General features: G+C 42.2%; 186 protein-coding genes, 1 tRNA gene, 1 other RNA gene and 2 pseudogenes (2 of these 190 cut by a window edge). 81 read left to right on the top strand and 109 right to left on the bottom strand.

Annotation, left to right across the window (positions count from 1 at the left end):
* On the bottom strand, nucleotides 1-304 hold the 5' end (the start) of the coding sequence (locus tag Bovatus_RS23295) for a BF3164 family lipoprotein (protein WP_004320308.1). It extends 647 nt beyond the left edge of the window; 304 of the gene's 951 nt are visible here — the first part of the coding sequence; its start codon is at nucleotides 302-304; its stop codon lies off the left edge, out of view.
* Nucleotides 305-608: 304 nt separating this feature from the next.
* Between Bovatus_RS23295 and Bovatus_RS25345 the strand changes: the two genes are divergently transcribed.
* The 5 genes from Bovatus_RS25345 (at nucleotide 609) to Bovatus_RS23270 (ending at nucleotide 10,198) form a co-directional block, all read left to right on the top strand.
* Nucleotides 609-983, top strand: coding sequence for a fibronectin type III domain-containing protein (locus Bovatus_RS25345; RefSeq protein WP_138274746.1), 375 nt, complete (start codon nucleotides 609-611; stop codon nucleotides 981-983).
* A 246-nt stretch (nucleotides 984-1,229) separates the two neighbouring features.
* Nucleotides 1,230-2,714, top strand: a complete 1,485-nt coding sequence (locus Bovatus_RS23285; protein ID WP_004302028.1) for a TolC family protein — start codon at nucleotides 1,230-1,232, stop codon at nucleotides 2,712-2,714.
* 21 nt (nucleotides 2,715-2,735) lie between these two features.
* Nucleotides 2,736-3,815 carry an efflux RND transporter periplasmic adaptor subunit gene (locus tag Bovatus_RS23280; protein ID WP_004302027.1) on the top strand — a complete coding sequence of 360 codons (1,080 nt, stop codon included), beginning with the start codon at nucleotides 2,736-2,738 and terminating at the stop codon, nucleotides 3,813-3,815.
* Nucleotides 3,816-3,851: 36 nt separating this feature from the next.
* Complete coding sequence (locus tag Bovatus_RS23275) at nucleotides 3,852-6,902, top strand: efflux RND transporter permease subunit (protein ID WP_004302026.1); 3,051 nt, start codon at nucleotides 3,852-3,854, stop codon at nucleotides 6,900-6,902.
* Between the two features lie 23 nt (nucleotides 6,903-6,925).
* Entirely contained in the window at nucleotides 6,926-10,198 is a 3,273-nt protein-coding gene (locus tag Bovatus_RS23270) for an efflux RND transporter permease subunit (RefSeq protein ID WP_224440809.1), read from the top strand.
* Here Bovatus_RS23270 and Bovatus_RS23265 read toward each other — a convergent pair.
* A complete protein-coding gene (locus Bovatus_RS23265) occupies nucleotides 10,130-10,501 on the bottom strand; it encodes a DMT family protein (RefSeq protein WP_004302024.1) in 372 nt (123 codons plus the stop codon). The genes Bovatus_RS23270 and Bovatus_RS23265 overlap by 69 nt on opposite strands.
* Before the next feature lie 15 nt (nucleotides 10,502-10,516).
* Nucleotides 10,517-11,263 (bottom strand): ATP-binding protein, encoded by a 747-nt coding sequence (locus tag Bovatus_RS23260; RefSeq protein ID WP_004302023.1) that lies wholly within the window; start codon nucleotides 11,261-11,263, stop codon nucleotides 10,517-10,519.
* A 183-nt stretch (nucleotides 11,264-11,446) separates the two neighbouring features.
* On the opposite strand from Bovatus_RS23260, the gene Bovatus_RS23255 reads away from it, so the two are divergent.
* From Bovatus_RS23255 to Bovatus_RS23240, 4 genes are all read left to right on the top strand, one after another.
* Entirely contained in the window at nucleotides 11,447-12,868 is a 1,422-nt protein-coding gene (locus Bovatus_RS23255) for a tetratricopeptide repeat protein (RefSeq protein WP_004302022.1), read from the top strand.
* Nucleotides 12,869-12,884: 16 nt separating this feature from the next.
* Nucleotides 12,885-13,355 (top strand): NfeD family protein, encoded by a 471-nt coding sequence (locus Bovatus_RS23250; protein ID WP_004302021.1) that lies wholly within the window; start codon nucleotides 12,885-12,887, stop codon nucleotides 13,353-13,355.
* A gap of 23 nt (nucleotides 13,356-13,378) precedes the next feature.
* Nucleotides 13,379-14,380 carry a flotillin-like protein FloA gene (floA, locus tag Bovatus_RS23245; RefSeq protein ID WP_004302020.1) on the top strand — a complete coding sequence of 334 codons (1,002 nt, stop codon included), beginning with the start codon at nucleotides 13,379-13,381 and terminating at the stop codon, nucleotides 14,378-14,380.
* Between the two features lie 156 nt (nucleotides 14,381-14,536).
* Nucleotides 14,537-15,415 (top strand): nucleoside phosphorylase, encoded by an 879-nt coding sequence (locus tag Bovatus_RS23240; protein ID WP_004302019.1) that lies wholly within the window; start codon nucleotides 14,537-14,539, stop codon nucleotides 15,413-15,415.
* Between the two features lie 116 nt (nucleotides 15,416-15,531).
* Here Bovatus_RS23240 and Bovatus_RS23235 read toward each other — a convergent pair whose 3' ends face one another.
* Both Bovatus_RS23235 and Bovatus_RS23230 read right to left on the bottom strand, forming a co-directional pair.
* Nucleotides 15,532-16,191, bottom strand: coding sequence for an NAD(P)-dependent oxidoreductase (locus Bovatus_RS23235; protein WP_004302018.1), 660 nt, complete (start codon nucleotides 16,189-16,191; stop codon nucleotides 15,532-15,534).
* Nucleotides 16,192-16,273: 82 nt separating this feature from the next.
* Nucleotides 16,274-18,181 (bottom strand): PAS domain-containing hybrid sensor histidine kinase/response regulator, encoded by a 1,908-nt coding sequence (locus Bovatus_RS23230; RefSeq protein ID WP_081015859.1) that lies wholly within the window; start codon nucleotides 18,179-18,181, stop codon nucleotides 16,274-16,276.
* 134 nt (nucleotides 18,182-18,315) lie between these two features.
* Here Bovatus_RS23230 and mnmE point away from each other — a divergent pair, with 134 nt between their 5' ends.
* Nucleotides 18,316-19,713, top strand: a complete 1,398-nt coding sequence (gene mnmE, locus Bovatus_RS23225; RefSeq protein WP_004302016.1) for a tRNA uridine-5-carboxymethylaminomethyl(34) synthesis GTPase MnmE — start codon at nucleotides 18,316-18,318, stop codon at nucleotides 19,711-19,713.
* Between the two features lie 52 nt (nucleotides 19,714-19,765).
* Nucleotides 19,766-20,608, top strand: coding sequence for a TrmH family RNA methyltransferase (locus Bovatus_RS23220; protein WP_004302015.1), 843 nt, complete (start codon nucleotides 19,766-19,768; stop codon nucleotides 20,606-20,608).
* 14 nt (nucleotides 20,609-20,622) lie between these two features.
* Here Bovatus_RS23220 and Bovatus_RS23215 read toward each other — a convergent pair whose 3' ends face one another.
* Together Bovatus_RS23215 and Bovatus_RS23210 are read right to left on the bottom strand one after the other, a co-directional pair.
* A complete protein-coding gene (locus tag Bovatus_RS23215) occupies nucleotides 20,623-21,099 on the bottom strand; it encodes an arsenate-mycothiol transferase ArsC (RefSeq protein ID WP_004302014.1) in 477 nt (158 codons plus the stop codon).
* Nucleotides 21,100-21,114: 15 nt separating this feature from the next.
* Complete coding sequence (locus Bovatus_RS23210; protein WP_370445300.1) at nucleotides 21,115-22,155, bottom strand: alcohol dehydrogenase; 1,041 nt, start codon at nucleotides 22,153-22,155, stop codon at nucleotides 21,115-21,117.
* Between the two features lie 249 nt (nucleotides 22,156-22,404).
* On the opposite strand from Bovatus_RS23210, the gene Bovatus_RS23205 reads away from it, so the two are divergent.
* From Bovatus_RS23205 to Bovatus_RS25085, 5 genes are all read left to right on the top strand, one after another.
* Nucleotides 22,405-22,593 (top strand): hypothetical protein, encoded by a 189-nt coding sequence (locus tag Bovatus_RS23205; protein WP_004302011.1) that lies wholly within the window; start codon nucleotides 22,405-22,407, stop codon nucleotides 22,591-22,593.
* Between the two features lie 119 nt (nucleotides 22,594-22,712).
* Entirely contained in the window at nucleotides 22,713-23,180 is a 468-nt protein-coding gene (locus Bovatus_RS23200) for a DUF4425 family protein (RefSeq protein ID WP_004302010.1), read from the top strand.
* Nucleotides 23,181-23,367: 187 nt separating this feature from the next.
* Nucleotides 23,368-26,199, top strand: a complete 2,832-nt coding sequence (locus tag Bovatus_RS23195) for a type I restriction endonuclease subunit R (protein WP_004302008.1) — start codon at nucleotides 23,368-23,370, stop codon at nucleotides 26,197-26,199.
* 15 nt (nucleotides 26,200-26,214) lie between these two features.
* Complete coding sequence (locus tag Bovatus_RS23190; protein ID WP_004302007.1) at nucleotides 26,215-27,759, top strand: type I restriction-modification system subunit M; 1,545 nt, start codon at nucleotides 26,215-26,217, stop codon at nucleotides 27,757-27,759.
* 52 nt (nucleotides 27,760-27,811) lie between these two features.
* On the top strand, nucleotides 27,812-29,035 hold the full coding sequence (locus Bovatus_RS25085; RefSeq protein ID WP_174892515.1) for a restriction endonuclease subunit S: 1,224 nt from the start codon (nucleotides 27,812-27,814) through the stop codon (nucleotides 29,033-29,035).
* Here Bovatus_RS25085 and Bovatus_RS23180 read toward each other — a convergent pair.
* Entirely contained in the window at nucleotides 29,028-29,642 is a 615-nt protein-coding gene (locus Bovatus_RS23180) for a restriction endonuclease subunit S (protein ID WP_004302005.1), read from the bottom strand. The two genes, Bovatus_RS25085 and Bovatus_RS23180, sit on opposite strands and share 8 nt — an antisense overlap.
* Nucleotides 29,643-29,838: 196 nt before the next feature.
* Between Bovatus_RS23180 and Bovatus_RS23175 the strand changes: the two genes are divergently transcribed.
* On the top strand, nucleotides 29,839-30,246 hold the full coding sequence (locus Bovatus_RS23175) for a restriction endonuclease subunit S domain-containing protein (protein WP_230202244.1): 408 nt from the start codon (nucleotides 29,839-29,841) through the stop codon (nucleotides 30,244-30,246).
* Here the strand turns inward: Bovatus_RS23175 and Bovatus_RS23170 are convergent.
* Nucleotides 30,239-31,303: a restriction endonuclease subunit S gene (locus tag Bovatus_RS23170; protein ID WP_004302003.1), complete on the bottom strand. Its 1,065-nt coding sequence runs from the start codon at nucleotides 31,301-31,303 to the stop codon at nucleotides 30,239-30,241. The two genes, Bovatus_RS23175 and Bovatus_RS23170, sit on opposite strands and share 8 nt — an antisense overlap.
* Nucleotides 31,304-31,412: 109 nt before the next feature.
* Between Bovatus_RS23170 and Bovatus_RS23165 the strand changes: the two genes are divergently transcribed.
* The 5 genes from Bovatus_RS23165 to Bovatus_RS23145 all read left to right on the top strand — a co-directional run bounded on the left by Bovatus_RS23165 (nucleotide 31,413) and on the right by Bovatus_RS23145 (nucleotide 35,115).
* Entirely contained in the window at nucleotides 31,413-32,339 is a 927-nt protein-coding gene (locus tag Bovatus_RS23165; protein WP_004302002.1) for a tyrosine-type recombinase/integrase, read from the top strand.
* 123 nt (nucleotides 32,340-32,462) lie between these two features.
* Complete coding sequence (locus tag Bovatus_RS23160; protein WP_004302001.1) at nucleotides 32,463-33,314, top strand: GIY-YIG nuclease family protein; 852 nt, start codon at nucleotides 32,463-32,465, stop codon at nucleotides 33,312-33,314.
* 198 nt (nucleotides 33,315-33,512) lie between these two features.
* Nucleotides 33,513-33,920 carry a helix-turn-helix domain-containing protein gene (locus Bovatus_RS23155; RefSeq protein WP_004302000.1) on the top strand — a complete coding sequence of 136 codons (408 nt, stop codon included), beginning with the start codon at nucleotides 33,513-33,515 and terminating at the stop codon, nucleotides 33,918-33,920.
* A gap of 35 nt (nucleotides 33,921-33,955) precedes the next feature.
* Nucleotides 33,956-34,354: a helix-turn-helix domain-containing protein gene (locus Bovatus_RS23150; RefSeq protein WP_004301999.1), complete on the top strand. Its 399-nt coding sequence runs from the start codon at nucleotides 33,956-33,958 to the stop codon at nucleotides 34,352-34,354.
* Nucleotides 34,355-34,680: 326 nt separating this feature from the next.
* Nucleotides 34,681-35,115: a DUF6078 family protein gene (locus Bovatus_RS23145; protein WP_004301996.1), complete on the top strand. Its 435-nt coding sequence runs from the start codon at nucleotides 34,681-34,683 to the stop codon at nucleotides 35,113-35,115.
* Between the two features lie 100 nt (nucleotides 35,116-35,215).
* Here the strand turns inward: Bovatus_RS23145 and Bovatus_RS23140 are convergent, their stop codons facing one another.
* From Bovatus_RS23140 to Bovatus_RS25920, 3 genes and pseudogenes are all read right to left on the bottom strand, one after another.
* A complete protein-coding gene (locus Bovatus_RS23140) occupies nucleotides 35,216-37,306 on the bottom strand; it encodes a BT4734/BF3469 family protein (protein ID WP_004301995.1) in 2,091 nt (696 codons plus the stop codon).
* 823 nt (nucleotides 37,307-38,129) lie between these two features.
* Nucleotides 38,130-39,017 carry a HEPN domain-containing protein gene (locus tag Bovatus_RS23135; protein WP_052588021.1) on the bottom strand — a complete coding sequence of 296 codons (888 nt, stop codon included), beginning with the start codon at nucleotides 39,015-39,017 and terminating at the stop codon, nucleotides 38,130-38,132.
* Between the two features lie 70 nt (nucleotides 39,018-39,087).
* Nucleotides 39,088-39,246: pseudogene (locus Bovatus_RS25920) on the bottom strand (SWIM zinc finger family protein); the annotation flags it as partial.
* 238 nt (nucleotides 39,247-39,484) lie between these two features.
* On the opposite strand from Bovatus_RS25920, the gene bla reads away from it, so the two are divergent.
* From bla to Bovatus_RS23120, 3 genes are all read left to right on the top strand, one after another.
* Nucleotides 39,485-40,366, top strand: a complete 882-nt coding sequence (gene bla, locus Bovatus_RS23130) for a class A beta-lactamase, subclass A2 (RefSeq protein WP_004301991.1) — start codon at nucleotides 39,485-39,487, stop codon at nucleotides 40,364-40,366.
* A gap of 71 nt (nucleotides 40,367-40,437) precedes the next feature.
* The gene (locus tag Bovatus_RS23125; RefSeq protein WP_004301990.1) at nucleotides 40,438-41,850 is read left to right on the top strand and encodes a GNAT family N-acetyltransferase; all 1,413 of its coding nucleotides are present in this window, start codon (nucleotides 40,438-40,440) and stop codon (nucleotides 41,848-41,850) included.
* Nucleotides 41,851-41,871: 21 nt separating this feature from the next.
* Nucleotides 41,872-42,396: a hypothetical protein gene (locus Bovatus_RS23120; protein ID WP_004301989.1), complete on the top strand. Its 525-nt coding sequence runs from the start codon at nucleotides 41,872-41,874 to the stop codon at nucleotides 42,394-42,396.
* Nucleotides 42,397-42,427: 31 nt separating this feature from the next.
* Here Bovatus_RS23120 and Bovatus_RS23115 read toward each other — a convergent pair whose 3' ends face one another.
* On the bottom strand, nucleotides 42,428-43,102 hold the full coding sequence (locus Bovatus_RS23115; RefSeq protein WP_004304823.1) for a MarC family protein: 675 nt from the start codon (nucleotides 43,100-43,102) through the stop codon (nucleotides 42,428-42,430).
* Nucleotides 43,103-43,260: 158 nt separating this feature from the next.
* Between Bovatus_RS23115 and Bovatus_RS23110 the strand changes: the two genes are divergently transcribed.
* Nucleotides 43,261-44,241, top strand: a complete 981-nt coding sequence (locus Bovatus_RS23110; RefSeq protein WP_052588020.1) for a linear amide C-N hydrolase — start codon at nucleotides 43,261-43,263, stop codon at nucleotides 44,239-44,241.
* A gap of 115 nt (nucleotides 44,242-44,356) precedes the next feature.
* On the opposite strand, the gene Bovatus_RS23105 is transcribed toward Bovatus_RS23110, so the two are convergent.
* Both Bovatus_RS23105 and Bovatus_RS23100 read right to left on the bottom strand, forming a co-directional pair.
* Nucleotides 44,357-44,821 (bottom strand): MaoC family dehydratase, encoded by a 465-nt coding sequence (locus Bovatus_RS23105; RefSeq protein WP_004301986.1) that lies wholly within the window; start codon nucleotides 44,819-44,821, stop codon nucleotides 44,357-44,359.
* Nucleotides 44,822-44,941: 120 nt separating this feature from the next.
* Nucleotides 44,942-45,469 carry an SGNH/GDSL hydrolase family protein gene (locus Bovatus_RS23100; RefSeq protein WP_004301985.1) on the bottom strand — a complete coding sequence of 176 codons (528 nt, stop codon included), beginning with the start codon at nucleotides 45,467-45,469 and terminating at the stop codon, nucleotides 44,942-44,944.
* Nucleotides 45,470-45,544: 75 nt separating this feature from the next.
* Here Bovatus_RS23100 and Bovatus_RS23095 point away from each other — a divergent pair, with 75 nt between their 5' ends.
* Nucleotides 45,545-47,239, top strand: a complete 1,695-nt coding sequence (locus Bovatus_RS23095) for an RluA family pseudouridine synthase (RefSeq protein ID WP_004301984.1) — start codon at nucleotides 45,545-45,547, stop codon at nucleotides 47,237-47,239.
* A 67-nt stretch (nucleotides 47,240-47,306) separates the two neighbouring features.
* Entirely contained in the window at nucleotides 47,307-48,290 is a 984-nt protein-coding gene (locus tag Bovatus_RS23090) for a fimbrillin family protein (RefSeq protein ID WP_004301983.1), read from the top strand.
* A gap of 51 nt (nucleotides 48,291-48,341) precedes the next feature.
* On the opposite strand, the gene Bovatus_RS23085 is transcribed toward Bovatus_RS23090, so the two are convergent.
* The 3 genes from Bovatus_RS23085 to Bovatus_RS23075 all read right to left on the bottom strand — a co-directional run bounded on the left by Bovatus_RS23085 (nucleotide 48,342) and on the right by Bovatus_RS23075 (nucleotide 51,630).
* Nucleotides 48,342-49,715 carry an MATE family efflux transporter gene (locus Bovatus_RS23085; RefSeq protein WP_004301982.1) on the bottom strand — a complete coding sequence of 458 codons (1,374 nt, stop codon included), beginning with the start codon at nucleotides 49,713-49,715 and terminating at the stop codon, nucleotides 48,342-48,344.
* A gap of 124 nt (nucleotides 49,716-49,839) precedes the next feature.
* A complete protein-coding gene (locus Bovatus_RS23080; protein ID WP_052588039.1) occupies nucleotides 49,840-50,046 on the bottom strand; it encodes a hypothetical protein in 207 nt (68 codons plus the stop codon).
* A 78-nt stretch (nucleotides 50,047-50,124) separates the two neighbouring features.
* Nucleotides 50,125-51,630 (bottom strand): TrkH family potassium uptake protein, encoded by a 1,506-nt coding sequence (locus tag Bovatus_RS23075; protein WP_004301980.1) that lies wholly within the window; start codon nucleotides 51,628-51,630, stop codon nucleotides 50,125-50,127.
* A 250-nt stretch (nucleotides 51,631-51,880) separates the two neighbouring features.
* Between Bovatus_RS23075 and Bovatus_RS23070 the strand changes: the two genes are divergently transcribed.
* The 3 genes from Bovatus_RS23070 (at nucleotide 51,881) to Bovatus_RS23060 (ending at nucleotide 53,319) form a co-directional block, all read left to right on the top strand.
* Nucleotides 51,881-52,180 (top strand): nitrous oxide-stimulated promoter family protein, encoded by a 300-nt coding sequence (locus tag Bovatus_RS23070; protein WP_004301978.1) that lies wholly within the window; start codon nucleotides 51,881-51,883, stop codon nucleotides 52,178-52,180.
* A gap of 19 nt (nucleotides 52,181-52,199) precedes the next feature.
* On the top strand, nucleotides 52,200-52,931 hold the full coding sequence (locus Bovatus_RS23065) for an SDR family NAD(P)-dependent oxidoreductase (protein WP_004301977.1): 732 nt from the start codon (nucleotides 52,200-52,202) through the stop codon (nucleotides 52,929-52,931).
* A 118-nt stretch (nucleotides 52,932-53,049) separates the two neighbouring features.
* Entirely contained in the window at nucleotides 53,050-53,319 is a 270-nt protein-coding gene (locus tag Bovatus_RS23060) for a zinc ribbon domain-containing protein (protein ID WP_004301976.1), read from the top strand.
* 56 nt (nucleotides 53,320-53,375) lie between these two features.
* On the opposite strand, the gene Bovatus_RS23055 is transcribed toward Bovatus_RS23060, so the two are convergent.
* The 4 genes from Bovatus_RS23055 to Bovatus_RS23040 all read right to left on the bottom strand — a co-directional run bounded on the left by Bovatus_RS23055 (nucleotide 53,376) and on the right by Bovatus_RS23040 (nucleotide 55,617).
* Nucleotides 53,376-53,660: a virulence protein gene (locus Bovatus_RS23055; protein WP_004301975.1), complete on the bottom strand. Its 285-nt coding sequence runs from the start codon at nucleotides 53,658-53,660 to the stop codon at nucleotides 53,376-53,378.
* Nucleotides 53,648-53,866: a hypothetical protein gene (locus tag Bovatus_RS23050; protein ID WP_004301974.1), complete on the bottom strand. Its 219-nt coding sequence runs from the start codon at nucleotides 53,864-53,866 to the stop codon at nucleotides 53,648-53,650. Before Bovatus_RS23050 ends, Bovatus_RS23055 begins: the two co-directional genes overlap by 13 nt.
* Before the next feature lie 58 nt (nucleotides 53,867-53,924).
* Entirely contained in the window at nucleotides 53,925-54,191 is a 267-nt protein-coding gene (locus Bovatus_RS23045) for a GNAT family N-acetyltransferase (RefSeq protein WP_004301973.1), read from the bottom strand.
* Nucleotides 54,192-54,303: 112 nt separating this feature from the next.
* Nucleotides 54,304-55,617 (bottom strand): TIGR01777 family oxidoreductase, encoded by a 1,314-nt coding sequence (locus tag Bovatus_RS23040; protein WP_004301972.1) that lies wholly within the window; start codon nucleotides 55,615-55,617, stop codon nucleotides 54,304-54,306.
* A gap of 131 nt (nucleotides 55,618-55,748) precedes the next feature.
* Between Bovatus_RS23040 and Bovatus_RS23035 the strand changes: the two genes are divergently transcribed.
* Together Bovatus_RS23035 and Bovatus_RS23030 are read left to right on the top strand one after the other, a co-directional pair.
* Nucleotides 55,749-56,729: a lytic transglycosylase domain-containing protein gene (locus Bovatus_RS23035; protein ID WP_004301971.1), complete on the top strand. Its 981-nt coding sequence runs from the start codon at nucleotides 55,749-55,751 to the stop codon at nucleotides 56,727-56,729.
* A gap of 38 nt (nucleotides 56,730-56,767) precedes the next feature.
* Nucleotides 56,768-57,637: an ion transporter gene (locus Bovatus_RS23030; protein WP_004301970.1), complete on the top strand. Its 870-nt coding sequence runs from the start codon at nucleotides 56,768-56,770 to the stop codon at nucleotides 57,635-57,637.
* 5 nt (nucleotides 57,638-57,642) lie between these two features.
* Here the strand turns inward: Bovatus_RS23030 and Bovatus_RS23025 are convergent, their stop codons facing one another.
* Nucleotides 57,643-58,011: a ribosomal maturation YjgA family protein gene (locus Bovatus_RS23025; protein ID WP_044917966.1), complete on the bottom strand. Its 369-nt coding sequence runs from the start codon at nucleotides 58,009-58,011 to the stop codon at nucleotides 57,643-57,645.
* A gap of 175 nt (nucleotides 58,012-58,186) precedes the next feature.
* Here Bovatus_RS23025 and Bovatus_RS23020 point away from each other — a divergent pair, with 175 nt between their 5' ends.
* Nucleotides 58,187-58,855: an MgtC/SapB family protein gene (locus Bovatus_RS23020; RefSeq protein ID WP_004301968.1), complete on the top strand. Its 669-nt coding sequence runs from the start codon at nucleotides 58,187-58,189 to the stop codon at nucleotides 58,853-58,855.
* 32 nt (nucleotides 58,856-58,887) lie between these two features.
* Here Bovatus_RS23020 and Bovatus_RS23015 read toward each other — a convergent pair whose 3' ends face one another.
* The 3 genes from Bovatus_RS23015 to Bovatus_RS23005 form a co-directional block, all read right to left on the bottom strand.
* Nucleotides 58,888-59,664, bottom strand: a complete 777-nt coding sequence (locus Bovatus_RS23015; protein WP_004301967.1) for a TIGR03915 family putative DNA repair protein — start codon at nucleotides 59,662-59,664, stop codon at nucleotides 58,888-58,890.
* Nucleotides 59,665-59,793: 129 nt separating this feature from the next.
* The gene (locus Bovatus_RS23010; protein ID WP_004304808.1) at nucleotides 59,794-61,062 is read right to left on the bottom strand and encodes a putative DNA modification/repair radical SAM protein; all 1,269 of its coding nucleotides are present in this window, start codon (nucleotides 61,060-61,062) and stop codon (nucleotides 59,794-59,796) included.
* 313 nt (nucleotides 61,063-61,375) lie between these two features.
* Nucleotides 61,376-61,552 carry a histone H1 gene (locus tag Bovatus_RS23005; RefSeq protein WP_004301965.1) on the bottom strand — a complete coding sequence of 59 codons (177 nt, stop codon included), beginning with the start codon at nucleotides 61,550-61,552 and terminating at the stop codon, nucleotides 61,376-61,378.
* Nucleotides 61,553-61,699: 147 nt separating this feature from the next.
* Here Bovatus_RS23005 and Bovatus_RS23000 point away from each other — a divergent pair, with 147 nt between their 5' ends.
* From Bovatus_RS23000 to Bovatus_RS22985, 4 genes are all read left to right on the top strand, one after another.
* Nucleotides 61,700-62,347 (top strand): AlbA family DNA-binding domain-containing protein, encoded by a 648-nt coding sequence (locus Bovatus_RS23000; protein ID WP_004301964.1) that lies wholly within the window; start codon nucleotides 61,700-61,702, stop codon nucleotides 62,345-62,347.
* A 33-nt stretch (nucleotides 62,348-62,380) separates the two neighbouring features.
* Nucleotides 62,381-63,769 carry an alanine/glycine:cation symporter family protein gene (locus Bovatus_RS22995; RefSeq protein WP_004301963.1) on the top strand — a complete coding sequence of 463 codons (1,389 nt, stop codon included), beginning with the start codon at nucleotides 62,381-62,383 and terminating at the stop codon, nucleotides 63,767-63,769.
* Between the two features lie 112 nt (nucleotides 63,770-63,881).
* A complete protein-coding gene (locus Bovatus_RS22990) occupies nucleotides 63,882-64,514 on the top strand; it encodes a hypothetical protein (protein ID WP_004301962.1) in 633 nt (210 codons plus the stop codon).
* Nucleotides 64,515-64,755: 241 nt separating this feature from the next.
* Nucleotides 64,756-66,891 (top strand): KamA family radical SAM protein, encoded by a 2,136-nt coding sequence (locus tag Bovatus_RS22985; protein WP_004301960.1) that lies wholly within the window; start codon nucleotides 64,756-64,758, stop codon nucleotides 66,889-66,891.
* Nucleotides 66,892-66,990: 99 nt separating this feature from the next.
* Here Bovatus_RS22985 and Bovatus_RS22980 read toward each other — a convergent pair whose 3' ends face one another.
* From Bovatus_RS22980 to Bovatus_RS22965, 4 genes are all read right to left on the bottom strand, one after another.
* Nucleotides 66,991-68,304, bottom strand: a complete 1,314-nt coding sequence (locus tag Bovatus_RS22980; RefSeq protein ID WP_004301959.1) for a nucleobase:cation symporter-2 family protein — start codon at nucleotides 68,302-68,304, stop codon at nucleotides 66,991-66,993.
* Nucleotides 68,305-68,377: 73 nt separating this feature from the next.
* Entirely contained in the window at nucleotides 68,378-69,085 is a 708-nt protein-coding gene (locus Bovatus_RS22975) for a nucleoside-specific channel-forming Tsx family protein (RefSeq protein WP_004301958.1), read from the bottom strand.
* A 73-nt stretch (nucleotides 69,086-69,158) separates the two neighbouring features.
* On the bottom strand, nucleotides 69,159-70,754 hold the full coding sequence (locus tag Bovatus_RS22970) for a SusD/RagB family nutrient-binding outer membrane lipoprotein (protein WP_004301957.1): 1,596 nt from the start codon (nucleotides 70,752-70,754) through the stop codon (nucleotides 69,159-69,161).
* Nucleotides 70,755-70,769: 15 nt separating this feature from the next.
* A complete protein-coding gene (locus Bovatus_RS22965) occupies nucleotides 70,770-73,898 on the bottom strand; it encodes a SusC/RagA family TonB-linked outer membrane protein (protein WP_032853833.1) in 3,129 nt (1,042 codons plus the stop codon).
* 108 nt (nucleotides 73,899-74,006) lie between these two features.
* Between Bovatus_RS22965 and Bovatus_RS22960 the strand changes: the two genes are divergently transcribed.
* The 3 genes from Bovatus_RS22960 to Bovatus_RS22950 all read left to right on the top strand — a co-directional run bounded on the left by Bovatus_RS22960 (nucleotide 74,007) and on the right by Bovatus_RS22950 (nucleotide 75,125).
* The gene (locus tag Bovatus_RS22960) at nucleotides 74,007-74,585 is read left to right on the top strand and encodes a uracil-DNA glycosylase family protein (protein WP_009000634.1); all 579 of its coding nucleotides are present in this window, start codon (nucleotides 74,007-74,009) and stop codon (nucleotides 74,583-74,585) included.
* Nucleotides 74,586-74,633: 48 nt separating this feature from the next.
* The gene (locus Bovatus_RS22955) at nucleotides 74,634-74,987 is read left to right on the top strand and encodes an arsenate reductase family protein (protein ID WP_052588038.1); all 354 of its coding nucleotides are present in this window, start codon (nucleotides 74,634-74,636) and stop codon (nucleotides 74,985-74,987) included.
* 65 nt (nucleotides 74,988-75,052) lie between these two features.
* Nucleotides 75,053-75,125: transfer RNA gene (locus tag Bovatus_RS22950), tRNA-Trp, on the top strand.
* Between the two features lie 259 nt (nucleotides 75,126-75,384).
* On the opposite strand, the gene Bovatus_RS22945 is transcribed toward Bovatus_RS22950, so the two are convergent.
* Entirely contained in the window at nucleotides 75,385-77,235 is a 1,851-nt protein-coding gene (locus Bovatus_RS22945) for a vWA domain-containing protein (RefSeq protein WP_004301951.1), read from the bottom strand.
* A 188-nt stretch (nucleotides 77,236-77,423) separates the two neighbouring features.
* On the opposite strand from Bovatus_RS22945, the gene Bovatus_RS22940 reads away from it, so the two are divergent.
* From Bovatus_RS22940 to Bovatus_RS22920, 5 genes are read left to right on the top strand one after another with little or no spacing between them, the layout of a single operon-like run.
* The gene (locus tag Bovatus_RS22940; RefSeq protein WP_052588037.1) at nucleotides 77,424-78,080 is read left to right on the top strand and encodes a CDP-alcohol phosphatidyltransferase family protein; all 657 of its coding nucleotides are present in this window, start codon (nucleotides 77,424-77,426) and stop codon (nucleotides 78,078-78,080) included.
* Nucleotides 78,077-79,033, top strand: a complete 957-nt coding sequence (locus Bovatus_RS22935; RefSeq protein ID WP_004301949.1) for a phosphatidate cytidylyltransferase — start codon at nucleotides 78,077-78,079, stop codon at nucleotides 79,031-79,033. Before Bovatus_RS22940 ends, Bovatus_RS22935 begins: the two co-directional genes overlap by 4 nt.
* A 24-nt stretch (nucleotides 79,034-79,057) precedes the next feature.
* Entirely contained in the window at nucleotides 79,058-79,714 is a 657-nt protein-coding gene (locus Bovatus_RS22930; protein WP_004320683.1) for a lysophospholipid acyltransferase family protein, read from the top strand.
* Nucleotides 79,715-80,287 (top strand): RNA polymerase sigma factor, encoded by a 573-nt coding sequence (locus Bovatus_RS22925; protein ID WP_004301947.1) that lies wholly within the window; start codon nucleotides 79,715-79,717, stop codon nucleotides 80,285-80,287.
* Entirely contained in the window at nucleotides 80,284-81,426 is a 1,143-nt protein-coding gene (locus Bovatus_RS22920) for a carboxypeptidase-like regulatory domain-containing protein (protein ID WP_004301946.1), read from the top strand. The genes Bovatus_RS22925 and Bovatus_RS22920 overlap by 4 nt, the downstream gene beginning before the upstream one ends.
* 10 nt (nucleotides 81,427-81,436) lie before the next feature.
* Here the strand turns inward: Bovatus_RS22920 and Bovatus_RS22915 are convergent, their stop codons facing one another.
* The 7 genes from Bovatus_RS22915 to Bovatus_RS22885 form a co-directional block, all read right to left on the bottom strand.
* Nucleotides 81,437-82,606 carry a DUF418 domain-containing protein gene (locus Bovatus_RS22915; protein ID WP_004301945.1) on the bottom strand — a complete coding sequence of 390 codons (1,170 nt, stop codon included), beginning with the start codon at nucleotides 82,604-82,606 and terminating at the stop codon, nucleotides 81,437-81,439.
* An 83-nt stretch (nucleotides 82,607-82,689) separates the two neighbouring features.
* Nucleotides 82,690-83,562, bottom strand: coding sequence for a pyridoxamine kinase (locus tag Bovatus_RS22910; RefSeq protein ID WP_004301944.1), 873 nt, complete (start codon nucleotides 83,560-83,562; stop codon nucleotides 82,690-82,692).
* Nucleotides 83,563-83,697: 135 nt separating this feature from the next.
* Nucleotides 83,698-84,279, bottom strand: a complete 582-nt coding sequence (locus Bovatus_RS22905) for a LutC/YkgG family protein (RefSeq protein ID WP_004301943.1) — start codon at nucleotides 84,277-84,279, stop codon at nucleotides 83,698-83,700.
* Nucleotides 84,276-85,661 (bottom strand): lactate utilization protein B, encoded by a 1,386-nt coding sequence (locus Bovatus_RS22900; protein WP_004301942.1) that lies wholly within the window; start codon nucleotides 85,659-85,661, stop codon nucleotides 84,276-84,278. Before Bovatus_RS22900 ends, Bovatus_RS22905 begins: the two co-directional genes overlap by 4 nt.
* The gene (locus Bovatus_RS22895; protein ID WP_004301941.1) at nucleotides 85,658-86,398 is read right to left on the bottom strand and encodes a (Fe-S)-binding protein; all 741 of its coding nucleotides are present in this window, start codon (nucleotides 86,396-86,398) and stop codon (nucleotides 85,658-85,660) included. Before Bovatus_RS22895 ends, Bovatus_RS22900 begins: the two co-directional genes overlap by 4 nt.
* Before the next feature lie 52 nt (nucleotides 86,399-86,450).
* Nucleotides 86,451-86,996 carry a 7-carboxy-7-deazaguanine synthase QueE gene (locus tag Bovatus_RS22890; protein WP_009000631.1) on the bottom strand — a complete coding sequence of 182 codons (546 nt, stop codon included), beginning with the start codon at nucleotides 86,994-86,996 and terminating at the stop codon, nucleotides 86,451-86,453.
* A 20-nt stretch (nucleotides 86,997-87,016) separates the two neighbouring features.
* Nucleotides 87,017-87,373 carry a 6-pyruvoyl trahydropterin synthase family protein gene (locus Bovatus_RS22885; protein ID WP_009000630.1) on the bottom strand — a complete coding sequence of 119 codons (357 nt, stop codon included), beginning with the start codon at nucleotides 87,371-87,373 and terminating at the stop codon, nucleotides 87,017-87,019.
* 129 nt (nucleotides 87,374-87,502) lie between these two features.
* On the opposite strand from Bovatus_RS22885, the gene Bovatus_RS22880 reads away from it, so the two are divergent.
* Complete coding sequence (locus Bovatus_RS22880) at nucleotides 87,503-87,862, top strand: YbaN family protein (RefSeq protein WP_004301938.1); 360 nt, start codon at nucleotides 87,503-87,505, stop codon at nucleotides 87,860-87,862.
* On the opposite strand, the gene Bovatus_RS22875 is transcribed toward Bovatus_RS22880, so the two are convergent.
* The 4 genes and pseudogenes from Bovatus_RS22875 to Bovatus_RS22860 all read right to left on the bottom strand — a co-directional run bounded on the left by Bovatus_RS22875 (nucleotide 87,832) and on the right by Bovatus_RS22860 (nucleotide 90,421).
* Nucleotides 87,832-88,398, bottom strand: a complete 567-nt coding sequence (locus Bovatus_RS22875; protein WP_004301937.1) for a 5'-methylthioadenosine/S-adenosylhomocysteine nucleosidase family protein — start codon at nucleotides 88,396-88,398, stop codon at nucleotides 87,832-87,834. The genes Bovatus_RS22880 and Bovatus_RS22875 overlap by 31 nt on opposite strands.
* A gap of 225 nt (nucleotides 88,399-88,623) precedes the next feature.
* Entirely contained in the window at nucleotides 88,624-88,950 is a 327-nt protein-coding gene (locus tag Bovatus_RS22870) for a DUF1493 family protein (protein ID WP_004301936.1), read from the bottom strand.
* A gap of 17 nt (nucleotides 88,951-88,967) precedes the next feature.
* A pseudogene (locus Bovatus_RS22865) lies at nucleotides 88,968-89,281 on the bottom strand (Lin0368 family putative glycerol transporter subunit).
* A gap of 51 nt (nucleotides 89,282-89,332) precedes the next feature.
* Nucleotides 89,333-90,421: an SMP-30/gluconolactonase/LRE family protein gene (locus Bovatus_RS22860; RefSeq protein ID WP_004301934.1), complete on the bottom strand. Its 1,089-nt coding sequence runs from the start codon at nucleotides 90,419-90,421 to the stop codon at nucleotides 89,333-89,335.
* 381 nt (nucleotides 90,422-90,802) lie between these two features.
* Here Bovatus_RS22860 and Bovatus_RS22855 point away from each other — a divergent pair, with 381 nt between their 5' ends.
* From Bovatus_RS22855 to Bovatus_RS22840, 4 genes are all read left to right on the top strand, one after another.
* Nucleotides 90,803-91,096 carry a hypothetical protein gene (locus Bovatus_RS22855; protein ID WP_004301932.1) on the top strand — a complete coding sequence of 98 codons (294 nt, stop codon included), beginning with the start codon at nucleotides 90,803-90,805 and terminating at the stop codon, nucleotides 91,094-91,096.
* Nucleotides 91,097-91,107: 11 nt separating this feature from the next.
* Nucleotides 91,108-91,398: a cell division protein ZapA gene (locus Bovatus_RS22850; protein ID WP_004301931.1), complete on the top strand. Its 291-nt coding sequence runs from the start codon at nucleotides 91,108-91,110 to the stop codon at nucleotides 91,396-91,398.
* Between the two features lie 123 nt (nucleotides 91,399-91,521).
* Nucleotides 91,522-93,057, top strand: coding sequence for a ribonuclease Y (gene rny, locus Bovatus_RS22845; protein WP_004301930.1), 1,536 nt, complete (start codon nucleotides 91,522-91,524; stop codon nucleotides 93,055-93,057).
* A gap of 64 nt (nucleotides 93,058-93,121) precedes the next feature.
* On the top strand, nucleotides 93,122-93,877 hold the full coding sequence (locus Bovatus_RS22840) for a copper homeostasis protein CutC (RefSeq protein WP_004301929.1): 756 nt from the start codon (nucleotides 93,122-93,124) through the stop codon (nucleotides 93,875-93,877).
* A 119-nt stretch (nucleotides 93,878-93,996) separates the two neighbouring features.
* On the opposite strand, the gene Bovatus_RS22835 is transcribed toward Bovatus_RS22840, so the two are convergent.
* From Bovatus_RS22835 to Bovatus_RS22785, 11 genes are all read right to left on the bottom strand, one after another.
* The gene (locus tag Bovatus_RS22835; RefSeq protein WP_004301928.1) at nucleotides 93,997-95,211 is read right to left on the bottom strand and encodes a sodium ion-translocating decarboxylase subunit beta; all 1,215 of its coding nucleotides are present in this window, start codon (nucleotides 95,209-95,211) and stop codon (nucleotides 93,997-93,999) included.
* Nucleotides 95,212-95,225: 14 nt separating this feature from the next.
* Complete coding sequence (locus Bovatus_RS22830; RefSeq protein WP_009000610.1) at nucleotides 95,226-95,657, bottom strand: hypothetical protein; 432 nt, start codon at nucleotides 95,655-95,657, stop codon at nucleotides 95,226-95,228.
* Nucleotides 95,658-95,903: 246 nt separating this feature from the next.
* The gene (locus Bovatus_RS22825; RefSeq protein WP_004301925.1) at nucleotides 95,904-96,746 is read right to left on the bottom strand and encodes an FAD/NAD(P)-binding protein; all 843 of its coding nucleotides are present in this window, start codon (nucleotides 96,744-96,746) and stop codon (nucleotides 95,904-95,906) included.
* Entirely contained in the window at nucleotides 96,739-97,752 is a 1,014-nt protein-coding gene (locus tag Bovatus_RS22820; RefSeq protein ID WP_004301924.1) for a 4Fe-4S dicluster domain-containing protein, read from the bottom strand. Before Bovatus_RS22820 ends, Bovatus_RS22825 begins: the two co-directional genes overlap by 8 nt.
* Nucleotides 97,753-97,761: 9 nt before the next feature.
* On the bottom strand, nucleotides 97,762-98,562 hold the full coding sequence (locus Bovatus_RS22815) for a 4Fe-4S binding protein (RefSeq protein ID WP_004301923.1): 801 nt from the start codon (nucleotides 98,560-98,562) through the stop codon (nucleotides 97,762-97,764).
* Nucleotides 98,555-99,028 carry a hydrogenase iron-sulfur subunit gene (locus Bovatus_RS22810; RefSeq protein WP_004301922.1) on the bottom strand — a complete coding sequence of 158 codons (474 nt, stop codon included), beginning with the start codon at nucleotides 99,026-99,028 and terminating at the stop codon, nucleotides 98,555-98,557. Before Bovatus_RS22810 ends, Bovatus_RS22815 begins: the two co-directional genes overlap by 8 nt.
* A 14-nt stretch (nucleotides 99,029-99,042) precedes the next feature.
* The gene (locus Bovatus_RS22805; protein WP_004301921.1) at nucleotides 99,043-101,043 is read right to left on the bottom strand and encodes a CoB--CoM heterodisulfide reductase iron-sulfur subunit A family protein; all 2,001 of its coding nucleotides are present in this window, start codon (nucleotides 101,041-101,043) and stop codon (nucleotides 99,043-99,045) included.
* Nucleotides 101,031-101,897, bottom strand: a complete 867-nt coding sequence (locus Bovatus_RS22800; protein ID WP_004301920.1) for a CoB--CoM heterodisulfide reductase iron-sulfur subunit B family protein — start codon at nucleotides 101,895-101,897, stop codon at nucleotides 101,031-101,033. The genes Bovatus_RS22805 and Bovatus_RS22800 overlap by 13 nt, the downstream gene beginning before the upstream one ends.
* A gap of 2 nt (nucleotides 101,898-101,899) precedes the next feature.
* Entirely contained in the window at nucleotides 101,900-102,454 is a 555-nt protein-coding gene (locus Bovatus_RS22795) for a 4Fe-4S dicluster domain-containing protein (RefSeq protein WP_004301919.1), read from the bottom strand.
* A 102-nt stretch (nucleotides 102,455-102,556) separates the two neighbouring features.
* The gene (locus tag Bovatus_RS22790) at nucleotides 102,557-102,994 is read right to left on the bottom strand and encodes a hypothetical protein (RefSeq protein ID WP_004301917.1); all 438 of its coding nucleotides are present in this window, start codon (nucleotides 102,992-102,994) and stop codon (nucleotides 102,557-102,559) included.
* Nucleotides 102,995-103,076: 82 nt separating this feature from the next.
* Nucleotides 103,077-105,833, bottom strand: coding sequence for a transglutaminase domain-containing protein (locus tag Bovatus_RS22785; RefSeq protein ID WP_004301916.1), 2,757 nt, complete (start codon nucleotides 105,831-105,833; stop codon nucleotides 103,077-103,079).
* A 555-nt stretch (nucleotides 105,834-106,388) separates the two neighbouring features.
* On the opposite strand from Bovatus_RS22785, the gene Bovatus_RS22780 reads away from it, so the two are divergent.
* The gene (locus Bovatus_RS22780; protein WP_004301913.1) at nucleotides 106,389-107,567 is read left to right on the top strand and encodes a C1 family peptidase; all 1,179 of its coding nucleotides are present in this window, start codon (nucleotides 106,389-106,391) and stop codon (nucleotides 107,565-107,567) included.
* Nucleotides 107,568-107,727: 160 nt separating this feature from the next.
* On the opposite strand, the gene Bovatus_RS22775 is transcribed toward Bovatus_RS22780, so the two are convergent.
* The 3 genes from Bovatus_RS22775 to dinB form a co-directional block, all read right to left on the bottom strand.
* Nucleotides 107,728-108,429 (bottom strand): DUF4627 domain-containing protein, encoded by a 702-nt coding sequence (locus Bovatus_RS22775; RefSeq protein ID WP_004301912.1) that lies wholly within the window; start codon nucleotides 108,427-108,429, stop codon nucleotides 107,728-107,730.
* A 59-nt stretch (nucleotides 108,430-108,488) separates the two neighbouring features.
* A complete protein-coding gene (locus Bovatus_RS22770; protein ID WP_052588019.1) occupies nucleotides 108,489-110,423 on the bottom strand; it encodes a heparinase II/III domain-containing protein in 1,935 nt (644 codons plus the stop codon).
* A gap of 477 nt (nucleotides 110,424-110,900) precedes the next feature.
* Nucleotides 110,901-111,992: a DNA polymerase IV gene (gene dinB, locus Bovatus_RS22765; RefSeq protein ID WP_004301910.1), complete on the bottom strand. Its 1,092-nt coding sequence runs from the start codon at nucleotides 111,990-111,992 to the stop codon at nucleotides 110,901-110,903.
* A gap of 216 nt (nucleotides 111,993-112,208) precedes the next feature.
* Between dinB and Bovatus_RS22760 the strand changes: the two genes are divergently transcribed.
* Nucleotides 112,209-113,636: a DUF4419 domain-containing protein gene (locus Bovatus_RS22760; RefSeq protein WP_004301909.1), complete on the top strand. Its 1,428-nt coding sequence runs from the start codon at nucleotides 112,209-112,211 to the stop codon at nucleotides 113,634-113,636.
* A complete protein-coding gene (locus Bovatus_RS22755; protein ID WP_074726650.1) occupies nucleotides 113,621-114,763 on the top strand; it encodes a PDDEXK nuclease domain-containing protein in 1,143 nt (380 codons plus the stop codon). Before Bovatus_RS22760 ends, Bovatus_RS22755 begins: the two co-directional genes overlap by 16 nt.
* A gap of 198 nt (nucleotides 114,764-114,961) precedes the next feature.
* Here Bovatus_RS22755 and ssrA read toward each other — a convergent pair.
* Nucleotides 114,962-115,358: a transfer-messenger RNA gene (gene ssrA / locus Bovatus_RS22750) on the bottom strand.
* Between the two features lie 183 nt (nucleotides 115,359-115,541).
* Here ssrA and Bovatus_RS22745 point away from each other — a divergent pair.
* Nucleotides 115,542-116,723, top strand: coding sequence for a lactonase family protein (locus tag Bovatus_RS22745; protein ID WP_052588018.1), 1,182 nt, complete (start codon nucleotides 115,542-115,544; stop codon nucleotides 116,721-116,723).
* A gap of 43 nt (nucleotides 116,724-116,766) precedes the next feature.
* Here Bovatus_RS22745 and Bovatus_RS22740 read toward each other — a convergent pair whose 3' ends face one another.
* The 8 genes from Bovatus_RS22740 to Bovatus_RS22705 all read right to left on the bottom strand — a co-directional run bounded on the left by Bovatus_RS22740 (nucleotide 116,767) and on the right by Bovatus_RS22705 (nucleotide 123,383).
* Entirely contained in the window at nucleotides 116,767-117,405 is a 639-nt protein-coding gene (locus Bovatus_RS22740; protein WP_004301906.1) for a M23 family metallopeptidase, read from the bottom strand.
* A 28-nt stretch (nucleotides 117,406-117,433) separates the two neighbouring features.
* On the bottom strand, nucleotides 117,434-118,099 hold the full coding sequence (locus Bovatus_RS22735) for a B3/B4 domain-containing protein (RefSeq protein ID WP_004301905.1): 666 nt from the start codon (nucleotides 118,097-118,099) through the stop codon (nucleotides 117,434-117,436).
* Between the two features lie 50 nt (nucleotides 118,100-118,149).
* Nucleotides 118,150-118,962: a peptidoglycan editing factor PgeF gene (gene pgeF, locus Bovatus_RS22730; protein WP_004301904.1), complete on the bottom strand. Its 813-nt coding sequence runs from the start codon at nucleotides 118,960-118,962 to the stop codon at nucleotides 118,150-118,152.
* Nucleotides 118,959-120,125 (bottom strand): GTPase ObgE, encoded by a 1,167-nt coding sequence (obgE, locus tag Bovatus_RS22725; protein WP_004301903.1) that lies wholly within the window; start codon nucleotides 120,123-120,125, stop codon nucleotides 118,959-118,961. Before obgE ends, pgeF begins: the two co-directional genes overlap by 4 nt.
* 89 nt (nucleotides 120,126-120,214) lie before the next feature.
* Nucleotides 120,215-120,784, bottom strand: coding sequence for an adenylate kinase (locus Bovatus_RS22720; protein ID WP_004301902.1), 570 nt, complete (start codon nucleotides 120,782-120,784; stop codon nucleotides 120,215-120,217).
* Nucleotides 120,785-120,843: 59 nt separating this feature from the next.
* On the bottom strand, nucleotides 120,844-121,380 hold the full coding sequence (gene hpt, locus Bovatus_RS22715) for a hypoxanthine phosphoribosyltransferase (protein ID WP_004301901.1): 537 nt from the start codon (nucleotides 121,378-121,380) through the stop codon (nucleotides 120,844-120,846).
* A gap of 40 nt (nucleotides 121,381-121,420) precedes the next feature.
* A complete protein-coding gene (locus Bovatus_RS22710; RefSeq protein WP_004301900.1) occupies nucleotides 121,421-122,965 on the bottom strand; it encodes a peptide MFS transporter in 1,545 nt (514 codons plus the stop codon).
* A gap of 193 nt (nucleotides 122,966-123,158) precedes the next feature.
* Nucleotides 123,159-123,383: a winged helix-turn-helix domain-containing protein gene (locus Bovatus_RS22705; RefSeq protein WP_004301899.1), complete on the bottom strand. Its 225-nt coding sequence runs from the start codon at nucleotides 123,381-123,383 to the stop codon at nucleotides 123,159-123,161.
* Nucleotides 123,384-124,445: 1,062 nt separating this feature from the next.
* Between Bovatus_RS22705 and Bovatus_RS22700 the strand changes: the two genes are divergently transcribed.
* The 3 genes from Bovatus_RS22700 (at nucleotide 124,446) to Bovatus_RS22690 (ending at nucleotide 127,418) form a co-directional block, all read left to right on the top strand.
* Complete coding sequence (locus Bovatus_RS22700) at nucleotides 124,446-125,957, top strand: bifunctional ADP-dependent NAD(P)H-hydrate dehydratase/NAD(P)H-hydrate epimerase (RefSeq protein ID WP_004301895.1); 1,512 nt, start codon at nucleotides 124,446-124,448, stop codon at nucleotides 125,955-125,957.
* Between the two features lie 72 nt (nucleotides 125,958-126,029).
* Nucleotides 126,030-127,097 carry a DUF4831 family protein gene (locus Bovatus_RS22695; RefSeq protein WP_004301894.1) on the top strand — a complete coding sequence of 356 codons (1,068 nt, stop codon included), beginning with the start codon at nucleotides 126,030-126,032 and terminating at the stop codon, nucleotides 127,095-127,097.
* A gap of 36 nt (nucleotides 127,098-127,133) precedes the next feature.
* Nucleotides 127,134-127,418: a hypothetical protein gene (locus tag Bovatus_RS22690; RefSeq protein ID WP_004301893.1), complete on the top strand. Its 285-nt coding sequence runs from the start codon at nucleotides 127,134-127,136 to the stop codon at nucleotides 127,416-127,418.
* A 182-nt stretch (nucleotides 127,419-127,600) separates the two neighbouring features.
* Here the strand turns inward: Bovatus_RS22690 and Bovatus_RS22685 are convergent, their stop codons facing one another.
* From Bovatus_RS22685 to Bovatus_RS22610, 16 genes are all read right to left on the bottom strand, one after another.
* Nucleotides 127,601-127,951: a PqqD family protein gene (locus Bovatus_RS22685; RefSeq protein WP_004301892.1), complete on the bottom strand. Its 351-nt coding sequence runs from the start codon at nucleotides 127,949-127,951 to the stop codon at nucleotides 127,601-127,603.
* 97 nt (nucleotides 127,952-128,048) lie between these two features.
* Nucleotides 128,049-129,437, bottom strand: coding sequence for an MFS transporter (locus Bovatus_RS22680; RefSeq protein ID WP_004301891.1), 1,389 nt, complete (start codon nucleotides 129,435-129,437; stop codon nucleotides 128,049-128,051).
* Between the two features lie 247 nt (nucleotides 129,438-129,684).
* Nucleotides 129,685-130,080, bottom strand: coding sequence for a preprotein translocase subunit SecG (gene secG, locus Bovatus_RS22675; protein WP_004301890.1), 396 nt, complete (start codon nucleotides 130,078-130,080; stop codon nucleotides 129,685-129,687).
* A gap of 6 nt (nucleotides 130,081-130,086) precedes the next feature.
* A complete protein-coding gene (locus Bovatus_RS22670) occupies nucleotides 130,087-130,860 on the bottom strand; it encodes a hypothetical protein (RefSeq protein ID WP_004301889.1) in 774 nt (257 codons plus the stop codon).
* 5 nt (nucleotides 130,861-130,865) lie between these two features.
* Nucleotides 130,866-131,393, bottom strand: coding sequence for an LPS assembly lipoprotein LptE (gene lptE / locus Bovatus_RS22665; RefSeq protein WP_004301888.1), 528 nt, complete (start codon nucleotides 131,391-131,393; stop codon nucleotides 130,866-130,868).
* Nucleotides 131,380-132,621, bottom strand: coding sequence for a sigma-54 interaction domain-containing protein (locus Bovatus_RS22660; protein ID WP_004301887.1), 1,242 nt, complete (start codon nucleotides 132,619-132,621; stop codon nucleotides 131,380-131,382). Before Bovatus_RS22660 ends, lptE begins: the two co-directional genes overlap by 14 nt.
* 9 nt (nucleotides 132,622-132,630) lie before the next feature.
* The gene (gene pdxA, locus Bovatus_RS22655) at nucleotides 132,631-133,725 is read right to left on the bottom strand and encodes a 4-hydroxythreonine-4-phosphate dehydrogenase PdxA (protein WP_004301886.1); all 1,095 of its coding nucleotides are present in this window, start codon (nucleotides 133,723-133,725) and stop codon (nucleotides 132,631-132,633) included.
* Nucleotides 133,726-133,729: 4 nt separating this feature from the next.
* Entirely contained in the window at nucleotides 133,730-134,770 is a 1,041-nt protein-coding gene (locus tag Bovatus_RS22650) for a DUF4837 family protein (protein ID WP_004301885.1), read from the bottom strand.
* An 18-nt stretch (nucleotides 134,771-134,788) separates the two neighbouring features.
* Nucleotides 134,789-135,823: a dual-specificity RNA methyltransferase RlmN gene (rlmN, locus tag Bovatus_RS22645; RefSeq protein WP_004301884.1), complete on the bottom strand. Its 1,035-nt coding sequence runs from the start codon at nucleotides 135,821-135,823 to the stop codon at nucleotides 134,789-134,791.
* 103 nt (nucleotides 135,824-135,926) lie between these two features.
* The gene (locus Bovatus_RS22640; RefSeq protein ID WP_004301883.1) at nucleotides 135,927-139,280 is read right to left on the bottom strand and encodes a DUF4062 domain-containing protein; all 3,354 of its coding nucleotides are present in this window, start codon (nucleotides 139,278-139,280) and stop codon (nucleotides 135,927-135,929) included.
* 211 nt (nucleotides 139,281-139,491) lie between these two features.
* On the bottom strand, nucleotides 139,492-141,633 hold the full coding sequence (locus Bovatus_RS22635) for a peptidylprolyl isomerase (RefSeq protein ID WP_004301881.1): 2,142 nt from the start codon (nucleotides 141,631-141,633) through the stop codon (nucleotides 139,492-139,494).
* A gap of 119 nt (nucleotides 141,634-141,752) precedes the next feature.
* Complete coding sequence (locus Bovatus_RS22630) at nucleotides 141,753-143,009, bottom strand: hemolysin family protein (protein ID WP_004301880.1); 1,257 nt, start codon at nucleotides 143,007-143,009, stop codon at nucleotides 141,753-141,755.
* A 3-nt stretch (nucleotides 143,010-143,012) separates the two neighbouring features.
* A complete protein-coding gene (gene lptC / locus Bovatus_RS22625; protein ID WP_004301879.1) occupies nucleotides 143,013-143,627 on the bottom strand; it encodes an LPS export ABC transporter periplasmic protein LptC in 615 nt (204 codons plus the stop codon).
* Between the two features lie 43 nt (nucleotides 143,628-143,670).
* A complete protein-coding gene (locus Bovatus_RS22620) occupies nucleotides 143,671-144,996 on the bottom strand; it encodes a hypothetical protein (protein WP_004301878.1) in 1,326 nt (441 codons plus the stop codon).
* A gap of 58 nt (nucleotides 144,997-145,054) precedes the next feature.
* Nucleotides 145,055-146,326, bottom strand: coding sequence for an OmpP1/FadL family transporter (locus Bovatus_RS22615; RefSeq protein WP_004301877.1), 1,272 nt, complete (start codon nucleotides 146,324-146,326; stop codon nucleotides 145,055-145,057).
* A complete protein-coding gene (locus tag Bovatus_RS22610; RefSeq protein ID WP_004301876.1) occupies nucleotides 146,313-147,101 on the bottom strand; it encodes a type III pantothenate kinase in 789 nt (262 codons plus the stop codon). Before Bovatus_RS22610 ends, Bovatus_RS22615 begins: the two co-directional genes overlap by 14 nt.
* A gap of 358 nt (nucleotides 147,102-147,459) precedes the next feature.
* Here Bovatus_RS22610 and lnb point away from each other — a divergent pair, with 358 nt between their 5' ends.
* From lnb to Bovatus_RS22585, 5 genes are all read left to right on the top strand, one after another.
* On the top strand, nucleotides 147,460-148,647 hold the full coding sequence (lnb, locus tag Bovatus_RS22605; protein WP_004301874.1) for a lipoprotein N-acyltransferase Lnb: 1,188 nt from the start codon (nucleotides 147,460-147,462) through the stop codon (nucleotides 148,645-148,647).
* Entirely contained in the window at nucleotides 148,647-150,221 is a 1,575-nt protein-coding gene (locus Bovatus_RS22600; RefSeq protein ID WP_004301873.1) for an alkaline phosphatase family protein, read from the top strand. Before lnb ends, Bovatus_RS22600 begins: the two co-directional genes overlap by 1 nt.
* 212 nt (nucleotides 150,222-150,433) lie before the next feature.
* On the top strand, nucleotides 150,434-153,751 hold the full coding sequence (secA, locus tag Bovatus_RS22595) for a preprotein translocase subunit SecA (protein ID WP_004301872.1): 3,318 nt from the start codon (nucleotides 150,434-150,436) through the stop codon (nucleotides 153,749-153,751).
* Between the two features lie 174 nt (nucleotides 153,752-153,925).
* Nucleotides 153,926-155,032: a DUF6340 family protein gene (locus tag Bovatus_RS22590; protein ID WP_004301871.1), complete on the top strand. Its 1,107-nt coding sequence runs from the start codon at nucleotides 153,926-153,928 to the stop codon at nucleotides 155,030-155,032.
* A gap of 61 nt (nucleotides 155,033-155,093) precedes the next feature.
* Nucleotides 155,094-155,540 carry a hypothetical protein gene (locus Bovatus_RS22585; protein WP_004301870.1) on the top strand — a complete coding sequence of 149 codons (447 nt, stop codon included), beginning with the start codon at nucleotides 155,094-155,096 and terminating at the stop codon, nucleotides 155,538-155,540.
* A 137-nt stretch (nucleotides 155,541-155,677) separates the two neighbouring features.
* Here the strand turns inward: Bovatus_RS22585 and Bovatus_RS22580 are convergent, their stop codons facing one another.
* The 13 genes from Bovatus_RS22580 to Bovatus_RS22520 form a co-directional block, all read right to left on the bottom strand.
* Nucleotides 155,678-157,690, bottom strand: a complete 2,013-nt coding sequence (locus tag Bovatus_RS22580; protein WP_004301869.1) for a DUF5689 domain-containing protein — start codon at nucleotides 157,688-157,690, stop codon at nucleotides 155,678-155,680.
* Nucleotides 157,690-158,958, bottom strand: coding sequence for a ComEC/Rec2 family competence protein (locus Bovatus_RS22575; RefSeq protein WP_004304648.1), 1,269 nt, complete (start codon nucleotides 158,956-158,958; stop codon nucleotides 157,690-157,692). The genes Bovatus_RS22580 and Bovatus_RS22575 overlap by 1 nt, the downstream gene beginning before the upstream one ends.
* A 22-nt stretch (nucleotides 158,959-158,980) precedes the next feature.
* Nucleotides 158,981-160,732, bottom strand: coding sequence for a RagB/SusD family nutrient uptake outer membrane protein (locus tag Bovatus_RS22570; RefSeq protein ID WP_004301867.1), 1,752 nt, complete (start codon nucleotides 160,730-160,732; stop codon nucleotides 158,981-158,983).
* Between the two features lie 31 nt (nucleotides 160,733-160,763).
* Nucleotides 160,764-163,979 (bottom strand): SusC/RagA family TonB-linked outer membrane protein, encoded by a 3,216-nt coding sequence (locus tag Bovatus_RS22565; RefSeq protein ID WP_004301866.1) that lies wholly within the window; start codon nucleotides 163,977-163,979, stop codon nucleotides 160,764-160,766.
* 112 nt (nucleotides 163,980-164,091) lie between these two features.
* Nucleotides 164,092-165,126 carry a FecR family protein gene (locus Bovatus_RS22560; RefSeq protein WP_004301865.1) on the bottom strand — a complete coding sequence of 345 codons (1,035 nt, stop codon included), beginning with the start codon at nucleotides 165,124-165,126 and terminating at the stop codon, nucleotides 164,092-164,094.
* 126 nt (nucleotides 165,127-165,252) lie between these two features.
* Nucleotides 165,253-165,816 carry an RNA polymerase sigma-70 factor gene (locus Bovatus_RS22555; protein WP_004301864.1) on the bottom strand — a complete coding sequence of 188 codons (564 nt, stop codon included), beginning with the start codon at nucleotides 165,814-165,816 and terminating at the stop codon, nucleotides 165,253-165,255.
* A gap of 168 nt (nucleotides 165,817-165,984) precedes the next feature.
* A complete protein-coding gene (locus Bovatus_RS22550) occupies nucleotides 165,985-168,120 on the bottom strand; it encodes an alpha-N-acetylglucosaminidase (protein ID WP_004301863.1) in 2,136 nt (711 codons plus the stop codon).
* A gap of 67 nt (nucleotides 168,121-168,187) precedes the next feature.
* Complete coding sequence (locus Bovatus_RS22545; RefSeq protein WP_004325014.1) at nucleotides 168,188-170,515, bottom strand: beta-galactosidase; 2,328 nt, start codon at nucleotides 170,513-170,515, stop codon at nucleotides 168,188-168,190.
* An 88-nt stretch (nucleotides 170,516-170,603) separates the two neighbouring features.
* A complete protein-coding gene (locus Bovatus_RS22540; protein WP_004325013.1) occupies nucleotides 170,604-172,169 on the bottom strand; it encodes a DUF4874 domain-containing protein in 1,566 nt (521 codons plus the stop codon).
* Nucleotides 172,170-172,197: 28 nt separating this feature from the next.
* Complete coding sequence (locus Bovatus_RS22535; RefSeq protein ID WP_004301860.1) at nucleotides 172,198-173,508, bottom strand: SusE domain-containing protein; 1,311 nt, start codon at nucleotides 173,506-173,508, stop codon at nucleotides 172,198-172,200.
* Between the two features lie 15 nt (nucleotides 173,509-173,523).
* Complete coding sequence (locus tag Bovatus_RS22530; protein WP_004325012.1) at nucleotides 173,524-175,038, bottom strand: RagB/SusD family nutrient uptake outer membrane protein; 1,515 nt, start codon at nucleotides 175,036-175,038, stop codon at nucleotides 173,524-173,526.
* A 12-nt stretch (nucleotides 175,039-175,050) separates the two neighbouring features.
* Entirely contained in the window at nucleotides 175,051-178,440 is a 3,390-nt protein-coding gene (locus Bovatus_RS22525) for a TonB-dependent receptor (RefSeq protein WP_004301858.1), read from the bottom strand.
* A 168-nt stretch (nucleotides 178,441-178,608) separates the two neighbouring features.
* On the bottom strand, nucleotides 178,609-179,631 hold the full coding sequence (locus tag Bovatus_RS22520) for a FecR family protein (protein WP_004301856.1): 1,023 nt from the start codon (nucleotides 179,629-179,631) through the stop codon (nucleotides 178,609-178,611).
* Nucleotides 179,632-179,765: 134 nt separating this feature from the next.
* On the opposite strand from Bovatus_RS22520, the gene Bovatus_RS22515 reads away from it, so the two are divergent.
* Nucleotides 179,766-180,341, top strand: coding sequence for an RNA polymerase sigma-70 factor (locus tag Bovatus_RS22515; RefSeq protein ID WP_004301854.1), 576 nt, complete (start codon nucleotides 179,766-179,768; stop codon nucleotides 180,339-180,341).
* A gap of 315 nt (nucleotides 180,342-180,656) precedes the next feature.
* Here the strand turns inward: Bovatus_RS22515 and Bovatus_RS22510 are convergent, their stop codons facing one another.
* The 3 genes from Bovatus_RS22510 to Bovatus_RS22500 form a co-directional block, all read right to left on the bottom strand.
* Nucleotides 180,657-182,555 carry a sensor histidine kinase gene (locus Bovatus_RS22510; protein WP_004325011.1) on the bottom strand — a complete coding sequence of 633 codons (1,899 nt, stop codon included), beginning with the start codon at nucleotides 182,553-182,555 and terminating at the stop codon, nucleotides 180,657-180,659.
* A gap of 117 nt (nucleotides 182,556-182,672) precedes the next feature.
* Entirely contained in the window at nucleotides 182,673-185,309 is a 2,637-nt protein-coding gene (locus Bovatus_RS22505; RefSeq protein ID WP_004301852.1) for a valine--tRNA ligase, read from the bottom strand.
* Nucleotides 185,310-185,374: 65 nt separating this feature from the next.
* Nucleotides 185,375-186,013, bottom strand: a complete 639-nt coding sequence (locus tag Bovatus_RS22500) for a hypothetical protein (RefSeq protein ID WP_004301851.1) — start codon at nucleotides 186,011-186,013, stop codon at nucleotides 185,375-185,377.
* A gap of 140 nt (nucleotides 186,014-186,153) precedes the next feature.
* Between Bovatus_RS22500 and Bovatus_RS22495 the strand changes: the two genes are divergently transcribed.
* Together Bovatus_RS22495 and mazG are read left to right on the top strand one after the other, a co-directional pair.
* A complete protein-coding gene (locus Bovatus_RS22495) occupies nucleotides 186,154-187,209 on the top strand; it encodes a DUF3810 domain-containing protein (RefSeq protein ID WP_004325009.1) in 1,056 nt (351 codons plus the stop codon).
* A gap of 12 nt (nucleotides 187,210-187,221) precedes the next feature.
* The gene (mazG, locus tag Bovatus_RS22490) at nucleotides 187,222-188,010 is read left to right on the top strand and encodes a nucleoside triphosphate pyrophosphohydrolase (protein ID WP_004301848.1); all 789 of its coding nucleotides are present in this window, start codon (nucleotides 187,222-187,224) and stop codon (nucleotides 188,008-188,010) included.
* 105 nt (nucleotides 188,011-188,115) lie between these two features.
* Here mazG and Bovatus_RS22485 read toward each other — a convergent pair whose 3' ends face one another.
* From Bovatus_RS22485 to rpsA, 6 genes are all read right to left on the bottom strand, one after another.
* The gene (locus tag Bovatus_RS22485) at nucleotides 188,116-188,583 is read right to left on the bottom strand and encodes a hypothetical protein (protein ID WP_004301847.1); all 468 of its coding nucleotides are present in this window, start codon (nucleotides 188,581-188,583) and stop codon (nucleotides 188,116-188,118) included.
* A gap of 27 nt (nucleotides 188,584-188,610) precedes the next feature.
* Nucleotides 188,611-188,991 (bottom strand): hypothetical protein, encoded by a 381-nt coding sequence (locus tag Bovatus_RS22480; protein ID WP_004301846.1) that lies wholly within the window; start codon nucleotides 188,989-188,991, stop codon nucleotides 188,611-188,613.
* Nucleotides 188,992-189,038: 47 nt separating this feature from the next.
* Entirely contained in the window at nucleotides 189,039-189,590 is a 552-nt protein-coding gene (locus Bovatus_RS22475; protein ID WP_004301845.1) for an RNA polymerase sigma factor, read from the bottom strand.
* Between the two features lie 24 nt (nucleotides 189,591-189,614).
* Nucleotides 189,615-191,156 (bottom strand): L,D-transpeptidase family protein, encoded by a 1,542-nt coding sequence (locus Bovatus_RS22470; protein WP_004301844.1) that lies wholly within the window; start codon nucleotides 191,154-191,156, stop codon nucleotides 189,615-189,617.
* A complete protein-coding gene (locus Bovatus_RS22465) occupies nucleotides 191,146-192,084 on the bottom strand; it encodes a ribonuclease Z (protein ID WP_004301843.1) in 939 nt (312 codons plus the stop codon). The genes Bovatus_RS22470 and Bovatus_RS22465 overlap by 11 nt, the downstream gene beginning before the upstream one ends.
* 291 nt (nucleotides 192,085-192,375) lie before the next feature.
* On the bottom strand, nucleotides 192,376-194,178 hold the full coding sequence (gene rpsA / locus Bovatus_RS22460) for a 30S ribosomal protein S1 (RefSeq protein WP_004301842.1): 1,803 nt from the start codon (nucleotides 194,176-194,178) through the stop codon (nucleotides 192,376-192,378).
* A 96-nt stretch (nucleotides 194,179-194,274) separates the two neighbouring features.
* Between rpsA and Bovatus_RS22455 the strand changes: the two genes are divergently transcribed.
* Entirely contained in the window at nucleotides 194,275-200,232 is a 5,958-nt protein-coding gene (locus tag Bovatus_RS22455; protein ID WP_004301841.1) for a DUF3320 domain-containing protein, read from the top strand.
* Between the two features lies 1 nt (nucleotide 200,233).
* Here Bovatus_RS22455 and Bovatus_RS22450 read toward each other — a convergent pair whose 3' ends face one another.
* The 3 genes from Bovatus_RS22450 to Bovatus_RS22440 form a co-directional block, all read right to left on the bottom strand.
* Nucleotides 200,234-201,364 (bottom strand): reverse transcriptase family protein, encoded by a 1,131-nt coding sequence (locus Bovatus_RS22450; RefSeq protein WP_004301840.1) that lies wholly within the window; start codon nucleotides 201,362-201,364, stop codon nucleotides 200,234-200,236.
* A 205-nt stretch (nucleotides 201,365-201,569) separates the two neighbouring features.
* Nucleotides 201,570-203,777 carry a DUF5686 family protein gene (locus Bovatus_RS22445; RefSeq protein WP_004301839.1) on the bottom strand — a complete coding sequence of 736 codons (2,208 nt, stop codon included), beginning with the start codon at nucleotides 203,775-203,777 and terminating at the stop codon, nucleotides 201,570-201,572.
* Nucleotides 203,778-203,943: 166 nt separating this feature from the next.
* The gene (locus Bovatus_RS22440; protein WP_004301837.1) at nucleotides 203,944-204,768 is read right to left on the bottom strand and encodes an Rpn family recombination-promoting nuclease/putative transposase; all 825 of its coding nucleotides are present in this window, start codon (nucleotides 204,766-204,768) and stop codon (nucleotides 203,944-203,946) included.
* Between the two features lie 1,184 nt (nucleotides 204,769-205,952).
* Between Bovatus_RS22440 and Bovatus_RS22435 the strand changes: the two genes are divergently transcribed.
* The 14 genes from Bovatus_RS22435 to Bovatus_RS22370 all read left to right on the top strand — a co-directional run bounded on the left by Bovatus_RS22435 (nucleotide 205,953) and on the right by Bovatus_RS22370 (nucleotide 226,745).
* On the top strand, nucleotides 205,953-206,426 hold the full coding sequence (locus Bovatus_RS22435) for a hypothetical protein (protein ID WP_004301834.1): 474 nt from the start codon (nucleotides 205,953-205,955) through the stop codon (nucleotides 206,424-206,426).
* 139 nt (nucleotides 206,427-206,565) lie between these two features.
* Nucleotides 206,566-208,755 carry a glutamine synthetase III family protein gene (locus Bovatus_RS22430; protein WP_004301833.1) on the top strand — a complete coding sequence of 730 codons (2,190 nt, stop codon included), beginning with the start codon at nucleotides 206,566-206,568 and terminating at the stop codon, nucleotides 208,753-208,755.
* Between the two features lie 116 nt (nucleotides 208,756-208,871).
* The gene (locus tag Bovatus_RS22425; protein WP_004301832.1) at nucleotides 208,872-209,573 is read left to right on the top strand and encodes a Crp/Fnr family transcriptional regulator; all 702 of its coding nucleotides are present in this window, start codon (nucleotides 208,872-208,874) and stop codon (nucleotides 209,571-209,573) included.
* Between the two features lie 34 nt (nucleotides 209,574-209,607).
* Nucleotides 209,608-210,162: an RNA polymerase sigma factor gene (locus Bovatus_RS22420; RefSeq protein ID WP_004301831.1), complete on the top strand. Its 555-nt coding sequence runs from the start codon at nucleotides 209,608-209,610 to the stop codon at nucleotides 210,160-210,162.
* A gap of 67 nt (nucleotides 210,163-210,229) precedes the next feature.
* Nucleotides 210,230-211,390, top strand: coding sequence for a FecR family protein (locus Bovatus_RS22415; protein WP_004301830.1), 1,161 nt, complete (start codon nucleotides 210,230-210,232; stop codon nucleotides 211,388-211,390).
* A 25-nt stretch (nucleotides 211,391-211,415) separates the two neighbouring features.
* On the top strand, nucleotides 211,416-214,997 hold the full coding sequence (locus Bovatus_RS22410; RefSeq protein WP_004320878.1) for a SusC/RagA family TonB-linked outer membrane protein: 3,582 nt from the start codon (nucleotides 211,416-211,418) through the stop codon (nucleotides 214,995-214,997).
* A 19-nt stretch (nucleotides 214,998-215,016) separates the two neighbouring features.
* Complete coding sequence (locus Bovatus_RS22405; RefSeq protein ID WP_004301828.1) at nucleotides 215,017-216,579, top strand: RagB/SusD family nutrient uptake outer membrane protein; 1,563 nt, start codon at nucleotides 215,017-215,019, stop codon at nucleotides 216,577-216,579.
* 48 nt (nucleotides 216,580-216,627) lie between these two features.
* Complete coding sequence (locus Bovatus_RS22400) at nucleotides 216,628-217,689, top strand: hypothetical protein (RefSeq protein WP_032848711.1); 1,062 nt, start codon at nucleotides 216,628-216,630, stop codon at nucleotides 217,687-217,689.
* Nucleotides 217,690-217,788: 99 nt separating this feature from the next.
* Nucleotides 217,789-218,796 (top strand): TlpA family protein disulfide reductase, encoded by a 1,008-nt coding sequence (locus tag Bovatus_RS22395; protein ID WP_004301826.1) that lies wholly within the window; start codon nucleotides 217,789-217,791, stop codon nucleotides 218,794-218,796.
* 30 nt (nucleotides 218,797-218,826) lie between these two features.
* Nucleotides 218,827-220,533, top strand: a complete 1,707-nt coding sequence (locus tag Bovatus_RS22390) for a S8 family serine peptidase (RefSeq protein ID WP_004301825.1) — start codon at nucleotides 218,827-218,829, stop codon at nucleotides 220,531-220,533.
* A 9-nt stretch (nucleotides 220,534-220,542) separates the two neighbouring features.
* Entirely contained in the window at nucleotides 220,543-221,685 is a 1,143-nt protein-coding gene (locus Bovatus_RS22385; RefSeq protein WP_004301824.1) for an aspartyl protease family protein, read from the top strand.
* Complete coding sequence (locus Bovatus_RS22380) at nucleotides 221,672-222,847, top strand: pepsin/retropepsin-like aspartic protease family protein (protein ID WP_004301823.1); 1,176 nt, start codon at nucleotides 221,672-221,674, stop codon at nucleotides 222,845-222,847. The genes Bovatus_RS22385 and Bovatus_RS22380 overlap by 14 nt, the downstream gene beginning before the upstream one ends.
* A 20-nt stretch (nucleotides 222,848-222,867) precedes the next feature.
* Nucleotides 222,868-224,157: a thioredoxin domain-containing protein gene (locus Bovatus_RS22375; RefSeq protein ID WP_004320880.1), complete on the top strand. Its 1,290-nt coding sequence runs from the start codon at nucleotides 222,868-222,870 to the stop codon at nucleotides 224,155-224,157.
* 158 nt (nucleotides 224,158-224,315) lie between these two features.
* Entirely contained in the window at nucleotides 224,316-226,745 is a 2,430-nt protein-coding gene (locus tag Bovatus_RS22370; RefSeq protein ID WP_004301821.1) for a beta-N-acetylhexosaminidase, read from the top strand.
* A 169-nt stretch (nucleotides 226,746-226,914) separates the two neighbouring features.
* Here the strand turns inward: Bovatus_RS22370 and trxB are convergent, their stop codons facing one another.
* The 3 genes in view from trxB to Bovatus_RS22355 are tightly spaced (at most 36 nt apart) and all read right to left on the bottom strand, a layout consistent with a single transcriptional unit that may run on beyond the window.
* Nucleotides 226,915-227,865, bottom strand: a complete 951-nt coding sequence (trxB, locus tag Bovatus_RS22365; protein WP_004301820.1) for a thioredoxin-disulfide reductase — start codon at nucleotides 227,863-227,865, stop codon at nucleotides 226,915-226,917.
* 36 nt (nucleotides 227,866-227,901) lie between these two features.
* Nucleotides 227,902-228,546: a LolA-like putative outer membrane lipoprotein chaperone gene (locus tag Bovatus_RS22360; protein WP_004301819.1), complete on the bottom strand. Its 645-nt coding sequence runs from the start codon at nucleotides 228,544-228,546 to the stop codon at nucleotides 227,902-227,904.
* Between the two features lie 19 nt (nucleotides 228,547-228,565).
* Nucleotides 228,566-230,686 carry the 3' portion of a DNA translocase FtsK gene (locus Bovatus_RS22355; RefSeq protein ID WP_004301818.1) on the bottom strand. 366 nt of this gene lie beyond the right edge of the window, so the window shows 2,121 of its 2,487 coding nt (coding positions 367-2,487); the start codon falls outside the window, past its right edge; it ends in the stop codon at nucleotides 228,566-228,568.

Genomic DNA, 230,686 nt, shown 5'->3' with positions numbered 1-230,686 from the left:
TGGGAAGCTTAACCATTCGACGTACCCAAATACTATCCGGAACTATTGTCACAGTAAATTTTCGTTCACCCATAGGCACATTATCTATAATGTCTCTCTTGCCGAAAGTTTTTATCATATTTGGATATGCATAAAGTTGAACGGAATCACCTATTATTTGAAAATCTTCTAATTCTGTTAATTCATTGGCCGCTCTTCCTCTTGATGCTATTGTAGATAATTTCTTTCCAGTATTTAAATCATAGCAAAATCCAAAATTCTCCTCATTCTCTTCGACAGACCATAGTATAGAGTCATCAATCATACAGAAGCCCCTTTCAAAAATGTCAAACTTATTAAAAGGCTTAAATTCCAATTTTTCGGTAACAGGAAAATCTGTATCTATATTTGAAATAGGGATGATCTGATTTTTGACCGTGCTATTACAACTAAAAAAAATATGCCAATTAAAAGCAATAAAAGTTGAGCATTTGTTTTCATAAGTGTGTATTTTTAAATAATTAATGATAATTATTTGCGAAAATAGTTATTATCTTTGCAAAGAATACCTGCATTTTTATACCAAACAAAATAAAAATAATATGAAAACACCTTAAAAAAGAATTTTCTTGTTAGCTTGTTTAGGCTTAACAGTTGCAACAATTACATTTGCTGGAAAAATTGACGTTCCTTCTCCTCCGGGAAGACCTAGTGCTTGTGACATAAATGTCAATTGGTGTAAATTAAGATTTTTAAAACCCATGAACGATGGAGGGTCACGAATACAATTCTATCGTATTGAGTTTAGAAAAAAAGAATCAGCTAGGTGGATATTTCAAGGAAACGCCGAAAATCAATTTTCCTATGATGATATAATACAAGCCCACGTTGACAATAGAGTTGGAGCAGTTCCAGTAGCATTTCGTGTTTTTGCAAACAATGAGATCGGTCGAGGTGAACCATCAAAACCTTCTAACCTTATAACATTTGAAGATCCATTTTAATTACATAAAACAATAAAAATCCCGAATAGTCATACCACAGAGAGTTATTCGGGATCTTTGCTTATAAAAAGCTAAATGATTACTACAAAAATAATGAACAGCCTCCGATCCACATAAAATAGTCACATAAAACACAGAGAAAATCACCAATACTATTCAATAAACAAATTATTTTTTTGTATAAATATAGTAATGGAGCCAAAATTTCAAGTTTAAAAGACAACAAAACCAAAGACGTAAACACAAATGCAAAAAAGACTACTATTAGTGTCCATAGGATGGCTACTCTGTAGTGCCATCACCGGACAAAATCTAACCACGAGAAATATAACCCTCGAACAAGCGATCGAGATTGCTCATGCCCGTTCTCCACAAGTTCAGATGGCACAACTTAATTTTATGGCGCAGTATTGGGACTTCCGTTCCTATAAGGCACAGTTTCTCCCATCGCTTAATTTGCATGGAAATTTGGGAAACTATAACCGCTCACTAGTAGATGTGCGTGACCCAGAAACGGGGCGTATCAGCTATGTGGCAAACAATACATTGAATAATAATTTGTCTATTTCAATAGATCAAAATATCCCTCTGACAGGCGGTAAAGTATCACTTAACACATCGCTCGACCGGTTGGACCAGTTTAATTATGGCACGCAGATATACAATTCAAATCCACTTACAATCCACTACACACAGCCTCTACGATCGTTTAATGAATTAAAATGGAGAAAAAAGACGGAGCCTTTACGCTATGAAAAGGAGAAGAAGGTATATTTAGAGTCGATGGAGAATATAACCCTTCAGACTACCTCACAATTCTTTTCCGTCTTATCGGCACAGACCAGTCATCAGAAAAATGAAGAAAACCTGAATGATACCCGAAGCATGTACGATATAGCGCTCAAACGCTCTGCGATTGGTACTGTGACAAAAAGTGAACTATTACAGTTGGAATTGGCTCTGATGAATGCAGAACTAACAGTTAGTAATAGCAGAACAAATTTAGAAATTGCTCTTTTCAACTTTAAGACCTATCTGGGCATTTCGGAGAGTACTTCTTTTAAACTACTACCGCCAACAATAGCCCCGGATGTTATCATGGAATACGACTTTGTATTAGGTAAAGCCTTACAAAACTCATCGCAAAATCTTTCACTTCAACTGAAAGAAATAGAAGCACAGCAGGATGTAGCACAAGCCAAAGCAGCAAAAGGAATTCAGGTGGAGCTACAGGCAAATCTGGGTTTCTCACAAACGGGAAATAGTTTCAATGAAGCATATCGCTTATTGAAAGATCAAGAAATTGTCGGAGTTTCGCTGACAATGCCTATTTACGACTGGGGTATGAGCCGGGGAAAAGTAAAGATGGCTGAAGCAAAAGCTCGATTGGCACGCACACAGAACGAACAGGATGCCATACAATTTCAACAAGATATTCGAATTAAAGTGATGCAGTTCAACCAACAAGGCAGGCAGTGCGAAATATCAGCAAAGGCTTTGATCGTTGCGCAACAGCGGTATGATATCACCAAAGACAGATTCCTGAACGGAGGTATTACCGTGACCGATCTGAACACGGCACAAAAAGAGTTGGATGATGCTAGCGGACAATATATATCGCAACTGAGTACCTTTTGGGGTGCCTATTTTGAGTTGAGAAAATTGTCATTATATGACTTTATTCATAAAAAAGATATTAGTGCGGAATTCGATCAAATCATTGAAAGATAAAATCATTGAAAAAGAAAAGTTATGAAGAAATTATTCCTATATAAAAGTCTCTTGATGATTATTTGCCTGTTGGGAGCGGCAGCTTGCGGTGACGGAAAGAAAAAAGAAGAAGCTTTAATCGGTAAGAGTGATGAGAAAACACAGTTGATTACTGTCGATACGATGGTATTAACCAAACGGTCCTTCCAAAAACAAATCGTATGTAACGGTAAGCTGCGCGCAGTAGTGAAAAGTGACCTAGCATTTAATGGTTCGGGGATTATTACCGCCATTCATATACGCAACGGAGATAGAGTTGCCAAGGGAATGACGTTGGCAGTGCTTAATACGAAAGAGGCCGAAATAGAGCTGCGGAAAAGCCGCCGTGCGATGACAAAAGCAAATATTGACCTGGTAGATAAACTGATTGGACAGGGATACACAGCTGATACGACAGCCGTTCCAACCGCTATTTTGCAGAATATGAAAGCGTCATCGGGATATGAGAGCGCAATGGATCAATTAGAGGCAGCCGAACGCCAGTTGGCTAATTGTTATTTAACCGCACCGTTTAGTGGCCGCGTGGCAGATTTGGATTCCAAGGTATATGGCCGTTCGACAGACAAACTATGCACATTGATTGATGACTCCTATTTTGATGTGGAATTTAGTGTATTAGAGGCCGAAATGGAAGAAGTAGCACGAGGGTTACGAATCTCGGTATCTCCTTTTATCAATGAGGATCAACATTTTACGGGTGAGATTACAGAAGTCAACCCCTTGATTAATGAGCAAGGACAAATTAAAGTACGAGCGAAAGTACGTAACTATAATAACTATTTAATAGAGGGAATGAATGTAAAGATTCTGCTGGAGCGTGAAGTGAAGCAGCAGTTTGTTGTTCCGAAAGATGCGGTGGTCCTTCGAGACGGGTTCCAAGTGATTTTCCGTTATAAAGATGGCAGAGCGGTATGGACGTATGTGGATGTGGTTATGTCTAATATTGATTCTCATGTGATTACGGGTAATGCCAAAAAACAGACCACTATTTCGGAGAATGATGTTGTGATTGTATCCAACAATCTGAATCTGGCAGATGAAACAGAGGTGACGCCTAATTAAAATGTCTGATTGGCGAACCTTTAACCCCTAAAAAGTATGATAAAGAAACTAATCACACGTCCCATAGCAGTGACAATGAGCGTGATTGCTATCATGGTGATGAGTCTGGTGGCGATGGGATATCTACCGGTATCGCTTATGCCGGCTATCAACATACCGCAGATCACCGTACAGGTGGCGGCTCCCGGCATGTCGGTGCGTGAGATAGATAACGTTCTGCTAAAGCCTCTCAAGAATCAGTTGTCGCAGGTGGCAGGACTGAAAAATATAACTGCAGAAGCTCGCGCCGATATCGGAACTATTTATATGGATTTTGAGCCCGACTGCAATATAGATATTGTCTTTATTGATGTCAACGAAAAGATGGACCGGGCAATCACTTCACTTCCGAAAGATGTGGAGCGTCCTAAGGTAATCAAAGCCAGCGTGACCGATATTCCGGCTTTCTATCTTAATCTATCACTCAAAAATGGTATTCCGGGCAAAGAGGGAGAACTTCGTGAAGCCGGTATTGAGTTCAGCGAGCTGGGACAGTTTGCCCGTGACGTTATCTCCAAACGTATCGAACAGTTGCCACAAACAGCGATGGTCGATATCAGCGGTGTGGTGACGCCCGAATTACTTTGTATTCCGAATTATGCCAAATTGACTTCTATGGGAGCAGATATCAGTCTGCTTGAACAAGCAATCAATAACAACAATGTCTCTTTGGGAGCGTTGAGCATCAAAGATGGTCAGTATCGTTACAGCATCCATTTTGATGCCCGCATCATTTCAAAAGAGGATATTGAAAATATATATATCAAACACGACGGACGTATCTACCAGTTCAAAGAACTATGTGAGATTGTGCAACGTCCCGCCAAAAGAAGCGGATTGGTACGTAGTAAAGGGGATCCAGCCATTTCGATGGCGATTATTAAACAGAACGACGCCAAAATGGAGGATCTGCAACAGAGTATCGCTACACTGATAGATGATCTGGAAAAAGAACATCCGAATATCCGGTTCGAACTGACCCGCGATCAAACCAAACTGTTGACCTACTCAATCGACAATCTGGGCAGTAACCTGTTGGTAGGTGGTATTTTAGCGGCACTAGTCATCTTCCTGTTTATGAAAGACCTGCGTTCACCGATGTTGATCGTTGTGACCATCCCTCTGTCTTTGGTCATTACCCTGTTGGCGTTCCACCTGTTGGGTATCTCACTCAACATCATCTCTTTATCCGGATTAGTTCTCGGTACGGGTATGATTGTTGACAACTCGATCATTGTGATTGATAATATATCGCAAAAGTGGCGATCGGGAATGAAGCTTGACGACTCCATCGCCGAAGCAGTCAGTGAGGTTTTTACTCCAATGCTAAGTAGTGTGCTGACCACCTGTTCAGTCTTCTTACCGCTAATTTTTTTAAGTGGTACAGCCGGTGCGCTGTTCTACGATCAGGCAATGGCGGTGACAATAGCACTGTTCGCTTCCTTACTCGTAGCGGTGCTGGTACTTCCGGTCTATTTTTATCTGATGTATAAAAAGCTATCGCCATATACCGAAAATCGTTTTATAGACCGCATCTTTACCTTCAATTATTATCGGCCGTATGAGAAAACACTAAAATGGACACTCCGACATGGCAAATTGACTATTATCTGCTTTATAGCACTCATTCCGATAACCTATTTCATCTATCAGATGGTTGAAAAAAGCCGTCTGCCACATATCTCTCATGATGACACTATTATGACAGTCGACTGGAATAGCGGTATATCGCTCGAAGAAAACGACTTACGAGTACATCGTCTGTTGTCACAGGTTGACAGTCTGACCGAGCAAACCACCTCAATGGTTGGCGTGCAGCAGTTTTTAATGTCGCATACCAAAGAAATCACTTCTTCCGAAAGCGTTGTTTATATCAAGGCGAAAGATGCGGAAACACTGGCTAAGATAGAGAAGAAACTGACAGATTATATAGCCGAAAAACATCCGAAAGCATTAGTTACATTCCAGGTTTCGGGTAATATCTTTAATATGATATTTGCCGAACAGGGAAGTCCATTGGTGGTACAATTGCACAGCAAAGGAGGAGAAGCTCCGACCGTGGAACAGGTAACAGGATTAGTAGGAAAGATTCGAAAGGCACTGCCCGATGTGGTTGTTCCTCCAGCTGTCATGGAGCAAAATATCCGCTATATAGCCGATGTGGAAGCGATGGCGGTATATGATATTACGTATGATGACATCTACGGAAAGATGAAAAATTTCATCAGCCAGAACACATTATTTCGCATCAACCAAGGCGGTTATTCAATGCCCGTCACAACGGGCGATTCACGTGCCGAGGCATCCGACATCTTATCGGGCAAGGTGCGCAATAAGTATGGTGTGGAGATACCGCTCTCAATGGTAATCCGTGAAACCAAAGGAGAAGATTTCAAGAAACTCTATTCCGGCAGTGCCGGTGACTACCATCCTATCGCTCTTGATGTGCCGGACAGCAATGTAAAACAAGTGATGAAAACCATCGAGCAGGTTGTAAAGGAGGATAAGAACTTCTTCGTGACCTTTACCGGCGAGTATTTTTCGAGCCGGGAGACTATCAAAGAATTGATTATCATTCTATTGGTAGCAATCTCGCTACTCTATTTTATTCTGGCAGCACAGTTTGAAAGTATCATTCAACCGCTAATCATCCTTTCGGAGATTGTCGTTGATGTCTTCTTTGTGTTGCTTGGTTTGTGGCTCTTTGGTGAAAGTTTGAATATCATGTCAATGATCGGTTTGGTGGTGATGAGTGGTATTATCATCAATGATTCGATCTTGAAAGTAGATACAATCAATCGATTGCGAAAACAGGGTATGCCGGTACTAAAAGCGGTTTTTGCAGGTGGACACAGTCGCCTGAAACCGATCATTATGACTTCGCTAACAACCATATTAGCCATTGCCCCCTTCCTGAATCGGGTGGATATGGGGTCGGATCTGCAATATCCGTTATCGCTCTCAATTATTATCGGCATGACAGTCGGAACACTTATCAGTCTGTTCTTTATACCGTTGATCTATTATATTATTTACCGTAAACGCTAATCCTGCTGCTCATGAGTAAAGATATGATAAAGAAAGGTTTTTTAGAGCGAATCCCCAGCTTTTCCCTCATCCTAATTATGACAGTATTGATGGTGATTGGGGCAGCCCTGATACCGATGCTGAGGATCGCTTATAAACCCACTCCCAAACAGGGGGATGAATTAAACGTCTCGTTCAATTGGCCAGGGGCGTCACCTCGTGTGATTGAACAGGAGATCACCTCTAAAATAGAAGGAATGGTCTCGTCAGTGGTCGGTGTCGAGAAAACGTCCTCTACCTCCTCCTACGGAAGTGGAAATGTGGTAATCAAACTGAAAGAGAATGCCAACATATCTGCCGTCCGTTTTGAAATATCTTCCCTGTTGAAACAAGTAGCCGGAAAGTTACCTGAGGGAGCCGGCTATCCCTCTTTGTCGGGAGGAGATGTCGGAAGCGGCATGAAACAGAGCTCCAGACAAGTTTTGTCTTATATCATCAATGCGGATATGGATCCGGCTTATATTCAGAATTATGTGGAGAGAAATATCAAGCCCTACCTGACACAGATTGATTATGTGCGCGAGATCACTGTTTCGGGAGCACCTCAAACTTATCTGGATATTGAGTATGACCCGATAGAGTTACATAATTACGGTTTAGAATCCAGTATAATCACATCAGGACTTCAAAACTTTTTAGGGCAACAATCTATTGTAGGAGATATTGACCGGATCGACCGCAACGGTAATAAAGAACGTATCACACTACTTCTGGAGACTGAAGCACTCGGATCTGATATTGGAAAAACGCCACTAACCACCATCAATGGCAAAATCATCTATTTGGATAATATTGCTAAATTAGATTATAAGAAACGGCGGGAAGACAATTTTTACCGCATCAACGGTCTGAATACAATCAATCTAAGTATATCAGCCGATGCTGATGTGAATATCATCACAGCTTCCGCCGAACTGCGTAAGCGGATGGAAGAGGTACAAGCCAATCTTTCAGATGGATTCTATGTCTCTCTGACTAATGATGAGGCTAAAGAGGTGCGTGAAGAGGTCAACAAACTGATAAAGCGAACATTCCTATCGCTACTATTTCTTTTTCTATTCATCTGGATATCAAGCCGAAGCGGTCGTTATCTATCCATTATCGCTGTGTCACTCTTTGCCAATGTGCTGATAGCAGTTATCTTCTTCTATCTGTTTGACATAGAGTTGAATTTAATCTCGTTAGCCGGTGTTGCCGTATCATTCGGAATAATGATTGATACCACCATTGTGATGGTGGATCACTACAGTTATTACCGCAATAGAAGTGTCTTTATTGCTATCTTGGCGGCACTGCTCACCACAATCGGATCATTAGTGGTTATCTTTTTTATGCCCGACTATGTAAAGGAAACGCTGAATGATTTTGCAACCATTATTATTATCAATCTCTGTGTTGCCCTGTTTGTAGCCTTGTTTTTTGTACCGGCAATAATTGATCGCAACGGTCTGAACCGCCGCCAAGAGAAAAAGCACTATCGTCGCTGTCGTAGAATCATAAAATGGAATAAATTCTACAATGGCTATATTACCTTTACTCAAAAACGGAAATGGATCTACATCACAATTCTGGTGTTGGCATTTGACATTCCATTGAACCTGTTGCCACAAAAATTGGATCAGCCTTATTATTTATATGGCAATAAAGGAAAGCCAGAGCTCAAATGGTACGAAGTGCTATACAATAAGACAATCGGCAGCGAATTTTATCAAAACAAATTGCGCCAGCCGCTTGAGAAGATAACAGGTGGAACCCTACATCTATTCTCATCCACTCAATCCTCCCGCACATTTACGCAGAGTGACCCTGGTGTAAAACTTTATATATCGGCCAAACTGACCGAAAAAGGCGATGCGGAAGAATTGAATCAAAAGATGTGGCAAATGGATCACTTTCTGGCAGAATATAAAGAGATCGAACGATTTGTGACCCAAGTGAAAGGAGAAAGTGGTACTATTGAAGTAGAGTTCACCGATGAGTACAAGTATGGGGCATTCCCACGACACTTGGAGTCGCAAGTGATAAAAAAAGCGCTATCAATAGGTGGTGTAGACTGGAGCACAACAGGGGTAAGTGAGAAAAGATTCTCTAACTCACTCACACAGAGACAAGGATCACACCGCATCGGACTAAGCGGTTATAACTATGACCAACTTTACAAACATGCTGAAACGATAGTCGAAAAGATCAAAAAGAATAAAAGGGTTACTAATATCGGTATCGAGTTAGGAGGTTCCGGCGATTGGGCCAGTCAGGACAATATGGCTGATGAGATGTATATCAAATATGATATGAAAAAAATCACACTCTATGATCTGAATCTCAACCAAGGGTACTCTGCACTGTCTGCACTGCTCAACGAAGGGGCAATAGGCACTTATCGCAATAAAGACCAGTACATAGCCATTGATTACCACTCTACACAACGTGATAAATTTGATGTATGGCATTTGATGAACAGCTATATAAATGTAGGAGACAACCCGATCCGCTACTCTCATATCGGAGAGATCGGCCGGCGTTCTACCAGCATTCAAATTACCAAAAACAATCAAGTGTACTCGCTTGATGTGTCATTTGATTATATGGGACCGACTGAACTGTCCGATTCATTCATCAAGAAAACGACCGAAGAAGTGAATGCTACTCTGCCGGTAGGTTTTCGCACAACCAATACAAGTTACGGATGGTATAATGACAGGGGAACGCAATATTGGCTGATTCTGCTAATTGTTGTCATTATCTTCTTCACTTGTTCGATCTTGTTTGAGTCGCTACGCCAACCACTTGTGATTATATCGCTGATTCCTATATCATTTATTGGGACTTTTTTGACATTCTATTTTTCCCGGATTAATTTTGGAACAGGAGGTTTTGCATCATTGGTTTTATTGAGTGGATTGGTGGTTAATGCCGCGATTTATGTCATAAACGAGTACAACGCCATTCGTAATAATCATCCCGACCGAGCTAAACGAATTTCTCCCGTAAGACTCTATGTAAAGGCTTATAACCATAAGATTATCGCGGTCTTACTGACAGTATTATCTACTGTACTGGGATTAGTTCCGTTCTTGATTGATGGTCCACAGGCAGAAGCATTTTGGTTCTCCTTTGCAATCGGCACTATGGGAGGCCTACTGTTTTCAATGATCGCATTGGTGTTCTTTATGCCAATATTGATGCCGTTATTTCATAAACACGAAATACACTGCTGCAATCAGACAAATAAATGCAGCCAGATGATTCCAATGTAAAGCCTCACCTTTAAAGAAGATGGTAGTGAACACTGTAAAAATAACAAGTGTTATTACCTCTTGAATGACTTTTAGTTGCATCAATGAAAACGGGCCTCCATTGCCTATAAAGCCAATACGATTGGCCGGTATCTGACAGGAATATTCAAAAAAGGCGATCGCCCAGCTGAACGCAATCACACCAATCAGCGGAAGAGCTGCGAACCAACTGTACTCCTGTTTCATCTTTAAATGTCCGTACCAAGCAAATGTCATAAAGACATTAGATACGATCAGCAACAAAATGGTATAGAATCCTTTCATAACAATCTATTCAAATTAATCTATTTTATCCGGTAATAAATCTTCCTGTACATTGGTCATACTTCCCCAAAGACTGTAACGCGCCTCCGGGTTCATCGCTTCCAGTTGCCTCAAAATACCTTTCATATCACTCCGGCTGGACTGCGATTCATAAGGACAATTCTTCACTTGCTTCTGATAATGACGCAAAGCTGCCAATTCTACCAAATCGGCTTCATGAACCAGACACATCGGACGAATAATTGTCATATCAAACTTCTTCATCACCAACCGGGGCGGCATTGTACTGAAAGCTCCCTGATAAGTGATATTCATCAATAAAGTTTCCAAAATATCATCCATATGGTGACCGAGAGCGATTTTATTGCATCCGTGTTCCTTAGCAACTGTGAACAGGGCTTTCCGACGGTTCCATGAACAGAGGAAGCAGGGAGATTTACGTGTGTCGGTAGCAGGATCAAAAGCTGTCTCATACTGCACAAAGAGAACTCCATACGTCTCACAGTGCGCTTTCAAATATTCCGTATCACTCTGATAAGGAATATTCTTCATCACTACATGGACGGCAACGACAGAAAAGCGAGGTTTATAGATACGTGCGCGTCTCCCCAACAGTTCCACAAGCGCCAACGAATCTTTTCCTCCCGATAGTCCGATAAGGATTTTGTCTCCTTCTTCTATCAATCCATATTGCACCACTCCTTTATTAAACCGCCGTTCAATGCGGCGAATGGTTTTCTCTTCTTCCGTAAATTGTGTCATATCTTTAAAAATCGGCTGCAAAAGTAAGCGAAAAGAATGATTTAAAGAAGAATTAACATAATAGAATCACTGAAAAAGGGTTTATTTCTAATAAATTTGTACTTTTGAACAATTGATAAATGGACCGGTGCCCGAAAGCAGCAATGTTTTCAATCTACCCGTCACTCATAAACGCTCAAAACGATGAAAGGAAAATATATTCTATTTTTAATTTGCAGCCTCTTCCTTTGCGAAGTCTCTGCACAAACGTTGGAACAGGCACGCACCTTATTTACCAAAGGTGAGTACGAACAAGCCAAACCAGTTTTTAAGAAGTATACTAAATCACAACCGTCGAACGGGAATTATAATTATTGGTATGGCGTATGTTGCCTGAAAACCGGAGAGGCAGAAGAGGCGGTGAAACCTCTTGAAATAGCGGTAAAGAAACGTATCACCGGTGGACAACTCTATTTGGGACAAGCATATAATGAGACGTACCGCTTCGAAGATGCCGTGAACTGCTTTGAAGAATACATCGCAGACTTAAGTAAACGCAAGAAACCGACGGAAGAAGCGGAGAAACTTCTGGAGAAAAGCAAATCTGACCTTCGTATGTTGAAGGGGGTTGAGGAAGTATGTATCATCGACAGTTTCGTTGTGGACAAAGCAACTTTCCTGAACGCTTACAAGATCAGCGAAGAATCGGGCAAACTGTTTACTTTCAATGAATTCTTCAAGACAGAAGGAGATCATCCGGGAACTGTTTATGAAACAGAAATCGGAAATAAAATTTATTATAGCGAAAAGGGCGAGAAAGGTAATCTTGATATCTTTTCAAAGAACAAGTTGTTGAATGAATGGAGTGACGGACGTCCGTTACCGGGTAGTATCAATGCTTCCGGGAATGCGAATTATCCGTTTGTTCTATCGGATGGAGTCACCGTTTATTACGCCAGCGATGGCGAGGGACTGGGTGGCTATGATATTTTTGTCACTCGCTACAACACGAATACCGACACTTATCTTGTTCCGGAGAATGTGGGTATGCCGTTCAACTCGCCGTACAACGATTATATGTACGTCATTGATGAATACAACAACCTCGGATGGTTTGCTTCCGACCGTTTCCAACCGGAAGGAAAGGTATGCATTTATGTATTCATTCCTAACACTTCCAAACAGACTTATAATTATGAAGCAATGGAGCAGCAACAGATCATTCGTCTGGCGCAGATTCATTCGCTAAAAGAAACCTGGAAGGATAAACAAGCGGTTACCGAAGCACTGCAACGATTGGAAGCTGCTATCAGTCATAAACCCAAAGAACGCCGTGCCATGGATTTTGAGTTTGTCATTGACGACCATACGACTTACTATCTGATGAGCGACTTTAAATCCGCAAAAGCCAAGACACTTTTCCAACGCTATCAGCAGATGGAAAAAGACTATTATCAACAAGAAGAAAAGCTGAACAGCCTTCGTCAACAATATGCCGGTGCCAACCAACAGGGAAAAGCAAAAATGGCTCCTGCCATTCTCGACCTTGAAAAGCGGATACTGCAAATGTCCGAAGAACTGGATGCTCTCGAAGTGAATGTACGTAATGCAGAAAAAACAAAATAAATAATAACTCTGAACTATGGATATACTCATTATCGCCGTTCTCATTATTGCCGCAGTCATACTGTTTCTGGTAGAACTGTTCGTCATCCCGGGCATTAGCCTGGCCGGAATTTCTGCATTGGTTTGCATCCTGTATGCCAACTACTATGCGTTCGACAATTTAGGTATGGCAGGAGGATTTGTCACTCTTGGCATATCAGCGGTTGCCTGCATCGGATCACTGATTTGGTTTATGCGATCGAAGATGCTGGACAAACTGGCGTTGAAAAAAGATATCGATTCAAAAGTAGACCGTAGCGCAGAAGATAGCGTCAAAGTGGGTGATACAGGAATCAGTACTACCCGCCTGGCACAAATCGGTTATGCCGAGATTAACGGAAAAATTGTAGAGGTAAAGTCAATAGACGGATTCCTCAATGAGAAGACTTCGATAATCGTAAGCCGCATCACCGACGGTACAATCATGGTTGAGAAACACAAAGAATAATATTCACTTAATACAAATTATCAATGGAAACATCCTTGTACTTACCTATACTTCTGATTGTTGGAGGTATTATTTTCCTAATACTATTTTTCCATTATGTGCCGTTCTTTTTATGGTTGTCGGCCAAAGTATCAGGTGTCAACATCTCGTTGATACAACTATTTCTGATGCGTATACGTAATGTTCCGCCATATATCATTGTGCCGGGAATGATCGAGGCCCACAAAGCTGGATTAAAAAACATAACCCGTGATGAACTGGAGGCCCATTATCTGGCGGGAGGACATGTGGAAAAAGTAGTCCATGCCTTAGTATCTGCATCGAAGGCGAATATCGAATTGTCATTTCAAATGGCAACTGCTATCGACCTTGCAGGACGTGATGTATTCGAAGCAGTGCAAATGTCTGTAAATCCTAAAGTTATTGACACCCCTCCTGTTACAGCCGTTGCCAAAGATGGTATTCAGCTGATAGCTAAAGCCAGAGTAACAGTACGTGCCAGTATCAAACAATTGGTCGGTGGTGCAGGTGAAGATACGATCCTTGCCCGTGTAGGCGAAGGTATCGTTTCGTCTATCGGTTCTTCTGAAAACCATAAATCGGTATTGGAGAATCCGGATTCTATCTCTAAACTTGTACTTCGTAAAGGTCTGGACGCAGGAACTGCTTTCGAGATCCTGTCTATTGATATTGCGGACATCGACATAGGTAAGAACATCGGTGCGGCTCTGCAAATCGATCAGGCTAATGCAGATAAGAATATTGCACAGGCAAAAGCTGAAGAGCGCCGTGCTATGGCAGTAGCTTCCGAACAGGAAATGAAAGCAAAAGCACAGGAAGCTCGTGCAAAAGTGATTGAGGCAGAAGCTGAAGTTCCTAAAGCAATGGCTGAAGCTTTCCGCAGTGGAAACTTAGGCATCATGGATTATTACCGTATGAAGAATATCGAAGCTGATACTTCCATGCGTGAGAATATCGCCAAGCCTACAACAGGCAATGCTGGCAATCAGCCATTGAGCAAATAATCTATCACAAACGCCGGAATCCGATTTCATTTCAGTCGCAAGACGTTCTCTCCTTTTCTATGGAAAAAGAAAGAGACTTCTTCTGAACTTAAATCCGGTTCCGGCGTTTCTATTTATAGATACAATCCTATTATAAAACTAAAACCTTTCAATGACATGAAAAAGTACTTTCCATCCTCTGAATTGATAATCAATGAAGACGGTTCAGTATTCCATCTTCACGTAAAACCCGAATGGTTGGCAGATAAAGTAATCCTGGTAGGTGACCCCGGACGTGTAGCACTCGTAGCTTCTCATTTCGAAAACAAAGAATGTGAAGTGGAAAGCCGCGAATTCAAAACTATCACGGGTACTTACAAAGGTAAACGAATTACGGTAGTCTCTACAGGAATCGGTTGCGATAACATCGACATCGTAATGAATGAATTGGATGCACTCGCCAATATCGACTTTGTCACCCGCGAAGAAAAGGATCAGTTCCGCCAACTGGAATTAGTGCGTATCGGCACATGTGGCGGTCTGCAACCCAATACGCCTGTCGGAACTTTTGTCTGTTCACAAAAGTCCATCGGTTTCGATGGGTTACTGAATTTCTATGCCGGACGTAATGCCGTATGCGATTTGCCTTTCGAACGTGCTTTCCTCAATCACATGGGTTGGTCGGGAAATATGTGCGCTCCTGCTCCTTACGTCATTGATGCCAGTGAAGAATTGATCGACCGGATCGCCAAAGATGACATGGTACGTGGAGTGACAATCGCTGCCGGAGGTTTCTTCGGTCCCCAAGGACGTGAACTGCGTATCCCGTTAGCAGACCCGAAACAGAATGATAAGATTGAAGCGTTCGAATATAAAGGTTACAAAATTACCAACTTCGAAATGGAAAGTTCGGCTTTGGCAGGACTTAGCCGGTTGATGGGACACAAGGCAATGACCGTCTGCATGGTGATAGCCAACCGACTTATCAAAGAGGCCAACACCGGATATAAAAATACAATCGATACGCTGATTAAGACAGTACTTGACAGAATATAAATCTATATTCAAAAGGATTAAATTGTAATCGAAAGAATAAAATTGCAATTAAAAGAATGTGTAATGGCTTGAATCTTTCACTGATAATATGTGTGGATTCAAGCCATTGTTTTTTATTAATAACCAATCGTAAATCTCTCCTGATGATGTTTCGGATATTCCAGCTCATCAATCATGGCGGCGGCATAATCTTCAACAGAGATATGGCTGTTTCCTACAATATCTACAATCATATCATCTTTTCCCAACCGATAACGTCCTGTACGTACTCCCGGACGCATATCCGCTGCCGGAGAGAAAAATACCCAGTCTATTTCTTTTTCTTTCTTTAAAAAGTTCAGATAAAACTCTCCTAGAGCTTTCACCCCCGGCAATATATTTTCGGGTACTTCACCGGAATCCATCAGACGCAAGCCCGGAGCGATAAACAAAGAACCGGCACCGCCCACCATCAAAAAGCGATTAACACCCGCTTTCTTCACTCCATCAATAATGGTCAGATAAACTTTGATTGTTTCATCGTATATATCAGGATTATTCCATCCCGGATTGAATGCACTAATAACCGCATCTGCACCTTTACAAACGGCAGCCACTTCATCAAGCGCGGAGACATCGGCTTTCACCACTTTCAGATTTTCATTCTCTATCTTTATCTTTTCCGGATGACGAACCACTGCCGTAACTTCGAAACCACGATTCAATGCTTCATTCAGAAGGGCAGAGCCCACAAAGCCGCTTGCCCCGATAAGGACTATCTTTTTCACTTTCTCCATATTCTAATATATTATAATGTTACTACTATATAATAAATAACACTACAACATTCAGAATGTTAGCTCTCTTTTAGAAAATTAATTATCCGATATAAGATTCTATTGTCTCTTTCAACCTTTCCAAAGAATAGGGTTTTGAGATAACAGCGTTGCATCCTGCTTGAATAGCCTGTTGCTGTTCTGTATAGAAAGCATACGCGGTCACTGCGATAATAGGTACAGTCAAAGAAATTGTACGGATCTTTTCAGTGGCTTGAATACCGTCCATGATCGGCATACGGATATCCATCAGAATCAAATCCGGCTTTTCGCGGATGAAACTATTGATGGCTTCCTGTCCGTTGCGTACCCATGAAATAATATATTCCTTATTCAGAAGAATATTAAGTTGGGCAAAGTTCGACTCAATGTCTTCTACCACCAATATCTTTTTACGTTTATCCTCATCGACATTCTTCTTATGCGGAAGTCTTCTTTCGACAACCTCCTTCGGTATTTCCTGATAGGGTAAATAGAGTGCAAACACACTCCCCTGCCCTAATTCTGAAGTTACTTCGATACGGCCGCCCAGTCGTTCTACAATACTTTTACAAATTGAAAGCCCTAATCCGGTGCCTTGCACAAAATCATTCAGTTTCTCAAAACGGGTAAAAATTTGAGGGAGTTTCTCTTTGGATATACCGCAACCCGTATCGCTGACATACAGTTTCAGCCAGGGTCCTTCATGTTTCAAGCCTAAAGTAATGCTTCCCTTTTCCGTATTTTTAATCGCGTTCGACAAAAAGTTGAACAATACTTGCATCACACGGTTACGATCGGTAGAAGTCCAGTATTCTCCTTCGGGACGAATCACTTTCAATTCTACATTCGACTTCATCTTCAGCTGGTGCACTTTTTCCACTTCTTCCACTAGTCCTGCAATCTCAACCTGCTGGAAATGCATTTCCGATTTGCCGGATTCAATACGGGAAAGGTCTAAAATATCATTAATCAACTGCAGTAACAGGTTACTATTTCTCTGGATAATCTCCAGATACTCCCTTTTCTCTTCTTCACCCTCCGTCACCGCAATAATCTCCGAAAAGCCAACAATAGCATTCAACGGGGTACGAATCTCATGGCTCATATTCGCTAGAAAAACCGACTTCATCTTATCAGCATCCTCCGCACGACGTTTTGCTTCAATCAATTCCTGCGAACGCTGAATGCGATCTCCAATATCATGTATCAATGCCAACACTCTGTTCCCTTCAAAAGGGGCGATACGTGCCTGAAAATAATGTACTCCCCCATCCACTTCAACCGGATATTCTATTTCTTTCAACTGTCCGTCCTGCAGGCACTCGCGAATGTTACAAATGAACAAGTCGCTAACCTCCGGTGAATAAATAGATCGTCCATCTGCCCCGCGTAGCACTTCCACAGGGTGAAGCAATATCGTTCCCGGTGCCATCAGGACATCGGTAATAAAGAAATTATCATCAAAAATAAAAATGAATTCCGGCAGTGCTTCAATAATTTTACGGTTATATTCTTCCAGATATTTGATATGTTGCTCCTTTTCGCACTGTGAAGTGACATTCACCGTGTAGGCCAGCACTTTACCCGGATGGCTTTTACAACTCTCTTTGTAAGACAAGAAATGATCTTCCAGCCAAACCACTTTCCCCTGTTCACCAATACAACGAACTCTGATTTGTGAAGTCTTAGAGTCTGATGAAAGCATCTCTGCAAAAGCCTGCTTATAAGCTTCGGTATCGTCCGGATGAACAAACCGATAGAAACTATCAATATCTTCAAAAAGGACTCCGGCATTCTTCAAGCCAAGTGTAGAGAAATAGTCGTCAGAAAAAGAGCATTCGCCCGTAATGATATCATATTCCCACAAAGCTATTTGATGAGCTGCAAGGACAGAAAGTATTTCTTGTGAGTTCTCCCGTATGAGTTCACTCTTTTCATTGGAAGAATATAAATTAATCGCTGGTTCCATAAGCATTATTGTTTTATTTTGTTTGGTGTACCACTGCACGGCAGCAAATATAAACAAATAAAGCACAAGTTGTGCTCAATTTTCTGTTTTTTACTTAGAAACAATTATCTTTGCTCATCCAAAAAGAAAAAACAATGATTCAAGATACTATCTGCGCCATCGCTACCGCTCAAGGCGGTGCTATCGGAAACATCCGCGTTTCCGGTCCGGAAGCTATTTCCATTACCGGCAGCATCTTCAAGCCAGCCAAAGCTGGCAAATTATTAAGCGAACAAAAACCATATACTTTGACATTCGGACGTATTTATGACGGAGATGAGATGATTGATGAAGTGCTCGTCAGCCTTTTCCGTACTCCTCATTCGTATACGGGAGAAGACAGTACGGAAATCACGTGTCATGGTTCCACTTATATTCTTCAACAGGTGATGCAGTTGCTTATTAAAAATGGTTGCCGCATGGCCCAACCGGGAGAATATACGCAACGTGCTTTCCTCAATGGAAAGATGGATTTAAGTCAGGCAGAAGCTGTGGCGGACTTGATTGCTTCTTCATCTGCTGCCACTCACCGATTGGCAATGAGCCAGATGCGGGGTGGATTCAGTAAAGAGCTGACAGATCTACGCAACAAGTTGTTGAATTTCACTTCCATGATTGAATTGGAGTTGGATTTCAGCGAAGAGGATGTGGAATTTGCCGATCGTTCGGCATTAAGGAAGCTGGCAGATGAAATTGAACAGGTCATTTCGCGGTTGGCTCATTCATTTAGTGTCGGCAACGCCATTAAGAATGGTGTTCCCGTAGCTATCATCGGTGAAACAAATGCCGGAAAATCGACTTTACTGAATGTATTATTGAATGAGGATAAAGCCATTGTAAGTGATATTCACGGGACAACACGTGATGTAATCGAAGATACTGTCAATATCGGAGGAATCACTTTCCGGTTCATTGATACCGCCGGAATCCGGGAAACCAATGACACGATTGAAAGTTTGGGTATTGAACGGACTTTTCAGAAGTTGGATCAGGCGGAGATTGTTCTTTGGATGGTAGATGCTGTGAATGCCGCCTCTCAAATTGAACAGTTATCGGAGAAGATAATTCCACGTTGCGAAGGAAAACATTTGATTGTTGTATTCAATAAGGCTGATTTGATTGAAGGTAAACAGAAAGAGGATTTATTATCTTTATTAAAAGACTTCCCCAAAGAATCTACGGAATCTATTTTCATCTCGGCCAAACAACGGGAGAATACAAGTGAGTTACAAAAAATGCTTATTGATGCAGCACACTTGCCTACAGTGACACAGAATGATATTATTGTAACAAATGTAAGGCATTACGAAGCTTTAAATAAAGCTTTGGAAGCTATTCATAGAGTACAAAACGGACTTGATTCGCAGATTTCTGGGGATTTTCTTTCGCAAGACATACGAGAGTGTATCTTCTTCATTTCGGACATAGCGGGTGAGGTTACGAATGACATGGTACTTCAAAATATCTTTCAACATTTTTGCATCGGCAAGTAAGAAGTGCATACTATCATTGCTGCAATAAAATAGATCGTTTAAAGAAATCACTATGCCCATTATAGAAATATCATCCTTAACAGACTCCGGAGTAGAAATATTCAGTACCCTCACCGAAGCTCAATTACGCAATCGTATCGAGCCTGATAAGGGATTGCTTATTGCGGAAAGCCCCAAAGTCATCCATGTAGCTCTGAATGCTGGTTATGAGCCTTTAGCCCTCTTGTGTGAACAGAAGCATATCACTGGTGATGCCGCTGGCATCATTGAACGTTGTGGTGATATACCTGTCTATACCGGTGAAAGAAAGTTACTTGCCACATTGACCGGATATACACTGACGCGCGGTGTCCTCTGTGCCATGCGTCGTCGGACACTACCAAGTGTGGAGGAGGTGTGCCGGAAAGCCCGGCGGATCGTAGTCATTGAGGGCGTGGTAGACGCTACTAATATCGGAGCCATCTTCCGTTCCGCAGCCGCCTTGGGAATAGATGCTATATTATTAACGCGTAATTCTTGTGATCCGTTGAACCGGCGTGCAGTCAGGGTTTCGATGGGTTCTGTCTTCCTGATACCATGGACTTGGTTGGACGGCTCTCCCAATGAGTTGCGCAAACAGGGTTTTCGTACAGTCGCTATGGCACTCACGGAGAAATCAATCTCTATCGATAATCCTATCTTAGCAACCGAACCCAAGTTAGCCATCGTAATGGGAACAGAGGGAGACGGTCTTCAAAACGAAACAATTAATGAAGCGGACTATGTAGTCCGCATTCCTATGGCAAACGGTGTCGATTCTCTCAATGTAGCCGCCGCATCCGCTATTGCTTTCTGGCAACTTCGCGTTCAAAATGACACAGATCTGCCACCATCACCGGATGATGTACATATATGATTTTACTTATATTCCTACTCACACCTACAATACGTATTTGCGCCACAGGAACAGCGAGGCAATAATTTTTCCATCAATTCACTTCGAAAGAACTCATACAGTTCTTTATGCATGATGTCATATAGTGCCCTAACCCGTTCTTCCTGCTCATCTTCTACATGAATTCCTCCCTGAAAGGGATCTGTAAAGTTGAAAGAAACGTATTTTCTCACTACACCCTGCATTTCCTTTTGCACTTCCTCTGCTTCCGGACAAAGGGTAATAACATAATCCCATGTCTGTTGGGCATACGTCGCAACATCACAGGGCTTTCTACGCGAAAAGTCATATCCATTTTGTTCCATCACTTGGCAAACAACGTCAGGGACAGAATTTCCAGCCAAAATACCGGCAGTACTAATCTTCATCCCTCTACCGAAGGAGTTCAAAATTTCCTGTGCCATACGACTGCGGCACATATCATTATTACTTACTATCAATATATTCTTCATACACAAATTCTATTTTTATTTATTTCCTGATATAGCTACTTTAATAACCCCATCCAACTTGTTCTCGAAAATACGGTAAGCCTCCTCAATCTCATTCAATGGAAACCGATGTGTAATAAGAGGAGTAGTATCAATTTTACCTTCCTCAATCAGCGTAAGGATTTCGGCACAGTCGCAGCCATCCACTCCCCCTGTTTTGAAAATCAAATTCTTGCCATACATATCAGGTAAAGGAAGAAGCTGTGGTTTATCATAGAGGGCTACAATCGTGACAATAGCATTAGGACGGGCACAATTCCAAGCCAAATGGAAGGAATTGTCACTCCCTGCCACTTCCAAAACAACATCTGCACCACCATGGTCACTGTTCTTGAAAACAAATTCCTTGCAGTTTTCCGGTTCAGTCACCAACACATCAGGATAATGCTCGCGAACAAACCGAATTCTTTCAGGAGATTTCTCACAGATAATAATGCGTTTTGGCTTCTTCAGCATCACACACAACAAAGTACAAATCCCGATAGGTCCGGCACCGATGATAAGGACAGTATCTTCCTTGGTAATTTCCGAGATGCGTGCTGCCCAAAAACCTGTTGCAAGCACATCACCGACAAACAAAGCTTGTTCATCACTCACTGTATCCGGAATACGGTTCAAACCCTGATCCGCATAAGGAACTCTGACATATTCCGCCTGACCGCCATCAATTCGACAACCTAAAGCCCAACCGCCATTAGGATCAGTACAGTTATTCACATATCCATGCTTACAGAAAAAACACTCACCGCAGAAAGTTTCGACATTCACAGTCACCCTGTCACCAGGCTTCACCGAAGTGACATCAGCCCCTACTTGTTCTACCACACCTACCATTTCATGCCCGACAGTTATTCCGGGCACAGCACGCGGCACACTGCCATGTTTAATATGAAGATCACTGGTGCAAATGCTACCAAGTGTTACACGTACGATTGCATCCCGTGAATCCTTTATTTCCGGTACCGCTTTCTCCTGCAATTCAAACTTTCCGTGTTCAATATATGTGTATGCAAGCATAATATCCTCCTCGTTCATTAATATATACCTTGCAAAGATAATGATTTCATTGGCAAAACAAATCTCTTTTATCACGTTCAATACTCCCAAACCAAATCTCACTCTATATTTATAACAATACAAAGCTGAATAAAGTCATTCACTGTTTTTTCTACTTCGGTTTTGATATTCTGGAAAATATTCTTACTTTTATATCCAAAATAATAAATAAAAACAGCAGCACGACTTATTATATTTACACACAAGCCTATGATAGATACTTCCGAAAATCTGATTATTATAAAAGGTCAAATCAAGACTCCCAAAATAGAAAGCTGCCAAAATCATAATGGCAACTATAAGGTAATATTCCGGAATGTTCCCAGTGCGTATACTTACAAAGAAGAAAATGTTCTTTGGCTGACTGATCCGGACAAACCGAATCCCCCCATTTCTTAAATTCAAAAATCAGAATAAAAAAATATCCTTACAAGCCTCTGTTTACAAAAATAAATACGTATCTTTGTCCTTTGAAGCACAAGAAGAAGAACTAATTAAGTAATAATAAACAAAAAAACATGAAGAAGCGAATATTATCATTATTAGGCGTAATTGCCCTATTTTTAGGAGTCATCCTAGTTAGCTGTGGAAACGATGACGATAATAAAAACACAACAGGAGTACACAAAATTGTTGTAGAGCAGTCGGGAAATACAGACGATTTTGATCTGAATATCGCATTCGGAGCAGCCAACACCGGTGGAGTTGCAAAACTATACAATGAAAATGGCGAATATTTAGGTGACTCATACTTGGTAAATAAAGTGACAGAAAATAAGATTAGCTGCCAGACAGGTAAAGAAGGTTCCATGATGACTTGTGCAGGATCAGTAATAAGTACATCAGAACAAGCAGGCAAAAAACTAAAAATTTCTGTTATTGCCTATATAGACAACAAAGAGGTTAACCGCTTAGAAAAAGAATACATAACGAAAGGTAGTACATTAGTAGAGAATTTCAGTGTATCAACTACAAGTGTAGAATAAAAACCTATAGAATATCAGTTTTACAATAACACACGAACTGATAACAATAAGATCAATACTTTACAACATAATTTGATAGAAAAGTAAGATATTAAAATCATCTTTTCTTTTTCCTCATTGAAAAGATTCAATTTTAAGCTCTCTTATCCTTAATCTATTAGATTATGGATTAAAAATACGACAACAGATGGTTACTCAAAGTGAACAAGTATTAGAAAACGGATTAATAAAGACCTTAATGGAAACGAACTATGAATATATTTCCATCAAGGAAGAAGAAAATCTGTACGCCAATTTTAAAAAGCAACTTGAGAAACACAATAAAAGAGAACTCTCCCTACACAAGAGAAAACATTTTACTGATAAGGAGTTTGACAAAATCTGTATTTATTTAGAAGGAGGAACACGTTTTGAGAAAGCTAAAAAGTTGCGTGACCTATATCCACTAGAAACAGAAGATGGAAAACGTATTTGGGTAGAATTCTTGAATAAAAATAAATGGTGCCAAAATGAATTCCAGGTATCCAATCAAATAACAGTAGAAGGGAGAAAAAAATGTCGCTATGATGTAACCATTTTAATAAATGGATTACCATTAGTTCAGATAGAATTAAAGAAACGAGGAGTTGAATTAAAAGAAGCATATAACCAAATTCAACGCTATCATAAAACCTCATTTCATGGATTATTTGATTATATACAATTATTCGTCATATCCAATGGTGTAAACACACGCTATTTCGCCAACAACCCTAATGGAGGCTACAAATTTACTTTTAATTGGACAGACCCCGAAAATATACCTTTTAACGATTTAAGTAAATTTGCTTATTTCTTTTTTGACCAATGTAATTTGGGAAAAATGATAAGCAAGTACATTGTATTGCATGAAGGCGATAAATGCTTAATGGTACTCCGTCCCTATCAATTCTACGCAGTAGAACGTATATTAGAACGAGTACAGAACTCCAATAAAAACGGTTATATATGGCATACTACTGGGGCAGGAAAGACATTAACATCATTCAAAGCCGCCCAGTTAGTTTCAGAGCTTGATGGTATAGACAAAGTTATGTTTGTTGTAGACCGTCATGATTTAGACACACAGACCCAATCAGAATACGAAGCATTTGAACCAGGTGCTGTTGATGGGACTGATAATACCTATGAACTAATCAAACGATTAAGTGGTAATTCTAAAATCATAATTACTACTATTCAAAAGTTGAATTGTGCTATTACAAAAGATTACTATAACAAGTATCTTCAAGAAGTACGCCATCAGAAAGTTGTGATGATTTTTGATGAATGTCATCGTAGTCATTTTGGTGATTGCCATAAAAATATTGTCAAATTCTTCAGTAACCTTCAAATTTTCGGATTCACAGGTACTCCTATATTTGTAGAGAATGCCAAACAAGAACATACCACAAAAGAAGTGTTTAGTGACTGCCTTCACCGTTATCTTATCAAGGATGCTATTGCTGATGAAAATGTGCTAGGTTTCTTAGTTGAATATTATAAAGGTAAAGATGAATCTGGGATTGATTATATGAATGAAGCTCGCATGAAAGAGATAGCTAGATTCATTCTTACAAATTTCAACAAGTCAACAGTTGATGGCGAATTCAATGCACTGTTCGCAATCCAATCTGTCCCCATGCTATTACAATATTACAAAATATTTAAAGAGTTAAATCCTAAAATTAAGATTGGGGCTGTATTTACATACGCAGCAAATAGCAGCCAAGATGACGAACAAACAGGAATGAACCAAGGCTATGCTAATGATAAAGTTACGGCAGATGAGCTACAAGTCATTATGAATGACTATAACAACACATTTGGTACATCTTTCACAACAGATAACTTTAGTGCCTATTATGATGACATAAATCTACGCATGAAGAAAAAAAAGAAGGATATGGAACCTTTAGATCTGCTTCTTGTCGTAGGTATGTTTCTTACTGGCTTTGACGCTAAAAAGCTAAATACACTTTATGTTGATAAGAACTTAGAATATCATGGATTGCTACAAGCCTTTAGCCGAACCAACCGTATATTAAATGAAAAGAAACGTTTCGGAAAAATTGTATGTTTCCGTGATTTAAAAAACAATGTAGATGCTGCCATAAAATTATTTAGTAACAATAATCCTGCAGACACAATTCTACGTGAACCTTTTCTTGTTGTAAAAGAAAAGTTTAATGAGTTATCTTTGAAATTTAAAGAGAAATATCCTGATGTACAAAGTATTGACAAATTACAAAGTGAATATGAAAAAAGAGACTTTGTATTAGCTTTCCGTGAAATTATAAAAAAGCGGGCAGAAATGCAAATCTATGAAGACTTCGAACCTGACGACAAAGAATTCATCTTATCAGAACAAGAGTTCATGGATTTTCGAAGTAAATATTTGGATATTACCACTGGGGTAATTAACCCCAATCCTGATGACAAGAAAAATACAGGAGATACAGATGTGCCTCCTTATGGCAAAGATGAAAGAACTCTAGACGATATTGATTTCTGTCTGGAACTCCTTCATAGTGACGTGATAAATGTAGCATATATCCTGACACTAATCAATGACTTAGATCCTTCGAGCAATGATTATCAAGAAAGACGTCAGCAGATTTTAGATACTATGATAAAAGATGCTGTTATGCGTAATAAAGCCAAACTTATAGATGGATTTATTCGTCAAAACGTGGATAATGACAAAGATGGATTTAGCAAATCCAAATCTGATGGTTCAATTGACTTAGAAAGTAGACTGACGAATTATGTCAGTCAACAACGTTATAAAGCTATTCAAGAGTTGGCAGAAGAAGAAGGAATTGATGAAGAAGCCCTCATTAAGTTTCTAAATGAATACGATTTTTTACAGAAAGAAAAAACCGAAATCCTTCAGGAGGCCGTCAAAAAGAAAAGAATCGGACTAAAAGAACGCCGTACACTACTCAAAAGGATAATGGACAAACTACATTCGATAATAGAATTATTCAACTGGGAATAAAATTACATTAAATATATGAGCGAAGAACTACAACAAAAATTGCGCAGTCAATTATGGACTGTCGCCAATACTTTAAGAGGAAACATGTCTGCTAGTGATTTTATGTATTTCACTTTAGGCTTTATTTTCTACAAATATCTATCCGAGAAAATAGAACTTTATGCCAACGAGATATTAGAAGAAGATCATATTACTTTCAAAGAGGTATGGAATGGCAAAGATGAGGAATTAAAACAGGATGTAAAAGAAGAATGTATTCAAAATCTAGGTTATTTTATAGAACCGGAATATCTTTACTCCACCATCATAGAGCTAATCAGTAAGAAAGAAAATATCTTGCCGTCTTTAGAACGTTCACTCAAAAAAATAGAAGATTCTACAATAGGACAGGATAGTGAGGATGATTTTGGTGGTTTATTTTCTGATCTGGATTTAGCTTCTCCCAAACTGGGAAAGACTGCTGACGACAAGAATAAGTTAATTAGTGATGTATTAATTGCACTAAATGGTATCGACTTTGGATTACAAGAAGCCGGAGATATAGATATTCTAGGGGATGCTTACGAGTACATGATAAGTCAATTCGCTGCCGGAGCAGGAAAAAAAGCGGGAGAGTTTTATACTCCACAAGAAGTTAGTCAGATTTTAGCTGAAATTGTAATAACAGGCAAAGTACGATTAAAAGATGTGTTCGACCCGACATGCGGTAGCGGTTCCCTACTTCTTCGTACAGCTAAAAGTGGTAAAGCCGATTCTATTTTTGGTCAAGAAAAGAATCCTACAACGTTCAATCTTTGTAGAATGAATATGCTTCTTCATGGTGTAAAATACAATGACTTTGACATCCAAAATGGAGATACATTAGAAGCTGACGCTTTTGGAGACAGACAATTTGACGCCGTAGTTGCCAATCCTCCTTTTTCTGCAGACTGGACTGCAGCAGATAAATTCAATAACGACGACCGTTTTAGTAAGGCTGGAGTATTAGCTCCGAGATCTAAAGCAGATTATGCTTTTATCCTTCACATGATTTACCATCTCAATGATGGAGGAACAATGGCTTGTGTAGCACCACACGGAGTATTATTTCGTGGAGCTGCAGAAGGAAAAATCCGCCAATTCTTAATTGAAAAGAAAAATTATATCGATGCCATTATCGGATTGCCTGCCAATATTTTCTATGGAACCAGTATTCCAACTTGTATCTTAGTAATAAAAAAATGCCGCAAAGAAGATGATAATATCCTCTTTATAGATGCAAGTAAAGAATTTGAAAAAGTAAAGACACAGAATAAGTTACGTCCTGAACATATTCAAAAAATTATCGATACATATCGTGAAAGAAAAGAAATAGAAAAATATAGCCATTGTGCCACTTTGCAGGAAGTTAAAGAGAATGATTATAATTTGAATATACCTCGCTATGTAGATACTTTTGAAGAGGAAGAAGAAATAGATATCCATGCGGTCATGACTGAAATTAAAGAATTAGAAGCAAAACGAGCAGAACTAGATAAACAGATAGATGTTTATTTGAAAGAGCTAGGCTTAATCCAATAATTTTTGTTCGTTACAAATCCTCAATGTTATTTTCTAGAAAAATAAAATGATTATGGCAAATAATAACAATAAAGATAAATGCAATGTTCCCCATTTGAGATTTCCGGAGTTTAGTGGGGAGTGGGAAATGTCTTCTATTGGAGAACAATTCGAACTCTATTCTGGAAATACACCAAGTAGAATGAATAAAAATCAGTTTGATGGCTCTATAAATTGGATTACCAGCGGTGAACTCAAAGAGCATTATATATCTGATACTAAAGAGAAAATTTCAGAGGAAGCTGCAAAAAATAACAGCTTAAAACTTCTTCCTGTTGGAACATTTGTAATAGCGATATATGGACTTGAAGCAAATGGTGTTAGGGGTACTTGTTCAATTACAACAAGAGAATCGACCATCAGCCAAGCATGTATGGCTTTTACATCTAAAATGGACATCCAAAATGAATTTCTTTACTCGTGGTATAAGAAGCATGGCAATATCATTGGTATAAAATATGCCCAAGGAACTAAGCAACAAAATCTTAGTTATGATATTATTGAGAGATTCAACATATCATATCCTTGTATGGAAGAGCAAAAAAAATTAATTCGTTTTATTTCATTAATAGACCAACGTATCGCCACCCAAAACAAAATCATTGAGGATTTGAAAAAGCTAAAGTCTGCGATTAGTAAACATTTGTTTGCACGAAAAGATTTGTTAGAAACTACTATATGCTTGTCGAATATTGCGACATTGAAAAATGGTTACGCATTCCAGAGTGGCAAGTATAATGCACTGGGCAAATGGAAAATCCTCACAATAACAAATGTGCCTGGCGAGCGATATATAAACGATGAAGATTGCAATTGCATAATCAACTTGCCGAACGATATACAAGACCACCAAGTATTAAAAGAAGGAGATATTTTAATATCTCTTACGGGTAATGTTGGGCGTGTTTCTCTTTGTAAGAATGGAGACTATTTACTCAACCAACGAGTTGGTTTGTTGCAACTTTCAAAAAATGTAAATCGAGAGTTCCTATATCAAATTCTATCTTCTCAAAGATTTGAGAATAGTATGATAGCTTGTGGTCAAGGTGCTGCCCAAATGAATATTGGTAAAGGGGATGTAGAAAGCTATGTGTTACCGTATTCCTCAAATGGCAATAACATTCTTTGGGTCGCAAAAATACTACACTCATACGATGAGCGCATCATTAATGAGCTACGAAGACTAACCTTGTTAACCATGCAGAAGCAATATCTCCTTACCCAGATGTTCATATAAACATCTGGGACAAAAGATAGTTCTTTTGCTTATTGAATAGTTTAAGTACTGATAACTCATTGTCGATTTTTACATCAATGCCTTGCAGTGTTGACGCAATTTCCATATTGCGACTATGTCCATAAATTGGAATCATTATTCCGCGAATAATATCAGCGTTGATATTGCTTTGTGTTCCAGTTTCAAGATACTTGTGGATGTAGCGATACTTAAAGTATGACAAGTAGTAGTACAGATAATCCAATAAACCTTTGTCTTTTAGTTGCATTGCAAACATTGCCTGGCTTGTTGTAGTAGGTATTTCATTTATAGTTACCAAGCCAACTGATGCGTACATTGACATTATTAAACTATACTTTGGAACTACCCATGCCGAAGAGTTTTCTAATCCACTTTGGCTCAAATGATTTTCTGTATATCGGACATACTTACCTTGTTTTGTTATATCGTTAATACTCAAGAATGGTATTTCTCCATTATAGTATTCTTTATTTGTGGAAGTCGGAGTACCACCAGCCTTGCCTTTTGAGAATAAAGTGTCTAATCTACACCATCCATTAGGCTCTTGAGCAAATACCTGTTTACTAATCGCAGACCTATAACACAAACAATCCTTAATTAAGGGACTAAACAATACGCTGCAATATGATACTGGAGGAAAATCTGTTTGTCTCGGAGATATTTTGTTGGAACGGTCGGAACGCTCACAAACGAATAATCAACATGAGGTACTGAGTTCCACAGTTAAGGGTATATTCTCTCAACGAGAGTATTTTTCAAAAGACATCGCAAGTGAAAACAATGTGGGTTATAAAATCATTCGGCTTCATGATGTTGTTTTAAGTCCTCAAAATTTATGGATGGGGAATATCAATTACAATGATAGATTTGAAATTGGGATAGTTTCTCCTTCTTACAAAGTATTTTCAATAGCAGATGGTTACGACAATCAGTTTGTGGCTGCAATGTTAAAAACTCATCGTGCCTTATACAGCTATATGATGGTATCAGAGCAAGGCGCAAGTATCGTTAGACGCAATTTAAATATGGAGGCTTTCTCGCAGCTTGTATTCAAAATACCTTCTCTTGATAAACAAAGAGAAATAGGCTATGCAATATCATTATTGAAGTCCCAATTAAAAACAGCGAATAAGATTATTAAAGCTTATACATCACAAAAGCAGTATCTGCTCCGTCAAATGTTTATATAAACATCTGGCGGAGTAAGTATTGCTTCAACCTATTATAAGAACCATTCAATGCAATTTGGCTTGATAATTTTCTTTCTAAAGATTGCATTAATTTTGCTATATGGCATTGAATGCTCTTGTTGGGAATTGGTAACCTTAAATCACTGAGAGTCGATAGTACTATATAAGGAGTGTTGCTTGAACTCTTTTCTATTGCAATTCTTTTGGGCAGCAATACTTTCAACGCCCATTTAATGTACTGGATATTTTCGGAGAATATATCTAACACATAAGTTCTTTGATAAGCATTAAACTTTCCGTGATAATAATTGATATATCCTAAATTAGCGCCATTACCAGAGATTAGTAAAGCTTCTGTATCAAAAGCAAAGCTATCAATTTTGAATGGTTGTTCTGCACAAGTAAAAAATGGATAAATCCCATTATCTACCTGTGCATTTGCATCTAGTTTTCCTGTTGTAATTTGACAAATATCACCAAGTTTTACATATGTGTTTCCACTTGTTGATTCTTTAATGCAATGCTGTGCAATTCCCTTAATTAAGGATTGCAGTTTCTCAATGATTTTGTTTTGGGTAGCAATGCGTTCATCAAGCAAATCTAACAATCGTGATATTTTAAGTTGTTCTTTGGTATCAGTAGTAAGATAGAATCTAATTGTTGCTAAATCCTCGCTATTAATAGCCGGGTAACTTGACCCCGTGCAACGAACCATTACTTTTCGATTGAACCCATCTGTATTTAATAGATGATAAATATAATTCGGTATTTCTGTAGTCCTAATTTGCGCATATCCAGTTGAGGCGACCCACTGCTGGTTACTTTTACTTTGAATCTTATGAATGTAGTTGTTTTTCTGATACGGACGAACACATTGAAACAGAATGTCATTTTTGTAAATGACGCGCTGTGCTCTACTTGGTGCTTCCTCTCGCATTACTTCTTGAATTTTTCTCAATTCACCTTTTTCAACAGCTTCCAAATCTATATAAACAAAAGAGTTTTGAAGTGGATTCGACTTGGGATTCACTGCTGCTATATCTTGAAGTGATGCCATTTCCCACTCCTTTGTAAACTCCGGGAATCTCAAATGGGGAACATTATAGCAATTATATCCTCAATTCCCGTAGCTTTACCCTGTTTTGTTTAACTAAAAATATATAAGTATGATTCAAAAAAAAACTATCAAAGAAATTTCCGTACTTTGGAAAGAAGACAAAAAGCAATATGTAAAACAATCGACATTTGCTGCGTATGTACTAATTCTTGAAAATCACATTTATCCGACATTTGGAGAAATGTATGAGTTAGAAGAAAATAAGGTACAGGAATTTGCTCTTCAGAAGATTAATAATGGATTAAGTAAAAAATCCATTAAGGATATTTTAATTGTATTGAAAATGATATTAAAATTCGGAGTAAAACATGGATACTTAGATTATAAAGAATGGGAAATCAGATTTCCAACGGAAGATGAGAAACAACATTTAGAAGTTCTTAGTATCTCACATCAAAAAAGGATCATGAGTTTTATCCAAGAACATTTCACATTCAAGAATTTAGGAATTTATATTTGCCTTAGTACCGGACTACGAATAGGAGAAGTATGCGCTTTAACGTGGGATGATATAAACATAGAATTAGGAATAATTTCTATTAAAAGGACAATTGAACGCATCTATATCATTGATGGAGAGAAAAGACATACAGAACTTATTATCAATACTCCAAAAACTAAAAATTCCATTCGTGAGATCCCAATTACAAAAGAATTAATCAGAATTCTAAAGCCATTAAAAAAGATAGTGAACGGTAACTATTACATTCTAACAAATGAAGAAAAGCCTACAGAGCCTAGAACATATCGCAATTATTACAAGAAACTAATGAAAGATCTAAATATTCCAGAACTAAAATTTCATGGTCTTAGACATAGTTTTGCTACACGTTGCATAGAAAGCAACTGCGACTACAAAACTGTAAGTGTTATTTTAGGCCATTCTAATATAAGTACAACACTTGATCTTTACGTTCATCCCAATATGGAACAAAAGAAAAAATGTATAGATAGAATGATTAAAGGATTAAAATAATCCACGTAAAGGGGAAAAGTCAATTTCTTTTTCCCTTTATAACTTTTTCTTCATATATTTGTACTCAAGCTATCCAAATCGGAAAGCTTATCCTAAAACTACTAATCTTAAAAACAAATTACTATGGCAATCATCAAAATTGGAGAACTATTAAAACTTAGAGGGTTAGATATAAATAAAAGAATCAAGTTAGTAAGACATAAAGACGCACGCCAGAAACAATTCATAAATGGAGTAGAAGTAGAAGGTAACCCGTATGACTGGTATAGAAATGATAAAGACAAATTTATAGCATATCAAAGTGAGCAGCATAGGGATGTATTTAAAAATGTCGATTATATTGTTTCCTTTATTGGAGAAAACGGCACTATTGCCCGTTTTATCGGTATTTACAAAATTGAAGGTCCTGACAACGAACGCAACACTAACAAATATTGCTATAAAATAACTGAAGTAGAAGGCTTTGATGAACTAAAAGAACGTATCATTATAGACTGGGGGCCTTCAACCATATCTTGGCATCAATGGCTTAATGATAAAAATGATAAAGAGATTATTGAAATTACTCCAGGATTTGACCATATTTTCCCCGGATATGAAAAAATAGCTCTAACCCTCGCACAGCTAAAAAATATAATATTAGAAAAAGAATATCCTGAATGGAAAAAAATGCTTTCTGCCGTAAACTGTATTTATATAATAACAGACAGAAAAACTGGAAAAAATTATATAGGTTCAACATATGGGAAAGAAGGCATTTGGGGTAGATGGAAAGAATATGCCAAAACAGGAGGACACGGAAACAATGTAACCTTACAAAAATTATACGATCAAGACAATAGCTATCCTAATAATTTCTCTTGGTCTATCCTTGAAACACTATCTATTAGCATTAGTAGTTATGAAGCCGTAAATATCGAGAAATGCTATAAGCAAAAGTTAGGTACCCTAGCTTTTGGCTTAAATAATAATTAATGATACAAGAAATAGTTAGTTAATCGAAAAATTGTAAGGCTGCCAAAGGTGCATTGACTACCCACGATTAACATATTGTATGAATCCTCAAATGATAGTGTCAATAAGCCATACACTAAAAAATAAAGCACACTTTCATTTGAATTAAACTGTTTCTTGTTATCTTTGCCTAGACGTATTCATTTAAAGAACAATAATATGGATGTTGAAATAAAAGAGAAAGAAAACCGAAGACATGTCGGGCGCAATTTACAAAGGATTCGTGTATATTTAGGCATGAAACAGGAAGCGCTGGCTGCCGATCTTGGTGTAAATCAGCAGGTCATTTCAAAGATTGAGAAACAAGAGGAAATAGAAGAAGGTTTTCTAAAAAGAATTGCTGAAGTGTTGGGGATATCCGAAGAAGTCATTAAAGACTTTGATGTTGAAAAGACGATTTTCAATATTAATCATCATAATTATAAGGATGCAAATATCTCTGAAGGTGCTACTACATACGCCATCGTTCAACAAATAAATCCACTTGAAAAGATAGTTGAGTTATATGAGCGTTTATTGAAAAGTGAGCAAGATAAAATTGAGATCCTGAAAAAATATATGAAATAATCACTGCTAGATTCAGCAATCTAATATATAGAAGAATGGAAACAATAGAAAATATAAAATCAAATCACCTTCACCTTGGGAAAAAGATAGAACGTGTACGCAGACTTCGCGGTATGACTCAAACGGAGCTAGGCCAATTATTAGGAATAACCAAGCAGGCTGTTTCAAAAATGGAACAAACCGAGAAAATTGACGATGAACGATTAGAAAAAATAGCCTCTGCATTAGGAGTTACTACCGACGGATTGAAAGAGTATAACGAAGAAACAGTTTTATATAACACAAATAATTTTTACGAGAATTGTGGTGTAAAAAATGCAATTGGTAATAACCAAACATTCAATAATTTTCCCATAGAACAAACGATTGAACTCTTTGAGAAACTGTTAGAGAAACAGAAAGAACAATTTGAGAGCTTAAAAAAAGAGAAATAGATGACCTTTATAAAACACTCAACTTCGTTTATAACAATTATTTTCCTAAGGAAGTTGTAGATGAATTGATTTCCTCAAAGAACAAAGAAATTGATTGGCTAAAAATAGAGATAAAGAACCTTAAACAAGAAAGAGAAACCTTGTTACAAATAATTAGGGATATATATTGAGTATCCCTAATTATCAAATGTTGATAAGAAATCCCCATTACATACAAATAAACACTACCCAACGCTTCCCATTCCCAAAATAAAGTCATACTTTTGTGAAGAATTCTGTTTGCTATATCTACAACAGTATTTCACAAATAAAATAAGTCCAACAAGATGAAAGAAGAACCCGACAGTCTGTCTGTCCCTTACAATTTTGCCCGTTGCTTCAACGATCAATGTCCACAAGCCTCAAAATGCCTGCGCCACATAGCTACACAACTTGATACAATTGATAACCTTTATATCTCCATTGTTAATCCGGCACGTTATCCTGCAGATGGGAATCAATACGAATGTTTTAAAACTGCTGTAAAAGTCCATATGGCATGGGGACTTAAACAGTTGCTTAACAGAATTCCTTATGAGGATGCAGTCAGTATCAGAATACAATTAGTGGGACACTACGGGAAAACAGGATATTATCGGTTCTATCGTGGAGAACGGGGGCTTATGCCTAAAGACCAAGCCTATATAAAACAACTGTTCCGTAATAAAGGAATAAAAGAAGAACCAACTTACCAACGCTACACAGAAGAATATATTTGGTAAGTTGCTGTCATCTGTCACAGATTAGGGGTTAATAGTTTAGTAATGAACCGATAAGTCCGTGACAGCAAGAGGTGACAGCAGGGTGATGGCATTTTTGCCGTCACCTGATTATTAGTCTTACAACATGATAAAGCGTACCGCTACGCGTATGTTTAGAAGGGATTTCTTGCTTTTTCAGTATTCTTCCGAAAGAATTAACCCTCTTGACAGACATCGGGATTGAACTGCCTTTTTGAATATCTTCCATAATCTCTGCTGGAGACAGCCACTCCCCTTCTTCAGGCTGCGCGGCACGAAAATAACGGAAGAAAAGTTGCTCTTCCGGCGGGACTTGTTCAAATTCACGGTTGTTTTCTACCATGATCTTTTCTTCCTCCTGATCGAACCAGTAACGTTCGCCATGTTCCAGTTCATACATAGCTTGTGCGTAAAGCTGCTCATAGTCTATCGGACGGTTGGTGTCAATCACTCCGGTCACTTCGATACAAATAAAACGACGACTGCCGGAAGGGTCGGTCAACAAGTCTTTTTGGTTGCTCGTGGCTATGAATGAGGCGTACCGACGCATTTCAAGCACGGCACTGCCATGAGGTTTCTTCACATTCAGTACAGGCTTTTGCAGAATATGTTTCAGGAAGCCTTGTTGTGTCGAACTCACCTGGTCAAATTCATCGATATTGATAAGCGCAAAACGATTGAGGTAAAGTTCGGCATCTTTCTTTCGGGAGAAATCAATACCGTCGGTATAGTAGGAACGCCCGGTAGGGGGCATTATGCTCCGGCAAAAGGTGGATTTACGTGTCCCTTGCGGTCCGACAAGTAAGGGCGAAACACTGTTTGCATACTTTTTATTGCTTCCTTTCCAATGAGAAACCATATTGAGGAACCAACGGTGGAACAAATCCATCCAATACGGATTCTTACAAGGGACGGTGGCTGCCAATGCACGGATACGGTCTTTGCCGTCCCACGCAGGAAGCCGGTAGAGAAAATCTTCCAACGGGTTGAATACAGGCACACGGTTGGAGTAAATATAACGACTAATATCCCTGTCCCACAACGGGATGCCTTCCATTTGCGCATCTAAAGCAATGCTATTCAGCGCACGTTTGTCGAGAGGATTGAAGCGGAAACGGAAAGAAAGCCTTTCACGATATTCTACCTCACCAATTTGAGTGTTATGGCGGAATTCATAGCGGCGTTTCATGAATTCTTCTGTTTGCAAGGCGAGTTGCTGCTCTTTAGTCAGGCTGATATTCTTACCAAAGCCTTTGCACTCTGTATATATATTACCAATCATTTGCCGGATAAGCTCCTCCTGTTTATACATATAGAAGTGGAAAACGGTACGTTTCACGACTTCTTCTTGCGGAAGTCCCGAAGCAAAACAGTTTTTAGCCAGTTGGACGACTAAAGGATGCCATGTGTCTTCGCTCAATTCGAGTCCCGCTTCCCTAAGATCGGCATAAGCTTTCCGAAAAGCGGCTTCGAAAAGCATCAGAAATGCATTTTCCGCATCATATCCCGGTACGGCACGAGTCAATGGAGATTTCTCCGCCTGAACCGCTTCACGGAAAGTGGTTTCTTCGGGCATTGATGATGGTTGAGAGAGATAAAACTGGACTGAATCCGGACGATATATGATGTCCGGATCGTGGGATAAGCGTGAATATTGTTCTAAAGTCGGCTCTTTGGGAAGTATATCGAATGGAATCTGGGGCTGATAACATTTCACAGCCAATCGATAAGCATGGGCATGGAATAATTCCGCTTCTTCCCGGGTGTTGGGAAGCGAGTTGTCCGGTCGGGTAAAGGTAGTCCATATTTTCACCGTTTTGCCACTTGAACCCATAAAAACACAACGGGTTTGTGGTTGCTCACAGGCTTTTTGTTTCACTAAAGCGATTTCCGACTTATTGGATAAAGGACCGATGGTCAGTTCTACAATACCGTTGTAGTTTTTCATCTGTTTCTGACCGTTTACTTTTCGGAATTCGGCAGCAGGAATTATTTGAGGAAGTTTATTGGCAAACATACACCGTTCATCGGGAAGGGTATATCGCAAATGCTCTCTGAATGTAGAAACAGGACGGGATTTTATTTCTGTCTTTATCTTATTTACCAGTATATCAAGATCCATTACGCTAAGCGCTATCGTATCTTCGTTCTTACGAAATTGAGTAATTTTCATTAATTTGATAATAAATTGTTTTGTCAGCGCCTTTTGATCGTTGAGACTGCTAAATTACTCATATTATCCGGGACCGACAAGAAAAACAAGATTTTAATATAGAAAATTATTGATATATCAAGTGACTATCTAGCTGAAAGAAACGGGATCGTTATCACTCAATTACGGTTCAAGTTAGTTTTCTCTGCTTGAAACTAAAGTTCCAGATAGGAGAAACTCTAGTTTCATCAGTAAGAAACCAATAGTTTCAAGTAATTGGAACTAGAGTTTCAAGCGTATGAAACTAAAGTTTCAAACCGCAGAACCAACAGTTTCACGCCTTGAAACCGTTAGTTTAAAGGCAGGGTACAACTCATAAGTACGGGGATAATAAATTGAACGACTTATCTTTCTATAGCTGATACTATCAAATTCCAAACAGTATCTTTGATTTTTTCTTTGTTTTTGGGGGTGACAGCATTATTGCTATCACACTGCTGTCACCTTGTGCTGTCACGCTATTAAGTTCTTATACTCTGCAAGTTAGATTATAATCTGTGACAGATGACAGATATATTTTGTTTTTCATTTCATAGGGACTGCTGCCTAGGTTCAAGTTATAACTGCGACATCTACTTATTTCACTGGGAACAATTATTCCACCATTGTATCATAATATTAAATATTTGGTAGGAAAAATGTAATTTTATACAAAAAGTTCGGTAGGAAAAGTGTAGTCTTAGTTGAACTACCTTTAAATAATACGACAAATGGCACAAAGTTTATAACTCGCATCAGCCGAGTTATCTTATATTTTAGGAATAACCCTATAAGATACAATCAATTATTTCATCATCGTATCATATTCCACAATCTTCTCCTTACATAAGCGTTCGGTAATATCTTTCAGAATATCTATGCGGGAAATAAGATATTCCAGTTGTTCTTGTGAGATACTGAAATCTTTGTTATAGCGAGCTTCAATGTAAGAACGGCATAATAAATCAAAACATTCTTTCTCTGCATCCGTATTTTGAGGAAAGACTGTGGTTAATTCCATAGAAAAACGCTTCACCATCCCACCAAGTTCTTTGATTTTATGACTCTTTGGGCGATAGTTTGTAAAGACCATCAGGATACAATTATAAAGTTTCTCACACGTCTGATGAAGAAGAAAAGCTGAAATCTTAGTTTGTTTCTTAGGCAAATAATATTCTTTCACCCCTTCTAAAAGCCCGCAAGCATATGGATATAATTCATCAAATTCTTTTTGCGCAATATCCCGAATCTCCCTAAAGCTCAACTTACGTGGTTTAGCCAATTCACATTTACCACTATCGTAAAGCATGATACCCTCCTTTACTATATCCGTAAAGAAATACTGGCTGATTTCCAAATTACGGTTTACTGTATTAATATGCTCTACTATAAATTGCGGAAAAGCATGACGACGGTCTGCAAACAAGTCATGATATTTATTCGTAATACGGTGTAATTTCTCTTCCACTTGCTTAGCCGGTCCGGTTATGACCACAAGAATATCATAATCACTCTGATAGGAAGTATGCACACCGAATTCTATATTACTATCCCATAAAACATAGTTTCCCCTTGCATAACTTCCGAACAGGATAACCATCTGACAATTCCTGATGTTCTTACGCACTAAATCCAGCAAGACTGTCAATTCTTCCTGCGTACGTTTGGGTAAACGTTTTATAGACTTTTTCATAACCAAGCTTATTTGATAACCTTACAAAGGTACGAACTTTGCTATCTCCAAACAACAGAGATGCAGAAAATATTTCCACATTATAATCATCCGTACCCTCTACGGTTGCAGTGCATTCACTAGGTGAAATTTCTTCCAGTTCAGAAACGGTATCCGTATCATAATATTCTTCCCCACGCATCAACATCTTATAAGGGACAAAATTCTCAAAATTACCCAGTGTAATCATATTACTAATTTAGTCCTGTATATATCCTTCCTGTTCATACGCTTTCCCATATTTATGAATCATTGCAACCAATGGACTTAAACGTCCATCAGAAACCAACATGGCCCTATAACACATTATACAACTATAAATTTCAAGTAAGAATTTGCAAAGGCAATTACTATTTATACCTTTGTGACTTCAATAGAGAATATGATTTCACTAGAAAATTAGTAACCCGTTAAAAGAGAAATTGATTATGCGTTCATTCATAGTATTTCTTTGTTTAGTCCCCACCCTCCTGTTTGCCCAACAAACTCAACTGGAGACACAGTTGAAAGAAGCCATCAAGGGAAAGAAGGCCGAAATAGGAATAGCCGTCATCATTGATGGGAAAGATACGATAACTGTCAATAATGATATTCACTATCCACTGATGAGCGTATTCAAGTTTCATCAGGCATTAGCATTGGCAGATTATATGGGAAAACAGGGGCAATCGCTGGAAACCCGGTTAGCCATAAAAAAATCGGATTTAAAGCCGGATACTTACAGTCCGCTACGGGATAAATATCCGCAGGGTGGAATTGAAATGAGTATTGCCGACCTGCTAAAATATACACTTCAACAGAGTGACAACAATGCCTGCGATATTCTTTTTGATTATCAGGGAGGTCCGGATGCCGTAAACAAGTATATCCATTCACTAGGAATTCGGGAATGTGCCATTGTCGGTACGGAAACTGCCATGCACGAAGACTTGAACCTATGTTATGAAAACTGGACTACTCCGTTAGCCGCAGCCGAATTAGTGGAAATATTCCGTAAGAAGCCATTGTTTCCCAAAGTGTACAAAGACTTCATATTTCAAACAATGGTAGAATGTCAAACCGGGCAAGACCGTCTGGTTGCTCCGTTGCTCGACAAAAAAATAACCGTAGGTCATAAAACCGGAACGGGAGATCTTAATGCGAAAGGACAACAAATCGGTTGTAATGACATCGGTTTCGTTCTTTTGCCCGGTGGACGTACTTATAGTATAGCTGTCTTCGTGAAGGATTCCGAAGAAAATAATCAGGCGAACAGTAAGATTATCGCTGATATTTCCCGTATCGTTTACGAATATGTAATGCAGCATTAAGATAGAGACAAAGTACGTTCGGTACGAATGAAGATTGAAACAAAGTAATAGAAATTAGAAAATTCATTTACATGAAACTACATCATATCGCTATCTGGACCTTTCGTCTGGAAGAATTAAAAGAGTTCTATGTCCGCTTCTTCGGAGGAAAAAGCAACGAAAAATATATCAATCCCAAGAAAGGATTCGAGTCCTATTTTATCTCTTTTGGAGAGGGAACAGACTTGGAACTGATGAGCCGTATAGATGTACAGAACACTCCCATTGAAGAAAACAGGGCTGGACTGACACACTTTGCTTTCACCTTCCCCAGCCAGGAAGAAGTATTACGCTTCACCGAACAAATGCGTTCGGAAGGATATACCATCGCCGGCGAACCGCGTACTTCGGGAGACGGATACTTTGAAAGTGTAGTCCTCGATCCTGACGGAAACCGGATTGAGTGCGTATATCGGAAAACAGCAAACGAATCGAAAAACAAAGCAAGACAGGAAACTGAAATAGATAGTATTCCCCCCGTGACGCTCCATACAGAACGTTTGTTTCTCCGCCCTTTCGAAAAAAGAGATGCAGAAACGTTCTTCGCTTGTTGCCAGAACCCGAATCTGGGAAACAATGCCGGATGGCCGCCCCATCGTACGTTGGATGAATCCCGCCGGATACTTCATTCCACATTTATCAACCAAGAGGGAATATGGGCAGTGATACTAAAAGATACAAAACAGCTAATCGGTTCCGTAGGAATTATCCCCGATCCTAAACGCGAAAATCCACAAGTGAGAATGTTGGGTTACTGGCTCGACGAATCTCATTGGGGCAAAGGATACATGACCGAAGCAGTGCAGGGTGTCCTCAACTATGGCTTTGAAGAATTGCGGCTTAGCCTCATCACAGCTACCTGTTATCCACACAACAAACGTTCGCAGAAAGTACTGAAAAAGAACGGTTTCATCTACGAAGGTACACTTCATCAGGCAGAACTGACTTACAACGGAAACATCTACGACCACCAGTGCTACTACCTGCCCGGCATCTCCCAACCTACTCCGGAAGACTATGATGAAATCCTCCATGTATGGGAAATGTCCGTTCGCCACACTCATGATTTCCTGACAGAAGAACATATCCAGTTCTATAAACCACTGGTGCGGAAGCATTATCTACCCGCTGTTGAACTTTTTGTCATCCGAAATGCCAACGGAAAGATTGCCGCCTTCATGGGATTGAGCGACGAACTGATCGAAATGTTATTTGTACACCCCGACGAGCAGGGAAAAGGATATGGCAAACGATTAATAGAATATGCAAGAGACAAAAAACATATGGATAAGGTGGACGTAAACGAGCAGAATGAAAAAGCACTCCAGTTCTATCTCCATTTGGGATTCCAAGTCATCGGCAGAGATGAAACGGACAGCATGGGTAAACCTTTCCCCATTCTTCATTTGCAACTGCCGGAAGCTGATTCCGCTAATAGAGATTAATTCCCCAAAAACGAAAGCTACATGAACCTACGTGCAAGATTATCCGAACGAGTACACATTGAAGATATCAGAGAGGTACTCCACTTTATACAGGATGATGAACGGCTTAGAGAAGAAATCTACCAACTGATATTCGACGAAGACACTATCGTCTCCTATCAGGCATTGTGGGTATGTACTCATTTCTCAAAGGCAGATGTAGAATGGTTGAGCCGGAAACAAGAAGAATTGATTGACGCTGCCATGACCTGCCCACACTCGGGAAAACGGAGAATGATCCTGAACCTGATATGCCAGCAACCTGCCGCCGATCCGCCACGAGTGGATTTCCTTGATTTCTGCATGGAACACATGATATCCCGCGAGGAACCACCGGGCGTGCAATCGCTCTGCATGAAACTGGCTTATCAACTGACACGCTCCATCCCGGAACTGCAACAGGAACTACGCACAATACTGGAAATCATGGAGCCCGACTTACTGGTTCCCGCTATCCGTTCCGTACGAAAAAACACCCTGAAAGCCATGAAAGCAAAGAAAAACTGATTATTTCTATCGCTTTTATCCCACCGTTCAATTAGAGTATGTTCAGATGGAATATCTGGGATATACCTGTCACCGAAATCTGAATGCCGATGCAGAAAGTGAAAAAAGCAACGAGCTTATTAATAATTTGATTTCCCACCGGTCCCAACCTCTGAATAAACCTCTGCCCTTGCGAAAGGAATACATAAAAGATGGCCGCCATACAAATAATAACAAGCGCAATGACCAAATAATTAATCCCAGTTTGCAACAATTTGCCTTTAACACTGGCAGACGCCATCAAAGTAAAGATAACCGATATACTGCCCGGCCCGATACTGATAGGAAACGTGATGGGATAAAATATCTTCTGCTCGATGTTTTTCCATCTGAAACCGTCTACATTCTTGCTGGCTTCTTCTTTATCAGACGAACCCGAATCGCCCAACAGCTCCATTGCCGTCTTACAAATCAGTATTCCACCTCCCAACTGAATAACAGGAATAGCCAGACCGAAAATCAACAGAAACAAATGCCCTATCACCAATGTCCCTACACCGATCATTATAAAATTGAGCGTCAGCTTCTGAATGGCTGCTTTCCGCTGTTGAGGATCGAGGTCTGTAAAGAATCCATTGACGACAAAACCATTCCCCAAAGGATTTATCACCGGAAACAGCGCCATAAACGATGACGAAAATATGATGAGAAGATTACTTAATGACATAATACCTGTTTTTTGATACTTTATTAATATCTGATATGTATCTAAAACATAAATGGAACGTTATTGTTTTGAGAATATGCTTTTGCGAGAGGAATCCGCATCGGTTGAATACCTCGTGAAAGCAGCTTATAATAAACCTTTAACTAGAAATTAAAATTATGTGTACAAGAGTCGTTTATTCGGGAAAAAATGGAATGGTGGCAACCGGCCGGTCTATGGACTGGAAAACAGAAATGCACAGCAATCTTTGGGTATTTCCCAAAGGTATGGAAAGAAATGGAGAAACGGGAGCCAACTCCCTGAAATGGACGTCCAAGTATGGCAGCGTGGTGACTTCAGCTTTCGAGATTGCCAGTACAGACGGGATGAATGAAAAAGGGTTGGTTGCCAATCTGTTATGGTTGCCCGAAACGGAGTATCCGGTCAGAGATCAAAGTAAACCGGGACTTGCCATTACTGCATGGGTGCAATATATGCTGGATAACTTCGCCACCGTAGACGAGGCTGTCGCTTCCATTGATGAAAACACTTTCCAAGTAGTATCAGACCTGATGCCGGATGGTTCCCGCTTGGCAACCTTGCATTTATCTATTTCCGACGCAACGGGCGATTGTGCGATATTCGAATATACGGGTGGAAAGCTGACTGTCTACCACAGCAAGGAGTACAAAGTGATGACCAACTCCCCTACCTACAACAAGCAACTGGCACTAAACGAATACTGGAAATCAATAGGAGGATTGAGCTTCCTGCCCGGAACCAACCGACCGTCCGACCGTTTTGCAAGAGCCAGTTTTTATATCAATGCCCTGCCCCCAACAGATGATGTGAGAATAGCCGTGGCAAGTGTATTCAGCGTTATCCGTAATACTTCTGTTCCTTATGGCATATCCACTCCCGAATTTCCGGAAATTTCCACCACACAATGGAGAACGGTATCGGATAGTAAGAATCTGCTCTACTTCTTCGAATCAAGTCTGACACCTAATACATTCTGGGTAAACCTGCGGGAAACAGACTTATCGGAAGGAGCTCCGGTACTCAAATTATCTATCGCCAACGGCGAAACTTATCATGGAAATGCAACGAAAGAATTTCAACCGGCACAGCCGTTCAGATTTATGGGAGTAAAAGGATAAAATTATCCCCGGAAACGATCCATCTGAAGCACACCCCAAAAGTTTTTGTATCTAACTTTTGAGACGTATTTCGATCATTTCCGGGGATAAAATCTGTTCCTCTAACAGCTTGCCATTAATTGAAATAATAAAGGAATACAGCAATTCCTTCCAGCGCCTTCTTTGGTTGGTCTTTTATTTCGATAGCAAACTTAATTTCTGCTTTTGCCACACCACGCAGATTGGTCAATGAGTGCAAAGTAGTCACCAGACGCACACTCTGTCCTGACAATACAGCCTGACCGAATTTCATCTTATCCATACCGTAGTTAATCATCATCTTCAGGTTATTTACCTGGATAATCTGATTCCACAGATAAGGAAGCATAGACAATGTCAGGTAGCCATGAGCAATCGTGCTATGATAAGGGCTATCTACTTTCGCACGTTCCGTATCTACATGAATCCATTGATGATCCAGCGTTGCATCAGCAAAAAGATTAATACGTTCCTGCGAGAGTTCCACATAATCGGAAACACCTATCTGTTGGCCTACTAGTTTTTCGAATTCTTCATACGAATTGATAATTACTTTTTCCATAAGTCTTATCGTTTTTATGGGGGTTATTTACTATTAAATTGGAGACAAAAATAGGAAAAATAAACTGATATGCCACCAAATTTATAAATAAAAGCAAGGAATGAAGTATTTAGGTATGTTTTACAAACCGGAAGCCCGTTTCAGTGCTTCTGACAAAATACTGTAACCCCTGCCATTCAAATGTAAATCGTCGAGAGTCAACTCCGGATTCAGCCTGCCATCCAGCAACAAACGGTCGAATATATCGAGATAGACAATGTCCGTCCCCTGCAATTTCTCGTATATCTTCCGGTTAAGGACACGAATGAATTGATTCACAGCCGTACTGTAATCATCGTAATCATTACGTGGAAAAATACAGAAAAGATATGTTTTCAGTGAAGGGATGGCAAGGACCGCTTTTACATAACGTTCCACATAATCGTCCATATTTTCATCATTCAACTGATAAATATCATTGGTTCCGAATTGAATGACGACTTGGCAATCGGAAGTGTCTACGGTAAAAGACTCCACATAAGCCAGCCCTTCACCGGGAGCACCATAGTTCAGACATTCCCATGAAGGAAAGTAGACATCCAATGCCCAAAATGCCATGTGACTGTTGCCAAGAAAGGCTAATTTAGGTTTCTCTCCCATTCTATTCATGTTACTTCATTCAATAATTCACGGATTTACTTTACTTTTGCAAAGGTAATCACATTCATTCATATATATAAACCGATGATACATTTTTTCAAGCAACCCATTTCTCACCTTGCGTTACCGGATAAATTCACTTATCCTTTCCACTATACGCCTCATCCATTGTGCGTGTTGGCAGCGGAAGAAGTGAAAAAACATATCGCGAGCCGGAAGGAATGGCAAGAAGAATTAGCTTTCGGAAAAATGTTCGGGGTACTGATTGTACAAAAAGAAAATAAACAAGAGACTACAAAAAAAGAAGCAGTCTATGAAATTGGCTATCTCGCTGCTTTCTCCGGCAATCTGGCAGGAAAGAATCTGCATCCTTATTTTGTCCCTCCTGTCTACGACTTATTGCAACCGGAAGGATTCTTCAAAATTGAAGAAGAACAAATATCTTCCATCAATATCCGTATTCGTGAATTAGAAAACAATCGTTCTTATCTCGATTTAAAAGAAAAGTGGAAGACGGAAACAGAACAGGCTAAAGCTATTTTGAATCAGGCTAAAGCAGAACTCAAAGCAGCAAAGGAGGCGAGAGAGATTCGCCGCCAATCCCCCTCTACCCTTTCCGAAGAGGAACAAGCCTCCCTGATCCGGGAAAGCCAATACCAGAAAGCGGAATACAAACGACTGGAAAAAGAATGGAAGAAACGATTGGAAGAACTCGAAACGGAAACGAGACACTTCGAGACTGAAATAGAACAACTGAAAACCGAACGGAAAGAACGTTCGGCAGCCTTGCAAAGAAAGTTGTTCGAGCAGTTCCGGATGCTGAATGCCAGAGGAGAAGTGAAAGACCTATACACAATCTTCGAGCAGACAGTTCAGAAAGTTCCTCCTGCCGGTGCGGGTGAATGTGCTTTGCCTAAGTTGTTGCAATATGCATATCTTCATCAATTAAAGCCATTGGCTATGGCTGAATTCTGGTGGGGCGACTCTCCTAAAAACGAAATCCGGCATCATGGATATTATTATCCTTCCTGCAAGGGAAAATGTGAACCTATTTTGCATCACATGTTGCAAGGATTGGAAGTAGACGAGAATCCGTTGCTGAACTCCATCCATGAGGATGAAGAACTGGAAATCGTATATGAAGATGAATGGTTAGTGGTAGTCAATAAGCCGGCAGGAATGTTGTCCGTTCCGGGAAAGGAGGAGGACAGAGATTCAGTCTATCATCGCCTGAAAAAGAAGTATCCCGATGCTACCGGACCTATGATTGTACATCGCCTTGATATGGCGACTTCCGGATTACTGCTCGTAGCTAAAACGAAAGAGGTACATCAACATTTGCAGGCACAATTTGCAAGCAGAAGTATCAAGAAACGCTATGTAGCCGTGTTGGATGGGGTAACAGTAGAGAAGACAGCACTGCCGCCCGGAAGAACAGGAAGAATCGAACTCCCTCTCTGTTTGAATCCCCTTGATCGTCCCCGGCAAATCGTCAGTAGAGAACACGGGAAAGAAGCGATTACAGAATACCGAATCATCTGTGAATCAGAAAAACACACCCGGATTGCTTTCTATCCGTTGACCGGACGGACACACCAATTACGGGTACACGCCGCCCATCCGGAGGGATTGGGTTGCCCCATTCTTGGGGATGAACTTTATGGAAAGAAAGCGGACAGACTATACCTCCACGCCGAATATATAGAGTTCCGTCATCCCATCAGCGGAAAGATTCTACGCATACAGAAAGAGGCCGACTTCGATAAAAAACACGATTAAGCCATGAACCAAATTCTTTTTGAAATGTATATAGGGGTAATTACTAACTTTCAAAAAGAACCTGACTATGAATATCAAATTTCGTATGACAAAGTATTTAGCCGTATCTGCTTTAACAGTACTGCTATTGGGAGCCTGCTCCAAAAACAATATTTATATCGACATAGCCTATCCCGACGAAGAAGGGAACAACGGAAATTCATCCGGTAACGACGACAATGGCAATCCGGCAAAAGAGAGTGCATTGGTCACTTTCAGTGCTTCCGTAGAAGGACGAAACATCACACGAGCCATGTCCCCGATGGGGAAAGGTCTGCAAAGCTGGTTGTGCGCCTATTCAGCCAATACATCAAACAATATCACAGGTGCTCCCGTTGCCCAAGGCAACTATGTCACCTCCTCTCCCGGTGTACTGACAGGAAATCTGGGATATAAAATGTATTTGAGCAATAATATCTATAGCTTCTATGCCGTATCATGCAATTCCACCAGTCCGGCACCCACTTTCACCAATGGAATATCCGAACCTTTATCAAACGGAGTGGATTATCTCTGGTGGCACGCAGTTCATCAGGACATCGCCAGTTCACAGATCAATATCCCCATCACCTATCAGCATGCAGCCACACAAGTAGTTGTAGCCATCACCGGAGGAGAAAATATCACTTTGAACAAGATACTTTCGGCTACCATTACCCCACCGAAGCCGGGTGCAATCATGGATTTATCAACAGGCATCATCTCTTCGGAAGTCAGCTACGATAAGGCAGCCGATATGGGAATCAACGACTTTACCGTACAATATATCATGCTACCCGTAAAGAGTTCTTCTCCCATGACTCTGACACTGGAATTGATGGTAAACGGAGAAAGTTTCTCACGTACCTACACCACCCCACTGACTCCACCCAACAACCTCTTATCAGCCGGAAACTCATACCTTTTCCGGGCAGTCATTAACGAAAACTCCATATCGTTTGCCAATGTCAGCGTGAAAGAATGGACGGAAGTAGATGAAAGCGGAAAACCGCTCTATCCCGTACAAGATTGAAATATCCCAGAGAACATCAAAACAGGTTTGGTTACGCAAACCGACATGGCATCATGCCACAGTTTGCGTAGCCGGACTGCTTGTGAACACCTGCTTCTTCAACCTGCGATAAACATAGATAAATGCCGGTACGAGGAACAAATCTGCCGCTATCCAAGCCATCGGATCACCGTAGCAGACAGCAATAAAGCCGAATGCAGGCACAGCGTAAATGCTGACAAGGATACGCGCAATCATCTCCGCCACTCCCGAAAACATGGCAAGATTGGTATATCCCACTCCCTGAATCGTGTAGCGCAGGATGCATAACAATCCAAGCATCGGGAAGAACATACAGGAGATATGCAGGAATAACTCGGTATCCAACAGAATTTCCGTTTCTGACGGATCTACAAAGATCAATGCAAAATATTTGGCTCCCACCATCAGAAGAACGAACGTAAATGCCGCATAAACGATCATCATCAAAGCACTCGCTTTGATTCCCAACCAGACACGCTCCGGTTTCCCTGCCCCATAATTCTGTCCGCTATACGTAGCCATCGCAATTCCCAGACTCTCGAACGTACAGATAAAGAACATCTTGATTCGCATGGCAGATGTAAAAGCAGCCACACACGCCGTTCCCAACGCATTATTCGCACTCTGAAGCATAATACTGCCGATAGCCGTGATAGAGAATTGTAATCCCATAGGCACACCGATGTAAAGCAATGTCTTTGCCAGTTTCGACTGGAACCGGCGTTCTTTCGGAGTACCCTGCAATATTTCAAACTTCCGGTACATATAAATATAGCAGAGAACAGCCGACAGCCCCTGCGAAAAGACAGTAGCAATGGCAGCTCCCGCCACTCCCCAGCCGAGTACCAGAATACAGAACAAGTCGAGAATGATATTCAGAACAGCAGCGAACAGCAAAAACCAGAAAGGCGTCTTGCTGTCTCCCAACGCACGGATGATGCTTGAAAGAAGATTATAGAAGAAAGTGAAAGGAACACCAATAAACGTAACAAGCAAATAAGCATACGCCCCTTCGAAAATATTCTCCGGCGTGCGCATAATCCGGAGTATGTCCGCACAAAAGATACTGGTAACAAGAGCAATGACCACAGACATCCCCGCTGCCAGTTTCAAACTGACGGAAATGTAACTGCGCATCGTACTGTAATCACGTGCACCAAACTTCTGCGCAACGGGTATCCCGAAACCTCCGCAACATCCATTGCAGAATCCGAGAATCAGGAAAACAACCGATGTGCTGGCTCCAACAGAAGCTAACGCGTTAATTCCCAAAAACTTTCCTACAATTGCAGCATCAACAAGCGAATACGTTTGTTGTAAGAGATTGCCGAGTAAAAGCGGCAATGTAAACTTTAAAATGAGAGGTAATGCCGGCCCTGCCGTCATTTCTTTAGAAGTTGCCATACGTCTATGTTCTAAAATCGGACGCAAAGATACGGAAAATTCAATGAATTAGTTCTCGATTTGCGTTCCTCTTTTAGTTGACATAAATCAAAAAAATCAGAATGAGAGCATGAATGCCCCCGGTCTATCGTTTCACCAACCGTTTAGGTGAACCATGCCACGAGCATCCCAGGCAGAAGACTTCTGTCAAATCGAACCCCTCCATTGAATCTTCCGGATATTTGGGAACGACTTCACCATCTTCGAGCACATAAACCAGCAGCCTGTCACCCTGTTCATTCTTCACATACATAGCTGCAATCTTGCATTGCGGACACAATAACTTTCTCATGCCGCAAAGATACAGATTGTTTCCGTCAACCACAAACTCTTCCAACGATGTTTCAGAAGCCCGTTCATGATTTACAATTTATCTATTCTTCCAGAATCCCGGATAAAACAACAGGAGTACACTAAACAATTCCAGACGTCCCACCAGCATCAGAAAAGAAAGTATCCACTTTGCCAGATCAGGTAAAGAATTCCACGAATATGCAGGTCCGCAAGTACCTAATCCCGGACCGACATTGCCTATACTCGAAATAACCGTACTGACGGACTCGGAAAAGCCAACTCCCAAAAACAAAAGAGCCGTCCACCCAATCAGGATTAGAACCAGATAAAAAGCAAAGAAAATCAATACGGTAGTTACGATAGAAGAAGACACCGTCTGCTTATTGATACGTACGGGAAGCACGGCATTCGGGTGGAGCAGATGTTTGAACTCATTCCGGATGGCACGCGCCACAATCAGCAACCGCATATTCTTGATACCTCCACTGGTAGAACCCGTACACCCTCCCGAAAGCATCGCAATAAACAACAGTAACCACGTGAAAGGAGGCCACATATTATAATCATCCGTAGCAAAACCGCAGGAAGTATGCACCGTAGACACCTGGAATAATGCTTTCCGGAAAGCCAGTTCCCAGTCATAATGATTTTGAAAGACGAGCGCCAATGTGATAAGGAAAGTCAAGATACCCACCGACGCCAGGAACCAGTGCAGCTCTTCATCTTTGAATAAACGACCGACTTTTCCTTTCAAACACATCAGAAACAAAGAGAAGTTGATACTGGAAACAATCATAAAGATAGCCACCACATATTCTATATACGGAGAATTCCAGTAAGATATACTGTTCTGCTTGGTAGAATATCCGCCCGTAGCAGTAGTGGCAAACGACTGGCAAATGGCATCAAACAAGCTCATGCCCCCAAACATCAATAAGACAGTTTCTGAAACTGTCAATACCAGATAAATTGTCCACAACCACTTGGCCATGACATTGATTTTCGGATGGGTACGGTCGTGCGTTACTCCCGTAGATTCAGCAGAGAAGAGTTGCACTCCTCCGGTGGTAAAGATAGGAAGAATGGCAATCGTGAAAAACACAATCCCCAAACCACCGATCCACTGCGTCAGGCTTCGCCAGAAAAGCATACCATGGGAAAGGGATTCAATATCATCGAGAATGGTAGCTCCTGTAGTGGTAAACCCGGACATGGTTTCGAAAAAGGCATTGGTTATCGTATCAATACTTCCGCTAAAATAAAAAGGAAGCATGCCGAAAAAGGTAAAAAACACCCATGAAAGAGTGACCACACAATATCCGTCTCTCCGGCTCATCTTATTCTCCGCTCCCCGTCCGTAGAGCAGTAACAATCCGCCTACCACAGCATTGATGATACAGGTGTAAAGAAAGTATTTATAATCACTTTCCCCGTAACCAGCCGACACTCCGGCACAAAGTAAGAACATCCCCAATTCGATAAATAGCAACATACCCAGCACGCGCCCTATCATCTTCCGGTTAATCATGCTATTATTCTTACTCCGAATATACAGACTGTTATCTGAAATGTACTCTTCCATAACTCATGAATTATTTTGTATGTTCCCCACATAGCCAAGAGTATGCCAAAATGAAAGGGACTCTGATAATTCGCTTATAATCAATGCAATATTTTTTTCATTTTGAAAAAGCAATCTCTAAATACCCTACCAAAATGAAAGGGTACTTTTCAAAATAGAAAAAAGAAGAAGGTGTATTTTAACAGAATACGCCTGCATTTCTGCATAATCTTCGCTATCTTTGTCACTCCAAAGTGTAAAAAAGAAAGAGATGAAAGCATCACGCATTGCGCACGAAAAGAAAACGGTAGAGTTGATGATCCGCCTCTATTGCCGGAAAAAAGAAAAAAATACAGTTCTTTGTGCCGACTGTGAAGAGTTGCTCCGCTATGCCCACGCCCGTCTCGACCATTGTCCGTTTGGAGAGAAGAAGAGTGCATGCAAGAAATGCACCGTACATTGTTACAAGCCCGTCATGCGCGAACGAATGCGACAGGTGATGCGTTTCTCCGGACCGAGGATGTTGCTTTATGCACCCTGGCAGGCCATACGACATTTATTGAACCTATAACTTACTAAAAAAATCAGTAATGAAAAAAGCCATTATCATTGGCGCTACCTCCGGCATCGGGCAAGAAGTTGCAAAATGTCTGTTACTGGATGGATGGCAAATCGGAGTAGCCGGCAGACGGCAATCCGCTCTCGAAAACCTGCAACGGGCAGCACCGGATCAGATTCAAATTCAAGCGTTGGACGTAACCCAGGAAGATGCAGGCGAGAAATTGAATATGCTCATCGACAAGGTGGGCGGCATGGATTTGTTTCTTCTTAGCTCGGGCATCGGTTTCCAGAATACGAATCTGAACATGGAGGTGGAGCTGAACACAGCATACACCAATGTAGAGGGATTTATCCGCATGGTGGATACCGCTTTCATCTATTTCAGGAAAAGCGGAGGCGGCCACTTGGCAGTCATCAGCTCCATCGCGGGAACGAAAGGACTTGGAGTGGCTCCTGCCTACTCTGCCACCAAACGCTTCCAGAACACTTACATAGATGCTCTCGAACAACTTTCATATTTACAAAAACTGAATATCCGTTTTACTGATATCCGTCCCGGATTTGTTGCCACCGACTTGCTCAACGACGGGAAACATTATCCGCTATTGATGGATGCAGCAAAAGTGGGACGTCACATCGCCTGGTCACTGGAGCGGAAACAACGGATAGTAGTGATCGACTGGCGCTACCGGATACTGGTCTTTTTCTGGAAAATGATTCCCCGTTGGATGTGGAAACGGCTGCCCGTGAAAACCAATTAACACCAAAAGTAAACCAGGAAAGAAATAAATGAATAAATAGCAAGACCGGATTACTTCTTTTCCAATATTTCTACTTACATTTGTCTTGTAACATAAACTTATAATCTAACAAAAAAAGATGGAACAAAAATTTTGTCAAAGTTGCGGTATGCCGATAGACGACTCAACTTTTGGAAAAGAAGCGGACGGTAGCAAGAACGAAGATTATTGCCACTATTGCTATGCGGACGGACATTTCACGAAAGAGTGTACCATGGACGAGATGATCGAGCTTAATCTGAATTATCTGGATGAGTTCAATAAAGACTCGGAAGTGAAATACACAGTGGAGGAAGCACGGAAAACGATGAAGGAGTACTTTCCACAGTTGAAGAGGTGGAAACAGTAATTGAGAAATAAAAGGAGCTTTCAGGCATGAATACATATTCATACCTGAAAGCTTATCTATTTATTTTCTTTTATAAAATCCGTAAAGTTCGACCAGTCTTCTACACGAAACGCACGAAGATCACGAACTGACGCCTGAAACCAAGGAATACGTTTCAATGCGTCAATTGCACGAAAAAGATTTGCCATATCAGTTTTCTCTGTTAAATATACACTACCCTGCGTATTATAAAACTCATACTGACGCAACACTTTATTTATTTCAAAATAGGCATTGTTATAAGGCTCTCCATAATTGGCACGTAGGTCTGTAATGACCATATCAAAGGCTATTGCATACATACATTATCCTCATTTACAGGAATAAAATATTTCTGCTCACCAAAGAAAATACGGTTAAATTTATCACGAATCGCTATAACTAAGCCTTTGAACGGATTATGTTCAATATCAATTACTGTACCCTCTATCCATTCATCGAGTCCCGTTAACCTAGGATCCACTTTTACCTTTTCACCTTCTTTTATCATAACACTATTTTTCTTCATTGATTTCCAATTACAAAGATAATATTATTTCCTTTTCCGACGAATCAAAAGCGAGTATTTAACCATTTATTTCCGGGTGTCTTTCCAACCACTTCACTGCATAAGAGCATGTTGCTTTCGGCTTCATCCCGTTAGCTAATGCATAGGCGTAAGCAGCTTTTACCAAAGCAGCGGCAATCCCCCGCCCTTCAATGGGTTGTGGCACAATTGTGTGGATAATATCAAGAGAATCACCTATCAGGCGATATTGTACAAAGGCGGTGCGACCGTCTACTTCTGTCTTGAACAATTTTTGTTCGGGCTGATGAATAATTTCGTAATCCATAATTTCTGTTGTTTTAAAGTTGGTTTATCGTCCGTTAAATACTTTCGCTAAACAATCTTATATTATTTATTAGGTGCGGATTGCATAAACTGATATATGTATATGCCTGCGATCAGAGTTGCTCGATCCACTTCAACTGGCTCGTATCGTATCCACGACGTTCGGCAGCGGTGACGAGTTTCTTCTTGATTTCTTCCGGCAGTTGGGGTGTACGGCTTAGTATCCAGAGATATTTATCAGTACTGCTGCCTACCAGGGCATAATTGTAATTCTCTTCATCCAGTTCCAAGACATAATAATCAGAATAGAAACTAAGGAAGAAAGACACTTTCAGTTTGCCCGGCTGTGTGGGATCGGGTATTTTGGCGTGTCCGTTGGCAGTCTTGCAGATGTCGTAAGGAGAATTACGTTTGCATCCCCGGTTCTCCACACGAATCATGCCGTCGGGACGGAGCGTGTAAGTAGCCGTGACGTCTACAAGTCCGTATTCAAAACGATTCTCGTAGCGGGCTATTTCATACCAAAGTCCCATATACCGGTGCAAATCGAGAGAGGTAACCGTACTATGGTCCGTACCTCTGAAAAGACGTCCGACATTGGGAATGGAGAAATGAAATCCCGCCTCCGTCAGACGCGTTGAGCGAACTCTCTGGCCAGCAGTCAGGAAAGATGCCGCTTCACCATATAAGATACGGAAAATTCGTTGCGGAGCTACCATCGTTGTCCATGCCCGATAAGCCTTTCCCATCGCACGGGTGAAAGCATATTGCGAGATCTGCTGCGGAGCAACCAGGTTATATACCCCATGTGTCTCTTCGTGAGTGATAAAGAACTCCATTGCACGGCAAAGATCCCGTATCGATATCCACGGAAAAACCTGTGTACCGGGACCGATGGCGGTGGCTATCTTGGTGGCTTGCAAAGGGCGAAGCATCTGCTGCATCGCTCCCCCGTCCGGAGAAAGCACTACGCCGAAGCGTGTAATAACGAGCCTTGTAGGTTCGGGACAGTGTTTCGCCTCTTTTTCCCACGCATAGCAAAGATCGGACAGAAAACCTTCTCCACGGGTACGGGTATATTCGTCCACCTCCGCTTCCGAAGGATAATAACCTACAGCAGAAGCCGAAATCATCAGTTTCGGTTTCGTTTTGACTGCGTTCAAAGCGCGGATAATACGATTGGTTACAACAATACGACTGTTGAAAAGCTCCTGTTTATATTCCGGTGTCCAACGTTTATTGATAGGTGCACCTGCCAGATTGATGACAACATCACAATGGGTCAGTGTCTGAATCAAATAACCGGACATACCTTCGCGAAACATCGACCTTCCTAGAGGAATGATCCGATGTCCGCCCTTTTCTGTAAGATAATTAGAAAGATGTTTACCTATATATCCGGTAGCTCCGGTCATTGCTATATTCATCTTGATTCGTTGTTTATTTTAACTCTATTAGAAAAACGTATAAAATGCAAGAAAAGTTCTTTGAAAAAAGCAAAATGAGGTTATCTTTGCAAGATAGACGTAAACATTGAAGCATCCAAAAAGGTTATAAAATGAAAAGACAAATGAAAATCAACTATATTCTTACACTTATATTAGTATTTTGTATCGGTGCTTCCATCCCAATATTGACAGGCAGCAGCCAAGTGAACGAACAACATTCCGCCAAATCGGAAGTGCCTTATTGTGTCACTCCGCCTACTGTTCCCGCACAGGTCACCTTCGACGGGGAAACGATCGACCTCCGGCGCTATGACCGCCGCGAACGGATGGACCGCGAGATGATGGCCTTCACCTATATGCACTCCACCACCATGTTATTAATCAAGCGTGCCAACCGTTACTTCCCCATCATCGAACCGATACTGAAAGCAAACGGTATTCCTGATGACTTCAAATACCTGATGGTCATCGAGAGCAATCTGAATAACATCGCACGTTCTCCGGCAGGAGCAGCGGGCCTGTGGCAATTTATGCCTGCCACCGGACGCGAATTCGGGCTGGAAGTGAACGATAACGTAGACGAACGCTATCATATTGAAAAAGCAACCGTTGCCGCCTGCAAATACTTCAAACAGGCGTATGCCAAATATGGCGACTGGATGGCTGTCTCCGCCGCCTATAACGCCGGACAGGGACGCATCTCCTCCCAACTTGAAAAGCAGTTGGCAAGTCATGCCATGGACTTATGGCTGGTAGAGGAAACTTCCCGCTACATGTTCCGTCTGCTGGCAGCCAAAGAGATATTCAACAACCCGCAACGTTACGGATTTCTCTTGAAACGGGAACATCTGTATCCGCCTATTCCTTATAAAGAGGTAACCGTCAACACTTCTATCGACGATCTGAACGAGTACGCAAAATCACAGGGAATCACCTATGCCCAACTTCGTGATGCCAACCCCTGGCTGCGCGACACTTCATTGAAGAACAAGACCGGAAAGACATACATTCTCTATATTCCTACACAAGAGGGAATGTATTACACCCCGCAAAAGACCGTTGCCTACAATAAACAGTGGGTCATCGACTAAAAAGGCTTTTTCTTTAATTCCGACCAAACACTATTGATATGAAACTGAAAGAAAGAATCCATCGTTTTTTGCATGACGAGAAACTGAAACGAAAGTTATACGTCATCATCTTCGAATCGGACACCCCTGCCGGGAAATTGTTCGACGTAATTCTTATCGCCTGTATTCTGGTCAGCGTATTGCTCGTCATCATCGAAAGCCTGAAAGGACTTCCCACCTATCTGACGACTCCGTTCGTCATTATGGAATTCCTTTTCACCGGCTTCTTTACTTTCGAATACCTGACGAGGATCTACTGTTCACCCCGTCCCCGGAAATACATATTCAGCTTTTTCGGTATCGTAGACTTACTGGCCACGTTGCCTCTTTACATCGGTCTGCTCTTCCCGGGCGCCCGCTATCTACTCATCATTCGTGCCTTCCGCCTGATACGTGTGTTCCGCGTCTTCAAGCTTTTCAACTTTCTGAATGAGGGGGAACGGCTGCTCACTGCCTTGCGTGAAAGTAGTAAGAAGATTGCAGTGTTCTTCTTGTTTGTCGTCATTCTGGTGACTTCCATCGGAACGCTAATGTATATGATTGAAGGAACGCAACCCAACTCCCAGTTCAACAATATCCCGAACAGCATCTATTGGGCTATCGTCACCATGACTACCGTAGGTTATGGAGATATTACTCCCGCCACCGGCCTCGGAAAATTCCTTTCCGCCTGTGTCATGCTGATCGGTTACACGATTATTGCCGTACCCACAGGTATCGTATCTGCCTCCATGATGAAAGAGTATAAACGCAGGAGAGACAAAGAATGTCCCAACTGCCATCGCTCCGGACACGAAGATAATGCAGAGTTTTGCAAATATTGCGGCCACAGCCTGGACCCATCCGAAACCAAAGCGGAAGAGAAATAAATCCTCTACGATCTACGCCGGACGAAATGCTCGAATAAGACAATGAAAACGCATCCCACAGCATAGCAGGCAATATCTCCCCAATCGAACGTAGAACCCAGCACAATTCGGGCTACGCGGTTCGTGACACCCAATGTTTCCACCAGCTGGAAGTATTGCAAGACTTCTACAAAACAGGCAAAAAGAAAGACATAAAACGGCATCCGCGGAATCCCCGTCGGTAGAAAGATACGTACAAAGCTATATACCAGCACTACAACCAGCATATCTCCGACATAGGGACGTATGAAACGGTCGCGCACATACAAAGCTATCAACACCTCAATACAGAAGATCACCAGAAAGCTGATTATATAAAAAATTCTTTTCTTCATTATTTGCTCGGTCGCGGGATTAAACATTTATTTGAATCTGCGAATATACGATAAAATGAATTGGATACGTTCAAATATTACTAAATGATTGATACAAAAAGGGGAAATAATTGTATATTTATAGTCCTAAGCATTTTTCCACAAACAATAAAAAAATAGAAAGGAGATTGAACACATGATGTTGAATATGGATTTTGTAATCCGTTTATTGGTCGCCGGAATATTGGGAACCATCATCGGACTGGATCGTGAATACCGTGCCAAAGAAGCCGGATACCGCACTCATTTTCTCGTGTCGCTAGGTAGTGCTTTGATTATGATTGTTTCCCAATACGGATTTCAGGAAATTATAAAAGAAAGTAGTGTCACACTCGATCCCAGTCGGGTGGCGGCACAGGTTGTCAGCGGTATCGGATTTATCGGTGCAGGAACCATCATCTTTCAAAAACAGATTGTACGCGGACTGACTACCGCCGCAGGAATCTGGGCAACAGCAGGTATCGGTCTGGCGGTAGGTGCAGGAATGTACACCATCGGTATTGCCGCCACGGTGTTGACCCTCGTCGGACTGGAACTACTTAGCTATCTATTTAAAAGCATCGGAATGAAAAGCTCGATGGTTTCTTTCTCAACTCCCAACAAAGACATACTGAAACAGATAGCGGACAGATTCAACTCTAAAGACTACCTGATAGTCTCTTACGAGATGGAAACGCAACACACGGGTGAAGCAGAATATTATCAGGTTACGATGGTTATCAAGTCGAAACGGAATAATGATGAAGGGCATCTGCTTTCGCTGATACAGGAATTTCCGGATGTAACGGTGCAGCGAATTGAATAGTCAGACTTTCGCTCCTCTCCCAAAATGGAAATCTACTTTTGCTTTTCCGTCAGATACTTCCAATAACGTACAGGCATATCCTGCCTGTGCTTCCTCGGATTCATGCGTTCTTTGATACAAATGGCCTTGAAATATGTCTTCCAAAGTTGTTGGAAAAGCTTCTCATCCTTGTCCATCAGACTTTCGTCCAGCATCCCCGTAATCAAATGGGATTCACGACTGTCATCATCAAACGAGATAGTCGTCACCTCCTGCAAGTCATAATAAAATCCGTAACGGCGTTTCATGTCGTAAATAATCCACTTCTGATCGGCAAAACGGTCTTTGAAATGGTGAACCGTCAACGGGAGCGCATTATACTGCGGTTCGAAAGCGGCAAAGAATGTACCGTCGGCAGCTTTCTGGAAACGGACAAACTGCATCAGGTGTACACGTTCGCCATCCACCTTCTTCCATATTTGCGCCAATTGCAAAACATCCGGATCACCAAAATTGGTTTCAATGGACCGGGGCGCGTCGATCGCTTTACGGATATAACGAAAAATAAGCATCCCTACTTCCGGAAGCTCCGACAGCCAACTTTGTGTGAGGCAACCCAAAGCGGAAGAGGAAACTTTCTTCTGTAATCCCCGCCACACACGCCCGGCCTTTTCTTCATCGGTCACTACCGTATGCAGCTCATCACAAAATAAAGGCAAAGCATCTCCTTCCGACAGCAAGGCATCGGGGAAAGTCTTGCGGAAATAGGCGTCGAACACAGCCGTCAGCAGACCATCAAAGGTTTTATCGTAAATATAAACACTAAACATATTTACTATTAGACAATTTACGATTTACTATTTAAGTTACTATTAGACAATTTACAATTGAATTTACTATTAGACGATTTACGCTTGGTATCACTTTTGAATAGTAAATTGTCTAATCGTAAATTATTCTTATTCGCCAAAATCAAGCAACAACTGGCGTTCATCCACTTTCTTTTTCGGTTTCGGCAACAATAAGCTGCGCACCCGTTGCGGAGAAAGTTCGTTCACTGTCTGCATCTGGAGAGGCAGTTCTTTGCAAGTGATGAAATATTGCGCTTTCTTCATCACCACTCCTATCTTCTTCAGTTCGTAAAATCCCAGCCGCGAAAAACGACGGGAAGCAACAATCAGTTTCGCCGACTTCACCCCTACTCCCGGCACACGGAGCAACATTTCGTAGTCTGCCTTATTGATGTCGACAGGAAACTGTTCGGGATGGCGCAAAGCCCACGAAAGTTTCGGGTCTATTTCGAGATCGAGATCCGGATAGGAATCATCCACAATTTCATCTACCTTGAATTGATAAAAACGCAATAACCAGTCAGCCTGATAGAGCCGGTTTTCACGTACCAGAGGCGGCTGTTTCAATGCCGGAAGGCGCTTATCATACGTATTCACGGAAACGTAGCCCGAGTAATAGACACGTTTCATGGTGGGGCGCCCATAAAGTGCCGACGAAAGAAAAAGAATATCTTTATCCGATTCGGAGGTAGCTCCCACAATCACCTGGGTACTTTGTCCCGCAGGTGCGAAACGCGGTGCGTGGCGAAACTTCTGCCGTTCTTCTTTACTCTCCAACACGCCTTGTTGAATGTATTTCATCGGAGCAAATACGCTTTTATGGTCTTTTTCCGGTGCAAGCAGTTTCAAATTTTCTTCTTTGGGAATTTCGACGTTGACGCTAAGACGATCGGCATACAATCCGGCTTCATTCACTAATTCGCGACTGGCTCCGGGAATACTCTTGAGATGGATATAACCGTTAAAACGGTACACTTGCCGCAAATCTTTGGCTACACGCACAAGTCTCTCCATTGTATAGTCCGGATTACGGACCACTCCAGAGCTAAGAAACAGCCCTTCGATATAGTTACGACGGTAGAATTCCATCGTCAGCTCCACCAATTCCGAAACGGAAAAGGTAGCGCGGGGAAGATCGTTGCTACGACGGTTGACGCAATAGGCACAATCGTAAATGCAATAATTGGTAAGCATGATTTTCAATAGCGAGATACATCGACCGTCCTCGGCAAAACTGTGGCATATCCCCCATCCTCCCACAGTGTTTCCCAGCGTTCCCGGCTTATTGGAACGCACCGTACCACTGGAAGAACAGGAAACATCGTACTTGGCAGATTCTGCAAGTATCTTCAGTTTAGCTAAGACGTTTTCGTTCATCATTCCCGATCTTGATTCTTTTCGCAAATATACGATTTAATTTGAGATGCGTATAGAAGAAAAAAGTTTGCCCCCTACAAATTGCAAATAAATCATTTAAAAGAACCACAAAAATATAAAAAGCCCGGACTTACATCTTGGGAGACATCTCTTTTCTAAAAAAGCGATTCACCCAAACGAACCGCTTTTTATGCTATAAATAATTGCCACTATCCGTACTAAAACAATAAAAAGTCATTCCGCATTAAAACAAAAAGAGGGCATATCGCTTCACGATATGCCCTCTTTTTCAATATCCTAGTAGTCTTCTAAATTATTTTTTAGAAGCTTCCAAAGATGCTTTACGGAATTCTTTCATTGCTTTTTCGATTTCCAAAGAAGCTTTACGAGCGCGAGTTCCTGCTGCTTTGTTACCGTTTTCGATCTGTGCGTTAGCATCTTTTGAGAAGTCAGCATAAAGAGCTGCTACCTTTTCTACCAATTCTTTCATAATCCTTTTATTTTTTTCGTTAATAATGTGCCGCAAAAATACACTGTTTCCCGAAATAAAAGCATAAAATCAATATTTTTTTTGAAATAATCTTCGAAAAATATCTAAAAAAGGGGCTTTTTACCTTTTTTACCTACCTTTGTAGCCATGAAACTGCTTACAGATACCGATTATATACATGCACTGATTGCTGAAGGAGAGCACCAGCAACAGGACTTTAAATTCGAAATTTCCGACGCACGCAAAATAGCCAAAACACTTTCGGCTTTTGCCAACACGAACGGAGGACGATTACTTATTGGCGTTAAAGACAATGGTAAAATCGCAGGAGTACGCTCCGAAGAAGAAAAATATATGATTGAAGCCGCCGCACAACTTTATTGCGTGCCGGAAGTGGAATATTCTCTGCAAACATACATAGTGGAAGGACGGCAAGTGTTAGTGGCAACCATCGAAGAGACTCCACATAAACCGGTTTACGTCAAGGACGAAACCGGAAAGCCCCTAGCCTATCTCCGCATCAAGGACGAAAATATTCTGGCAACTCCCATACATCTCCGTGTATGGCAACAGAGCGATAGCCCCCGTGGAGAACTCATCCGCTACACCGAACGTGAACAGCTCCTGCTCGATCAACTGGAGCACGGAACTTTACTCTCACTCAACCGTTACTGTCGACAAACCGGACTTTCACGACGTGCCGCTGAACATCTGCTCGCCAAATTTGTTCGTTATGATATTGTGGAACCTGTATTCGAAAATCATAAATTTTACTTCCGAATAAAAGACGAATAACCACAAACAATGCTTTATACTTAATACTTAACTATGACTTTTATCAACGAGATTAATGACATACTTTGGACGTATATTCTAATTATTATGTTATTAGGATGTGCTGTCTGGTTCAGCATACGGACACGCTTTGTACAATTTCGCATGATCCGGGAAATGATCGTGCTGTTAAGCGAATCCGCCGGCAAAGGAAAACAGGGAGAGAAACATGTATCTTCTTTTCAGGCATTCGCTATTTCTATCGCCAGCCGTGTGGGTACGGGGAATCTTGCGGGAGTGGCTACTGCCATTGCCATCGGAGGTCCCGGAGCTATTTTCTGGATGTGGGTCATCGCACTGTTAGGGGCTTCGAGTGCTTTCATAGAGTCTACTTTGGGACAATTATACAAAATACGCGGAAAGGATTCGTTCATCGGAGGGCCTGCTTATTATATGAAGAAAGGGTTGAAACAACCGTGGATGGGAATGCTTTTTGCCGTATTAATAAGCATCACTTTCGGGTTTGCTTTCAATTCCGTACAGAGTAATACGATCTGTGCTGCGGCAGAGCATGCTTTTGGGTTCAATCATATTATATTGGGAGGTGTGCTGACTTTGCTGACATTGCTTATCATCTTTGGAGGTATTCAACGCATTGCCCGCGTCAGCAGTATTATCGTGCCTATTATGGCTTTGGGATATGTAGGGCTGGCACTGGTTATTGTTGCACTCAATATCACTCATTTACCGGGTGTTATCGCACTGATTGTCAGCCATGCTTTCGGTTGGGAGCAGGCATTGGCGGGAGGAGTTGGTATGGCATTAATGCAAGGCATCAAGAGAGGACTTTTCAGCAATGAGGCCGGTATGGGTTCGGCCCCGAATGCGGCTGCCACGGCTCATGTCAGCCATCCCGTAAAACAAGGGTTGATACAGACTTTGGCGGTATTTACAGATACATTACTGATATGTACCTGTACGGCTTTTATCATCCTCTTTAGTGGGGTTCCTCTGGATGGTTCGGCTAATGGAGTGCAGCTGACTCAACAGGCGTTGACAAACAAAATAGGTTCTTCGGGCAGTATCTTCGTTGCCGTAGCTCTTTTCTTTTTTGCTTTCAGCAGTATTCTGGGGAATTATTATTATGGTGAGGCTAATATCCGTTTTATCACTCACCGGAAATGGGTACTTCATGGTTACAGGATATTGGTGGGTGGTATGGTACTCTTCGGTTCACTTGCCACATTGGATATGGTATGGAGCCTGGCAGATGTCACGATGGGGTTAATGGCTATCTGTAATCTGATCGCTATCCTTTTCCTCGGAAAATATGCTATCCGCCTGCTAAATGATTACCGCGCGCAAAAGAAAGCTGGCATCCAAAGTCCTGTTTTTAAGAAAGAGACAATGCCGGACATCGAAAAGGACTTGGAATGTTGGTGAAAACCAACTGTTTTTGTACCTTTGCACGCAAATTGACAGATGGTAGTTATGTTATATACCTTCCACACGCTCAAAATAGTAAATTGTAAATAATAAAATTGTAGAGATAACAATGGGCTTATTTGGTTTATTCAAGAAAAAATCCGATGAAACGAAAGTCGGCAATGTAGAAGATTTCATATCACTGACCCGGGTATATTTCCAGTCAGTTATCGCCACAAACCTCGGTATCACTAATATCCGCTTCTTGCCGGATGTAGCTAACTTCAAACGTTTGTTTAAAGTTCCTACTCAAAACGGTAAACTGGGATTGGCCGAAAAGTCTGCTGCACGCAAAATGCTGATGCAGGATTATGGGTTGAACGAGAACTTCTTTAAGGAAATCGACTCTTCCGTGAAACGTAACTGCCGCACTCAAAATGATATTCAATCTTATTTGTTCATGTATCAGGGATTTTCCAATGATCTGATGATGCTGATGGGAAATCTGATGCAGTGGAAGTTTCGTATGCCGTCGATCTTTAAGAAGGCTTTGTATGGTATGACACAGAAAACGGTACACGATGTTTGTACCAAGACAGTGTGGAAGGCTGATGATGTGCATAAAACGGCTGCGACTGTCCGCCAGTACAAAGAGCGTTTGGGATACTCTGAACAGTGGATGACGGATTATGTGTATAATATTGTTCTTCTTGCCAAGAAGGAGCCGAAACGGAAGAATGACGACACGGAAACGAAAAAATAAGTCGCTTTAAATGTTAGAAAATCGTAAAGATTAATAGGATAGAAAAAGCGGGGGTTTTGTACCTCCGCTTTTTTTGTTATCTTTATGTACTTTTTTCTTTTGTCTTGATACAAAAGAAAAGTACCAAAAAGAAAAAATCAAGGCTGCGCCTGCCCGGCTACTTGACGCCATGCAGACGAGGCCAGGGGGACCATGCGACGTGGTAGTATATTATAATAATTAAAAAATAGAGAGATTGCTTATGAAACAAAAGAAAATGCTTGCGCTTACTTTTTCACAGTTGAAACAAATCTATAATCAAGAAATTCCGGAAGTGGTGGAGATAGCTGATAAGAGCTCTTCTGCGGAAGAGTTCAAGGCTGGGATGCTGCGGTTTTTGGAAATTTGCGGGATAGAAAATGAGGCTGCGGAGGAGGCGAGGGAGCAAATTCGACTCTTACTCGATTATGATGGGCAGAATGTCCATGAACTGTCTACTGGACAGGATATGTCAGTACAGACGATTCGGTTGCTTTATGAGTTTCTGACGGGAACGTTGGAAAATATGGAGATGCCGACGGATTTGTTTATTGAAATTTTCCAGATGTTTAAACGGTTGAAGGGAGAGGTTGTGCCCTTACCATCGCCGCAACGTATCAAAAGTCGGAATGACCGGTGGGAAACGGGATTAGATGAAGAGGTACGTGAAGTGCGGGATGAGAATAAGGAGCGGATGTTGCACTTGCTGATTCAGAAGATTGAAAACAGGAAGTCGAAGCCTTCGGTGCGTTTTCACTTTGAGGAGGGAATGAGTTATGAAGAAAAATACAGGTTGGTAAGTGAGTGGTGGAACGATTTCCGCTTTCATTTGGCAATGGCTGTGAAAAGTCCGGGCGAGTTGAATCGATTCCTGGGAAATTCACTTTCGTCAGAGACTATGTATTTGCTTTATCGTGCCCGGAAGAAGGGTATGCCGTTCTTTGCAACTCCTTATTATTTATCGTTGCTTAATGTAACGGGATATGGGTATAATGACGAGGCTATTCGGAGTTATATTCTGTATTCTCCACGTTTGGTGGAGACGTATGGAAATATTCGCGCGTGGGAGAAAGAGGATATTGTAGAAGCCGGGAAGCCTAATGCTGCGGGATGGCTTTTGCCGGACGGGCATAACATTCATCGGCGGTATCCGGAGGTGGCTATTCTCATTCCTGACACTATGGGACGGGCTTGCGGAGGACTTTGTGCTTCCTGTCAGCGTATGTATGATTTTCAGAGCGAGCGGTTGAATTTCGAATTTGAGTCATTACGCCCGAAGGAATCATGGGATCGTAAGTTGCGTCGGTTAATGGCTTATTTTGAAGAGGATACGCAGTTGCGGGATATTCTTATTACAGGAGGCGATGCGCTGATGAGTCAGAATAAAACGCTTCAGAATATTCTGGATGCGGTGTATCGGATGGCGGCACGCAAACAAAGGGCGAATCTTGAACGCAAGGATGGAGAGAAATATGCGGAATTGCAACGGGTACGGTTGGGGTCACGTCTGTTGGCCTATTTGCCGATGCGTATCAATGACGGGCTGGTTGATGTTCTGCGGGAATTCAAGGAGAAAGCATCGGCTATCGGTGTGAAACAGTTTATTATTCAGACTCATTTCCAGACACCGCTGGAGGTTACTCCTGAAGCTAAAGAAGCGATTCGGAAGATTCTTTCTGCGGGATGGATTATTACGAATCAGTTGGTATATACGGTGGCTGCTTCACGTCGAGGGCATACAACCCGGCTCCGTCAGGTGCTCAATTCGTTGGGGGTAGTATGTTATTACACTTTCTCGGTTAAGGGATTCAATGAGAATTATGCGGTATTTGCACCCAACAGTCGTTCAATGCAGGAACAACAGGAGGAAAAGATTTATGGCCGTATGACACCGGAACAGGCGGATGAGTTATATAAGATATTAGAGACGAAAGTGGGAATGGAAGAGGAGCCTAAAGAGGATGTTGCCAAGCAATTAAGACGCTTCATGAGAAAGCATCATTTACCTTTCCTTGCCACTGATCGCAGTGTTTTGAATTTACCGGCTATCGGTAAAAGCATGACTTTCCAGTTGGTGGGACTAACAGAAGAAGGAAAACGAATTCTACGCTTCGAACATGATGGCACTCGTCATCATAGCCCGATTATCGATCAGATGGGGCAGATTTATATTGTAGAGAATAAATCGCTAGCTGCTTACCTGCGCCAGTTAGCCAAGATGGGAGAAGATCCGGAAGACTATGCTTCTATCTGGAATTATACGAAAGGAGAAACCGAACCTCGTTTCAGTCTTTACGAGTATCCAGATTTCCCCTTCCGCACAACAGATAAAATGAGTAATTTAAGTATTAAGGAATAAGAAATAAATATTAGGTATTAAGTATTAATCGACAAATATCGAGCGTAAATCAGCTACTTCGGTGGTAATACCTAATACTTGATATTTAATACTTATTTTTCATTCTTTTACCCGTATTACTATATTTGCAATAATTGCAGTTAAGCCTCCGGTGGTGATTCCTGAAGAGAAGATACTTCGAATTGCTTCCGGAGTTTGTTGTAATACATCCGGCATTAATTCTACGCCCAAGCCTAAAGAAAGGCTGACCGCTAATACCAGAGTTTCTTTACGTCCAATTTCTTGTGAGGAGACAATACGGATTCCTGCAGCGGCTACCGTACCGAACATCAATAAAGTGGCACCGCCTAATACAGGATCAGGCATTAAAGAGAATACGGCACCGACGATGGGGAATAAACCTAAAAGGACGAGCATTGCTGCAATATAATAGCCGACATAACGGCTGGCTACTCCAGTCAGTTGAATAATACCGTTGTTTTGTGCAAAGATGGAGTTTGGAAAAGAGTTGAATACACCGGCGAGAAAGGAGTTGAATCCATCCGCCATTACTCCACCGGAAACCCGTTTCAAATAGGAATCTCCTTCAATGGGAAGTCCGGAAATCATAGAGTTGGCAGTCACATCGCCTGTTGCTTCGATTGCTGTGATTAGATAAACCAAGCCAATGGCTATGAAAGAAGATACATTGAAATCAACACCGTATTTGAAAGGTTGGGGAATATTAAAGCTCATCAGCATTTCCACATTCAACGAACTCATATCCACTTTTCCCAAAGCAAATGCCAAAGCATAACCAAGACAAAGTCCGAGCACAATGGAACTCATACGCAGGTATTTATTCCGGCAACGATTAAAAAACAAGACGCTAAGAAGCACCAATCCTGCAATGGACAGATTTTCCCAAGTGGCAAATGTACCGTTATCCATAGCCGCATATCCGCCTCCGCAAGATACAATACCGACCTTTATCAGGCTTAATCCGATCAGCAGTACAACAATACCGGATACCAACGGAGTAATAATATTGCGCAGATACTTGAATGTGCGGCTCACAATCATCTCGATAGGTGCGGCAGCCATACAGGAACCGAATATCAAAGGCAAACCACCCACTAATCCGGTGGCGATGATAGGGCCGATAAAAGAAAAACTGGTACCCTGAATGCAGAGTAACTTTGCTCCTATCGCACCAAAACGACGGCATTGTATGAAAGTTGATACTCCCGAAGCAAAAAGAGACATGGAAACCAGAAAGCTTGTCTTTTCCACATCCAGTTTCAAGGCACTCGCGATGATTAGCGGAGGTGTAATAATTGCTACGAAAATAGCCAGGAGATGTTGTAAAGCCGCAAACAGGGCGTCTTTAAAGGGGGGACGGTCTTCTACGCCGTAGATTAAATCAGTTTTCATTTAACAGGTTGTTCTATATATTTTTAACTTCCGCAAAGGGATAGACAGAGGTTCTTCCGGAATTTGGATTTTCTTAGTTCAGTGTCCATTTGAGGGCGAGTGTCGGGATAACATAAAAGCCATCACGACCGCCAAAGTTGTTACTCAATTCGACTTCGGAGCCAACACTAAGATTGAAATTTTTATTTACTCCTTTGATTTTGTTCAGGTTCACCCAGAATTGTGGTTCGGAGAGGAAGATAGTCTTTCCGTAGTTGGTTTCTTCACGCCACCAGTCGGCAAAGCCGGAGAAAGTGAGCAGATTGCGACAGAAATTTACGTACCACGTACCTGTCAGTTGGAAGTTGTTGGGCGATTGGTGTTTCTGAATATACTTATACATAGCAGTCAGCGTGAAGCCTTTGGAAAAGGAAGCATTATTAAAAGTGTAGGTAGCTCCTGCCAGATAAGCATTTTTATAAGACATGCCTTTTGATAATCCGCCGTTATATTCAAGATGTGCAGAGAAAGGACCTTTCCAGAATTTCAGTTCACGTGCTATTTCCCAATAAGCGGAAGCGACACCCTCGGAGGTGTAATCCATATCAACAAAGAAATAAGTGCTTCCCCAAGTATCAGGATGAAACTTCTCCACAGTGGAGGTGAACAGCGGGCGACCTTGCAAATCTTTATCGTACAAAGAACGTCCGAAATCATAATGTAGCTGAATGTTTTGCGCCTGCAATCCCGGTATGCCAGAGAGCAACATACAGAGGAAAAGAGCAGAGATAATTTGTTTCATAAGTAAATGTGTTTAAATGAAGATGCAAAAATAGTTAAAGCTACACATATAAACACATTACTTCTGTCTTTTTTTATTCCAGGTTATTATTTCCCGTATCCCACCAGAGTCTTGTACCTCCATGGTCATCTCCGCCTAAAGCCTCGACAAGAGCAGAATATTGCTCCGGGTCTTCTGTCTGCAATGTACCTGGGAAATTAAGACGGCGCACCATGATCTCCATGTCGATGCATCCGCTCCTACTATGATTGAATCGAACGGGAAATAAACGGGGATATCCCGTTCGTCTTTGTTCGGTCCAGGCTTCGCAACCTTCCGGGAACATGGCAATCCACTTCTGCGTGATAATCTTCTCCAGTTTGGTCTCCTTATCATCCTGCGGATTCCATTTGGGAGTGACTTTACAACGGGCCTCTATATTATTTTCTTCATCATAAGTATCTATAAAGTCGGAAGCTGTCAGCTCACTTTTCAAGTAATCCTCCACCCCATAAATTCCCCATTGATGAAAAGAGGTAGTTACACCGTTCCGGTAACAAGCTTCTTCATCTTCATCCATCCACCCGCGCAAAGCGGCTTCGGCACGCAGAAACCAGACTTCCGAAGCAGTCATCAGAGGTGTATCGGTATCCTGCTTGACAAACAGCTTTGACAATCCGGAATAATGACTATGAGCAAAACAGGTTCCCTGGCGAATTCCACGATACTGTCCTTTAAGAGCCTCATCCGTACAGGGTTCAAAATAAATTTCCAAACGAGGATCGTTATATCCGGTCAAAATTGATTCCATGTTAGCACTCATGTAAGTTTCATTCCAGACACGGTTAAGTTCTCCCAATGGATTGGTATACCCGGATTTGGTAGAAACAAACACTCCGCCTGTTTCCGCTTCAAAGAAGCCATAATCGTTTTCTTTTATTTTCTGTATTTCAGCACAAGCCTTATCGGGAGCAACAGAGGCAATACGCATTGCCAACCGCAAACGCAACGAATTGGCAAACTTCACCCAGGAAGCGTATTTCCCATCCAACAAAATATCAAAACGTGCAAATCCATTGGATTCCGGTTTCTCATCTATATAGTTGGTGAGAGCAACTACAGCAGAATCGAGTTCATTGAAAAACTCATAATAGACATCCTCTTGTTTATCCGGACGGTAATGTTTTTCGGCATTAGCAAAATTCTTATAAATGATAGGACCATAATAATCCGTCACACGATGCATCGCTTCCACCTTTAATATTTTCGTTATCCCGAACAGAGCAGGATGTGTATTTCGGGTAGCATTCTCCGACTGATATATCTGTGGGAAAATATAAGAATACATGTGTGTCCACATGGCGCTATTCCAGCCGTCCTGCATATTATAATCGGAATTATGCGAGCCCCCGTTCAGAGGTTTGCCGTCATGCATATACCCACTGAACATGTCCGCGTTCAGATTCTGTATCAGCTGGAAAGGCCAGTTCTTTCCTTTTCCGTAGTCGTAATTAAAATAAATACCTTGCTGAATAATTCCCAAACGGATTCCATAGCCATTGTCATCAATAATCAAGTCATCATCCGTGATACCGGACAAATCGGTATTGTAATCACGGAAGTTACCGGTACAAGCTACAGAAAACAGCAATAACCCCAACAAATATAGATATACAAATTTTCTCTTCATTTCTCTCTCTTGCCTTTAAAATTCACATTTCAGAGTAAAGCCCAGACTACGGGTCGTAGGCATTCCGAACACTTCAATTCCTTGATTATCATTTCCGGTAGAAAGTACCAGATCCGGATCAAAAGGAGCTTTCTTATACAAGAAACATAGATTGCGAGCTACAAACGAAAGCTGAACATCTTTCAGTACCTTCGTTTTCTGTATCCACTTCTTGGAGAAATTATAGCTCAATGATACTTCACGCAACCGTAAATTCGTAGCATCATACATATAATATTCCGTCACCCCGGCACGCCCGCCTACTATTTTATAGAATCCTTTCACATTGTCTATACGCTGACCGTCGAGCATTACATATCCCCTGTCACGCGCATCGGCCGTTATTTCAGATACTCCATAAAGATCCATTTCCGCCTGCGTCTGCGAAAGAACTTCGCCTCCGTAACGCCAATCAAGCAGAAAATAAATGGTGAAGCCTTTGTAAGAGAATGTATGGTCCCATCCCATCATAAAGACAGGGTTGGCATTGCCTACTTTCACCGTATTCCCATCGCCCTCCACCAATGGAAGTCCTTTATTATCACCCTCTGTTTCGTAGACGATATTGCCTGCATCATCACGCACAAAAGCCTTACCATAAATATCACCGATAGAACCGCCTTTAATAAGCTTCATGGCATAGCTGGAAGAAAAACTGGTAGGCCCGTAAATCATTTCTTTCAGATCTTCGTGCAACTTCACTATCTTATTCTTATTGGTAGAGAAGTTTACAGAAGTTTTCCAGTTGAAATCAGGAGTTAATACGGGAGTTCCATTCAGTGTCAATTCCCATCCTCGGTTCTGGATATTCCCGGCATTTACATATCGGTAAGCATACTTATCGCCTGCAAGTGCGGGAAGTTTGAAGAATTGATTATAAGTATTGGTACGATAATAAGTCAGATTAACCCCTAAACGGTGTTGAAAGAATCGCCATTCAGTTCCAAATTCGATGGCATGAGTCATTTCCGGCTCCATATCCTTAAAAGGTGCGGCATCATTCGCCTGTATCTCGCCACCGGCATTGATATGCGAAAAGGAATTAGTGATAAATGGAGGAATATCATTCCCTACTTTACTATAAGCGCCACGCAATTTAGCGAAAGAAACCCACTCGGGTAACTTCACCCATTTATCAAGCAGCATGGAAAGCCCTACAGAAGGATAAGCGAATCCGGATTTTTCATGTTTGGTATATGACAAGGTTGACGCCCAGTCATTACGGGCCGTCAAATCAAGAAATAGTTTTTCCTTATAACCGATCTGTGCCGTACCGAATATAGATTGCAACTGACGGCGTTGATCTATTCGCTGGTCAATACTGGCAGAGCTGTTCATAACGATATTGGCTATATTAAACACATTAGCAAACTTCAGAGATGCATTTTTCGAATCATATCGGGTAGAATTAACGACTTTATCATTTATACTACCACCAATCGCCGCATCCAACGTAAAATCGCCCCAGGTTTTCTTCACCATCGCCATGACATCACCATACATCTGCGTTTCCTGATAATCCATCTCAATATATCGTCCGTTCGCTCCACACAGGGCGGTGGCGGTAGACGCATAGAATTTCTGGCGTAACTTGTCCGCCCAGTAATCCATGTTTCCACGGGCTTGAATCGTCAGCCAGTCATTTACCTTAAAGTTTGCTGAAAGAGAAAGGATAACGCGCGTACGTGTTTCTTTACTTTGTATGCGGTTCGTTATCCAATACGGATTCTGTTCGAAGTCTTCGGTAAACGTATGCCAGTTCTGCACACCCAGTTTCCGTTCTTCGTCATAGGTTTCAAAATGATCTTTATAATAAGACAAATCCTCTCCACGAGGGAAACGGTAGAGCCCTACCAATGGATTCATATAGAAACCTCCCGATACCGGCTTATTCTCGACGGTTTGTTTCATGACATTCACACTACCGTCCAGTTTCAGACGTTTGTCGAACATAGTAGCCGTCTCACGCAAGTTTATATTATGCTTTTTCAGTTTATTCTTGTCGATTATCCCCTTTCCGGTAGTATTGGCATAAGAGAAATAAGTTTGCAGGTTTTCATTTCCATAACTGATAGATACGGAAGTCATCGATGTCAATCCGGTACGGAAGAAGTCATTCAGATTATCATAAGCCATCAGATTCTCTTTCTCGCCCCAACTGTCTACCACATCACTGACACCATAACGATTCTGCATTTTAGGCATACTGAATGCTTTCTCGAAAGTGAGTCCCGTAGAGAAATTTATATTCCTTTGCCCGGCAGAGTTTCCTTTTTTAGTCGTAATAAGAATCACTCCGTTAGCAGCCATGCTACCATATAAAGCCGCAGCAGGAGCACCTTTCAGGATACTGATGCTTTCCACATCTTCCGGATTCAGGTTAGAGATTCCGTCTCCTCCGTCACGATTCCCCGCATTCGCCGTACCACCAATAGCCGAATAAGCCTGTTCGGAAGAGGTGTTCGACATCGGCACTCCATCTATTACATAAAGCGGTTGATTATCACCGGATACAGAACGGATTCCCCGGAGACTGACTTTTGCAGAACCGCCCATACCGGAAGAGTTTTTGTTGATTTGCACACCGGCAGCTTTTCCTGCCAGGGCAGCAATCATATTTACTTCTTTGACACGGTTCAGTTCTTCTCCCTTGATTTTTTGCACAGAATAAGCCAATGTAGCTTCATCCTTTTCAAGTCCCAAGGCTGTTACGATGACATGTTCAAGCATCACCGCATCTTCCTGAAGACGTATTTCAAGCACATTCCGACCTGTCACATTGACTTCTACAGTCTTGTAACCTACAAAAGAAACTTGTAAGACAGCACTATCCGGTACAGACAAAAAGAATTTTCCATCAATATCGGTCACAGTACCATTAGTTCCCCCCTTCTCGCGTATTGTAGCACCGATCAGTGGTTCACCATAGATATCAATAACACGCCCTCTCACGGTATTATTATCAGAAGGAACTTCTATCGTCCCTCTTAACACTTGTTGCTCCGAAGCATAACAATTTCCTCCCTCCAGGAAAAATAGGCCCATTAAGAAGCAACTCACAAAAACTTCTTTTCTCAATGATATAATAAAATATTGTTTGTTCATCACGCCGCAAAAATAACTAATTATTTTAAATCTAGCATTTTTTCTCATTGATTTTGAAGGAAATAAACATTATCACTATTTTTGTACGAAATTAAAATGAAAGGAATTATGGAAATCGAAACACATCCGTTAGAACCATTTCTCCCAGCGAAATCAAAGCTTCTGATGCTGGGAAGTTTTCCGCCACAGAAAAAACGTTGGTCTATGGAGTTTTACTACCCGAACCTAAATAACGACATGTGGCGTATATATGGAATTTTATTCTTTAATGATAAGAATCACTTTCTAAATTCGACACTAAAATCGTTCTGCCGCGAGCAAATCATAGACTTTTTGAACGAAAAGGGGATTGCCCTATTCGATACGGCTTCATCCATTCGCCGATTGCAGGATAATGCATCGGACAAGTTTCTTGAAGTAGTGGAAGCCACCGATGTTGCAGCATTACTGCGGCAGCTTCCCGAATGCAAAGCAATCGTCACTACGGGCCAAAAAGCAACGGACACTCTCCGACAGCAATTCGACATAGAAGAACCCAAAGTAGGTGATTACTCCGAATTTGTTTTCGAAGGTCGTGCCTTGCGACTATACCGGATGCCCTCATCATCAAGGGCGTATCCATTAGCATTGGATAAGAAAGCAGCCGCTTACCGGATTATGTTTCAGGATTTACAGATATTGAAGTGAAGTTCAAGTATTAAGTATTAAATATCAAGTATTAAATTATAAATGAATATGGCAACATTATTTTTGCAGTACCCGGCATGCAGCACATGCCAAAAAGCCAAGAAATGGTTAACAGAAAATAACATTGAGTTTACCAACCGCTTAATCGTAGAAGAAAATCCTACGGTGGAAGAATTAAAGGCATGGATTCCGCGCAGCGGTCTGCCGGTGAAGAAATTATTCAACACGAGCGGATTAGTATATAAAGAGCTGAAACTAAGCGAGAAGCTACCTGCAATGAGTGAGGAAGAACAGATAGCACTATTGGCAACCAACGGTAAATTGGTGAAACGCCCATTGGTAGTGACAGACAGCTTCGTTCTGGTCGGTTTTAAGCCCGATGAGTGGGAAAAATTAAAATAATTCAAAACTTATTTACCCGAATGTTTGGAGATTCAGAAGTTTCTACTACCTTTGCAGCCGCAAACACGGGAGTAGCTCAGTTGGTAGAGCACCGGTCTCCAAAACCGGGTGTCGGGAGTTCGAGCCTCTCCTCCCGTGCAGAGTTAAATAGCTGTAAACAATAAGTTTACGGCTATTTTTCGTTTCAGGTCGGACGAAATTCGGACGAAATAAATGATAGTGACGCTATCCGACAAAGATAGTGACGGTATACAACAGCGATAGCGTCACTATCCCGAACATATACCGTCACTATCATTTTCTACGATTATCCATCTGGAATTCTACGCTCATTCATATCTGTGAATCTTACGCATAGTCATATAGCGTACACTCACAATGACTCCTGTCCGATTTCCTAATTCTTATTCGTTCTTTCCAATCCTTTGGCAGCCTCAACCAAACGGATGAATTCTCTTCTATATCCTTTATCATCATTATTCAGTCCCTGTTTGGCCAGATTAATCACTTTATCGTAACTGGCATTTCCTTTGAAGTCAGAGTCCCGAAGCAACTGTCCGAACATAGCCACTGCAGAAGCAAAGCGGAAATCGGAAGAAACATTATTGCCTTTATTATCAACGAAAGGAAGTTCCATTTTCTTGCTGACATCTTTATCCGGAGCTTTATAACGCAGTTTCACAGTCAGGAGATCATTAGAGCCTGTCGGTTTCACCGTCACTTTCTCTTTCTTCTGATATTTCAGATCGTCTATTTTACCCACATATTCATTCTTTGCACCTGTAGGAATCACTTCGTAAAAAGCAGTTACCGTATGTCCCGCACCCATATCTCCGGCATCTTTAGCATCATTATTAAAGTCTTCGTCTTTCAACAGACGGCTTTCGTAACCAATCAAACGATACGCCTGCACTTGGGAAGGATTAAATTCCACTTGCAGTTTGACGTCTTTCGCCACCGTATGCAATGTAGCACCGAATTCGCCTACTAAAACACGGTTGGCTTCCTGCAAGTTATCTATATAAGCATGATTACCGTTTCCCTTTTCTGCCAACACCTGAATCTTTTTATCTTTATAATTACCCATGCCATAACCTAATACGGTAAGGAACACTCCACTCTTACGTTCTTTTTCAATCAATTGTTCCAATCCTTCGGCGGAAGAAACGCCCACATTAAAATCACCGTCAGAGCAAAGTATGATACGGTTGTTGCCATTAGAGATAAAATTCTTCTTGGCTATTTTATACGCCAACAGGATACCCGTACCACCTGCCGTAGAACCACCTGCCGTTAATTCATCTATCGCTTCACGAATCTTCTGTTTGTCACTACCCGGAGTGGCCTCCAGTTTCACACCGGCACTGCCTGCATAAGTCACGATAGCTACTTTATCTTTATCCCGTAAGTTGTTTACTAACAATTTGAGAGATGATTTCACCAAATCCAACCGGTTGGCTCCCCACATAGAGCCGGAGACGTCAATCAGAAACACCAGGTTAGATGCAGGCAAATTATCCGTCGGAATTTCTTTAGCTTTCAAGCCGATACGCACAAGACGGTGATTCGCATTCCAGGGACATGCTCCGGCTTCCATCGTGATTTTCACAGGATCACTTCCTGTCGGTTTCGGATAATCATAGGAAAAGTAGTTCACTAATTCTTCCGTACGGATAGCATCTACAGGAGGCAATTCCCCTTTATTGATAAAACGACGCATATTACTATAAGAAGCAGCATCTACATCAATAGAGAAAGTAGAAAGCGGAGCATCCGACACACTCTTAAATCCATTCTCCTGAATCTGCCCGTATTCTTCCGCATTTACAGCATCATACATGATTCCCGGTGTCGGACATACCGCCATATAAGCAGCAGACACCGATTTAGTAGCCTTTAGCTCATGCCCGTATCCTACCACTACACATTCTTCCAATACCACATCATCAGCTTTCATCTTCACATCCAGCGTAGCCGATTTCACCACCCTTCTCTCTTGCTTATACCCGATATACTGGAACAACAACGTCTCCCCCTTCTTGCCCTGAATGGTGTACTGGCCCTTCATATTCGTTATTGCACCCTTCGAAGTACCCTTGATCTGTACCGAACAACCTACAAGCGGATTTCCATCCTTTGCATCCGTCACCGTACCCGACACAGTAATAACTTGCGCATTCATCCTACCTAAAGAAATAACCGCCATTAGCAGCACGAGCATCATCGCTCTGAATTGATTTGTTTTCATAACTTCTTATTTTAAAATGTTACTATTAGTTCGCTTTTATTATAGAGATGCACATTTCACACAGATTCCATAAATTGCCTGAACTTTTTTTATCCGGCAGAAAAAAGAGCCATTTCAAAATTCTCACTCATTCCTTTGCAACTCTTAAGATGATGTGTATATTTGCCAATCATAAACATATTATAAATATGAAAAACGAAGTCGACGGAAGGCGGGAAATAGCCTCACGAAACACGGCCTGGGCTACTATTATTGCCCGCAAACTAACTCGTTGGGGTGTCACTCCCAATCAAATTTCCATGATGAGCGTATTCTTCGCTATGGTGGGGTGCTTTCTGTTGATCGGCACAGTCATTGATCCCGGTTTCAACAAGTATGTAGCCTACATTCTGTTCATCGTTTGCATGCAGTCGCGGTTACTCTGCAACCTGTTCGATGGGATGGTAGCTATTGAAGGAGGGAAGAAAAGTGCCAACGGAGATCTCTACAATGATATGCCCGACCGCTTTGCTGATGCTTTGTTTATCATTCCCGTCGGATATATAGCAGGCGGATTCGGTATTGAACTGGGATGGCTAGCGGCCCTTCTTGCCGTAATGACAGCTTATTTCCGCTGGATAGGAGCCTACAAAACGCACCAGCATTTCTTTAACGGTCCGATGGCCAAGCAAGACCGCATGGCATTGCTCACGCTTGCCTTTGTAGTAGCCACCTGCACCATTCACGCAGGATACGACCGGATGGTATGTCTCATAGCTCTGATAATAATCAACGTCGGCCTTGTCGCAACACTGATACACCGTCTGTACCTCATGTCACACACAACAAACAATGAAATAAAATGAAAGAACTACTGGATATCATATTTCCTACGCTAAGCGATGAACTGATTATCGTCATTTCGCTCATCATCGGACTGCTTGTTACGGCAAGCCTTATTCTTTTTCTCGTAAAGAAGATCTCTCCAAAAACAAATATCAGCGAACTCTCCGCCCGCACACGTTCATGGTGGATCATGGCGGGCATGTTTATCGGCGCTGTATTTATCAGCTATAACATTTCTTACTTCTTCCTTGCCTTTCTCTCTTTCATCGCTTTCAGAGAACTGTACTCGGTGTTGGGATTCAGAGAGGCAGATCGCGGAGCATTGTTTTGGGGGATATTGGCCATTCCCATTCAATATTACCTTGCTTACCTTGCCTGGTATGGAGCATTCATCATCTTCATTCCGGTAGTTATGTTTCTCGTATTGCCCTTACGACTTGTTTTAAAGGGAGACACCCACGGAATTACCAAGTCGATGGCTCTGTTGCAGTGGATTCTGATGCTTTCAGTATTCGGTATCAGCCACCTCGCTTATCTCCTGTCGCTTCCTGAACTTCCGGGATTCAATGCAGGAGGACGAGGTCTGCTATTATTCCTTGTATTCCTTACGGAAATCAACGATGTTATGCAATTTATCTGGGGCAAACTTCTCGGACGACATAAGATACTCCCGAAAGTAAGTCCGAACAAAACGTGGGAAGGATTTCTGGGCGGTGTAATCAGTACTACCGTCATTGGTTACTTCCTCGGTTTCCTGACTCCCCTCTCCGCTCCCAACGTTATCCTGGTAAGTGCTCTCGTTGCGATTGCCGGATTCTCGGGAGACGTAGTCATCTCCGCCATCAAGAGAGATAAAGGAATTAAGGACATGGGGAACAGTATTCCCGGTCATGGAGGAGTATTCGACCGGATAGATTCTCTGGCCTACACGGCTCCTGTATTTTTTCATTTAGTTTATTACATTGCATATTAAACGGAGGGAATGGAAAAAAGATTCATGCAAGCTGCTGCCATGCAGATTATATATAAAGGTGTATTCCAATGGTTTCTGAAATTGGTTGTAGGAGTTCAGTTCACAGATTGCCAGTTCCTCAAAAAGGAAAAGCAATTCATCATCCTTGCCAACCATAACAGCCATCTGGACACCCTAAGCTTGTTATCTTCCCTGCCCGGAGGACTTTTATGGAAAGTCAAACCCGTAGCAGCAGAAGATTATTTCGGGAAAACCCGCTTTCAGGCTTCCATCAGCAACTTTTTCATCAACACACTGCTAATCAGAAGAAAAGGAGAAAAAGATTCGGAGCATGATCCGATCCGTAAGATGCTTGAAGCCATCGACGCCGGATATTCACTGATTCTTTTTCCGGAAGGAACCAGAGGAAAGCCGGAACAGATGGGAAAAATTAAATCCGGCATAGCCCGCATCCTGTCTCTGCGACCCGAAGTGAAATATATTCCCGTATTCATGACCGGTATGGGACGTTCTCTGCCCAAAGGAAAAATGATATTGTTGCCATATAAAGCATCTATCTATTACGGTATGCCCGCATTGGTAAAGAGTACGGATACGCATGAAATATTAGACCAGATTACAGGTGATTTTGAAGCAATGAAAGAAAAATATCAAGTCATTATTGACGAAGAAGAGGAATAGATGTTGTTTTTCAAAAGAAAAATATCAAAACTATCGGACGAGGAATTACTAATACATTACACGAAGTCCGGTGATACGGAATATTTCGGTGAATTATATAACCGATATATCCCGTTACTGTATGGACTTTGCCTGAAATACCTGCATGATGAAGACCGGGCACAGGAAGCAGTCATGCAACTGTTTGAAGATTTACTACCTAAGTTGGGAAATTATGAGATAAAAGTGTTCAAGCCATGGCTCTACCGGGTGGCAAAGAATCATTGCCTGCAACTTTTACGAAAGGAAAATAAAGAAATTACGTTAGATTATACCGTTAATGTTATGGAATCCGACGAATTTCTGCATCTATTAAGTGAGGAGGAAAGTTCAGAGGAACAACTAAAGGCATTACATCACTGTCTCGAAAAGTTGCCCGAAGAACAACGGACCAGCATTACGCGTTTCTTTTTAGAGGAAATGTCGTATGCCGACATTGTGGAACAGACCGGATTTACTCTGAACAATGTGAAAAGCTATATCCAAAACGGAAAGCGAAACTTAAAAATTTGTATTAAGAAACAAGCCCTATGAAACTATTGGACTACATACGAGGACTCCGCAAAGGAAAAGAGGCACACCGGCTGGAAAAAGAGTCGATGCAAGACCCTTTCCTGGCCGATGCTATGGATGGATACAACCAGGTGGAGGGAAATCACGAACAACGGATCGAGAAACTGCGGATGCAGGTTTCTGCTCATTCGGCAAAGAAAAAGAACACTTATGCCATCACCTGGAGCATCGCTGCGTGTCTGGTGATCGGATTCGGTATCAGCAGTTATTTCCTGTTCCTGAAAAAGAGCATGACAGATGAAGTGTTTATCGCTGAAGAGTCTGTTCCTGCAAAGTTGCCTGAAACTACAACGCCGGCAACTCCTACAAATCCGGCGACTCCGGCAGCTCCTGTAACCCCGCGAGCGGACAAGAAAGAGATGAGCGCATCCGCAGTAATAGAACCGATGATGGAGGAAGCCTTGGAGCAGACTGCTGAATTACAAGAGGTAGCAGCAACAATGGATACTTCCGAGTCTGTTTCCGACAAGAAAATGAGAATGGCTAAAGTGGTGACTCCCCCCAACAGTAACATTATTCAGGGAAAAGTGACCGATGAAAAAGGAGAACCGATCATCGGGGCCAGTGTGGCATATAAAGGGACAAATATCGGAACCATTACGAATATGAACGGAGAGTTTTCGCTGGTTAAAAAGGAAGGTAAAAAACAGTTGACAGCGCAGTTCATCGGATACGATCCGGTAGAAATTCCGGTAGATACCAGCCAGACAATGCTCATTGCCATGAACGAAAACAAACAAACGCTTAACGAAGTGGTGGTAGTGGGATACGGAACAAATAAAAATAAGAAGTCGACAACTGTCGTGACGGCTAAGGAGCAGGCAGACAAAGATATTACTCCGCAACCCGTGATTGGTAAACGCAAATATCAGAAGTACCTGAAGGAGAATCTGGTTCGTCCGACGGATGAGAAGTGCGCACAAGTGAAAGGGAAAGTGGTATTAACTTTCCTGGTTAACAAGGAAGGGCGTCCCTTCTACATCAAAGTAAAAGAGAGCCTCTGCGAATCTTCCGACAAGGAAGCCATCCGCCTGATTCAGGAAGGTCCGGACTGGATTTATGGCAATAAATCAGTGGAAATAACCGTCAAATTCGAATAGGACAAAGTCTCTAAATCCAAGTTCCTTTACGCCATAAGAATTCGAGTGGTCCCTGTTTATGGCGGGCAAGCCACCAACGACTGAATATCAACTGAACGGTAAAGATGAGCAATGCAATAAGCAGACTTGCCGTTGCTCCGGCATATTTGTACATCGCTAATCCGAATCCATAATAGATGGTAACTCCCATAATTGACTGGGATATGTAGTTCGTCAGACTCATACGACCGTAAGGAATCAGCAAACTTTGCCAGCTATACCCTTTCTCTTTCTTAAACCAAAGCAGGGTGAAGATAGAAACCAGAATAATCATAAAGGCAAAATTGGCATAAGACGGAACTGCTATGTTATAAGGAACTTGTATGGAAGGATTAGTGAGTAAATCCGGTACAAAGGTTTTCAGGCAATAGAGAGGAATGAACGCAAGGATAGCGCCTATCAGCATCTTCTTCCAGAAACACACGGATTCTTCATTCTTTATTAAATATTTCCGGCGTCCGAGCAACATTCCGAACATGAATAAAGCAGCCGTCTGAAACAAACGACCATTTTCTACTTGCCAGATGTTACTGTATAATTGTCCGTCGATAATGTTAGACCGCAATACTTCAAGGAAGTTGCCGTTGAGCGTCGCCTCCTGCGCACGTATGGCATAAGGCACGCAATGACCGGTCACTGCCACATAATCAGGATTTATCATTGCATAAACGGCACGTCCCCACTCATAAGGCTGAAGAAGCAGAATCAGGGCAATCCAGAAAACCGTTTTATCTTTTAGCTTGCAAACCGGTATCAATGCAAAGCCTACTACGGCATAGAGTAAAAGAATATCCCCGTTATAAAATAAAGCGTGCAACTGCGCAAACAGGAAAAGCAAACACAACCGCCAGGCAAATCGTCCGCGGAAGTCTATGCCACGCTTCTCCGCATTGTGAAACTGAATGTAAAAACTAAAGCCAAACAACAATGAGAAAGTAGCGTAAGCCTTTCCGGCGAATAAGAAAAACATGGTATCCCACGCATATTTATCAATCGTTTGCAACCATGCAGGCATATTCTCCGGTATAAAAAACAGATTATAATGCTCCAGATTATGTAATAATACAATTGCCAAAAGGGCAAATCCGCGCAGAGCATCCACTACTCCAAGACGTTCGGATGTTTTCAGTGTTTGAGTCATTAGATATAATTATTTCAGATTACTTTAGCGGCGGTAAAAGTAAAGGAAATATCTGGAACTCAAAAATTTGTGGATGTAAAAGATTAAATCAATTCATAACTGGCCATCTGTATCGGCATATCCAGATTGTGAAGTACTTTCTCCAACAGAATACCCTCCCGATTGTCATATTCATACCCGAAAGTGGCACGGATTCCTTGCAGGATAAATTGAGTGGCACGGTCTAATGCCATCGGCAAGCTGTCTCCCTGCATCAAAGAGCCGGTTATGACACTTGTAAAAGTATCTCCCGTACCGGGATAATGTGCAGGCAGATAAGGACAGGTCACTTTCCAGTAGCGGTTTCCCTGACGGTTATAAGCATAGACAGACGTTTTATGGGGTTCATCATGCACGGGGACACTGGTTATGATAACCACTTGCGGACCTTTATCGGACAAAAGGCGAAGATATTCTTTCAGCTCTTCATCCGTGTTGTCTGCTTTATAGGGTTCATCCAATAAATAAAATAACTCCGTCAGATTGGGAGTAATCACATCTGCTTTGGTTATCAGATGGCGCATTTCTTTCACCATCTCCATATCAAAGTTAGTGTACAGCCGGCCGTTATCTCCCAACACCGGATCGGCAACTATCAGGCTATCCGGCTGACGAAAGTCTTTGATAAAATCAGAAACAATCTGAATCTGTTTCGGAGAGCCCAGATATCCGGTGTAGATAGCGTCAAACTGTACCTCCAGTTTCTTCCACTGGGCAATAATCTTTGGCATTTCATCCGTCAGGTCGAGGAAGGAGAAACCGGGATATTGCGTATGGTTGGATAATACAGCTGTAGGAAGCGGACAAACCTGAAAGCCCATAGATGAAAGAATAGGAATAACGACAGTGAGAGATACGCGTCCCATTCCCGAAAGGTCATGAACGGCGGCTATTTTCTTTACTTTATTGGCATACATATCATTTAAATTTAAACATTTGACTACTCTTCTATGAACGAACCGGAACAGAGGCTCTATTTACAATAAACAGAAGTTCTGTTTATACCGAACAGAGGCTCTACTTCCTACCAATAGAGCCTCTGTTTTGAAACACTAGATTAATATCACTAATACGTCCCGTGCCCCATGTGCTCCCATCACCAATGCCTGTTCAATGTCGGCAGTCTTCGAAGGACCGGAGATGAATGTTCCGAATTGATATTCCTGTCCATCCAGCTCCCGATAAGCATCATACATGGTATTCACGATTTTATTCCGGTCGAGCAGGATAACCAGCTTTTCCGAGATAAAATAAATAGCTTTATATTTCACCGTCTGCGGTATCCAAATGGCTCCGTTCTCGGCAACTCCTATTTCTCCTTTCACTACGGCTACATCGGTGCCATCCAACTCTTTCGGATCATCCAGATTGTCGGGATTAAATGTCGCGCAGGAAATATCCGGTAAGACGGAAGCAATGCGCATAGCATCCGGATAAGTCCGGCGTATTACCGCATTCACATCTTCTCCTTCGCCCAATACCACTGCTGTGCCACCCACTGCACGACTGATTGCACAAAATTGTTCTATCTTGTCAGGATACGACAATCGCTCCATATCCGCAATATCCGGTTTATCATAACGAGTTTGCGTATTCTTGCGAATACTGGCTAATATCTCTTCTCTGCTGCTCATTTGGATTCCTCCTTTCCCTGTACTTTGTTCTTCTTCCACATTTCATTGAACGACTCTTTGGCAAATTCCGGCAGTTCACGCCCTTTTCCCCAATCGTCGAGATCGTTGTATTTCATAAAACGGGGCAGACCGTTCACTACCGGAGCCGCCCACAAAGCAGCATTGAACAATGCCGGACGTTCCATCAGGAATTTCATGCCGCCGGACATAATCTTCTTTCCTGTATTGGCTTTTCCCAGTCCGTCCAAATCCTGACGCCACTTGTAAATCTGTTCGGCCAAATCAACTTGCACCGGACAAACATCAGAGCAGGACATACACAGGGAGCAGGCAGAAAGATTATCATAATATTTCTCCGGATCGTGAGCCATGCCCAGATTAATACCGATAGGTCCGGGAATAAAATAGGTATAAGAGTATCCCCCACTTCGGCGATATACCGGGCAGGTATTCATACACGCACCACAACGGATGCAATTCAGTGTCTTGATATGATCGGGCTTGGAAAGCAATGTACTCCGGCCGTTATCTACGATAATGATATGATATTCACCGCCTTCGCGGGGACGGCGGTAATGGGAAGTGTAGGTGGTCACCGGTTGTCCGGTAGCCGAACGGGCAAGCAATCGGGTGAATACCCCCAGTGCATCCAAATCCGGAACAATCTTTTCCATACCGAAAGCGGCGATGTTCAACTTCGGGTAGGAAGTACCCATATCGGCGTTTCCCTCATTCGTGCAGACTACGATGTCGCCGGTTGAAGCTACGGCAAAGTTGGCCCCTGTCATAGCAGCTTCGGCATTCAGGAAGAGAGGTCGCAGGTTCTTACGTGCCGCATGAGTCAGGTAGGTAGGGTCGAAGTTTCCTTCCTCGGTTCCCATCTCCTTTTCGAAAAGTTCGCCTACCTGCTCCCGCTTGATGTGGATGGCAGGCAATACGATGTGACTTGGTTCGAGATGCATCAGTTGCAGGATGCGTTCGCCCAGATCGGACTCTACAACATCAATGCCCCGCTCCATTAGGAAAGGGTTCAATCCGCACTCTTCGGCGAGCATGGATTTACTCTTGATGAAATGGTGCACATTATGTTCATTCAATATCTCATAGACAATGGCGCAGTATTCATCGGCATCTTTTGCCCAATGCACAATGGCGCCGTTGGCAGTAGCGTTCTTCTCGAACTCCAGCAGAAGTTCTTCGAGGTGGCTGTTGGAATATAGTTTCAGTTCGCAAGCCCTGTTGCGCAACTCTTCCCATTCGGGAACTTCCTTGCTCATCTTATCCCTTTTGGCACGGACCATCCAAAGGGTTTCATTATGCCATGCTGCCATCTTGCTGTCCTGCAAGAACTTCTCGGCAGCCTTTGAATGTTTTGTACTCATGATTGCGACGCTAGAATTTCTACAATATGGATAATCTGAATAGGCAGATGCTCCCGTTTGATAACACCTTGCATGTGCATCAGGCAGGAACTGTCCGCTCCGACAATATATTCGGCTCCGGTGGCCATGTGGTCTTTCACCTTATCACGCCCCATGCAGACGGAGACTGCCTGCTCTTCCACGGCAAACATTCCGCCAAAGCCGCAACACTCGTCAATATGGCTGGGTTCGAAAACTTCGATTCCTTCAACCAGATCGAGCAAATCACGCAATTTATTGTAATAAGGAATATTCATCTCGGAGGGAGCGGAAATAAACAGTTCGCGCACCCCATGACAGCTATTATGGATGCTGACCTTATGAGGAAAGCGTGCAGGAATCTTGGAAGGTTTCAATACATCGTGAATAAATTCACAAATATCACAAATCTTTCCCGCAGTCTGACAAACATGTCCTTCTTTCTCTAAGATGCCCGGATGATTCTCTTTCACAAAAGCCACACAACTGGCGGAAGGACCGACTATGTAATCGTACTCCCGGAATAAATCGCCAAAACGGAGCGCCAACTTCATCGATTCATCTTCAAAACCGGCATTTGCCATCGGTTGTCCGCAACAGGTTTGATCCAACGGATAATCGACGTCTACTCCCAAACTTTTCAACAGTTTATACGATGCCACTCCCACATTGGGATATATGGCATTGATATAACAAGGAATAAACAAACCTACTTTCATAACTATATTATGTAATAATTTAAGATTCTTCCGTACCACCCGTCTATTTTGCTCAACGGATGTCGATTAATTTGTGTGTTTGCAGGCTGAGTCTCCATTTGGGATGTCGCATTACACAGTCCACTGTCAAAGCAGTGTTATTACAAGAACAAGGCTGGAGGAAAAAATGTTCGGCAGGAAGTAGTTCAAAAATACTTATATCTTGTCCTTCATAGACAACTTTCACTTCATTCATCCGGTCGATTGCCAGTTTTGCCCCTTGTTTGGGTGAGCAGGTCACCCAGTCGATAGATGCCGGTAAGGGGTGTGTACCGTTGGTTTCGATGGTCACATATTTACCAGCTTGGTGCAAAAGGTCGATCAATTGGTCGTCTATCCATAAGGAAGGTTCGCCACCTGTGAGGACAACGGTAACGGCAGGATATTTTTTCACTTTGGTGATAATTTCTTCATCAGTCATCATTGTTCCTTCTTCGTGTTGTGTGTCGCAAAAGTCACATTTCAGGTTGCAGCCGGAGAAACGCACGAAGATGGCCGGAGTTCCGGTGTGGTAACCTTCGCCCTGCAAACTGTAAAAGATTTCATTAATCTTTCTCATCGTCATACTTGTTTAATTTGCTACTCTTGTCCCTCTGCGCTGGCGGAATCTTTCTCATAGATGACTATGTTTCCTTCCGATTCCTGCACCTCTACCTTATAGCATTGAGGAAGCTGTTTGCACACCCACCGGGCGATATTCTCTGCTGTGGGATTGAACGGAAGTACTTCATTCAGATTTTGATGGTCGAGTTTTTCCATGACCACTTCTTTGATACGGGTGAAATCTACCACCATTCCTTCGGAGTTGAGCCGCATGGAACGGCAATAGACGGTGATAATCCAGTTGTGACCGTGTAAACTGGCGCATTTACTGCGATACGGGAGTACCAGCTTATGAGAAGCCGAGATCTCCATGCGTTTGATTACTGTAAACATGGGTGTATGTATTTTAATAGTTACACGCATCTAATGTCACCTCGATGCAACGGCAAAGGTAATACAAAATAGAGTTTTCATCCAGCAAAGAGTGTTATTTTTTCCCTTTTTTTGCACTATCTTTGCCGCATGAAAACTCTGTATATTGTTTTAGGTAGTATCTCTCTTGCACTCGGCATTCTCGGCATCTTTCTGCCGCTACTGCCTACTACCCCTTTTCTGTTACTCACCGCCGCCCTTTATTTCAAAGGGTCCCCCCGATTATATAACTGGCTCCTCAATCATCGGCACTTCGGTCCTTATATCCGCAATTACCGCGAAAACAAGGCGATCCCTCTCCGAGCCAAAGTAATCTCGCTCGTGTTGATGTGGGGAACTATGCTTTACTGCATTTTCTTCCTGATTCCTTTGATATGGGTAAAGATTCTCCTGGGACTGATTGCCGCAGGGGTCACTTATCATATTCTTTCTTTCAAGACATTAAAGTAATGCGATAGTCCCTGTCGTGCATCGGCAAGTTTATCTTCCCAATGTTTCACGGAGTTATGACCAATAATGTCAGTCACATATTTCACGGAAATAAACGGAATTTCTTTTGAACGGCAAACGAATGCCTGTGCATAGGCTTCCATGTCTACGACATCTCCGCTAACGTGAGTCAATTCTGTAAGAAAGCCATCTCCCGTGTTACAGATTCCTTCTTCTGTCCAGTGCTCGCAATAACCTTTTTCTTCGAGCAAGGCCGATGAATCAATCTCACACTCCAATCCGAACTCTTTCATTTTCTGCATATCACGGTCTACGAACTTGCGGCAGACAAAGATATCTCCTACTTGATGGTTGACTGTTCCGGCACTTCCGATATTGAGTACTAAGTCTGGTTGTACCTGGCAGATTGCTTCTGCCAGATGAAAAGCTGATTTTACTTTTCCAATACCTGTACGAATGTAATAAGGTTCTACATCCGGCCATTTAATCTCTACAAATTCGCCTTGGACGGCGTAGGTTACTAATATTTTCAACATATTCTTCTCTTGATTTATGAATATGCAAAAATAGAATTTTTATCGGAGATTAATCATTCAAGTGCAGAATAAGCCGCAAAATTTGCGGCTTATCTCCTGATTTTAACCGCAACATCCTGTCACAATTAAAATCTCATATCAGATAATCTTATAAGTTTTCACGACTATTCATACTACCTTTTGTTCTTCATTGACGTTTTCATACTTATTCTTATTTTTCAGAAATCAGACCAGTTTTCCTTCTTTCACAGCTCTTTCCAAATCTCCAAGTGTTATTCTTTTTTTGACTTTTTCCTTTCGTCCCAAAATTAAATCTAATAATTTAGGAAGTATCCAATCCCCTTCAGGATAAAAATACTCTTCAAAAACAAACTTTTCAACATTTACATTAAATATCCGACTAAACAAAGAGATAAATTCATAAGCATCATCTCCCTGAAGTTTCAAATCTCTTGCAAGATCAGTCTCACGAGTAAATTCACCACCCCACCGTTCTTCCTCAACAAACTGAATCACTTGTCTCCAAATATCTTCTCCATCCATAATTTTCATTCAAAAATCGTTTTTAATCACATACCTCCTATCAGACAACAGATTAAGGTAGGTACTGCATAAAAGAAGTTGGTGATATCGCCTTGAAAGCGGACAATTCCCAGGCAATTCCGGCAGAGCCGATACACCAGCCCTGATCCAGCCATATTTTTCCCGGAGGATTCAGAATAGCTCCATGATAATGGTTCATATACCACATAATGCCGATAATCAGTGTGGCCGCCAACCAGCCTCCCATCAGACCGTATGTCTTCCAAAGTTCCGGCCAAATGCCAAAAGCAAATCCGCCACAGATGGCAGAGCCGGCAAAGGTCGATAGATATTGTTTCATATAATTGATAATGTGTTTTTAGGTTTATAATAGTAGTTCGGGGTTGTTTATTTATTCCAAAGACAACTTAGCCAATGTGAAAGGCTTGTCATGTTTCCTGTTTACCTTATCCGGTCCGGTCACCAAATCGAAGCAGGACACAATCACTTGTCCGTTCCATACGATAGGTTCGCCCGGCTGATCCAGACCTCCGTCACTTCCGTCGCAGTCAGGGCTTTGAGCAATACGCTGAATTTTTCCGTCTTTATCAATGCGTGCAACTGCATTCGCCGAGAAATCCGCTACCCAGATATTACCTTTATCGTCTATACACATTCCGTCCGTGGTACGCAACTGGGTGGTATCTTTTGCCCATACGTCATTAGTAAATACATTCCCTTCCACATCCATCTTTATGCGGTGAACAGCGCCGTCACCGAAGTTTCCTACAAAGAGGTCGCCCGCTTCGTTGAAAACAATTCCATCCAGTCCGTATTGTACTTCTGGGTTCTTTGTGATAACGGTAGTAATAAGGTTTTTATCTTCTAATGTATTAGTCACTGCCACATCACGGTCATTCATATCAAAGCAATATACCCCGCTGACCAACAATCCCGAAGGATCTTTTATCTGCGATAATGAACTCTGGGTGACGTACAGTTTCCCGTTGCGGATACGCAGACCGTTAGGATGCTCCATACCGGATGCCACAGTGATTGTTTCTTTTAATTGGTCGTTTTCAAACTTCAGACGAAGAACACGTCCTTTATTCTGTGCTTTCTCTGCTCCACTCCAACCTTGATTGTCGCAAATAAACAGATCACCCTCTTCATTAAAGGCAATCCCCATCGGAGAAGCCCAGCCGGTTTCTTCCAATACCGGAACATCCATCCATTTCGTAATCTCGCCATTTTTGGTGATGCGCATCAGACAAGCAGGCTGTGTGATATCTGCAAAATTCGGACAGGCCAGAATCAAATCTCCATTAGGAGCGATAGCCATTCCGTCCGGTGTCGGACAACAATCCGGTAAATTTGCAAACAATTCGCTCTTCTGCGGAAGAGCATTCTCACCACCTTTTTGTTTCGGAGAAGTACATTGAATACAAGTTGCTCCCATCAAAGAAGCTGCCACAAGAGATAGTAAATAATACTTTTTCATGGTTAGATAATACAAATATTTATGTTTATAATACGAGTCCGTTAGTTCGGTACGCAAACATACTGGTATTTATCAGTAAAGAAGGAAAATGACAAATCAATAAAGGACAAAAATTGTTCAAAATGCTATTAAAAGAGCCGGTTTGAGCTGTAAATAGAGAGAAGGAACAAAATATGGAAAGGCTGAAAACAGAATATGAAAGGATTGAAACCCCTTTCATATATACCTTATATTATAAAAGCAGTCATCACTTACTTCCTATGCAATACTCTACTTTCCCCTCCGTTCATGGCTAATTTAGGCTAAAAAGAACATTTTCTCATAAAAAGTTTTTGTAATATCAGAGTTAATCGTATTTTTGTGTACAATTTTGGTGTAGTGATGACAGAAGAAGAAAAAAAGTTATTGAATTCCTTTGAAACGCAACTCCGGCATTTGATTTATTTGCACGATGAACTAAAGCGTGAAAATGCCGAATTGAAAAAGCTTCTCGATAATGAAAAGCTAAAAAACGAGAAGGTACAAGCTCAATACGATGAATTGGAAGTCAGCTATACAAACCTAAAAACAGCTACGGCAATCAGCCTTAACGGCAGCGACGTAAAAGAGACGAAGCTGCGATTGTCAAAATTAGTGCGTGAAGTCGATAAATGCATCGCTTTGTTGAATGAATAAGAAGAAGATGTATGAACGATAAAATAAAGATAAACCTGCAGATAGCAGATTCAAACTATCCGTTAACCATCAACCGTGAGGAAGAACAAATGGTACGGGAAGCTGCCAAGCAGGTAAATGTCAGGCTTAATAAGTACCGGGAGGTTTATAAGAACCTGGAACCGGAGAAAATTATTGCCATGGTAGCCTATCAGTTCTCGTTAGAGAGACTGCAATTGATGCAACGTAATGATACCAGCCCCTATGTGGAGAAGGTAAAAGAACTGACAGAATTGCTGGAGGATTATTTTAAGGAGGAATAAATCCCGACCGGCTATTCACTGATAAGAGATAAAACAACCACGCACTGCACAATATCCAAGCAAAGATACATGCTTTGATATTTGGCGGTGCGTTTTTATTTATATACTTAAATTAAATGTAGAATGATAGCAATAATAGCAACAGCAATTGCTTGCTTCATCGTAGGAGGAATCCTTTCATATATACTATTCCGGTATGTACTGAAATCCAAATACGATAATGTCCTGAAAGAAGCAGAGACAGAAGCGGAAGTAATTAAGAAAAACAAGCTGCTGGAAGTGAAGGAGAAATTCCTGAATAAAAAAGCAGATCTTGAAAAAGAGGTAGCATTGCGGAATCAGAAGATTCAGCAAGCGGAAAACAAACTGAAACAACGCGAAATGGTTCTTAGCCAGCGTCAGGAAGAAATCCAACGCAAAAAGATGGAAGCCGAAGCGGTAAAAGAGAACCTGGAAGCGCAACTTGTCATTGTTGATAAGAAAAAAGATGAACTCGATAAACTGCAACAGCAGGAAATCGATAAACTGGAAGCAATCTCCGGATTGTCTGCCGAAGAGGCCAAAGAACGCCTGGTAGAATCACTGAAAGAAGAAGCTAAAACGCAGGCACAATCATTCATTAATGACATTATGGATGATGCTAAGTTAACTGCCAGCAAAGAAGCGAAACGTATCGTTATCCAGTCTATCCAACGGGTAGCTACGGAAACTGCCATCGAAAACTCTGTTACGGTATTCCATATTGAATCAGATGAAATCAAAGGACGTATTATCGGACGTGAAGGACGTAACATCCGTGCTTTGGAAGCTGCTACCGGCGTTGAAATCGTTGTTGACGACACTCCGGAAGCTATCGTTCTTTCTGCCTTCGACCCGGTTCGCCGTGAAATTGCCCGTTTGGCACTGCATCAGCTTGTGACCGACGGACGTATCCATCCGGCTCGTATCGAGGAAGTGGTGGCTAAAGTTCGCAAACAGGTGGAAGAAGAAATTATCGAAACCGGTAAACGTACAACCATCGACTTGGGTATCCACGGTCTGCATCCTGAATTGATCCGTATCATCGGTAAGATGAAATATCGTTCTTCTTATGGTCAGAACTTGTTGCAGCATGCACGTGAAACAGCCAATCTTTGTGCTGTGATGGCATCTGAACTGGGATTGAACCCGAAGAAAGCGAAACGTGCAGGTTTGCTGCATGATATCGGTAAAGTGCCTGATGAAGAACCGGAATTGCCGCACGCATTGCTGGGTATGAAACTTGCCGAGAAGTACAAAGAAAAACCGGATATTTGCAACGCTATCGGTGCTCACCACGACGAAACGGAAATGACCAGCTTGCTGGCTCCTATCGTACAGGTATGTGACGCCATCTCCGGTGCACGTCCGGGTGCACGCCGCGAAATCGTAGAGGCTTACATCAAGCGTCTGAACGATCTCGAACAACTGGCTATGGCTTATCCGGGTGTAACAAAGACTTATGCTATCCAGGCAGGGCGCGAACTCCGCGTTATCGTTGGTGCGGATAAGATTGACGACAAGCAGACAGAAAGCCTGTCAGGCGAAATCGCTAAGAAGATCCAGGATGAAATGACTTATCCGGGACAAGTGAAGATTACCGTCATTCGTGAAACACGTGCGGTTAGTTTCGCTAAATAAAGAAACCATTCAAAAGAAGATTCATATAAGGGCGAAGAAATTCGCCCTTTTTTAGTATACGACTATGGAAAAGTTTCAAATTGAGATTTGTACGAATTCAGTGGAAAGCTGCCTGGCTGCACAGGAAGGTGGTGCCAACCGCGTGGAATTATGTGCCGGAATACCGGAAGGCGGGACAACCCCTTCCTATGGTGAAATAGCCATTGCAAGAGAAGTACTGACTCATACCCGCCTGCATGTTATTATCCGGCCACGTGGAGGAGATTTTCTTTATTCGGATATAGAAATCAGAACAATGCTGAAAGACATCGAAATCGCACGGAGATTGGGGGCAGACGGAGTCGTATTCGGTTGCCTGACAGCAGACGGCGAAGTAGACTTGACATCAATGCAGATTCTAATGGAAGCCTCTAAAGGGCTGTCAGTCACCTTCCACCGGGCATTTGACGTATGTCGTAATCCTCAAAAGGCACTGGAGGAGATCATAGAGCTGGGATGCAACCGTATTCTGACTTCCGGGCAGCAACCTACGGCTGAACAAGGTATCGGTCTTTTAAAAGAATTGCAAGGACTGGCTGCGGGAAGAATTACGCTACTTGCCGGCTGTGGAGTAAATGAAAATAATATTGCATGGATTGCGGCAGGAACCGGAATCAATGAGTTTCATTTCTCGGCACGCGAAAGTATTCAAAGTGAAATGAAATTCAGAAATGAAGTTGTCTCAATGGGAGGAACAGTACATATCAACGAGTACGAACGAAATGTGACTTCCGTGCGAAGAGTCAAAGAAACAGTGGAGGCTTTATATAAAGGAATGTAAGTTATCGCCTCTCTACTATATACTAAGAAATGGCGAACATACAGTTTTTAAGCCTTTTGTTCACCATTTCTATTTTGCATTACCACCAGCAGTATCAAGAAAAACCGCTATACCTTTATTTATAAATAAGGAATCACCGTAATATAAATACCTGTAATAATAGCCGAAGTAATTACTCCCGAGATATTAGCTCCCAAGGCATCTCCCAAGACGAATGAGTCCGGATTATCTTTGCTTACAATCTTTTGTGCAACCTTTGCGGTAGTCGGCACACAGCTAACAGCCGCAATACCGATGACCGGATTGTAATTACCCCGTTTAATAATATACATGATATATCCTCCGATTATTCCTCCGATACCGGAAAGTAATAATGCTACAATGCCTAATACTAATAGTTTCAATATCTTCGGATCGAGCAGCAGATGTGCATCACAAAGTACACCCAGCAACACGCCCAACATAAAAGTCGATCCATAAAGCAGCGGACCACTCACAAAATCATAAATATGTTTCATACCCGACTCACGAACAGCAACCCCCAGAAACAAAGAGAAGAACAAAGGAGAAGCTACCGGGAATAAGAAACAGAGAATAGCACAAAGAACAGCAGAGAAAGCCAGTTTCACTTTGGCATCGTAATTCTTCGGAGCTTTCTTTGTCACCATCTTAATAGCACGGAAACGTTTGGGAACCAGCAGCTTCACAAGGTAAGGATAGCCTCCATAAGTCAATCCTAAATAAAGATAGGCAACCACCGTAATAGGCACAAACAAATGCTTTGCCAATGCCAGTGAAGTAAACAATACCATCGGTCCGTCTGCTCCACCTACCATAGCCACTGATGCACTTTCTTTGAGAGTCAGGCCGAGAGCGGAAGCAATAGGGACTGTCAGGAAAGTGCCCAGTTCTGCACACAGAGCAAGAAATATACTTGCAAATGGTTTCTGAAGCAGGAATCCAACATCCAAAAGCGCCCCGATACCCATAAAGACAAAGCAGGCTATGAGTCCATTACTAAACGTCAGAGTGTAAACAGGTTGCAGGAAATCTATCTGCATGGTATTCATTAATTGATCCGTATCTGAAAGCATCGGATCAAGAAAGAGGTTACCCAGTGTGCCGTCGGGCATCATCAGTGTTCCGCAGTTGATAGCTACCATTCCCAGTCCCATAGGGATCATCACCATAGGTTCGAGAATACCTTTCCAACCTAAATAGATCAGCAACAGACCGAGCAGTGCCAGAAAAACTCTTGCAGAAGCAAGTACCCATCCGCTTGCCATCATTGTACCAATACCTTGAAATAAGGTAGCAAAATCTATATTTTCCATAAATTAGTTTCCTTTTATTGTTTGTTGTTAGTAAGTTTCTTTGAGTTCTTCTTATTGACATGTGCCTGCTCTTCTTCCCGCAGAAAGAATTCACGAGTATCCTGTGAATAATAGTAATTCATTAAATTATTTTCCGAAGCTCCCGGACTCACGCCATGATAATAGCCAGCGTAACCGGTGAAGTTCCTGTCAATCCCCTTACTGTAGTCTTCACGAGAATCACCTAAAGCATCTTCATCTGCAATAGGTATCTGCCGGACTAATCTTTCCACCTTCTGCCGATGCTGCCGCCAGCGTCGTAACCGGAGTAGCTCCAAACGGTGGGAACTATAAAAGTCAAATGAATCAGCCGCATAGGCAATCAACTTAATGACCGCAGCGACAAAAAAACCGATGAGGAAAGTAAGCCCCATCATCGCAAGAGTAGACAGTAATAAATGAATCATAGTAATATAAAAATTAGGTTGTACAATCATATTCAAAATAAAGAAGAGGCGCCCAATGGTGAAACCATTATAAAATTTAGACACATATGAAAGTTAATCCCATTGGGCATTCCTCATCACCATATAAAAACAATCGGCGGATATTATTTGCCTGAAATCACTTCGGTATATATCCTTGCTTTTATACGACGTAACTCCCGTTTCACAACGGAAAACACAATATTTTAATCCTTGAATACCCTATCATTAGTATTCAGGAGGTATATCATTCAACTGGGCTTTGGTAAATACGGGACCGTCTTTGCAGACATACAACTTCCCGACATTACACCGTCCACATTTTCCAACACCACATTTCATCCGGTTCTCCAGGGTGGTATAAATATTCTCATCGGCAAAGCCTAACTTCTCCAATACAGGAAAAGTGAACTTTATCATCACCGGAGGTCCGCAAACTATTGCCACAGTATCTGCACTGGCAGGTGCAGCAGCCTCAAGCACCGAAGGTACAAAACCGACTTTTCCTGTCCAGTCGGGAGTCTCCCCCCCGGGATCAACCGTAGTTATCAGATTGACATCCGGACGGTTTTCCCATTCTTTCAGCTCTTCTTTATATACCAGGTCGTTAACAGACTTGGCTCCGTAAACAATCGTTATATCTTTAAAATCTTCCCGCCTGTCCAATGCATTCCAGATGACGCAACGCATCGGCGGAAGTGCTATACCACCTGCAACGAACAACAGATTCTTTCCTTTCCACTCGTCCAACGGAAATGTGTTTCCGAAAGGTCCTCGAAAACCGACGGTAGCTCCTTCTTCCAGTTTGGCAAGTCCGGTAGTCACCCGTCCTGCCTGACGGAATGTACACTCGATATATCCTTTACGAGTAGGCGACGAAGCAATACAGAAAGTTGACTCTCCTTCACCAAACGCAGAGTATTCACCGAACTGTCCGGCTTTGAAGTGAAAGGCTTCTCCTTCCTTCTCGTCTTTAAATCTTAACCGGAAAGTCTTCACTCCCGGAGCTTCATGGGTTATCTTCTCAATCACCATCAGGTGCGGAAGATATATATTCGACTGCTCATTCATGGCTTGATATCGATATTAAGTGTTCAAGTATATTCATATCTACCGGGCAGGCACGCGAACAACGTCCGCATCCGGTACAACCGGTTTCCTGTATCCGTTCAGGCATATAGGAGAACTTATGCAAAATGCGCTGACGCCAACGGGCGCTCTGCGTCGGACGCGGATTATGTCCGGATGTATGGAGGGTAAATAGCGAAAAGCCGCAAGAATCCCAACAACGGACACGATGACCGGACGAACCTTTGGCATCTTCCTGAATATCAAAACAGGCACAAGTTGGACAAACATAAGCGCATGCGCCACATCCCAAACAGCGTTCGGACTGTTGTTTCCAAACAGGACTGTCGAATGCTCCCGCCAACTTCTCACGTACATTATCAACATTGAAACGGGTGGGAACGGATGCCAGATATTGTTCCTTATCTATTTCTTCGGCAGGTGTATATTCTTTCACAAAGAATTTAACCAATGCTTTGCCTTTTGCTGTCAAGACTTCCACCAATGCACTCTGATCCGGCAACTCCGTAATCTGAATATCACTGCCGACAGTATTACCGGGCCCCCCGTGAACGGAAGTACAGAAACATGATTCATCGCATTGTGCACAACTGAAGCTGATTAATGTCATTTTCTCCCGCCGGGCATTGTATAGTTTATCTTTATAATCCCAATTAAAAATACCGGAAAGGGGTGCAAACCCTGCTGCATCACAAGGACGGATTTTCCAGAGAATCGTTTCAGGAATTACATTAATATCCGCTTCCTGCAAAGTAGCTTCTTTCCCGTCTTTCTGATAAGAGAACAGCACTTCTGTTTTCGGGAACACAAAGCGTTTAGCCGACTGGGTAGTCTGCACATAGTCCGTCGCTACCTCATCGTAAGAAGTCACTCTTTTGAAGTCTACTTTATCTCCTGAACGCACAGGAGCAAAAATATGCATTTCCTTTTTCACCATCTGGTGAAACCATTCTTGCAGACTGCTTTTACTGATATGTAGATTTTCCATTACTTTCTTTTAATGTATAAAGTTCTCTTTATCTTCTGCCTTGAAGGTAGAAAGTACATTTCCCGCAGGATTGATAGCTCCGGGAGCAACCCCGAACTCGCCCTGAATGTCTTCCATCATACTTTGTGTCATCAAATGAAGAGGAATACCCACCGGACAAGCTTGTTTACAAGCGCCACAACCGATACAACGTCCTGCCATGTGCATCACGCGGTTAATCTGCCACTCCATATTTGTCAGCGGAGCAGACCAGGGTTGTACCCACTGCGGACAATTGACCTCCACAATACACCGACTGCAATAACACAACGGACAGGCAGCCCGGCAAGCATAACATTTGATACATTTCGACATTTCCTCCATCCAATATTTCCACCGCTCTTCACGACTCATCTTTTTCAGACGATCAATCAGTTGGAGATTCTCCTCACTAATAGTCAAGGGAAAGTCTGCCAGATATGTTTTTATTTCATCGAATCCTTTAAACTGGATAACTTCTCCATGTCCGTCAACGGTCAATACCAGAAGATTATCTTCTTTCAACTGGTTTTCGAATGCCAATTGAACAATCGTCCGTAATGCCGGAACCGTAGCTGTTATAGCCACTTTGCCTGTTCCTGTTAATTCCCGTTTTGTCAGATAAACTGCGATATTATTCGTGCAACGGTCGTCCAGTATCAGTCTGTCGGCATTTTCTGCCTGCCGGCAAAAGAGAGGACGTGTTCCATGATTTCCTTCTTCATAGCCTATCACAAGATTCACTTCTCCTTCTTGTAACAAAGCAACTGCTTTTTCTATCAGTTTACTCATAGATAGCCTCCTTTTCCAAATAGTCCGAAGCTTTCTGATACTCCAGATAAGGTCCCAGTTCACGGATTCCGGCAACTGTCTCATTCACCAGATCAGCCCACTTGGCTCCCTCTGCCGCCGACACCCATGAATAACGGATACGACGTACATCAATACCCAGGAAGTCGAGCAGTCCGCGGAATACAATCCAACGACGACGTGCGTGGAAGTTTCCGGATGTATAATGACAGTCATTCGGATGACAACCAGAAACGATAATTCCATCAGCACCTCCGGCAAAGGCTTTCAACAGTAACATAAAGTCAATTCTTCCTGTACAGGGGAAGCGGACAATTTCTACATTAGTCGCATACTTCAACCTGCTCGTACCTGTCAGGTCTGCCCCGGCATACGTGCACCAATTACAGACAAAAGCTACAATGCGCGGTTCAAATTCCTGATTATTCTCGATCTTATTTTCGTTCATAGCTTACTCTCTTTTTAATGGTTCAGCAATGCCATCACTTCGGCATAGACCTGTTCATTGGAATATCCTTGTATATCAATAGATTTGGAACGGCAGAAAGCAACACAAGTACCACAACCCTGACAAAGTCCGGGATTTACTTTAGCTACGGTCTTTATTACATTTCCATTCCTGTCTTTTATTTCTTCACGTTCGATAGCCTGATAAGGACAAGCTGTCTGACACATGAAACATCCTACGCAAGTACTGAATAACGGAGGAGCAGTACGATTGACAACGGCTATCAACGGCTCGCGAACCAGATTTGCCTGTGAAAACAATCCTGCTACTTTCACAGCGGCTCCCGAAGCCATTCCCACTGTTTCGGGAATATCTTTCGGCGCCTGACAGGCTCCTGCCAGATAGATTCCGGCTGTATTCGTTTCCACCGGTTTCAGTTTGGGGTGAGATTCGGCAAAGAACTGATAAGGGTCATAAGAAATGTGCATCTTCTGCGCCAGTTCTTCCGCTCCCTTGTTGGCAACTCCCGCTGTGGCAAGCACTACCATGTCAGCTTCTATCTCGACAGGTGATGCTCCCAACAGGGTGTCTACTCCTTTAACAATCAATTTACCGTTCTTCTCATATATACGGGCGACGCGACCACGGACGTAATTCACTCCATCCTCTTCAATGGCACGGCGCACAAATTCTTCATAGTTCTTTCCTCCGGCACGAATATCCATGTAGAACACGTACGATTCGCCACCATGTACCTTATGCTGATAAAGCATCGCATGTTTGGCTGTGTACATACAGCATATCTTAGAGCAATAAGGAATTCCTTTGGCCGGATCGCGGGAACCGGCACAGGCTACAAATACAATCTTTTGAGGAATCTGTCCGTCAGACGGACGGCGAATCTCTCCGAATGTAGGACCGGAAGCCGATGCCAGACGCTCAAACTGCAATCCGGTAATGACATCTTTGTATTTTCCATATCCATATTCGGGGAAAAAGTCTGTATTCAACACATTGAATCCTGTAGTTACTACAATCGCTCCGACTTCTTCGGTGATAATACGGTCCTCTTGTCCGAAACGGATAGCCCCCGTAGGACATAGCTTTTCACAGACTCCACATTTACCATTGCGATAATGGGTACAATGTTCTTTATCAATCACCGGTTTATTGGGCACTGCTTGCGGAAAAGGAACATAAATAGCTGTACGCATTCCCAAACCGGCATTAAATTCGCTCGGTATCTTTTTGTTGGGACATTTAGTCGTACAAAGTCCGCAACCGGTACATAATTTCTCATCAATGCTCTTCGCTTTCAGGCGTATACTGGCTTTAAAATTACCGATAAAGCCTTCCACATGCTCCAGTTCGGCATACGTATAAAGAGTGATATTCGGATGCTGCGCTACTTCCACCATTCGGGGAGTAAGAATACACTGCGAACAGTCTAATGTAGGAAAAGTTTCCGAAAGCTGTGACATGTGTCCGCCGATGGACGGTTCTTTCTCTACCAGAATGACCTGATGTCCGCAATTGGCGATGTCCAGACTTGCCTGAATTCCGGCAATTCCTCCCCCAATCACCAGTGCTTTTTTAGTGATAGGAACCTGAATGGGAACCAAAGGATGATTCCGCTTTACCTTTTCAACCAGACTTTTGACAATATCGACAGCCTTACGGGTAGTTGCCTCCCCTTTCTCATGTACCCAAGAGCAATGCTCACGAATATTAGCTATCTCGCATAGATAAGGATTCAATCCGGCTTCCGCACATGCTCTCCGAAAGGTAGGTTCATGCATTCGCGGAGAACAGGCAGCAACGACAACGCCATCCAATCCATATTCTTTAATGGCGTTCTTAATCAATGTCTGTCCCGGATCGGAACACATATATTTATAATCGATGGCATAGGCAACGCCTTCCATTTCTTTTGCCGCCTCGGCCACTTTTTCGCAGTCGACAGTTGCACTGATATTTTCACCACAATGGCAGATAAAAACTCCTATTTTAGACATACTTCCGCCTCCTTCAAATTTACAGCTACAAAATGACGTCCCAGTCCCAATTCCTTGGGAGCCAGTCCGACAGCCAGTCCGATAGCCTGTGTGATATAAAGAACCGGTATGGTAACAGGTTTTGCCAGATAGTGGTTGATAGCAGGGCGACGCATATCCAAATTAGAATGACACATCGGACAAGCCACAATCACGGCTTCCGCTCCCCGGTCATCAGCATCTTTCAGTATATTTCCCGAGAGACGTCCTACAAGGTCTGTGCGAGAAACGGACAAGCCCGCACCGCAACACTCCGTTTTGAAAGCCCAGTCAATAGGAGTGGCACCAATCAGAGACATGATTTTGTCCATGCTTTGCGGATCTTCCAAACGGTCGAAGTTTAATATTTTATGGGGACGCACCAGCAAGCAGCCATAGTAACAAGCCACTTGATGAGCAAAAGGACGTACTATCTTCTCTTTTAATGCATCCAGCATATATTTCTCTATCATCTGGATGACATTCAATATTTTCACATTACCGAGGTAGCGCATTCCAACTGTAGTCAGTATTTCATCCTTCAATGCTTCATTGTGCATTAATTCGTATTGAGCAACACTCAAACGATTGTAACAGGAAGCGCAGGGGACAACGATTTCTTGAAATCCCTGTTGTTCTGCCAAAGCCAACACGCGGGTAGGTAAGGCAAGAGACAATTGTTTGCTCATGGAGTGAGCAGCCGTTGCACCGCAACAGTTCCAGTCTTTCAACTCGATTAGTTCGAGTCCCATCGCCTGTGCCAGTGCTTTGACTGATTCATTATATTCACGAGAAGTTCCGTTTAGCGAACATCCCGGATAGAAACCGATTCTCATAGCTACTTTTGAGTCTTTTCAATGGTTTGTGCAAATATCTTTTTGATCTTATTCTCATCTTTTACCCGTTCCGGAAGGAGGTTGAGCTTCCCTTTGACGAACATAACAGGAGCCACATTCAAATCCTGTGTCAGACGTAAAGTGCGGGCTTTAAAACCTGCAACCAATCCCACTTCGTAGAGTCTTCCTGTTCTTTTCACTGATTCGAGAAAAGCGGAATGGAAAGCTACAACAGGGCGTGACTCTTTACTTATGCATCCTTCTTTCCGGGATTTCTCACGCAGGTAGTCCATCACTTCAGGAATGTTTATTTCTTTGGGACACCGGGCAATACAGTTTTCGCAATTCAAGCAAATCCAAATGGCGTTGGAACTTAACACGCGACGGTCATTTTGAGCATTTTTTGTCTGTAACAACCGGAGAATATAGCTGGGAGCATAATCCATCTCCTCTGATAACACACATCCGGCCGTACATTTGCCACACTGGTAGCAATAAGACACATCAATACCCGTCTTTTGTTCCAAGTCATAGGAAATACATTCTTTGTTTTCCATGTTGACATGAATAAAATAGATAATAATAAAAATAAAGGAAAGAGTGGCAGAGAGGTATCAGAATAAGACACACCTCACCCAACCAAAAGAAAAGAATATTGTCTAAATGAGAATATGCGCCAATGTGTAGACGTAGTACTTACACGAATATTTAGTGTAATTGACATCAAGATCGGTATGACCCAAACGGTTTTCCGGAAGCAGAACATTCAGAGAGCTCAATATCTGTATAATCACAGTATTTGTATTGAACTTCAAGTTCTTGAAAGGAACAATGCTTCTCGGAAAAGAGATATTATCAAAAATACAGTCACTGACTTTACAATTAGATGTCTCGTCAACAAACTGCGAATGCGATACTTTACTTGACTTATTGAGGTCGGCAGAAGAGATGCGACAAGATGACTCTGCCGTATATTGCATACGATTAGATGAGATTTCAGTTTCTTTCTGAAATCCCTGCAATTCTTTATCGGAAACATTGCTAAGTCCCAACACTAGAAATGCGCATGCTAATATGCAAAAAATATACTTAGTCATAATTTGCTGCAAACGTAATCATTCTTTTTCGAAAAAAGCACATCAAGAGCAATAATTAACGATTATTCATACTGATTTTTTCTTATAATCCATGTACTACTTTCATCAATTGCTCACCTAAACCGATCGTATATCCTTGAGAGACAAAGACTACCCTATTGAATGTGTCGGCAATAATAAAGACTGGCAGAATGGAGTTATTCAAATTCATAGCCTGCACAATTCCTTTCCGAATGCTATCATCAGTATCAATACCGTAAGTAATAGTAGACGGAAGTCCCTTGAATTCGGCAGCATTAAATTTCTTGTATTGTTCTTCCGAAGGAAAAAGAAAGACCATTTTGCGTCCCCACTGTTCGAAGTCATTGCCCAGAGCGGCTATGTCTTTTAACGCATGATTGGTAGGCTCCTGCCCTGCTCCGAGAACAGCCACTACAAAATAACCACGTCCACAGGTTTGCAAAATACTTTGTCGTGCCAAAGGCATCACTTTCTCTCCTATTCGTTCCACCGGCGTAAAAAGCGATTCGGAATTGAAATTACCGATAACAGCAACCTTTTCTCCGGATTCACGCAAATGATAGGGTACTTTTGTCGCTACAGGTTTGAATTCATCTTTCTGTGCAGGCAATACAAAAGAAGAAATTCTCGCCAACACACCTCCATCGGCAAGTCTCGTACCGGTAACCAACAAGTAATATCCGGCATCCAATACCCCCATATTTCTCAATCTGGGATCTTGTTCTTCATAACTAATCAATTCCGGTCTGCCCTCCCGCAACCTGGAAATGGTAAACTTGCTATAATACTTAACTCTCTTATCATCACGAGCAATTGCCTTATCACCTTCATAAAAATGATAAATCCCCCTGGATGCCTCCACTGCTTCTTGTTTATCGAAATCAACCTCCATGAATTCGCTTCCCCACCTGTTTTCAGGCCAACTTACATATCTTACACGCCCGTCTGTACTCCTTATATCAGCACCGATATTCATACTACGCGCCAATGCTACGAAAAACAGATCCCGTGAATATGAATCCGCCACCTTCGCACGCCAAACCCCTTCCGGAGAAATAGGGATACGCTGGAAGTTATTTTCTTCATCAATCGTAATATTACGGTTCACCCATTCAACTAAAGCTTGCGGGCGAGTCCGGAAAGTATCCATTTCCGCTTCAGAGAACTTAGACTGAAAGAAAGATTTATAAGGTGTCAATGCCTCCGTTGAAGCACGGGGAGCAAGAATGTCATAAACATATTCAGTCGAAGCATCCATGCAGTGAAAGGGCGGTATAACACAGTCATACAAATAGGTATCAACATCTTTCGTATTCAACAAATGATCGATCAACACTTCATAACGCACATCACGAAGATCTTTTTTAGTAAGTATGGACAATAAAGCCGCACCTTTCATCAATTTTCCCTGCCGATCTGCCTCATTCAGAAAACGAACCAATACATCATGATTCCCTCTTGAATCCAACAAGAAAGAAGCCAGTGCCTTCCCGGCAAACGAACTTAATTTTCCTTTCAAACAGGATACAATGGAATCAGCTTGTTCCGCAGTTGGGAAAGTAGCGACATAAGCATTACGAATCGAATCCTCCTGCATCATTCTCCGATCATTCTCTGCCCGTTGCTCCGGCGTTACTTCCGGCAAAATAGGATTCTCAACGGGAGGAACGATATCAATATCTTCTTCAAAAATATCTCCTTCCTTTTTATCAAGTGTCAATGTCAATTCCGGTTGCTTGTCGAAAGATAGCTTGGAAAAGCCGAATGTTCCCTTATCGGAAGCCCATACCAGCATATCTCCCTTACCGGCTGTTAATGATACTTGACCATTGGTATCAGTGTATTTAGTAGCAACTGTATAAAACTCCGCATAGTTATATACTTTAAAATCCACTCTTGCTCCGGCAACAGGTTGTCCATTCTTATCTCTCACCGTCACCGATGCTTTTGCAGTCGGAGCATAATTCTCCGTTACATTGATTTCCGTATAATTCAGCGTTTCTAGCATCATTTCCTCCGGACCGTTATAACGCCCGAAGACCTTCGTATGCATCAACATTCCCCGACTGGCAGGAGCATTGAACCATCCCAGATTCAAAACCGGCTCCGGCTCACAGGCACCGAAAAAATACCAATGTCCGTCCGCCCATGCTTCCACCCAAGCATGATTATCATCCGTATGCGCCCAACGAGGCGTATACACCTGACGTGCCGGAATACCAACCGACCGGAGAGCAGCCACCGCAAATGTAGACTCTTCACCACAACGCCCATAAGCCGTCTTGACTGACGCTAATGGTGAGCTGGTACGCGCATCACTCGGACGATAGACTACTTTCTCATGACACCAGTGATTCACCTCTAATATAGCCTCTTTCATCGGCAGCCCCTTCACCCTGTCTTTCAGCTCGCCATAAAACACACGACGGGAATCGTCCAGATTCTCGTTATTCACCCGGATCGGCAGAACAAAATGACGGAACACTTCATCGGGAATCTCTTTTCCCCAAGGCATCTCGCCACGCGTCTGCTTCGACAGCCGTACATTTTCCAGATAATAATCTCCCGAATAGTCCGTCACATCTCCGATTGGCATATAAGCATAGAGAAACATCAATGCTTCACGCTCGTAGACCGACAAAACAGAATCGGCAAAGATCGCAAATAAATCTCCATGAGGGAGTGCCTGTTTTTTCAGTTCAAAGTCTTGAATCACTTGATTCCGGTAGGCTTCTTCTTTGAGAAAGTGAGCATTGTTACAAGCAAACAGCGCAATTGATAAAATCAGGACGCACAAAAGATGGGTGAATGTTTTCATACGAGTGTTTGGTTTATTCTAATAATAAGGTTGCTGACTGACAAAAATACAAGAATATTTTCTGAAAGCCTAGATAAGTACATAAAAATGTGATAGATAAGAATAATATTGTCATCGACGGAGAATTACGGGCATTTTGTAACAGGTTTGTAACATGGACCGTGTTCGAACCCTTATAAAAAGAAAATTCAAAAGAAAAAGAAGATTTTTATGTTTTACAGCATATAATTCAAAAACAATTCGTATCTTTGCAGTGTTATTAGAGAAAACAAGATGTAAAACCGCTCTTCAAAACGTGGAGGGCAAAAAAAGAGGAAACAAATTATGAAAAAGAATGCAAATGAAAAAATTATGATGTTACAGTACCGTATTAAACGCTATCAAGCAATGGGAAATGGTGCTATGTGTCAGACCTTGAACGGTAAACTTCAAAAACTGCTGTCACAGCAGGTTGCCATGTAAATAAACACACTAATTATAATAAATAGAGCGAGGAACTTTCGAGTATCTTCGCTTTTTTTATACATTTGCAGAAGAAAGATAATAAAACACATTATGAAAAAGCTATTTATGTCGGTTGCGCTCCTCTTATTGGTCGTAACCTCTTTTGCACAAACACCTGGTTATGAGTTCACAACCGTTGTGTCCCACCAAGCAACGCCTGTTAAAGATCAGGGTTCCACAGGAACCTGTTGGTGCTTTGCCACCGCTTCTTTCATGGAGTCGGAACTGCTCCGAATGGGAAAAGGAGAATATGATCTCTCGGAAATGTTTATCGTCCGCCAAAAGTACATGAATCAGATGGAGGACAATTATCTCCGTCGTGGTAAAGGAAGTATCGGTGAAGGAAGTTTGGCACACACTTTCAAAAACGCATATAAGAAAGCGGGAATCGTTCCGGAAGAAGTGTACACCGGATTGCTGGGCGATAACAAAGACCACAATCACGGAGCATTGTCACGCTATCTCAAAGCATTGGTAGACGCAAATATTGAATCTAAAAAGCGTACTCCGCAATTTGATGCGCTTATTAATAATCTGTTCGATATTTATCTGGGCAAGCTTCCTGAAAAATTTACTTATAAAGGAAAAGAATATACTCCTCAATCTTTCACAGAAAGTCTGGGATTGAATATGGATGATTATGTTGAACTGACCAGCTTCACTCACAAGCCTTATTATGAGACATTCTCACCTGAAGTTCCCGACAACTGGGAAAACCAGCCAATGTATAATCTTCCGTTGGACGAACTGATCGGGGCTATCGACTATGCACTGAACAAAGGATATACCGTATGTTGGGACGGTGACGTAAGCGAACAGGGTTTCTCTTTCAAGAACGGAATCGCCATTAATCCGCAAGTGGAGGATGTGAAAGATTACTCGACTACCGACCGTGCCCGTTTTGAGAAAATGCCAAAATATCAACGAATGGACGAAGTGTTCAAGTTTGAGCATCCTTATCCGGAAATCAACGTAACACCGGAAATCCGTCAGGATGGTTACGAGAAGTTTGTGACAACTGACGACCACCTGATGCACATCACCGGTATTGTGAAAGATCAGAATGGTACTAAATATTATATCACCAAGAATTCCTGGGGAGCGGAAAGCAACAAATCCGGAGGTAATCTGAATATGTCTGAAAGCTATGTACGTGCTAAAACAATCTGTGTGATGGTACACAAAGATTCTCTGCCTAAGGAACTGAAGAAGAAACTCGGTATTCAATAAATCGCATGAAATCAGTCCCGAAGGGAGATTGACAGTTTCATACATTTATTTATTCGGAACTCTCCATTATATTCATATAACAAAAGAAATAGGGCAACGAAGTATCACTACTTCACTGCCCTATTTTTTTGTTAACCTACTATATTAAATCCTTTGCTCTTTATTTCTTTTTCAATGTTACGTCGCTGATTTCTACAACGCCGCCTTTGTTCTGGGAAAGAATAGCCACATAACAATCTTTCAGAATGGCAGCATCATCGTCTGTATCAGATACTTCCAAGTTAGCATTTGCTTTCTTGCTACTAATTGCATTAACCACTTGTCCCATATCATAGTAAACCACTACTTTAGTCCATTTACCGGCATCTTTAATTTTAAAATTGTATTGTGCGCCCGAAGCATTTGGTTGAGCATCTGCGTCATAGTCTCTACGCATGAAGAAAGTAGTATTGTACTTACCATTATCATTCTTTTCCTCATTGGTCTGTTTGATGTATACACTGACCGGAGTTCCTGCTTCTTTAGCTTTTGCATAGAAAGTAAGAACATAGATACCTTTGTCCAAACCATCGGTAATACGTTGTCCCAGGAAAGCTTTATACCAAGAGAGAGTCTTTTCAGCACCGGAGTTATCCAATTTCATTGCATTCGGATATTTGGCATCTCCTGTTTCTTCCCAGGCAATAGTAGTTACACCGTCAGCTTCATTATTCATGATAAACCACTCTCCTGCGGTAGCTTTATTGGCATTAGTCACTTTAGTCTTTACTTCAGTGGCGAATTTTTCGTTTTTTATCAGGTTCTGCGCACTTACGCTTACTCCTGCAAGGACCAAAAGCCCGGCAAATAATACTTTTTTCATCTTACTGTGATTTAATTGTTTATACTTTATTTTTTCTAGCTTTAAAAATCTATTTCATCCTACTTCACTTGTTGAATAACAAATCCATATTTACCAGTCACTTTCTTTTCTTCAGTCTTTAGTGTGATGCGGTAAATCTCTTTGCCCCATACGTTAGACAGGCGCGGATCATCCAGTTTGATTGTTTCCAGTTCGGCCTTAAACTGTGATGGATAGTTCATTTCCACCTTTTGTCCCTTTACTTCGATGCGGATTTTTCCGGCTGACGGGAAAGTCACATTGCCCCAAGTTAAAAAGTTCATTTGATTAGGAACAATAGCCTCATCCAACGTATAAATATCACCAATAATAAGTTTTTTATCATCAAGAGCATAAGAGCGAACCCAGCTTTTCACTTTCGCTTCTGCCGGATAAGCAGTAGCTATATCCGTAGAGAACATCCGTTTCTTCTCATTGCAAACGGTATTGGTAGCTTTATACTCCTGCCCGAATTTCTGCGGTACTCCGTTAATCATCGGCAAGTTATGATAGTTGCTCTGCATGGTCCAGATGGTATAGCGGTCCTTGCCGAACGTCTGTTTGGTATATGTACCTACACCGGCATCAATAATCACAGGAATTGTATTTACATATAAAGAAAAGGTTCCTACATCGTTGTGGTTATGGCTTTCGTTATTAAATCCGCCTTTAGCGGCAACAAACATACCGTTTTTGTTCTTCATATAGCAGAATTCCGTCTCGGGATACCAGGTTACATCCGGCATATCATGTTTCGGAGTTGCTTTTGCCAGCTCATTACAGCAAAGTAGAGATTGAAGCGAACGAAAAGCGTCGTTGCCCATGGTAGCATACGGTTTTCTTCCTTTCAACAGGTATGCGGCAAAATGCATCATTTCATCGCTGTTTACAGCTTTACCGAAGCGATAGATTAACAAAGGATCGCCCCCGCCTTGTGCCGATGCATCAGCAAAATTCACCACCCAGCCATTGCCCACGTATGAGCGGGACATATATTCTCCCATCCGGCGAATCATCGGTTCATTGAACAGAGACAGTTTACCGCCTGTGCCATCAGAGAGTATCTGCAAATAGTCATAGAGCTTTCCGGCGGCATGTCCCCAGTAAGAGGTTCCCTCCTCACAGGCACCATCGGATTTCACGAAGTTGATAAACTTATCGACTGACTGCATGGAGCGATAAACAGCTTTCGCTAACTTATTCTTATTGTTCTCCATCAGTAAGAAACATTGCAGGGCATTGGAGTTACACCAAGGATTCCAGTTGTTGATGATTTCTCCCGGTTTCCAGTTAAAAGCCATCCACCACATTTCGTCGTCGTTCATATACGGATCGAGAATACGTTCTTTGATTGCTTTACGCATTTGCAAGGATACCACAGGATTGATTTTGTCGAATGGTTTGCGGAAGAAATAGTGTACCCAAGCCATTAAAGCTCCGTATCCGCCTGAACCGAGGTCGATAATCTGTTCGCGGAAGTCGGGAAGTGAACGTTTGCTACTCTGGCGGGGCAAGTGTGCGGATAGAACCCATGAATTCATTTCACAGCTCATATATGCTCCGTTCAGTAATTGGTCGATAAAACGTCCTTTCCCTTCGGCCAGTTCGGCGAGCATCAAGGCGTTAAGTGCCTGGCGGTTGGCGTCATAAGGAACTTCCATTATTTTACGGTTACCGCTACGTTCATATTCCAGATAAGCAGTGGCAGGTATCAGTTGCCATTTATAGTCGAGGAGTTTTTCACCGGCTTCGATGAGGCGTTGCTTATTGGGACCCATCAAAGAATCCCAGGCGGCACGATCTGTATAAGCAGGATAAGGCACCCATGCTTGTTTCATTACCAACACGTTTTTCAACGTAGTTTCGTCTGCCGCTTTTTGCAGCATATTGCGTTCGGTGTAAGCGCTTGCCTTGAAAGAAAAACTTCCTAAAGCTGCTAGTAAAAGAACACAAAATAAATGTTTCATTCGATTCATGGTATTTTCATTCATTTAAGTATTGCAAAGATAACGTATCTGATAAAAAATGAGGTGAGTAAATCATACGAACCTGATGACAAAAAAGTACATACTTCAAAAATAGTACTCTTAATTGCTATATTTTAGGCTTTTAAGTCATTATAAAAGCAATTTAAGTCATTGTAGAAACAATTTAAGTCACTATAAAAACAATTTAAGTCACACGGAAACCGGGTTTTCATTTCGGAAAAACAAAGATGCAGTTTTAGAAAATAGAGGCTCCCTTTGGAGAAAATAAAGGTTCTATTTATTCCAAACAGAGGCTCTGTTTAGGGCAAATAAAGGCTCTATTTTATTTCAAATAGAGTATCTGTTTTACTTCAGACAAAGTATCTGTTTGGATATTCAATCCTCTTTCTTTTTTCATTCTTTGATTCTCTTCTTTTTCATCCCCTATTCTTTCCTCTTCATTCCTCTATTTCTTCCTCTTCGCCTTCAATCCCAATCGCTAAATTCAAAGCTCAACTGTTCCCAAACACCGTGTTGTTCATCGGCTTCCTCTTTTGGATTGGAGACGGAAAGACCGATGAGCCGGATTGGATGTTGCTCAAATTCGACACTTTTAAGCAATTCTTTTGCAAGTGGGAGTACCCGGTCTAAGGTGGTGAGTTCCTGCGATTGAGTAAGGCTTCGGGTTATCTGGCTAAAATCATGAAACTTGATTTTCAGGGTAAGCGTGTTGCCTTTGAAGTCTTTTCGCTGAAGACGTTCAATCAGCTCTACCGCCACATGGTATAGTTCGATAATGACCGATGAACGGGCTGAAATATCACGTTCCAATGTACGTTCGCAGCCAATGGATTTACGGATACGAATTGCTTCGACAGGGCGTTCGTCAATTCCTCGTGAGCACTCATAATACAGTGCGCCGGCTTTCCCGAAATGGGCTGTCAGCATTTCAAGAGAGCATTTCCGTAGTTGAAGTCCATTGTGGATGCCAAGTAAATGCATCTTCTTTGCAGTCACCGGACCCACTCCCCAAAAAGATTCGATAGGAAGACGGGCTATAAAATCAAGGGCTTGTTCCGGATGAATGGTGCATAAGCCATCCGGTTTGCGATAGTCCGAAGCTATTTTAGCCAGAAACTTATTATAAGAAACTCCGGCAGACGCAACAAGGTTGAGTTGTTCCCGTATCTTCTGCTTTATTTCCTTTGCTATATCCACAGCCAGGGAAATATCTTTCTTGTTTTCAGTGACATCCAAGAAAGCTTCATCCAGAGACAGAGGTTCGATGATATCCGTATATTCGTGGAAAATCTCATGTATCTGACGGGAAACGGATTTATAAACATCCATCCTGCCAGGTACAAAAATGAGTTGGGGACAAAGACGTTTCGCCTTTTGCGAAGCCATAGCGGAACGGACACCGTAACGCCGGGCTTCATAGCTAGCAGCAGCCACGACTCCCCTCTCTTCTGCATGACCTACCGCTAAAGGCTTGCCACGAAGTTCTGGATTATCACGCTGTTCTACAGAGGCATAGAAGGCATCCATGTCGATATGTATAATCTTTCTCTGCGTCATTGTTTAGGATTAGCAGAGCAAACTTACTATAAATTCCTGAATAAATCCTGCTTATCGGTTCAAGAAATAATATGCTTATGATTTTTATAGATATAAGTCAAAAAAACATTCAATATCTTGTCAAAGACAGTTCTTATAATATTATATTTGCATATCGTCTATTCAAAATATAGAGGTAGTTAATAAGTTTGTGCCACCATACAACTCTTTAAGATTATGAAAAACACATTATTTTGCTTATTCATATTTTGCAGTGTTTCCACATTCGCTCAAAATGGAATCACTTTTAAGGTCGAAAAGCTTTCAAAGCCTGAAGAATTACTTCATCTAGACTCCCCGAATGAAATTTACGAAAGTCTTATATTATCAGATATGAACATAGAGCCTTATGAGATAAAAGAGAAGAATATCAAGGTTCCTTATCATATCATTGCAAAGAGCGAATCTCCCGACAGTCTCGTTTCTTTTGGCCCTAATTCTTTTTTCAACGGTATGTATCAGGCTTATGCGGATCACAGGCCATTTGTATTGTCCCCGGACATGATTTGGCTATTAATCAGCCAGGGATTTGCACGCCATATCAATGCCAATCAGGAATCTATGAGAAATGAGCTTGTTGATTTCTCCGGCAAACTATCCTTAATTATAAGAGAAGACAAAAAATTGGAGGACCCTACTCTTTCATGGGAGGAAATCTTCCCGCAATTTACAGAACAAATATCCCAATACACCGGTAATCATCTGACCGAACTGCTCACCTGCAATTTTTCAACGACTACCTCTTTAGAGAAAGTTGCTTCCGAAATAACAATCATGGAGGCTGTAAAACCTTATTTTGAGTTTATAATCATACGCATTGTCTGTGGAATACCTGAAATAACTCTCGAAGGAACACCAGAGGACTGGGAAAAACTACTGCACAAAGCCAGAGGCTTGAAAGAATACAAACTCGATTGGTGGATTTCAGAATTGGAACCTCTTTTGGAAGAATTTGTCAAAGCATCCAAAGGAGAAGTTAATAAGAACTTTTGGCGCAACATGTTTAAATATCATTCACAGAAACGATACGGAGCCCCAAACATTATTGATGGATGGATCGTGAAGTTTTTCCCTTATGATAAGGAAGGGAAAAGAAATTATCTGAAACAGCTTGAAGGCAAAAATTGTCTCCCTGATGAGATAGTGAAGGTAGATGTAAAGTATCAGGAAGTATATGGCGACGCTGTCAAAGAAACTCCATTAGAATTTTGGGCAGGTTTCATCGGGTTAGAACAAAACAGCAAGACTTTTGCTCTGCGACCGCAAATTGGTTGGATGGTCAGGAAGAAAGATGTTAACAAGGAAGGATTAAAAAGTAAATTAAGTGCTGATGCTCAAAAGGATGGCTGGGGAAGCGGCATCAATATCAGAGTAAAAGAATTTCCGGCTGTACTGTTGGAGCTCAAAGAAATAAAAAGGTTGGATATCCAATTTATCGATACAATTGATATACCGGACGAAATATCAAAAATAAAAATCGGATCGTTGAGTTTATATGGAAAGATTACTAAAGAGGAAATAGAGCGTATTAAAAGATTATTGCCTGATACGGATATAAAAATAAATGGTTCGCGAAGTGGGAGTGCTTCATTTATGACTCCATAATAAAAAGAGGCTATCCAAAAGCCATAAGTCAGATTTCAAAGGCTATCAAGATGCACTATCCCGAAAAGAAAGGATATTCAGCGAGAAGCCTTACCTATATGTGTCAGTTTGCCCGAACATACCCACTAGAGATATTACAAAGAATGCTTTCTTGTGACAAGGTGTTGAGAACGCCAACAATCCCCAATATGCTATCCTTGACTGATGAACTGAACTGTTTACCAATTACGCAAGAACCTCTTGCGCAATTTCAGACAAATATATTTCAATCAAAAGAATTTACGCAAGAGCCTCTTGCGCAAATTCAAAAGATAGACAAGACAATCTCCGCAATGCTGCAAACATCCATTGATGATATTGAAAAGGATTTTGTTTGTTCCCCCATTTCAAAAATAAACTGGACCAGTCATGTGATACTATTGGATAGCTCATTACCCTTAGGAAACAAATATTGGTACATGAAACAGTCCGTTGAAAACGGATGGAGCAGCAACGTATTAAAGATACAGATTGAGACTAATCTGTTCAAACGGCAGATAGAAACACAGAAAGTCAACAATTTCACAAAGACCTTGCCCACCCCTCAAAGTGACTTAGCCAACTATTTGCTGAAAGACCCGTATATATTCGATGTAGCAGGTACAAAAGAACTGGCAGATGAAAGGGATATTGAAAAACAGCTTGTAGAACACGTCACAAGGTATCTATTGGAAATGGGGAACGGCTTCGCCTTTGTAGCCAAACAGAAACATTTCCAAGTCGGGGACAGCGATTTTTATGCAGACCTTATCCTATACTCCATAAAACTTCACTCCTATATAGTCGTAGAATTAAAGGCTACTCCATTCAAGCCAGAATATGCAGGGCAATTGAATTTCTACATCAACATCGTAGACGACCAGTTGAGAGGTGAAAACGACAACAAGACAATAGGATTGTTGCTCTGCAAAGGTAAAGATGAAGTAGTGGCACAATATGCCCTAACGGGCTATGCACAGCCCATAGGAGTAAGCGACTACCAGCTAAGCAAAGCCATTCCCGAAAATCTGAAATCCGCCTTGCCAAGTATCGAGGAAGTGGAGGAAGAATTATCACAGCTACTCGATAACAAGAAAGACGAAAAGTAATCCGATCAGTCCCGTTGTGACAGTCTTGACATTTAAGCCGTCTGCCACCTATACAACGACCGATTCGACCCGAGCATTGACGAACAGATGAATATCACAGAAAATAGAAATATTAAATAAAACAAAAACACCCCGCTTTACATTATTAGGATGTAAAGCGGGGTGCAAATCTCATAAAACACTAGAAATCAGCATTTAAAGTGGAGCTGCGGGGGATCGAACCCCGGTCCAAACGAGGAAATCATAAGCTTTCTACATGCTTATCTTTGCCTAAATTTTCGTGCAGGAACAGAACCAAAGCCATCAATTCCTGCCTTATCCTCTAAAGTTTCATCAAAAGTGCGAGGCCGCCTTTGACTATCCCCGATGTAACTGCACCACTGAACCGGAATGCTTCGGAGCAACAGCTTCCGAGTGATGTCTCGTCCTGGCACCTAGTGCCTGGATTAAGCTAATCTACTGTGATTCGATTAAGCAGCAAGAGCGTAATTAGTTTCGCCAGATAAAATTTTGATAACTGATATTTAAGTGGAAATTACCGACCCACTGCATGCTTACCTACCATTTCTGCCCGCTGTCAAATCCAGTCAACCCCAAATTTTTATTCGTACAGAATAGCGATTGTTTAGAACGCTTTCCAAGAGTGCAAAGATAGGAAATGTTTTCTAATTTACGAGAAGACGTTAGCAAATATTATATCAAAGCACTATCTTTACGGAGCTATTTTATATTTAAGATGAAAAAGCATCATGAAAAATCAACCAATAATAAGCTACTTATGATTAAGACATATCTATCTAAAACATATATATTCAAAGCATTTGCCGCTGTTTGCATATTCGGAATCAGTATCAGTGGCTGTACTTCTAAAAAAAAGACTCCTATGGAAACAACCGATACAACGGAAAACGAACTAACCATGTTGGTGGGTACTTACACATCAGGAACCAGTAAAGGGATATATAGCTACCGCTTCAATGAAGAAAACGGGACTGCCACTCCCTTAAGTGAAACGGAAATTGAAAATCCTTCTTATCTTGTTCCATCTGCCGACGGAAAATTCGTCTATGCAGTCAGTGAATTCAATAGTACGCAAGCTGCCGCCAATGCATTTGCCTTCAATAAAGAAAAAGGTACTTTGCAACTATTAAATTCACAGCAAACGGGAGGTGAAGATCCCTGCTATATCATCGCCAGTGGAAATAATGTGATAACCGCCAACTACAGTGGCGGCAGCATTTCCGTTTTCCCTATCGCAAAAGATGGCTCGCTCCTACCCGCTTCCGATATTATACAATTCAAAGGTACGGGAGTAGACAAGGAACGACAAGAGAAACCGCATCTGCATTGTGTCCGTATCACTCCGGATGGTAAATACTTGTTTGCCGATGACTTGGGTACAGATCAAATACATAAGTTTATCATTAACCCAGCTGCAAATGCAGAAAATAAGGAAGCATTTCTGAAAGAAGGATCGCCTGCTGCCTCTAAAGTGAAAGCCGGTTCGGGTCCCCGTCATCTGACTTTCTCGCCAAATGGCCATTACGCCTATCTGATTAATGAGTTATCGGGCACAGTAATCGCTTTTGAATATAAAGACGGAGATTTAAAAGAGATCCAGACAATCGCTGCCGATACGGTAAACGCACAAGGAAGTGCTGATATTCATATCAGCCCGGATGGTAAATTCCTGTATGCCAGCAATCGTTTGAAAGCAGATGGTATTGCCATATTCAGTATTCACCCGGATAACGGAATGTTGGCGAAAGCAGGCTACCAACTGACAGGGATTCATCCACGCAATTTCATCATCACGCCTAATGGCAAATACTTGTTGGTTGCTTGCAGAGATAGCAATGTGATACAAGTTTATGAAAGAGATGCAGATACAGGACTATTAACAGATGTACAGCAGGATATTAAAGTAGACAAGCCGGTCTGTATAAAATTTGTGCCATAATTTGTCATAATCTCCCGGCTATTCATCAACTACTGATAGCCCTTTACTTTTTATTTTGAGCAATCCGATTGTCAGGAATTTGAGTCTTCACAACGATTTTACTCCCGTTCTTGGTACACTTGATACATTCTTTCCGCAATGTTCTCTCTTTTAAGTCAAAAATGAGATTCGGATTAAAATGTTGCCCGTTAATACGGGTTTCGAAGTGTACATGTTCGGTAGTGGCACGACCGGTACGTCCTGTCAGCCCGATAGGTTGTCCGGCTTTTACGACATCACCAGTTTTAACCAGATTCTTGAAATTGTGGCTATAAAGTGTTTCCAATCCGTTAGCGTGGCGGATTACAACGATATTTCCATAGGCATAATAGGGTTTCGACATACGCACCACTCCATCAAAAGCAGCACGAATCGTATCTTTTGCACAGGTCTTAATGTCTGTTCCTGAATGTCCTCCGCGAGTTCCATAGGCAGAGATTACTTTTCCTCCGGGTAATGGGAAAGCATATTCGTGATCTTTCAGAGAATCCAAATGCAGATAGATATGATTGCTTTTAGCAAATAATCCGGGAGTAGCTACCCGTACATCAGCCATTTCGCGGGCAGAGAAGGAGGATTTATCCTGCCCGGCGGCAGTCAGTGGCAATAATAAAACTGTCAGTAAGATAAGTATGTTTTTCATGTCTTTTTTCTTAGAGCACTCATTCTAATTATTCGAAGAATACGATTTCGCCTCCATCCGATTCTGTATAGTTTCTTAATAAGGTTTGTATCATTTCAACAGCTTCTTGCAAACCATCTTTCCCATTATAACCGTTGACTATCGCCAGGATATGAGTAGTTCCGAGATCCATCTTCGTACGTTCGTGATCGCTTGTCGGTGTTCCGATTCCTCCGAATGAATCGCGATATACGGGTAATCCTTCAATATTCAACACACCGCGACCGATACCTTCAAACGGTTCTCCAGCTTTGCCGATACCGAGTTCAAGGTGTGTACCTTGTATTTTATCCGCATCGAAACCACCAATAGAATGTCCCGTACGAAGAGACACGAGGTTAATCAGGTCTACCAGTGTATCAATCTGATATAAAGGGATTCCGCGCATCAGGCGGCGACGCAAAGCTTCGGCTGACGGACGATAACGTCCGGGGTCTTTGCCACAACGTTTATAAGCCTCACGGGTAGCAAAGATAACAGGTTGATGTTTGATGTCTTCCATCTGTGTAGTGGAAGTCAGTTGTTCGGTGAAAGCATTGATTTCACGCCAAAGACCTTCGCTGTAAGCAGTATTCTTCACTGCAGCATACACGGCGGCTCCGGCGAAAACCGGGCATGCGTCTTTTATTTCTTTAGATACTTTTATTTCAAACATAACTTATCATAAACCAATCATCAGCGTCCTGCAATTACGGACACCAATTATTACTTTCTAATCATTATTCCCGACAAGATACGACCGGAATCTATTCCCAGTCTACGTGCGGAGAAGAATTCATCATGATGAATATAGGTACAGATGCCAGCTACTTCTATCTGTTCTGCAGGCACTCCGGCATTCAGTAATTCAATCCGGTTGGCTTCCCACAAATCAATATGATATTTGCCCGTCTCCTTCTTCTTCATAGAAATAAGAGACATATCGAAACCGCTTTCTTTAAAAGCATCATACACCTCATCACCTACTTCAAATGATTCGAGCGAAATGCTCGGCCCGATGCAAGCTACCACATCTTCGCCTTGCGTCCCGAATTTCTGATTCAAGTGATCCATCACATGACTGACAATATGCTTCACAGTTCCTTTCCATCCGGCATGAACGGCAGCCACAACGTGTTGTTTTTTGTCGTACAGCAATACAGGAACACAATCCGCCGTCGTGACGCAAACGCAATACCCCGGCACATTAGTTATCAAGGCATCCATTCCTCGCAAAAGTAGCCGTCTCATTTCTAATGACTCTTTAAAAAATGATTCATTGATAATCAGACTGGCACAACCATGGCTCTGTTCAGGAATAAACAACTCCTTTATCTGATGATTCATGCACTGAAACAACCAGCTCTGATTGCGATTGACGTTCATGCATGAGTCGTTGGTATAAGGCGAACAGTTGAAAGAGCCGTAAGCTCCGGTGCTTATACCTTCGTGACGCGTTGTTACGAAATGAGCTACCTCAGGATATACATCCAGTGACTTATATCCCTTCAACTCATTATTTTTTGTAAGTGAAATCATTTTTCTTCCCAATCTTCTTCCTCGTATTCATAGTCGATATCATCGTCATCATCATCAACATTGTCATCATATTCATAAACGATGTCTTCATCTTCGCCCATGTCTTTGAGCTCCTGTTGCAGACGGGTTACGTCCTTCGGACGGTGAACGATGTCCTCTATCTTATTGCTTTCCTTATTCAGTTCTTCCCAAAGAATGTCTTTCAACACCGAGATACCCAAACCGGAAACAGAAGATATGAATACGTGGGGAATGCCTTCCGGCAATGTAGGTTCTATTTCGTCCATCAATTCCTGATCGAGCATATCGCTCTTGGTGACAGCCAACACACGTTGCTTGTCCAACATTTCAGGATTGAAAGTACGCAGTTCGTTCAGCAAGACTTCGTATTCCTTACGAATGTCGTCGCTGTCTGCCGGAACCATAAACAGCAGTAATGAATTACGCTCGATATGACGCAAGAAACGCAGTCCCAAACCTTTTCCCTGGCTGGCACCTTCGATAATACCCGGTATGTCCGCCATCACAAAGGATTTTCCACCGTGATAGGAAACGATGCCCAAGTTGGGTTCGAGCGTAGTAAACGGGTAATCGGCAATTTTCGGTTTAGCAGCCGAAATGGAAGAAAGCAAAGTTGACTTTCCCGCATTCGGGAAACCTACCAGACCGACATCGGCAAGCAGTTTCAGCTCCATGATAACGGTCATTTCCTGCATCGGCTCTCCCGGCTGCGCAAAACGCGGAGCCTGACGGGTGGCCGTCTTGAAATGCCAGTTACCCTGACCGCCGCGACCGCCTTTGAGCAAGATCACTTCCTGTCCGTCTTCTGTTACGTCACAAAGATACTCCCCTGTCTCGGCATTATAAACTACCGTTCCGCAGGGCACTTCTATTATTTTATCCGCACCGTCTTTTCCGAAGCTACGTCCTTTGCTCCCCGATTCACCATGACCGGCCATTGCATGACGGTCATACTTCAAGTGCAGCAATGTCCAGTAATTACGGTTACCGCGCAAGATGATATGACCTCCTCTTCCACCATCGCCCCCGTCAGGACCTCCGTTAGGACAATATTTCTCGCGCCTCATGTGCGTAGAGCCTCTTCCGCCCTTACCCGAGCGACAGTATATCTTTACGTAATCAACAAAATTCGATTCAGCCATATTTTTTTAAAGAGTTAAAGTAGTCAGTAGTTAGAGCAGTTAATTAGAACACTCCGGCTACTGACTTATTTATTTATAATATTGTATTATTACAATTTATCTACTGCTTCGCAGATTTCAGCGAAGATACCTTCCATAGTACCCAAGCCGTTGATATGTTGGTATTTCTTTTCGTTCTTGTACCAGTCGATCAGTGGAGCAGTCTGTGAATGATATACATGCAGACGTTTCTTGATTGTTTCTTCGTTATCATCAGCACGACCGGAATCCTTGCCACGTTTAATGAGACGTACCATCAGTTCTTCTTCCGGAACATCCAAGTCAACCATTACAGAAACGTCCTGTCCTCTTTCTGCCAACATTTTCTTTAAAGCTTCTGCCTGTGCAATTGTTCTTGGGAAACCGTCGAAAATTACCCCTTTGCTATCTTTGAAGCTGTCGAATACGCTTGCCAGAATATCAATCATTAATTCATCAGGAATCAATTGACCTTGGTCGATGTAACCTTTAGCTGTTTTACCCAGTTCTGTGCCATTCTTGATTTCAGCACGCAATACATCTCCTGTCGAGATGTGATTGATTCCATACTTTTCTACGATACGTTCGCTCTGTGTTCCTTTTCCTGAACCCGGAGCACCGAAAATTACGATGTTCAACATTTTGTTATTTACTATTTAACGATTTACTATTTACCATTTAAACTGGTACCTATTTAATATTAATCTATTACTGTATAAATATCGGGATAATTACGTCCGAAACCATCATAATCCAGTCCGTAACCTACGATAAAGTCGTTCGGAATTTCCATCGCTACATATTCAATGTTGAGGTTTACCTTGAGCTTTTCAGGTTTCACCAACAGAGAAGCGATATGGATAGCTTCGGGATTGCGTGTACCTAATGTTTCGAGCAGTCGCTGCATCGTCAGTCCTGTGTCTACAATATCTTCTACGATTACAATGGTACGTCCGGCAATGTCTTCATTCAGGCCGATTACCTCTTTAATCACTCCGGTGGAAGTGATGCCCTGATAAGACGCCAACTTCACAAATGAGATTTCACAAGGGATGGTGATATGCTTCAGTAAATCAGCGGTAAACATGAACGAACCGTTCAACACACTAAGGAAAAGCGGATTCTTACCTGCTAAATCGCGGTTAATTTCGTTCGCTACGCGAATCACTTCTTTCTGAATTTCTTGTTCCTTAATAGAAACGGTAAACAATTTGTCTTTTATCTGAATGGTATCCATAACCGGTAATTTAAAAATAACCTTGCAAAAATACGATTTTTTATTCTACCCCGTGCATCATCTTCTGTAATTTCTTCGAGAGAAGGAACAGAATCAACGAAGCAACACCGGACATTACGACGAATACCATAAAGAAATCATACATGGTAGCAATCTGATAACCAAAGATTGACTTCACTTTTCCGGCTTCCGGATAGAGCCCGCTCAACATTCCCGCAAATTTATTGGCTGTGGCAGTAGACAGATACCAGATTCCCATCATCAAGGAGGCGAAACGCAGCGGACTCAATTTATTTACCATTGAAAGTCCGATAGGCGACAAAGCAATTTCACCCATGGTATGAATAAAGTAAAGTCCTGTCAGCCAAATCATGCTCACTTTCACTCCGGGAACAGCATCTTTCACTCCGAAACAGATGAAAAGATAACCTAAAGAAAGGAGTAACAAACCAATCGCTTGTTTGGTAGGAGAAGCGGGTTCCATCTTTCGTTTGTTGAGGAAGCTCCACACACCCGGCATTATATATGCCAGGACAACAACAAACAGAGGATTGAAGGATTGAAACCACGAAGCCGGCATTTCCCAACCGAAAATGTCACGATTCGTCTGTTCGGACGCAAAAAGAGTTAAAGAAGCTCCCGCCTGTTCGTAGGCTGCCCAGAAGAAGATGACAAAGAAGGCTACTATATAGATAACGAAAATACGGCTGCGTTCTATTTTGGTCAATGAACCGTCTAACAGGATCAGAACAGGGAAAACAATGCAGGCGGTAAAAATGCCGATACTCACCCAATCGCCTTCAAATGCATAGTTAAAGAAGGCTATTAAAGCAATGGTAAGAATTGTGATTACAAGGGTATTACGTACTTTGGTACGTTTGTCCATCTTCGGGTGTGAGATATGGTCGGCCTTGTCTTCTTTCTTTTCACGTTTAGCATCGGGAATAATACCAATCGGTTCTCCGGAAGGAGAAAAAAGATATTTATTCTTTTGAGTCTCGAAAAGAACAACGGTGAACAGTGTCATGATTCCGGCTGCAAGAAATCCCCATTTAAAGTCATGCGGATCACCGGTATCACCCAGATAACCACAAATCAAAGGAGCAGCAAAAGAACCTACATTCACTCCCATATAAAAAATGGTGTATGCAGCATCCAGCCGCCTGTCTCCGGGTTCGTAGAGCTGACCTACCAGAGAAGAGACAGTGGGTTTGAAGCAACCATTGCCCAAGATCAGGAAGCCTAGTCCGCCATACATCATCCAGTGGGCAAGGTTCGTATTATCTAAAGTGGAAGCACTCATAAACATCAGGAATTGTCCGACTGCCATCATCACCGCTCCCCAAAACACGGAACGACGAATTCCCCAATATTTATCGGCAATGTATCCGCCAATCAACGGGGTTAAATAAACTAGTCCGGTATAGCTGCCGTAGATGGATGCTGCCGCTTCTTTGTCAAACAATAATGCCTGCGTCAGGAAAAGAATAAAGATCGCACGCATACCGTAATAACTGAAACGTTCTGCCGTGCTTGTCGCGAAAATCAGATAAAGGCCTTTCGGATGCCCTTTCAATGCACTCATGAATTTATGTGTTTAGTAGTTTATGGGGTGCAAAGGTACAGAAAAAGTAGATTAGATGCTTCTCTTATCAAACAGAATAATAGGGGGAATAATAAAAATGGGCATAAAAAATCCTACTGATCCACTTCATTATTTTTTTAGCTGTGTAAATAACAAAGTGGAGATCCATCTTAAATATAGGTTAGCTACCACCTTAGCCAAAAGTAAATTCGACATTTTCGATACTGGCAAAAAGCATTCCTTCTCTTTTCCTCAAAAAGATTTTGTCTTCTCGGGCCAGCCAACCAATAGCAAGAGCTACGTCTTCAAACGTCAAACTTAATTCACGGCACAAATCGAACATTGAAAGTTCACCTTTTTCATTTAAGATGCGCCATACTTTCCCGGCATTCAAGCCAATTTTTGTCTTTTCCATCATGCAAACTTTAGAAGATTAAACAATCCGTTATTTAGATTCTAATTCATTGTGAGCACTGGAAAATAATGTGATGCACATTATCTATCTCCAAAGATAACATTTTTATCGGAAACGGCAAATAATCAAAGGCTTAATCAAGGGAACCGCATTAAAAATTTGTTTAAGAAGGTATGGAGATAAACTAAACACAATTTCCATCCGCCCCTCTACAGAAAAAGATTTTTCATTTTCATTTCTCATATTCTCATAAATAAGGCACAAGTGGCAGTAAACTAATAAGATAGACTATGAGAAATGATTTTAAAACAGGCATTTCTCATAGTTTCTTCGCAAAATAACCCGGATTTTGCTTCATTTCTCATAGTGTAGCGTGCCGGAAGCTGACATTGAATAAATAGAACTATATATTCCTTTTGCTTGCTTCCATACACAGTGTCTTAGTCCCACATATTGTGGGAAAAGATTCCCTAAGGCTTGGGAAAGTATTCCCTTATTTTGTGGGAAAGTTTTCCTTCAATATACGAGAATACTTTCCCACAATATATGGGACAATCGAGAACAACGAGCATCTCCAAGCAAAAAGCCACTATTTTATCTAAATAGTAGCTTCATTTCCTGATAAAAATAAGGCAGGCTGAAAGAAAAAAGGAAGAAAGAATGGCTTTTGACTATGAGAAATACCCTGAAATACGATGAGAATAAGGTGGCTTTTGAGCCAAAACATGGGAGAACTTATGAGAAATACCGTTTTGAAAAAGTGTTTCTCATAAGATATCTATTTGATTATCTTTCGTTTATCGAAAAACAATGAGAATATGAGAAATGAAATGAAGAAATCTTTTTCAGGGAGAAATAAAAGTAAGTTCATAATGGTGCAGCATTGAATTATTTTTTAGCGGAGTTATTCTAACACTTAATAGTTTAAAAGCAGATATTTCTTTGACCAAAAGATAGAACTAATGATGAATTAAAAGTTGCAATTATGGTTTTCTTCCCACAACAAACGGGAAAAGTCAGAAGAATCATGTACATTTGTAATCCGAAAACTAAAAGAACATCGCAATGAAAATATTTCCAAGCAGCAGTATCAAGAAATTGGACGCTTATACCATTGAGAACGAACCTATTACATCAATCGATCTGATGGAACGTGCAGCAACCGTATTAACAAAAGCCATCACAGACAGATGGAATACGGAAACGCCGGTCACTATCTTTGCCGGACCGGGGAATAATGGTGGAGACGCTCTCGCCGTAGCCCGCATGATGGCTGAAAAAGGATATAAAATCGAGGTATTTCTCTTCAACACGAAAGGAGAACTTTCACCCGACTGCCAGACCAATAAAGAACTGGTAGAAATGATGGAAGAAGTAAAATTCCACGAAATCAGTACCCAATTCGTACCTCCCGCCCTGACGCCCGACCATCTGGTAATCGACGGATTATTCGGTTCAGGCCTGAACAAACCGTTAAGCGGCGGATTCGCTGCCGTAGTGAAATACATCAATTCCTCCCCTGCTATGGTAGTAGCCATCGACATTCCTTCCGGACTGATGGGAGAAGAAAATACATTCAACGTAAAAGCTAATATTATCCGCGCCGACGTAACTTTCAGTCTGCAACTGCCGAAGCTCGCCTTTCTTTTCGCAGAGAACACTGAATTTGTCGGAGAATGGGAAGTGCTGGATATCCAATTAAGCGAAGACGGTATTGAAGAGATGGAGACTAACTACGAAATGTTGGAAATAGAAGAAATCCGTTCACTCATCAAGCCACGCAAACAGTTTGCCCACAAGGGGAACTTCGGCCATGCACTATTGATTGCCGGTTCAAAAGGAATGGCAGGAGCCTCTGTTCTCGCTGCCCGCGCCTGCCTTCGTTCGGGAGTAGGGCTGCTGACTGTTCATGCGCCAATGTGCAACAACGACATCTTGCAGACCTCCATACCCGAAGCAATCGTAGAAACCGACATCAACGAAACCTGTTTTGCCGTACCTACCGACACGGACGACTATCAAGCAGTCGGCATCGGCCCGGGACTGGGACGAAACGAGGAAACGGAAGCTGCCTTATTGGAACAACTGGAACACTGCCTGACTCCTGTTGTAGTAGATGCCGACGCTCTTAATATCCTCGCCAACCACCGTCATGCCCTTACCCATCTGCCGAAGGGTTCCATCCTCACCCCGCATCCAAAAGAACTGGAACGTCTGACCGGCAAATGCCAGGACTCTTACGAACGTCTGATGAAGGCTTGCGAACTGGCCCGTGCCGCCCATGTCCACATTATTTTAAAAGGAGCCTACTCCGCCATCATCACCCCCGAAGGTAAATGTTTCTTCAACCCAACCGGAAATCCGGGAATGGCAACCGGAGGTAGCGGTGACGTACTGACCGGAGTAATCCTGGCGCTGCTTGCCCAAGGTTATCCCACCGAAGAAGCCGCTAAAATCGGCACTTACATTCACGGATTGGCGGGCGATGTCGCTCAAAAGAAGCAAGGAATGATCGGAATGATCGCAAGCGATATTATCACCTGTCTGCCGACAGCATGGCGACTTGTAAGCGAATAAAAGTTAAGAACTTACAGTTTTTTCAATAACTTCATTAACTTTGTTTTCAAAACCAGTTAAAAAGAACCGAATATGAAAAAGTTGATTATAGCAGCAGGACTACTTATGACAACGTCCGCCTATGCACAAACCGAAGTACTGACAGGGGTTACCCGAGGAAAAGACTATGGAGTGGTTTACAGTCTTCCCAAAACCCAAATAGAACTTGAAATAAAAGCCAACAAAGTCAACTATACTCCGGGAGAATTCAGCAAATATGCTGATCGTTACCTGCGACTGACCAACGTCTCCGCCGACCCTGAAGAGTACTGGGAACTGACTAGCGTAAAAGTGAAATCCGTAGGTGTGCCCAACAGCGAAACGACGTATTTCGTAAAATTGAAGGATAAGACAGTAGCACCGCTCATGGAACTGACAGAGGATGGCATTGTGAAAACGATCAATGTTCCTTACAGCAACAGCAGTGTAGGCAAAAAAGCCGCTCCCGCTCCCACAGTCCTCCAAAAGAAAGCAAATCCTCGTGAATTCCTGACCGAAGAGATTCTGATGGCTAGCTCTACCGCCAAGATGGCCGAACTGGTGGCTAAAGAAATCTATAACATCCGCGAAAGCAAAAATGCCTTATTGCGCGGACAGGCTGACAATATGCCTTCAGACGGAGCACAGCTTAAGATTATGCTCGACAATCTGAATGCACAGGAAGAAGCCATGACGCAAATGTTCTCCGGCACCTGCAACAAGGAAGAGAGAACATTCACTGTCCGCCTTACCCCTGACAAGGAATTCAACAATGAAGTTGCTTTCCGCTTCTCGAAGAAGTTAGGTGTAGTTGCCAACAATGATTTGGCAGGAACTCCGTTTTATATCAGTCTGAAAGACCTGAAATCGGTCAAGATACCACAGGAAGATGGTAAGAAGAAGAAAGATTTGGATGGAATCGCCTACAACGTACCCGGACAAGCTATGGTTACATTGACCGACGGCAAAAAGAAACTTTACGAAGGTGAACTTCCTATTACTCAATTTGGTGTGATAGAATATCTGGCTCCGGTTTTGTTCAACAAGAATTCTACCATCAAAGTTTATTTTGATCCGAATACGGGAGGATTGCTCAAAGTGGACAGAGAAGAAGGGAAATAGAAAAACGAGAAAGTGAACTTCTAAAAAACAAAGAATATGGTTGGTGAAGGACATGCATTCGACATGATACGCCGAATAAAAGAGGGACGGGAAGCTTCCCGCCTACGTCGTGAACGTGCTAACGACAAGTTGAAGCATTTAAACCGTGCAAACGAACCTTATCCACTACCCAATACCACTCCCGAAGAAATGGAACGTATCATCCACGACTCGGAGAAAAAGAAAGAGAAAGACAGCAATTATTTTGTTTGGGGAACGCTTATTATCATGGGAGTCCTGATAGCAATTGCCGTCATACTTTGGGCTGTATTTATCAAATAAATAATAATAAATTCACCACAGAGGACACGGAGGACACAGAGGTTTAATCTTTTTTATTCACTATAGAGTAACACAGAGTCTCACGTATTGAGAATCGTATTTATCGCTCTGTTTTACTTGCGGAAAGAGAGAGAAGAACTCTGTGTCCTCCGTGTCCTCTGTGGTGAAATATAAATTCCTATTTATGCGACTGGTATCACCAGTTTTATAAATCCATCTTTCTGCATTTGAGAAAGATAAGCCGATACACGCGACTCGTAGCCCTCTTCATTTTGAAAATGGTCTGCGAGTTTTTCTATAATCTCACGAACATTGCGTTTTCCATCTATCAGTTCCCATACAGCCGTACCGTGTTCTTCCAATTTCACATGAAGTTCTTTCGACATTCCTTTCGGCACAAGGAAGCGTTGCATCCACGGATATTTAAAACGGGGAAAGGAGAGCACAATTGTCTCCCCTTCCCTTTCTGCTGTAATATGTTCACTGCGACAGGGAATGACCTCTAACAGGTTGATTTTCTCTTTGGCAGCCATACTTCTTATTTTTTATTTCAGAGTATTCATACTGATACCCTTTTGTTTACACCTTGATACAAAATTCCTTTGTTACTTTAGGTATTGAATTTCCCAGTTACTTTTGGATATTCGCCTCTTCCAGACCGTATCCCTTCTTCTTGTTCTCTGCCTTCAACATCAAAGCCACAATCAGAGCAAGTACACCAAAGAGAGCAAAAATAGTCATCGGCAACGTGTAGTCATAAGTCTGTGCACCGTCTACTACCGGACCTTTGCAATAAGTATTCAACACCCATCCGATCAACAAAGGAACACCCATCAATCCCCAGTTCTGTACCCAGAAAATCAATGCGTATGCGGTACCCAACTGTTTTTCCGGAATAATCTTCGGAACAGACGGCCACATAGCTGAAGGCACCAACGAGAAGGCAAATCCCAATATAATCATGATGATAGTAGCAAACCACCATATATTCAGTATAGGCAGAGCAAACATCGTATGCACAAAAATAAGCATCACTGATCCGATTATCATCAATGTGGCTCCCTTACCGATACGGTCATAAAGCGAACCGAACAACGGAGTCAGGATAATCGCACCAATCGGCAACAATCCGGGAATCGTTCCCGCCAACTTCGGATCTACGTTATATTTCTGCACCATCAAGTCGGCAGCATACTTGATAAAGGGGAATACAGCCGAGTAGAACAATACACATAGTAATGCAATCAACCAGAATCCTTTATTGGTAATAATATACACAATATCTTTCATACGGAACGGTTCTTCCGGTTCCAATCCCTCTGCATCCAAAGAAGCATCCAACTTCTTATCATAGAAAGTATAAAGGAAAAAAGCAATCGTACCCACGCACAACATAATCAGACAAAACAAAATCGGAGCAGGAATATTTGTATGGAATGTGCCACTCTCATCCGTAGATCCGAAAAAGTCTGCCAAAGGAACTGTCAATACCATCGCCAGAGTTGTTCCGATACGTGCCGTAGCCATTTCAAGTCCCATAGCCAATGCCATTTCCTTGCCCTTGAACCATTTCACTATAATCTTGGAAACAGTGATACCAGCAATCTCCACACCTACACCAAAGATAGCATATCCCAATGCAGCCAACGTCACCTGTGTTTTGAATCCGAAGAGCATGGCACCTTCCGGAAAAGTAGTAGAAATCGCATAGTATTTCAATCCACAACCAAACACCATCAATAAGCAAGCCCCCATTCCGGTGAAACGAACTCCCATCTTATCCAAAATGATACCACCGAAGATCAGCATCAATAGGAATACATTAAACCACCCGTAAGCACTTGTGAAGAAACCATAATCAAGACTGTCCCATAGTAGTTCTTTCTCAAGCATGGGTTTTAGAGGAGACATTACGTCGGTGAGGAAATAGCCGCATAGCATAGTAAATGCGACCAATGCTAGAACACTCCATCGGAGTACGGCGGAGTCATTCAATTTCTGTTTCAAATGTTCTGTCATTGTTATATTTAAAAAAGTAGTTAATAATCTTATACAGCCAACAAAGGTAGTTAAATCTCGTTTGTTTCTATCACAAAGAGATTGTTTTTACAAGAAAAAGTTAAGTGCGGATTACACTGACCACGCGGAACATTGAAAATCCGTGTAATCTGCGTAATCCGCACTTAAATATCAAAGAAATGCAGCATCCGTCTGCACCTTCCCATTAATGGTTTTACCCCAAAGTCTTACTTGACGACGGAGTGAATTACTCTGCTGCAGGAGCAGGAGTTTCAGTAGCCGGTGCCGGAGTTTCTGTAGCAGGTGCATTGGTAGCAGGAGCTTCAGTTTGCGGCGCAGCCGTACCTGCGGGTAAGTTATACGGGTTAGTCTGTTGTTCTTTCTGTGCCTGTTCCAACACTGCGTCTTTAGCAACAGCAGAGCGAGGAACTACATAAGCAGTAGCAATGCTCATTACAACCATAAAGATGGCCAGGCCCCATGTTGCTTTTTCCAGAAAGTCTGTAGTCTTGCGCACGCCCATGATGGCGTTAGATGAAGAGAAACCAGAAGCAAGTCCGCCTCCTTTTGAGTTCTGAATCAGCACGATGAAACACATCAACAAGGCTGCAATAACCATTAAGATAACGAATAATAAGTACATTTTTAGTTATTTTGAATTAGCGTTAATAATCAATTTCTCCAAAAATCTGATTTGGTCTGCAAAGTAAGCATTTTTTTTTGGATATTTCAAGCTTAATTTTTTAATTATTTCAAGAGCTTTTGAATATCGTTGCTGTTTAACATAGATTTTTGCCAAAGTTTCCGTAAAACAGCTGTCATCTTCCTCTTCTTCCTTTATCGTTTCTTCTTCGGTAAGTTCGTCCGAAGAGGTTGGCGAAGATGGCATTTCTTCTCTTAAAGGTTTCATGCAGAGGGGAGAGTCGCTCTCGCTCTTTTCTATAAAATCGTCAATCAGTTCGAAGCCTTTGAGTTTGGGCGTTTCTTCAGCCGGCTGTTCCGTGGCCGGAGTCTCCTCCAAAAGGAAAGAGGTGTAATCCATCGAATAGTCGAAACTGGTCCGGGCAGTCACCTCTTCGGGTACTGTGGACAAGAAAGCGTCGATCAATGCTAATGTGCGGTCTACGGACGGTTCGTCTTTCAGCACCTCCGTGAGAGGTACTCCCTTTTTCCGCGCCTGCACATCATAGCGGTCACCTTCAATCAACCGGAACAACTGCCGTCTGTCTGCAATGTAAAGAACTGCTTTCCGCAGTTCTCCACCGAAACTAATATCATGGAGAATATACAGATTCTTCAGATACAACAGACGAAGTGACTGAAAATACGGATACCTCGCAAGAAGATTGCGCAGTTCGTACAAAGTATCCCTATTCAGCGTCTCGGGATGCTGAATCCATTGTTGAAAGTTAACAGAAGTCATTTATATTACCAGTTTGCTACAGTTGCATTAAAAATTTGGTCGGTGATCTCTTTAGACATTTCAGCAATCAATCCGTCCTGTACGGCAGTCAACAACTGGGTAGAGTCGTAGGTACGGAACGCAGAAAACTGTTGTTCAAAGTCTTCGGCATGATTGGTGTTGTTGACAAAACGCACATTGACGGTGATAGTCAACTTCGTCTCCGAAGAATAACCGTCGGCAGATACTGCCTGGTTGTACTGATTGTACCCTGTGATTTCTCCGTCAATCTGCAAGTCGGCATTTTGACTCGGCTTGAGCAGTTGCAGACGGGTCTGCCGGATGAAGATATCTTTCAGGTCCTCATTGAATTTGGTTGCCAACGGAGCATATACATACTCCGACTTGATCGGGAAGTCGGCTATCGAAATGGTCTTTACCTTATCATAATTGATAGACGATCCGTTAAACTTATAGGAAACAGTGCACGCAATGACTACCAACGGCAAGCCGAACAGTAGCAAAGGGCGTATTATTTTCTTAATCCAATTCATATTCTTTTATTTTTCTATAAAGTGTACGCTCGGAAATATTCAAGTCCTTGGCCGCACTCTTCCGCTTTCCATGATGCCTCTCAAGTGCCTTGCGTATCATTTCTTTCTCCACTTCGTCCAGTGACAAAGGAGATTCTTCTACATATTCTTCCGTGTCTTGTATGTCATCGTCATCCTTGCAAACCGTAGGCTGCATGGTGTGAATGATAGCAGGTACCGAAGGTTGATGTGCCGTCACTACCGGAGTAGTAACCACCGTTCCCATTTGCCCTACCTGCCCCACCTGTCCGGCACGTTCCGCCATCAGGTTGTGCACCATCTTCTTCAGCTCCGCCACTTCCTGGCGCATATCGAACAGAACAGAATAAAGAATCTCCCGTTCGCTCTCAAAGCCTTTACTCTCACGCGTTCCCATCAGCGCGGGAAGACGTTGCGTATTTTGTGCAGGAAGATAATTCTGCAAGATAGCAGCAGAGATCTCCCTGTTGGTTTCAATGATAGATATTTGCTCGGTGATGTTCTTCAACTGACGAACGTTGCCGGGCCACGGGTAAGCCAATAACTCTTTCTTCGCATCCTCCGTCAACTGGATAGCAGGCATCCGGTATTTCTCTGCAAAGTCTGCGGAAAACTTACGGAACAACAAAAGTACATCGTCACCACGTTCACGCAAAGGCGGTATTTGGATAGGCACCGTATTCAACCGGTAATATAAATCTTCACGGAAACGTCCTTCTGCAATCGCTTGTGTCAGATTGACATTGGTAGCTGCCACAATACGAACATCCGTCTTTTGCACTTTGGACGAACCTACTTTTATAAACTCGCCACTCTCCAACACACGGAGCAAACGCGCCTGGGTAGGCATCGGCAACTCCCCTACTTCATCAAGGAAAATAGTACCACCGTCGGCTTCGCCAAAATACCCTTTCCGTTCGCCAATCGCACCGGTAAACGCACCCTTCTCATGCCCGAACAGTTCGGAATCAATCGTGCCCTCCGGAATAGCACCACAGTTGACAGCAATATACTGTCCATGCTTCCTCCGGCTATATTGATGAATAATCTGCGGAAAACTTTCTTTTCCGACTCCACTTTCTCCGGTAATCAGCACAGACAAATCGGTAGGAGCTACCTGAATGGCAACATCTATGGCGCGCGACAATGCTTCGGTATTACCTATAATACCGAAACGTTGTTTCACTTGTTGTATCTCTGCTCTCGTCATCACTCGTTTTTAATCTTCGTCTACTGTATCCAGCTTCAGTTTATCACTATCGTCACGTTTCTCGTAATACTGTTTACGCAACGGATTGGCACGAGCCACTTTTTCCCGCTGACGATTACGGAACACATCGATGGCAACATAGATTGCCTGACGGAAAGAATCTTCACAAGCCAATCCCTTGCCTGCAATATCGTATGCCGTTCCATGAGCCGGAGAAGTACGTACTACCGGCAGGCCTGCCGTATAGTTCACCCCGTCTTCCATAGCCAAGGCCTTGAACGGAGCCAGCCCCTGATCGTGATACATCGCCAGGATACCGTCAAAATGAGTATAATTGCCTGAACCCATAAAGCCGTCGGCCGCATAAGGGCCGTAGCAAAGGATTCCTTTCTCTTCCATTTCTTTCATGGCAGGGATAATCACTTCCTGCTCTTCCATTCCCAACAAACCACCGTCTCCGGCATGAGGATTGAGAGAGAGCACCGCAATACGCGGAGCGCCGATACCGAAATCCTGTTTCAGGCAACGATGGAATATCATCAGTTTCTCCTGAATCAGTTCTTTGGTAATCGTAGTCGCGATCTCTCTGACAGGGATATGTGTCGTCACCAAAGCCACCCGGAAGTCATTCTTCATCAAAATCATCAATGACTTATCACCATTGCCCAGACGTTCTTCGATATATTCCGTATGTCCGGGGAAGGAGAACTCTTCCGACTGAATCGTATGTTTGTTGATCGGAGCTGTTACGATAACGTCTATCAGCCCTTCGCGATATTCTTCGATGGCACGTTCCAAAGCCCCCAGCGCAGCTTTACCGGCTTCGGGGTCGGGTTTGGAAAATTCCACTTTCACCTCATCATCCGTACAGTTCACCACGCTCAAACGGTTGTACCCCGCTTCGGTAGCAGAGTTGACAATGCTGAAATTGGTCTGTATATCCAGCGCTTTGCGATGATAAGCCGCTACTTTCGGTGAGCCATAAATGATCGGAGTACATAGTTCCAACATCGTAGGGTCGGAAAATGTCTTAAGAATCACCTCATAGCCCACCCCGTTAATATCTCCTTGGGTGATACCTATCCTTATCTTGTTATCTTCCATGTTTTTATTTATTAGTTTGTTCCGCTTCCTTAGATGCTTCTCCCAATGGAATCTGATTCTGCTGAACTTCATTCGGAAGTTTCAGTGTATACAGAGATGCTTCCATCTGGCGTACCAGGTTGCGTTTCATTTTATCAGGTGAATAAACAAATATTTCTGCTGTTATAATTCGTTGGTTTTTCTCGTCCAGACGAGTATGAGATACATACGGGCCACCCATAAAGTCGCCCTTCATACGCCACAGGCCACGTGCTTCCATTGTGTAGCTGTTTTGTACATTGATCGGACGGACATCGGTCAGCAAACTATCGGTCGACATATAAACGCCTTCCTTGAATCCGGGGATATTGGCTTTCATCACGGAGTCACGTTTGTGCACAAAATATTCTTTGGTAAACGTATCCTTGTCAGTGTACGGATAAGAGTACATCACAAAGTTACGGTCAGCACTACCTGTGTTGGTAGAAGCCCAGAAGAAATCATCCCCGGTCTTTGAATTAGCCAGTTCGGCATCCACCCAGATGTCGCATCCGAACAAACTGTCCACTTTCTGCGAAATGAAATTACTGTGTTTCCCTTCTAGAAACGTAATCTGACGGTTCATTTCCGCACGGGTAAAGAAGTCGACAATCGTCTTTTTGTTCTCTTCCACAAACTTCTCGAACTCTTCTTCGTTCGGAGCCTGGATAGTCAATATCATCTGCGGATTGGCATACACGTCCTTCGCATATTTGAACGAGGCTTTCGTATATATATCCTGTATATCTACAATAATAATGTTACGTATCAACTTCAGCGTAGAATCATAATCTTTCGGTGAAGTATACATAATCCGGAAAGAAGGTTCCGACTGCGGCAAACCGGGCATATCAGCATCGAGCGCATCATGCAACGCCCTTCCGGCAGCACGATCCCAAACACCGTGATCTACTACAACCAAAAGCTCGTAAGCACGACCACTAGAGGTGTGATTTCCTTTCAGACCACAAGATGCAACGACAAAGGCTACCAAAGCGATGCATAAAATAAAAGAGTACTTTTTCATGATGTTCGGTTTTATATATTAACTTTCATTATTTTTCTCCTGTTTCGCTGTCGACAGCATACCGCAAGCGGCAAAAATATCTTCGCCTCTGGATGAACGGATAGTGGTGAAAAGTCCGTGTGACGTCAGATTATCACGAAAACGGGTCATCGTATCCATATCCGCCCCCTCGAGGTCTACCCCCGGTATGGCATGAAAACGAATCAGATTCACCCTGCAATCCAGCCCGCGAAGAAGTTTCAGCAACTCTTTGGCATAGACCTGCGAATCATTGAGCCCTTTAAAAACAATATATTCAAACGAAAGTCGACGTTGTTTACTAAAATCATAGTTTTTTAACAGTTCCACCATTTCGGTGATTGAAAACGCCTTTTCCGCCGGCATTAATTCAGCACGCTGAACGGTCAGCGGAGAGTGAAGGCTGATGGCAAGGTGGCAGTCATTTTCTTCGATAAAACGCTGCAATCCTTTCCGTAGCCCGACAGTAGAAAGCGTGATACGCTTCGGACTCCATGCGTAACCGTAGGTAGCGGTCAGTAGTTCCAATGCTTTCAATACCTCATCCAGGTTATCGAGCGGCTCGCCCATTCCCATCATTACGACATTAGTCAGTTTATCCCGTTCCGGCAGCGAATGAATCTGGTTTATGATCTGGCTGGCGGTCAGGTTAGCTGTATACCCCTGTTTACCGGTCATACAGAACTTACAGTTCATCTTGCAACCTACTTGTGACGACACGCACAATGTTGCCCGGTCATCATCCGGTATATAAACCGACTCTACAAAATGGTTCTCACCCACTTTATAAAGATACTTCACCGTACCATCTACAGAGCGCATTTCATCTACCGGAGCTTCCGCTCCCACCTCATAGTTCTGCTTGAGCAACTCCCGGTGTTTCAATGACAAATTAGTCATATCATCAATCGAGGCTACCTTCTTTTCGTAAAGCCAGGATGCAATCTGCTTGGCAGCAAAGCCGGGCATACCCAGTCTTTTTGTCAATGATTGAAGCTCTACAAGAGTCATTCCTAAAAGGGGATATTTAGACATTCTTCTTTCTATTGATAGTTTATATCTGCAAATGTAAGGAAATAAAGTCGATTTCCGTATAGCAGGAATGTAAAAGTTAACAAAAAAGGGAAGTATGCCTCCGTTATGATTCAACCACGCTGATATATTGAAGTAGCTTTTGCGCCATTTCAGAATCCTCGCCATTCTTTTTCACTTCATGACCGTACGCCTCACGGAAACAAGCCAGCGCCTCTTCCCGTTCATTACAAAAGCTGTGCAAAACCCCTAGGTTCTGACAAGCCAGAATCGTATCTTCATCCTCCCATCCCAGATATTTCTTTCGCAGTTCAAACTCTCTGAAGAAAGCCTCTTTCGCCATTGGATAATTCTCCAACTTCACATAAGCCTGTGCTTTGTAATAATATACCAGACAGGAAGCATTAAGGTCAGTATCATCGTGAAAATCCAAAGACGTTGCAATACGAATCACGTTATCATAGTCTTTATTCATGTAATACTGCTGCATAATATCACATCTCAATGCCTCGTAGCGGACAGTCAGTTCCGCCAGACGCGGTTTTTCGCTGAAATACATTTCATGCAGAAGAGACTCACGGAAGAATAAAGTAGACGCCTGCTCATCGCCACGTTCATTCATCATCCGCTTGAATTCCCTGCATAGATAATACAACTGTTTATGACAAGCGACGATCTGTTTTTTGCTGTCTATCTGTATAGCAATGTCCAACGCCTGATTCATCAGCATCCATGCTTCATCGTATCGTTTGATATAATAAAGACATTTACCCTGCATACGCAAACATTTAGCCACTCCACCAGACAGTCTGCCATTCAACGACTCGTGCATTTCAGCTACTTTCCGGAATTTCTCGGCAGCACTCTCTTCCTCATCCTTATAGTAATCACAATAAGCCAGATATTCGGAAAGTTCAATGACTTCTGCCTGACTCTTCTCGTCAGCAGAAGCCGCATGATAATCAAGCGCCCTATTCAAATAGGTCACTGCTTCATTGTATTGCTCATTGTAGTAATATGCCAGAGCTAGATTTCGGCAGGTGTTGGCAATCTCCAGTTCCGGAGTCGGTACAATGTTTTCCTGCATCACCAATGCTTTCAGGAAACAGTCGCATGCCGTTTCGTATTCTTCATTACGGGCATACCGGCATCCCTCATTCATCTTCAATACCGACTTGGCAATGAGTGGCATGGCAGCACCTTCCATACTCTTCTCACTCACAGCAGCTGCCGCCTTCGTCAGATGGAAAGAACTGCTCAAGAAAGTAGCCATATCATTAGCAATGACAGGAATTAAAAAAGAATCGATCTCATCAAAGTCCAATTCGGCATAGACTTCAGGCGTAACTTCAGGATTGTCGTTCATGATCGCCTTCCAGCTATCTTCCAACAGAGAACGATTCGTGCGATACAGAATCTCGAAAATCTCCACATCACAAATCCAATCCTTCAATATATCCCATTCTTGCATCTTATAGCATTGATAGGTAATCTCCACTTTATAGCGATACGAATCATGGTAGCAGAACTGTTTCATGCGATAGTTATAATCGGCAAAAGTCAACGGATGGGAAAGAATCTCTTCCTCATCCAGCAAAGCGGAAATAATTTCATGGCGACTATCATCTATACATTCGTCATCTTGAGCGAAATAGCGTTCGATTGCCTCTACCATTTGTGTGTCACCAATGCAATATCGTCCTCCTTTGTTGGTAAGCCAGCTGCTCATTTCCACTCTCAACTGCGACCAAAGTATCTGATTAATGTCTGCCATGCTCTTCACTTCATCTTCGGTAAATCCTTCTAAAGTAAGTGAAAGCATCAGAAGCGTTCTTCCAATCTCTTCGAAACCATAATCAGCCGACAAACGCCGTAACACACTGTCATAGAATTGCCCAACCTCATTGAGCCGGCAATATCCACTCATATATTCATTGAGAGCATCGTACTGACCGAACGAAACCAGCTCGTTGAGCAATACACTTAAACAGCGCGGTTGTTTAGCCAGCACCCACGAAGCAAGAATATCTTCCTGTTGTGCGGACAAAGCCTTGGAGTAAGTAGACAAATACTGCTTTGAGAACGACTTGGCATCCGCCTGTGAAAAACCATTCAACTGGAAATGGGCGTAGCCATTCTGAACAAAGGGCAGGTAGGCAGTGGATGACGCAGAAAAGCTCAACACGACTTTCACGTTCGGGGGAATAGATGCAAATAAAGAAAACAGGGATGCTTCAGTCGGATTCAGATAACTGATGTCATCAATCAACAGAATGATAGGGTATCTTGATGCACCCAACACACTCCACAACTGACTGAACTTTTGGATAGAATTCAAATCTTCTTCAATCTCCTTGAGGTTTCGAAGTGTGTTTCCTGAAAAAGTGTTCAAGCCAGCATCTCCCATCAAAACCGAGTTTTTCACGGTGTCCATGATGGATTTGGCAGTGCTTTGGGTCGAGTCCAGTTCTTTTGAGACTTCCGCCGCGAACAAATTTTCTTCACCCAAAGATTGATGCTTGAGTGCGTTCTGGCATTTGGAAGCTAACATTCTCGCCAACGTTTCCGGATAAGAAGACAATGTAGTACTATCCAAGCGATGATAGATAGGAATCATCGGCATATCATTGTTCACCAAATCGCTCCAATGAGCCAACAAAGCACTCTTGCCAAGACCGCAACCGCCCGTTACCACCAGACACCGCTGTTCATCCGCCGCCAAAAAATCAGCAAACGCGTGATCTGCTTCAGGTATTGGGTGATAATTGAATAAGAGTTCATTGCGCGTCAGTTGTTCTTGCAATGCTTGATTATCTTCAACGGTCAGTACGTCAGGAAACTCCCGTTCAAGCAATTCCGTGAAAGCAGCTTCCACAAGGTTACACAACTGATCGGGCGAATCATACTCTTGCACAGGATAACGATCCTGTTGCAAAATACTCTCTTTCAGACGTTTCAATTTAAGAGACTCCTCTTCAGGGCAAGACAGTTCATCATCTGCCGACTGTTTTATATAAAAATAGGCATGTAACGGATTGGGATTGCGCAGTACACCAAACTGCATTTCAATTTCCGTCACACTCAAATGGTGATTCAAGTCATCTTCTATCCAACGATATTCCAAGCTGTCATTGAGAGTTTGAGATAAATCTTCATAACTGGGACACCATCCATAGCGGTCGCCTACCATACCTATGAAGAAAGGCCGGGAGTTAACGATCTCTTTCAGGCATATTTCAACAACCTTGCCGCTTTTCGCATCTTCTTCTGTGATTCCCCAACGCAAATCAACCAATGAAATGGTGGCACCACGGCTGGCAGCCTTCACTTGCAAACCCTTAAAGAGTTTGACTAATGCAGAACGTTCCATCTCCATGTCTCTGAACGTTGACGAAAGGAATACACGGATAACACGTGAATTTTCAGCGGGAACTGAATACTGGGCTAGTTGTTTAGTCATAATATAGATTCGTATTAGTTAATGAAGTATTTCGCAAAGCCAATTGATAAAGATTGGCAAGATATGGAAATTTAATCAGATAACAAAGACCATAAACAAAAAAAACGAGCACAAAAAAGGCACGGATTACACGGGTTTCGCGGTTCCCTCATAAGTTTAAACCGCGTAAATCCGTGTAATCCGTGCCTAATATCTATTACTTGCTACTTGTTTAGAAGAACAAGAAGCGTGTATCTTTTACGTTTGCTTTCAGATACAAATCATTCATCAGACGGCTGGCAAAACGTGCGTGCATGTTAGTCAGCGTAGCTTCTTCTGCTTTTGCGTCGAATGTTTCGTTCAGTTTGTCCTTGCCGTATACCTGCAATACAAATACTCCGGCATTACCTTTGATAGGAGCGCTCAACTGATTTACTTCAGCTGCAGAAGCATAAGCACCTACCAGCGGTTCGCTGCTGCGCAATGCTGATACGTATGCAGGAGCTGCAAAAGTAACCATCTTCAAAGAGTCGCTAACTGCATTAGTCATCTCTTTGTACTGGTTGAATGAAGTTGCATTGGCAGCTTTCATGTCAGCCATAATCTTTTCAGCTTTCTTATCTTTTACGATTTCAGCTCTCAACTGATCCTGTACTGCTTTCAACGGACGATATCCTTCCGGCTTAATGCCTACCAGACCTACTACCATCATGTGATCGCTTTCGCCACATTCGTACAAGCCGGAAACATCACCCGGTTTTGCTTTATCAAATGTCCATCTCAACGCTTCTTTTGTACCTCTTACACCACCGATATTGTGTTCAGAGCTGCTCAAATCCATTCTGTCGAGCAATCTGTAACCGGCTTCTTCAGCGTTAGCTACCATCTTTTCTACACTCGGATTAGCTGCGATAAACTGGCTGAAATCATTATAAGCGCGGTTGTAAGTTTCTTTGCTGAACTCTACTTCACGTTTGATAACAGCTACTTTATATTTGTCTTTTACAGATTTCTTGTTCGTTACCTGAAGAATTACGTTTGCTTGTCCCATCGGCAAGTTTACCAATTCGTTCACACCTGTATTGTTGATAGCAGAGATGAATTTCAGGTTATCGCCGTCTATCTGTGCACCTTCGTACTGTGCAGAAGTTAGCCAGTTTGCATCACCAGTCTGACCATATTTCTTTGCCAGATCAGCAAAGTTAGCGCCACCTTTGATCGCGTTGTAGATACTATCAGCCAATGTCTTTGTCTTCACAGCATCTTCTGCGTATACCTGAATCTGACGGAATTCGACAGAATCGGCAGCAGCAGCTTTAGCTACAATTTTAAAAGAGTTGATTGTATTGTCGGCACCGTTATAGTAAGGACCATAAATAGTACCTACCGAAGCAGAGTCCAAACGGGCAACTACATCTGACGGGAAAGCTGTTTTGTTATAGAACAAGTCTACATAAGGAGCTTCCGAGCCAGTCGAACGGATGAAAGAAGTATAATCTTCCGTAGTAGTAGCCAACTGTTCAGTAGCTTCGTCCACTTCTTTCTGGATAGCAGCTCTGTCTTCAGCACTTGCAGTCACTTGTACATCGATGTACTTGATGTCACGAGTTTCCTGATATTGTTTGAATTGTTCTTTCTTCTTGTTATACAAGTCTTTCAGTTCCGATTCTTTCACTACGATTGTAGAGTCCACTACAGAAGAGTAAGGAATACCAGCCATCAACACGTTGTACTGGTTCACTCTTGCATCGAAAGCGTCCTGTGCTTCCACCGGATTGGAAAGAAGAGCTTTAGACACCAATGCCTGATACTTTTCTGCCAGACGGCTCTCGATCAGAGTTTTCTGAATGAAAGACCAGTATTTATACATGTTATTGTATTGTTCAGCATACTGTGCCGGCATTTGTGATTCGCTCATCTTGGCATATTCCACGAGGAACTTGTTCAACATATCCTTGTCGAAGTTTCCTGTTTGCGGATTCTGGAAAGGAGTTTGTCTCAACAAAGGATGAACGCCTGCTTTCAGGATGTCCTGGATTTCAGCAGCAGAAACAGTCAGTCCCAGTGCTTTTGCTTCTTTTTCGATCAGTTTATTGTTTACGTAGGAACGCCATACTTCATCGCGCACCTGATTGGTTTGTTCGTCATTCAAGGCGGTCACCCCACGCATGAGTTTCACCACTTCGGTATATTCTTCTACCAAATTCTGATACTCTTGAGCGGAAAGAGCGTCTCCGTTCACCTCACCTACGTCATGTGCCTGATGCGGCTGCATCACCTTCCATGCGTCACCCGCAATGAAAGCAAACAGCGCCAAGCCGATAACAATCACCAATAGAGGTCCTTTCGACCTAATGTTTTGTAACGTTGCCATTTTGATTAATACGATTTATGTTTATTATTATTTCTTTCTTTTGTCGTTTTAGCGCACGAAGATACAAAAAATGCTAATATGCATCTATTTATTGGCTAAAAATTTCTTGATTATCGTCATTATTCCAAGACTTTTAATCGCACGAGTTCTATTTTTGTCGCTGTGACCTTAATTATCTTGAATTGATAACGTCCCACCCGCACCACTTCATGCAGCTTCGGAAAACTCTGATATTGGTTCAGAATCAGTCCTCCTACCGTCAGATAATCGTCCGATTCGGGCAAATCGAGTCCGAACGTCTCATTGACTTTTTCTATCTCCAAGCGGGCGGACAACACATACTCGCGTTCATCAATCTGCTTGCTAATATAGGAAGTATTATCGTGCTCATCTTCTATATCTCCAAATATTTCTTCTACCAGATCTTCCAGAGATACAATACCGGACGTACCGCCAAACTCATCCACCACTACGGCAATCGTTTTCTTTTGCTGCATAAAGAGCTTCATCAGTTTATTGGCGGACATGGTTTCGGGCACAATCGGCACTTGCTTCACATTCTCATGCCAGTTTTTCGGAGCACGAAACATTTCCGACGAATGAATATAACCCACCACATTGTCGATATTTCCATCGTACACAATGATCTTGGAAATTCCTGATTCGATGAAGCGGCTTTTCAACTCGTCCAGCGAAGTTGTCAGATCAACAGCCACCACTTCGGTACGCGGAACGATACAGTCGCGGATTTTTATGTTCGAGAAATCCAAAGCATTCTGAAAGATTTTCACTTCCGTATCCAGTTCCTCCTCATTCTCGGCATTATCAATACTGCTTTGCACGAAGTAGTCCAAGTCGACTTTTCCAAACGCTCTGTCGGATGCATCCTTGTTAATCTTCATTCCAAAGACACGAAGGAATAAACAAGACAAACCGGAAGCCAGTTTAGAAATAGGATATAGAATGACGTAACAAATAATCAGTGGAATGGCAAAAACATTCAAGACCAGATTGGGATTGATTTTGAAGATTGTTTTCGGCAGAAACTCTCCGGTCACCAGAATAATAAGGGTAGAAATAACGGTCTGCGCCAACACCATCAGAAAATGATTATCAATGAATCCCGCCAGCAGATTATCGCCAATAATCTGTGCCATCAGAATACCATAGATGACTAGTGCGATATTATTCCCCACCAGCATGGTAGAGATAAATTCATTCGGGTTCTTGAAGAAGATAGAAAGGATGCGGGACGTAATTCCCCCCTTGCGTTCCATCTCAAAACGCAGTTTGTCTACCGACACAAAGGCAATCTCCACTCCTGAAAAGAAAGCGGAGAAGACCATGGTGATAATTAGAGAGATATAAATATTCATAGTTTATTTCACAGAATCTTTTCGCACTGAATCCGGCAGCGCTTTTGTTTCCGGTTGGGGCGGACCACCTGCTTCCTCATCCACATAGAAAATACCTTCGATATTATGGATGGTATATATGGTCATTTGCTGGTTCGAGTCGAATCCATGCCCTGTAATAATTCTGTCCGGTTGTTGAATACGTATAAACTTGTCGGAATATACCTTTTGGGTAGCTTCGTTCCAGTACAGCAGTTCCGTATTAAAACGCTCTCCTTTCCGGTTCTGTATATCTACGTTCCCTATCAGCTTCCAAAGCCTTTCTTTGTCATAATAGTAGGCAGTATCCGCTTTGATACTGGCTTCTATATGAAAGATAGAGTCGAACTGTTCCAGATATACGCCCTTCTCAAAGGCCCAATAGGATGGTTTCTTACGGTCGTACACCGACCATTCTTCCGTATTCACTCTGTAGCGTGTCACTCCGGAATCGGAGATAAGGGTGGTGACTCCCAATGTTGTCATCATCGGAAGGGAATCACGTTCCGTGATAGCCTCACCCATAGCTTTCTTCTTTCCGCCACAGGAAGATAATAAAAGAAGCATAACAATCACCCCGGAGGTAATTGTTATGCTCATGCTTTTATGCAATAAACGGTTTCTTCGTTTTCGCAACATACATTTATCTAATCGTTGTAGTCTCTCCTATCCAACCGCCGATAGTGATGCGGTCGCCTTGCTTGTAACCTAACATAAATAGGTCTTTAGCTTGCGGAGTATGACCAGAATATCTACCGATCAATTTGTTAGCTTCTTCAGCTACGCTCGGATCCACTTGTTTTGCACGTTGCAGTTTGTCAATCACTGCAAAGTAAGTACATTTGTTCAAAGCAGGTTCGTCGCTCCAGTTGGGACTCATTGCATAAAGATTAGCAATCAGGATGTATGGAGCACCGTAGTTTTCGTTAAAACCAATTGCTTTCTGGCAATATGCTCTTGCTTGAGACAGCTTTTTGGCAGAAGCCAATACTGCTGCGGCAGCGTATGCTTTTTCAGCTTTCTTCACATTGTCTGTTTCCAGGTTCACTGCTTCGTCAAAGAATTTCACAGCACCGTCAATATCACCTTTCTTAAATGCCTGATAAGCACATCCGGTAGCAGCTTCTGCTGTCGGTTCCATCTTGTAAGCATAGTAAGATGCTTGCAAATAAGCTTCGCTTTCAGTACATTTCATCATTTTCATGATGTCGATAACTTTCTTCAAGTAAGCCAAGTCAGTCTGGTTAGCTTCTACTTTCGGTCCATAGATGTTTTGCAGTGATTCGCAATCAGCTGTTCCACTGTTTACAAACAAAGCCACTAAGTTATCCTTGATACCCAGTAAAGGTTTCTTCTTTGCTTCGCTGGCTTCAGCAGCAATAGCAGCGTCTACATATTCAGAAGCAGCCAGATAGTCCTGAATGAACTGTTCTTTATGATTCGGATCCGTTTTCAGTTTATCCAAAGACATTTGCAGGAAATAGAAGATAGTCGCACCTGCCGATTCGCCTTTCACTGCATTTACAGACTGACTCAACCATTGATAAGCCTGGTTCACATCAATCTTCGGAGCAAAAGCGATATAATCTACTGCTTTGATACCCAGAGCTTCGTCAGCAGAAGACACTTTTGTACCTTTAGCTAGAAACTCATCTGTGTATTTAATACGCAAGTCATGCGTATTCATCAGTTCATTAAAATATTTCTGATAATCTGCATTATTCCGATCCTTGATTTGTCCCATCAAGCCTTTCAGAATCTTATATCCGTCAGTAAAGGTATAGAAACGAAGCGTCGGACAGTTTTCCAACACAGCTTTCCAAGGAGTATACGCATCTTTAAAATTACCAGCACGCACAGCTTCATGCGAGATACTACTGTTCGAGTTACAGTTAGACGCATCCTGTGCTACCACAGTGGTTGCTCCTGCCGAAAGGAGCAACATAGCCACAAGCGTTTTAATTTTCATTGTATCTAAATTTTAGTTGTTATTATATAGTCGTCTATTCTTTCTTACATTCATCTCATTACTCCACTCTGCGTTTGAAGAACCAACGTTCGTTGAACGTCAATCCGATGCTCACGCGGAAGATGTTTTCATTTACAAAAGCCGATTCCTGTCCACTGATACGGACAAATTGTCCGCTGATGCTAAGAATGGAACGGGAACGAGGCACAGGCAGACCGAAACCGGCAGTTACGCCATATTCACGGGTAGCCTCTTTGCCGCCGATCTTATAATACGGAGTCGTATAATAAGCTCCCAGACGGTATTTAATATGGGATAAATAGGAACGTCCCATCAAATTAGGAATGTATTCCGCACCCACTGATACTTTATGACGGTTGCAATACGTGTATGTTTCATTAAAATCCTCACGTACAGCATCATCCGATGTATTTACGCCAAACTTGGTTTTTGACCACTGCTGCAGACTATAATCCGCTCCGACTGTCAGGCGTTTGTCATAGTTATATGTAAATCCGACGCCAAAAGTATTAGGAAGTTCCAACGTAGCATCCAAGTTATTGCTATTAGTCGTACTAACCTGTGTCGTTACTGTATAATCATTATTCAGTTTATGTTTCGGAGAAAAAACAGCCCCGATTGTCATTGAATGCTTCTTATTAAAATCCAATGTATATTGTGTACCAAAATCCAGTTTATAGTCTGAAATAGATACCCCCATCTGCTGTATATAAGAGTAAGACTCCGATGTCGCGGGATAAATGATAGTCCGCGTCCGTGTTATATCTCCCCAAAAATAAGAAGCATTCACACCCAGAGAAAGATTCTTAAGTACTTTCACACCAATACCACCATAAAGTTGATGCAATCCCCCATCTCCTGTAAAACTCCGGGTTTGACTGACTCCATTATCAACTTTGCTATCCGACACTGAATATCCCACATTGGAGAACGGCAATAATCCGATACTCATCGCTATCCTCGGATGCAAACGGAATTGCATAGCCAGATAGTCAAAACTGGAGTTTTTAGCGTTCAGTTTCACACCGCTACCGCTAATATTCATATTTTGCAGACTGACACCTCCTTCAAAGAGGAATGTCAATGAGTCAATGGCTGTATACGAAGCAGGATTCAGTGGATTGATCTGTGCTCCATCCCGAAGTCCAAAAGCAATTCCCCCCATCGCCTTGCTGTTACCGAAACTCTGATCGGACAAGTCGCCATAGCCATATCGTGTATAAGGAGAGTTTGTATTATTTTGAGCGATTGCCATTCCGGTAACCATCGTGAGCAAAAGCGCACAAAGTGTGTGTTTAAATCCTACCATTATTATAGTTTAAAATTCTATTTAATCCTTTCAACACTAAAAATCTATCTGCAAAGATGATACTTTTTACGCTGCTATCAAAAGAAAATTCATCTCCGCCCGTTAAAAAAACCAAAAGTTCAGGATATTTATGCTTCATAGACTCAATATAACCTGAAATTTCGTATTCCATCCCTTTCATCACTCCGGCACGTATAGCCGTTTCGGTGTCCCGTCCCATCGGGAGTTTGCGCCCATTGGTGTCCACCAGAGGCAAACGCCCCGTAAACTGATGAAGTGCTTTAAAACGCATCTGCATACCGGGAGAAATATTACCACCATGATACTGACCTTTTGAGTCGATAAATTCATAAGTGATGCAAGTTCCGGCATCAATAACCAACACATCCCGATGAGGGAATTGCTCATTAGCACCAACTGCGGCAGCCATACGATCGTACCCCAATGTTTCAGGAGTTTCGTACAGATTGACAACCGGAAGCGGAGTCTGATGATTGAGCCACAACAATGGGAACGGCAAAGCTGCCAAATCGGCTAGTATCCGTTCGCTTAAATCTATGACAGTAGCCACAATCCCCTGCTCAACCGGATACTTGGAACAAAGTGCTTTCAAACAATCCAGCGACTGATTGGATTCGGTTAATACCTCCACCATCTCTCCGCCATTGAAGAGAGCCACCTTTGCCATCGTATTTCCTATGTCGATAATTAAATTCAATGCATTTTCATCTTTAGCGAGCGCAAAGGTAAGGCAAAAAAAGAGAAATTGAAGCATCGAGAGAGAATTATCTTTATTTTTCCATTCACAGAACACAGAAAAAGTGTGTTGAGCGAACTATATTTATATAGATTATTAATATTTATTATTTATATATGCTCGTTAGGGTGTCCGCCCTCTTTTTTCCAGGCGTTATAACCGCATAAGTAACAGCCCATTACACAACCATCAGGGGTGTCCACTAGGGTGTCCGGTATTTCGCAAAGATTTGACGCCCGAACAGAGGCTCTATTTCACCTAAACAGAGCCTCTGTTTACCCCAATTAGAGCCTCTGTTCTGATAAAATAGAGGCTCCGTTTTCCCGAATCCAACTATTCTTTCTATATTTGCCACCGAAATAAAACGAACCAGCTAATGAAACGGTTTTTCTCATACATCATCCTCTCCTTCTTCCTGTTGCTTCTGCCCACCGGACAAGCATCTGCCAACAACAACGACTCCATCCGTTTGAGCCTGTTGACTTGTGCCCCCGGAGAGGAAATATATTCCCTATTCGGACACACTGCCATCCGTTACGAAAATCCTTCACAAGGGATTGACATTGTATTCAACTACGGACTGTTCAGTTTCAACACTCCCAACTTCATCTTCCGCTTCTCGCTCGGAGAAACAGACTACCAACTGGGAGCAACGGATTATGAACGTTTTGCAGCTGAATACGCATTTTTCGGACGCAGCGTATGGCAGCAAACGCTGAATCTGACCGATGAAGAAAAGACAGAACTAATCCGGTTATTACAAGAAAATTATCGTCCGGAAAACCGGGTATACCGTTACAATTTCTTTTACGACAATTGTGCTACCCGCCCCCGGGACAAGATAGAAGAAAGCATTGCAGGAAAAGTGATTTATCCCGCAGAACCACAGGATGGCTCCCTCACTTTCCGCGACATTGTACATCAGTATTGCAAAGGACATCCATGGGCACGTTTCGGCATTGATCTCTGTATCGGAAGTGAAGCCGACCAGCCCATCACACAACGTCAGATGATGTTTGCCCCTTTCTACCTGATGGATGCTTTCGACGGTGCACAAATTAAAAGCGATTCTATCCAGCGTCCACTCATAACGGCCAACGAGCTGGTAGTCGATGCCACTCCCGAACCGGATGAAAGCGGCTGGATGCCTACTCCGCTTCAATGCACCTTACTCTTATTTATATTGACAACCGCCGCCACCATCTATGGAATCCGCCGGAGAACCGGATTATGGGGAATCGACCTCTTCCTTTTTGGGATAGCAGGTATTGTGGGATGTGTCCTTGCATTTCTCGCGCTCTTCTCCCAACACCCGGCAGTCAGCTCCAATTTCCTATTATTGGTATTCCATCCGGGACAACTTCTTTTCTTGCCATACATTATATATTGTGTCCGAAAAGGGAAGAAATGTTGGTATTTAACCCTGAATCTGGCAGTTTTAACACTTTTTATAGTGCTTTTTCCTGTAATTCCGCAAAGATTTGACTTTGCTGTTGTACCTTTGGCACTCGTTTTGCTGATACGTTCAGCGAGCAATCTGATTGTGACATCTAAAAAGAAATAATGAAAGGACTACTAACTTCCCTCATCACCGTACTGACTTTCACCGGGCTACAAGCCCAGTCACTGCCTGCCGCCCCTAAATTAGTGGTAGGGTTGACGATTGACCAATTACGTACGGACTATCTGGAAGCATTTTCGTCACTCTACGGCGAGAAAGGCTTCAAACGTCTTTGGAAAGAGGGAAGAGTGTTCCATAACGCCGAATATACCTTCTGCGGTATAGACCGCGCTTCTGCCATAGCGGCTATTTATAGCGGTACGACGCCTTCCATGAACGGAATTATTTCTCAACGCTGGATGGATGCCTCTACCCTTCGCCCCGTCAACAGCACAGACGACACGGCATTTATGGGGTATTACACCGACCAGACTGTCGCCCCCACCAAACTACTGACTTCAACCATTGCCGACGAGCTGAAAATAGCGACACAAGGCAAAGGACTCGTATATGCCATTGCACCTGATTGCGATGCCGCACTTTTTGCAGCCGGACATGCCGGAAACGCTGCTTTCTGGCTCAATCCCAACACCGGAAAATGGAGTGGAACCACCTATTATGGAGAGTTTCCGTGGTGGGCAAGCCAATATAACGACCGTCAAGCGATCGATTTCCGTATTGCCGGTATGACATGGGAACCCATATTTCCCCGGGGCATGTACACTTTCCTGCCAGATTGGCGGGATATGCTCTTCAAATATAAATTTGATGATGACCGCAGTAATAAATACCGCCGCTTCATCGCCAGCCCTTTTGTGAATGATGAAGTGAATGCGCTTGCCGAAGAAGCATTGAACAAAAGCTCCATCGGCATGGATGACATTACTGACTTATTGGCACTCACTTATTATGCTGGAAACTATGCGCACAAATCCGTACAGGAATGTGCTATGGAAATACAAGACACCTACGTGCGTCTTGACCGCAGCATTGCCGACCTGCTCGAAGTTCTTGATAAGAAAGTAGGACTACAAAATGTACTTATTTTCGTCACTTCCACCGGATATATAGACAGCGAATCGCCTGATTCGGGATTGTACAAAGTGCCCGGCGGAGAGTTTTACCTCAACCGTTGTGCGGCTCTATTGAATATGTACCTGATGGCTACGTATGGCGAAGGAAAGTATGTGGAAGCTCACCATAACCAGCAGATTTATCTGAATCATAAGTTATTGGAAAAGAAAGAACTGAATCTGGCAGAGATCCAACAAAAGTCAGCAGAATTCCTGATGCAGTTCAGCGGAGTGAACGAAGCCTATTCGGCTAACCGGCTATTGCTGGGTTCATGGACTCCGGAAATCTACAAAATACGTAACGGCTACCACCGCAAACGTTCGGGTGACCTCGTAATCGACGTCCTCCCCGGATGGACTATCGTCAACGAGAACGGCGGCGACAACAAGGTGGTACGTCATTCCTATATTCCCTCACCGCTGATTTTCATGGGACATTCCGTGAAACCGGCCATTATCCAGACACCTGTAACCATCGACCATATTGCGCCTACACTGGCACATTTTATGCGCATCCGGGCTCCCAACGCCTGTACTTCTGCTCCTATTACCGACCTGCGGTAAAAATTTACTCACAAAAACAGGGAGCAAAACATAAATAAATCAGCATTTTAATGTAACTTTGCGGAGGTTTCTTGATATAAAGATTCCCCAACGCGGATTAACGCAGATTTACGCGGATTAAAAAAAATCCAATTTAATCTTTCCTTTAATCTGTGTAAATCGGCGTTAATCCGCGTTGAAATTGAAATAAATAATAAACTAAATAATATAACATGGGATTTAATGAATTTTTAAGCTCGGTTTTCGGAAACAAATCCACACGAGACATGAAAGAAATCAAGCCCTGGGTGGAAAAGATCAAAGCTGCTTACCCGGAGATTGAAAAACTAGACAACGACGCCCTCCGTGCCAAAACGGAAGAACTCAAAAAATATATCCATGAATCGGCTACTGCTGAACGTGCGAAGGTGGAAGAGTTGAAGGCAAGCATTGAAACTCTCGAACTGGAAGACCGCGAAGAAGTCTTCGCACAAATCGATAAGACAGAAAAAGAAATTCTGGAAAAATATGAAAAAGCACTGGACGAAGTACTGCCTGTTGCTTTTTCTATCGTAAAGGCTACTGCCAAACGTTTTACAGAAAATGAAGAAATCGTCGTAACGGCTACCGACTTCGACCGTCAACTGGCTGCTACAAAAGATTTCGTACGCATCGAAGGCGACAAGGCCATCTATCAGAATCACTGGGTAGCCGGTGGTAACGACACATTGTGGAACATGGTTCACTACGATGTACAGCTCTTTGGTGGTGTCGTTCTGCATAAAGGTAAGATTGCGGAAATGGCAACCGGTGAAGGTAAAACATTGGTAGCTACACTCCCGGTATTCCTCAACGCATTGACCGGAAACGGCGTACACGTAGTTACCGTGAATGATTACCTCGCCAAACGTGACTCCGAATGGATGGGTCCTCTTTATATGTTCCACGGTTTGAGCGTAGATTGTATCGACCGTCATCAGCCGAACTCCGACGCACGTCGTCAGGCATATCTGGCAGATATCACTTTTGGTACAAACAATGAATTCGGTTTCGACTACCTGCGTGACAACATGGCTATCAGCCCGAAAGACCTTGTACAACGTCAGCACAATTATGCCATCGTCGATGAGGTCGACTCGGTATTAATTGACGACGCACGTACTCCGTTGATTATCTCCGGTCCTGTACCCAAAGGCGATGACCAGTTGTTCGAGCAACTCCGTCCGCTAGTGGAACGTCTGGTAGAGGCACAAAAGGTACTGGCTACCAAATATCTTTCCGAAGCAAAAAAACTGATCGCATCCAACGATAAGAAAGAGGTGGAAGAAGGATTCCTCGCTTTATACCGCAGCCACAAGGCATTGCCGAAAAACAAGGCTTTGATTAAGTTCCTTAGTGAACAGGGTATCAAGGCAGGTATGCTCAAGACGGAAGAGATCTACATGGAACAGAACAACAAGCGTATGCATGAAGTGACTGATCCGCTGTACTTCGTAATTGACGAAAAACTGAATAGCGTAGACCTGACAGATAAGGGTGTAGACCTGATTACCGGTAACTCTGAAGACCCGACATTATTCGTGCTTCCGGACATCGCCGGACAACTTTCGGAATTGGAAAACCTGAATCTGACCAACGAACAACTGCTTGAAAAGAAAGATGAACTTCTGACAAACTATGCCATCAAATCGGAACGTGTACACACCATCAACCAGCTGTTGAAGGCTTACACCATGTTCGAGAAAGATGATGAATATGTAGTGATCGACGGACAGGTGAAGATCGTAGACGAGCAGACAGGCCGTATCATGGAAGGTCGCCGCTACTCTGACGGATTGCACCAGGCTATCGAAGCCAAGGAACGTGTGAAAGTGGAAGCTGCTACGCAGACCTTTGCAACAATTACTTTGCAAAACTACTTCCGTATGTATCACAAACTGTCCGGTATGACCGGTACTGCTGAAACGGAAGCAGGCGAACTTTGGGATATCTACAAATTGGACGTAGTCGTGATCCCGACCAACCGTCCGATTGCAAGAAAGGATATGAACGACCGCGTTTACAAGACGAAACGCGAAAAGTATAAAGCTGTTATCGAGGAAATCGAAAAATTGGTTCAAGCAGGACGTCCGGTATTGGTGGGTACTACTTCGGTAGAAATCTCCGAAATGTTGAGCAAGATGCTTACCATGCGTAAGATTGAGCACAAGGTATTGAACGCCAAACTGCACCAGAAAGAAGCGGACATCGTTGCTACCGCCGGTTTAAGCGGAACAGTAACCATTGCTACCAATATGGCTGGTCGTGGTACCGACATCAAGTTAAGTCCGGAAGTGAAGGCTGCGGGCGGTTTGGCAATTATCGGTACGGAACGTCACGAATCCCGTCGTGTAGACCGCCAGTTGCGTGGTCGTGCAGGACGTCAGGGTGACCCGGGTTCTTCTGTATTCTTCGTATCACTGGAAGACGATTTGATGCGTCTGTTCTCTTCTGACCGTATTGCCAGTGTAATGGACAAGCTCGGTTTCCAGGAAGGCGAAATGATCGAACACAAGATGATTTCCAACTCCATCGAACGTGCACAGAAGAAAGTGGAAGAAAACAACTTCGGTATTCGTAAACGTCTGTTGGAATATGACGACGTAATGAACAAGCAACGTACAGTGGTTTACACCAAACGTCGCCACGCTTTGATGGGTGAACGTATCGGTATGGACATCGTGAACATGATCTGGGACCGTTGTGCCAATGCTATCGAAAACAATGATTATGAAGGCTGCCAAATGGAACTGCTTCAGACATTAGCAATGGAAACTCCGTTCACTGAAGAAGAATTCCGTAACGAGAAAAAAGAAAAGTTGGCCGAAAAGACTTTCAACATTGCGATGGATAACTTCAAACGCAAAACTGAACGTCTGGCACAGATCGCTAACCCGGTTATCAAACAGGTATATGAAAACCAGGGACACATGTACGAAAACATCCTGATTCCTATTACAGACGGTAAACGGATGTATAATATCTCTTGTAACCTGAAAGCGGCTTACGAATCGGAATCTAAAGAAGTGGTGAAGTCGTTCGAGAAATCAATCTTGCTCCACGTAATCGACGAAGCATGGAAAGAAAACTTGCGCGAACTGGACGAACTGAAACATTCCGTACAGAATGCAAGCTACGAGCAGAAAGACCCGCTATTGATTTATAAACTGGAATCTGTGACTTTGTTTGACGCTATGGTGAACAAGATCAATAACCAGACTATATCTATTTTGATGCGTGGACAAATTCCTGTACAGGAAGCTCCGGATGAATCAGCTGCACGCCGTGTAGAAGTGCGTCAGGCTGCTCCTGAACAACGCCAGGATATGAGCAAGTATCGCGAAAACAAAGAAAATTTGAGTGATCCGAACCAGCAGGCTGCTGCAAGTCAGGATACTCGTGAACAGCAGAAACGTGAACCGATTCGTGCAGAGAAGACAGTAGGTCGTAACGATCCTTGTCCATGCGGAAGCGGGAAAAAGTATAAAAACTGCCACGGAAAGAACCTTTGATTAATTAATAATTAAAAATTAAAGGTTGGAAATTGTAGGGTAATGTGCTTTATGGCATAGTCTCTCTATATTCAACTTATAAAAGAAAGTCTCAAACGGTTAAAAACTGTTTGAGACTTTCTTTTATTCTTCCAAAGTTGTACTTTTGTTCAAATTACTAAATAGAACAAAACTATGGCAAAATCTTATTCACTGGTTTTCATCGTTTTATTCCTGCTGACTCTGGGTAGCTGTCAGAGTCTGGAACAGATCCCCATTGATTATCTGCAACCTGCCGACTTGAGCTTTCCTCCGCAACTCCGGAAAGTAGCTATTGTGAATAACACCAGCGACGCCCCGGATAATAAACTGATAACAGAGACTGAAAAAATTAAAGAAGGTACACCATTGATAAGTCGTGCAACAGCTTATGCCAATGGAGATCCTAAGACAGCCACTGAATCACTGGCAGAAGAAATAGCACAGCAGAACTACTTCGATGAGGTGGTTATCTGTGATTCTGCCTTACGCGCCAATGATAAACTGGCCCGCGAAAGTACATTGAGCCAGGAGGAAGTGCGTCAACTGACTTCTAACCTGGGAGTGGACTTTATTATTGCACTGGAAAACCTGCAACTCAAAGCAACAAAGACTGTCCGTTATCTGGATGAGTTCAACTGCTTTCAAGGAGCGGTAGACGTGAAAGTTTATCCCACGGTGAAAGTTTATCTTCCCGAACGTAGCAGACCGATGACTACGCTCCATCCTAATGATAGCATTTTTTGGGAGGAGTTTGGAGGTACAGCCATAGAAGCCGCCACTCGCATGATTCCCGACAAGCAGATGCTGGAAGAAGCGGCAGCATTCGCGGGAACGGTTCCGGTGAAAAATATTGTCCCTATTTGGAAAAAAGGAACACGGTATCTTTATACTGGTGGTTCGGTTCCTATGCGTGACGCTGCCATTTATGTACGCGAAAATTCATGGGACGACGCATACGAACTTTGGCGTCAGGCTTTCGAAGGTACCAAGAACCAAAAGAAAAAAATGCGGGCAGCTCTCAACATTGCTGTTTACTACGAAATGAAAGATAGTTTGGCTAAAGCAGAAGAATGGGCAGAAAAGGCACAACAACTAGCTAAAAAAATAGATAAAAAGAACATCACAGATAGCCCTCAAGCTACCATTGATGATGTGCCGAATTATTATCTTACTACTTTGTATTTAGCTGAACTAAAGGAGAGAAATGCTCAATTACCCAAGTTAAAATTGCAAATGAGCCGATTTAATGATGATTTTTAAGGAAATTGTGTATCAAATCTTATTTTTTTTATACCTTTGAACTTATAAAAAGAAGGAACCCATGAAATTGAGCCAACAATCATTATCTATTATCGAATCGGCTATCCAAAAGGCAGTCGCTAAATATGTATGTAGCTGTGAACAAACAGTTGTAACCGATATCCATCTCCAACCGGATCAGGCATCGGGACAACTTAATATTTACAACGATGATGATGAAGAACTGGCAAACATCATGATCGAAGAATGGGCTACTTATGAAGGGGATGATTTCCTTGAAAACGTGGAACCTTCTCTTCGCAACATTCTTTGCAGAATGAAGGATGCCGGAGATTTCGACAAAGTGACTATTCTAAAACCTTATTCTTTCGTTTTGGTAGATGAAGAGAAAGAAACCGTAGCAGAATTGCTGTTGATTGACGACGATACCATACTGGTGAATGATGAATTGCTGAAAGGGTTGGATAAGGAGTTGGACGACTTCTTAAAGGATTTGTTGGAAAAATAAAGAAGAATTGTTGGAGAAATAAGATATCGTTCTTTTTGAATAGAGATCGTTCAAGATCCACATATAAAAAGATAATCGGAAGCAATCAGGATATGTCCTTTATTGCTTCCGATTATTTTATATATATTCCCTATTGATTATTTGTTGTATTTGATTGAGATATTAGCAAGTCTAAGCGGCATGAAGCTGGATACCCCTGCCGGGAGTCTGACCGGTCGCAATCTGATGCAAATATTATCACGGTTCAATAAGGCATCCGGCAACTTAAAGTCATAGACTTTATAACCAGGAATGTTCTTCTCCGTCTGTCCACCTGCAGCCGTTCTATCAAACTGTCCCAGAATGGTAAACTCTGAATTATCTACTTTAATCCATTCACCATTCATCGAATAAGCATATTCAACCACTGCAACAGGGCCACCTCCCCAACTTGCATTCATTTCAACCTGAAGAGACAAGGATGTAGAAATACCTACTGTCGATATTTTGTCTACGTAGAAATATGAACTTGTAGACCACGGTTTACTATTAAAAGCACCGCCTCGCATACGACCATAGTATCCATCGGTCGTGTTAAGGTTAACATCTCCTCTGAAATCATCCTGGAATCCCAGAATGTAGTCTGCATAGGTTTGCTGGAAATATTTATTTCCGTCTTTGCTAAGAAGAGCATTCGCCTGCGATGCCTCGCCACCCGTAGGATGGTAATCCGTAAAAGTAGAAGAGCCTATTTCTTTCCAATCGGGTACATTACAATCCCATTCTACAAGCACAGAAGTGATCTCGTTTATATCACTGATGTTAATATCTTCTCTGTTAAGCGGAAGAATACATAACCGGCTTTCAGAGATGTCGAAATTTGTAAGTTTCACTTTCGCCACCATTCCTGTTATGCTTCCCGAACCTTTAGGAAGTGTTTCGTGAGCATAAGGAGCTTCAAACGCAGTAAGCATATATGTATTAGAACCGTTTTTATCTCTTATACAGGTCGGATAGTATCTGTAATATGCAGGGAACTTTTCTACCCAATAGTTTTTATTAATCTTACGATCGGCAGCTCCCGGGTCAGTAGTCTTGAAATTAGTGAATGCACCTACCGGAGATGCAATCTCGACATCTTTCAGGGTCACAAGACTAAATACCATATTATCCGTAAGTTCAGCAATCGTTCTTTCAGGAATTGTGAAGGTAGAAAGTTCCGAGCTGATTACGTGGGCAGCAGTGATACCGCTAATCAGTCTATAAGTAAAGCTACCCTCTGATTCTTCTCTTATCATTCCATCTTTCAGACACAATGACACTTTGGCAAATTGTGCAAACGTAATTAAAGATTCGGACTCAAACACAACTGTCTCTCCTGCCTCATTCTGAATGACATAGCGATTGCTCGGGAAGTTCTTCGAAGTGCCATTGGCTACGATGGTTCCTTCAACATATACATTGTTAGTAATTCCACCGACAGCATAACCATGTACGGTTGGATAACTGACAAGTTCCGCATTCGCATATTCAGAATATGCTTGCGAGAGATTAATGGTAGCCGTGACCTTACGCTGGTACTGATCGTCATAACTCAACACAATACTTCCTGTACGGGGTGATTGCGAATTTGTTTCCGTATTAAAATAAAGCTTTCCATCACTTATCCTATACTCCTGCACCCAGTTCACCGTTGGCGTAATAACGATATCCGTTTCGGGCACATTGGTAGAGATTTCCATTTCATATTCACCTCCTTTAGTAAACAGCTCCATCTTATCACTGGCAGGAACAATAAATGGATAACGGGATAATTGTTTTATCTTGATTACATCCGCAGTCTTACCATCTTTCGTAAACACACGAATATCACAGAAACGTTCGGAATCACTGATATTCTCATCATAAGTCACAGTGAAATAAGTTCTTGATGACTGGGCTCCACGTATATCCGTAGAGAACCAGGTTGATTCTACAAAATCAATTCGCCACTCGGTATTGGACTTCACCTCCACCTGAACCGGATCACCTTCCGCCTGAAGAATAATCTCATTATTTGTTATTTCCAATATAACGGCTTCATGTTCGTCAGAGCATGACGGAAACATTATGATTGCCATCACAGCCAGAAAAGCTGTCCAGACTATTGAATCTTTAATTTTCATGTTCATCAATTATTAGATTTAATCTCACCTGTTTTATATAGTATCTCATAAGCTTCATTCCGATCATTTAATACAAAGATCTGAAACTTCTCTCCACCCGGATAAACACGCGTAACAACATGTCCGGCAGGCTTTATCTTCAAGCCGTCTTCACCCAGTCTGCTCCTGTTACTGTCTACCATACCGGCAGCAAAAACCGACCGTTCACCAGGATAAAGAGTTTGAGACAGCATCCGGCTCAACGTTGCCGGTTGAGGGTGATAGTAATCCCATACGGGAATTACATAGACTTGTGGTTTCACTTGGGAAATGTAGGTATCGCACATAGCATCAGAATAAGCGTGATGATTGGCAACAACCACATCCGTCTCACCGAGCAATCTGGCTACCGGCGTTTCTATATCAAACCATTCCGGTGCTTTTTCTACGCCCAGAATATCTCCTGCGGAGAAATAATCAAAATTACCGTATGTGATACGAATTCCACAACTGCAACGGTTTTCGTTCAACTGTTCACTTGAAGAGGCTGTAGAAGGCACAAGCTCTTTGGCTGTTGTTCCGCTACCTGTCCAAATTTTACCATTACCCACGATATTACGTACTTCGAATGTAGGATAAGAGCCCGGATCTTTCAAGAGTTTGATCTGACTATTGCTTCCTATTACAAATCCCTCATTCTTTTTACCTTCCCTGTCACGAGCGGCAACATATAATTTATAGTTTGAGATATGAGCACCAGAGACTTTAGCTGCTGTCGGATAATCATAAGTAGGATAACCACGATCTATCAAAGTGGAAATATTGAGAAGATTACCAACATGAGTGATTCCGGTAAGTTTGTAATCCAGTCCTACTTTTTCGATTGCCAGTTTTCCATTCTGTCCGATATGGTCCGTATCAAAGTGAGTGAGCAAGGCATAATCAAGTGCTCCGTTATTTTTTAATGGCAATGAGAAATGTTTTATATATTGAGCAATCCATTCGGCAGGCCGCTTAGAATCATTAGGCACTGCTTTCATAATTTCCTGTGTGCCTGAATGTACTCCTAAATCTCCTGCATCCAATAACATGGTAGTCCCATCCGGAAAAATAAGATAGGCTGCATTACCTCTTCCGGTACTAATCTGATGAATATCCAAATAACCTGCCTGCCACTCCGGAAGGTATTCATACACTTTATCTACTGCATCATCAGGAAAAGGCTTTTCTTGTTGGCAACTTGCGAATGTAGGCAGCAACATGATGGCTCCTAAAAAAAATATCTTGCTATTCATTATATTATTCTTTAATAGTTGATTAATCGATTTGTTTCACACTATAGATACCGGCTTCTTCTTTAGTCATTTCATTGCCGCCTCCGTATCCCGGATTTTGCTTCAAGACATTACTGACAGAAATTGACTTTTCCGGAATAGGAAAAAGCTCATAATGATCGTCGTTAGTAGGTTTATGATCCCACCAGGAACCTGTTGTATACAACCCCCAACGACGAAGATCGGTACGACGACGCTGTTCACCCAGAAACTCGACCATCCACTCATCAAGAATCCGGTACTTGTCGATATTCGTTTCGGTCACCGGATCAGGATCGGCTTTATTCTCGAAATTGCGTTTACGCACTTCATTGAAAAGATTGGCTGCTTCTTTTTTATAGCCGCTTCTATATTTACATTCAGCAAGCATATAATAGATTTCAGCAAAACGAATAACCGGATAATCCGGATTAAAAGCAATGGTTTTGTCGATATTGTCGGGAACCGGTAGTTTGCACAAACGTATTCCGGAATTCTCTTCCCCGGTACTTATATTGGAGGGAAGCTCATTCACTGAAGAATATTCTCCGTCTTTCACTTTCTTGAATTGTGCCACCTGATCGACAAATTCAAGAACCTCACCCGGATATTCGTACAGTCCCGTACACTTCACCTCTGTGCCACTTCTTGATGTACGCTGTAATTTTCCATAAAGGAACATTCCTTCGTATTTCCCATTCCCTTTATACAAGTACAATTTTTTACGAAGATCTTTATTATTGAACTTGGCAAAAGGTCGCCCAAGCTTATCCGTATAGGGATCGCCATTGGGTTTAAGAGACGGCTGAAGATGCATACCATTAGTAGAAGAATAGCCGCTTAGATCAAAATAGTTCTTTGCATTATAATGATTATAGCGTTCGAACTGCCATTGAAACAAAGTGCCTTTTGCATATTGCGACTGAACAGACCACATTACTTCCTTAGATTTATTATTGTCGAAAGTGAAAGGACCGAACCAGTCTTCCTCCAATTCGTAATAACCGTATTTGCCATCTAATAGATCCTGGCAGACCTGCGCACATTCAGCAAAACGGTTCTCTCCCATGTAGACTTCCGCATTAAAATATAACTGAGCAAGAAGGGCGGCGGCAGTTCCTTGACGTAAATAGCCTTCTTCCAGCATATCTGCTCTTTTTTTCTCTAATTTGGGAATAGCGGCAAGCAACAGTTCTTCCACATAATTAAAGGTTTCGCGTGCAGTGGAACGTGGAACTTCCTCGGTAGTAGAGCGCCGGTAAATAGGCATACCCCCATAGAAATCAAGTCCCCGCAGATAAAAATAGGCAACCAATGTCTGAAGTTGCATCTGATGATCTGCTTTCAATTCTTCCGTCATGCCCAGTGATACATAATCCACACCGGATAAGTCTTCCTTACAAGCTAAAGCCATTGCCACTCCCATGCCTACCCCACGCCAGGTTTCTTCGTTGTTGGGGTGAAGAGGTGTCCAGTCGTGATGCTGCAGTTGGGAATATCTGACATCATTGTAATGTATTCCTTTTTGTGTGACACACATCTCATCTGTTGTACATTCTTGAAGAATGGCACGGTCGAATCCGTGAAACCAACGCCAATGTGTGAAAGAGCGTACCAAGAAAGAATAAACAGTTTCCTTAGACGTGAAATAAGTGTCCGGAGTGACTTCGGAATACCACTTCTCATCCAGATTTGTACAACCGGATGACACCAGAAGGGTGAGGAAGGAGATAATGATTAAAATATTTCGTCTCATATCATTTTATTAGTTTATAGGTACTTTAATATTAGAATTGGATTTTCATACCAACGGTATATCTACGAGTTTCAGGATAAATATTATTAAACCATTCATAACCAGGGTCCAGTCCGTTGACATTCACTTCCGGATTAAGTCCTGAATATTTCGTGAAACATGCCACATTCCGGACGGTCAGGTAAAGATCAATCTTATCTATATATTTCTGCCACTTTTTCATGTTAAGAGAATATCCCAGACTAATGGCGTCTATCTTTAAGAAAGTGCCGTCCTCAAGCCAGTAATCGCAAAGCTGCTTTACTTCTTTGATGTGCCGGTTGTCAATGTACGCATTGCGAAGAACGTTCTGGCCTGCTACTTCAGAAAGTCCATAGTACATATTTATGGTATTAAACACGTCGAAATCGATCCAGCTACGCAGGTTGATACCTAAAGAGAGGTTCTTGTAAGTGAAGGTATGATCCCATGATACCATCAATGCAGGAATAGCATTACCGATGTACCGCTTGTCATCATAGGTCTTCTTATCGCTAAGAATCACATTGTCGTTCTTATCATACAGAAGCCATCTTCCATTATCCGTGATACCGGCATATTTCCAGATATAATAGCTTCCGATCTTTGTTCCTGCTTCAATTCTTCCGGCTGATCCGTTCGTTCCCGGTGACGGGAATCCTACACGATCCTGGTAAGTATTATTCCCCCACAAAGAGGTAATTTTGGAAGAAGAATGGGATAGACGCATGGTAGTTGTCCAGTTAAAGTCTTTCGTTTTAACAGGCACTCCGCCAATCTCAAACTCCCATCCGGTATTCTCAAGATTACCATAATTCATGGTCGTTTTCTCGTAAACGGCGGGAGGATTGGGTACACTGATATTGTATAACATTCCGGAAACTCTTCTTTTATATATATCGAACTTTCCAAAAAGCCGGTTATTCAGAAACGCATAATCCAAACCGATGTTAAGCTCTGCTTTCTTTTCCCAATGCAAGTCATTATTGACATTACGAGCCGGTCCATAAGAAGTAATCCATGTACCGTTATAAGGCCACATTGAATTGGAGGAGTACATGGCCGTGGATGCTCCTGCAGAGAAATTGTTATTTCCCGTCACACCATAACCGACACGTACTTTGAGGTCATCAAGAAAACTGACATCACGCAGAAAGGCTTCATTGGATATACGCCATCCACCTGATACAGCCCAGAATGTTCCCCAGCGATGATTCTTTCCAAATTTGGAAGATCCCTCATGACGGACACTTCCAGTAACCATATAACGATCTTTATAGCTATAATTCGCCCGACCAAAGAAGGAGATAAGACGTTCACGAGGATATTTGTGGGACGACATAGCCGCCTTTCCGTCAGAAAGCCAGCTACCTGTTCCCATATCCCAAGCTCCTACTCCATCCACAGGGAAATCGTAGTTAGACATATCAAAATTTTCAGAATTGTTTTCCCAATAGCTATATCCGGCCACCGCACTGACTGTATGGTCATCTGCAAAAACACGCATGAAATTAATGGTAGGTTCAAAAGAAACATTGACTGTTTTACTATATCCGTGAAATCCCTTTCCTTTATAACTTCCATTCAAAGACGTTCTGTGTAATGCGGATACATAATGCGTCTGCTGATACTGGCGATCTTCCCAGCCGAGAGTGGCTTGTGCCGAAAATCCGGCAGGCAGATTGAGCTTTACCGTAGCATCCGCCTTGAGCCATTTATCAACATTATCCGTCTGCTTGAGCATAACTTCCGCTAATGGATTGTAATATTCACTACCACCAACCAATACATTATAGCCTGTTTCACTAGTACTATCATAAACATGTTCCGTTGGATTCATCTTCAATGCCATGTCGAAACAGGAACTACTGCTCCGCTGATCCCGATGTGCTTCACGATATTCTGTATGTAAGCCTATTTCCAGCAAGTCATTGAGAAGATTAAAGTTTGCATTGATACGCCCCGAATAGTCTTTACGATTATCGCCTATCGCAATACCTTTCTGATCCTGTGCCATAATAGTGGCATATATTCTGGCTGTATGTCTCCCTCCCGAAAGGGTGACAACATGGCGCTGGGAAAGTGCTCCCTCATTTAAAAGTTCACCGTACCAATCGGTAGACGCTCCCAAATCTGTTCCTACACCGAACCTCACGAAAGCATCGCGATCCAGGACCTGTGGTCTTCTGGAAACTTGTTCGGTGGACAGCTCGCCTGTATATGATAATGTGATAGGACCTTCTTTCGCTTTCTTGGTAGTCACGAGAATGACACCACCAGCTGCCCTTGTTCCGTAAATAGCACCTGCAGAGGCATCCTTCAAAACATCAATGGATTGAATATCTTCCTGACTGATAGAACGCAAATCACCACCAGGAATTCCGTCTATCACAATCAAAGGGGAAGAAGAAGCATTGATGGAAGCTACCCCACGAAGCTGGAAACTAGCAGAGGCATTCGGACTGGAAGTTTCGGAAACATTCATACCGGAGATTTTTCCTTTCAGAGCAGTCGCAATGGTAGAGCCTCCCAATCCAGTCACTAAATCTTTTGAAGATATGGAAGTAATGGAGCTGGTCACAGCACGTTTCTCCATTGTTCCATAACCGATAACGACTACCTCATCCAGCAACTGATGATCTTCTTTTAATACCAAAGACAAGCTTGTCCGATTTCCCACCTTTACTTCAAGAGACTGAAAACCGATATATGAAATCAGTAATACAGCATTTGACGCAACTGACAGGTTAAATTTTCCATCCAAATCAGACACTGTACCTTTCCCGGCCACTCCTTTCTCCTGAATACTGGCACCAATCACCGGATCTCCATTCGTATCTACAATCACTCCTTGTATCTTTTTCGAAGTTGCTTCCGTTTGCTCTTGTTTTACCGGTACGGGAACCAGAACGATATACCCTTTTTCTATCTTGTAAGTAAACCCCGTTCCCGCGAGCAACTTATCCAAAACAATAGAGAGTTTTTGTTTCTTAAAATCAACACTCAATGTCCGATTCACATCTATTTTAGTCCGACTATAAGTAATGCTTAATTGAGTCTGACTTTCAATAGCATCAAAAGCTTTCAACAAAGTTATATTTTTTCCGGCAATAGTAATCAACTGATTCTGCCCATAGATAGTACCCAAAGGGACTATAAAGAATAAGGTTAACAATAAAATACGCAAATTACTGGTATGTTTTATAGTAAAATAAGAATTAAAATTCATACTTTTGTATATTAAATGAATACTACATTTAAGGTTCACTATTTCCTAAAATTTTAAATGATAACGGTATTTATTTCGGGTTGGACAAAAGGATCAGTTTTGTCCAACCTTTTTATGGATGGGTACCTCCTTTCTTACTCTTATTCGCCGGTGAAGCAGCTGTCAGTATCACAACCTTATTGTCTGTGACCTTGCTTTCCATACCTCCAACGGTCATTGTTACAATATGAATTGCTGCTTGAAGAGGTTCGCCCTTTCTAAGCTTAATGGTATATAAATCATTTGTGTATAAATGCGGTTCTGCCTTTATTTCTACATTATAATGTCGTCCCAATGTGTTCAGAATATCCTCCAGATGGCAATCGACAAAATTCAATTCACCACGTGTCCAACCGGAAGCCATCATCACATCTATTTTTCGTTTTTCATAATTCTTAGTCAGGTGATTGTATTCAAGTTGTTCACCGGGAGTAAGAATAAAACAGCTGTCTGGTGCCAGCAGGTTATTGATTTGCACTTTTCCATTTTCAAGAGTTGTAATCGTTTTCCTGTCTTCCGAATATGCCTGTATATTAAACTTCGTACCTAAAGCACGAACTGATAACAAAGATGTCTTGACAATAAACGGATGTTTCTTATCCTTATGGACATCAAAATTCGCCTCTCCGGAAAGATAAACAGTACGTGTATCGCCTCGAAAGCTTTTCGGGTAAATGATACTGCTCTCCGAATTGATCTGTACCTTTGTCCCATCCGGCAAAGTCAATTCTCCCCGTTCACCCATGGGAACAATATATTCTACCAATTTGCAAGAATCAGTATAATCATTTATATAATACCACGATAATAGCACTGAAAATAAGGGGATTAATATCATAGAAGCAATGCGAAGAAGTGGTTTGATTTCCCAATGCGGTTTTATTATCGGATTTGCAAGTCCCGCTTTACGCCGGACCTCATACCATGAACGCCGGGTGGCCTCATCAGGTTCAGCGATGATATTCATCCACTCTTCCTGTATAGCTTCTTCTTTATCTTCTGCATCAGCAGGAGAAACCAGCCAACGCCAAAACTTCATCTGCAAGGAGTTTTGCAGGGGATGGCGAACAAAAAAATGTATTAGTTCTGATATGCTTTTCTTCTTCATGATTTTATCCGTTTATTAATAAGATGCACGAGATAGAATACACACACAGTCTAAAAGCTATTTTTTCTACTTTTTTTGAGAAAGGAGAATAAAAGAAGAGTTTTTGTCAATAGGAAGTGGTTTTATTTAGAAAAGATAAAAGTGCTTCAGCATCTTGCGGATATCAGCCAATGCTTGTGTGAGATGGTTTTCTACAGTCCGTTTGTTTATTACAAGCAGTTGCGCTATCTCATCATTGTTTTTGCCTTCTTTACGGCTCATCTCATAAATTCTTTTTCGTTGGGCGGGCATTTGCTCTACCGTATGCTGTATCAATAGCAGTAATTCTTCGGCAAACATATTTTCTTCGATGTTTCCCGCACCCTCATTCTGCTGACGGGAAAGATTCTCCTGTTGCTTTTCTCCATATTCATTCACCAAAAGTATATGTCGTAAATGCTGGTACACAGCATTCCGGGAAGTCCGATAAAGGTAGGCATTCAGATTTTCGATTTTTGCCATCTCCTCACGCTTCTGCCATAGTTTGAGGAGAATATCTTGTGCAAAGTCCTCGGCCGTTATATCATCCTGAAGCAAACCGGATATAAAACGTTTCACTCTCGGGAAATAACGCATAAACAAAACCTCAAAAGCTTTCTCATCTCCTCGTGACAAAGCTCTCAACAGTATTTGCTCTTCTGTAAATTCCATTTGCAACTATTGTGTTTAAGTATTAGTTGCAGCAAATATAAGAATTTTCCTATTAGCAATGAAATTAGAAATTCTTTATGAAAGGGTTCTAAGACAAATATAGCCGGATAATATTTCATACCCGGCTATATATTACGTGCATATTACTTATATATCACTTGCTTTTATTTAGTTCTTCAATGTCTGTGCCTTACTCTTCTCTGCCCAGGCTTTCTCCATCCCATAGAAGTTTATTTCCTGTCCTGCAGGCTTCCCATCCAGCTCCGCCTGTTTCTGCTCAAAGAAGGCTTTCCAACGCTGATAATACAAGTCTTTCAAAAGTCCACTCCATTCCCGATGCGAATAATCATGTAGTCCGCCTTGATTGGCAGCAATGCTATCTCCCCAGACTGTGATTAATGCGGAAGCATTCCATTCGTACAATCGCTTTTCTTCTTCTGTAGTTCCCAGAGAACGAGCTGCATTCAACCAAGAGGAAACGGAAAATTCTTTCCGGGTAGATAACAAACGATCCTGTGCCAATATCAAGTCCAGGAATTGCTGTGTTTGTTTGCGGAAATCCTCTTTGTCCTTTCGGTCATAGCTCTGTGATATTTCTTCAAGTAACACATTTCCTTTATCGGCATTACTCTGACGTACGATGTCTACCAAGTCATACTCAAAATTGTTGTTTCCTTTATACTGGTCGGCAACGGAAGTAAATAGCCGGGCTGCCTTTGCAGTAGAATCGGGAGCATAAAATAGTTTGGAATATCCCCAAGTGGAAGTTCTATCCAGATGGAAACCCGGACGGGCACATAACAAAGACTCAATGGTTCCTTCACCCTGATAATCTTTCGGAGCATTGTAAACGGTGTGTTCCAATGCACGCCAAGCCTCCATTATTTCCGGTGAAACTTCTCTGCCATAACGAGCTTTCAAGTAAGTCTGCAACCATTCATCGGAAGAAAAGCGTTCTTCACGCCAAGGAAGTTCGTAAAGGAGTTCGAACATCACCGGATTATTCTCTATGCCCTCCGGGGTTGCTCCTACTCCATGCAACATTTTCCCATTAGTGTGTGCACAAGCATCATAATACCCGTTCACCAACTGATTCATCCGGCCGTGCAAACCAACATTACCTCCAAAATTCAGCAACATACAATAAAGCCAGTCGTGTTTGCCAAAGCCCTTTTCCCGATACCACATGGAATCCGGATCTCCCCATTGGGGACGTTTCTCACTATATAAATCTAAAACGAGCAAATCTCCCTGATTAAGAGAAGCAATCATTTCTTCCCGAGGACTCGCCTGCCAGGCCTGAATGATCCAAACAGCCTTCGGATTGGCTTTCTTCATAGCTGCCATAATGGAAGCACCGGTTTTCGCCAAGTCTACTCCTTCCGTGTTACCTCCCTCATGAAATGGATCCATGCTGTAATAGTTGGCTTTTCCATAGAGTTTCTCCAATTCCTCATAATACATAGCGGCAAAAGAATCGAAGTGTTCATCTTCCGTAGAAAGGAAAGCCGGACGGGGGAAGCCACACCATTTACCGGGATCAGCAATCTGATAACCTAGCTTTTCACCAATGTTACGGGGAACCATTCCAGCATATCCGGGGAATACTGGTTCAATACCCAACTCCCGCATACGGGCTACGATCTTCTTCTGAAGCGCTTCTTGTTGCTGATACCAGCTATCGGGATTCGGTCCACCCCAACCCTCCAGATTATTCATTTGCCACCAAGCCATAAAGGCCGGGCCGGAAATAAATTCATTGACTTCTTCTGTTGTGTATCCCAAACGTTTCAGCAAATTGTACCAGACCACCTCCATTCCGGTGATGCTCAAAGGCATATTGATGCCATGCATTGCCATCCAGTCTATTTCTTTTTCCCAACGCTCCCAATCCCAGAAAGCCATGGAATAAGAATAAGTGCAATAGTTCAGATAATATCTGTTCTGCATGGATGTCTCCTTACGTATCTTTTCTTGTGGAAGCGGTAGTATTTCCGGTAACTTCTGCGAAAGATTATTCCAGGAAAGATGAATACCGGCTACATATTTCAGATACCAGTTCAACCCCGTAGCCAGAGACAAATCAGAGTTTCCGGTTATCAGCACTTTACCGTCTTCAGAAGATATTTCAAAATAATCTTTTAACGGATTGTTTTCATCAGCAATCATCCGAAAAAGAATTCGATCTTTCGAAGTACCTTCCGTCACACGATCTGCCAATGTATTGACAGGAGACTGTTCGGTTTGGCAGCTACACATCCATGTAGCCCCCAATAATAGAATGAATAAAAGACGTGTATACATAGTTTTATTTACAGTTTGTCAAATATAATAATTAAGAGTCGTATTTTATCTATTTACTACGTTTTATTCAATGAAATAAGAAGAATTGTGGACGACCATATATATTTATATCTTTCACCTTTCCTGATAAGAATGAACCTTTACGAACTTTCACGCGAAAAGCCGAAACCTTATAAATTTCTTTCAGGTCTATAATAACCCGGTGAGGATGGTTAGACTCCACAGCCGCATTCGTATGCCAGAAAGAAGAGATATCTCCATCAAACAGGTTTTCTGCTATTCCCAAGTTCTTATCAGCTTGTTCGCTGCTTACATAAACGACTTCCCATTTAGTTTTGTCAATCGGCTGTCCCTTATCATCTATCAGTTCCACTTCCGAAATGCAGGCCTGATTATCCTCTGTGTAGGAAGACAGAGTCTCTATACAGAAGTGGCGAAGAGTAGTCGCAACCGGTAAATCGAATGACTGCCACTCATTAGTCTCCTGCAAAGTAGTTTTTAATGCAAGATCACCGTCTTCCAGAATCGGAGTGCCTACCACTGCACGACGCTGGCCTTTCTGATAATTCTTATCAATACCCAAACTATCCAGAATGGGTTGATTCAATCCTTGCAAAACACGCTTACCCGTATCTTCCATTTCAAACACTACAATTTCATTTTCTCCCTCTTTCAGCCATGGAGCGGGCAGATAGAGTGTTTGTTGAGGGCCGATATTCCAGAAACGTCCCAGAGATTTGCCATTTACCCAGACAGCACCTTTGCCCCATTGACTCATATCCACAAAGCAGTCACCTTTCTTCTCTACTGTAAACGTTCCTTTATGGAAAGCAGGAACGCCTTTGATGGTTTCGCCAAACTCCATTTCCGAAACTTTTTCTTTATACAGAGGCAATGGAGTGATAGACCATCCGGCCAACTTTTCATTTCCCCACAAAACTTGGCTGGTGATACCTTTCCGGTTAAACAGTATATCGGGGCCATAGTTGACGCGTCCGGTATTTTCTACCAGAATCTCCAGTGTGGCAGGTGTCTTCGACACATTCAAGGTCACACTGTTCTGATTATAACGACGATCCAGGCTGGCTACTTGCTTACCATCTATGAGGATCACAGCATAGTCACGCAAATCCTGTATGACAAGTTTCTGTTTTCCCGCTTTTTGAAGTGTGGTCTGATAATGAATATATCCGAAATCAACTCCTAAATCTTCCATTGACAGCACATTTTCAGACTGGGTAGTCTGATGAAATGCAGTCCTTAATGGAGCACTTTCCTTTAATTCGACTGTTGCAAAAGTGGTAGTCGGATTATCTGCCGGAACTTCCGGCAGTACTGTTCCCGCAGGCAGGTATTTCTGAATCACTTCCCTGAATGCATGATATTTGGGATAACAATTTCCCCATTCACCCAAAGGAGCGTCATAATCATAGCTTGTGGGCTGGGGCTGATAACCGCCTCCGGTATTGGCTCCATTGGTATACTCAAAGTTTGTACCACCGTGAAACATATACATGCTGACAGAAACACCGTGGCTCAACATCCAGTCCAGCTGTTCGGCGGGACGTTCATAAGCAACAGAGGAATGTCGTCTGCCCCACTCATCAAACCAGGCCGGATAAAACTCCGCAACAAAATAGGGACCGCCCTTTTGGTACTTATCTACCACTTTGAATATATCTTCACCAAACACTCCGTTCAATGTAGGCAGTGCGCCCTCAACATGTCCAGCTTCCACCTGTCCACCACCGTCGCAGGTAAATAGCGGAACATTGAATCCTGCTTCTTTAATCATATCGCGGATAGCAGCAAGATACTCTTTATCCGCTGCATACGATCCATATTCATTCTCCACCTGCACCATAATAATATTACCTCCATTATTGATGGTCAAAGGAGACAGTTGTTTGCCAAGTTCTTTGATATATCGTTCACAATAGGACAGGAAACGCGGATCTTTACTGCGATAAGTCATATCCTTTTCTTTCAGCAGCCACGACGGGTAACCTCCGAAATCCCATTCTGCACAGACATACGGACCGGGACGAAGAATCACATACAGTCCCTCTTCCTGTGCCGTACGGATAAATTCCGCAATATCAGCCTGTCCACTAAAGTCAAACTCTCCCGGCTGACGTTCATGGAAGTTCCAGAAGACGTAGGCAGATACCGTATTCAGTCCCATCGCACTCGCTCTCTTCAGGCGGTCACGCCAATACTCGTGCGGAATGCGGGGATAGTGCATTTCTCCACAAATCAACTGGATATCCTTTCCCTCGATAGTAAAAGTACCATTTCCTATTCTAACCTGTTCCTTGGGGGAGGAACAGGAAGAAATTAGAAATGATACTATGATGTTAAGTATAACAAGTACGGTTTTATGATTTTTGTTCATCTTCATTCAAATAAGATGTGAGTTTCAAATACTCCGACCGCAACATGAGATCTGTTCTATACGGTCGGAAGTATTCATCAATTTATTTTTAGAATGTAACTGTTCCGAACAGGTTCACGGCATATTTGTCTGCATCATCATACCAATGAGTCACATTCTCTGTTTTAGCAAACTTAATGGCATATACCGAATTGTATTTCCAATCGGCTACTTTTTCGGGCATCCAGATTCCCACTTTATAGGTTCCGCTCACACCGGCTGCCACACTTCCTTTGATAGTGTATTTCGCAGCCTGATTCGGTTCCTGTTCGGTAGCCGGAATCCAGGTTTTAGGATCCACATCCAGTTTGAATTCTTTCACTACCTGGCCGCTTTCGGAAACCAATACGAGATATACCTCTTTCGGATTAATCACCGTAGCAAAACCGGTATTTGTAATCGTCAGATCGTATTCCAAATTTCCACCTTTTGCTTCTACTTTCGATTCACTTTGAAGATTCAGACGATAGCCCAAATGGTCGCGTACAAAATCATAGAATGAACGGACAACTTCATTGCCCTCCTCATCTTTGAAGTAACTCTCATCAAACAGAATGTGATTATCATTTAATAAAGCGGGATTTACCTTTACCCGTTTCCAACTCATGATATTTAAATCATAGTTTTGCGTCACATCAAATGCCGAGTAACGGTGTTCGCGCAAAATACGCAGTGATTTTATCGGACTAATCAACTCTGCCAATCCCCATTCTGTATCCTCATTATAAGGGATCTCACCACTCATATAGAAATTGTTCACTTTCACCTCTTCCGTTATCTGCTTGTAATCATCCGTATTAGGAACAAAGTCATTGCCCGGTGCAAGCGGATGTTCGCCGGCTGTAAAATAATCATTCGCATATCCGATGCGTCCACGAGATCCTTCCTGTTCCAGTGTCAACGCTTTCTTATGATTCGGATAACGCATTTCTACACAATAAGGTGCAGGCAAGGCTCTCAATAAAGCACTGACGATTGCATTCTTCGCACTCTGGTCATTCATCAACGGAGAAGTATGCCACTCTCCCCAAGCACCGATAAAACCAACCTGCATGGTAGCAATTTGTCCAATGTATTCATTCAACAGAGGAGTAAGTTGCTCGATGTGCCGGAGAATCCATTGTTTGGATTCGCCACCGGAAGTATTCAGCCCGGCGTGATTGTATGCAAAACGAAGAATGGCTTTATACCCCTGCGCTTTCATCAACTCGAATATCTTGCGGATATTCGACAGAGCTTCAGCATCCAGGTCTTTACTCACCCAGTTAGTTAAGTAGATATATTGCTGTACAAGAGTCAGGTTGTCGTCCTTTGCATCAAATTGCTCTACTTTCTTCGTATACAAATCATTGCCATAAACCTCATAATCATTATATGGACTTTTCATTTGGTCGGCAAGCAAATTACATTCCAAGTGGAATCCCCTATCGGGATTCCTAAGCGACTCGATCGGTACAATATTTCCTGTTACCTCCGGAGTTTCCGGTTCACTCGTTCCGTCTTCTTCTCCATATTGTCCCGCATATACATCTATTGTATCAGAACAAAAGCTACACATAATACCTAATAATAAGGTAGATAATATGGTCATAGTTTTCTTTATATTGATTAACATGATTGATATACTTTTAATTTTCACCCGATTAATTTTCATTGTAGATAAAACGTGCAGGAGCACCGGTTGTCCAAGGACTCCACAATGTTGCCCCTCCATCATGAAGAATACATTGATGAGACATATCATCAGTGACCAACAGATAACAGTACGGTCCGGTATGATTAGTGATTGCATCACCGCTCCATTGACCGGAAGCACACAAATTGAATTTCCAGTCGTTCAAATGCGCCTGTCCTTTTACTGATTCATAATATTCAGGATCTTTCAATACATTCCATTGACCTTCGGCAGTTCCGGCTTCTGCAAACAAATTCTTATATTCCTGTATGGTCGGCAAACGCCATCCCTTAGGCGCTATCTTATCACGAATATCGTAATGATAATGCACTCCATAGGCTTTCACTCTACCTTCTCCGAGCGATGCAGGTGTCTTTTTGAAATTATTCGCTTCAATATCTGTACCATCAGCATATTTAGTTGCGCGCAGGTTATCTGCCAACCAAACCAATGATGTTTTGTCACTATAAAATATACGAACAACACGATAAGTAATCTTTTCATCTCCACGAACATCGATGAAGCGCATCATTTCTGTCATATTCAGTACTCCGGAAGAACGTGACACCCATTGCCCATCATCAGTCTTCACATTCCAATACACAGAATTGGAAGTCCAACGTTTGATAGAAAGTTTATCGAGCAGTGCCTGAAGTTCTTCATGAGTCAATGATGATTTACCATTCACAACTCCCACACTATGTTCGGCAACCGTCTGTTTCATTTCAGGATCCAGTGAGAAACAAAGCGAGTACGAGGTAGATTCAGGCCATTCCTGGGTATCCCATTCAAACTGCACAGCAGTTTCCGGGGCATTTTCAGCCAAAGAAATCTTAGTCAAATCTTCCGGCTGCACTAATTTGCTAGTCATACGTTTCACCCGAATGGTGCGTGCTTCCGAAGCTGCTGCGGTTATATTACCAGTTTCTTTGACCGTCCAATACAATACCGCTTCCTGCCCCGCTTTAATTCCCAATTGAGAAAAACTCTGATCGGCAGTCAGTGCAGATATCGCAACAGAAGTCGATTTTCCTGCATCAATTATTACCGGTTCTTTGAATTTCCTGTCAGTACAAATAAGCAGCTTTGCTCCATTTTCCAGAGGTTTCTCCCAAGAGAAACTATATTTCTCAATCGATAAATCATTCAAATCAATGATCGCTCCATCTTGAGGCGCGCTCAAGTAAATATCCGACATCGGAATGATTACATTGTACTTGTCTTCCTTACATCCGGCAAGCAACAAGATTCCTAATAGACTATATAATAAATGTTTCATAATGCTATCTATTTTTTAGTAACCGGGATTTTGAATTATAATGCCTTGTCCTTCAGTAATCAGATGAGTAGGCAACGGGAATTTCTCATATTTATATTGTCCATCCACTTTCGTTTCTATTTTACCTGTCGGCTGTCCGGCAAATCTTGCTTTGGCAAGTGCTGCTTCAATAAATTTTCCGTGGCGGATCAAATCCTGACGACGCACTCCTTCAAAATAAAATTCATGTCCACGTTCTTCCAACAATTTATCCAGAAAATCTTCTACAGATGAAAAATCACTCAATTGATAAGCTTTTAGTCCACCATGAGTAACCCGCACCTGATTCAACAGGCCAATCGCCTCTTGAGTGATACTGTTTCCATTGCGAACGATAGCTTCCGAAAGTAAAGTCAATACATCCGCATAACGATAGATGGGCATATCTATTTCGCACTTCTCACCTACTACCCCCTCAATTTTATATTTCACCGGAATTGCACCGTAGAAGAGTATACCTGTCGTACCACCGTCACGGTCAAGCGCCCGGCTATGGTGTACGCCCTCCGTACCTGTATATTCACCAATAATTCTTTCACGTCTCTTGTCTTTAGGATCATAAGATTCGTATGCAGGCCAGGATATTTTAAATCCTCCCCAGGCAGTCACCGACATTCCGGCAGGAAGCGGATAGTCAGAAGTCAGTACGTGAGCGAACCATTTCTGTTCCATCACACCGGCCTCGGCCACACATGAGAATATGACTTCCGAATTCTTTTCACCAGATAAAGAGAACAGAGAGTTATAATCGTCTACCAATTTATAACCGTATTCCGGTTTTGTCAATTCACGTCCTATTTTCTCCGCCTCATCCCATTGCTTGGTCATCATGTAGAATTTCAGCAATAATGTATTGGCCAATCCTTTGGTGAAGCGTCCGTAATTTGTATCTTCATACTTATAGGGCAACACATTAGCTGCATCTTTCAAGTTGGAAACAATGTATTCACGCATAGCTTCTTCCGACAAACGTGGAATAACAATCTCCGCTTCCGGTTTTTGCAAAGTCTCCAGATCGGCGATAGGTATCGGACCATACATATCATACATCAGAAAAGCCAGGAAACCACGTCCGCATTTCAATTCCGCCATATAGCGAGCTTTCAAGGTTTCATCCATATTCACGTCCTTGATGCGATCCATTGTCAAAGTCATGGAAGCCAAATACTGGGAATAGTCATACACACGACGATAGTCACCGTCGATATGCCAGTCATTAGCTTCATACGAATTGTATACGGTAGTCCATCCCCAAGTGTTTTCCACATAATCGGTTACCATTTCCGAAGTCGTCACATAGCCTGCCGCTACTTCAAAAATTCCCCACGGAGAAAACACATAATAAGCACTCGAATTGACCAAAGCATTTACATCTTCAGCATTTTGGGGAAACATTCCCGGATTAATTTTATTATATACTTCCTGCTCCAGCGTACAAGACGAAATGAGGAACAAGAGAGTTGCTATTGCAGTATAAATTGTCTTTTTCATATTCATCACTTATTAGAAAGATATTGATACACCAAAATTATATGAGGTTACATTCGGATATGCATAGGTTCCATTGTCCGTTTCCGGGTCCAGACCTGTCCAGTTAGTAATCACAAACGGATTATTCACGTCTACATATACACGGAGATTCTTGGCAATCTTCTGGCTGATAGGCACTTTATATCCTAATGTAATGCTTCCACAACGAACGTAATAGATAGATTTCACATAGTAATCCCCCCATCCGCTTCCACCTCTGACAAATGTCGGATCTGTGGCTGTCAGGTTATTGCTATTAAAAGCTTTCAGGGCATAAGTAGAAACATTGATACCATTGTCCATACGTGTCCAGCCCTCATAATAACTGGCTCCTCTCTTTCTGCCGGCTTCTCCATAGAAATAGATATTCAAGTCGAAGTTCTTATATCTGAACGAGTTGTTCAGACCGTAGATAATTTTTGGATCACCATTACCCATATATACTTTATCCTCATCTCCCAATACTCCGTTTCCATCGCGGTCTTTCAACTTCATCATACCCGGAACCAAGTCTTTTTGAGCGTCCGGAACTTTTTCTCCCGGTTGCAGGATGCCAAGCGCTTCATATTCCCACCATGCACGAATCGGATCATTTTCTTTTTCATAAGGTTTGGGTTTCCAGTTCGGGTCACGTGTCAGCCAACGGTCATTGTAATGTGACAAGGTTAATGTCGTATCCCATTCAAAATCTTTAGTAACGATATTCACCGTATTCACTGTGATTTCCACACCCTGACTTTGTGTTGATCCTATATTACCCGCTATTTTATTTATTTCATTATAAAAAGGCAATGGTTTATTTGTCACCAACAAGTCTGTAATCTTACGTTTGAAATATTCGGCTGTCAACTTAAATCGGTTGTTGAATATACCTAGATCCACACCTACATTAAATTCCGTAGTCGTTTCCCAAGTCAGGCTCCTGTTGCCCAAATCCGAAGCATATACTCCTGTTGATTCTGCACCTCCGATAATGGCACTTCTTCCCACTTCATAATAGTCGTAAATGCGATAACCGACATTAGAGTTACCCGTCTGTCCATAAGAAGTTCTTAACTTCAACATAGACAACCAGTTTGAAGCCCCTTTCATGAAATTTTCTTCACTTATCATCCAACCGGCTGATACGGACGGGAAATAACCCCAACGATTTTCCGGGGCGAAATTGGAAGCAGCATCAGCACGAACTGTAGCTTCCAGTAAATATCTGCCTTTATACGAGTAATTGGCACGGGCAAACAAAGAAGCAATACTGTTAATAGAAGCCCATGAACCTACAGATGGTTTCTTGTAATTTCCTGAACCCAAACTATTATATCCAAAGCCATCTACAAGAAAATCTTCATTTCCGGCACTCAATCCATCATTTTTAAATTTTTGGAAAGAATAACCACCAATAGCTTTCACGTTATGATCGCCAAAGTTCTTGGAGTATTGAGCTGTCAGCTCCATCAGATAGGCAGTACTTGTTTCCTGCGAAATATCCGCTCTTCCGTTTTTGGTCTTTCCCTGCAAAGTTGTCTTAGGCAAATAGCTGGAACGTTTCTGGAAACTACGGTCGACACCTAACTGCAACTTCACTTCCAAGTCTTTCAACGGTTTCACGGATACGAATGCAGATCCTATGATCCGGTCTTTTACCGTATTATCCTTAATATCCAACAAAGACACCGGATTCGCAACGAAGGGACGTTTCGGATCAATGAAATAATTTCCTTCAGAGTCATAGATAGGAATTGTAGGATTGGATTGGATAGCACCGGTCAATACACCGGAATATTCATTGGCATTGTCTCCCAGAGGAACATTGTCATACTTATTCTGCGAGTAAGTAGCAGTCAGTCCGAAAGAAACATATTCACTCAATTCCTGATCCAGATTCAAACGGGCAGAAAAACGACTGACACCATTATTCTTGACAATTCCTTCCTGGTTCATATAGTTGACAGAAGCCAGATAACGGGTTTTCTCCGTACCACCATTCACAGAAAGATTGTGTTGTTGCGTATATCCATTGCGCATCACCGCATCCAACCAATCGGTACCGCTAGCAGTCAATATTTCATCATTATTGAAAGTGGGTTTATATTGAGTAGGCGGAGTGTCCTGCTTTTCAACATATCCTTCATAGATACCCATTCCGTTCAACTTTAACCACTCTTCATGCATCTGTTTATTATACATATCCATATACATACGAGTATCAAGCATCTTGTAGTTGGAACGAGCTACCTGCACCGACCCCATACCGGAATAAGTCACTCTGGGCTTTTGACTTTTACCACGTTTGGTGGTAATCAAAACAACTCCATGTCCGGCACGCGCACCATAAATAGCTGTGGAAGCAGCATCTTTCAACACAGAAATGGATTCAATATCATCCGGATTCAATGATTCCAGTACATTATCAATATTACCCGATTCATAGAAACCATTACCAGAACTTAAATTGGAAGTAGAAGACACCGGGAAGCCGTCGATTACAAATAAAGGTTCATTACCAGCACCGGTAGACGCTTCTCCACGAATACGAAACTTCGCCTCACCACCCGGTTGTGCAGAAACCTGGTTCACACGGAACCCCGCTGCTTTACCCGCCAACGCACGAGATACATTCGGTACGGTATTCATCTCCACATCTCCCATGTTTACCATAGAAACGGCACCGGTCAATGTCTTCTTGCTCTGTGTACCATAACCCACCACTACCACTTCATCGAGTTGTTTGGAATCTTCCTGCAAAATGATTTTCATATTTTTTCCGGGTTGCACGGCAACCGTTTGAGACTGATAGCCGATATAGGAGATATCGAGCTGTGCCTTCGATGAAGAGACGGAGATTTTGAAGTTCCCGTCAATATCTGTTATCGTACCGTTACCCTGTACTCCTTTTTCTAATACACTGGCTCCGATAATCGGCTCCCCCTGTGCGTCTGATATAGTACCGGATACGGTTATTTTCTTTTCTTGTTCAGGAGACTGTGCCTCAATGGATAATATAATCTTCTTGTCTAGTACCGAATATTTTACATTAGTACCGGAAAAGATTTCTTTCAACACACTAAAAATGTTGCTTTTATCAGCAGAAACTGATACGCGACGATTCAAATCGACATGCTTATTATTGAAGAAGAAATCAAAATCAGACTGCTCTTCAATTTCTTTTAGAATGTCCTCCACCCGCTGATTACGTACATCAATACTGATTAAAGCCTTTTGAGCGTAACTATCGGCTGCATAGGTCAGCCCAATAGAACATACTAAGAACAAAACCAATAGTCTCATAGATAATGGGATTTTTTTTGAGGTTAGCCAAAGTGACTTTACCACCCATAAAAATTGGATGCTAAAATAATTTTGCATAATTTTGTAATGACTTAAAGTTAATAAAAAGTTTATCTAAGCTTGTCGCCAAACAAGCATCAAAAAGATTTACCGATTTCCATACGGGAAGATACGCCAATATCCTCCCGTATGTTTTTGTTTAAGGGGGTCTGTCTTTCATTGCATTTTTGTTTTAAGGTTAATCAATCAATATATTTCTATTTTACTCTTTTCATCTTTTATATCCGGCGAATCAAGATAACGCCAACGGATTTGAGAAGAAAGCTGGAAATATTCCAGAATACGCTCGAGGCGTTGATTTGTAAACGTGCCAGTAAATGAGTCTCCTTTCAAACGGTCGTTTTTAATAATGAATTCCACATTATACCGCTTCTCCAACATTCGCAATCCCTCTTCGAGAGGAGTATTTCTAAATATAATCTTTCCCTCTTTCCAAGCTATTTCCGACTCACCGGAGGTGGCATAAAGCTGCACTTTACTGTCTCTTATATCATAGACCAGCTTCTGTCCGGGATCCATCAGCACTTTTTTCGAGCCATTGTCAGATGAATAAATAAAACCTATCTTTCCTTCAACCAATGTTGCTGCAATCCGGTCTTCTTTTTCATAAGCCTCTACATTAAAATGAGTTCCCAGTACTTCGATCTGTGATTGGTGGGAAGTAGAAACTATGAACTTCTTTTCCGGGTTCTTGGCTACTTCAAAATAAGCCTCTCCCTGCAATGTTACATTTCTCGTGTCGCTATCGAAGCGTGAGGGATAACTCAAGGTAGATTCGGAATTCAGGAAAACCAATGTGCCATCGGGCAATGTCAGAGAAGTCATCATTCCGGGATTTGTTTTCACTTCCATCATTTGTGCCAATTCCTGTTCGCTTCCTCCCCAATGTTGTACCATCAGAGTAACGAGAAGTGGAATGAACAGCACTGCTGCCGCACGTTGCGCCCATTCCCACCATGTCGTTTTCCTTTGTCTGTTACCTGTCATTCTACTTTTCACCTTTGTCAATGCTTTCTCTGTGTCGACTTTCGTCATGATGTGAACGGTATCTGTAGCAAGATAAAGAGCATGTATCTGTTTGGCCATCCGCCGGTTTTCTTCCGACTCATCCATCCACATCTCAACCTGCAGACGCTCTTCTTCCGTTGCCAGTCCCTCACAATAACGGGGAAGCAATTCTTCTATTGTATTTTTATCAGTCTTATCCATATTCGTATTTTATTGCCTTTTACTATAAGACAAGAGAGACTTGTGGAATTCCTAAACCAAATCTCATTTTTTTTCAGAAAATCTTTGTTTTCTTATAAAAAAGCTATATTTGCAGTGAAATATCAAACTAATACATGAAAGAAGTTCACCTGTCAGAAAGCAATTTCCTATTATCTGCTATACAGCGAGGCGACCAAAAAGCATTTGATGCACTGTTTCGGAGGTATTATCCGGCACTGTGTGCCTACGGCCATCGCTTCGTCGATCTGGAAGATGCGGAAGAAATTGTGCAGGATTCTCTTTTATGGATTTGGGAGAACAGAGAAAATTTGTTTATCGAAACCTCGCTTAGTTCGTACCTCTTTAAAATGATATACCGCAAAGCTCTGAACAAGCTTGCACATATTGACGCCACTCAACGTGCCGACACTCGATTTTATGAAGAAATGCAGGAGATGCTACAAGATACGGATCTTTATCAAGTCGAAGAGTTGACACAACGCATCAAGGATGCCATTGCCACATTGCCGGAAAGTTACCGGGAAGCTTTCGTGATGCATCGGTTCCGGGATATGAGTTATAAAGAAATAGCGGAAATTCTGGGAGTATCTCCCAAAACTGTAGATTACCGCATTCAGCAGGCATTAAAGCAACTACGCGTAGATTTAAAGGATTATCTGCCTTTATTGCTACCAATTCTATTTCCTTAAAATAAACCAGCTATCTATTTTCTTATCTATTACGTTCTATTTACTAAAGTACTAATAGATAACTTCCGTTGTATTAGGGATAAACTTACATTCCCCTACTGCCAAACTTCTTTTTGGCTAAGAGAAATCTATAATTGCAAGCTTCATTTATAAAAACGGAAGTTCTGATTATATAATTGCAAGTTTCGTTTATACAATCAGAACTTGCGTTTATAGTTTCTTCTTAGTCAAAGACAACTTATCCAATAAGGGAAAGGAAGTTTGCAATAAGAGCATAGCAACTTATCTACTGATAGATTGGAGAGAAATAAAGCATTAATTCTGCCGATAAGGTAAGGTAAACCAGAAAGTAGCTCCTTTGTTTTCTTTCGACTCCACTCCTATTTTCCCTCCCAAGCGGTCTACAATCGTATGGCAGATAGAAAGTCCCAGTCCGGTACCTTGCACAAAGGAATTGTACTTCACAAACCGTTCAAAGACATGGATACACTGTTCAGAAGACATTCCACAGCCAGTATCCGACACATAAAAATAAATCGTTTCGGAGTCTAGCAGACGATACCCCATACGAATGGTACCCACTTCTGTAAATTTGATGGCATTAACAATGAAATTGGCAAGTAGCTGAATCAAACGGTTCTTATCCGTATATAATGTACATTCGGGCAGTCTCTCCACAAATGTGAAAGTCACATTATTGTGTCGCAGACGTAACTGCATACTCTGCTCGATTTCTTCAAGCGTCTGATTCACATCAATCAAGGCAGGATAGAAATCGAATGTACCGGCTTCAATCTTCGACAAATCCAGAATATCATTAATCAACTGGAGCAACAAATCCGTATTTGTTTCAATGAGGTCTGCATATTCGGACATTTCTTCACGGTTTTCGACATGAGGAAGCATATTGGATAATCCTACAATAGCATTCAAGGGCGTACGTATCTCATGACTCATATTAGCCAGGAATGCGGATTTCAATTGATTGGCCTGTTCCGCTTTTTCCATTGCTTCATGCAGACGACTATATGCTTTCCGAAGAATGCTGATATAATATATGATAGCAACAATCAGAATTAACAGGAAGATGGAACAGACAATAATTTCAACAGAATACTGCTGAAAAAAAGTCTTGGGCTCATTGACATAAACAGCATCGGCCGGGTAACGGTATGACGGTATATTATGAGCTTTCAATACCGGATAACAAAGATAGGCACTTCCTTTCCCTCCCACTCCACCGGGAATATTCCGGGCCTGTTCACCCTTCAATATCCGATCAAGAATCTCCAGCAGAGAATCGCTGAAAGATTCTGCCGAGACATAGTATCCACCCGCAAAAGTATTGTTCGATAAATCTTCGTGAGAAAGCAGGAACAGAGGCGAAGGAGTAAAATTAGTGATAATCTCCTGAATGTGATCGAAGAGATAGTTGTTATCATTCTCGTTATGCGACTCAAACCATGAATAATAGATAATCCCCGTATTGGATTTATAGCTGCGCAACGTATCGAGTAGCATTTCCGTGGATAATTGAGTGGTGGAAAGAAGCTCCAGACGCAAATCAGGAAAGTTTTCCTCTACGGCTTCTTTCACATCTCGGCGGGTTTCTTCACTGATATACCGATCGTCTGAAATAAAAGCCAGACGTTCCATGTCAGGTATCAGTTTATAAATTAAATCTACGGTCTCCTTGACGTAATAATGCTGCTTCAAGGAAGTGATATTATATTCCCGTCTCCATTCTTCCGCAGAAACACTGTTACTTTCTGTGAGTGGAGCATGAGACAGCAGGATATCCAGAGAAGCAGGCAGACGATCGCGGGCATTTGTCACAACTACCGGGACATCTTCCCATACATCATCAAATAATTCGCGGCAAACAATCCATCCCGGATCTCCAATCATCACGATAGCAGTGGGAGGCTCCGGATACTTCTGACGCAAATGGGTGACTACGGCATTCGCCTCCATCTCATTCACCAGAGCAGGTACGGAAAGCGATTCCGCCTTCACAGAAACTCCTTGTTTCTGAAGAGCATCATGAAGACACCAATAAAAGTTTTTAGCCCAAGGCAGATTGAAATTAATCGAGTTTAAAACCAGTACTTCTTTATTTGTATTTTCGGTTCGGGCTGACGCAGGTGATAAGAATCCTTCAATAAAAAGGAATAATCCAAGGAGGAATGGAATGATCCGTAACGATTGTTTCATTTGTGGTATTCTATAAATAGCGGAAGCAAAGATAGTATTAATTTCTTTAGTGCAAAAAAAAGGCATCCCAAAACGAATTGAGATGCCCTTTATTATATAAAATTAAGTATCAAAGGATTATGATTTCTTCAAAGCCGCAATACTTTCTTTCAAAGAATTAATGATGCTCTCTGCATCGGCTTGCTTCTTACGTTCCAGTTCAAGAACGGCAGCCGGAGCATTATTGACGAATTTCTCGTTGCTAAGTTTCTTCATCACTCCCTGCAAGAATCCTTCTTTATGCTTCAATTCGGCTTCCATACGGGCGATTTCGGCTTCCACGTCAATCATATTACCCAATGGCACGGCAAATTCGGTCGTTCCTATCATGAAAGAAGAAGCACCTTCTGATTTGCTTTCTACCACTGTTACGGAAGACAGGTTACACATCTTGATAATCACCGGATTCAATTTCTCTACCGGATGAGTGCCTACAACCTGCAATTCGAGTTCTTCTTTCAGAGCAATGTTTTTCTGCAAACGGATGCTACGGACATTACTGATGATTTCCTTAGCTACTTCAAACTCTGCCAGGAATTGTTCATTTGCTCCGACCGGTTCAAACAGTTGAGTAACCATCAAACTTTCACCCGGTTCACGCTCACGCAGTTGTTGCCACAATTCTTCTGTGATAAATGGCATAAAAGGATGCAGCAATTCAAGCAGACGCTCGAAAGAGCTAAGAACCATACTATAAATAAAGCCATTAACAGGCTGTCCATAAGCAGGTTTCACGATTTCCAACAGCCAAGAAGAGAATTCATCCCAGAACAGTTTGTAAACCAGCATCAACGCTTCGCTCAAACGATATTTGGAGAAGAGATCGGCCACTTCAACAGCTGCCGCATCCAGTCTTTGGTCAAACCACTGAACTGCCAGATGTGCATCGGTAGGGATCTCAATAGTACCTTTGGCATTTGTCCAGCCCTTAATCAGACGGAAAGCATTCCATATCTTGTTGCAGAAGTTACGTCCCTGTTCGCAAAGTGCGTCATCGAAAAGAATATCGTTTCCGGCAGGAGCAGAAAGCATCATACCCATACGTACTCCATCGGCTCCGTATTTCTCGATCAACTCCAACGGGTCGGGAGAATTACCGAGTGACTTGGACATTTTACGTCCCAGTTTATCACGAACGATCCCTGTGAAGTAAACGTTCTTAAACGGCATCTGTCCTTCGTACTCGTAGCCTGCCATAATCATACGGGCTACCCAGAAGAAGATAATATCCGGTCCTGTCACAAGGTCGCTGGTCGGATAGTAATAGTTGATTTCTTCGTTACCCGGATTGTTGATTCCGTCGAACAAAGAGATAGGCCACAACCAGGAAGAGAACCAGGTATCCAGACAATCTTCGTCCTGACGGAGATCTTCGATTGTCAAGGCGGCATTGCCGGTTTTCTCTTTCGCTTTTGCCAATGCTTCTTCTGCTGTAGCAGCTACCACATAACCGCCCTCCGGGAGGAAGTAAGCAGGAATGCGATGTCCCCACCACAACTGACGACTGATACACCAGTCTTTGATGTTCTCCATCCAGTGACGGTAGGTATTCTTGTATTTTGCAGGATAGAACTTCAGTTCATCGTTCATTACCGGAGGCAATGCCATGTCTGCAAAATGCTGCATCTTGAGGAACCATTGCATAGATAGTTTCGGTTCGATCACTACGTTGGTACGTTCCGAGTAACCTACCTTATTTGTATAGGCTTCTGTCTTGTCCAGCAGTCCGGCAGCTTCGAGGTCTTTCTCTATCTGTATACGAACATCGAAACGATCCATGCCGATATACATACCGGCAGCTTCGCTCAATGTACCGTTATCGTTGAAGATATCAATGCTAGGCAGGTTGTACTTTTCACCCAGCATATAGTCGTTTACGTCATGAGCAGGAGTCACTTTCAGGCAACCTGTACCAAATTCGATGTCTACATAATCATCTTCAATCACAGGGATGGCGCGGTTTACCAGCGGAACGATCACTTTCTTACCTTTCAGCCATTCGTTTTTCGGGTCGTTCGGGTTGATACACATCGCTGTGTCACCCATGATTGTTTCAGGGCGGGTAGTTGCCACTACGGCATAGCGTCCTTCCGGATCACCTTCTACTTTATAGCGGAGGTAATATAGTTTTCCGTGCTCTTCTTTGTAGATCACTTCCTCGTCAGAAAGAGCGGTCAATGCCTTCGGGTCCCAGTTTACCATACGGACACCACGGTAGATCAATCCTTTATTGAACAGGTCTACGAAAACTTTCAGTACACTTTCACTGCGTTTCTCGTCCATAGTGAAAGCAGTACGATTCCAGTCGCAGGATGCACCGAGTTTACGAAGTTGTTTCAGGATGATACCTCCGTGTTCGTCTGTCCAATCCCAAGCATGTTTCAGGAATTCGTCACGAGTCAGGTCGGTTTTCTTGATGCCTTGAGCAGCAAGTTTGTTTACTACTTTAGCTTCAGTAGCAATAGAAGCATGGTCAGTTCCCGGTACCCAGCAGGCATTCTTGCCTTCCATACGGGCACGACGAACTAAAATATCCTGAATGGTATTATTAAGCATGTGTCCCATGTGCAACACACCGGTGACGTTCGGGGGCGGAATGACGATGGTGTAAGGTTCACGGCCATCGGGTTTCGAACTGAATAAATGATGGTCCAGCCAATACTGGTACCATTTTCCCTCCACGTCAGCGGGATTGTACTTACTTGCTAATTCCATATTGTTTTATGTATATATGATAATGTATATTCTAAAATAACGGGTGCAAAATTAATAATTTAAATTCAAATCTTACCACCCTCGGGGTGTTTCTGTGCACGGAAAGAGAATTTATACCCCTCATAAAGAGCGAATCCGTAGAATAAAGCAGTCATTGACATCACATTTTCCAGCATAATAGAGAATATTTCTCCATAGTCTACGCTTACCAGAACGTCAAAATAAGACATTTTATAATCTTGGGAAATATATCCGATAATGGAAAAGAAATCACCCAGGACACAACTAATCAGGGATAATGCCGCACCGATAATTCCGAAAATGGGACGTATTCCTTTCCCTTTCCGCATGGCAAAGCCAACCATAAACCCGATAGCAATGGGCATAAATCCAATCTGACGACCCGTAGAAACAGATATCAGTCCCCATGCCACCGCACCCACAATACAGGCAGCGACTGCGTACAGTACTCCTTTGGAGAGATTCTCTTCGGCAAGCATTTCTTCTTCTGTCATAGATACCGGGAAGTCTTCCGGCTTGGGAGGGGCTAATCTTTCCAGCTCTTCATCTTTCTCAAAACTTTCACATTCTTCTTCAAAAGCAGGAAGTTCTCTGGTACGCTTACAAACAAGACCTTTACCATTCACGAAATCACGTGATACGCAATTCCGGCAATACTTTTCAATTTCTTCTGATGTAGCCATCTCTTATCCGGTTTATGTTGAATGACTTTCCCTATTATACAAGTTATAAAGCCATTGTTAACAGATTTTTTGCAAATATAGAGGTATTTTTTCGCGCGACGTCTATTTAATGCATATTTTTGTTGACTGATATTAGACAAATGATGAAAAAGAAGCCAAATGTAAGATATTTAGCCTTAGGAGCAATCTTAATCCTAGTGTGGCTAACGCAATGGATTCCTGCTCTGGCAACAATCTATTCGCAAACAATCTATCCTTTTATCTCTTACGTTTTGTCGTTTTTTTCCAATTTATTTCCTTTTGCGATAGGAGACTTATTTATCTTCCTTAGTATTGCGGGCGTGATTATTTATCCAATTTATGCCCGTCTCCGTAAAAAGTTGCCTTGGAAGAAAATTTTATTGCGCGACGGCGAATATCTGTTGTGGATTTATGTATGGTTCTATCTGGCTTGGGGACTGAATTATTCTCAAAAGAACTTTTACCAACGAACCGAAATCCCGTATACAGCCTACACTCCCGAAAATTTTCAGGAGTTTGTTGACGACTATATCACCCAATTAAATCGTTCGTACACCCCTGTAAATAGTATCAACCAGGATTTGATACGGGAAGAAACCGTACGAATCTATAATCAGTTAAGTGATAGCCTGGGCGTACACCGACCTCCACACGATCATCCGAGAGTAAAGACCATGTTGTTTACTCCGTTCATTTCCATGGTAGGAGTAACCGGTAGCATGGGGCCTTTCTTCTGCGAATTCACCCTTAACGGAGATTTGCTTCCCGCCAACTATCCTGCCACTTATGCTCATGAACTAGCCCACTTGTTAGGTATCACCAGCGAAGCGGAAGCCAATTTCTATGCCTATCAGGTTTGTACCCGTTCACAGGCAATGGGTATCCGTTTCTCCGGATATTTCTCTGTACTGGGGCATGTACTGGGGAATGCAAAAAGATTACTTTCAGAAGAAGAATATGCAAAACTCTTTCAACGCATCCGACCGGAAATTATTGAATTAGCCAAGAATAATCAAGCCTATTGGGCTGCCAAGTATAGCCCGGTAGTGGGAGCCGTACAGGATTGGATATACGATCTTTACCTGAAAGGAAACAAGATAGAAAGTGGCCGTCAGAACTACTCGGAAGTAGTAGGGTTGTTGATATCTTACCAAGAATGGAAAAAAATGAATTAAATAAATAGATTTATGTCACATACCAGACAAGAACAGATGGAAGCCTTCGGACGCTTCCTGGACATTCTCGACGAACTGCGTGTTAAATGTCCCTGGGACCGTAAACAGACGAATGAAAGTCTGCGTCCCAACACCATAGAAGAGACTTACGAACTTTGCGATGCCCTGATGAGGGATGACAAGAAAGAAATCTGCAAAGAGTTGGGGGACGTATTGTTGCACGTCGCTTTCTATGCTAAGATAGGCTCGGAAACAGGAGATTTTGACATCAAAGATGTTTGCGACAAGCTGTGCGATAAGCTGATTTTCCGCCATCCGCATGTCTTCGGAGAGGTGAAAGCAGATACAGCCGGACAAGTTTCCGAGAACTGGGAACAGTTGAAACTTAAAGAGAAAGATGGAAATAAGAGTGTATTAAGCGGTGTGCCCGCTGCCCTGCCCTCGCTTATCAAGGCTTACCGTATTCAGGACAAAGCTCGCAATGTAGGCTTCGACTGGGAAGAACGGGAACAGGTTTGGGATAAAGTGAAAGAAGAAATAGGTGAATTTCAGGAGGAAGTGGCCAACATGGATAAAGAGAAAGCGGAAGCTGAATTCGGCGACGTGATGTTCAGCCTTATCAATGCGGCACGCCTTTATAAAATCAATCCCGATAATGCACTGGAACTTACCAACCAGAAGTTTATCCGCCGCTTCAACTATCTGGAAGAGCACACCATCAAGGAAGGAAAAAGTCTGAAAGATATGACTCTCGAAGAGATGGATGCCATTTGGAATGAAGCAAAGAAAAAAGGACTGTAACTTCCTTACCGGCATAAAAAAACAGAGGCTCTATTCCCAGCGGATAGAGTCTCCATTTTACTCAAACAGAGCGTCTGTTCATACGAATCGGACGCTCTGTTTTCTTTATTTCTTCTTTGAATCGTCTCCCTTGTCTTTGCTACGATTCATACCTTTTATCATTTCGCGGTGAAAACGCATCTCTGCACGTTGCACGAGAAAAATCTTCTTGCTTGAAAGAATCTTTTTAAACTTACCCAAATAAGTTTTATCAAGCTGGTCGGCAGCAATACGGTTGTTGGCCACTTTCTCGTTGATTTCTGCATATTGAGCTTCCGTCGTTTTATCATCCTTGCCTTTGCGCATCAAATCCCATGACTCATCATTCAGTTTCTTCTTTTTATCCTGGAGTTCAAAATAAACGGGAAAGAACTTGGCTGCTTCTTCTTTATTCAATCCAGCCTGTTCGATAATGAAAGCTTTTTGTTTTGCCCTGAACTCCTCCCGGGATAAATGCTGATCACATCCATCAGCAGCCCAAAGAACAGGCATAAAGCCACATAACAAAACGACCAATGCGATAAGTTTTCTCATTTTCTGTATTCAATCAGTTTTTATAAATCATTCTACACTTGCGTCACTCAAATAAACATATAACGAATAATCATCCAGCATGGCACGATCCACTGCTACATCAATCATTTCGTCAGATACGACTACTTCAGTATCCACTTCTGTCACCGCTACATCATCTGCTGCAGCAGGTTTATGATCTGTTGACGCTACCCGGATAATCAAGGCCGCCCCTACGAACATAGCTGCCATATAGAGCAATGGTTTCAGTCTTGTCCATGTGCTGACAGGTTCTTCCTTAAAAGCAACTTTCTCTTTTTCAGGAAGTTTATTCATTACCTCCGAAGTCAGGTTCTCAAAGTAACCATCGGGCACTTTGAAGGAATTTTCCTTTCCAAGCTTCTTCAATAAAATATCTTCTTCTTTCATACGTTTTTCTCCTCTCTTTTCATTAGACAGTGTCTCATTTAAAAGGTTTAATCTATTTCTTCTAAAAACTTCTCAATTTTCTTCACCGCATGATGATAAGATGCTTTCAGTGCACCGACCGACGTGCCGAAGATTTCCGACATCTCTTCGTACTTCATTTCCTGATAGTATTTCAGGTTGAACACCATACGCTGCTTTTCGGGCAAAGTCTGCAGGGCTTTTTGCAAGCACACCTGTATCTTGTCGCCCGAAAAGTAGGCGTCACTTTCCAGCTTTTGCACAACTACTGCTTCGGGATCGTCAATATCCACGGTAGTCATGGCACGCTGCTTATTCAGAAAGGTAAGACACTCATTCAGCGCGATGCGATAGAGCCAGGTCGACAGCTTCGCCTCGGCACGGAAATAATCGATATTCGTCCATGCCTTGATGAAAGTGTTTTGCAGGAGATCGTTCGCATCCTCATGCGACAGTACCATCCGGCGGATTTGCCAATACAATTGCTCGCTATACTGCCCCACAATCATTTCAAATCCTTTCCGCTGTGTACTCTCCTCCTGAAGGAGTTTCAGAACTTCGCGTTCGTTATAAGGAATCATAATCTCTCGTATCTGTATGTTTATTTATGGTTTCAAATTCAGGTTATTCATCGCCTCTAGTAAGGACGGATCATATTTATAAATGTCCTCACAATACCTCAAATTATTATCGGCAGACAGATAAACCGTCTGATAATCTATAAATAAAGGTATATATTGTTCCAAACTATAATGTTTCAATTCACGATAAGCCGCACTGATGGGCAGCTTCTTTCCCTCTTCACTCACCGGCTTGATATCCATTGCAATACGAATACGGTCTTCCAACAATTCATCCGGCTCTTTCAACAGGAAGAACGCGAAGTCGAGTGCTTTTTGAAGACGGACGCAACCGTGGCTCACCGCACGATTATTCCGTGTAAAAGCCCACCGTGACGGAGTGTCATGCAGATATACGGAATGAGGATTGGGAAAACGGAAGATGATACGTCCCAAGGAATTCCCTGTTTTGTTGTCCTGCTTCACCGTATAAGGTACGCCACTTCCTGCATACTTCGCCCATTTAATACTGTGGGGATCTACCTGGAGTCCATTCTTATCGTATACCTTCATGCGGTTACGGGTAAAATACGTCGTATCTCTGCGGTAAGTAGGAATGATCTCTTTCCGAATTATGCTTTGAGGCACATTCCAGTAAGGATTCAGTTCCATATAATAAATCCTGCTTGACAATAGAGGAGTTTTATTCTTCACAGTCCCTACACAAATACGCATCTCCAGAATAGAGTCTGTTTCTTCGTTGACAGCCTGCAACATAAATGCCGCCACATTGGCTATCACATATTTCTGTCCTTTATCCAATGCATATTGCCAACGTGCCCGCTCCATGTTTACCAATAGGCGGTCGCGATAATAATCCGTAGTATCTGTCACTCCCCAGCCATTCACACGAACCAGTTCTTCCTGCATCTTATGATAAAGCGGAGAAGAGGGTTGCGCCCTACGAAAAGCGGCGTTAGGATTTGCACGCAAAGAGTCGAGAGCAGCCATCGCAAATTTCACATCACATTGTTTCAAAGGAATGTGGTCGATCGAATCATTCCATCTGCGCGCCGAAGGCAGGAATCCAAACTTCAATTGACACACATACGAGAGATAGGCGGCTGTCAACTGATATTCCACGTCTGCCAGCAGGCGGTTCATCGTCTTCCCTTCGCGCAGCTTCAAGGTTCGTATCTGTTGCAATTCCTCACGGATGCTATCGACAGGATACAGATTCGGATTAACTCCATGTTGTGAAATGTTTTCTAACCAGAATAACATCGAGTCTGCCACCTGTACGGCAGGTTTATCGGATATGAGAGAATCGTTCAGCCAAAAGAATTCATCCTTTTCCTGATAATGTGCCAGCAAAACCGAATCCCAGGGAGTTACCGGATTCTCGTTCAGGCCAATACGAATCATCTGATGAATGCTGTCTGCATTTATTTGATAAGCAGGATGGAACAGTTCCCGGAGGGAAGACAAAGAATCCGGTATCGGAGATTGAGGTTTCTCTTTTTTACAGGCTGCCAGGCAACCGAAGAGCAGGATGATTACTCCCCAGAGCAGTCGACTACTTTTCATAGACAGTCCCTCCATCAACGTCAATACACAAATTTTCTTTCGCTAAAATGGTTTGTGGAAAAATGGCAGACGCTTCATGAAGTAAGACAGATTCATCTTCATAACGGGCGGAAAAATGTCCGATCACCAGTTGTCTCACATTGGCATCCAAAGCAAGCTGCGCAGCTTGCGCAGCAGTGGTATGATAAGTTTCCTTAGCGCGTGCCTGTTCGGTCTGTGCAAAGGTGGCCTCATGGAAAAGCAAATCTACATTTTTAATTTGTTCAGCAAGGGACGGACGATAGATTGTATCGGAACAATAAGCATATTTACGCACCGGAGCCGAAGGGCGGGTTAAACGTAAATTAGGTATTACTTCTCCATCGGGAGTTACAAAATCCGCTCCGTTCTTGATGCGGTTCAGTTCATAGACCGGGACTTTATAAAAGTCTACCATGTCCCTGATGATATGATTAGGACGCTGTTTCTCTTCAAAAAGGAAACCACAACAGGGAATTCGATGTTTTAAAGGGATTGTGGTTACAGTCACCGAACGGTCATCGTAAATGAGCATCGGTTCTTTCGTTTCGAATTCATGGAAGAACACCTTATAAGTCAAAGTCTTGCAAAAGAAAGCAAGCATCGGCGCAAACAACTCTTCCAGTCCTCTTGGAGAATGAATATGTAAATCAGCAGTTCTCCCTAATAATCCGAATGTAGAGATCAGTCCCAACAATCCGAAACAATGGTCACCATGTAGATGAGAGATGAAGATATGATTCAATCGGGAAAATTTCAGTCGCGAGCGGCGTAATTGCATCTGTGCTCCCTCGCCACAATCAATCATAAATAGTTTTTCACGCAAGTTTACGACTTGAGAGGTCGCAAAATGTCGCGTAGTAGGCAAAGCAGAACCGCATCCCAATATATGTAACTCAAATTTTTCCATGGTATGCAAAGATAGGACATTTCACATTTAATCTTGCAAAGGAAAAGGAAATATTTCACCCCAGGGTTATACAGATTTTGATAATTTATTTTTAGACATAAGAACAAAAGAACATAAAGGCAGCGCTTTGAAAATTATTTCTGTTGCTTATTGAACTGCTATTTTATTTTTTATTCTTTTGTTCTTATGTCTGAATTAAATTCCCTCTTATCTTCATTTCTTAAATCTGTGGTGAATAAAAAAAGCGCCCCCAAACGGGAGCGCCTTTCATTGGAAAATATTCTATTCAGATTATTTCTTTCCTTCCAACTGTTCTTTCAATGCAGCAAGAGCGTCGATATCGCCCAGCGTAGTTGAAGCAGCCTGGTTCTGGATCATCGGAGAATCTTCTCTCTTGTTGCTAGAAGATGACTTCTTAGCACCAGAAGCAGCTTTCTTTTCTGCTCTTTCTTCAGCCTTAGCTACATCTTCGAAGATACGGCTGTGAGACAGGATGATTCTCTTAGCATCTTTGTTGAACTCGATCACTTTGAATTCAAGTTTCTCATCCAACTGTGCTTGTGAACCGTCTTCTTTTACAAGGTGTTTCGGAGTTGCGAAACCTTCTACACCGTAAGGAAGAGCTACAACAGCACCCTTATCCAACATTTCGATGATTGTACCTTCGTGTACAGAACCTACAGTGAACACAGTTTCGAATACATCCCAAGGATTTTCTTCGAGTTGTTTGTGGCCAAGGCTCAAACGACGGTTTTCTTTGTCGATTTCCAATACCTGAACTTCGATGTCAGCACCAATCTGAGTAAATTCTGATGGGTGTTTTACTTTCTTAGTCCAAGAAAGGTCAGAGATGTGGATCAAGCCGTCAACACCTTCTTCGATTTCTACGAATACACCGAAGTTAGTGAAGTTACGAACTTTTGCAGTATGCTTAGAACCTACAGGATACTTTTCTTCGATAGTTTCCCATGGATCTTGTTTCAGTTGTTTGATACCCAAAGACATCTTACGTTCTTCACGATCAAGTGTCAGCACAACAGCTTCTACTTCGTCGCCTACCTTCATGAAATCTTGTGCAGAACGCAGGTGTTGGCTCCAAGACATTTCTGAAACATGGATCAAACCTTCTACGCCCGGAGCGATTTCGATGAATGCACCGTAGTCAGCCATAACGACCACTTTACCTTTCACCTTGTCACCAACCTTCAAGTCAGTGTCAAGAGCATCCCATGGGTGCGGAGTCAGTTGTTTCAAGCCAAGAGCGATACGTTTCTTTTCATCATCGAAGTCAAGGATAACAACGTTGAGCTTCTGATCCAGTTCAACCACTTCTTTCGGATCGCTAACACGTCCCCAAGAAAGGTCAGTGATGTGGATCAAACCGTCTACGCCGCCAAGGTCGATGAATACACCGTAAGAGGTGATATTTTTAACAGTTCCTTCAAGAACTTGTCCTTTTTCAAGTTTACCGATAATTTCTTTCTTCTGTTGTTCCAGTTCAGCTTCGATAAGAGCCTTGTGAGATACAACAACGTTTTTGAATTCCTGGTTGATTTTAACCACTTTGAATTCCATTGTTTTGCCAACGAATACATCATAGTCGCGGATCGGTTTAACGTCGATCTGAGAACCCGGCAAGAATGCTTCGATTCCGAATACGTCTACGATCATACCACCCTTAGTGCGGCACTTGATGTAACCCTTGATAATTTCTTCATTTTCCAGAGCAGCGTTAACGCGATCCCAAGAACGAGTAGCGCGAGCTTTTCTGTGTGACAGAACGAGCTGTCCTTTTTTGTCTTCCTGATTTTCGATGTATACTTCTACAGTATCACCGATCTTCAGATCCGGATTGTAACGGAACTCATTCAATGGGATGATACCGTCTGATTTGTAACCGATGTTCACAACTACTTCACGCTTGTTCATTGCGATTACGGTTCCGTCAACAACCTCACGGTCGTTCACTTTGTTAAGCGTACCGTCGTAAGCTTTTTCCAGTTCATCGTGGCTAACGTTGGTTACTGTTTCGCCATTTTCATAAGCATCCCAGTTGAAATCTTCAATAGGAGCTACGTTCTTTAAGTTTTCCATTAATAAATAAATTGTTTAATACTTTAATTAAATAAGACATTATATTATCTATAAATCGGGCGCAAAGGTAGGAATATTTTCTTGATTGACAAAAGAATGGCAGAAGAAAAGAGAATTATATCCGTATTTTTTGTAATATTGCAATCTTTAATTTATACAGTTTTTGCCATGGACGAGAGATTGGACAAAGTCAAGGTGCAATGCGACTATTTACCGCTTATTAATTTTGCGATACAACAAAACGGTGCATCAATCATTCATCAGCTTTCTATTGAGAATACAACGCCTGCCCCGCTGAAGGACATTCAGGTACAAATCACGACAGAACCGACTTTCGGAAACGCCGCTCCAATAGCTGTGGCACAGATTCCGCCCAATGAATCGATATGCCTGTCGTCATTCAATCTCACTTTGTCCGCCAACTATTTCACACAGCTGACCGAACGTTTATCCGGCAATCTGAAAATTGAAATTACTTCCGAAGTAGAATCCGTATTCTGCCAAACCTACCCTATCGACATTCTGGCATACGACCAATGGGGAGGGCTCAATGTATTGCCCGAAATGCTGGCCGCTTTCATCACCCCCAATCATACAGCTATTGTGCCGATCATTAAGAGAGCCGCTTCCATCCTGGGACAATGGACTGATAATCCGTCCCTCGACGAATATCAAAGCCGCACTCCGGACCGGGTAAGGAAACAGATGGCCGCCATCTACACGGCTATCACGGAACAACAGATTATATACAGCACCATCCCCGCCAGCTTCGAGGAATATGGGCAACGTGTACGGCTAGCCGACTCCGTAATGGCACAAAAACTGGGAACCTGTCTGGATATGGCCTTGCTCTATGCTTCCTGCCTGGAAGCAATCGGTCTGAATGCACTCATTATCATCACTCAAGGGCATGCTTTTGCGGGAGCCTGGCTAGTGCCGGAGACTTTTCCGGATCCTACCATTGACGATGTTTCCCTGTTAACCAAACGGACAGCCGAAGGAATCTACGACATTACCTTAGTTGAAACGACCTGCATGAACATGGGCCATTCGTCCGATTTCGACGATGCTGTGAAGAAAGCGAACGGAAAGTTGACGGATGGAAACAGTTTCATTCTTGCCATAGATGTGAAAAGAGCGAGACATTCGGGCATCCGCCCCATCCCCCAACGCATTTTGCATGGACAGGTATGGGAAGTAGAAGAAAAGGAGACCGACATTCAAAAAAGTGCCGTTCATGCCACTCCGCAAAGTATCAATCCGTATGATTTATCGGGCAATGAAACCCAGACCGTAATCACCAAACAACTGTTATGGGAAAGACGGTTGCTGGATTTAAGCCTGCGCAACAACCTGCTGAATATCCGGATTACCAAAAACACGCTCCAACTCATCCCGGCTAATCTATCCTGTCTGGAAGATGCATTGGCCGACGGAGAAGAATTCCGCATCCTCCACCGCCCTGCCGATTGGGAAAGTCCGGCGATGGACTTCGGGATTTATTCCTCCATACCGGAGTCTGATCCCATGGTTGGTTTCATCAACTCGGAACTTTCACAGAAAAGGTTACGTTTCTATCTGCCCGAAAACGATTTAGGTAAGGCACTGACTCACTTATACCGCTCTTCGCGTACTTCTATCGAAGAGAATGGAGCCAACACACTCTATCTGGCTCTCGGACTTTTGAAATGGTACGAGACACCTTCCAGCGAACGTCCCCGCTATGCCCCCATCTTGCTATTACCGGTTGAAATTATCCGTAAATCGGCAGCCAAAGGTTACGTAATCCGTTCCCGGGAAGAAGAAACAATGATGAACATCACCTTATTGGAAATGCTTCGCCAAAACTTCGGAATCACCATATCAGGATTGGACCCGTTGCCTACCGACGAAAGCGGCGTAAACGTCAAGCTGATCTATTCCATTATCCGCAACAGCATTAAGAACCAGCGTAAATGGGACGTGGAAGAGCAAGCGATTCTGGGCATCTTCTCTTTCAACAAGTTCATCATGTGGAATGATATTCACAACAATGCCAACAAACTGATTCAGAACAAGATTGTGTCCAGCCTCATCAACGGAAAGATAGAATGGGAAGCCGCCACAGAGGAAATAGATGCAACGGATATGGACAAACAAGTGTCGCCCGCAGACATTGTATTACCCATCATCGCCGATTCTTCGCAACTGGAAGCCATCTACGAAGCCGTACACGACAAGACTTTCATCCTGCACGGGCCTCCGGGAACAGGAAAATCGCAAACGATTACCAATATTATCGCCAACGCGCTTTACAAAGGAAAACGTGTTTTATTTGTAGCGGAAAAGATGGCTGCCCTCTCCGTTGTGCAAAACAGATTGGCAGCTATCGGGCTGGCTCCGTTCTGTCTGGAAATTCATTCCAACAAAACAAAGAAATCCGCCGTTATCTCTCAACTGAAAGAAACCACGGAAATTATCAGGCAGACACCTCCCGAAGAATTCAGAAAGGAAGCGGAACGCCTGCTGAATTTACGGGCGGAATTGAATCAATATATCGAAGCCCTGCATAAAGAATACCCGTTCGGAGTTTCATTATATGACGCCATTATTCATTATCAATCCGTGGACGTCGAATCTTGTTTTGATATTCCACAAGCTTATCTGGATACATTAGATAAAGACACATTTGCCCAATGGGAAGATGCCATCGAGCTGCTAGTCCGGACGGCCAATGCGTGTGGACATCCTTACCAGCATCCATTAACCGGTATCTCGATTACCGAATATTCATCAGCCGTTAAGGAGGGATCCTCCCAACTGCTCACCGGATTTATCGACCTGTTGACCACCATCCGGCAGAAGCTGGATGTATTCTCCATACTTCTAAAAGATACGGATATACACCCTACACGCAAGGATTTCCAGACAATCTCCCACATCATCCGGAGAATACTCGACATTCCGGAACTGACTCCCGGATTGCTGACTTTGCCATTGCTCAACGAAACACTGAATGAATACCGGGAAGTAGTGGTTCACGGACGGAAACGGGATGAACAAAGGAAAGAGATAGAAACCGGATTCACCCAAGAAATCCTGTCCATCAACGCAAAGCAGATGTTAGCCGAATGGAACCGGGTATCCGATCAATGGTTCCTTCCCAGATATTTCGGACAACGGAAAATCAGAAAGGCAATCAACGTATATGCTTTAAAAACGATTGAAACAGAAGACATCAAACCTCTGCTCCACCGCATTATCCGGTATCAGGAAGAAGCAGAAGCCGTCCGGAAATACATCGGGCAACTTCCCTCCCTATTCGGACGCCCCGGCAAGAACGAGGATTGGAACACCATTGAGCAGATAATCGACGACATGACTTCCCTTCATTCGCATTTGTTGAACTACGCAAAAGACATTGCCAAAGTTTCGCAAATCAAGCAGAATTTGTCCGTACAACTCACAGAAGGAATTCAAACATTCAGAGACATCCATGCTCATTCTTTCAATGAACTGTATCAGCTCGCAGATACACTCACAGCCACCGAAAAGAAATTGTCCGGCATGCTGGGTATCTCGATCGAAGAACTTTATACCGATTCAGCCGACTGGATAACGATTGCCTTGTCAAAAGCCCGAACCTGGAAAGAGAACCTCGACAAGCTCAAGGACTGGTATCAGTGGCTACAAGCCTACCAAACCCTGCATAGTCTGGGAATAGGATTTATCGCGACGGAATATAAAGAAAAGAATATTCCTACCAGCCAACTTACAGACAGCTTCCGCAAGAGTTTCTATCAGGCGGCTATCCGGTATATCATTGCCAAAGAGCCGACTTTGGAATTATTCAACGGTAAGATATTCAATGATATCATTGCTAAATACAAACAAATATCCGCCAAATTCGAAGAAACGACCCAAAGAGAATTATTTGCCCGGTTGGCCTCCAACATTCCGTCTTTCACTCACGAAGCCATCCAAAGTTCCGAAGTGGGTATCCTTCAAAAGAATATCCGCAACAATGCCCGCGGCATATCTATTCGCAAGCTATTCGACCAAATTCCCACTTTGTTGTCGCGCATGTGCCCGTGTATGCTGATGAGTCCTCTTTCCGTCGCTCAATTCATCGATACGGACGCTGATAAATTTGATTTGATTGTCTTTGATGAAGCCTCACAGATGCCTACTTATGAAGCGGTGGGCGCCATTGCACGGGGTAAAAACGTCATTATCGTAGGCGACCCGAAACAAATGCCTCCTACCAGTTTCTTCTCGGTCAACACCATTGATGAAGACAACATTGAAATGGAAGATTTGGAGAGTATCCTTGACGACTGTCTCGCTCTGTCTATCCCTTCCAAATATTTATTATGGCACTACCGAAGCAAACATGAGAGCCTCATCGCTTTCAGCAACTCCGAATATTACGATAACAAACTGATGACTTTCCCCTCACCGGACAACATTGAATCGAAAGTCAGGATAGTCAACATCAACGGTTACTATGATAAAGGCAAGTCGCGCCAGAACCGGGCGGAAGCTCAAGCTGTGGTGGACGAAATAGCCAGAAGATTGAGAAGCGAGGAATTAAGAAAGAAAAGTATCGGTGTAGTCACTTTCAGCATTGTCCAACAAGCCTTGATAGAAGACCTATTATCCGACCTTTTTATCTTTTACCCCGAACTGGAAACTCTTGCGCTGGAATGCGACGAACCGTTATTTATCAAGAATCTGGAGAATGTGCAGGGAGACGAACGCGATGTTATTCTCTTCTCTGTGGGCTATGGCCCGGATGCAGAAGGGCGCGTCAGCATGAATTTCGGACCACTGAACCGGGCAGGCGGCGAAAGAAGATTGAATGTAGCCGTTTCCCGTGCCCGGTATGAGATGATTATCTATTCCACCCTAAGGTCGGAGATGATCGACCTGAACCGGACTTCTTCTATTGGAGTAGCCGGACTAAAACGTTTCCTCGAATATGCGGAGAAGGGAACCCGAAGCACCATCAGCAGTGTGCCAAGACAACTGTCGGAAGCAACAGCCTCCATCGAAACGATCATTGCCGACAGACTGCGCTCATTGGGTTACACCGTGCATACAGACATAGGTTGCTCCGGATACAAGATAGACATAGGTATCGTCGACACCGAAAATACCTCTAAATATCAGTTAGGTATTATCTGCGACGGCAAAAACTACAAACGTACCAAGACCGCACGTGACCGGGAAATTGTGCAGAATAATGTATTGAAAGCACTCGGATGGGACATCTACCGGATATGGACAATGGACTGGTGGGAAAAGCCGGACGAAGTAATAGCAACTATCCAAGAGGCTATCGCCCGAAAAAAGAGTTCAAAGGTCGGCTCTATGACAACAGCCGGAATTAACTCAACTCCGACAGAAGTGGCAGCACCTGCACCGACGGCACAGATAACCAACAATGAAATTTCATTCGTGCTCAAGGCATCGCCTGCTGCCCCTGAAAAGCAAGCTGCTTCCGTTCTTTCTACGCAAAACCGGATAGAACAAAAGTACAAGTTTGCAAAGATTACCCCATACAGTTATTCACCGGAAGACTTTTTCTTTACGGACAGTTACTCTATCCTCCTCTCCCAAATACGGAAGATTATGGAAAGCGAGGCGCCAATCAGTAAATCCCTGCTCTGTAAGAAAATCCTGTCCGAATGGGGAATCAGCCGCTTGGGAACACGGGTAGAGGCACAGATAGAAACAGCACTCGACACATTGAATATCTATCGCACAGAATACGAAGGACTTGTCTTCTGCTGGAACGACAAAGAGCAATGCGCTTCCTATTCAATCTATCGCCCGGTTTCCGACCGGGAAGCGACAGACATACCACCTGAAGAGATAGCCAATGCCATCCGGCAACTATTGACCGACTCCATCAGCCTACCTGCGGCAGATTTGATAAAAGCATGCGCACAACAGTTCGGCTTTGCCCGTATGGGATCGAACATAGACGCTGCCATGCAAAGAGGTATTCGCGAAGCAGTGAAAAGACATTACGCCAAGATAGAAAATGAACGGGTAACGATTGCCAATTAGATTAATACCCTTTCTCCAAACATTTCAAACGGTTAATAGAATCGGATACATACGCATTGTCCGGTTCTATTGACCGCCAATAACAAAGTTCTCCAATCAGCCGTTTCAGATAGACAGGATCACTCGAGCCAATCCGGCGCTGATGTTCCGCCAAGCCTTTTGTCAGGATAAAATAGACATTCTTCCGGATCTCTCTCTTTCTGGCTTTAGGGATTGTCAGTTTCGCACCGGAAGAAACAGATACTCCTGTAATAATCTTCCTGCCATACTCATTGATAAAACGGGTCTTCTTATGATTCGGTTCGAATTTCTCATCACGGATGATTTGTTTGATCCGGGGAATGATTTGTTCTTTGGGAAACACATCTCCCGAAAAAGTCAGGTCATCGGCATAACGGGTATAAGCCAGTCCGTATTCCGCTGCCAGTGCCGCCAATTTCTTATCCATCTCATACCCCACGATATTGCTTAACGCCGGACTTGTAGGCGCTCCCTGCGGCAAGTGCCTGTACAAGCAGCACAACACTCCCAATACCTTAGACACATTTTCCGGATAACCAATCTTCTCAAATGTCTTTTTCACCCTCCGGCTCCGTATCGAAAAGAAAAAATCATGAATATCCATTTTCAAGACATACCGTTTTCCCAGATGGGGACTGGCATTATCAACCACAGAATGACCGCTCCGGAAACCTACTGCCGCCGGATAAATCATTGTCACAGATGATAATATTCGAGAATTAATAGTGGTTTGAATAGATTGTAATTCTTTGTCAGGAGCAGAAATCATCCGATAACCTCCCTTTCTTTTTCTCATCCAGAACTCCCGGTAATGTTCGGAAACATCCCGTAGAATTTCCTTCAACCGTGCCGTTTCCACTCCCAACAAGTTGGCGCACCAAACAACAGCCGATTCATCAAACTTTTGAACATACTGCGTTCTCGGAACAGTTCCCCCCAAAGCATGCCTAAGCCAGGCTCCGTGTTCCCATTTTACCTTAGTAGTCTTTTCTTCCTTACCACTGCTTGTTGCTTTCCATCTTTTATACCCCTCCTGTTTCCTGCTTGAAGAAATTATCTTATAAACAAGGAAAGCGGTGATAACAATGATCGTTATTAAAATTCCGTCCATTTTGTATATGCATATAAAAAAGAGAGAAGAGAGGATGAGTTATTTACTAAAATAAATTTAGGTATTTATACCTTAGAATTTATTTTCTAGGAAAATACCTGTGCTTATGAGGCGACTACACCTCTTTGATGCTAAATTCTGCCCTCATCCTCTCTTATACAAAGATAACTAAAATCTTTCGATAAAACAACCGGAACGAAGAAAACTATCGGTTGAACAACTCAAACGTGAACTTACAGCCTATTCCTCCAAATTTCCAGTTTTCGCTACTCACAAAAACTCCTACGTCGAAAATATGCGTACCGATGCCATATCCTACTTCCAGATAAGGTTGAAGGTGCGGCATAGAGAGGGCACTGATATAAATACGTTCATTCTGCACATAACGGGTATACTTCATCAGATGCCGGAGAATAAGGAACGGAGCTTCGTAGGTGAAATGCCCCCTTACATAACGGCGGGAGGAGTTATACCAACGTGAGTCAAGCACCTGAAATACTCCGCCGATTTCATCATTCCAACCTACGGGAAGATTATGGCGGGAGAAATTGGCAAAGTCCACAAAATACAACTCATCCTGATTGGTGAATGCTCCGAATCCGAAACGATAATAAATATTACGCATCAATCCCAACCGGATTTGATGCTGAAGGTCAAACTCTATTCTTTCATATTCACCCGTACTCTTGAACACTCCTTTAATACCTCGTTCATAATCGACCGAGAAAGTCGGGTATAAAGAATGGAGGTTAATCTTTCGCTTTCCGTTCATATAATAATAGAGTCCCGGAGTCCACTCTATCCGGATGCGGGGAGCAAAACTGATATAAGTGTTCTTGAATTTATCCATAAATTCCGGGGGCGGCATCGGATAATCACCGGTAATCACAAAACGGGAAGGCTCTACCGCTGTTCTTTTATGGGCAGAGAAACCCAGACCGATATCCAGTCCGTTGACTACTTCAACGGTATGACGGAAATTGAAATACAAGTCCTTAAAATAATCGAGATGAATTAAATCGAAATTGAAGATACTGTCCGGCATAGCTTTCAGTTCGTCCAGCACTTTACTACTATAAATACGGTTACCGTTACCCACATTCAACCGGAAGAATCCCCGTTTCTGCGGCCAGTATTCAAAATCGGCATTCAATGACCAGTAGAATTCCTTACGCGTAAAGTTGTATCCGAGTTTAGGCACAATGCGAAGTAACTTATCCCCTCTGAAAAGACGGTTATAACGAAAATCCTGTCGATAAGACAAACCATTGCTTCCACTATAACTGAATAAGAGCGGATTGATAAACGGAGAAAATCGCACACTTCCGATATTGGACAAATTGAATTTATAATCTTCTACCATCAAATCACCCATCGTTCCCCAAAAGGCCTGACTCTTGGACGGCTTTTCTACCGTTGTCGTGTCACGTCTAAGCGTATAGTCATGATATAGTTTTTTCTCACTTTCATTCAAAGGAATCGGCCGCATGATAGCAAAGGTAGAGGCGTCCGTCTTATAAGCGTTCGTGTCACACTGTAAAGAGAAAGATTCCGAAAGGTTATATTTTCTCTTCTCTTTCTTGCGCACCTTTTTTTCTTTCAGTTCGATGGATTTATAATCTAAAGAAGCGGTGTAATTACCATCCACCTTATTTCCGAGAAATTTGAAAAGAGCTTCTACGTCATAACGCACCGGCAGGAATTCATTTTTCTTGCCTACATCTCCCATCTGAATCCAACAGGTAAATGTTATCAGCTCCGATCTTCCCGAAAAACGAATTTCACGAACACTCCAAACGTTACTGCTGACCACCATATAGCCACCCACCAACTGATCGCTCTTGGTACGGGGAATAAAACGGATTCGATAATCCAGATTATTAGGGTCTCCCATCACGCTGTCTATTCGGTATTTATAGTATTTCTGTCCGTTTTTAGCCAGTGGTGATAATAAGCGTTCATCGTTCAGCAGAGATGAAGAGTAGATATTTACATTAAAGTATTCTAGCAACCCCGGCAATCCCCTGTTTCCCCTCACTGTTCCCTGGGAGGCTTTTACTTTTTGATCGTAAATATTGGGAGCCGTATAATGAAGATCACTATATGTTTCAAGCAGATATTCGCGAACCCCCTTTTGCAAACGAAACATAGAAGGTACATAACGAAGAATAAAATTCTTCTTCTGAATGTCCATCTTACCTTTTATATATAGGTTCGCACGATAATCGCTGACGATCGTTTCATACAAAGGTGCAAAAGTCATTACACGTTCTATAATGGAGTCGGCGGAGATTTCCTGATGGGTATAAGGATTCATTATATAATTATTGGCTGCCCCCTTTGGTATAAAAGAGAACAGACACAATATGCATCCTATCAATATTTTATCTCTCAATCGTCGTATCTCCTTCATTAACGCAGGCAAATATAAAAAAGAATATCGAAAAGCAATGGAATTAAGCTACTAAAAAGAGTTATCAAGGGCAGGAACCTCTTCATTGGATTAATATAGATATAAGAATAAACAAAAACGACTCATGTTTGAATGCATGAGTCGTTGATTAATAATAGGAGAAAGATTATAATTTCTCTATTTCTTCTTTCGAAATACCCGTAGATTTTATGATAATATCATCAGCTACTCCTAGCTCTTTCAATTTACGGGCTGTTTCTCGTATACCCTTTTGCATTCCTTTTTGTTCTGCAAAATCCAACGTATTAAAATAATCGTTGTAAACTTTCCATTCTTCCTCGTACTGCATTCTTTCCTCTTGGGTCATATTCGCTTTGGAGGCCAACTTTTCTAGTCGTTCAAAAACGGCTTTACGAGCCTTGAAAGGCATTCGATCAAGTGTATCCATGTGCTTTAATATATAAATCCAGCGTTCAAAATCATTTTCACATTCATCCTCTTCTTTATTAAAGTTCGGCAATTCAATAAAGATTTGCCGGAACTTACTGTTGAAAAGCTTACCTGTATCCCTGTCAGAAAGGATAACATCCGTTCTGATTTTAGAGGGTATATCCTTGTCCATCACGAAGTTCATGAAGAACACTCCATACACAGCATCTAATTGAAAGTTCCAAATTCCCTTTCTCGCTTGTTGAGTTATAGCCCTAGAGAGATAGAAGAGGGCACGGTCTTTAAAGTAAGGCTGCTCCCGGTTCTGCATTTCTACGATAATATGCTCCCCTGTATTGGTTCTGCAATATATATCATAGATAAGTCCTCGTTCTGTTTTTACTTCCGGCTGCTGTTCGTTGTTAAGGAACTGAATGTCGGTAATTACATGCTCTCCTACGAGCAAATCATTCAAGAAGTCAATTAACAACTCCTTTTCTACCTCTCTGCCGAATAAAAACTTAAAGCCAAAATCGGTAAAGGGATTGATAAATCTTCCCATTATTATGTTGTGTCTCAATTATAAAACAAAGATAGAGTTTTTTTGTTGAATTTCCTCAAAGATAGGATAAAAGAAAACTTCAATATTCATAACAGTATGGATTTGAACTAATTCATAGTATAGGAGCTTGAACTAAACATTACATAATGAAAAAACTATCTATCATACTATCATTCATTTTAGTAATGTTTTAATTATCACTGTAATATCTATGATAGATAGCTTTAAAAAAATGTATCTATCATACTTTTACCAGTAAAAACGGGTTACCTATCATCTACAAAATAGCCGTATAAATATCCTATAAGCATAAGACGGCTTGTTTTTGTCATAATGAAGCCATATAAATCCGAATATCGCAGCTCAAAAATCCCACTTAAACGGCGATAAGTTTATAGCCCACAAGTGTGTGCTGCATAGCCCGCATATGTAGGCTGTATGGTTTACATGCGTGGGCTGTACGGCACACACTTGTGAACTATAGAAATACTGCCGCTCCCCATAGATAATTAAGCTGTCAAATACAGGTTATCATCCTATAAAGTGTGCATTCGTATGTCTTTAAATGGATTATCTCACCTAATGCTACACTAAAATAGATACAGTATAGGAATGATAGATGTCCCTTTTTACTAATAAAAGTATGATAGATACATTTTTTTAGAGCTATCTATCATACTTATTCTTTTGATAATTAGAATATTATTAAAATGAATGATAGTATGATAGATGTTTTTTCTATTGTGTATGACCGAATCCATACAGTTTCACTCATTTTCGCACTGTTTCATTCATTTCCATACAAATAGAAACTAAACAAATACAAGTCTAATGTATTTCCGCATAAAAAATAGAAAATTCCAATATCGGTTAATATAAGGTATTAGTATATACTAAATGAAAAAGAAAGATGCTTACTCCTACCTTTAATTTTTCCTTTTATTCTTGACAAAGAAGAAAATTGTCGTATCTTTGTGATACTCTTCATATCAACCAGGCAGGGAACCTGCCTCGTTTCGTGGCAGGCATTTTTATGCCTGTCCTGATGCTTCATATGGCGGTTTCGTACCCCCGTGTGGAGTGTTAATGCACCCACTGCCTGGTTGGTGAAGAGTAACGGGAAAGGCGGAACCGCTCTTATTTTATAGAAAATCTTCGCCTACCACCTTATTCATAATTATATTATGGAAACAAAACAAGTTACCGTTCAACCAGCGGTGGGAGGCATGATAAAGGCTTCCAAAGATTCATTTGTTATTCCTAAAGAAGAATTAAAGGATTTCTACCTTAAATTCGCTTTCCTTCTGGACCCGGATTCTTGCTCCGTAAACCGTACCGAATTCGAACTATTAAACATTCTGCTGAAAAACCTAAAAAAAATCCTGGCAGCATTGACTCACCTCAACACCCATCCTTGGGATGAAGGCATTGCAGAAATCCAAATTTCATGCGGTGCTTATTCCATACAAGACAACTTGAGCAAAGAAAAACGTATGCAGATGAACACCTCTACGGGTAAACACCTACAATTTCTCACCCAAATGGCTGTGAGCAGCCCAGTGTTCAAACTGTTATTCAAGAACTATCACAACCATTATATCCAAGTGGAAAGTTTGGTTAAACAGATGGCTAAAGAAATCAACGAACAGCAACAATAAGAATAGAAGTTGGAGAATCAACAGAGGGGGTACTTTTAGAAAAACACATTATTTTTCAAAATACCCCCTCTAAAATAGGGGTACTTTCAGAAAAAACATATAATTTTGCGCCATCAACCGATAAAAAAATAGACCATTTATGTCAAAAATGCGTTTTTTTGCCTTACAAGAGCTTTCCAACCGGAAACCTCTGGAAGTTATTGCCCCTTCCAACAAACTCTCTGATTATTATGGTAGCCACGTGTTCGACCGCAAGAAGATGCAGGAGTATCTTCCCAAAGAAGCTTACAAAGCTGTAACCGACGCTATCGAAAAAGGTACGCCTATCAGCCGTGAAATAGCAGATTTAATTGCTAACGGTATGAAAAGTTGGGCTAAGTCACTCAACGTCACTCACTACACACACTGGTTCCAGCCTCTGACAGACGGAACAGCCGAAAAGCATGACGGCTTTATCGAATTCGGCGAAGATGGCGGAGTGATTGAACGCTTCTCCGGAAAACTACTGATCCAGCAAGAGCCGGATGCTTCTTCTTTCCCTAACGGCGGCATCCGCAACACTTTCGAAGCACGAGGATATACAGCCTGGGATGTTTCTTCACCGGCATTCGTAGTAGATACCACTCTTTGTATCCCCACTATCTTCATTTCTTATACAGGTGAAGCGTTGGATTACAAAACTCCATTGTTGAAAGCACTTGCCGCTGTAGATAAAGCAGCAACGGAAGTCTGTCAGCTATTCGACAAGAACATCACACGCGTATATACCAATTTAGGATGGGAACAGGAATATTTCCTTGTAGACTCCTCCTTATATAATGCACGCCCCGACCTCTGCCTGACAGGACGGACACTGATGGGGCACTCTTCTGCCAAAGACCAACAGTTGGAGGATCATTATTTCGGCTCTATCCCTCCACGTGTCACTGCATTTATGAAAGAACTCGAAATCGAGTGTCACAAACTCGGTATTCCTGCCAAAACCCGTCATAACGAAGTAGCTCCCAACCAATTTGAGTTGGCCCCTATTTTCGAAAACTGTAACCTTGCCAACGATCACAACCAGCTCGTCATGGATTTGATGAAGCGTATCGCCAGGAAGCATCATTTTAATGTACTCCTGCACGAAAAGCCATATAGCGGAGTAAACGGTTCGGGCAAGCACAACAACTGGTCACTCTGCACAGATACCGGTATCAATCTGTTCGCTCCCGGAAAGAATCCGAAAGGCAATATGCTATTCCTCACATTTCTGGTAAACGCCTTAATGATGGTTTATAAAAACCAGGATTTATTGCGTGCCTCCATCATGAGCGCCAGCAACAGCTATCGTTTGGGAGCCAATGAAGCTCCTCCCGCCATCCTCTCTTGCTTTCTGGGTTCACAACTCTCGTCTACTCTCGACGAAATTGTCCGCCAGGTAGGAAATGAGAAAATGACGCCGGAAGAAAAAACCACACTGAAGTTAGGCATCGGACGTATCCCCGAAATTTTACTGGATACCACCGACCGCAACCGTACTTCTCCTTTCGCATTCACCGGAAACCGTTTCGAATTCCGCGCCGCAGGTTCTTCTTCCAACTGTGCTGCCTCTATGATTGCAATCAATGCGGCCATGGCAAACCAGCTGAACGAATTCCGGGCATCGGTAGAAAAGCTGATGGAAGAAGGAGTTGGCAAAGACGAAGCTATCTTCCGCCTGCTGAAAGAAACAATTATCGCCTCCGAACCGATTCGTTTCGAAGGGGACGGTTATTCCGAAGAATGGAAACAAGAAGCTGCACGCCGCGGACTGACTAATATCTGCCACGTACCGGAAGCCCTGATGCACTATATTGATAACCAATCCAAATCAGTACTTATCGGCGAACGTATCTTCAACGAGACCGAATTGAACAGCCGTCTGGAAGTGGAACTGGAGAAATACACCATGAAGGTGCAAATCGAAGGCCGTGTATTGGGCGACCTCGCCATCAATCACATCGTACCAACTGCCGTTGCCTATCAGAACCGTTTGCTCGAAAATCTTCGCGGACTGAAAGAAATATTCCCGGCTGAAGAATATGAAGTATTAAGTGCCGACCGTAAAGAACTGATTCGTGAGATTTCACACCGGGTCACTTCTATCAAAGTACTCGTGCGCGACATGACCGAAGCAAGAAAAGTAGCCAACCACATGGAAAACTACAAAGAAAGGGCATTCGCATACGAAGAAAAAGTACGCCCGTATCTTGACCAAATCCGCGACCACATCGACCACCTGGAGATGGAAGTGGATGACGAAATATGGCCGTTGCCTAAATATAGAGAACTGTTGTTTACCAAATAAAATGTCTGCAAGATTGCACGAAAGCTCCCACTTTTGTGCAATCTTTTTATAGATTCGTTCATTTTCTCATTTTTTCTTTTTACTTTTGTGCTGTATAACACAGTTTTGTAGCACTCATGGTAAAAATGAATATGTCAGACATCGATATTTCGGAACCATTATCCGATATGTTAGCTCCTCTAAACAATGAGCAAAAGGAGTTTCTGATGAATAATTATACGATACAAACCTACAAAAAGAATGAAACCATCTACTGTGAAGGAGAAACGCCACATCATCTGATGTGTCTCATCAGTGGAAAAGTGAAAATCTTCAAAGATGGTGTGGGGGGTAGAAGTCAAATTATCCGCATGATTAAACCACGCGAATACTTTGCATATCGTGCTTATTTTGCCAAACAAGATTTTGTAACTGCCGCAGCAGCTTTCGAACCTTCCGTTGTTTGCCTGATTCCTATGAGTGCCATCACTACGCTGGTTGCCCAAAATAATGACTTGGCCATGTTCTTTATCCGCCAACTTTCCATTGACTTGGGTATCTCTGACGAACGTACCGTTAATCTGACACAAAAACATATTCGCGGACGTTTGGCCGAATCACTCATCTTCCTGAAAGAAAGTTATGGACTGGAAGAAGACGGTTCTACGTTGAGCATTTATCTTTCACGTGAAGATCTGGCAAATCTTTCCAATATGACTACTTCGAACGCTATCCGTACCTTGTCGCAATTCGCTACGGAAAGACTGATTACTATCGACGGAAGAAAAATCAAAATCATCGAAGAAGAAAAGCTGAAGAAAATAAGCAAGATTGGGTAAGAGAGTTTCTGCACCAATCGTTCCACCCTAAATAGTGAACATACATATAGAAAATATAATTGCAGACATAAAACGTGGCAACAAACAGGCTTTCAAAAAGCTATTTGATGACTACTATCCTATTCTTTGCGTGTTCGCATCCCACTATATTGAAGACAAAGAAGTTTGCAAAGACATCGCACAAGATGTATTGTTAGCTTATTGGGAACGGAAAGAAGATTTTGACGACATTTTGAAAGTAAAAAGCTTCCTTTATACCGTCACCCGAAATAAATGTCTGAATCACTTAAAACATGAGCAATTAGATATTCCCTATTTTTCTGGACAGGAAGAGTTCGATAGTGGCTTCGAAGCTGCCATTATCGAACAGGAAACATTCCACATGGTTCGCAAAGCGGTAGAAGAATTGCCTACCCAAATGCGAAATATCATCTTATATTCTATGAAAGGGTTAAAAAACCATGAGATTGCTGACAAATTGCAAATTTCAGAAGGCACTGTCCATACGTTAAAGAAATTCGCCTATCGCAAACTTCGCGAAAGTCTCAAAGGCATAAATTACACCTTATTACTATTTTTATGCAAATAAAGTAACTTTTTGATTACCCCGTTTTTTCGATTGGATTGTTTTACTTATATAACAAATCGAAAAAACGATGAATTCATTTAAAGAAAAATTTAAAATTGCAAAAATCTTAGCTTCTCTATTCACTCATTCGTCTACCCCCGAAGAGGAAAAGAACTATCGTGCATGGTTGGATGAAAACCCGGAACATCAAAAGATAGCCGACCGGATATTAAATAAGGAAACGTATGAAGAAAACAGCCGGTTAATAAAAAGCTTCTCTTCACAAAAAGCGTGGGAGAAAGTCTATCCGTTATTAGGAGGCAATCAATCGGGTACTGTTTTTTCGTGGAAAAAGAGTCTGAAATATGCAGCTCTCATCTTATTGTTATTAGTACCTGCTTCTTACTTTATCTATCATTGGATATCCGAAGAAACGATTAGCGACATCACTCCGGGAACCCTTGGTGGGGAACTGATCTTGAGTGACGGCAAATCTTTCAATCTTTCCGACAATAATCTTCCTGAGAATGCAGTCAGAGCATTTGTGATCGATTCTAAAGGGATCAACTATCAGATTCCCGCCAACAAACCGCAAGTAAAAGAAATCCAAAACACACTACGCACATTGCAGGGGATGGAATGTCTTATCACGCTTTCCGACGGCACGAGGGTACATCTCAATGCGGAAACCCGGCTGACTTATCCGGTTTGTTTCAGCAGCAAAGAACGTATTGTGCAAATTGAAGGGGAGGCTTATTTTGATGTTGCCCCGGACAAGGAGCATCCGTTTATCGTAAAAACATCGCATACATCTATCCGGGTAACGGGAACGTCGTTCAACGTAAGAGCCTACGCTGATGAAGATACGGAAAGTACAACCTTAATCAGTGGAACAGTAAGAATCAACAGTGGAAATGAAGAATTCGAATTAGTTCCCAACCAGCACTATACATATAATAAAAATACCGGTACAAATACCGTCGCCAACGTAAACACTGATTTGTATACATCTTGGGAATCCGGATCATTTATCTTTTTAAATGTCCCTCTTGAGAATGTGATGTCATACCTGTCCAAATGGTATGGATTCCAATATTCTTTTGAAGACGAAGCAGCCAAACAGGTGCGTATCGGAGCTTACCTTAACCGCTACGCCAACATGAACCCGATTATCGACATGATTACAGAATTAAATCTGGTCAATATCAAACAACGGGAGGGCATCCTGCACATTTCCTACAAACAGTAATAATACATAATATAACTAACGCATTATGAAAAAACGAGTAAAATCCCTGCCATGGGTGGTATCTTATGCAAGCAGAAACTTTGTGAAGTTCTGTCTTTTATGGATATTCTCCCTTTCTTCACTCATGATTCAAGCACAGGACAATCAGAGAATCTCCATCGACTTGAGAGGAGAAACGCTGGAAGCAGCGCTCTGGTATCTGCAGAATCGTACGAAATTTGTCTTTATGTATGGAACGGAAGATGTCGCTAATGTAACTGATATCACCATCAGAGCCAAAGACAAAACGATTACTGAAATTCTGGATGAATGTCTGGAAGGCACTAACCTGACTTACGAAATCTCTGGTAGCGCAATTGTTATAAAGAAAAGACAAAGCCAAAAGATAACCATCAGCGGTTGGGTCCGGGATACTAACGGTGAGGCCTTGCCCGGCGCTACTATCACGATCCGAGGTTCTAAACATGGAGCCATTGCAGGATTGGACGGGCAGTACACGTTTAATATTCCAGCACAGGAAGGGTTGATTCTTACGTACTCTTTTATCGGAATGGAAAAGAAAACGGTAAAATATACGGGTAAAAAAACCATTAATGTCACTCTGAACAGCTCCACCAGCACAGAAATAGATGAGGTGGTGGTAACCGGATACCAGAATATTCAACGTCGTGACATCGTTGGATCTATTACCAGCATCAAAGCAAAAGATATCATCATGCCTTCGTTTACTACTATTGACCAAATGTTACAAGGACGTGTAGCGGGTATGGTTGTAACCAATACAAGCAGTCGTGTAGGTACTGCCCCCAAGATTCAGATTCGAGGTACCAGTACGTTGCAAGGAAACCGTGACCCATTGTGGGTAGTAGACGGCATTATCCAGGAAGATTTTCAGGTAACATTAGACAGTGGCGACCTGATGACTAAAAATTTGCAAGACATTATCGGTAACCAGATTTCGTGGTTAAATCCCGCCGATATCGAAAATATCACCATCTTGAAAGATGCTTCCGCCACTGCCATCTATGGTTCGAAAGCCTCTAACGGTGTAATCGAAATCACCACCAAGAAAAATACTACTGACCGACTAACCGTAAACTACTCCGCCAACTTTAACATCGGACAACGTCCTAATTATGGGATGTTCAACTTCATGAACTCTCAAGAACGTGTCCGTTTCTCACAAGAAGCGTTTGATGCAGGGGTTAATTATATAGAAACACCTTATAAGGATCTTAACACCTATGAAGGTATATTACGGATGCTGCAGGAACATGATATTTCAGACATCGAATACAGAAAGCTTTATAACGATATGGAAACCCGTAATACAGACTGGTTCAAACGCCTGACACGTCGTTCGTTCAGCCATACTCACAACGTTAGTGTTTCCGGCGGAACAAACAAGTTCAGTTATTCAGCATCCATAGGATATAATAACAGTGAAGGCCAGGAAATCGGCAACGACAACGAACGTATGACAGGCCGTATCGCCCTGATGTTACGCCCTATAGAAAAGCTAACTATCAATCTGACTTTAAACGGTAGTGTTTCTACCACAAATGGCTTTTTCAACGAAGTCAACCCAATGAGTTATGCTACTAACACCAACCGCATCATCGATCCGGACGCTTATTATATGCAAAGGAACGGCTACAACTCTAAAACTGGTAAGATACAAACCCTTTCATACAATTTTATCAATGAACGGGACAACAGCGGTTCAAAAGCACGTTCGAACTTCATGTCCGCCTCACTAGATGTAAACTGGCGTATTCTTGATTGGGTAACCTACCAATTCACCGGAGGTTATTCGAATAACAATAGTACGAATGAAAGCTGGGCTACCGAACGTACTTACTATATTGCCAACGAGTATCGCGGCTACGATTTTAATTCCGTTACTCCCACCAGTGCTGAATTTAAAGCTGCGCAGCTTCCATTCGGAGGTATATTGTATACAAACGACAACAACCAGTATTCCTACAATATTCAGAACAAGTTACAATTCAGTAAAGCATTCAATCCTGATAACCGATTGAACGCATTATTGGGTATGGAACTCCGTTCATCTACAGCGAAAGGAACAGCCAATAAAGTTTGGGGATATGTGCCGGACAGAGGTGAACGTATTGTTGCTCCTACCATACCAAGTGAAGTGATAACTCCCAACAATCCTCCAACAGGCTGGGGAATATTAGGAGATATTTATAGTAGAGGCTGGCAAAGAACAGACAATACCAACAACTTCCTTTCATTCTTCGCTACTTTCGCATATTCATTCAAGAATCGCTATGTAGTCAATGCCAATGTACGAAATGATGCCTCCAACGTTTTCGGGCAGGATATAAACCATCGTATCGACCCGACTTATTCATTCGGTCTCTCCTGGAGAGCATCAGAAGAGGCTTTCTTTCAAAAACATTTGAAATGGATCACTACACTTAATTTCAGAGGAACATTCGGTATTCAGGGAAATGCTTTAACACGAGAAAGTCCTGAACTAATCTTAAGCCAACAGGGAGTACAACCCGGATATAATCGCTACTTCTCCACTATCGGCCAGATACCTAATCCATATCTCTCCTGGGAACGTACCAGAAACTGGAACTTCGGCGTGGATCTGGAACTGTTCCGTATGTTCTATATGAATCTGGAATATTATACCAGACGTTCCAATGCGGTAATCACCGTAGATTTGCCATTCGAATACGGAATTGATGATATGAAACGTAACGGTGGAATTATTTACAATCGGGGAATTGAATACACATTATCATTCACGCCTATCCAAAAGCGCGATTTCAGCCTGAACATCAACCTGAATGCCTCTAAAAACTGGAACAAAGGTGGAGAAACCAAAATTGACAGAAACACAGCAATGTACTTGAGAGGAGGTAGTACACAGATATTAAAAGAAGGTTATCCGCTGAGTGCATTCTGGTCATACTCTTTTGCTGGTCTTGACGGAAGTAATGGTAAACCAATGTTCAACTACGTTGAGGTCCCAGATGAAGAAAAGAGCAAAAGTATCGATCCGACTACTTACTTGGTATATTCCGGAGAAACAGAGCCGTACTTCACCGGAGGTCTCGGTTTTAGTTTCCGTTACAAATCTTTGTCATTAAATACCAGTTTCTCCCTTTTATTAGGTAGTAAAAAACGCTTGCCGTCACCTTACAGTGATTTTCAAGGAAGCGGCAGTATGATGCCGGATCCAACCAAAAATGTAAACCGCGATTTACTAAACCGTTGGCAAAAGCCCGGAGATGAGGTCTACACAAATATTCCCGGACTTCCGACATGGCCGATAGAAATAGGGTGGACCCTGCCTAATACAGATAGTGCAGAATCAGCTATTGAAATGTGGGAGAAATCAGATGCTATGGTAGTCAGTGGTTCATTCCTACGTTGTCGTAACATCGGATTATCATGGCAAATGAAAAAAGAATGGTGTGACAAGATCCATGCAAAAAACCTAGCTATCAATTTTAATATGGATAACATATTTGTAATAGCCAGCAAACGTTTCAATGGCTTCGACCCGGAATTAGAAAACAGTATCATGCCACGATCTTTCTCACTGGGACTTAATATCGGATTTTAAACTATAAACAAAGAAAGATATGAAACTTAAATATTTAATCTATACAATTACATTGACAAGTCTCACTGCCTGCAGTGATTTCTTAGAGCCCAAGTCACAAAGCAAATACATCCCCAAGGATGCCAATGCATTACAGGAGATGCTTATTGGAGAGGCTTATCCCCAACAAGGGAATACCAAATTTCTAGCCTATTTGGAAATACTTGCAGATGATATCGATCAAAATCAAGTGGAGGGTTACGAATTCCCTGAAAATGAACAGGGAAAAATGGAAACATTCGAGGTACTGTACAGTTGGCAACCCAATATGTTCGAAATGCAACAAAAATTAGGACAAGAGCCGAGCAATACATGGGGAAACCTTTATGAATATATTTTAGGAGCCAATGCTGCACTTGATTATACTGACGAAGTGTCCGGTACAGAAGCTGAAAAAAATTACATCAAGGCACAATCCTATGCTTTGAGGGCTTTCTTCTATTATATGCTGGTTAATCAATACGGACTTCCATATAATTACGACAAAGAATCATTGGGAGTTCCTCTAAAAATTGACAGTAAAATGAGAGATGAAGGTGAGGTACTGATGAAACGAAATACGGTAGAGGAAGTATATCTACAGATTGTTGCCGACCTAAACGAAGCAGAACGTTTATTCTTGACTCTCTCCGCCGCACAACAATATGAGCCAAACTACCTCGTTAGCCTACCTATGGTGCAATTATTAAAATCACGTGTGGCTCTCTATATGGAAAATTGGAAAGAGGCAAAAACGTATGCAGAAAAAGTTATCAAAGATTGGAACTTTTCACTGCGCGATCTGAATACAATCCCTGCACCGGAAGCGGGTATGAAAGAACCTTATTATACATTCAACACCTATGATTCTCCAGAAGTTATCTGGAGTTATGGAACCATAAGAGATTTGACAGGTGAATACGAAGGTTATATTGAAAAGGAAGGTAAGAATAATAACGATACCAGAAGAAAATTCAAAGCAGCAGATGAGTTGATTAACAGTTTCTCGGAAGGTGACTTACGCAAAGATCGTTATATTACTCGGGAGATACAGTATAATGAAGATGTCCCAGAGAGCAGTACATTTTATAATACGTATCTTCCCTATGGCAAATATAAGACGCTCCGTTCTGTCCCCACTTCCGGAAGCAGTGATTATTTCGCACTCTCTTTCCGGGTAGCAGAAGCTTATCTGAATTATGCTGAAGCTGCTGCCATGAGTCAAGCAGAAGGAGAAGCTATCACCACTATGAACGCACTACTGGAAAAACGATATGACGAAGGAAACATACCATCCTTTTCGGGATTGAGTGGAGATGATCTTATTACCAAGATACGTGAAGAACGCAGAAAAGAACTTTGTTACGAAGGCCAACGCTGGTTTGACTTACGTCGATATGGCATGCCTTCCATACAGCACAAATGGGAAGGAAAAATTTACACATTAACAAAAAATGATCCTTCATACGTATTACCTATACCTCCAAATGTATTGCAAAGAAACTTACTATTGGAACAAAATCCGTTCGGTCCGGAACGGGTTGGAGTTTCCATAACAAACTAACTATAAATTATAAAAATAATGATCGTTAATCCTAAACAACAGAAAATTATGAAGCCAATATATAACGTATGGATATTATTGTTCTGTCTCACATTCACGTCTTGCTACGAAGATGATTCAATTATCCCGACACCAGACCCACTTGCACAGGCCGGAGGATTTGAGTTTCCCCAAGGAGATAATTCTTGGGACAATGATGCCATGAAAATCTACCAAGACTTCGGAGTGAAAATAATATATAAAGATATCACAGAAAAAGACCTCAATAAAAATTGGACAGGTGGTGGTATCGGTGGCTCTACAAGAGTGTTCGAAAATTGTCTCAATGAGGAGATGGCGGCATTCTATATTACTTTTATGAAAAATCATATATTCCCTTATCTTAATCGGGAAGTTACGGACAGAGTATTTCCCATGTATTGGTATGTGGGATACAATTACTCGGTATTTGCCTCCATTGTACCGGGAGTGTTAGAATATTATGTAGCATTATCCGAACATGAAGAAAGCCAAACTGACTGCTGGGTAACTTGCTTCTGGGGAGATGCAGCTCACAGCACCTATGATGATCCAATCTCTGGATGGAAAACCCCTATTGCCGGCAACAAGGACAGTTTTACTGTGCGTCGCTTCAAAATAATTGATGAAGTTATAAACACAGCCATCACCAGAGGTAACATTATCGTACCCGAAGATGAATTTGATGCAGGATTCGACCATTCAACTAAGATTGTCAGAAATGAAGATATTGAAAGCAAAGCTGATCCTAATTATTATCTTAGAAGAGGCTATCCCGGTGATGTAAATTCATTATCAGCAAAATATAGTAAACCACATTCTGATAATCCTCCAACAGCCAAAGAAACATTTATCGGTTACATGCAAATAGCCATGCGTCTTACTAAGGAAGAACGGGAAGCAATGTGGCCTTCGGCAACCTATCCATTTATGAGTAGTAAGTTCGAGTTTGTAACCAATTATCTAAAAAAATACAATATTGACCTGGAAGCTATCGCTCAAGGACCGGAAGAATGGGATATCAAACCTTATCCGGAACTACCAGAAGCTGATGCAGGAGATGACGATGATGATCCTTGGGGAGACTGGTAGAACTTTTTTCTTTATCCAGTAGTAACCAAGTTATTAAAATAGATACGGATAACGACAAAGCTATTCGTTGCTTTACGATATATTATAAAACTCAATATTATGGAATTAATAAAAAGACTCTCACTAATACTATTGCTTTTATGCACCACCTCCTCCCTATGGAGCAACGGCGGACTGCAGTTTAAGGGAAAGTTAAGGATACTTAGACCTACTACCTTACAAGTAAAAGATTTGAATGGAAACCTTGTTTTGACTTGTTCCATCAGCCAGAACGGAGTATTCGAAACAGAAAAGAAAGAGATCCAGCCCGACGTATATACGCTATGTATCGGGAAAACGGAACAAAACATTTACTTTGAAAATACTTCTGTTAGTATCAATGGCTTTTTCGATGAAAAGAATCCCGAACAAAGCTCACTTTCATTCACCGGCATTGATCCGTTTCTGACTTTACAAAACTATATGCCGGCCGAAAGAGATCCGGATAAAGCAACAATCTCGACTTCTGCCAAAGAAAAACTGACGCCTGCCATGGCGTCAGCATTAGCTTATCTGGCAGATGTGAATGATTACCCATCCAACAAAATGTTATTGGATATGATACCGGAACAAGATAGGAATTCTTTGTCTGCCAAATGGTTAATCAACAAAGTAGAAGTTCTCTCCCACCAGATCATCGGTGCAGAATGTCCTGGTTTTACGTTCATTGACAGCAATGGAAAGAGTGTAAGTTTAAAAGACTTCCGTGGAAAAATTGTCGTACTGGATTTCTGTGCTTCCTGGTGTGGTCCTTGCCGCAAAGAGATGCGCAGTATGCTGACAATATATAATGATCTGAAAGCGGATGATTTAGAATTCATCAGTGTTTCGTTGGATGACAGCGAAGCAAAATGGAGAAAAATGCTGGATGAAGAAAAACTGCCGTGGGTGATGTTGTGGGATAAAACAGGATTTCCCAAAAACAGCAAGACTCCAAGCGCTATTCAGGCTGCTTACGGTTTCTACTCCATCCCTTTCCTCGTTGTCATTGACAAAGAAGGCAAACTCGCTGCACGTAATGTCCGGGGTGAACAGGTGCGTGAAGCCATTTTAAAAATAAGAAAATAACTAGATTGTATAAATTATAACTCATCAACAATGAAGAAACTTATATTTCCTATCGTATGCTGTTTTATCAGCATTACAGTATCGGCTCAGTTAGTCAAACAAGAAGCAGAAACACAAAAGAAACAATCCGAACTGGACTGGTTTAACTGTTCTTTCGACAAAGACAGTGTATATGGTGCCGAAGTAAACAAGGCTTACGAGTATCTGAAAGCTAACAAAAAGAAAGCTAAAAAAAGACCGGTTGTTGCATTGATCGGAACAGGAATGGACGTAGAACACGAAGACCTGAAACATGCAATCTGGATGAACCCGAAAGAAAAACTAAACCAAAAAGATGATGATAAAAACGGGCTTGTTGACGATATCAATGGCTGGAACTTCATCGGAGGTAAAGACGGTCAAGTAATGGAAGCTCTGACGCGCGAAGGAGAACGTGAATTTTTCCGCCTAAAAGATAAATATGCTGACTATATTTTCGATGGAAAAAAGTACTATAAGATTGTCAATGGAAAACGCCAAGAAGTTCCCGTACCGGAAAATATGGAAGAATATAACTACTATCGCTATAAAGTCATGCCGGAATCAAGAATCGGAGGAACCTATGGTGGTCTCCAACTTTCTTATGTAATAGAAGAATATGTTGAAAAGTTCGATAAGGACATGAAAAAACGCTTCCCCGGAAAAGAGTTAACCGTTGAGGACTTCCAAAGTTGTTATGATCCCAAAGCAGAAAGAGACAGTCTTTCAGAAGTTGCCTTTGTGTTTACTGCCTACTATTTCAGTATCTATAATACGGATAAATGGGAACCCGTATATCAAAATATGGGAAAGAAAAGTGTAGCAACAGCCAAAACGTCCTATGAAGATGCTTTAAAGAAATACGGAACTGATAACCGGAAAGAAATTGTAGGTGATAATCCCTTGGATATTAACGACACACAATATGGCAATAATGTACTGTTGACGTCTGACGCAGCAACAGGAGTTATGAAAGCGGGAGTGATCGCAGCCAAACGCGACAACGGTGTCGGAAGTAACGGTATTGCCGATAATGCAGAAATTATGACTTTACGTATTCATCCGGGAGAAGGAGAACCTTATTTAAAAGATATGGCACTGGCCATCCGGTATGCAGTAAACCACGGAGCGGATATTATTTTATTGCCGGAACAAAATTCGTTATACCCGGAAGAACAGAGACAATGGGTAGCAGATGCGCTGAAAGAAGCTGAAAAGAAAGGAGCATTGGTAATAGTTCCGGTTTGGGATCTGTCAGTAGATATGGATAAAGATGAATTCTTCCCTAACCGGAAGATGAGAAAAGACGGAGAACTTACCAATTTTATGGTGGTTGCTTCTTCTGATAAGAATGGAAATCCGGTACTAAACACCAATTACGGTGCAACTACTCTCGATCTTTATGCACCGGGAACAGATATTTATTCATCCTATATGGGTGATACGTACCAAAAAGGTACAGGTGAAGGAATGGCTTCGGCTACTGTAGCCGGTGTAGCTGCCTTAGTGAAATCATATTTCCCTAAATTAACCGGCTCGCAAATCCGTGACATACTACTGAAGAGCGTCACTTCACGCAAAGGGGTGGAAGTGGAAAAAGGAATCCGCGTAAACGACAGTCCTTCACAAGACTTGTTCCTTTTCGATGATTTGTGTATTTCCGGAGGTATTGTAAACGCTTATCAGGCAATTTTGGAAGCAGAAAAAGTCAGCAAATAAAATTAGCTTATGAAGTATACGACTCGTATGATAGGAACCGTTGTCGCCTTTTGCATGGCGGTTCCTGTATTCGCCCAACAATATAAGGCAACTATACCTTACCGGATGGTAGGTGAAAAGATGATTATCGAAATGAAAGTGAACGGCACGGCACGTCCTTTCATTTTTGATACAGGAGGACGTACGGCACTCACGACTCAAGCCTGCCAGGCACTGCAAATGGCAGCCACCGACTCGGCTAAAGTAACGGATGTGAATAACGTGGAAAGCTATTACAAGACTACCCGGATAGAGAACCTGACTACCCCCGACCATGTTATTAATTTCAAAAATGCTCCGTCACTGGTCATTGATGAAGTAAAAGGCTGGGAATGTTTTGGAGTAGATGGCATCATCGGCAGTGATTTATTCGCCAACACCATTGTCACTATTGATTCACAAGCCAAAAATATTATAGTTACCTCTGCTGAAAAGCCATCGACAGTGTCTTTACGAAAGATGTTGAATTTCACCAAAGGGGGCGGTATGCCGATCGTCAGCATACAAATAGCTCCGGTTAGCAATATAAATGTATTATTCGATACAGGTAGTCCCAGTCTGTTATCACTTATCGAAAGTGATTTTGAAAAAATCAAACTGGAAGCCTCTATGGAAGTGGTTTCCGAAGGGTATGGAGAAGGGAGTATCGGAGTATCTGGCCAGGCGGACAAAGCTTCTTCTTACAGGGTTCGTATTCCATTGCTATCAGTCGGAGCCACCAAATTCCGTAACGTAACAACCAGCACCAACAATCACCCTTACACATTATTGGGCGTCAAACTGTTGCAATACGGTAAAGTGACCATTGACTATCCACGCGGAAGATTCTATTTCGAAGCATTTCAACCGGACAATGAAATAAACAATCAAGGTAACAACTTTGACTTAACGGTCAAAGACGGAGATTTGTTTGTATCTACCGTATGGAGCAGTACGAAAGGTAAGATAGCAGTCGGAGACAAGGTAGTTAAAATCAATGGCAAACCTGCTAAGAAATATGACTTCTGCGAAAGTATTCTGAACGGAATACCGGAATTAAAAGAGAAAAAGAAGACGAAACTGACGATTGAGACAGCTTCCGGAGTAAAGGATATTATCTATGAAAAAGAATAATATGAAAAGTATAGGAATACTGACCGGCTTATGGCTGCTATTATTTCTAAACTGCGGACAAAGAATGGCAGCGCAAATCCGGAATAAGGTTTGCGACACCATTCCTTATGAGTTTATACAAGAGAAAATCATTATCCCCGTCACTGTTAACGGTATAAAAGTGAAATATATCGTCGATACGGGAGGAAGAACCGGAACGATGTATGATGCCGCAACGGAAATGAAAGCTACTGCCGCAGGATATATGCGTATCTCCGATGTGAATGCACAAGGCTCCAATTATCAGGAAGCGCACGTACAGAATGTTTCTATCGGGGAAAACTATAAAATCAAGCAGTTGAAGACGATGGTACTGCCTAAGAATCCATTCTTCACCGGACTAGGGGTTGTCGGTATTCTTGGAGGAGACGCTTTCGCACAGTCGGTAGTCACATTCGATTCCCGTTCTAAAATAATGGTTATCAATTATCCGTATCGTCCCGAAGGACTAAAAGTAACGGATGGGATTCCGCTGTTGGATGAGACGGATCATCACTCCATTGTCAATGTCCGCTTAGGGGACAATGACTTCAAGGTTCTGTTCGATACAGGTGCGGGAGGCTTTCTGCTTTATTCTACAGAAGATTATGAAAGGCTGTCTGACATTTCGAAAGTTACTAACCATGGATATGGTATCGTAGCTGCCGGAATAACAGGTCTAGGCAAGCCGGTGGATATAAAGAAGGTGACTGTTCCTCCTATCAACATCATGGGGAAAGAATTCACGAACGTGGGTAGTACGACCACAGTGATGAATGGAAGCATCATCGGGGTGGATTTACTGGAATACGGTAAAGTAATTATCGATTATATGCGCAGACGATTCTACTTTTTCCCGTTTGAAGAAGGAAAAACCGACATGGGCGGTGCTCCCGCTCTCTGGAACGTGAGTATTCTGCCACGCAATGACAGATTCGAAATTACAACGATCTGGGACAGCATGAAAGATAAAGTTGCTTTCGGCGACCAGGTGATTAATATCAACGGTACTTCTTTGGACGATTGTCCCATGAGCCAAATGGCTGTGGAAGATATCATGAACGCCATCCCCGGTGATACCGGTTATATTATTGTCAAGAAAGACAATCAAGAGAAAAAGATTGAAATCAGGAAAGAGAAATGAACTTTAAACAGAAAAAAGATATGAAGCGAATAATAACAAAGATGTATCTCTGTCTACTTGCATTTTGTATTGCCGGAGGAATCAGTGCACAGACACAGAACAGTATGACAGAGGTCATTCCATTCAAAACCATTGATGGAAAGATTATCGTAGAAGCCGCCATTAATGGCGAAGTGGCAGACTTCGTCCTCGATCTGTCAGGACATAACGCCCTGCTTCCTGAGGCTCTCAAGAAGTTACGCATCGACACGGGGAAGAACGGTACTTTTAGTGCTTATCAGGATTTTGTATTCAAACAAGTACCTGTTGGAAAAGTATATGAAATGGCAACAGTTGCTATTGGCAACAACACGTTTAACAACGATCTGCCTGCTTTCACTCTGGAAGACGAACCATATCTGCGCAAGCTGGGAGTGATGGGTGTATTAAGCGGTGCTATTTTCCGCACTTCCGTTCTGACTATTGATATGCAGCGGAAAAAACTCACAATTACGCAGCCCTATCGTCCTTCTTACATGAAATTAAACTACCGGGAGAACTTTGAGCTAATTACAGGATTAGGAATCGTATGTCCGATATCCATTCAGGGAAAACCCGTTTCTCTTGTTCTGGATACATGGAGCGAAGGATTAGTGAATCTTACCGAAAAAGATTTCAATACATGGAGCACACAATATACCAAAGGAACCAACCAAAAAGTTTCCAATGGATATAAAGAAGCGACTCAAGAAGAGGAAAGCCTCATCTTACCTGAAACCATGTTTGTAAAAACAAAGATTGAGGATGCCATGGCAGTGAAGAATCCATACCTGAAACGCTCCGTATTAGGCAAAAAGATATTGGACTACGGAATCATATCCATTGACTATATTCATCAGAAAATTTATTTCCAGCCGTTTGACATGGTTCCTATACCGGAAGCGGAAGCTAAAGTAACGGAAACTAAAGTTGAAGACGGTAAACTGAATCCGATTACCCGCCAATTCTTCCTCGAACACATCTTCGACTACAGAAAAGGGAACGATTTCGTTTATAATGGCGACAAACCGGTTGTAATTGATTTCTGGGCAACTTGGTGTGGACCTTGCATGCGCTTACTTCCGGAAATGGAAAAGCTGGCTGAAAAGTATAAAGGTAAAGTTGTATTCTACAAGGTTAATGCGGACAAAGAAAAGGATTTATGCAATCACTTCGGTGTACAGGCATTGCCTACCTTATTCTTCATACCTGCAGGCGGCAAACCGATTATTGAAGTCGGAGCTACTCCGGAGAAGTACGTACAAATCATCGAAGAGCAACTACTGAAATAAAAACTCTCTCTTAATTATATAACTACATTAATCTGAAACTTTAGCTAAAAGCCGGACATCATTCCGGCTTTTTTTATTTCCATATTATTGGAACTTATCATATAAACAAGTACATTTGCCCTGTCAAATCTATTTATAACTTAACACACATTTTGACCATGAAGAAAAGTATTTCTCTTCTTCTTTTGTCCTTGCTAATGATTACCCCCAGTTGCCAGAAGACAAAAGAAGCGGCGAACGAGTACAACATCGTTCCCAAACCCAACCAGATTCTTCCACAGGAAGGACGCTTTGAACTAAACAACAAAGTCTGCCTCGTAGTTCTCTCGGATGCTCCGGAAGTAAAAAGCATTGCCGACAGCCTGGCCGAACAACTAAAACTGACAGCAGGAATCTCCTTGAAAGAAGCTGAAAGTGCAGATGGAAAAACGGCGATCTCTTTTGTTGTACAGGAAGGTATGCCGAAAGAAGGTTATAAATTATCGGTCACTCCCAGTCTCATTACACTCACCGCTTCCCAGCCAAACGGATTCTTTTATGGAGTGCAGACTCTTTATCAGTTACTCCCTCCGGCAATTTACGGAAAGCAGTTGGATAAGAAAGCTGACTGGTCGGTTCCTGCCGTAGAAATCGAAGATTCACCCCGTTTTGTTCATCGCGGACTCATGTTGGATGTATGCCGCCATTATGTACCGATAGACTACATTTACAAGTTTATCGACTTACTGGCTATGAACAAGATGAATGTCTTCCACTGGCATTTGACAGACGATCAGGGATGGAGAATCGAGATCAAGAAATATCCCAAATTGACGGAAATCGGTTCCAAGCGTGAAAAGACATTAGTAGACTATTACTATGTAAACTATCCGCAAGTATTCGACGGAAAAGAACATGGAGGTTATTATACACAGGAGCAAATCAAAGATGTAGTGGCTTATGCTGCAAGTAAATACATCAATGTTGTTCCCGAAATAGAAATGCCGGGACATGCATTGGCTGCACTTGCCGCCTATCCGGAATTGTCATGCGACTCTACACAGACTTACAAAGTATCTCCTACCTGGGGAGTATTCGAACAGGTATTCTGTCCGAGTGAAACGACTTTCAAATTCTTTGAAGGAGTGATGGATGAAGTTATAGAATTATTCCCCAGCGAATACATTCACATCGGTGGCGATGAATGTCCCAAGACAGCGTGGAAGAACAGTGCTTTCTGCCAGCAGTTAATCCGCCAGTTAGGGTTGAAAGATGATACAACTCCCAGTAAGATAGACGGAATAAAGCACAGCAAAGAAGATAAGTTGCAGAGCTATTTCGTTACCCGTATGGAGAAATACCTGAATAGCAAAGGCAAAAACATCATTGGCTGGGATGAAATTCTCGAAGGTGGTCTGGCTCCCAATGCGACTGTTATGTCATGGCGCGGTGTAGAAGGCGGTATGAACGCAGCCAAAGCAGGACATAATGCCATCATGACTCCGAATCCTTATGTATATCTGGACTACTATCAGGAAGAGCCGGAAATTGCTCCGACTACTATTGGCGGATACAATACCTTGAAGAAAACATATAGTTATAACCCTGTTCCGGACGACGCTGACGAGCTTGCTAAGAAGCATATCATCGGAATACAAGGTAATATTTGGAGAGAATATATGCAGACTTCAGAACGTACAGACTACCAGGCTTTCCCACGTGCAATGGCTATCGCCGAAACGGCCTGGACACAAAACGCAAACAAAGACTGGAAGAATTTCTGCGAACGGATGGTGACTGAATTTGAACGTTTGAAAGTTATGAACACCCAACCTTGTCTCAACTTCTATGACGTAAATATAAATACGCACGCAGATGAAAACGGCCCTTTAATGGTATTGCTGGAAAGTTTCTACCCGAATGCGGAAATCCGGTATACAACGGACGGCAGCGAACCGTCCAAAGTGTCCATCTTATATGAAAAGCCTTTCGTTCTTGAAGGTAATATCGACCTGAAAGCCGCTGCTTTCAAAGACGGAAAGATGTTGGGCAAAGTAGCTCACAAGCCACTGTATGGCAATTTATTGACAGGAAAGCCCTATACGGTTAATTATACGATGGGATGGACAGGCGATATATTCGATGAAAACGATGTATTAGGAGCTGACAAAACCACCTTTGGACTGACCAACGGCAAACGAGGCAATAATGCTTCTTATACTCCGTGGTGTAGTTTTGGCATCGTGGAGGGTAAGGACTTGGAATTTATCGTTCATCTGGATAAACCGACACAAGTCAGCAAAGTTATTTTCGGTTCTTTATTCAATCCTGCCATGAGAATTCTTCCTGCAGGAGGAGTTGCTGTAGAAGTATCAGCAGACGGCAAGCAATACACACGGATAGCCGAAAAAGCTTTGAAACACGATTATCCGGAAACAGGAAGAATTGCATTCACCGATTCCATTGAGTTTGAACCGGCACAGGCTACATTCCTGAAAGTCAAAATCAAGAATGGTGGCACACTGCGTAATGGTGTCAACTTTGAAAAGAATAACGGGCCGGAAGTCATTCCTGCCGAATTATGGATAGATGAAATAGAAGCGTATTAACCAAAGACAATCGACAAATATTGTTCGAAAAGCTTTGAGTTTATAAAATAAAGGGGAGCAAGACTCCCCTCTCAACAAAATCACCCACGCTACAGATTAAACTCTAGCGTGGGTGATTTTCATATTTATAAGGGTTTTAATACCCTCCTATGGTCGGATATAAACCGGATTAAATGAGTCCTTTGGCAGAAAGATAACGTTCTGCTTCCAAAGCAGCTTTACAACCACTTCCCGCAGCCGTAATAGCCTGACGATAATGCGGATCGGCAACATCTCCTGCCGCAAAAACTCCGGGAACTTTTGTACGGGGACTATCACCTTCCGTGATGATATAGCCCACTTCGTCCGTATCAACGTATTCTTTAAAGATTTCAGTATTCGGTTGATGTCCGATAGCCAGGAAGAAACCGTCGATAGGCAAGCTGTAACGTTCTTCATCCGGTTCGCCCCAACGTTTCACCAGGTTTACACCTTCTACCCCATTGTCGCCAAACAAACCAACTGCGTTGTGTTCAAAAAGAACTTCTATTTTCTCGTGGTTCATTACTCGTTCCTGCATAATCTTCGATGCGCGCAGGAAAGGTTTACGGACAATCAGATATACTTTGGATGCAAGTCCGGCAAGATAAACAGCTTCTTCACAAGCCGTATCACCGCCACCGACTACGGCAACTACTTTCTTACGATAGAAAAATCCGTCACAAGTGGCACAAGCGCTTACACCCATTCCGGCATATTTTTTTTCATCTTCCAGTCCCAGATATTTAGCAGTAGCTCCGGTAGCAATAATCAATGATTCTGTTTCAATAACCTTATCACCGTCGATTGTTATTTTATAAGGGGCTTTGCTCAAATCGGCCGCCGTAGCAATACCGAAACGAACATCTGTTCCGAAACGGCTCGCCTGTGCACGCAAATCTTCCATCAACTGCGGACCACTGATTCCTTCCGGATAACCGGGGAAATTCTCCACATCCGTGGTAGTAGTCAACTGGCCACCCGGTTGCAATCCTTCATAAAGCACCGGACATAAATTTGCACGTCCTGCATAAATCGCTGCCGTATATCCGGCAGGTCCTGAACCTATAATCAGGCATTTCACTTTTTCTATTTCTGCCATTTTAATTTATCTTTATCGTTTTGTTATAAACGTATATTATCTCAAATCTATTACCTCCGCATTGGGGTATTGTTTCTTATCAAACGTAAAAACCTGATCCGCATAATTCTGCTTAGTCTGATAACTTGTAATGGTTATCTCATTACGCGTCTGCTGACCACGCTGTTGAAGCAAAATACACAAAGGTTCATAAGTATCCTTTGTCACAAAAAGAGTGATATGTTCCAACTCCTGTTTCTTATCCCTGGCAGTCAAAACGACTTCCCAAACGGCTTTTCCACGATACGTCTTAGTTGCTCCTAACTTATAAGAGAATCCTTTCTGATACATATATAGAAACGTATACGGATTAATCTGCTGCAACTCTTCCTGTGTCGGATTGCTGACGTTCACTTCATCATTCTTTGTCACATAACTCCACTGCGTTTTTCCATCAAACCAAGTGATGATATCCGACGTTTTCAGTACGAATTTCTCTCCTTTCAACTGAATCGTTCCATTTTCTGCACCTTCTACCAGACCGTTCGTCACAGCCTTTACAGTAAAATCAGCCTTTACACCACCTGCTTTACGAAACACCTCTGCCGTCTTGTCAAGAATGACTTTAGCCTGCGACTGTTGTTGGGCAATCACAGGCAAAGACAGTAAAGCTATTAAAACACTAAAAATGTACTTTCTCATTTGATTAATAAACGAACGGTTACTGTAAATTGTTCAATCGCATTTCAAGATCGTTATCATCCATGCACAAGACATCGCGCGCCTTGCTTCCCTGGGTAGGACCTACGATTCCCGCTTTTTCGAGTTGGTCCATAATACGTCCGGCACGGTTGTAACCGATAGCGAATTTACGCTGAATTAACGAAGTGGAACCTTGCTGATGGATCACTACCAGTCGGGCTGCATCTTCGAACAACGGATCAAGCCGTCCCATATCAATATCTCCTACTTCACTACCACCATCTTCGCTCACGAACTCTGGCAGGAAGAACGGAGTAGGATAACTTTGCTGACGGGCAATAAACTTCGTAATTTCTTCCACTTCCGGCGTATCGATAAAGGCACACTGCACACGCACCGGATCGGCTCCCTGCAAGAAGAGCATATCACCCTTACCAATCAAACGGTTAGCACCCGGACGGTCGAGAATGGTACGGGAGTCCATCATGGCAGATACACGGAATGCGATACGTGCAGGGAAGTTGGCTTTGATCGTACCTGTAATAATATTAGTAGTCGGACGCTGTGTAGCGATAATCATGTGGATGCCGACAGCACGCGCCAACTGTGCAATACGGGCAATCGGAAGTTCCACTTCCTTACCGGCGGTCATAATCAAATCTCCGAACTCGTCAATCACCACTACGATATACGGCATAAACTTATGTCCCTTTTCTGGATTCAGGCGGCGGTTGATAAATTTCTCGTTATATTCTTTGATATTACGCACATGTGCCATCTTCAAAAGATCATAACGGGTATCCATCTCCACACAAACAGAGTTCAGGGTTTGCACTACTTTCGTTACGTCCGTAATAATCGGTTCGCCTCCATCAGGAAGTTTGGCAAGGAAGTGATTTTCAATCACCGAATAGATACTGAATTCCACTTTCTTCGGATCGACCAGCACAAACTTCAATTCTGCCGGATGCTTCTTATATAATAAGGAAGTGATAATGGCATTCAAACCGACTGATTTACCCTGACCGGTTGCACCTGCCACCAATACGTGCGGCATCTTGCAAAGGTCGAACATAAAGACTTCGTTCGTGATCGTCTTACCCAATACAATAGGCAAGTCATATTTGGATTCCTGAAATTTCTTACTTCCGATCACACTCTGTCCGGAAACAATCTTCGGATTCTTGTTCGGTACTTCAATACCGATAGTTCCTTTACCCGGTATCGGAGCAATAATACGGATACCATCAGCGGAAAGGCTCAATGCGATATCATCTTCCAAACCACGGATTTTAGAAATACGTACTCCCTGTTCCGGAGTAATTTCATATAGAGTTACCGTAGGTCCCACGGTTGCTTTAATCGTACTGATTTCGATTCCGAAGCTGCGCAATGTATTGATGATGCGGTCTTTATTTGCATTCTGCTCGTCCATGTCAATCGTCGGATCATCATTTTCAAAATGCTTCATCAAATCGATAGTCGGGAAACGGTAGTTTTCCAAGTCCTTAGTAGGATTATACGGTTCGAGTTCAGGTCCTTGGTATTCTTCTTCCGAAGCTGCCGGTTCCACCTCAAATCCGGGTTCCGCCTCTTCCAAAGAGTCTTCCTGCACAATAGGAACAGGATTGGAAACAGTCGGTTCAAATACCATAGTCACTCCTTCACTTTCGTCAGATACGGAAGTATCTTCCTTTTCCGGTTTATTAATAGGAAAGTCGTCTTCAGGTTCTTCAGCCTGAATATCCATCACTGGTGCCGGAGGAGGTGTCTGTTTATACGTCCGTTTCAAATTGAACTCCACTTCTTGCGGTTGGGAAGTCGTAAATTCCGGATCTCCTTCCGGAACATTCTCCTTTTCTTCTTTCTTTTCGCGTTTCAAGAAACTCAATGCGAAGAGTTTACGCAACCAGATGACGGTACGTGCACTTATATATATGAAGAAACAGATAGCCGTTATCAACAGGATCATCCACACACCGGGTACTCCAACTTGCGAAATCAGCCAACGACTGACATTATATCCGTGCATACCTCCCAAATAAATGAAGGAATCCTGATAATGATCCATAAAGGCAAATCCGAAGAATACGGAGAACCAGACCAGCAAGAGTGTGCAGCCGATAAACCACTTCCACAG

It is taken from the genome of Bacteroides ovatus (genome assembly GCF_001314995.1).
Lineage (GTDB): Bacteria > Bacteroidota > Bacteroidia > Bacteroidales > Bacteroidaceae > Bacteroides > Bacteroides ovatus.
This window is presented reverse-complemented; position numbering and strand designations above follow the sequence as displayed.

Bases quoted from the DNA above. Each gene is read 5' to 3' on its own strand.
- Bovatus_RS23285 (WP_004302028.1), top strand. From the start codon at position 1,230: ATGCAAAAAAGACTACTATTAGTGTCCATAGGATGGCTACTCTGTAGT.
- Bovatus_RS23280 (WP_004302027.1), top strand. From the start codon at position 2,736: ATGAAGAAATTATTCCTATATAAAAGTCTCTTGATGATTATTTGCCTG.
- Bovatus_RS23275 (WP_004302026.1), top strand. From the start codon at position 3,852: ATGATAAAGAAACTAATCACACGTCCCATAGCAGTGACAATGAGCGTG.
- Bovatus_RS23270 (WP_224440809.1), top strand. From the start codon at position 6,926: ATGATAAAGAAAGGTTTTTTAGAGCGAATCCCCAGCTTTTCCCTCATC.
- Bovatus_RS23265 (WP_004302024.1), bottom strand. From the start codon at position 10,501: ATGAAAGGATTCTATACCATTTTGTTGCTGATCGTATCTAATGTCTTT.
- Bovatus_RS23260 (WP_004302023.1), bottom strand. From the start codon at position 11,263: ATGACACAATTTACGGAAGAAGAGAAAACCATTCGCCGCATTGAACGG.
- Bovatus_RS23255 (WP_004302022.1), top strand. From the start codon at position 11,447: ATGAAAGGAAAATATATTCTATTTTTAATTTGCAGCCTCTTCCTTTGC.
- Bovatus_RS23250 (WP_004302021.1), top strand. From the start codon at position 12,885: ATGGATATACTCATTATCGCCGTTCTCATTATTGCCGCAGTCATACTG.
- floA (WP_004302020.1), top strand. From the start codon at position 13,379: ATGGAAACATCCTTGTACTTACCTATACTTCTGATTGTTGGAGGTATT.
- Bovatus_RS23240 (WP_004302019.1), top strand. From the start codon at position 14,537: ATGAAAAAGTACTTTCCATCCTCTGAATTGATAATCAATGAAGACGGT.
- Bovatus_RS23235 (WP_004302018.1), bottom strand. From the start codon at position 16,191: ATGGAGAAAGTGAAAAAGATAGTCCTTATCGGGGCAAGCGGCTTTGTG.
- Bovatus_RS23230 (WP_081015859.1), bottom strand. From the start codon at position 18,181: ATGGAACCAGCGATTAATTTATATTCTTCCAATGAAAAGAGTGAACTC.
- mnmE (WP_004302016.1), top strand. From the start codon at position 18,316: ATGATTCAAGATACTATCTGCGCCATCGCTACCGCTCAAGGCGGTGCT.
- Bovatus_RS23220 (WP_004302015.1), top strand. From the start codon at position 19,766: ATGCCCATTATAGAAATATCATCCTTAACAGACTCCGGAGTAGAAATA.
- Bovatus_RS23215 (WP_004302014.1), bottom strand. From the start codon at position 21,099: ATGAAGAATATATTGATAGTAAGTAATAATGATATGTGCCGCAGTCGT.
- Bovatus_RS23210 (WP_370445300.1), bottom strand. From the start codon at position 22,155: ATGCTTGCATACACATATATTGAACACGGAAAGTTTGAATTGCAGGAG.
- Bovatus_RS23205 (WP_004302011.1), top strand. From the start codon at position 22,405: ATGATAGATACTTCCGAAAATCTGATTATTATAAAAGGTCAAATCAAG.
- Bovatus_RS23200 (WP_004302010.1), top strand. From the start codon at position 22,713: ATGAAGAAGCGAATATTATCATTATTAGGCGTAATTGCCCTATTTTTA.
- Bovatus_RS23195 (WP_004302008.1), top strand. From the start codon at position 23,368: ATGGTTACTCAAAGTGAACAAGTATTAGAAAACGGATTAATAAAGACC.
- Bovatus_RS23190 (WP_004302007.1), top strand. From the start codon at position 26,215: ATGAGCGAAGAACTACAACAAAAATTGCGCAGTCAATTATGGACTGTC.
- Bovatus_RS25085 (WP_174892515.1), top strand. From the start codon at position 27,812: ATGGCAAATAATAACAATAAAGATAAATGCAATGTTCCCCATTTGAGA.
- Bovatus_RS23170 (WP_004302003.1), bottom strand. From the start codon at position 31,303: ATGGCATCACTTCAAGATATAGCAGCAGTGAATCCCAAGTCGAATCCA.
- Bovatus_RS23165 (WP_004302002.1), top strand. From the start codon at position 31,413: ATGATTCAAAAAAAAACTATCAAAGAAATTTCCGTACTTTGGAAAGAA.
- Bovatus_RS23160 (WP_004302001.1), top strand. From the start codon at position 32,463: ATGGCAATCATCAAAATTGGAGAACTATTAAAACTTAGAGGGTTAGAT.
- Bovatus_RS23155 (WP_004302000.1), top strand. From the start codon at position 33,513: ATGGATGTTGAAATAAAAGAGAAAGAAAACCGAAGACATGTCGGGCGC.
- Bovatus_RS23150 (WP_004301999.1), top strand. From the start codon at position 33,956: ATGGAAACAATAGAAAATATAAAATCAAATCACCTTCACCTTGGGAAA.
- Bovatus_RS23145 (WP_004301996.1), top strand. From the start codon at position 34,681: ATGAAAGAAGAACCCGACAGTCTGTCTGTCCCTTACAATTTTGCCCGT.
- Bovatus_RS23140 (WP_004301995.1), bottom strand. From the start codon at position 37,306: ATGAAAATTACTCAATTTCGTAAGAACGAAGATACGATAGCGCTTAGC.
- Bovatus_RS23135 (WP_052588021.1), bottom strand. From the start codon at position 39,017: ATGAAAAAGTCTATAAAACGTTTACCCAAACGTACGCAGGAAGAATTG.
- bla (WP_004301991.1), top strand. From the start codon at position 39,485: ATGCGTTCATTCATAGTATTTCTTTGTTTAGTCCCCACCCTCCTGTTT.
- Bovatus_RS23125 (WP_004301990.1), top strand. From the start codon at position 40,438: ATGAAACTACATCATATCGCTATCTGGACCTTTCGTCTGGAAGAATTA.
- Bovatus_RS23120 (WP_004301989.1), top strand. From the start codon at position 41,872: ATGAACCTACGTGCAAGATTATCCGAACGAGTACACATTGAAGATATC.
- Bovatus_RS23115 (WP_004304823.1), bottom strand. From the start codon at position 43,102: ATGTCATTAAGTAATCTTCTCATCATATTTTCGTCATCGTTTATGGCG.
- Bovatus_RS23110 (WP_052588020.1), top strand. From the start codon at position 43,261: ATGTGTACAAGAGTCGTTTATTCGGGAAAAAATGGAATGGTGGCAACC.
- Bovatus_RS23105 (WP_004301986.1), bottom strand. From the start codon at position 44,821: ATGGAAAAAGTAATTATCAATTCGTATGAAGAATTCGAAAAACTAGTA.
- Bovatus_RS23100 (WP_004301985.1), bottom strand. From the start codon at position 45,469: ATGAATAGAATGGGAGAGAAACCTAAATTAGCCTTTCTTGGCAACAGT.
- Bovatus_RS23095 (WP_004301984.1), top strand. From the start codon at position 45,545: ATGATACATTTTTTCAAGCAACCCATTTCTCACCTTGCGTTACCGGAT.
- Bovatus_RS23090 (WP_004301983.1), top strand. From the start codon at position 47,307: ATGAATATCAAATTTCGTATGACAAAGTATTTAGCCGTATCTGCTTTA.
- Bovatus_RS23085 (WP_004301982.1), bottom strand. From the start codon at position 49,715: ATGGCAACTTCTAAAGAAATGACGGCAGGGCCGGCATTACCTCTCATT.
- Bovatus_RS23080 (WP_052588039.1), bottom strand. From the start codon at position 50,046: ATGAGAAAGTTATTGTGTCCGCAATGCAAGATTGCAGCTATGTATGTG.
- Bovatus_RS23075 (WP_004301980.1), bottom strand. From the start codon at position 51,630: ATGGAAGAGTACATTTCAGATAACAGTCTGTATATTCGGAGTAAGAAT.
- Bovatus_RS23070 (WP_004301978.1), top strand. From the start codon at position 51,881: ATGAAAGCATCACGCATTGCGCACGAAAAGAAAACGGTAGAGTTGATG.
- Bovatus_RS23065 (WP_004301977.1), top strand. From the start codon at position 52,200: ATGAAAAAAGCCATTATCATTGGCGCTACCTCCGGCATCGGGCAAGAA.
- Bovatus_RS23060 (WP_004301976.1), top strand. From the start codon at position 53,050: ATGGAACAAAAATTTTGTCAAAGTTGCGGTATGCCGATAGACGACTCA.
- Bovatus_RS23055 (WP_004301975.1), bottom strand. From the start codon at position 53,660: ATGTATGCAATAGCCTTTGATATGGTCATTACAGACCTACGTGCCAAT.
- Bovatus_RS23050 (WP_004301974.1), bottom strand. From the start codon at position 53,866: ATGAAGAAAAATAGTGTTATGATAAAAGAAGGTGAAAAGGTAAAAGTG.
- Bovatus_RS23045 (WP_004301973.1), bottom strand. From the start codon at position 54,191: ATGGATTACGAAATTATTCATCAGCCCGAACAAAAATTGTTCAAGACA.
- Bovatus_RS23040 (WP_004301972.1), bottom strand. From the start codon at position 55,617: ATGAATATAGCAATGACCGGAGCTACCGGATATATAGGTAAACATCTT.
- Bovatus_RS23035 (WP_004301971.1), top strand. From the start codon at position 55,749: ATGAAAAGACAAATGAAAATCAACTATATTCTTACACTTATATTAGTA.
- Bovatus_RS23030 (WP_004301970.1), top strand. From the start codon at position 56,768: ATGAAACTGAAAGAAAGAATCCATCGTTTTTTGCATGACGAGAAACTG.
- Bovatus_RS23025 (WP_044917966.1), bottom strand. From the start codon at position 58,011: ATGAAGAAAAGAATTTTTTATATAATCAGCTTTCTGGTGATCTTCTGT.
- Bovatus_RS23020 (WP_004301968.1), top strand. From the start codon at position 58,187: ATGATGTTGAATATGGATTTTGTAATCCGTTTATTGGTCGCCGGAATA.
- Bovatus_RS23015 (WP_004301967.1), bottom strand. From the start codon at position 59,664: ATGTTTAGTGTTTATATTTACGATAAAACCTTTGATGGTCTGCTGACG.
- Bovatus_RS23010 (WP_004304808.1), bottom strand. From the start codon at position 61,062: ATGAACGAAAACGTCTTAGCTAAACTGAAGATACTTGCAGAATCTGCC.
- Bovatus_RS23005 (WP_004301965.1), bottom strand. From the start codon at position 61,552: ATGAAAGAATTGGTAGAAAAGGTAGCAGCTCTTTATGCTGACTTCTCA.
- Bovatus_RS23000 (WP_004301964.1), top strand. From the start codon at position 61,700: ATGAAACTGCTTACAGATACCGATTATATACATGCACTGATTGCTGAA.
- Bovatus_RS22995 (WP_004301963.1), top strand. From the start codon at position 62,381: ATGACTTTTATCAACGAGATTAATGACATACTTTGGACGTATATTCTA.
- Bovatus_RS22990 (WP_004301962.1), top strand. From the start codon at position 63,882: ATGGGCTTATTTGGTTTATTCAAGAAAAAATCCGATGAAACGAAAGTC.
- Bovatus_RS22985 (WP_004301960.1), top strand. From the start codon at position 64,756: ATGAAACAAAAGAAAATGCTTGCGCTTACTTTTTCACAGTTGAAACAA.
- Bovatus_RS22980 (WP_004301959.1), bottom strand. From the start codon at position 68,304: ATGAAAACTGATTTAATCTACGGCGTAGAAGACCGTCCCCCCTTTAAA.
- Bovatus_RS22975 (WP_004301958.1), bottom strand. From the start codon at position 69,085: ATGAAACAAATTATCTCTGCTCTTTTCCTCTGTATGTTGCTCTCTGGC.
- Bovatus_RS22970 (WP_004301957.1), bottom strand. From the start codon at position 70,754: ATGAAGAGAAAATTTGTATATCTATATTTGTTGGGGTTATTGCTGTTT.
- Bovatus_RS22965 (WP_032853833.1), bottom strand. From the start codon at position 73,898: ATGAACAAACAATATTTTATTATATCATTGAGAAAAGAAGTTTTTGTG.
- Bovatus_RS22960 (WP_009000634.1), top strand. From the start codon at position 74,007: ATGGAAATCGAAACACATCCGTTAGAACCATTTCTCCCAGCGAAATCA.
- Bovatus_RS22955 (WP_052588038.1), top strand. From the start codon at position 74,634: ATGGCAACATTATTTTTGCAGTACCCGGCATGCAGCACATGCCAAAAA.
- Bovatus_RS22945 (WP_004301951.1), bottom strand. From the start codon at position 77,235: ATGAAAACAAATCAATTCAGAGCGATGATGCTCGTGCTGCTAATGGCG.
- Bovatus_RS22940 (WP_052588037.1), top strand. From the start codon at position 77,424: ATGAAAAACGAAGTCGACGGAAGGCGGGAAATAGCCTCACGAAACACG.
- Bovatus_RS22935 (WP_004301949.1), top strand. From the start codon at position 78,077: ATGAAAGAACTACTGGATATCATATTTCCTACGCTAAGCGATGAACTG.
- Bovatus_RS22930 (WP_004320683.1), top strand. From the start codon at position 79,058: ATGCAAGCTGCTGCCATGCAGATTATATATAAAGGTGTATTCCAATGG.
- Bovatus_RS22925 (WP_004301947.1), top strand. From the start codon at position 79,715: ATGTTGTTTTTCAAAAGAAAAATATCAAAACTATCGGACGAGGAATTA.
- Bovatus_RS22920 (WP_004301946.1), top strand. From the start codon at position 80,284: ATGAAACTATTGGACTACATACGAGGACTCCGCAAAGGAAAAGAGGCA.
- Bovatus_RS22915 (WP_004301945.1), bottom strand. From the start codon at position 82,606: ATGACTCAAACACTGAAAACATCCGAACGTCTTGGAGTAGTGGATGCT.
- Bovatus_RS22910 (WP_004301944.1), bottom strand. From the start codon at position 83,562: ATGTATGCCAATAAAGTAAAGAAAATAGCCGCCGTTCATGACCTTTCG.
- Bovatus_RS22905 (WP_004301943.1), bottom strand. From the start codon at position 84,279: ATGAGCAGCAGAGAAGAGATATTAGCCAGTATTCGCAAGAATACGCAA.
- Bovatus_RS22900 (WP_004301942.1), bottom strand. From the start codon at position 85,661: ATGAGTACAAAACATTCAAAGGCTGCCGAGAAGTTCTTGCAGGACAGC.
- Bovatus_RS22895 (WP_004301941.1), bottom strand. From the start codon at position 86,398: ATGAAAGTAGGTTTGTTTATTCCTTGTTATATCAATGCCATATATCCC.
- Bovatus_RS22890 (WP_009000631.1), bottom strand. From the start codon at position 86,996: ATGAGAAAGATTAATGAAATCTTTTACAGTTTGCAGGGCGAAGGTTAC.
- Bovatus_RS22885 (WP_009000630.1), bottom strand. From the start codon at position 87,373: ATGTTTACAGTAATCAAACGCATGGAGATCTCGGCTTCTCATAAGCTG.
- Bovatus_RS22880 (WP_004301938.1), top strand. From the start codon at position 87,503: ATGAAAACTCTGTATATTGTTTTAGGTAGTATCTCTCTTGCACTCGGC.
- Bovatus_RS22875 (WP_004301937.1), bottom strand. From the start codon at position 88,398: ATGTTGAAAATATTAGTAACCTACGCCGTCCAAGGCGAATTTGTAGAG.
- Bovatus_RS22870 (WP_004301936.1), bottom strand. From the start codon at position 88,950: ATGAAAATTATGGATGGAGAAGATATTTGGAGACAAGTGATTCAGTTT.
- Bovatus_RS22860 (WP_004301934.1), bottom strand. From the start codon at position 90,421: ATGAAAAAGTATTATTTACTATCTCTTGTGGCAGCTTCTTTGATGGGA.
- Bovatus_RS22855 (WP_004301932.1), top strand. From the start codon at position 90,803: ATGACAGAAGAAGAAAAAAAGTTATTGAATTCCTTTGAAACGCAACTC.
- Bovatus_RS22850 (WP_004301931.1), top strand. From the start codon at position 91,108: ATGAACGATAAAATAAAGATAAACCTGCAGATAGCAGATTCAAACTAT.
- rny (WP_004301930.1), top strand. From the start codon at position 91,522: ATGATAGCAATAATAGCAACAGCAATTGCTTGCTTCATCGTAGGAGGA.
- Bovatus_RS22840 (WP_004301929.1), top strand. From the start codon at position 93,122: ATGGAAAAGTTTCAAATTGAGATTTGTACGAATTCAGTGGAAAGCTGC.
- Bovatus_RS22835 (WP_004301928.1), bottom strand. From the start codon at position 95,211: ATGGAAAATATAGATTTTGCTACCTTATTTCAAGGTATTGGTACAATG.
- Bovatus_RS22830 (WP_009000610.1), bottom strand. From the start codon at position 95,657: ATGATTCATTTATTACTGTCTACTCTTGCGATGATGGGGCTTACTTTC.
- Bovatus_RS22825 (WP_004301925.1), bottom strand. From the start codon at position 96,746: ATGAATGAGCAGTCGAATATATATCTTCCGCACCTGATGGTGATTGAG.
- Bovatus_RS22820 (WP_004301924.1), bottom strand. From the start codon at position 97,752: ATGGAAAATCTACATATCAGTAAAAGCAGTCTGCAAGAATGGTTTCAC.
- Bovatus_RS22815 (WP_004301923.1), bottom strand. From the start codon at position 98,562: ATGAGTAAACTGATAGAAAAAGCAGTTGCTTTGTTACAAGAAGGAGAA.
- Bovatus_RS22810 (WP_004301922.1), bottom strand. From the start codon at position 99,028: ATGAACGAAAATAAGATCGAGAATAATCAGGAATTTGAACCGCGCATT.
- Bovatus_RS22805 (WP_004301921.1), bottom strand. From the start codon at position 101,043: ATGTCTAAAATAGGAGTTTTTATCTGCCATTGTGGTGAAAATATCAGT.
- Bovatus_RS22800 (WP_004301920.1), bottom strand. From the start codon at position 101,897: ATGAGAATCGGTTTCTATCCGGGATGTTCGCTAAACGGAACTTCTCGT.
- Bovatus_RS22795 (WP_004301919.1), bottom strand. From the start codon at position 102,454: ATGGAAAACAAAGAATGTATTTCCTATGACTTGGAACAAAAGACGGGT.
- Bovatus_RS22790 (WP_004301917.1), bottom strand. From the start codon at position 102,994: ATGACTAAGTATATTTTTTGCATATTAGCATGCGCATTTCTAGTGTTG.
- Bovatus_RS22785 (WP_004301916.1), bottom strand. From the start codon at position 105,833: ATGAAAACATTCACCCATCTTTTGTGCGTCCTGATTTTATCAATTGCG.
- Bovatus_RS22780 (WP_004301913.1), top strand. From the start codon at position 106,389: ATGAAAAAGCTATTTATGTCGGTTGCGCTCCTCTTATTGGTCGTAACC.
- Bovatus_RS22775 (WP_004301912.1), bottom strand. From the start codon at position 108,429: ATGAAAAAAGTATTATTTGCCGGGCTTTTGGTCCTTGCAGGAGTAAGC.
- Bovatus_RS22770 (WP_052588019.1), bottom strand. From the start codon at position 110,423: ATGAATCGAATGAAACATTTATTTTGTGTTCTTTTACTAGCAGCTTTA.
- dinB (WP_004301910.1), bottom strand. From the start codon at position 111,992: ATGACGCAGAGAAAGATTATACATATCGACATGGATGCCTTCTATGCC.
- Bovatus_RS22760 (WP_004301909.1), top strand. From the start codon at position 112,209: ATGAAAAACACATTATTTTGCTTATTCATATTTTGCAGTGTTTCCACA.
- Bovatus_RS22745 (WP_052588018.1), top strand. From the start codon at position 115,542: ATGATTAAGACATATCTATCTAAAACATATATATTCAAAGCATTTGCC.
- Bovatus_RS22740 (WP_004301906.1), bottom strand. From the start codon at position 117,405: ATGAAAAACATACTTATCTTACTGACAGTTTTATTATTGCCACTGACT.
- Bovatus_RS22735 (WP_004301905.1), bottom strand. From the start codon at position 118,099: ATGTTTGAAATAAAAGTATCTAAAGAAATAAAAGACGCATGCCCGGTT.
- pgeF (WP_004301904.1), bottom strand. From the start codon at position 118,962: ATGATTTCACTTACAAAAAATAATGAGTTGAAGGGATATAAGTCACTG.
- obgE (WP_004301903.1), bottom strand. From the start codon at position 120,125: ATGGCTGAATCGAATTTTGTTGATTACGTAAAGATATACTGTCGCTCG.
- Bovatus_RS22720 (WP_004301902.1), bottom strand. From the start codon at position 120,784: ATGTTGAACATCGTAATTTTCGGTGCTCCGGGTTCAGGAAAAGGAACA.
- hpt (WP_004301901.1), bottom strand. From the start codon at position 121,380: ATGGATACCATTCAGATAAAAGACAAATTGTTTACCGTTTCTATTAAG.
- Bovatus_RS22710 (WP_004301900.1), bottom strand. From the start codon at position 122,965: ATGAGTGCATTGAAAGGGCATCCGAAAGGCCTTTATCTGATTTTCGCG.
- Bovatus_RS22705 (WP_004301899.1), bottom strand. From the start codon at position 123,383: ATGATGGAAAAGACAAAAATTGGCTTGAATGCCGGGAAAGTATGGCGC.
- Bovatus_RS22700 (WP_004301895.1), top strand. From the start codon at position 124,446: ATGAAAATATTTCCAAGCAGCAGTATCAAGAAATTGGACGCTTATACC.
- Bovatus_RS22695 (WP_004301894.1), top strand. From the start codon at position 126,030: ATGAAAAAGTTGATTATAGCAGCAGGACTACTTATGACAACGTCCGCC.
- Bovatus_RS22690 (WP_004301893.1), top strand. From the start codon at position 127,134: ATGGTTGGTGAAGGACATGCATTCGACATGATACGCCGAATAAAAGAG.
- Bovatus_RS22685 (WP_004301892.1), bottom strand. From the start codon at position 127,951: ATGGCTGCCAAAGAGAAAATCAACCTGTTAGAGGTCATTCCCTGTCGC.
- Bovatus_RS22680 (WP_004301891.1), bottom strand. From the start codon at position 129,437: ATGACAGAACATTTGAAACAGAAATTGAATGACTCCGCCGTACTCCGA.
- secG (WP_004301890.1), bottom strand. From the start codon at position 130,080: ATGTACTTATTATTCGTTATCTTAATGGTTATTGCAGCCTTGTTGATG.
- Bovatus_RS22670 (WP_004301889.1), bottom strand. From the start codon at position 130,860: ATGACTTCTGTTAACTTTCAACAATGGATTCAGCATCCCGAGACGCTG.
- lptE (WP_004301888.1), bottom strand. From the start codon at position 131,393: ATGAATTGGATTAAGAAAATAATACGCCCTTTGCTACTGTTCGGCTTG.
- Bovatus_RS22660 (WP_004301887.1), bottom strand. From the start codon at position 132,621: ATGACGAGAGCAGAGATACAACAAGTGAAACAACGTTTCGGTATTATA.
- pdxA (WP_004301886.1), bottom strand. From the start codon at position 133,725: ATGGAAGATAACAAGATAAGGATAGGTATCACCCAAGGAGATATTAAC.
- Bovatus_RS22650 (WP_004301885.1), bottom strand. From the start codon at position 134,770: ATGAAAAAGTACTCTTTTATTTTATGCATCGCTTTGGTAGCCTTTGTC.
- rlmN (WP_004301884.1), bottom strand. From the start codon at position 135,823: ATGTCTAAATATCCCCTTTTAGGAATGACTCTTGTAGAGCTTCAATCA.
- Bovatus_RS22640 (WP_004301883.1), bottom strand. From the start codon at position 139,280: ATGACTAAACAACTAGCCCAGTATTCAGTTCCCGCTGAAAATTCACGT.
- Bovatus_RS22635 (WP_004301881.1), bottom strand. From the start codon at position 141,633: ATGGCAACGTTACAAAACATTAGGTCGAAAGGACCTCTATTGGTGATT.
- Bovatus_RS22630 (WP_004301880.1), bottom strand. From the start codon at position 143,009: ATGAATATTTATATCTCTCTAATTATCACCATGGTCTTCTCCGCTTTC.
- lptC (WP_004301879.1), bottom strand. From the start codon at position 143,627: ATGAGCATAACAATTACCTCCGGGGTGATTGTTATGCTTCTTTTATTA.
- Bovatus_RS22620 (WP_004301878.1), bottom strand. From the start codon at position 144,996: ATGAAAATTAAAACGCTTGTGGCTATGTTGCTCCTTTCGGCAGGAGCA.
- Bovatus_RS22615 (WP_004301877.1), bottom strand. From the start codon at position 146,326: ATGGTAGGATTTAAACACACACTTTGTGCGCTTTTGCTCACGATGGTT.
- Bovatus_RS22610 (WP_004301876.1), bottom strand. From the start codon at position 147,101: ATGCTTCAATTTCTCTTTTTTTGCCTTACCTTTGCGCTCGCTAAAGAT.
- lnb (WP_004301874.1), top strand. From the start codon at position 147,460: ATGAAACGGTTTTTCTCATACATCATCCTCTCCTTCTTCCTGTTGCTT.
- Bovatus_RS22600 (WP_004301873.1), top strand. From the start codon at position 148,647: ATGAAAGGACTACTAACTTCCCTCATCACCGTACTGACTTTCACCGGG.
- secA (WP_004301872.1), top strand. From the start codon at position 150,434: ATGGGATTTAATGAATTTTTAAGCTCGGTTTTCGGAAACAAATCCACA.
- Bovatus_RS22590 (WP_004301871.1), top strand. From the start codon at position 153,926: ATGGCAAAATCTTATTCACTGGTTTTCATCGTTTTATTCCTGCTGACT.
- Bovatus_RS22585 (WP_004301870.1), top strand. From the start codon at position 155,094: ATGAAATTGAGCCAACAATCATTATCTATTATCGAATCGGCTATCCAA.
- Bovatus_RS22580 (WP_004301869.1), bottom strand. From the start codon at position 157,690: ATGAACATGAAAATTAAAGATTCAATAGTCTGGACAGCTTTTCTGGCT.
- Bovatus_RS22575 (WP_004304648.1), bottom strand. From the start codon at position 158,958: ATGAATAGCAAGATATTTTTTTTAGGAGCCATCATGTTGCTGCCTACA.
- Bovatus_RS22570 (WP_004301867.1), bottom strand. From the start codon at position 160,732: ATGAGACGAAATATTTTAATCATTATCTCCTTCCTCACCCTTCTGGTG.
- Bovatus_RS22565 (WP_004301866.1), bottom strand. From the start codon at position 163,979: ATGAATTTTAATTCTTATTTTACTATAAAACATACCAGTAATTTGCGT.
- Bovatus_RS22560 (WP_004301865.1), bottom strand. From the start codon at position 165,126: ATGAAGAAGAAAAGCATATCAGAACTAATACATTTTTTTGTTCGCCAT.
- Bovatus_RS22555 (WP_004301864.1), bottom strand. From the start codon at position 165,816: ATGGAATTTACAGAAGAGCAAATACTGTTGAGAGCTTTGTCACGAGGA.
- Bovatus_RS22550 (WP_004301863.1), bottom strand. From the start codon at position 168,120: ATGTATACACGTCTTTTATTCATTCTATTATTGGGGGCTACATGGATG.
- Bovatus_RS22545 (WP_004325014.1), bottom strand. From the start codon at position 170,515: ATGAACAAAAATCATAAAACCGTACTTGTTATACTTAACATCATAGTA.
- Bovatus_RS22540 (WP_004325013.1), bottom strand. From the start codon at position 172,169: ATGTTAATCAATATAAAGAAAACTATGACCATATTATCTACCTTATTA.
- Bovatus_RS22535 (WP_004301860.1), bottom strand. From the start codon at position 173,508: ATGAAACATTTATTATATAGTCTATTAGGAATCTTGTTGCTTGCCGGA.
- Bovatus_RS22530 (WP_004325012.1), bottom strand. From the start codon at position 175,038: ATGAAAAAGACAATTTATACTGCAATAGCAACTCTCTTGTTCCTCATT.
- Bovatus_RS22525 (WP_004301858.1), bottom strand. From the start codon at position 178,440: ATGCAAAATTATTTTAGCATCCAATTTTTATGGGTGGTAAAGTCACTT.
- Bovatus_RS22520 (WP_004301856.1), bottom strand. From the start codon at position 179,631: ATGGATAAGACTGATAAAAATACAATAGAAGAATTGCTTCCCCGTTAT.
- Bovatus_RS22515 (WP_004301854.1), top strand. From the start codon at position 179,766: ATGAAAGAAGTTCACCTGTCAGAAAGCAATTTCCTATTATCTGCTATA.
- Bovatus_RS22510 (WP_004325011.1), bottom strand. From the start codon at position 182,555: ATGAAACAATCGTTACGGATCATTCCATTCCTCCTTGGATTATTCCTT.
- Bovatus_RS22505 (WP_004301852.1), bottom strand. From the start codon at position 185,309: ATGGAATTAGCAAGTAAGTACAATCCCGCTGACGTGGAGGGAAAATGG.
- Bovatus_RS22500 (WP_004301851.1), bottom strand. From the start codon at position 186,013: ATGGCTACATCAGAAGAAATTGAAAAGTATTGCCGGAATTGCGTATCA.
- Bovatus_RS22495 (WP_004325009.1), top strand. From the start codon at position 186,154: ATGATGAAAAAGAAGCCAAATGTAAGATATTTAGCCTTAGGAGCAATC.
- mazG (WP_004301848.1), top strand. From the start codon at position 187,222: ATGTCACATACCAGACAAGAACAGATGGAAGCCTTCGGACGCTTCCTG.
- Bovatus_RS22485 (WP_004301847.1), bottom strand. From the start codon at position 188,583: ATGAGAAAACTTATCGCATTGGTCGTTTTGTTATGTGGCTTTATGCCT.
- Bovatus_RS22480 (WP_004301846.1), bottom strand. From the start codon at position 188,991: ATGAAAGAAGAAGATATTTTATTGAAGAAGCTTGGAAAGGAAAATTCC.
- Bovatus_RS22475 (WP_004301845.1), bottom strand. From the start codon at position 189,590: ATGATTCCTTATAACGAACGCGAAGTTCTGAAACTCCTTCAGGAGGAG.
- Bovatus_RS22470 (WP_004301844.1), bottom strand. From the start codon at position 191,156: ATGAAAAGTAGTCGACTGCTCTGGGGAGTAATCATCCTGCTCTTCGGT.
- Bovatus_RS22465 (WP_004301843.1), bottom strand. From the start codon at position 192,084: ATGGAAAAATTTGAGTTACATATATTGGGATGCGGTTCTGCTTTGCCT.
- rpsA (WP_004301842.1), bottom strand. From the start codon at position 194,178: ATGGAAAACTTAAAGAACGTAGCTCCTATTGAAGATTTCAACTGGGAT.
- Bovatus_RS22455 (WP_004301841.1), top strand. From the start codon at position 194,275: ATGGCAGAAGAAAAGAGAATTATATCCGTATTTTTTGTAATATTGCAA.
- Bovatus_RS22450 (WP_004301840.1), bottom strand. From the start codon at position 201,364: ATGGACGGAATTTTAATAACGATCATTGTTATCACCGCTTTCCTTGTT.
- Bovatus_RS22445 (WP_004301839.1), bottom strand. From the start codon at position 203,777: ATGAAGGAGATACGACGATTGAGAGATAAAATATTGATAGGATGCATA.
- Bovatus_RS22440 (WP_004301837.1), bottom strand. From the start codon at position 204,768: ATGGGAAGATTTATCAATCCCTTTACCGATTTTGGCTTTAAGTTTTTA.
- Bovatus_RS22435 (WP_004301834.1), top strand. From the start codon at position 205,953: ATGGAAACAAAACAAGTTACCGTTCAACCAGCGGTGGGAGGCATGATA.
- Bovatus_RS22430 (WP_004301833.1), top strand. From the start codon at position 206,566: ATGTCAAAAATGCGTTTTTTTGCCTTACAAGAGCTTTCCAACCGGAAA.
- Bovatus_RS22425 (WP_004301832.1), top strand. From the start codon at position 208,872: ATGGTAAAAATGAATATGTCAGACATCGATATTTCGGAACCATTATCC.
- Bovatus_RS22415 (WP_004301830.1), top strand. From the start codon at position 210,230: ATGAATTCATTTAAAGAAAAATTTAAAATTGCAAAAATCTTAGCTTCT.
- Bovatus_RS22410 (WP_004320878.1), top strand. From the start codon at position 211,416: ATGAAAAAACGAGTAAAATCCCTGCCATGGGTGGTATCTTATGCAAGC.
- Bovatus_RS22405 (WP_004301828.1), top strand. From the start codon at position 215,017: ATGAAACTTAAATATTTAATCTATACAATTACATTGACAAGTCTCACT.
- Bovatus_RS22400 (WP_032848711.1), top strand. From the start codon at position 216,628: ATGAAGCCAATATATAACGTATGGATATTATTGTTCTGTCTCACATTC.
- Bovatus_RS22395 (WP_004301826.1), top strand. From the start codon at position 217,789: ATGGAATTAATAAAAAGACTCTCACTAATACTATTGCTTTTATGCACC.
- Bovatus_RS22390 (WP_004301825.1), top strand. From the start codon at position 218,827: ATGAAGAAACTTATATTTCCTATCGTATGCTGTTTTATCAGCATTACA.
- Bovatus_RS22385 (WP_004301824.1), top strand. From the start codon at position 220,543: ATGAAGTATACGACTCGTATGATAGGAACCGTTGTCGCCTTTTGCATG.
- Bovatus_RS22380 (WP_004301823.1), top strand. From the start codon at position 221,672: ATGAAAAAGAATAATATGAAAAGTATAGGAATACTGACCGGCTTATGG.
- Bovatus_RS22375 (WP_004320880.1), top strand. From the start codon at position 222,868: ATGAAGCGAATAATAACAAAGATGTATCTCTGTCTACTTGCATTTTGT.
- Bovatus_RS22370 (WP_004301821.1), top strand. From the start codon at position 224,316: ATGAAGAAAAGTATTTCTCTTCTTCTTTTGTCCTTGCTAATGATTACC.
- trxB (WP_004301820.1), bottom strand. From the start codon at position 227,865: ATGGCAGAAATAGAAAAAGTGAAATGCCTGATTATAGGTTCAGGACCT.
- Bovatus_RS22360 (WP_004301819.1), bottom strand. From the start codon at position 228,546: ATGAGAAAGTACATTTTTAGTGTTTTAATAGCTTTACTGTCTTTGCCT.